Origin of the sequence: Paenibacillus lentus (assembly GCF_042714055.1) — a bacterium.
In the GTDB taxonomy this organism is placed as follows: domain Bacteria; phylum Bacillota; class Bacilli; order Paenibacillales; family Paenibacillaceae; genus Fontibacillus; species Fontibacillus lentus_A.
The window spans coordinates 1-220338 of sequence record NZ_JBHGVC010000008.1 but is presented as its reverse complement, the minus strand read 5'-3'; the positions used below and the strand labels follow the sequence as shown (position 1 = coordinate 220338).

At 48.8% G+C, this 220338-nt stretch carries 189 protein-coding genes, 2 tRNA genes, 1 riboswitch and 2 other annotated features; of the genes, 54 read left to right on the top strand and 137 right to left on the bottom strand.

The window, feature by feature from the left end; translation table 11 throughout:
* Positions 1-297: 297 nt before the first annotated feature.
* The 24 genes from ACE3MQ_RS18895 to ACE3MQ_RS18780 form a co-directional block, all read right to left on the bottom strand.
* The gene (locus ACE3MQ_RS18895) at positions 298-1887 is read right to left on the bottom strand and encodes a LysM peptidoglycan-binding domain-containing protein (protein WP_379395493.1); all 1590 of its coding nucleotides are present in this window, start codon (positions 1885-1887) and stop codon (positions 298-300) included.
* A gap of 158 nt (positions 1888-2045) precedes the next feature.
* Positions 2046-2924 (bottom strand): branched-chain-amino-acid transaminase, encoded by an 879-nt coding sequence (ilvE, locus tag ACE3MQ_RS18890; protein WP_379395491.1) that lies wholly within the window; start codon positions 2922-2924, stop codon positions 2046-2048.
* Entirely contained in the window at positions 2924-3823 is a 900-nt protein-coding gene (gene pheA / locus ACE3MQ_RS18885; RefSeq protein ID WP_379395489.1) for a prephenate dehydratase, read from the bottom strand. The genes ilvE and pheA overlap by 1 nt, the downstream gene beginning before the upstream one ends.
* Positions 3820-4788, bottom strand: coding sequence for a homoserine kinase (thrB, locus tag ACE3MQ_RS18880; RefSeq protein ID WP_379395487.1), 969 nt, complete (start codon positions 4786-4788; stop codon positions 3820-3822). The genes pheA and thrB overlap by 4 nt, the downstream gene beginning before the upstream one ends.
* Positions 4785-5855 carry a threonine synthase gene (gene thrC / locus ACE3MQ_RS18875; RefSeq protein WP_379395485.1) on the bottom strand — a complete coding sequence of 357 codons (1071 nt, stop codon included), beginning with the start codon at positions 5853-5855 and terminating at the stop codon, positions 4785-4787. Before thrC ends, thrB begins: the two co-directional genes overlap by 4 nt.
* 33 nt (positions 5856-5888) lie before the next feature.
* The gene (locus tag ACE3MQ_RS18870) at positions 5889-7175 is read right to left on the bottom strand and encodes a homoserine dehydrogenase (protein WP_379395483.1); all 1287 of its coding nucleotides are present in this window, start codon (positions 7173-7175) and stop codon (positions 5889-5891) included.
* 59 nt (positions 7176-7234) lie between these two features.
* Entirely contained in the window at positions 7235-7672 is a 438-nt protein-coding gene (locus ACE3MQ_RS18865) for an ACT domain-containing protein (RefSeq protein WP_379395481.1), read from the bottom strand.
* 156 nt (positions 7673-7828) lie between these two features.
* Positions 7829-9139 (bottom strand): GTPase ObgE, encoded by a 1311-nt coding sequence (obgE, locus tag ACE3MQ_RS18860; RefSeq protein WP_379395479.1) that lies wholly within the window; start codon positions 9137-9139, stop codon positions 7829-7831.
* Positions 9130-9894 (bottom strand): Spo0B domain-containing protein, encoded by a 765-nt coding sequence (locus tag ACE3MQ_RS18855; RefSeq protein ID WP_379395477.1) that lies wholly within the window; start codon positions 9892-9894, stop codon positions 9130-9132. The genes obgE and ACE3MQ_RS18855 overlap by 10 nt, the downstream gene beginning before the upstream one ends.
* A gap of 222 nt (positions 9895-10116) precedes the next feature.
* Positions 10117-10428: a 50S ribosomal protein L27 gene (rpmA, locus tag ACE3MQ_RS18850; protein WP_019638294.1), complete on the bottom strand. Its 312-nt coding sequence runs from the start codon at positions 10426-10428 to the stop codon at positions 10117-10119.
* An 18-nt stretch (positions 10429-10446) separates the two neighbouring features.
* On the bottom strand, positions 10447-10779 hold the full coding sequence (locus tag ACE3MQ_RS18845; RefSeq protein WP_379395475.1) for a ribosomal-processing cysteine protease Prp: 333 nt from the start codon (positions 10777-10779) through the stop codon (positions 10447-10449).
* Positions 10780-10793: 14 nt separating this feature from the next.
* Entirely contained in the window at positions 10794-11105 is a 312-nt protein-coding gene (rplU, locus tag ACE3MQ_RS18840; protein WP_379395473.1) for a 50S ribosomal protein L21, read from the bottom strand.
* A 13-nt stretch (positions 11106-11118) separates the two neighbouring features.
* Positions 11119-11201, bottom strand: a sequence feature (ribosomal protein L21 leader region).
* Between the two features lie 75 nt (positions 11202-11276).
* Complete coding sequence (locus ACE3MQ_RS18835; protein WP_379395471.1) at positions 11277-12470, bottom strand: Rne/Rng family ribonuclease; 1194 nt, start codon at positions 12468-12470, stop codon at positions 11277-11279.
* Positions 12471-12531: 61 nt separating this feature from the next.
* Positions 12532-13389, bottom strand: a complete 858-nt coding sequence (locus ACE3MQ_RS18830; RefSeq protein ID WP_379395469.1) for a M50 family metallopeptidase — start codon at positions 13387-13389, stop codon at positions 12532-12534.
* Entirely contained in the window at positions 13382-14419 is a 1038-nt protein-coding gene (locus tag ACE3MQ_RS18825; protein WP_379395467.1) for a peptidoglycan DD-metalloendopeptidase family protein, read from the bottom strand. Before ACE3MQ_RS18825 ends, ACE3MQ_RS18830 begins: the two co-directional genes overlap by 8 nt.
* A gap of 180 nt (positions 14420-14599) precedes the next feature.
* A complete protein-coding gene (locus ACE3MQ_RS18820) occupies positions 14600-15748 on the bottom strand; it encodes an FtsW/RodA/SpoVE family cell cycle protein (protein WP_379395465.1) in 1149 nt (382 codons plus the stop codon).
* 6 nt (positions 15749-15754) lie between these two features.
* Positions 15755-16549, bottom strand: a complete 795-nt coding sequence (gene minD, locus ACE3MQ_RS18815; RefSeq protein ID WP_379395463.1) for a septum site-determining protein MinD — start codon at positions 16547-16549, stop codon at positions 15755-15757.
* A gap of 3 nt (positions 16550-16552) precedes the next feature.
* Positions 16553-17215 carry a septum site-determining protein MinC gene (minC, locus tag ACE3MQ_RS18810; RefSeq protein WP_379395461.1) on the bottom strand — a complete coding sequence of 221 codons (663 nt, stop codon included), beginning with the start codon at positions 17213-17215 and terminating at the stop codon, positions 16553-16555.
* A 75-nt stretch (positions 17216-17290) separates the two neighbouring features.
* Entirely contained in the window at positions 17291-17824 is a 534-nt protein-coding gene (gene mreD / locus ACE3MQ_RS18805) for a rod shape-determining protein MreD (RefSeq protein WP_379395459.1), read from the bottom strand.
* Positions 17824-18699 carry a rod shape-determining protein MreC gene (gene mreC / locus ACE3MQ_RS18800; RefSeq protein WP_379395457.1) on the bottom strand — a complete coding sequence of 292 codons (876 nt, stop codon included), beginning with the start codon at positions 18697-18699 and terminating at the stop codon, positions 17824-17826. The genes mreD and mreC overlap by 1 nt, the downstream gene beginning before the upstream one ends.
* 131 nt (positions 18700-18830) lie before the next feature.
* Complete coding sequence (locus ACE3MQ_RS18795; protein WP_379395455.1) at positions 18831-19862, bottom strand: rod shape-determining protein; 1032 nt, start codon at positions 19860-19862, stop codon at positions 18831-18833.
* A gap of 39 nt (positions 19863-19901) precedes the next feature.
* Positions 19902-20591: a RadC family protein gene (radC, locus tag ACE3MQ_RS18790; RefSeq protein WP_379395453.1), complete on the bottom strand. Its 690-nt coding sequence runs from the start codon at positions 20589-20591 to the stop codon at positions 19902-19904.
* Between the two features lie 146 nt (positions 20592-20737).
* Positions 20738-21349 (bottom strand): Maf family protein, encoded by a 612-nt coding sequence (locus ACE3MQ_RS18785; RefSeq protein ID WP_379395451.1) that lies wholly within the window; start codon positions 21347-21349, stop codon positions 20738-20740.
* 180 nt (positions 21350-21529) lie between these two features.
* A complete protein-coding gene (locus tag ACE3MQ_RS18780) occupies positions 21530-22639 on the bottom strand; it encodes an SPOR domain-containing protein (protein ID WP_379395449.1) in 1110 nt (369 codons plus the stop codon).
* A gap of 138 nt (positions 22640-22777) precedes the next feature.
* Positions 22778-22892: riboswitch (TPP riboswitch) on the top strand.
* A 128-nt stretch (positions 22893-23020) separates the two neighbouring features.
* Between ACE3MQ_RS18780 and ACE3MQ_RS18775 the strand changes: the two genes are divergently transcribed.
* Genes ACE3MQ_RS18775 through ACE3MQ_RS18760 form a run of 4 tightly spaced genes read left to right on the top strand, consistent with a single transcriptional unit; the run spans position 23021 to position 26884 of the window.
* Entirely contained in the window at positions 23021-23656 is a 636-nt protein-coding gene (locus ACE3MQ_RS18775; protein WP_379395447.1) for a YkoF family thiamine/hydroxymethylpyrimidine-binding protein, read from the top strand.
* Between the two features lie 2 nt (positions 23657-23658).
* Positions 23659-24258, top strand: a complete 600-nt coding sequence (locus ACE3MQ_RS18770) for an ECF transporter S component (protein WP_379395445.1) — start codon at positions 23659-23661, stop codon at positions 24256-24258.
* The gene (locus tag ACE3MQ_RS18765; RefSeq protein ID WP_379395443.1) at positions 24258-26078 is read left to right on the top strand and encodes an ABC transporter ATP-binding protein; all 1821 of its coding nucleotides are present in this window, start codon (positions 24258-24260) and stop codon (positions 26076-26078) included. Before ACE3MQ_RS18770 ends, ACE3MQ_RS18765 begins: the two co-directional genes overlap by 1 nt.
* Complete coding sequence (locus ACE3MQ_RS18760; RefSeq protein ID WP_379395441.1) at positions 26075-26884, top strand: energy-coupling factor transporter transmembrane component T family protein; 810 nt, start codon at positions 26075-26077, stop codon at positions 26882-26884. Before ACE3MQ_RS18765 ends, ACE3MQ_RS18760 begins: the two co-directional genes overlap by 4 nt.
* A gap of 77 nt (positions 26885-26961) precedes the next feature.
* Here the strand turns inward: ACE3MQ_RS18760 and murC are convergent, their stop codons facing one another.
* The 10 genes from murC to hemB all read right to left on the bottom strand — a co-directional run bounded on the left by murC (position 26962) and on the right by hemB (position 45522).
* Positions 26962-28335, bottom strand: coding sequence for a UDP-N-acetylmuramate--L-alanine ligase (murC, locus tag ACE3MQ_RS18755; protein WP_379395439.1), 1374 nt, complete (start codon positions 28333-28335; stop codon positions 26962-26964).
* Between the two features lie 5 nt (positions 28336-28340).
* Positions 28341-29717 (bottom strand): bifunctional folylpolyglutamate synthase/dihydrofolate synthase, encoded by a 1377-nt coding sequence (locus ACE3MQ_RS18750; protein ID WP_379395437.1) that lies wholly within the window; start codon positions 29715-29717, stop codon positions 28341-28343.
* 117 nt (positions 29718-29834) lie between these two features.
* Positions 29835-32504 (bottom strand): valine--tRNA ligase, encoded by a 2670-nt coding sequence (locus ACE3MQ_RS18745; protein ID WP_379395435.1) that lies wholly within the window; start codon positions 32502-32504, stop codon positions 29835-29837.
* Between the two features lie 81 nt (positions 32505-32585).
* Positions 32586-32858: a binding site (T-box leader), on the bottom strand.
* Positions 32859-32948: 90 nt separating this feature from the next.
* Positions 32949-35285: a glycoside hydrolase family 9 protein gene (locus tag ACE3MQ_RS18740; RefSeq protein ID WP_379395433.1), complete on the bottom strand. Its 2337-nt coding sequence runs from the start codon at positions 35283-35285 to the stop codon at positions 32949-32951.
* A gap of 27 nt (positions 35286-35312) precedes the next feature.
* Complete coding sequence (locus tag ACE3MQ_RS18735) at positions 35313-37523, bottom strand: endo-1,4-beta-xylanase (protein ID WP_379395431.1); 2211 nt, start codon at positions 37521-37523, stop codon at positions 35313-35315.
* A 92-nt stretch (positions 37524-37615) separates the two neighbouring features.
* A complete protein-coding gene (locus ACE3MQ_RS18730; RefSeq protein ID WP_379395429.1) occupies positions 37616-39796 on the bottom strand; it encodes a glycoside hydrolase family 6 protein in 2181 nt (726 codons plus the stop codon).
* Positions 39797-40327: 531 nt separating this feature from the next.
* Positions 40328-41701, bottom strand: a complete 1374-nt coding sequence (locus ACE3MQ_RS18725; RefSeq protein WP_379395427.1) for a LysM peptidoglycan-binding domain-containing protein — start codon at positions 41699-41701, stop codon at positions 40328-40330.
* A gap of 532 nt (positions 41702-42233) precedes the next feature.
* On the bottom strand, positions 42234-43142 hold the full coding sequence (locus ACE3MQ_RS18720; RefSeq protein ID WP_379395425.1) for an RluA family pseudouridine synthase: 909 nt from the start codon (positions 43140-43142) through the stop codon (positions 42234-42236).
* A complete protein-coding gene (gene hemL / locus ACE3MQ_RS18715) occupies positions 43139-44440 on the bottom strand; it encodes a glutamate-1-semialdehyde 2,1-aminomutase (protein ID WP_379395423.1) in 1302 nt (433 codons plus the stop codon). Before hemL ends, ACE3MQ_RS18720 begins: the two co-directional genes overlap by 4 nt.
* 77 nt (positions 44441-44517) lie before the next feature.
* Positions 44518-45522 carry a porphobilinogen synthase gene (gene hemB, locus ACE3MQ_RS18710; RefSeq protein ID WP_379395421.1) on the bottom strand — a complete coding sequence of 335 codons (1005 nt, stop codon included), beginning with the start codon at positions 45520-45522 and terminating at the stop codon, positions 44518-44520.
* A 168-nt stretch (positions 45523-45690) separates the two neighbouring features.
* On the opposite strand from hemB, the gene ACE3MQ_RS18705 reads away from it, so the two are divergent.
* A complete protein-coding gene (locus tag ACE3MQ_RS18705) occupies positions 45691-45948 on the top strand; it encodes a hypothetical protein (RefSeq protein WP_379395419.1) in 258 nt (85 codons plus the stop codon).
* A 122-nt stretch (positions 45949-46070) separates the two neighbouring features.
* Here ACE3MQ_RS18705 and cobA read toward each other — a convergent pair whose 3' ends face one another.
* The 9 genes from cobA to lonB all read right to left on the bottom strand — a co-directional run bounded on the left by cobA (position 46071) and on the right by lonB (position 57575).
* Positions 46071-47615 (bottom strand): uroporphyrinogen-III C-methyltransferase, encoded by a 1545-nt coding sequence (gene cobA, locus ACE3MQ_RS18700; RefSeq protein ID WP_379395417.1) that lies wholly within the window; start codon positions 47613-47615, stop codon positions 46071-46073.
* 9 nt (positions 47616-47624) lie between these two features.
* Complete coding sequence (gene hemC / locus ACE3MQ_RS18695) at positions 47625-48593, bottom strand: hydroxymethylbilane synthase (protein WP_379395415.1); 969 nt, start codon at positions 48591-48593, stop codon at positions 47625-47627.
* A 2-nt stretch (positions 48594-48595) separates the two neighbouring features.
* Complete coding sequence (locus ACE3MQ_RS18690; protein WP_379395413.1) at positions 48596-49249, bottom strand: precorrin-2 dehydrogenase/sirohydrochlorin ferrochelatase family protein; 654 nt, start codon at positions 49247-49249, stop codon at positions 48596-48598.
* Positions 49250-49522: 273 nt separating this feature from the next.
* Entirely contained in the window at positions 49523-50935 is a 1413-nt protein-coding gene (gene hemA, locus ACE3MQ_RS18685; protein ID WP_379395411.1) for a glutamyl-tRNA reductase, read from the bottom strand.
* A gap of 243 nt (positions 50936-51178) precedes the next feature.
* Positions 51179-51577 carry an adenosylmethionine decarboxylase gene (gene speD, locus ACE3MQ_RS18680; protein ID WP_379395409.1) on the bottom strand — a complete coding sequence of 133 codons (399 nt, stop codon included), beginning with the start codon at positions 51575-51577 and terminating at the stop codon, positions 51179-51181.
* A 312-nt stretch (positions 51578-51889) separates the two neighbouring features.
* The gene (locus tag ACE3MQ_RS18675) at positions 51890-52477 is read right to left on the bottom strand and encodes a non-ribosomal peptide synthetase module (RefSeq protein ID WP_379395407.1); all 588 of its coding nucleotides are present in this window, start codon (positions 52475-52477) and stop codon (positions 51890-51892) included.
* A 210-nt stretch (positions 52478-52687) separates the two neighbouring features.
* On the bottom strand, positions 52688-53308 hold the full coding sequence (yihA, locus tag ACE3MQ_RS18670) for a ribosome biogenesis GTP-binding protein YihA/YsxC (protein ID WP_379395405.1): 621 nt from the start codon (positions 53306-53308) through the stop codon (positions 52688-52690).
* A 16-nt stretch (positions 53309-53324) separates the two neighbouring features.
* Positions 53325-55661: an endopeptidase La gene (gene lon / locus ACE3MQ_RS18665; protein WP_379395403.1), complete on the bottom strand. Its 2337-nt coding sequence runs from the start codon at positions 55659-55661 to the stop codon at positions 53325-53327.
* A gap of 204 nt (positions 55662-55865) precedes the next feature.
* Positions 55866-57575 (bottom strand): ATP-dependent protease LonB, encoded by a 1710-nt coding sequence (gene lonB, locus ACE3MQ_RS18660; RefSeq protein ID WP_379395401.1) that lies wholly within the window; start codon positions 57573-57575, stop codon positions 55866-55868.
* 446 nt (positions 57576-58021) lie between these two features.
* Here lonB and ACE3MQ_RS18655 point away from each other — a divergent pair, with 446 nt between their 5' ends.
* Positions 58022-58336 carry a transposase gene (locus ACE3MQ_RS18655; RefSeq protein ID WP_379395399.1) on the top strand — a complete coding sequence of 105 codons (315 nt, stop codon included), beginning with the start codon at positions 58022-58024 and terminating at the stop codon, positions 58334-58336.
* Positions 58337-58902: 566 nt separating this feature from the next.
* Here ACE3MQ_RS18655 and ispG read toward each other — a convergent pair.
* From ispG to ACE3MQ_RS18630, 5 genes are all read right to left on the bottom strand, one after another.
* Positions 58903-60027: a flavodoxin-dependent (E)-4-hydroxy-3-methylbut-2-enyl-diphosphate synthase gene (gene ispG, locus ACE3MQ_RS18650; RefSeq protein ID WP_379395398.1), complete on the bottom strand. Its 1125-nt coding sequence runs from the start codon at positions 60025-60027 to the stop codon at positions 58903-58905.
* Between the two features lie 120 nt (positions 60028-60147).
* Positions 60148-61404 carry an ATP-dependent protease ATP-binding subunit ClpX gene (clpX, locus tag ACE3MQ_RS18645; RefSeq protein ID WP_379395396.1) on the bottom strand — a complete coding sequence of 419 codons (1257 nt, stop codon included), beginning with the start codon at positions 61402-61404 and terminating at the stop codon, positions 60148-60150.
* 12 nt (positions 61405-61416) lie between these two features.
* On the bottom strand, positions 61417-62007 hold the full coding sequence (gene clpP / locus ACE3MQ_RS18640; protein ID WP_379395394.1) for an ATP-dependent Clp endopeptidase proteolytic subunit ClpP: 591 nt from the start codon (positions 62005-62007) through the stop codon (positions 61417-61419).
* A 264-nt stretch (positions 62008-62271) separates the two neighbouring features.
* Positions 62272-63618, bottom strand: a complete 1347-nt coding sequence (gene tig, locus ACE3MQ_RS18635) for a trigger factor (protein WP_379395392.1) — start codon at positions 63616-63618, stop codon at positions 62272-62274.
* Between the two features lie 201 nt (positions 63619-63819).
* Positions 63820-64644, bottom strand: coding sequence for a hypothetical protein (locus ACE3MQ_RS18630; RefSeq protein WP_379395389.1), 825 nt, complete (start codon positions 64642-64644; stop codon positions 63820-63822).
* A 343-nt stretch (positions 64645-64987) separates the two neighbouring features.
* Here ACE3MQ_RS18630 and ACE3MQ_RS18625 point away from each other — a divergent pair.
* The 4 genes from ACE3MQ_RS18625 (at position 64988) to ACE3MQ_RS18610 (ending at position 67424) form a co-directional block, all read left to right on the top strand.
* Positions 64988-65061: transfer RNA gene (locus ACE3MQ_RS18625), tRNA-Arg, on the top strand.
* Positions 65062-65646: 585 nt separating this feature from the next.
* Positions 65647-66114 (top strand): hypothetical protein, encoded by a 468-nt coding sequence (locus ACE3MQ_RS18620; protein WP_379395387.1) that lies wholly within the window; start codon positions 65647-65649, stop codon positions 66112-66114.
* Positions 66115-66346: 232 nt separating this feature from the next.
* The gene (locus ACE3MQ_RS18615; protein ID WP_379395385.1) at positions 66347-66928 is read left to right on the top strand and encodes a thioredoxin family protein; all 582 of its coding nucleotides are present in this window, start codon (positions 66347-66349) and stop codon (positions 66926-66928) included.
* 4 nt (positions 66929-66932) lie between these two features.
* Complete coding sequence (locus tag ACE3MQ_RS18610) at positions 66933-67424, top strand: glutathione peroxidase (RefSeq protein WP_379395503.1); 492 nt, start codon at positions 66933-66935, stop codon at positions 67422-67424.
* 124 nt (positions 67425-67548) lie between these two features.
* On the opposite strand, the gene ACE3MQ_RS18605 is transcribed toward ACE3MQ_RS18610, so the two are convergent.
* Both ACE3MQ_RS18605 and ACE3MQ_RS18600 read right to left on the bottom strand, forming a co-directional pair.
* Positions 67549-68220, bottom strand: coding sequence for a hypothetical protein (locus ACE3MQ_RS18605; RefSeq protein WP_379395383.1), 672 nt, complete (start codon positions 68218-68220; stop codon positions 67549-67551).
* A complete protein-coding gene (locus tag ACE3MQ_RS18600) occupies positions 68217-68561 on the bottom strand; it encodes a PadR family transcriptional regulator (RefSeq protein ID WP_379395381.1) in 345 nt (114 codons plus the stop codon). Before ACE3MQ_RS18600 ends, ACE3MQ_RS18605 begins: the two co-directional genes overlap by 4 nt.
* A 187-nt stretch (positions 68562-68748) precedes the next feature.
* On the opposite strand from ACE3MQ_RS18600, the gene ACE3MQ_RS18595 reads away from it, so the two are divergent.
* A complete protein-coding gene (locus tag ACE3MQ_RS18595; RefSeq protein ID WP_379395379.1) occupies positions 68749-69126 on the top strand; it encodes a PilZ domain-containing protein in 378 nt (125 codons plus the stop codon).
* Positions 69127-69321: 195 nt separating this feature from the next.
* On the opposite strand, the gene ACE3MQ_RS18590 is transcribed toward ACE3MQ_RS18595, so the two are convergent.
* From ACE3MQ_RS18590 to ACE3MQ_RS18490, 21 genes are all read right to left on the bottom strand, one after another.
* Complete coding sequence (locus ACE3MQ_RS18590; protein ID WP_379395377.1) at positions 69322-71754, bottom strand: hypothetical protein; 2433 nt, start codon at positions 71752-71754, stop codon at positions 69322-69324.
* 31 nt (positions 71755-71785) lie between these two features.
* A complete protein-coding gene (locus ACE3MQ_RS18585) occupies positions 71786-72625 on the bottom strand; it encodes a carbohydrate ABC transporter permease (RefSeq protein ID WP_379395375.1) in 840 nt (279 codons plus the stop codon).
* Positions 72625-73563 (bottom strand): carbohydrate ABC transporter permease, encoded by a 939-nt coding sequence (locus ACE3MQ_RS18580; RefSeq protein ID WP_379395373.1) that lies wholly within the window; start codon positions 73561-73563, stop codon positions 72625-72627. The genes ACE3MQ_RS18585 and ACE3MQ_RS18580 overlap by 1 nt, the downstream gene beginning before the upstream one ends.
* Positions 73564-73663: 100 nt before the next feature.
* On the bottom strand, positions 73664-74986 hold the full coding sequence (locus ACE3MQ_RS18575; RefSeq protein ID WP_379395501.1) for an ABC transporter substrate-binding protein: 1323 nt from the start codon (positions 74984-74986) through the stop codon (positions 73664-73666).
* A 185-nt stretch (positions 74987-75171) separates the two neighbouring features.
* Positions 75172-76209, bottom strand: coding sequence for a LacI family DNA-binding transcriptional regulator (locus ACE3MQ_RS18570; RefSeq protein ID WP_379395371.1), 1038 nt, complete (start codon positions 76207-76209; stop codon positions 75172-75174).
* Positions 76210-76565: 356 nt separating this feature from the next.
* A tRNA-Arg gene (locus ACE3MQ_RS18565) sits at positions 76566-76639 on the bottom strand.
* Between the two features lie 306 nt (positions 76640-76945).
* Positions 76946-77365: an OsmC family protein gene (locus ACE3MQ_RS18560; protein WP_379395369.1), complete on the bottom strand. Its 420-nt coding sequence runs from the start codon at positions 77363-77365 to the stop codon at positions 76946-76948.
* Between the two features lie 23 nt (positions 77366-77388).
* On the bottom strand, positions 77389-78357 hold the full coding sequence (locus tag ACE3MQ_RS18555) for an ABC transporter ATP-binding protein (RefSeq protein ID WP_379395367.1): 969 nt from the start codon (positions 78355-78357) through the stop codon (positions 77389-77391).
* On the bottom strand, positions 78327-79331 hold the full coding sequence (locus tag ACE3MQ_RS18550; protein WP_379395365.1) for an ABC transporter ATP-binding protein: 1005 nt from the start codon (positions 79329-79331) through the stop codon (positions 78327-78329). The genes ACE3MQ_RS18555 and ACE3MQ_RS18550 overlap by 31 nt, the downstream gene beginning before the upstream one ends.
* A gap of 73 nt (positions 79332-79404) precedes the next feature.
* Entirely contained in the window at positions 79405-81018 is a 1614-nt protein-coding gene (locus ACE3MQ_RS18545) for an ABC transporter substrate-binding protein (protein WP_379395363.1), read from the bottom strand.
* Between the two features lie 28 nt (positions 81019-81046).
* The gene (locus ACE3MQ_RS18540; RefSeq protein WP_379395361.1) at positions 81047-81913 is read right to left on the bottom strand and encodes an ABC transporter permease; all 867 of its coding nucleotides are present in this window, start codon (positions 81911-81913) and stop codon (positions 81047-81049) included.
* On the bottom strand, positions 81906-82916 hold the full coding sequence (locus ACE3MQ_RS18535; protein WP_379395359.1) for an ABC transporter permease: 1011 nt from the start codon (positions 82914-82916) through the stop codon (positions 81906-81908). The genes ACE3MQ_RS18540 and ACE3MQ_RS18535 overlap by 8 nt, the downstream gene beginning before the upstream one ends.
* Before the next feature lie 36 nt (positions 82917-82952).
* A complete protein-coding gene (locus ACE3MQ_RS18530) occupies positions 82953-83534 on the bottom strand; it encodes a TetR/AcrR family transcriptional regulator (RefSeq protein WP_379395357.1) in 582 nt (193 codons plus the stop codon).
* A 296-nt stretch (positions 83535-83830) separates the two neighbouring features.
* On the bottom strand, positions 83831-84199 hold the full coding sequence (locus ACE3MQ_RS18525) for a hypothetical protein (RefSeq protein WP_379395355.1): 369 nt from the start codon (positions 84197-84199) through the stop codon (positions 83831-83833).
* A gap of 28 nt (positions 84200-84227) precedes the next feature.
* Complete coding sequence (locus tag ACE3MQ_RS18520; protein WP_379395353.1) at positions 84228-84551, bottom strand: hypothetical protein; 324 nt, start codon at positions 84549-84551, stop codon at positions 84228-84230.
* 254 nt (positions 84552-84805) lie between these two features.
* Entirely contained in the window at positions 84806-87031 is a 2226-nt protein-coding gene (locus ACE3MQ_RS18515; RefSeq protein WP_379395351.1) for a Tex family protein, read from the bottom strand.
* A gap of 239 nt (positions 87032-87270) precedes the next feature.
* A complete protein-coding gene (locus ACE3MQ_RS18510) occupies positions 87271-87648 on the bottom strand; it encodes a DUF4190 domain-containing protein (protein ID WP_379395349.1) in 378 nt (125 codons plus the stop codon).
* A 174-nt stretch (positions 87649-87822) separates the two neighbouring features.
* Entirely contained in the window at positions 87823-88173 is a 351-nt protein-coding gene (locus tag ACE3MQ_RS18505) for a type II toxin-antitoxin system PemK/MazF family toxin (protein WP_055105603.1), read from the bottom strand.
* A 3-nt stretch (positions 88174-88176) separates the two neighbouring features.
* Positions 88177-88458: a CopG family ribbon-helix-helix protein gene (locus tag ACE3MQ_RS18500; RefSeq protein ID WP_019638235.1), complete on the bottom strand. Its 282-nt coding sequence runs from the start codon at positions 88456-88458 to the stop codon at positions 88177-88179.
* Positions 88459-88715: 257 nt separating this feature from the next.
* Positions 88716-89900: an alanine racemase gene (gene alr, locus ACE3MQ_RS18495; protein ID WP_379395346.1), complete on the bottom strand. Its 1185-nt coding sequence runs from the start codon at positions 89898-89900 to the stop codon at positions 88716-88718.
* 224 nt (positions 89901-90124) lie between these two features.
* Entirely contained in the window at positions 90125-91231 is a 1107-nt protein-coding gene (locus ACE3MQ_RS18490) for a LolA family protein (protein ID WP_379395344.1), read from the bottom strand.
* 270 nt (positions 91232-91501) lie between these two features.
* Here ACE3MQ_RS18490 and ACE3MQ_RS18485 point away from each other — a divergent pair, with 270 nt between their 5' ends.
* From ACE3MQ_RS18485 to ACE3MQ_RS18475, 3 genes are read left to right on the top strand one after another with little or no spacing between them, the layout of a single operon-like run.
* A complete protein-coding gene (locus ACE3MQ_RS18485; RefSeq protein ID WP_379395342.1) occupies positions 91502-92245 on the top strand; it encodes a metal ABC transporter ATP-binding protein in 744 nt (247 codons plus the stop codon).
* The gene (locus ACE3MQ_RS18480; RefSeq protein ID WP_379395340.1) at positions 92245-93105 is read left to right on the top strand and encodes a metal ABC transporter permease; all 861 of its coding nucleotides are present in this window, start codon (positions 92245-92247) and stop codon (positions 93103-93105) included. The genes ACE3MQ_RS18485 and ACE3MQ_RS18480 overlap by 1 nt, the downstream gene beginning before the upstream one ends.
* A gap of 49 nt (positions 93106-93154) precedes the next feature.
* On the top strand, positions 93155-94099 hold the full coding sequence (locus ACE3MQ_RS18475) for a metal ABC transporter solute-binding protein, Zn/Mn family (protein WP_379395338.1): 945 nt from the start codon (positions 93155-93157) through the stop codon (positions 94097-94099).
* A gap of 86 nt (positions 94100-94185) precedes the next feature.
* Here the strand turns inward: ACE3MQ_RS18475 and ACE3MQ_RS18470 are convergent, their stop codons facing one another.
* Together ACE3MQ_RS18470 and ACE3MQ_RS18465 are read right to left on the bottom strand one after the other, a co-directional pair.
* Entirely contained in the window at positions 94186-94542 is a 357-nt protein-coding gene (locus ACE3MQ_RS18470) for a hypothetical protein (RefSeq protein ID WP_379395336.1), read from the bottom strand.
* A 171-nt stretch (positions 94543-94713) separates the two neighbouring features.
* On the bottom strand, positions 94714-95580 hold the full coding sequence (locus tag ACE3MQ_RS18465; RefSeq protein WP_379395334.1) for a response regulator: 867 nt from the start codon (positions 95578-95580) through the stop codon (positions 94714-94716).
* Between the two features lie 245 nt (positions 95581-95825).
* On the opposite strand from ACE3MQ_RS18465, the gene ACE3MQ_RS18460 reads away from it, so the two are divergent.
* Positions 95826-97382: a methyl-accepting chemotaxis protein gene (locus ACE3MQ_RS18460; protein WP_379395332.1), complete on the top strand. Its 1557-nt coding sequence runs from the start codon at positions 95826-95828 to the stop codon at positions 97380-97382.
* 52 nt (positions 97383-97434) lie between these two features.
* Here ACE3MQ_RS18460 and ACE3MQ_RS18455 read toward each other — a convergent pair whose 3' ends face one another.
* The 4 genes from ACE3MQ_RS18455 to ACE3MQ_RS18440 form a co-directional block, all read right to left on the bottom strand.
* Positions 97435-101085 carry an S-layer homology domain-containing protein gene (locus ACE3MQ_RS18455; protein WP_379395330.1) on the bottom strand — a complete coding sequence of 1217 codons (3651 nt, stop codon included), beginning with the start codon at positions 101083-101085 and terminating at the stop codon, positions 97435-97437.
* A 304-nt stretch (positions 101086-101389) separates the two neighbouring features.
* On the bottom strand, positions 101390-103165 hold the full coding sequence (locus ACE3MQ_RS18450; protein WP_379395328.1) for a protein kinase domain-containing protein: 1776 nt from the start codon (positions 103163-103165) through the stop codon (positions 101390-101392).
* A gap of 138 nt (positions 103166-103303) precedes the next feature.
* Positions 103304-103567 (bottom strand): hypothetical protein, encoded by a 264-nt coding sequence (locus ACE3MQ_RS18445; protein WP_379395326.1) that lies wholly within the window; start codon positions 103565-103567, stop codon positions 103304-103306.
* Between the two features lie 61 nt (positions 103568-103628).
* Complete coding sequence (locus ACE3MQ_RS18440) at positions 103629-104879, bottom strand: MDR family MFS transporter (RefSeq protein WP_379395324.1); 1251 nt, start codon at positions 104877-104879, stop codon at positions 103629-103631.
* Between the two features lie 151 nt (positions 104880-105030).
* On the opposite strand from ACE3MQ_RS18440, the gene ACE3MQ_RS18435 reads away from it, so the two are divergent.
* The 4 genes from ACE3MQ_RS18435 to ACE3MQ_RS18420 all read left to right on the top strand — a co-directional run bounded on the left by ACE3MQ_RS18435 (position 105031) and on the right by ACE3MQ_RS18420 (position 108396).
* On the top strand, positions 105031-105735 hold the full coding sequence (locus ACE3MQ_RS18435; RefSeq protein ID WP_379395499.1) for a response regulator transcription factor: 705 nt from the start codon (positions 105031-105033) through the stop codon (positions 105733-105735).
* Positions 105735-106697: a sensor histidine kinase gene (locus ACE3MQ_RS18430; protein WP_379395322.1), complete on the top strand. Its 963-nt coding sequence runs from the start codon at positions 105735-105737 to the stop codon at positions 106695-106697. Before ACE3MQ_RS18435 ends, ACE3MQ_RS18430 begins: the two co-directional genes overlap by 1 nt.
* A gap of 71 nt (positions 106698-106768) precedes the next feature.
* Complete coding sequence (locus ACE3MQ_RS18425; protein ID WP_379395320.1) at positions 106769-107710, top strand: ABC transporter ATP-binding protein; 942 nt, start codon at positions 106769-106771, stop codon at positions 107708-107710.
* On the top strand, positions 107707-108396 hold the full coding sequence (locus ACE3MQ_RS18420; protein WP_379395318.1) for an ABC transporter permease: 690 nt from the start codon (positions 107707-107709) through the stop codon (positions 108394-108396). Before ACE3MQ_RS18425 ends, ACE3MQ_RS18420 begins: the two co-directional genes overlap by 4 nt.
* 15 nt (positions 108397-108411) lie before the next feature.
* On the opposite strand, the gene ACE3MQ_RS18415 is transcribed toward ACE3MQ_RS18420, so the two are convergent.
* Positions 108412-108573, bottom strand: a complete 162-nt coding sequence (locus ACE3MQ_RS18415) for a hypothetical protein (protein ID WP_379395316.1) — start codon at positions 108571-108573, stop codon at positions 108412-108414.
* Between the two features lie 252 nt (positions 108574-108825).
* On the opposite strand from ACE3MQ_RS18415, the gene ACE3MQ_RS18410 reads away from it, so the two are divergent.
* Together ACE3MQ_RS18410 and aspA are read left to right on the top strand one after the other, a co-directional pair.
* On the top strand, positions 108826-110067 hold the full coding sequence (locus ACE3MQ_RS18410; protein WP_379395314.1) for a GNAT family N-acetyltransferase: 1242 nt from the start codon (positions 108826-108828) through the stop codon (positions 110065-110067).
* Positions 110068-110161: 94 nt separating this feature from the next.
* Entirely contained in the window at positions 110162-111601 is a 1440-nt protein-coding gene (aspA, locus tag ACE3MQ_RS18405) for an aspartate ammonia-lyase (protein ID WP_379395312.1), read from the top strand.
* On the opposite strand, the gene ACE3MQ_RS18400 is transcribed toward aspA, so the two are convergent.
* The 8 genes from ACE3MQ_RS18400 to ACE3MQ_RS18365 form a co-directional block, all read right to left on the bottom strand.
* Entirely contained in the window at positions 111577-113352 is a 1776-nt protein-coding gene (locus ACE3MQ_RS18400; RefSeq protein ID WP_379395310.1) for a sensor histidine kinase, read from the bottom strand. The two genes, aspA and ACE3MQ_RS18400, sit on opposite strands and share 25 nt — an antisense overlap.
* A gap of 15 nt (positions 113353-113367) precedes the next feature.
* Positions 113368-114942 (bottom strand): response regulator, encoded by a 1575-nt coding sequence (locus ACE3MQ_RS18395; RefSeq protein ID WP_379395308.1) that lies wholly within the window; start codon positions 114940-114942, stop codon positions 113368-113370.
* A 97-nt stretch (positions 114943-115039) separates the two neighbouring features.
* The gene (locus ACE3MQ_RS18390) at positions 115040-116710 is read right to left on the bottom strand and encodes an extracellular solute-binding protein (RefSeq protein ID WP_379395306.1); all 1671 of its coding nucleotides are present in this window, start codon (positions 116708-116710) and stop codon (positions 115040-115042) included.
* An 83-nt stretch (positions 116711-116793) separates the two neighbouring features.
* Positions 116794-117687, bottom strand: coding sequence for a carbohydrate ABC transporter permease (locus tag ACE3MQ_RS18385; protein WP_379395304.1), 894 nt, complete (start codon positions 117685-117687; stop codon positions 116794-116796).
* A 27-nt stretch (positions 117688-117714) separates the two neighbouring features.
* Complete coding sequence (locus ACE3MQ_RS18380; protein WP_379395302.1) at positions 117715-118680, bottom strand: ABC transporter permease; 966 nt, start codon at positions 118678-118680, stop codon at positions 117715-117717.
* Positions 118681-118893: 213 nt separating this feature from the next.
* Entirely contained in the window at positions 118894-120204 is a 1311-nt protein-coding gene (locus ACE3MQ_RS18375) for a 6-phospho-beta-glucosidase (RefSeq protein WP_379395300.1), read from the bottom strand.
* On the bottom strand, positions 120194-121192 hold the full coding sequence (locus ACE3MQ_RS18370) for an N-acetylglucosamine kinase (RefSeq protein WP_379395298.1): 999 nt from the start codon (positions 121190-121192) through the stop codon (positions 120194-120196). The genes ACE3MQ_RS18375 and ACE3MQ_RS18370 overlap by 11 nt, the downstream gene beginning before the upstream one ends.
* Before the next feature lie 109 nt (positions 121193-121301).
* Positions 121302-122207, bottom strand: coding sequence for a helix-turn-helix domain-containing protein (locus ACE3MQ_RS18365; RefSeq protein WP_379395296.1), 906 nt, complete (start codon positions 122205-122207; stop codon positions 121302-121304).
* A 427-nt stretch (positions 122208-122634) separates the two neighbouring features.
* On the opposite strand from ACE3MQ_RS18365, the gene ACE3MQ_RS18360 reads away from it, so the two are divergent.
* On the top strand, positions 122635-123987 hold the full coding sequence (locus tag ACE3MQ_RS18360) for a lytic polysaccharide monooxygenase (RefSeq protein ID WP_379395294.1): 1353 nt from the start codon (positions 122635-122637) through the stop codon (positions 123985-123987).
* A gap of 291 nt (positions 123988-124278) precedes the next feature.
* Positions 124279-126513, top strand: coding sequence for a poly(ethylene terephthalate) hydrolase family protein (locus ACE3MQ_RS18355; protein WP_379395292.1), 2235 nt, complete (start codon positions 124279-124281; stop codon positions 126511-126513).
* 86 nt (positions 126514-126599) lie between these two features.
* Here the strand turns inward: ACE3MQ_RS18355 and ACE3MQ_RS18350 are convergent, their stop codons facing one another.
* Positions 126600-127148: a GbsR/MarR family transcriptional regulator gene (locus tag ACE3MQ_RS18350; protein ID WP_379395290.1), complete on the bottom strand. Its 549-nt coding sequence runs from the start codon at positions 127146-127148 to the stop codon at positions 126600-126602.
* Between the two features lie 252 nt (positions 127149-127400).
* Between ACE3MQ_RS18350 and ACE3MQ_RS18345 the strand changes: the two genes are divergently transcribed.
* From ACE3MQ_RS18345 to ACE3MQ_RS18335, 3 genes are read left to right on the top strand one after another with little or no spacing between them, the layout of a single operon-like run.
* The gene (locus tag ACE3MQ_RS18345) at positions 127401-128615 is read left to right on the top strand and encodes a quaternary amine ABC transporter ATP-binding protein (RefSeq protein WP_379395288.1); all 1215 of its coding nucleotides are present in this window, start codon (positions 127401-127403) and stop codon (positions 128613-128615) included.
* A complete protein-coding gene (locus ACE3MQ_RS18340) occupies positions 128599-129441 on the top strand; it encodes an ABC transporter permease (RefSeq protein ID WP_379395286.1) in 843 nt (280 codons plus the stop codon). Before ACE3MQ_RS18345 ends, ACE3MQ_RS18340 begins: the two co-directional genes overlap by 17 nt.
* A gap of 3 nt (positions 129442-129444) precedes the next feature.
* Complete coding sequence (locus ACE3MQ_RS18335) at positions 129445-130371, top strand: glycine betaine ABC transporter substrate-binding protein (protein ID WP_379395284.1); 927 nt, start codon at positions 129445-129447, stop codon at positions 130369-130371.
* Positions 130372-130560: 189 nt separating this feature from the next.
* Here the strand turns inward: ACE3MQ_RS18335 and ACE3MQ_RS18330 are convergent, their stop codons facing one another.
* The 9 genes from ACE3MQ_RS18330 to ACE3MQ_RS18290 form a co-directional block, all read right to left on the bottom strand.
* Positions 130561-131625 (bottom strand): glycosyl hydrolase family 18 protein, encoded by a 1065-nt coding sequence (locus tag ACE3MQ_RS18330; protein WP_379395282.1) that lies wholly within the window; start codon positions 131623-131625, stop codon positions 130561-130563.
* 39 nt (positions 131626-131664) lie between these two features.
* Positions 131665-133434, bottom strand: a complete 1770-nt coding sequence (locus ACE3MQ_RS18325) for a polysaccharide deacetylase family protein (RefSeq protein ID WP_379395280.1) — start codon at positions 133432-133434, stop codon at positions 131665-131667.
* 39 nt (positions 133435-133473) lie between these two features.
* Positions 133474-135342: a glycosyltransferase family 2 protein gene (locus ACE3MQ_RS18320; protein ID WP_379395278.1), complete on the bottom strand. Its 1869-nt coding sequence runs from the start codon at positions 135340-135342 to the stop codon at positions 133474-133476.
* Between the two features lie 31 nt (positions 135343-135373).
* On the bottom strand, positions 135374-136687 hold the full coding sequence (locus ACE3MQ_RS18315) for a nucleotide sugar dehydrogenase (protein WP_379395276.1): 1314 nt from the start codon (positions 136685-136687) through the stop codon (positions 135374-135376).
* Positions 136688-136722: 35 nt separating this feature from the next.
* Positions 136723-138177: a polysaccharide deacetylase family protein gene (locus ACE3MQ_RS18310; RefSeq protein ID WP_379395274.1), complete on the bottom strand. Its 1455-nt coding sequence runs from the start codon at positions 138175-138177 to the stop codon at positions 136723-136725.
* 336 nt (positions 138178-138513) lie between these two features.
* The gene (locus ACE3MQ_RS18305; RefSeq protein WP_379395272.1) at positions 138514-138792 is read right to left on the bottom strand and encodes a hypothetical protein; all 279 of its coding nucleotides are present in this window, start codon (positions 138790-138792) and stop codon (positions 138514-138516) included.
* Complete coding sequence (locus ACE3MQ_RS18300; RefSeq protein ID WP_379395270.1) at positions 138793-139179, bottom strand: MerR family transcriptional regulator; 387 nt, start codon at positions 139177-139179, stop codon at positions 138793-138795. It abuts the gene before it with no gap.
* A gap of 44 nt (positions 139180-139223) precedes the next feature.
* Positions 139224-140681: an alpha/beta hydrolase family protein gene (locus ACE3MQ_RS18295; protein WP_379395268.1), complete on the bottom strand. Its 1458-nt coding sequence runs from the start codon at positions 140679-140681 to the stop codon at positions 139224-139226.
* A gap of 436 nt (positions 140682-141117) precedes the next feature.
* Entirely contained in the window at positions 141118-141816 is a 699-nt protein-coding gene (locus tag ACE3MQ_RS18290) for a histidine kinase (RefSeq protein ID WP_379395266.1), read from the bottom strand.
* Between the two features lie 544 nt (positions 141817-142360).
* On the opposite strand from ACE3MQ_RS18290, the gene ACE3MQ_RS18285 reads away from it, so the two are divergent.
* The 7 genes from ACE3MQ_RS18285 to ACE3MQ_RS18255 are packed head-to-tail and all read left to right on the top strand — an operon-like array spanning position 142361 to position 148233.
* Complete coding sequence (locus ACE3MQ_RS18285) at positions 142361-144763, top strand: Na+/H+ antiporter subunit A (protein WP_379395264.1); 2403 nt, start codon at positions 142361-142363, stop codon at positions 144761-144763.
* The gene (locus ACE3MQ_RS18280; RefSeq protein ID WP_379395262.1) at positions 144750-145172 is read left to right on the top strand and encodes a Na(+)/H(+) antiporter subunit B; all 423 of its coding nucleotides are present in this window, start codon (positions 144750-144752) and stop codon (positions 145170-145172) included. Before ACE3MQ_RS18285 ends, ACE3MQ_RS18280 begins: the two co-directional genes overlap by 14 nt.
* Positions 145173-145176: 4 nt before the next feature.
* Positions 145177-145515, top strand: a complete 339-nt coding sequence (locus ACE3MQ_RS18275) for a Na(+)/H(+) antiporter subunit C (protein WP_379395260.1) — start codon at positions 145177-145179, stop codon at positions 145513-145515.
* The gene (locus ACE3MQ_RS18270; RefSeq protein WP_379395258.1) at positions 145508-146986 is read left to right on the top strand and encodes a Na+/H+ antiporter subunit D; all 1479 of its coding nucleotides are present in this window, start codon (positions 145508-145510) and stop codon (positions 146984-146986) included. Before ACE3MQ_RS18275 ends, ACE3MQ_RS18270 begins: the two co-directional genes overlap by 8 nt.
* Before the next feature lie 56 nt (positions 146987-147042).
* The gene (locus ACE3MQ_RS18265) at positions 147043-147525 is read left to right on the top strand and encodes a Na+/H+ antiporter subunit E (RefSeq protein WP_379395256.1); all 483 of its coding nucleotides are present in this window, start codon (positions 147043-147045) and stop codon (positions 147523-147525) included.
* A complete protein-coding gene (locus ACE3MQ_RS18260) occupies positions 147525-147809 on the top strand; it encodes a Na(+)/H(+) antiporter subunit F1 (protein ID WP_379395254.1) in 285 nt (94 codons plus the stop codon). The genes ACE3MQ_RS18265 and ACE3MQ_RS18260 overlap by 1 nt, the downstream gene beginning before the upstream one ends.
* Positions 147787-148233 carry a Na+/H+ antiporter subunit G gene (locus ACE3MQ_RS18255; RefSeq protein WP_379395252.1) on the top strand — a complete coding sequence of 149 codons (447 nt, stop codon included), beginning with the start codon at positions 147787-147789 and terminating at the stop codon, positions 148231-148233. Before ACE3MQ_RS18260 ends, ACE3MQ_RS18255 begins: the two co-directional genes overlap by 23 nt.
* A gap of 56 nt (positions 148234-148289) precedes the next feature.
* On the opposite strand, the gene ACE3MQ_RS18250 is transcribed toward ACE3MQ_RS18255, so the two are convergent.
* The gene (locus ACE3MQ_RS18250; protein WP_379395250.1) at positions 148290-149165 is read right to left on the bottom strand and encodes a helix-turn-helix domain-containing protein; all 876 of its coding nucleotides are present in this window, start codon (positions 149163-149165) and stop codon (positions 148290-148292) included.
* A gap of 153 nt (positions 149166-149318) precedes the next feature.
* Here ACE3MQ_RS18250 and ACE3MQ_RS18245 point away from each other — a divergent pair, with 153 nt between their 5' ends.
* Both ACE3MQ_RS18245 and ACE3MQ_RS18240 read left to right on the top strand, forming a co-directional pair.
* The gene (locus ACE3MQ_RS18245; RefSeq protein ID WP_379395248.1) at positions 149319-151202 is read left to right on the top strand and encodes a beta-L-arabinofuranosidase domain-containing protein; all 1884 of its coding nucleotides are present in this window, start codon (positions 149319-149321) and stop codon (positions 151200-151202) included.
* A 223-nt stretch (positions 151203-151425) separates the two neighbouring features.
* Positions 151426-151800: a hypothetical protein gene (locus ACE3MQ_RS18240; protein WP_379395246.1), complete on the top strand. Its 375-nt coding sequence runs from the start codon at positions 151426-151428 to the stop codon at positions 151798-151800.
* Positions 151801-151862: 62 nt separating this feature from the next.
* On the opposite strand, the gene ACE3MQ_RS18235 is transcribed toward ACE3MQ_RS18240, so the two are convergent.
* From ACE3MQ_RS18235 to ACE3MQ_RS18225, 3 genes are read right to left on the bottom strand one after another with little or no spacing between them, the layout of a single operon-like run.
* Positions 151863-153071 carry a Ger(x)C family spore germination protein gene (locus ACE3MQ_RS18235; protein ID WP_379395244.1) on the bottom strand — a complete coding sequence of 403 codons (1209 nt, stop codon included), beginning with the start codon at positions 153069-153071 and terminating at the stop codon, positions 151863-151865.
* Complete coding sequence (locus tag ACE3MQ_RS18230; RefSeq protein ID WP_379395242.1) at positions 153068-154177, bottom strand: GerAB/ArcD/ProY family transporter; 1110 nt, start codon at positions 154175-154177, stop codon at positions 153068-153070. Before ACE3MQ_RS18230 ends, ACE3MQ_RS18235 begins: the two co-directional genes overlap by 4 nt.
* A gap of 34 nt (positions 154178-154211) precedes the next feature.
* Positions 154212-155876 (bottom strand): spore germination protein, encoded by a 1665-nt coding sequence (locus ACE3MQ_RS18225; RefSeq protein WP_379395240.1) that lies wholly within the window; start codon positions 155874-155876, stop codon positions 154212-154214.
* 166 nt (positions 155877-156042) lie between these two features.
* Between ACE3MQ_RS18225 and ACE3MQ_RS18220 the strand changes: the two genes are divergently transcribed.
* Entirely contained in the window at positions 156043-156966 is a 924-nt protein-coding gene (locus ACE3MQ_RS18220) for an AEC family transporter (protein ID WP_379395238.1), read from the top strand.
* Between the two features lie 64 nt (positions 156967-157030).
* On the opposite strand, the gene ACE3MQ_RS18215 is transcribed toward ACE3MQ_RS18220, so the two are convergent.
* Together ACE3MQ_RS18215 and ACE3MQ_RS18210 are read right to left on the bottom strand one after the other, a co-directional pair.
* Positions 157031-157639, bottom strand: coding sequence for an NADPH-dependent FMN reductase (locus ACE3MQ_RS18215; protein WP_379395236.1), 609 nt, complete (start codon positions 157637-157639; stop codon positions 157031-157033).
* 3 nt (positions 157640-157642) lie between these two features.
* The gene (locus tag ACE3MQ_RS18210) at positions 157643-158629 is read right to left on the bottom strand and encodes a ring-cleaving dioxygenase (protein WP_379395234.1); all 987 of its coding nucleotides are present in this window, start codon (positions 158627-158629) and stop codon (positions 157643-157645) included.
* Positions 158630-158923: 294 nt separating this feature from the next.
* On the opposite strand from ACE3MQ_RS18210, the gene csaA reads away from it, so the two are divergent.
* Positions 158924-159253 carry a chaperone CsaA gene (gene csaA, locus ACE3MQ_RS18205; protein WP_379395232.1) on the top strand — a complete coding sequence of 110 codons (330 nt, stop codon included), beginning with the start codon at positions 158924-158926 and terminating at the stop codon, positions 159251-159253.
* 158 nt (positions 159254-159411) lie between these two features.
* On the opposite strand, the gene ACE3MQ_RS18200 is transcribed toward csaA, so the two are convergent.
* The 10 genes from ACE3MQ_RS18200 to ACE3MQ_RS18155 all read right to left on the bottom strand — a co-directional run bounded on the left by ACE3MQ_RS18200 (position 159412) and on the right by ACE3MQ_RS18155 (position 168681).
* Positions 159412-159915: a PadR family transcriptional regulator gene (locus tag ACE3MQ_RS18200; protein ID WP_379395230.1), complete on the bottom strand. Its 504-nt coding sequence runs from the start codon at positions 159913-159915 to the stop codon at positions 159412-159414.
* 4 nt (positions 159916-159919) lie between these two features.
* The gene (locus ACE3MQ_RS18195; RefSeq protein WP_379395228.1) at positions 159920-162379 is read right to left on the bottom strand and encodes an ABC transporter permease; all 2460 of its coding nucleotides are present in this window, start codon (positions 162377-162379) and stop codon (positions 159920-159922) included.
* Entirely contained in the window at positions 162348-163067 is a 720-nt protein-coding gene (locus tag ACE3MQ_RS18190; protein ID WP_379395226.1) for an ABC transporter ATP-binding protein, read from the bottom strand. Before ACE3MQ_RS18190 ends, ACE3MQ_RS18195 begins: the two co-directional genes overlap by 32 nt.
* Positions 163068-163495: 428 nt before the next feature.
* Entirely contained in the window at positions 163496-165115 is a 1620-nt protein-coding gene (groL, locus tag ACE3MQ_RS18185; protein WP_379395224.1) for a chaperonin GroEL, read from the bottom strand.
* Between the two features lie 65 nt (positions 165116-165180).
* On the bottom strand, positions 165181-165462 hold the full coding sequence (gene groES, locus ACE3MQ_RS18180) for a co-chaperone GroES (protein WP_110931659.1): 282 nt from the start codon (positions 165460-165462) through the stop codon (positions 165181-165183).
* Positions 165463-165754: 292 nt separating this feature from the next.
* Positions 165755-166510, bottom strand: a complete 756-nt coding sequence (gene tatC, locus ACE3MQ_RS18175; RefSeq protein WP_379395221.1) for a twin-arginine translocase subunit TatC — start codon at positions 166508-166510, stop codon at positions 165755-165757.
* Positions 166511-166616: 106 nt separating this feature from the next.
* The gene (locus tag ACE3MQ_RS18170) at positions 166617-166877 is read right to left on the bottom strand and encodes a twin-arginine translocase TatA/TatE family subunit (protein WP_379395219.1); all 261 of its coding nucleotides are present in this window, start codon (positions 166875-166877) and stop codon (positions 166617-166619) included.
* Positions 166878-166962: 85 nt separating this feature from the next.
* Positions 166963-167448, bottom strand: coding sequence for a MogA/MoaB family molybdenum cofactor biosynthesis protein (locus tag ACE3MQ_RS18165; protein ID WP_379395217.1), 486 nt, complete (start codon positions 167446-167448; stop codon positions 166963-166965).
* 97 nt (positions 167449-167545) lie between these two features.
* Positions 167546-168040 (bottom strand): cyclic pyranopterin monophosphate synthase MoaC, encoded by a 495-nt coding sequence (gene moaC, locus ACE3MQ_RS18160; protein WP_379395215.1) that lies wholly within the window; start codon positions 168038-168040, stop codon positions 167546-167548.
* Positions 168041-168042: 2 nt separating this feature from the next.
* Entirely contained in the window at positions 168043-168681 is a 639-nt protein-coding gene (locus ACE3MQ_RS18155; RefSeq protein ID WP_379395213.1) for a 5-formyltetrahydrofolate cyclo-ligase, read from the bottom strand.
* A gap of 220 nt (positions 168682-168901) precedes the next feature.
* Here ACE3MQ_RS18155 and ACE3MQ_RS18150 point away from each other — a divergent pair, with 220 nt between their 5' ends.
* The 4 genes from ACE3MQ_RS18150 to ACE3MQ_RS18135 all read left to right on the top strand — a co-directional run bounded on the left by ACE3MQ_RS18150 (position 168902) and on the right by ACE3MQ_RS18135 (position 174025).
* Positions 168902-170866 (top strand): ABC-F family ATP-binding cassette domain-containing protein, encoded by a 1965-nt coding sequence (locus tag ACE3MQ_RS18150; protein ID WP_379395211.1) that lies wholly within the window; start codon positions 168902-168904, stop codon positions 170864-170866.
* A 732-nt stretch (positions 170867-171598) separates the two neighbouring features.
* Positions 171599-172486 (top strand): hypothetical protein, encoded by an 888-nt coding sequence (locus tag ACE3MQ_RS18145; RefSeq protein ID WP_379395209.1) that lies wholly within the window; start codon positions 171599-171601, stop codon positions 172484-172486.
* A gap of 189 nt (positions 172487-172675) precedes the next feature.
* Positions 172676-173599 (top strand): cysteine synthase A, encoded by a 924-nt coding sequence (gene cysK, locus ACE3MQ_RS18140; protein WP_379395207.1) that lies wholly within the window; start codon positions 172676-172678, stop codon positions 173597-173599.
* Between the two features lie 45 nt (positions 173600-173644).
* Positions 173645-174025, top strand: coding sequence for a rhodanese-like domain-containing protein (locus tag ACE3MQ_RS18135; RefSeq protein WP_379395205.1), 381 nt, complete (start codon positions 173645-173647; stop codon positions 174023-174025).
* 159 nt (positions 174026-174184) lie between these two features.
* Here ACE3MQ_RS18135 and ACE3MQ_RS18130 read toward each other — a convergent pair whose 3' ends face one another.
* From ACE3MQ_RS18130 to uxaC, 9 genes are all read right to left on the bottom strand, one after another.
* The gene (locus tag ACE3MQ_RS18130; protein ID WP_379395203.1) at positions 174185-175723 is read right to left on the bottom strand and encodes a glycoside hydrolase family 43 protein; all 1539 of its coding nucleotides are present in this window, start codon (positions 175721-175723) and stop codon (positions 174185-174187) included.
* A 69-nt stretch (positions 175724-175792) separates the two neighbouring features.
* Complete coding sequence (locus ACE3MQ_RS18125) at positions 175793-177910, bottom strand: alpha-glucuronidase family glycosyl hydrolase (RefSeq protein ID WP_379395201.1); 2118 nt, start codon at positions 177908-177910, stop codon at positions 175793-175795.
* A 152-nt stretch (positions 177911-178062) separates the two neighbouring features.
* Entirely contained in the window at positions 178063-179076 is a 1014-nt protein-coding gene (locus ACE3MQ_RS18120; protein ID WP_379395199.1) for an endo-1,4-beta-xylanase, read from the bottom strand.
* Positions 179076-180014: a carbohydrate ABC transporter permease gene (locus ACE3MQ_RS18115; protein ID WP_379395197.1), complete on the bottom strand. Its 939-nt coding sequence runs from the start codon at positions 180012-180014 to the stop codon at positions 179076-179078. The genes ACE3MQ_RS18120 and ACE3MQ_RS18115 overlap by 1 nt, the downstream gene beginning before the upstream one ends.
* Before the next feature lie 26 nt (positions 180015-180040).
* A complete protein-coding gene (locus ACE3MQ_RS18110) occupies positions 180041-180973 on the bottom strand; it encodes an ABC transporter permease (RefSeq protein ID WP_379395497.1) in 933 nt (310 codons plus the stop codon).
* 150 nt (positions 180974-181123) lie between these two features.
* The gene (locus ACE3MQ_RS18105) at positions 181124-182821 is read right to left on the bottom strand and encodes an ABC transporter substrate-binding protein (protein ID WP_379395195.1); all 1698 of its coding nucleotides are present in this window, start codon (positions 182819-182821) and stop codon (positions 181124-181126) included.
* A gap of 119 nt (positions 182822-182940) precedes the next feature.
* Positions 182941-184701 carry a cache domain-containing sensor histidine kinase gene (locus ACE3MQ_RS18100; protein WP_379395193.1) on the bottom strand — a complete coding sequence of 587 codons (1761 nt, stop codon included), beginning with the start codon at positions 184699-184701 and terminating at the stop codon, positions 182941-182943.
* Positions 184698-186299 (bottom strand): response regulator, encoded by a 1602-nt coding sequence (locus tag ACE3MQ_RS18095; RefSeq protein WP_379395191.1) that lies wholly within the window; start codon positions 186297-186299, stop codon positions 184698-184700. Before ACE3MQ_RS18095 ends, ACE3MQ_RS18100 begins: the two co-directional genes overlap by 4 nt.
* Before the next feature lie 73 nt (positions 186300-186372).
* Positions 186373-187785 carry a glucuronate isomerase gene (gene uxaC / locus ACE3MQ_RS18090; RefSeq protein ID WP_379395189.1) on the bottom strand — a complete coding sequence of 471 codons (1413 nt, stop codon included), beginning with the start codon at positions 187783-187785 and terminating at the stop codon, positions 186373-186375.
* 129 nt (positions 187786-187914) lie between these two features.
* On the opposite strand from uxaC, the gene ACE3MQ_RS18085 reads away from it, so the two are divergent.
* The 4 genes from ACE3MQ_RS18085 (at position 187915) to ACE3MQ_RS18070 (ending at position 194227) form a co-directional block, all read left to right on the top strand.
* Positions 187915-188601 (top strand): GntR family transcriptional regulator, encoded by a 687-nt coding sequence (locus tag ACE3MQ_RS18085; protein ID WP_379395495.1) that lies wholly within the window; start codon positions 187915-187917, stop codon positions 188599-188601.
* 11 nt (positions 188602-188612) lie between these two features.
* Positions 188613-189695, top strand: a complete 1083-nt coding sequence (gene uxuA, locus ACE3MQ_RS18080) for a mannonate dehydratase (RefSeq protein ID WP_379395187.1) — start codon at positions 188613-188615, stop codon at positions 189693-189695.
* A gap of 1 nt (position 189696) precedes the next feature.
* Positions 189697-190551: an SDR family oxidoreductase gene (locus tag ACE3MQ_RS18075; protein ID WP_379395185.1), complete on the top strand. Its 855-nt coding sequence runs from the start codon at positions 189697-189699 to the stop codon at positions 190549-190551.
* Positions 190552-190690: 139 nt separating this feature from the next.
* The gene (locus tag ACE3MQ_RS18070; protein WP_379395183.1) at positions 190691-194227 is read left to right on the top strand and encodes a glycosyl hydrolase 115 family protein; all 3537 of its coding nucleotides are present in this window, start codon (positions 190691-190693) and stop codon (positions 194225-194227) included.
* Positions 194228-194296: 69 nt separating this feature from the next.
* On the opposite strand, the gene fucU is transcribed toward ACE3MQ_RS18070, so the two are convergent.
* The 4 genes from fucU to ACE3MQ_RS18050 are packed head-to-tail and all read right to left on the bottom strand — an operon-like array spanning position 194297 to position 198750.
* Complete coding sequence (gene fucU, locus ACE3MQ_RS18065) at positions 194297-194725, bottom strand: L-fucose mutarotase (protein ID WP_379395181.1); 429 nt, start codon at positions 194723-194725, stop codon at positions 194297-194299.
* 20 nt (positions 194726-194745) lie between these two features.
* Positions 194746-196239 (bottom strand): rhamnulokinase, encoded by a 1494-nt coding sequence (locus tag ACE3MQ_RS18060; RefSeq protein ID WP_379395179.1) that lies wholly within the window; start codon positions 196237-196239, stop codon positions 194746-194748.
* A 16-nt stretch (positions 196240-196255) separates the two neighbouring features.
* The gene (locus ACE3MQ_RS18055; protein WP_379395177.1) at positions 196256-196915 is read right to left on the bottom strand and encodes a class II aldolase/adducin family protein; all 660 of its coding nucleotides are present in this window, start codon (positions 196913-196915) and stop codon (positions 196256-196258) included.
* 38 nt (positions 196916-196953) lie between these two features.
* Positions 196954-198750 carry an L-fucose isomerase gene (locus tag ACE3MQ_RS18050; protein WP_379395175.1) on the bottom strand — a complete coding sequence of 599 codons (1797 nt, stop codon included), beginning with the start codon at positions 198748-198750 and terminating at the stop codon, positions 196954-196956.
* Positions 198751-198921: 171 nt separating this feature from the next.
* On the opposite strand from ACE3MQ_RS18050, the gene ACE3MQ_RS18045 reads away from it, so the two are divergent.
* Entirely contained in the window at positions 198922-199773 is an 852-nt protein-coding gene (locus ACE3MQ_RS18045; protein WP_379395173.1) for an AraC family transcriptional regulator, read from the top strand.
* Between the two features lie 221 nt (positions 199774-199994).
* Here ACE3MQ_RS18045 and ACE3MQ_RS18040 read toward each other — a convergent pair whose 3' ends face one another.
* Complete coding sequence (locus ACE3MQ_RS18040) at positions 199995-200798, bottom strand: AAC(3) family N-acetyltransferase (RefSeq protein ID WP_379395171.1); 804 nt, start codon at positions 200796-200798, stop codon at positions 199995-199997.
* A gap of 37 nt (positions 200799-200835) precedes the next feature.
* Positions 200836-201252, bottom strand: a complete 417-nt coding sequence (locus tag ACE3MQ_RS18035) for a DUF6157 family protein (protein ID WP_379395169.1) — start codon at positions 201250-201252, stop codon at positions 200836-200838.
* A 513-nt stretch (positions 201253-201765) separates the two neighbouring features.
* Here ACE3MQ_RS18035 and ACE3MQ_RS18030 point away from each other — a divergent pair.
* A complete protein-coding gene (locus ACE3MQ_RS18030; RefSeq protein WP_379395167.1) occupies positions 201766-202788 on the top strand; it encodes a M23 family metallopeptidase in 1023 nt (340 codons plus the stop codon).
* Complete coding sequence (locus tag ACE3MQ_RS18025) at positions 202788-203201, top strand: bactofilin family protein (protein WP_379395165.1); 414 nt, start codon at positions 202788-202790, stop codon at positions 203199-203201. Before ACE3MQ_RS18030 ends, ACE3MQ_RS18025 begins: the two co-directional genes overlap by 1 nt.
* A 145-nt stretch (positions 203202-203346) precedes the next feature.
* On the opposite strand, the gene tsaD is transcribed toward ACE3MQ_RS18025, so the two are convergent.
* Genes tsaD through tsaE form a run of 4 tightly spaced genes read right to left on the bottom strand, consistent with a single transcriptional unit; the run spans position 203347 to position 206245 of the window.
* A complete protein-coding gene (tsaD, locus tag ACE3MQ_RS18020) occupies positions 203347-204390 on the bottom strand; it encodes a tRNA (adenosine(37)-N6)-threonylcarbamoyltransferase complex transferase subunit TsaD (protein WP_379395163.1) in 1044 nt (347 codons plus the stop codon).
* Positions 204391-204425: 35 nt separating this feature from the next.
* Positions 204426-204905, bottom strand: a complete 480-nt coding sequence (gene rimI / locus ACE3MQ_RS18015; RefSeq protein WP_379395161.1) for a ribosomal protein S18-alanine N-acetyltransferase — start codon at positions 204903-204905, stop codon at positions 204426-204428.
* Positions 204906-204926: 21 nt separating this feature from the next.
* The gene (gene tsaB / locus ACE3MQ_RS18010; RefSeq protein ID WP_379395159.1) at positions 204927-205754 is read right to left on the bottom strand and encodes a tRNA (adenosine(37)-N6)-threonylcarbamoyltransferase complex dimerization subunit type 1 TsaB; all 828 of its coding nucleotides are present in this window, start codon (positions 205752-205754) and stop codon (positions 204927-204929) included.
* A complete protein-coding gene (tsaE, locus tag ACE3MQ_RS18005; protein ID WP_379395157.1) occupies positions 205751-206245 on the bottom strand; it encodes a tRNA (adenosine(37)-N6)-threonylcarbamoyltransferase complex ATPase subunit type 1 TsaE in 495 nt (164 codons plus the stop codon). The genes tsaB and tsaE overlap by 4 nt, the downstream gene beginning before the upstream one ends.
* Before the next feature lie 256 nt (positions 206246-206501).
* Between tsaE and ku the strand changes: the two genes are divergently transcribed.
* On the top strand, positions 206502-207425 hold the full coding sequence (ku, locus tag ACE3MQ_RS18000) for a non-homologous end joining protein Ku (RefSeq protein WP_379395155.1): 924 nt from the start codon (positions 206502-206504) through the stop codon (positions 207423-207425).
* A 28-nt stretch (positions 207426-207453) separates the two neighbouring features.
* On the opposite strand, the gene ACE3MQ_RS17995 is transcribed toward ku, so the two are convergent.
* The gene (locus tag ACE3MQ_RS17995; protein ID WP_379395153.1) at positions 207454-208401 is read right to left on the bottom strand and encodes an ATP-dependent DNA ligase; all 948 of its coding nucleotides are present in this window, start codon (positions 208399-208401) and stop codon (positions 207454-207456) included.
* A 222-nt stretch (positions 208402-208623) separates the two neighbouring features.
* Here ACE3MQ_RS17995 and ligD point away from each other — a divergent pair, with 222 nt between their 5' ends.
* Entirely contained in the window at positions 208624-209508 is an 885-nt protein-coding gene (ligD, locus tag ACE3MQ_RS17990; protein WP_379395151.1) for a non-homologous end-joining DNA ligase, read from the top strand.
* Positions 209509-209546: 38 nt separating this feature from the next.
* Here the strand turns inward: ligD and cls are convergent, their stop codons facing one another.
* Complete coding sequence (gene cls / locus ACE3MQ_RS17985) at positions 209547-210980, bottom strand: cardiolipin synthase (RefSeq protein WP_379395149.1); 1434 nt, start codon at positions 210978-210980, stop codon at positions 209547-209549.
* 175 nt (positions 210981-211155) lie between these two features.
* Between cls and ACE3MQ_RS17980 the strand changes: the two genes are divergently transcribed.
* Both ACE3MQ_RS17980 and ACE3MQ_RS17975 read left to right on the top strand, forming a co-directional pair.
* The gene (locus tag ACE3MQ_RS17980; RefSeq protein WP_379395147.1) at positions 211156-212124 is read left to right on the top strand and encodes a M23 family metallopeptidase; all 969 of its coding nucleotides are present in this window, start codon (positions 211156-211158) and stop codon (positions 212122-212124) included.
* Positions 212125-212154: 30 nt separating this feature from the next.
* A complete protein-coding gene (locus tag ACE3MQ_RS17975) occupies positions 212155-212571 on the top strand; it encodes a bactofilin family protein (protein WP_379395145.1) in 417 nt (138 codons plus the stop codon).
* Positions 212572-212643: 72 nt separating this feature from the next.
* On the opposite strand, the gene ACE3MQ_RS17970 is transcribed toward ACE3MQ_RS17975, so the two are convergent.
* The gene (locus tag ACE3MQ_RS17970; RefSeq protein ID WP_379395143.1) at positions 212644-214821 is read right to left on the bottom strand and encodes a YhgE/Pip family protein; all 2178 of its coding nucleotides are present in this window, start codon (positions 214819-214821) and stop codon (positions 212644-212646) included.
* Between the two features lie 76 nt (positions 214822-214897).
* Complete coding sequence (locus ACE3MQ_RS17965; protein WP_379395141.1) at positions 214898-215473, bottom strand: TetR/AcrR family transcriptional regulator; 576 nt, start codon at positions 215471-215473, stop codon at positions 214898-214900.
* Positions 215474-215756: 283 nt separating this feature from the next.
* Here ACE3MQ_RS17965 and ACE3MQ_RS17960 point away from each other — a divergent pair, with 283 nt between their 5' ends.
* A complete protein-coding gene (locus tag ACE3MQ_RS17960; protein WP_379395139.1) occupies positions 215757-216899 on the top strand; it encodes an MGDG synthase family glycosyltransferase in 1143 nt (380 codons plus the stop codon).
* On the opposite strand, the gene ACE3MQ_RS17955 is transcribed toward ACE3MQ_RS17960, so the two are convergent.
* Both ACE3MQ_RS17955 and thpR read right to left on the bottom strand, forming a co-directional pair.
* Positions 216890-217648 carry a cell wall hydrolase gene (locus ACE3MQ_RS17955; RefSeq protein ID WP_379395137.1) on the bottom strand — a complete coding sequence of 253 codons (759 nt, stop codon included), beginning with the start codon at positions 217646-217648 and terminating at the stop codon, positions 216890-216892. The genes ACE3MQ_RS17960 and ACE3MQ_RS17955 overlap by 10 nt on opposite strands.
* Before the next feature lie 254 nt (positions 217649-217902).
* Complete coding sequence (gene thpR, locus ACE3MQ_RS17950) at positions 217903-218472, bottom strand: RNA 2',3'-cyclic phosphodiesterase (RefSeq protein WP_379395135.1); 570 nt, start codon at positions 218470-218472, stop codon at positions 217903-217905.
* 139 nt (positions 218473-218611) lie between these two features.
* Between thpR and ACE3MQ_RS17945 the strand changes: the two genes are divergently transcribed.
* Positions 218612-220306, top strand: coding sequence for a methyl-accepting chemotaxis protein (locus ACE3MQ_RS17945; protein ID WP_379395133.1), 1695 nt, complete (start codon positions 218612-218614; stop codon positions 220304-220306).
* Positions 220307-220338 lie beyond the last annotated feature (32 nt).

Below are 220338 nucleotides of genomic sequence, written 5' to 3'. Positions count from 1 at the left end.
ATGAAACCCGCTCACTCGTTGTTCAGTTTTCAAAGATCAACTTCGTTTCTCGTGCGTCGCTTCGTTTCAGCGGCGACTTAAATAATATAACATATATATTTTTAGATAGCAAGCACTTTTTTTGATAGAAATCATATAATTTAAAACTTGCCATCCACCCCCGCAAAAAGCATCCTTATGATCTTTTATTGGGACATTTACTATATCATATGTTGCGAGCATTCAGCAAGCGAATTGGCAATCAATAGATTAACAAAAAAAGAGAGAGGTGCCAGCGCACCTCTTCTTCGGGCTTTACTAATTGTTAATCCAGGGGTTTCTCCGACCTCTGTACTTTTTTCTGGCTGTTGGCTTTTTCGACTTAGATGCAGATTCTCGTCCCTGTTGCTTGCTTTTCTTAACCTCAGAAATGTTAACCTCTTTTTTGGCTTGATTCGGGGTATCCGCCGTTTGATTAGCACCGGAAGCCCGCTCTTCAGCTTCATTATTCGCCTGAATTTCCAGGCCTTCCTCTCTTTTACCGCCTTTGTAGCACTCTTCTTGCATGGAGTCGGGAGCTCCGTATCCGCCTAACGGTGATACAGGCACATTCGGCATTCCTCCTGGGTACGAGTGAGCAAAATAAGGTGCGTTAGCATAAGGCTGTATCGGCGGCTGATGTCCGGAGCAGCCACACGGTGAATATGAATGCATCGACTCATAATAAGGATTATGCATAGGATACGGATAAGGCATGTTCGGGGAAGCATTGGCCGCATATAAGGGAGCATTGTTTGATGAGAGCTGGGCCTGCCCCCAATAACTATTGTCGCCTCCAGGATACGGCGCATTCGGCCCGTAATGCTCTGGCATCGCATTTTCCTGCTCAGGATAGCTGTACGGTTCGTAAGTATGATACGGTTGATGCCCATAGTGAGTATAATGCTCCGCAGGAGCACAAGGGTTAACGTATTGAGGCGATTGGTAGTCCGGCGCACCCGAAAGCCCTGGATACTCCCCCATAGCGGAATCATTGGGCCAAGCCGGCGGAAAATCATAATAGGAGGATACCTTCTCATTCTCAGTATGATAAGGATAGAATAAGTTATCCGGCTGCTTGCCGTGATCCGGGCATCCGCAAGGTGGATAGGGCATCTTTTGCTCCGCCATCAACATGGGTGGCTGCTTGACTTGAAATTGGTATGGCGATATAAGCTCAGGGCAATGCTTTTTGGGCAGGCAAGGAGGCTCTTCATATTTGGTGGGCTTGATCTCCATTTGGGGAAGCTGCTGCGGAATAACAGGCATGACATTTTCAATGATTTTAATATTCTCGACCTTGACGCTTTCCAGCTTAATACTTTCGGGCTTGGCAATTGGAACGGGATTGGGGTTCTCCGTGATCGGCTTGATATTTTCAGGTTTGACATTCTCAGGCTTAATATTTTCCGGTTTAATGTTCTCGGGTTTGATATTCTCTGGCTTGATATTCTCCTTAGGAGCCGTATTTTTCTTCCCAGCCGAACCGATCGGGGCCGGATTAGCTCCCATATTATCGGGCGGATTGTTCGACCCCGAAGATGCCGGGCCTGGAATATGGATAACCTCTCCGACTTTAAGAACGTTGGGGTCGCTTAATTGGGGATTCGCATTCACCAGAGTCTGTAAAGGCAAGCCCCAGGCTTTGGCCAGTTTCCATAAAGAATCGCCCTGCTTCACCGTATGCTTGTAGATAATCCCTTCTTCTACGGGAACAGCCGTAGCCGGAATTTTGACCTTCATTCCTACGCTAAGCTCATCTGGGTTGCTGATTTGCGGGTTGGCCTCAATCAACTTCTGCAAAGGAACATTATACTTTTTTGACAAGTCAAACAAAGTATCTCCTTTTTTTACAATGTGTATTTTCACGTGCTAAAGACCTCCTAGGTTTCTTCTCCGGACCGTGATCTTCGCCCGGGGCCCATTTAATACATCCTATGCAGAAGCCCGGCTTTTGACATCCATGTAACGAAAAAAACCTATCCTTCTTTTATTAAGAATAGGATAGGTTTCCCGATAAACGCCGATTACCAGACTTTCAAGCCGTCTTTATCAACAATGCTGCGGAATTCCTCGAGCAGTTGGAGCGTGATCGGCCCCGCATGACCTTCGCCAATAATGCGCCCATCCACTTCGCGCACAGCAATGACCTCAGCCGCTGTTCCCGTAAGGAACACCTCATCAGCCACATAGACATCATGTAGCGTGAAAGGCTCTTCCTTAAGCTTATAGCCCTTCTCATTGCAAATATCGATAATCGCCTGCCGGGTAATTCCCTCTAGCGCCCCTAAATAGCATGGAGGTGTCGTAATAACTCCGTTCTTAACGATAAAAATATTATCTCCAGAGCCCTCAGTCACGTAACCTTGCGAATTTAGCATAATCGCTTCTCCCGCTCCCGAGAGGTTGGATTGGATTTTAACCAAAATGTTGTTGAGATAGTTCAGTGACTTGATCTTAGGATTCAGCGCGTCCGGAATGTTACGCTTCGTGGAGACGGATACTGTCTTCAAACCGGTTCTGTAAGCTTCCTCTGAATAAATCGCAAGCTGCTCAGCAATGATAATAACCGAAGCCTTAGGACAGCGATCCGGGTCTAAACCCAGGTTGCCGGCACCACGAGACACGACAAGACGGATATACCCATCGCGGAGCTCGTTGCGGCGAAGCGTCTCGACTAATGCATCCTCCATCTCCTGATACGACAAGGGAATGTTCAGCATGATGGATTTTGCGGAATCGTACAAGCGATCCAAGTGCTCTTTGCATCTAAAAATATTTCCGTTGTAGATGCGAATTCCTTCGAATATCCCGTCACCGTATAGAAAACCGTGATCGTACACGGATACTTTTGCATTTTCCTTTGTTACAAATTGTCCATCTAAATAAATCCATTGTTCTGCCATTATTTTCGCACCTCCAGTTTTTGATTTTTAACAGAATAACTCGGGTAAGATCCGAGTATGCGCACTTGGCAGCCTAAAGCCTCAATCTCCCCAATGGCTGACTGCAGAAGGACAGACTCTAGGGAAGATAGAACATCCATGTAAAAATAATAGCTTCCAAGCCGTTTCTTCGTAGGTCTCGATTCAATGCGGGATAAATTCAGCTTGCGCCAGGCAAACGCTGACAGCACTTGATGAAGCGCACCCGGAAAGTCTTCGGGAAGAGTAACCAGGATACTCGTCTTATCTTGAGCCGAATCTTTTCGATTCAGTTGGAGCGGCTCCTGCCCGATCAGAACGAATCGGGTATAGTTGTTATCATGATCCGTTACCTTCTCCGCTAAAATATCCAGACCATGCGTCTTAGCGCCTAATGCTGTGCCAATAGCCGTCCAGCCCTCCCCGGGCCGCTGCTTAACCAGCTTTACGGCTTCCGATGTGCTTGCCACATGCTCCAGCTCCGCTTGAGGCATATGGGATTTCAAAAATTGCATGCACTGTGCCATAGCTACCGGATGGGACAGCACTTTGGTTACTTTTGAATAGTCAAGAACATTCGCATCCGATTCGGATATAAACTCTGCTCTGTCACCGATTAAATTTTGAATGGACGGGTATACCCACTCCACTTGCATTGGAATGTCCACTTCATGAACAAGCCAATCCATATGCAAGCTAACGGAGCCCTCAATCGTATTTTCAACCGGGATCACGCTATACTGGCTTGCTCCACTTGTCGTCGCCAAAAACACATCTGAAATCTGCTTGCAGTGGAGCAATTGAACCTGCTCTTCACCAAACAGATGAAGAACCGCTTCATGAGATACCGAGCCTTCCGGCAGCAACGCTATCACTTTCATGCTTTGACTTCCCCTTTTATGGAATCGATAAACTGTTCACTCTTCTCTATAGTAAGCGTCACAGCGCCTTGTGTGCAAGGTTTCAGCCAAATCGTCTGCGCCGGAATGTCCTGTTCGCTAAGCACCTCTACTAAAAAACGTTCTAATTCCGCTCCCCGGTTCTCGCGCCGATCGGTCAGTGCAAGCAGCGTCGGCCCGGCTCCGCTAAGGGCGGCACCCAGGGCGCCATGCGCTGTCGCCTCCTCCAATATCCGCTCCATCCCAGGCACCAGAGGAGCACGGAAAGGCTGATGCAACCGATCCTGCATCGCCGAGCGGATCAGATCCAGCCTGCCGGAAGCCATCGCAGCGGTAAAAAGAGACGTTCTGCTGATATTAAAAACCGCGTCGCCTAAGCTCACCTGTTCAGGGAGTATTTGGCGTGCTTTGGATGTGGAGAGATGGAACTGGGGTATTGCCACCAGAACCTCCAGATCAGCCGGCGGCTCGATCCGAAGATATTCAGCGTGGGTTCCATCCCAGACGGCCGTGATCAACCCGCCGAACAGAGAGGCGCCCACGTTATCCGGATGGTTCTCGAGCGTCGTAGCCATATCGAACAGCTTAGCACGATCCAACGGGGAACCGATTAGCTCATTCGCGGCGACAAGTGCACCGACGATCGCCGATGCACTGCTGCCAAGTCCTCTTGTGAGCGGTATATCCGAGTACATGGAAATTTCCATTTCGGGAAGGGATACCCCCGCTTCACGAAATACGGATTGAGCTACTTCATAAATAAGATTGCTTTTATTTGTAGGAATCCCCTTCATTTGATCCCCGTATAAATGAATCTCTGTCGCTTCCGCAGGCTTCATCTCGATCCAGGCGTAAAGCGATAAAGCCATGCCGAGCGTATCGAAGCCTGGCCCTAAATTCGCCGTACTGGCCGGTACTTTTACACGCACGCCTGCTTCGGATATCATTCTTGCTCTCCTTGCAGCTTCGCAATGGCCGCCATAACCGCTTCTTCTGTATCCTTCACTACAAGCGGCTCGCTGCCAATGCTCTGAATCGCAATATTAGGATCCTTCAAGCCATGACCGGTCAGGACGCAAACTACGGTTTCTCCGCCTTTGAAATAACCTTCGCGATGGAGCTTATACACGCCTGCTACAGACGCAGCAGAAGCCGGCTCGGCAAAAATCCCCTCACGAGCAGCAATTGTCTTATAGGCGGTCAATATTTCATCATCGGTTACGTAATTAATTTGGCCTCCGGATTCCTCTGCTGCTGCTACCGCTGTTTTCCAGCTTGCCGGATTACCGATGCGAATTGCTGTCGCTACTGTCTCAGGCTCCAGAATCGGCTCCCCTTTAACGATAGCCATGGCTCCTTCCGCTTCAAATCCAACCATGCGCGGAAGCGAGCTGCTCTTGCCGAGCTCATGATATTCCTTGAAGCCTTTCCAATAGGCAGAAATATTGCCTGCATTGCCGACCGGAATAGCCAGCACGTCCGGAGCTTTGCCTAACTGATCGCAGACTTCGAAGGCTGCCGTCTTCTGTCCTTCGATACGATAAGGATTCACCGAGTTCACCAACGTAATCGGATGCTTCGCCGTGATGTCACGGACGATTTCCAGCGCACGATCAAAGTTGCCTTCAATCGCAATCACCTTGGCTCCGTATATCATCGCTTGCGCCAGCTTGCCAAGAGCGATATTATTGTTCGGGATCAGGACGATGCAGTTAAGTCCTGCCCGGGCCGCATATGCCGCCGCTGCTGCGGAAGTGTTTCCGGTGGAAGCACACATAATCGTGTTGCTGCCTTCTTCAATCGCTTTAGCCACTGCCATAACCATTCCCCGGTCTTTAAAAGAACCCGTCGGGTTAAGGCCTTCGTATTTGAAATACAAATCGAGCCCCAATTCCTCCGACAAATTATCCGCACGAACGAGCGGCGTATTCCCTTCATGCAAAGTGAGCATCGGCGTTTTGTCGTTAACCGGCAAAAATTGTTTGTACGTATGCAGCAATCCAAGATATCTCATGAAATAAAAACCCCTTTATATATTAGGAATAAACTAACCTTCAACCCGGTATACACTCTTGACGCGACGGATGACTTTCAGCGTCTCGAAATGCTTTAATACTTTATCCATGTTCGCTTTAGTCGCATGATGAGTAACAATAATGATTTCAGCATCCGGCGTATGCTCATTCGGCGATTGTACAACGGATTCCAGACTTACATCGTATTCCCCGAACACCTGGGTAATTTGAGCGAGCACGCCCGCTTTGTCATCGACTTCAAGCAGCAGGAAATTTTTATACGCTATTTGCTCATCGCTCTTCAGCTTCTTCTGCTTATAAGGCACCATCGCTTTCAGGCCGTTAACCCCCAGCTTAAGGTTCTTCACAACTGCAACCAGATCTGCCACTACCGAGGTAGCCGTAGGCATTTCTCCGGCTCCCGCTCCATAGAACATCGTCTCGCCAACCGCTTCACCGTGTACATAAACTGCATTGAACACGCCGTTGACCGCTGCGATTGGATGGCTCTTCTTCACCATTGTCGGCTGAACGCTGACACTGAACTCATCATCTTGGCGATCAGCGATGCCAAGCAGCTTCATCTCGTAACCGAGCTTTTTCGCATAGGCGATATCCTCTTTGGACACGCTGGAAATGCCGCGAACATCCACATCGCCAAGCTCTACATTCGTACGGAAGCCTAAAGTGCCCAGGATCACCATTTTCCGGGCCGCATCCAAACCTTCCACGTCGGAAGTAGGGTCAGCCTCTGCATAACCGAGCTCTTGAGCTTCTTTGAGGACATCCTCATAGGAGGCATCCTCCTGGCTCATCTTGCTCAAAATATAGTTCGTCGTCCCGTTGACGATCCCCATGATCTTAACGATTCGATCCGAAGAGAAACCTTCAATCAACGTTCGAATGATCGGAATGCCTCCGGCCACGCTCGCTTCAAAGAATACGTCGCACTGCTTCTCCAGCGCCTTGGCCATAATTTCCGTACCGTAAAGGGCCATTAAATCCTTATTCGCCGTCACAATATGTTTACCGCGCTCCAATGCTTCGAGAATATACTCTTTAGTCTTGTCAACGCCGCCCATCACTTCGACGATAACGTCAATTTCCGGATCGCGAATGACTTCCCACGGATCTTCGGTAAGCTTGCTTTGATCGATCTCAATGCTTCTTGCCTTCTCGAGGTTTTTAACCGCGACCTTTTCAATGATAATCGGAGATCCAACCTGACTGCTCAAATCCTCTTGGTGACCTTCGACGATGCGCACGACGCCAGTTCCTACGGTGCCAAGCCCCAGTAATCCTACCTTAACGGGTTTCATTATGAGTCCCCTCCTGTTCCCTCTACGGGTTTATCGATATTATTTGTTGCGGGAGATGCCTATCCTTGACCGACGATTTGAATTCTCCTTACGCCGGAGATTTCTTGCAGAGCCTTGATCATCTTATCCAGCTCCTCTGTTAGCCTTGAGGTCTCTACTGAAATGACGACATTGGCTCTTCCTTGCAAAGGAATGCTCTGATTAATCGTGAGCACATTTCCGCCCGATCCGGCAAGCTGAGACAATACTTGGGATAAGATACCGGAACGGTGCTCCAAGTCGAACGATATCGTTACGATTTCTTCCCGTTCCATTTGATTCAATGGATGAATGCCGTCCTTATACTTATAAAAAGCACTGCGGCTAAGCCCGACCTGCAGCGTCGCTTCATGCACGGTTTTGACGTCTCCAGCGGCAAGCAGCTGCTTCACTTGAAGCGTCTTGATTACCGCTTCCGGTAAAATATCCTCACGGACCAAGTAATAACGCTCCTTCACAAACGTCCTCCCCTTAAAGACTGTTGTTTTCGTATAGTGGACATTATAACGGAAAGAAGGTCTGGAGGCAACCTATTTTCCGCACAGATTTGCGCGGATTTCCATCGGTTATAAACAACAAAGAGCACCTGGCAGGTGCTCTTCCCAACGAAAGCATTAATAGTAGCTGCTTCCCTCCACAAATTCGAATTCAAAATCGCCAATTCGAACGATCGTTCCGTCCTTTGCACCGCGTCTGCGCAATTCGTCATCCACGCCCATATGACGAAGCGTACGCGCGAGCTTGAGAATCGCGTCATGCGTATTCAGTTGCATCCGCTTCATCATTCTTTCGATCTTCGCGCTTTCGACCACAAAGTCCTCATTCTCGCGGCGAATCACGAAATCCTGCTCCTCTTCTTTATCCAGCTTATAAATTTTACGCTCATTCAAATCCGTAACCTCGTCAAGCGCAGGCTCTTCCGGAATCTGATCCAGTATATCGGCAGTTTTATAGAGCAATTCCTTGACGCCTTGCCGAGTCAGGGAGGAAATCGGCATGGTTTCCAGATCGGGACGAACCTCGCTTACCTGTTTGCGGAACTTCTCCAAATGCTCCTCTGCATCCGGCATGTCCATTTTATTAGCGGCTACGATTTGTGGGCGCTTCTCGAGCTCCGCATTGTACAGCTTGAGCTCTTCGTTGATTTTCAGCCAATCATCGAATGGATCCCGTCCCTCTGACCCCGCCATGTCTACGACATGAATAATGACGCGCGTTCGTTCTACGTGGCGAAGGAATTCATGTCCCAGCCCAATTCCTTCATGCGCTCCTTCTATCAGACCCGGCAGGTCGGCCATTACGAAGCTGCGGCCTTCACTTACGTCCACCACCCCAAGATTCGGCGTTATTGTGGTGAAATGGTACGCGCCGATTTTCGGCTGAGCTGCAGAAACGACCGATAGCAGCGTAGATTTGCCTACACTCGGAAATCCGACAAGCCCTACGTCAGCCATGACCTTCAGCTCCAGGACAATCCAGCGCTCCTGCCCTTCTTCCCCATGCTCGGCCAGCTCTGGGGCCGGATTGCTCGGCGTCGCAAAACGGGTATTGCCTCGTCCACCCCGGCCGCCTCTCGCCACAACGATCTGCTGGCCGTGTCTAGTCAGATCGGCGAGCACCTCTTGAGTATCATCGTCGATTATAACCGTGCCCGGGGGAATCCGAACGATCATATTCTCGGCATTTGCGCCATGCTGGCTCTTGTTTCTCCCTTTTACACCACGGTCGGCCTTAAAGTGCCGCTGGTAGCGGAAATCCATTAGTGTGCGAAGACCTTCATCCACGCGGAATATAACATCGCCGCCCTTGCCGCCGTCGCCGCCCGCCGGCCCGCCTTCCGGAACATACTTCTCCCGGCGGAAAGCAACGATGCCGTCGCCGCCGTCACCGCCCTTTACGTATACCTTCGCTTTATCTATAAACATGCGTTCACCTCTTTTAAATTTCCGCAAAGCATTCGCAATCGAACAGAGGCTAATTGTGAATCCCCATGCTCGGCTCGGATTCGCTTGCCTGACACGATCTCAGCCAGCCGCTTCGAGAGGATTTCCGCATTCCCCGGAGTCCCCTCCTGCTCAAAGCAGATCAGCACCTCGTTATGCTCAAGGCATATCGACATGCTAAGCTGAAGCATTTCTCCCCAGGAGGAGCGGCCTGCGAACTGGAAGGCTCGGATCGTCGCTATAATGGCCCCTGTCAATTCCTCCGCATCCTCGGCGGTAAGCAGCTTGCCGAGCTCCAAATCATCCTCAATATCTACCGCGAGTTGAACTGAACTATTCACTTCACGAAACGATTGTAAATAAAAAACCAATGAAGGGATGCCTAACCGTGATATTTTGCTCTCCACAGCCATCCTTTCCTTTATTCTGTCCACACAGCTGGCCAGTTTATCAATCTTGCCCAGTTGAATATATCCGTACAATATTTGCAGGTCGTTCATCCAATCATGCCGATGGTGGCCCAGTGTAGCGGCCGCGGTTCTTTGAACCGACTCAAGCAGCTGCTTGCGCTCATTAGCTGCCCGTTCCTTCAAATACTTGATATAAGCCCATAACACCGCCAGCAAACATACGCACAACACAACATACCATACTGTCGAATCAACGAAGTATAATATCACCAACATAGCAAGCGTAAGCGTTCCGGCAATGACCGGCACTGTGAACCGATGTTTCATGAATTTCCCCGTTCCTCTTCATTTGGATAACAAGACATTTATTATTTTTAACATCTTTACCCAGTATATCACAATCCTTGTCCAGGCAAGGACTTAAAAAAGTATAGTAGGTTATGGATTGTTCAGGGACAGTACAACTGTAAGCTTATGAATTCTATGATTTAAAAAAGCCCTCGGCACGAGTGCCGAGGGCTCATAAGCAAAGCTAGGGCAGCCAAGCTCTTAAGCTTCGACTGCAGCCGCTACAGGAGCAACTTCCACAGGGTAGACGCTCACTTTCTTGCGATCGCGTCCCCAACGTTCGAATTTAACGACGCCATCCACTTTTGCAAACAGCGTGTCGTCTTTACCGATTCCCACGTTGGTACCCGGATGAATCTTCGTTCCGCGTTGGCGAACAAGAATGCTTCCGCCTGTTACAGTTTGGCCGTCAGCACGTTTCACGCCAAGGCGTTTAGCGATACTGTCGCGACCATTCTTCGTGGAACCTACACCCTTCTTGGATGCAAACAACTGGAGATCCAATTTCAACATTATAGTCTACCTCCTTCTTTAAATAATGACATCATGTATCTGAATATACTCACCGTATGACAATTCGATACTCTGCAGCATAACGACCATAGAAGCAAGGAGAAGCTGCGCCTGCTCCCTAGCCTTCGGTTGCTCGACATGAGGAAGACTCGCGTTCAAGAACCCGTTCTTCATCTTGGAATCCATCACGATCCCGGTTAGCGATTCGACGGAATTAACCGTACCAACGGTAACAGCTGATACCCCGGCGCACACAATGTCTTGACCTGGCTCGGCAAAATGCGCATGACCTTCCACTTTGAAACCATGTATATCGTTATCCTTGCGACGCAATATGGAGACGCTAATCAAGGCACGTCACCTTCTTACGCTTGGATTTTCTCAATGGTCACTTTCGTGTATGGTTGACGATGACCTTGTTTCTTGTGGTAGTTCTTCTTCGGTTTGTATTTGTAAACGACAACCTTGCGGCCTTTGCCATGTCTTTCAACTTTCGCTGTCACACTAGCACCGGCTACTACAGGTGTTCCCGCTACCAAACCTTCGCCTTTGGATACGGCCAATACACGGTCGAACGTCACACTTGCGCCGTCCTCTGCGTTCAATTTCTCGATGTAAAGAACATCGCCCTCTTGAACACGGTATTGTTTACCGCCAGTTTCGATAATTGCGTACATTTGCTTGCACCTCCTCATGTCTCAGACTCGCCTAATTCAGGTGCGCCGCGAAATGCGACGATCTTGTTGACCTGATCGGAGCGGTTACAGCATGTGCACAAGCTACACTTATGACACATACCTTAATATAATATCACGGAGTATATCTAAAATCAATTTATTTTCGATAAATTAATCGATGTTCGAGGCAGTCGTTTCCTTACGGATTCGCTTCCGCGTCATTTCAAGCAATCCAAGCCTCGTCCAGCCAAGAATATGGTGCTGAGTCCGATCCCCCTGCATGCAGCTATGAAGCTTGTCCAGCACAGCGTCGCGATGCTCATCGCGATCCATGTCGATGAAATCGATAATAATGATGCCCCCGGTGTCCCGCAGACGAATCAATCTGGCCATTTCAGCGGCTGCCTCCAGATTGGTCTGGAATACCGTTTCCTCCAGCGAGTTCCCGCCGATGTATTTTCCCGTATTCACATCGATGACCGTGAGTGCCTCCGTCTGATCCCAGACTAGATATCCTCCGCCCGGCAGCCACAGCTTCCGCTGAAAATCCTTGTCCAGCTGACTTTGTACGCCATAGAACTCAAATAAAGGAATATCCTTGTTGTATATTTTAATCGGCTGCGGATTTCCGGGAAGCATCATTTCCAGAAATGAGGCCACTTCCTCGGCCCGTTGGGCGCAATCCATAATGATCTCATCCGTCTCCGGACTGTAAACATCCCTCATCAGCCTTTGAACCATGCTAAGATCCTGATGCAGCAGAGACGGTGCTGCGCTAGTCTTGCTTTTTTCCAATATGGAGGTCCATTGCTTCCGCAGCAGCGACAAATCAAGAGATATAGCCTCCAGCTCCTCGAGCTCGGCTACCGTCCGGAGAATAAGTCCCTCCTCCTCCTGCCGCAGCTGCTCGCCGATCCCTTTCAAGCGCTGTCTTTTCTCTTCATCCATAATCTTCTTGGAGACAGCAACATAGGCTGCGGATGGCATGTATACGAGCCAGCGGCCCGGAAGGGAATAATGCGTCGTTACTCTAGGCCCCTTATTGCCAATCGCATCCTTGACGACCTGAACGATAATATCTTGGCCAGGCTGAAGCAGCTCGGATATAAGCGGCTTAACCTTCGGCTGTCTTTCCAAATGGGGATGAAGCACATCATCAATATATAGAAAGGCATTTTTCTTCTGTCCGATATCTACAAATGCAGCTTGCATGCCGGGCAGCACATTCACGACACGCCCTTTAAAAAAACTGCCGACAAGCCCTCTCGCCTGGCAGCGTTCAGCAGCAAATTCCACCAGTCTGCCATCTTCCTGAAGCGCCATTTCGGTAGAGCCGGATTTGCAGTGAACAATCATTCGTTTCATGATTTCACCCTCAGTCTGCGTTGTACCACGATTATATTTTCTGATTATAACACGGCAGGTGCTATGCCGCAGGCCCTCCTTTAAAAAAGGAAGAAATTACCCTTTGCTCCGGCACGACCGCAATAATTTTGCCTTGGCGGTTCATTACATAAATAAAATGATACTTTTCCCTTTTAAATAGACGCAAAATATGCTCCAAAGGTTGCACTTTATCCGCTACGATCGGCTGAGCCAGACTACCATGCAAAAGATGGCGCGAGAACGAACGATCCCTGTTCATCAAAAAGCGCATGAATCGATAAGGTATGTTGCGGTAATCCACATAATTGGAATAGAGCAAAAACAGGCCAACCAGCAACAAGTTTAACTGAAGCGCACCATTTTGGAGCAAAAGGGGAGACAAAGCATAGCCAATCACAAACAAGCTGAATAACAAGCTTATTCGCAGCGACCATACTAATGCCGAATGGTACGGCAAAATCATGCTGAACAGGGATTGCCATATTTTACCCCCATCCAGCGGCAGCACCGGCAATAAATTGAATAAGGCGATCAAAATATTACCCTGCACAAAATATTCGTAGAAGGGCCCGTCCCATAAACCGAAGGCATGAAGCAGCCAGGCAAAGCCGATCAGCAGTCCATTTTGCAGGGGGCCGGCAAGCGCAATGATCATCTCACGCCCTGCGTGCAAAAAAGCGGTATCTTCCATCACCGCCACGCCTCCGAAGGGAAGCATCTGCACGGAAAGGACGTTAACGCCAAACCACTTTGCGGCGGCAACATGCCCCCATTCATGAATAAATACGATCACGAACAGTGTAATCAATTCCACAAAATGCCCCGTAATGACGGAAGCCAGCATGACGAGGACGAATAACGGGTGAAAGGATATCGTAATACCGCCCCATCTAATCAAATGGAATCACATCCGCTGGATCAATGTAGCGCTCATCCTTTTTTAAGGCAAAATAAAGGGTAGGCACAGCCTGCTCAGACGGAGCCTCAAGCTTTCCGATCAAATCCCCGGCCTCCACCCAATCCCCTTTTTCTACAAAAGATTGCTGCAAATGACCGTATATGGACACATACCCGCTGGCATGCTGAATGACGACCGTCTCCCCGGTAAAGGCATCATTACCGACGCTTAGCACCCTGCCTGTTTCTACGCTTTTAACCTGTAAGCCCGTGCTCGAATCACTGACAGGAACGATGTTTACCCCTTTCAGGCTAAGCGCAAAAGCCCCGGCAATCTTTCCTTCAAGCGGAACTGTAAAGCTGCTCGAATTGTTGACCTTGACCCCTTTGTCCTCATGCTGCCTGAATATCGGGATAAAGGTCGGAGCTCCTCCAAAATTGCGTATGTACCATGCCTCCGCTGCTCCAAAGTCCATTTCATGGGTTAAGGAATGCGCCACGAATAGACGGATCGATCCCGACCAAGGGGGTTCATATCGGTTGATCGCCCATAAACCGGCAAAAAGCAGCATGCTGATGCTAAAACGAATAAATAACATGCTCCAAAAGGAAGTGCGCTTCCCATCATTCGGCAGGACAGGGGGCTGCTGCTCGCCGAATAGGCCCGAATCCTTCCAGCGTCCTTGCCCGTGCTTCCACATCCATTCAGGATCCTGCTCCTTTTCATCCGCTGCCTTCGGATTTTGGCGATTCTCCCATACGGGTTGACCGTTAACGATATCATTCATGTCACGGCTTCCAGCCGTAGTCTCTTCAAGCGGAGTGTTCATCCCGTACAATCCATGCAGACGGTTCCCAGCAGGCTGGGCTGCAGATCGATGAGCCGTATTTCGCTGTCCGTCGGCTACATCCGCATCGCCTCTATTTCGCTCGGCAAACAGGGAAGGGGCACTGGATCGCCTCTCTTCACCCGAGACTAATTGCTTGATCCGCTCTTCCCGCCGCCGCTTTACATTCGACTTTACGTCCATCGTTCTCATTCCTCTCCGATAGCATCAGGCGATCTCATCCTAAGCACAACTAATTCACAGTTGTACCCAGTAGACATGTTGTACTTAGTTTATGAGCGGCATAAGCGGAATATGAACAAGCCTTGGCGATATCGGACTTCCTGATGCTAAAGCAAAAAAACCAGCCTATATATGCTGGTTCTAATCTACTTTATATTTTTCCTGATGCAGCTTAATGCTGAACACCAGGCCTATACACAGCATGTTCAGAAGCAAGGATGTCCCTCCATAGCTTATGAACGGTAGAGTAATGCCCGTAATCGGCATCAGGCCGATCATCATGCCTACGTTCTCAAAAATTTGGAACAGAAACATCGCTGCAATCCCCACAATAATAAAAGCTCCACGCTTATCGATGCAGCGAAGCGCTATCTGAATCATCCTGTAAATAAACAGGAAATACAGGAGCATTAATATGGATGACCCTAGGAAACCAAATTCTTCGCCAACGACGACAAATATCGAATCCGAATACGGATAAGGCACAAACCGTTTATTCTTGAGCTCTCCCTGCAAAAAACCATCGCCCATCAATCCGCCGGAGCCAATCGCAATCTTGGCATAGCTGGACTGATGCTTGGCATCGCTGGACGCCTCGTCCGGGTTAATAAACGTATTGATCCGCTGATACCAGTGCAATTTCCCCTTATCTCCCAAATAATCGTGAATCTGCTGATTGTAGACGTTAAACAAAGTAACGAACACAACCAAACAAGCAACGAGTGCCGTAAGGCCGATGAGGACATGACTATACTTCGTGTTGCCGATCCAGAGCATGGCGCAGAGCACCACCAGATAAATGATGGCATTTCCCAAATCCGGCTGGATTAACACCAGCATGAAAGGGAGCAGCGTTACCGCTGTAATCGGAATAACATCCTGGCGGAATCTTAACAGCCGCCCCTCCCGCTTGCCAAGCAAATAGGCGGTAGTCATAATGAGAATAATTTTGACCAGCTCGGCAGGCTGAAATAACAGCCCTCCCGGAAGCTTAAACCAGCTTCGCGCACCGTTAATTTCCGGTGCAAATAAGAAGACAAGAACGAGCAGCAAGCAGCCCGTTCCGTAAATATACCAGCTATAACGAAGCAATGTGCGGTAATCGACGATCGACATCCCGAATACCAACGCGAAGCCAAGGCCATAGAACATCAAGGTTTTTAGATCATAGTTCTTGAAATCCGGCGCATAAGGGGCAATTGCACTGTGGACGAGCAAGGTGCTCATAATCATGAAGATGGCTAGGATTGCAACCATAAGCCAATCGATTTTTTTGAGTTTAAAGAACAACTAGGATCAACCCATTCCGAAAAACTTCTTAAAGCGAGTAAACATGCCTTTCTTCTGATCGAGCAGCATCAAAGGAACGGTATCTCCCAATATCCGCCGGGCAATATTGCGATAAGCAATCGCTGCCTTGGAATCGGGATTCATCACGGTGGGTTCCCCGCTATTCGCCGCTTTAATGACAAGCTCATCATCCGGAACGACGCCGATAAGATCAATGTTCAGCACTTGCAAAATGCCTTCGATATCCAGCATGCTGCCGGATTTCACCATATCTACTTTGATCCGGTTGACCACAAGCTTCGGCGAGCCGATATGCGAGCTTTCCAACAGGCCGATGATACGATCCGCATCCCGCACGGCGGCATGCTCCGGCGTCGTAACGACGATCGCTTGATCCGCTCCGGCGATGGCATTCTTGAAGCCTTGCTCTATCCCGGCAGGACAATCGATAATAACGTATTCATATTCTTTCTTCAGTTCAAGAACAATATCTTTTACCTGCTCTGCCGTGACGGCATTCTTATCCTTCGTCTGTGCAGCCGGCAGCATATATAATTCATCAAAGCGTTTATCCTTCACCAAAGCCTGATTAAGGCGGCAGCGCCCTTCGGCTACGTCAATCAAGTCATAAATGATCCGGTTCTCCAACCCCATCACGACATCCAGATTCCGCAGGCCGATGTCCGTATCGACGAGACATACCTTTTTGCCAAGCAGCGCCAGGGCCGTACCGATATTAGCGGAAGTCGTCGTTTTGCCGACGCCGCCTTTGCCCGAAGTGACAACGATAGCTTCTCCCATAGTTTACACCCCTTTGAACACGTTAAAATCCGGACGCACCCGGGTTATGTTCGTTATTTTGTCAATTTGCATCTGCCCATCGCGTAAGAAGGCAAATTCCATACTGCTCTCACGATGTTCCCATTCGTCAGGCGGACGACTATAAACCTCAGCAATACGCAGTTGCGTCGGCGATAAATACGAGGCAGCTATAATAGACTCTTCCTTGCCCTGCGACCCTGCATGGGCCATGCCTCGCAATGCTCCCAGGATAAACACGTCTCCGGTGCAGGAAATCGTCCCCCCGGGATTGACGTCTCCAAGAAACAGCAAATTTCCGTCATGATGCAAAACTTGGCCGGAACGGACAATTCCGCTTATCGTCGTTAATATCCCTTCCTTCGGCTGATCACCTTCCGCTAACGGCGACTCTACCGATCGTACCAGCAAATTGCCTTTTTGCTTCAATATATCAAGGATCATTTCCTTCTGCGCATCCGTCACAATTCGCTTGCCCAGTTTAACATCAACATGCATGATTGGACCTGTCAGTATGTTCTGATGGCTGTGCTCCACCTTATACCGCAGCTCGTCCAGAAGCTGTTGCAAATCGCACTCATCGTCAAGCAGGAAAACCAGGCCATCCTTGATGCCCTTGATCGTAACATGGTTAGATTTTACTGTCATAAGCCTGTCCCTCCCTCCTATTCAATTCGTGCAGGAGCCTCGAAGTTCCTGCTTCCTAGGGAAAAGCACGAAATGTCAGGCTTGATTTTCGGAGGAACGACGCTTGGTGATCAGCTCCAATTGGCGCCTAAGGGGAACGTAAATGGCCAGGGCAAATGTAAAGTGAACGAACACGTTCGGTATAATATGATTCATTAAAGCCCAGGTAAAAGGCTGGTGCGTCAGCTCGAACAAAGAGTACGTGGCGAATAGGATTGAATCCAGCAGCATGCTGCCGAGCATGACGACAATCATCATAAGCGGAAGCGGGGCTCTGGGCGAGCGGAATACGAGGCCTAGCAGGTAGCTGGACAGCCCCATCGCAAAGGAATAAGCTCCGATCAACGATCCGTAGAATACCACATCCTGCAGCAGGCCAAAAAGAAGTCCGAGCACTAGGCCGCTGTGCCGGTTATCGTAGACGGTAATAAACAGAATGGCGATGTATGCCAAATGGGGAACGACCCGGGTCTGCCACGAATCGGGAATGATCCAGGGGAGGATCGTTCCTTCAATAATGAATAACACGAACAACAGCAGGATCAATATTTGTTTGCGTTTGCTCCTCACTACTCCAAGACCTCCGGTGTATACACCACAATCAACTCTTTCCAATCCGTGAAGCTCGCTGCCGGCTCGATAAAGGCTGTATAGGTCATGCCGTACTCTCCAACTTGAATATCTTTGACTTTGCCGATGACCATCCCTCGCGGGAAGGCTCCGCCGACACCGGACGACACAATCGTATCGTCGATGGCTATCGACGAAGGATCGTCGATTTTATTCATCAGAAACATGCCCTTATTCGTATCAAATGTCTCAACAACTCCAAATACTTCGTTCTCTTTACCTTGAGCCGTTGCTGAAATTCCATTGGAATTCGGATCCTTCGCATCCATCGTCGTCAATAGCTTGACGGTGGAAGTAAAGTTGCTGACCCGGCTAACCGTACCTACAAGTCCTTCAGCCGAAATAACAGCATACCCCACCTTGACGCCGTCATTGCTCCCAAGGTTCACTTTAATCGTTCGGTTAATCGGATCATTATTCACGCTGACCACCTGGGCGATCCGGTAGGTATAATTGTATTGATTCTTCTGGGCTTCCGTAAATTTAAGCAAATCAGCCAGACGGACATTCTCCTGCTCAATCCGATTATAGATGGCTTTATCTCTCGTGTAGTGAGACAGGGCAATTTTGAGTTGTTCGTTCTCCTCTTGAAGAGCACGCAGGTTGGAGATATCGTCGATCAAGCCTGCAATATATGAAGTAGGCTTATAGAAAATGGACTGCACAAAGCCAACCGTATCCTTCACGAACTTCTCCGGCCACGACAAATTCGCCCGAGGCCCGAGCGTAAATCCCATGATGGCGATAAAAAGAATGAGACCCATTAGCAATATAAACAATCTTTTGTTGCCAAGCAGCTTAAACAGTTTAAGCACCCTCCAACCTTACAAATTCTCCTCTCCACGAGTCCACAATATTTACTATAGAAAAACGGCACAGCCGTCCATTTCAGGACGGCGACCGTTTTATCATCATAGTTCGCGTTCTCCTGTGCACAGCGCAGAAATTAGCGTTTGCGCAGGGCCGAACTGCTTCTTGATTTGAACAAATGGATGTTATCGAGAGCTCTCCCCGTACCGATGGCCACGCAATCGAGCGGATGCTCGGCCACGATAACAGGCATGCCCGTCTCTTTGGCCAGAAGCTTATCGAGATTCCGCAGCAAAGCTCCGCCGCCGGTCAGCACAATGCCGCGATCCATAATATCGGCGGCCAGCTCAGGCGGACACTTCTCCAGTGTCACCTTCACCGCTTCCACGATCGAATTAACCGTGTCGCCGAGCGCCTCGGTAATTTCATCGGAAGTGATGGAAATGGTCTTCGGCAGCCCGGTGACTAGATCCCGGCCCCGGATTTCCATCGTTTCCACCTGCTCGAGCGGAAGCGCCGAGCCTACATCCATTTTCAGCTGCTCCGACGTTCTCTCGCCGATCATTAGATTATATTGGCGCTTAATGTATTGAATGATGGATTCATCCATATCATCGCCAGCTACGCGTGCCGATTTACTTGTAACAATACCTCCGAGAGAGATTACAGCAACCTCCGTCGTACCGCCGCCGATGTCTACAACCATGCTGCCGGTCGGCTCCCATACCGGAAGATCGGCGCCGATAGCCGCTGCAAAAGGCTCTTCAATGGTGTAGGCTTCACGTGCTCCCGCTTGCTTCGTAGCATCCTCTACCGCCCGCTGTTCTACGGCCGTAATGCCAGATGGCACGCATACCATCACGTTCGGATGGCGCTGGAACAAGGAACGCTGCTTCTGAGCCTGGCGAATAAAATATTTAATCATCGTTGCAGTCGTATCGAAGTCAGCGATAACGCCGTCCTTCATCGGACGAATGGCCCGGATATTGCCCGGCGTTCTCCCGATCATTTTCTTAGCCGACTCTCCGACCGCTACAATGCTCTTATTATCTGTATTCATCGCTACTACCGACGGTTCTCTTACAATAATTCCTTTACCTCGAATATAAACGAGCGTATTCGCCGTACCCAAGTCAATCCCTAAGTCTTTCGTGAAACCACCTAACATGCTGTAATCTTCCTTTCCTTCTGTATCTGGTCTATTATATTACATCAAGCCTTGCTCCTTCAAACTTATGAATTCACCGTCCCCGATCACGATATGATCCAGCACATCGATTCCAACAATTTCTCCAGCCTCGCACAAACGCTCGGTCATTCGGATATCTTCTGGGCTTGGCGTCGGATCTCCGCTCGGGTGATTATGAGCGCATACGACAGATGCACTGCTGCATTTAATCGCTGCGCGAAACACCTCCCGCGGGTGGACGATCGATGAATTCAGGCTTCCGATCGAAAGCGTCTCCTGAGCAATGATATGATTTTTCGTATTCAAAAATAAACAAACAAAATGTTCCTTTTGCAAATAACGCAGCTGCTCCATGAGTATATCCGCCGCATCGCGAGGACTGCGAATAACCTGGGCTTCAGGGAGCCGCGCTTTGGCAAGCCGCTGCCCCAGCTCCATTCCCGCCTTCAACTGCACGGCTTTGGCGGGGCCGATGCCTTTCAGCTTCACCAGCTCGTCCAAGCTAATATCCACAAGATTACGGATTCCACCGATTCCGCTCAGGACACGCTGAGCCAGATGAACGGCTGATTCATCCCGAGTACCCGTACGAAACAGAATGGCTAGCAATTCAGCGTTACTGAGCGAGCTCGCTCCATATTGCATCATGCGTTCCCTTGGCCTTTCCTCAAAAGGCATATCACGCAGCATGTATTGCGGCATATCCATTTATATCCCTCGCTTCCGAATGATTAGGCTAGTCCGGCTAACCGGCTGCCAGCAAAATTCATGGCGGAAGGATATGCTTTATCTCTTCCTCTTTCTAACAACGTACATATAAAATGATTTGTTACACCATTTCGGCTGGATTTTAATTACTTCAAAACTTGGATTCCGAAGCGGCCAAGCATTTCGCTTACCAATGACAGCGGCAGGCCCACAACGTTGAAATAACAGCCTTCGATGCCCGTGACAAAAATCGCCCCGAGTCCTTGTATCGCATAAGCTCCCGCTTTATCCAGCCCTTCTCCGGTCTCGGCATACGCGATAATTTCTTCTTCTGTTAAAGCTCTCATCTTAACTATGGTGGAACGATATTCGACTTCCGATCTTCCTGTATTTGCATCAATACAAGCTACGGCAGTGTATACATGGTGGCTTCGTCCCTGCAATGAACGGAGCATGGCGGCAGCTTCTGCAGTATCCTTGGGCTTGCCAAGCACTTGTCCATCCAGAACGACAATAGTATCACTACCAATAATAACAGACCGGCGCGACGATCGCTCTATCGATGCCTGAACGGCCTTCGCTTTGCGAAGCGCAAGCTCCATGACGATTTGCTCCGGCGCCCACTGTTCCGGCGTAGTTTCATCGGCTTCACTTGGAATAACTTCAAACGGGATATGTAGTGAAGCCAGCAGTTCCCGTCTGCGTGGTGAAGTCGAGGCCAGCACGACATAGGGTGATGTTGAAGCTGCTAATTCCAAGATACGGATTCTCCTTTATTCGTCGTTCGTAGGGCAAGCTTACAGAGCTGTTAACCTCGCCATTTTTTGACACTTTGGCACTTCATTATTATAAGGTTAATTGATCGGCAATACAAACACAAAAAAGGCAGGGGGAACTATTTCCAATTCCCTGCCTCTCCAGAAAAAGTTATTCCTTGCTTATTGAACCCCCACTATTTTCTGTTCAGCTAAAATAAAGCGCATCATTTCATTTTGCACTTCCCAGAGCATCGTCTGCTCCCCCTTCTCATTGAACTCCTCCATCGCCTCCACCGCACTGTTCATCGCCTTCTCCATTTCCTTCGCCTCGGTCTCCGCAGTGGCCGACAGCTTGCCTCGAATGGCAGCAGCGCTTTTGGTCCAAAGCTGATGACTCTCGCGAAGCTGACCGATCTCCTCCTGGCTCTGCCGGGAGGGAGAGGCTTCTCCCAGGAGAGATGCCGATGAGGAGCTAAGCATATAGACGAGATCCGCGCTTTGCGCTAAATATTGCTGAAGGGATGCTGCGTCCCCGTTGTATTCCACCGTAGCCGACTCCGGCAGGGAAATCTCGTGCAATATAAGATGAACGCCCCCTGTCTTTAGCCGTCCGCTTAGCATCTTGGCTTCTTCACGGTCAGGCGAAACCCCTGCATATACTCGTTTCTCGTCTACTGTATCCCGCGCCGCGGCGATCCCTGAGTCCCGCAATTGCTGCTGAGCCAGCTCTACCCCCTCCGCCGTGCTGAATACGCCGTATTGCAGGAAATGATAGCTTTGCGACGGCAGAACGACCTGAACGAGCGGCGCCTGCTCTTCGGTGATGACGCTGCCCAGCACGGGGATATTTGCCGCTTCCCCAGCAGCCTCCTGCTTCGGCACGCCTATTCCAGGTATAGGAACCGTTATTTCTTGATTGAACATCGACAGAACGACGAACCCAAATAGCGCTCCCGTTACGATAGCACCGGTCAATGAGCCGGCAACCTTCCACCAAGAGGTTCTCGTCCTTCGAAAATAATAATCTCCGCCGTCCGGCGCCTCATGCTCCGGAAATACGGTTATCCCTGTTCCGGTATGGTCTGTAAAGGGATCTCCCCAATAGTCCACCGTCTCCACCGCGCGGTAGGTAACGGGATATTCGTTCGGCTTTCCGTATGAGCTGTCAGGCAACTCTTTATTCCATTGAACAGGGATTGGTTCGTTGGTCTGTCTTTCTTTTGCCGTCTCCGTATAGGGGGCTTCCCGCCCTTGTTCATCGAACCGGAATGTCATCTTCGCCTTGTTCACGATCCGCACGCTCCTTGTCCTCTCTTCTAACGATACAATATGAATTTTTGCGAGAATATAGACCAGTTCATTTGAACAAGGCCTTTACAATTTAAAGGAACTCTGTATAATGGGAACCATTGAAAACCGCATAACGAAGCAATGCACTAGGGGTGCCTTCACTGGCTGAGAGATCGTTCCTATTCCAGGACACGATTAACCCTTTACACCCGATCTAGATCATACTAGCGTGGGGAAGTGCGGGGAAACGATGAAAGGCGCTGCATAGTTTAGCTTTGCTATGCTAAAGCGAATGGGCCTATATCGATACAACTGCACTCTTCGGGTGCGGTTTTTTTGTCGTTATCGACACACCATTTGCCCAAGGGAGGAAAAAGTAACATGAACAATTCATTCAACGAACACATAGTGCCTGCCGCATGCGGAAGCAGCCGTATCGTCGGCTGCCGCTTCTCGCTCTTTCCGATGAGCGATCGATTTGTGCCGATTATTCTTGGAGCTCTGGAAAATACGAATACGTCCAAGGTATGGATCAAGAGCGATGACGTCAGCACCTGCGTGCGCGGCCGTCATGAGCATGTATTTGACGTAGTGAGATCCATATTTCTGCATGCGGCAAAAAGCGGAGAGCATGTAGTTCTCAGCGCAACCTTCTCTGTCGGTTGTCCCGGCGATACGGAAGGCGATGTATTCATGTCCGAGGACGACATACGTTTAAATGAAACATTCGAAGCCAACATAGATACGGCCGTTCAATTCGCGCTCTACCCGATGGGAGTGCCTCACTATATGGACGTAATTTATAATGCCGTAAAAGCCGCCGAAGCAGAAGGCACGTTCTCCGGCGGGGTTCATTATGCCAGCCGCCTGGATGGGGAGGCCGCTCAGGTATTCCGATCGCTGGAAAACGCCTTCGTAACGTCAAGCACGCAGACCTCTCATCTTGTCATGACGGCCACGATTTCCTGCAACAGTCCGTCTGCCAAACCAGATGTTGTACAGAGTAAGGGGGAGTAAAAATGTCGTCTTGGAAGCTTCGTGACATTATCGTTCTTAGTTCACTATCTGTCGTATTTGCTGTCGTATACTTAATTTTTCTGCAGGTTGGAAATGTGCTCGTCGGTTTTATGGGTCCGATGGGATATGAGGTTATTTTCGGGATATGGTTTATCGTGTCGATCATTTCAGCCTATATTTTGCGAAAGCCAGGTGCAGCCCTGTTATCTGAGACGATTGCCGGAACGATCGAGGTACTCATCGGGAACGTCACCGGCCCAATTTTGATCTTGTCGGCCTTTATTCAGGGTCTTGGTGCGGAAGCGGCATTCGCTGTCGTAAGATATCGTTACTACAACACACCTGTGCTTATGGGGGCAGGCGTAGGTGCAGCCGTATTCAGCTTTGCCTGGGGGTTCTTCCAATCCGGATTCGCTGCTCTATCCACGGGGCTCGTCATTTCGATGTTCATCGTGCGCGTCATCAGCGGAGCGGTTATCGCAGGCCTTCTTGGAAAGTGGATTTCCGATGCGCTGGCTCGTACCGGGGTGTTAAGAAGCTTCCCGATCGGTAAAGAGGCAGCTCAGGCTGCGCGTCATAAACAATCTACGGTGAAGCTGTAATGGATACTCTGCTTCAATGTACATCGTCCGCCCAGGGAGCAGTGCGCACGATGTACACGAATAAGGAAATGATCGACAAGCCGATTGTTTTGGAGACGAAAGATTTGTCGCTAGCTTTTAGCGAGGAGGACGGGGAGCATGTATTCTCCTCCCTATCCCTCCGCTTGCATCAAGGGGAGTTAATGCTGCTTCTCGGCCCCGGGGGCTGCGGCAAAAGCTCCATGGCCCTGTGTTTAAACCGAGTGTATCCAACAGCCATTGACAGTGTCGTTGCAGGCAGCGTTTATTTGCACGGCCAATCTCTGGAAGGACAAGATCCCGGGGTAATTGCCCAGCAGGTGGGAATCGTGTTTCAAGATGTCGACAGCCAGTTTTGCATGCTGAAGGTAGAGGAAGAGCTTGCTTTTTGCCTGGAAAATATCGGTTGTCCACGGGAGCAGATTAGCGCAAAGATAGACGAAGCGCTTCAGCTTGTCGATTTGACCGGCTGGCGGGATGCACATATCCATGCCTTATCCGGGGGAATGAAGCAGCGGCTGGCACTAGCCTGTGCCTTGGTACTCAATCCAGAGGTGCTTATTCTCGACGAGCCTACATCCAATTTGGATCCGGAAGCCTGTTGGGCCTTGTCCGCCCTTATCGACTCTATACGCAAACAGCGCCAAATGAGCATTTTGCTCATTGAGCATCAATTGGACGCATGGATGCCTTATGTAGATCGCCTGGCAGTCATGGGTACAGAGGGAAAGCTTATTTACGAAGGCGAGCCAAGAACTTACTTCGCCAATTTCAAAGAAGAAGCGAAGCAATTAGGTATATGGATGCCGGGTGCCGTTCGCTTGCACGAGAAGTTGCAGGCAAAGCATGCGGCTTCATGGCAGCCTTTGACCAGAGATGAGCTTACCGATTTTTGGCTAAATGAGCCGGACGCCGTAAAGATTAAAGTTCTCGAGCAGCTAGAAGAAAGGCAAGCCCGCAGGTCAATGCAATCGAATGGCGATTCGGAGAAATCTGGAAGCAGAGACAGCCTAATGCTAATCGACAATGTCTCTTTTGAACGCAGCGGCGGCCGACAGATTCTTCAGCAGCTTTCGCTGACGATTCCTGCCGGACAATTCATCGCGCTGGTCGGACCTAACGGTGCGGGCAAGTCCACTTTGGCAGCTCTATTATCGGGAATATTAGAGCCTTCGGCCGGAACGATCCGCTTATCCGGCAAAGCCATCTCGAGTTGGCCTGAGCAGGAGCTGCGAAAGCGCATCGGTCTAATTTTTCAGCACCCCGAGCACCAATTCGTGACCGATACCGTCTACGACGAGCTGGCCTTTGGCTTCCGTCTTCAGAAGCTGCCTGAACAAGATGTGTCCGGACGAGTCGCTTCACTGCTCGACCAATACCGGCTGCAGCATCACCGCGAGTCCAGCCCCTTTGCTCTGAGTCAAGGGCAAAAACGCCGATTGAGTGTGGCCGCCATGCTGTCCGAGGAGCAGCAAGTTCTGTTATGCGACGAGCCTACATTTGGCCAGGATGCATACTCTGCCTTGGAGCTGATGAAATCGCTGCGCGCCCGGGTAGATCGCGGACTTACCGTCATCATGATTACTCATGACATGGAGCTCGTGCAGCAATTTGCCGATCGGGTCATTGTGCTGAGCCAGGGAAGCATTCAGTGGGATGGACGGCCGGAAGATTTATGGGAGTGGCCGGAGCAGCAATTACTGGCGCATAAGCTTATTCCTCCTCTCTCGGCTCATTTGAAGAATAAGTTGCAAACAGCGATCAAGAGAAAGCGAGAGGCTTACGGGGAGGTGCTCATTTGAAAACGCCCGGTTTATTCGGCGAGCTCTTGAATGAAATGAATCCCGCGATTAAGGGGCTCACTGTCATTATAGGAGTCATCCTGTTATCGTTTGCTTTTGATCCGGTAACTATCTCCATCAGCTTAATTTATATCTTGATCGTAACCGGGATGTTCGGCCGGATTTCCTGGCGAAGATGGCTGCTGTTATTCGTGCCCTTCTTCATTATGGCCATCGGTTATTTCTGGACGGCAGCCCTTTTTCCACGTTCCGATTTGCCCCAGAACTCGCCGATGCTCCTATCCTGGGGACCGCTCAAGATGACAGAGGCCGGGTTCAGTCTGGCCCTATCGCTCGCACTACGTACGTTAATGTTCTCGGCGCTTTCTCTTATGTTCGTCCTGACTACCGAGCCCGTGAAATTCATGTTCAGTCTTATGCAGCAGTGTAAGCTTCCGCCCAAGCTGGCGTATGGCATACTGGCCGGATTTCGCTTTCTTCCTTTATTCCGCGAGGAGCTGCGCATTATGCAGCAGGCTCATCGAATGCGGGGCATATGGCGGGAGAAGCGCAATATCCGCTCGCTGCTTCAGGCTTTCAAGAGATACAGCATCCCTCTGCTGGCGAGCGCAATCCGCAAGTCCGAGCGGGTGGCCGTCGCTATGGTATCCCGCGGTTTTACCGGCGGCAAACGGGATTTCTACTGCCAAATGGAAATACGCTGGCGGGATTGGATGTTGATGGGCATCGTGCTGTCCGGCATCCTGTTGGGGTATACAATTTCTTTTGCTTTGGGTACCTTGACTTGGTATGGAGGACAGCTATAGATTATAGAAAATAAATTAAAGGAGCTGTCCCATCGCAGACCAATCTGCACATGGGACAGCTCCTTTATCATTTGCTTTTAGGAAAGGGTCTTGGCCAACTCATGTCCGACTTTCCAAATGTCCCCGGCTCCCATCGTAATGACGAGGTCACCGGATTGCAGCCGTCCTCGCAAGTCGTCAATGACATCCTGCTTCGTTGGCAGATATCTTGCTCCGGCATTGCTGTTTTCTTTGATCAAATCTACCAGCTTCGAAGAATTGACGCCTTCAATCTGCTTCTCCCCTGCAGGCGAATAGATATCGGTAATAATCACTTCATCGGCCCCGCCAAATGCGCGGCTAAACGCATCGAGGAGAAAAAACGTTCTCGAATACCGCTGCGGCTGGAATACGGCAATAATTCGTTTGCCGGTCGCCTTGGCTGCGGCAATCGTCGCTTCAATCTCCGTGGGATGATGGGCATAATCATCAATAACGAGAATGCCTCGGCTTTCGCCAAGCACCTGGAAACGACGCTTAGCTCCATGGAAATGCTGAATCGCTTCGGCAATCTCCGCGAAAGGAATTCCGGCCTCAAGACATACAATCACCGTCGCCATCGCATTGTATACATTATGTCGACCGGGAACGGAGAGCTTGATTTGTCCGAGTGGCTGCTGGCCTTGATTCATCGTGAATACAACCTTGCGATCCCCAAGCTGAATATCCGTAGCCGTATAGTCGCATGCCGTCTCGATTCCATAAGTTACGACTTGGCACTGCACCTTAGGCAGCAAATCGCGGATGTTCCGGTCATCCCCCGATACGACGGCTTTTCCTTCCGGTTTGATTTGATTCAGAAATTGTACGTAGGCATCCTTAAGCTTCCCGAAATCCCCGCCGTAATTCTCCAAATGATCCGCTTCAATATTCGTGACAATGCCGAGCGATGGATGGTACTGCAGGAAAGAGCCATCGCTCTCATCTGCCTCCGCAACGACGCATTTTCCCTGCCCTGCTTTGGCATTCGTACCAATGTCCATAATTTCGCCGCCAATAATATAAGTAGGATCCGTTCCGCACTGTTCCATCACCAGGGCGATCATGGAGGAGGTCGTCGTTTTGCCGTGCGCTCCAGCAACAGCCACGCCTGTACGTTCGTTCAGCAACCTTGCCAGCATCTGGGAACGATGAAGAACCGGGATTCCCTGCTCCTCCGCTTCCACCCGCTCGACGTTATCCTTCGGCAGCGCTGTCGAGTACACGACTAAATCTGCTCCATGGACTTGCTCTCTGGTATGTCCAATATAAATTTTAGCCCCTTTGGCCGCCAGCTTCTCCGTCAATTCCTGGGAAGCGACGTCCGATCCGGTAACGGTGTAGCCCATTTCCAGCATAACGCGGGCAATAGCGCTCATTCCATAGCCACCGATCCCGATAAAATGTACATGTTGTTCTGTCGTATTCAACATTATGGTCACCAGCCTTTTTCAGAATCGGTTTGATGCAAAAGGGTTGCCCGCACGTCAGAAATCATATAGAGCGTGCCTGTGACTACCCCAAGATCCTCCCGTTCCGTTCGTGCTTGAAGCAATGCCAGCGCACGCTTCCAATCACGTTCCACAATGACTTCCAGATCCGCCTTCGCCATATCCTTGCGTATTTGATCAACGAGCTGATATAACGAATCCGCATCCATTTTCTTGCGAAAATCGGGCTCGGTCAGAATAAGCGTATCCACTATTGGTAATATATGCTCCAAGTATTCGCGATGATGCTTGTTAGCCAGCATCCCCATCATCAAATTCAGTTTTCGGTAGCTGAATGCTTCCGGAAGACTTCTCGCAAGCGCCTCGGCTCCCTCCGGATTGTGGGCACCATCCAGCACGATTCGGGGCTGGTTCGATACTTGCTCAAGCCGACCTGCCCAGAAGGCGTCTTGGAATCCGGCCAATACCTGCTCGTCCTCGAGAACGAAGGCCATATATTGCCGTAAAATCTCCAGCACCATCATAGCCCCTGCCGCATTCGTGCATTGATGCTTGCCTAGCATGGACAGCTCCAAATCTATGGCACGGAACGGCCCTTTAAACTGGATGCTTTGGGTTCGCCCGCTTAAGCCTCCGCGTTCATAATGAAATTGTTCTCCCAGCAAATACAGCGTCGAGCCCTTCTCTTTAGCCGTTTCTCTTAGAACGGCGATAACGGAGGACTGGCTGGCGCAGCTGACTATGGGTACGCCCGGTTTGATAATACCGGCTTTTTCCCGAGCGATTTCCTCCAGGGAATCCCCTAGAACATCGGTATGATCCATGCCTACATTCGTAATGAGAGAAACGATCGGTGTAACCAGGTTCGTCACATCCATTCTACCCCCGAGCCCGGTCTCCCATACTACGACATCGGGATAACACACTTCTGCAAAATAGAGAATCGCTAGCGCCGTGCTTACTTCGAACATCGTTGGAGATCCCAGTTCGCTGGCAGCGATCTCTTTCGCTACGGGAGCAATCCGGTTAGCCAAGCTTAATAGCGTCTCCTCTGGAATATCCTCTCCATTAAATTGGAATCTGTTTGTAAATTTCGTAATGTAGGGAGATGTGAACATCCCCACATCATACCCGCATTGCTTGAGCGTTGAACTTAAAAAAGCACAGGAGGAGCCTTTGCCGTTCGTTCCTGCGACATGAATAAACTTGAGTTTTCGATGCGGGTTGCCAAAGGACTCCATCATCCGTTCAATACGCTCTAATCCCGGCCGAATTCCAAACGCTATTAAGCTGTTAATCCATTCTACCGCATCTATATAGCTTGTAAACGGCAGCTGAACTTCTTCTGAAAGATTAACCCCCATATTATTTTCACCTTCATTAGTATATTGAACTAGATACTGCTGCAATTATGGAAAGGTACAGCAAGAGCTGAATGTAACGATGCAGCTCCTGCTGTACTGAGAGTACTCCTCTTTTACCTAACCTTTTAATTCGGCGATTCGAGCAACCACTTTATCGCGTTTGCTGGAATAATCGGCCATTTTGGCGCGTTCTTCCTCAATGACCTTCGCTGGGGCTTTGGCGACAAAGCCCTCGTTCGCCAGCTTCTTCTCCACGCGCTCCACCTCTTTGTTCAGGTGTGCAAGTTCCTTCTCAAGACGGGCAATCTCCTGGCTGATGTCGATCAGACCGGCTAATGGCAAGTATAGCTCAGCTCCCGACACTACAGCCGTCATCGCCTTCTCGGGAACTGCCGCGCTAAGTGATGCTTCGTATTGCGAGGTATTGCAGAACCGCCGGATATAGTGACTGTTGCGTTCCACGATGTCCAGCAGCTCGGCTGAGCCAGGCTTCACAATCAATTCAATTTGCTTGCTCATCGGTACATTCACTTCTGCCCGGATATTCCGAACGGAACGAATGATGTCGATCAGCAAATTCATTTCGCGAACGGCATCCGGTGCCTCAAGCGCCGGATCGAACTGCGGCCATTCCGCAAGCGTAATCGTCTCGCCGCGATGCGGCAAATGCTGCCATATTTCCTCGGAAATAAACGGCATGAACGGATGAATCAAGCGCAGCGTCCGGTCAAGCACATAGGCGAGGACGGATTGCGTTTTCTTTTTAGCTACAGGATCTTCGCCATAGAACGACAATTTAGCGAATTCGATGTACCAATCGCACAGATCATCCCAGATGAAGTTGTACAGCTCCCGGCCGGTTTCCCCGAATTCATAGGCATCGATTAGACGGGTAATATTTCGCGCCGTTTCGTTGAAGCGATGGAGAATCCAACGATCGGAAGTCGACAAGTCTCCATGAATATCAATATCCTCAAATGTTACACCTTCCAGGTTCATTAAGGCAAACCTGGAGGCGTTCCAGATTTTATTCGCAAAGTTGCGGGCCTGCTCGACACGCTCCCAATGGAAGCGCAAATCCTGGCCTGGCGTACTGCTCGTCGAGATCATATAACGCATGGCATCCGCACCGTATTTCTCGATAACCTCCAACGGATCAACCCCGTTCCCCAGCGACTTAGACATTTTCTGGCCTTCGCTGTCCCGTACCAATCCGTGGATCAGCACATCCTTGAACGGAATTTCTCCCGTGAACTCAAGTGCGGTAAAGATCATCCGGGCTACCCAGAAGTAAATTATGTCGTATCCCGTAACGAGCACGTCCGTCGGGAAAAAGCGTTTGAAATCTTCACTGTCCTCATCCGGCCAGCCCAGTGTGGAGAACGGCCATAAGGCAGAACTGAACCAGGTGTCAAGAACGTCGTTGTCCTGTACAAGCTCATGACCTCCGCATTTAGCACAGGCATCTATCTTTTCCCTGGCAACATGCAGCTCGCCGCATGATTCGCAATACCAGGCCGGAATGCGGTGCCCCCACCACAACTGCCGGGAAATACACCAGTCGCGGACATTCTCGATCCAGTGCAAATATATTTTCTCAAACCGCTCTGGAACAAAGTGAGCCCCTTTGCCGGATTTCTGAGCAGCAATCGCCGCTTCCGCCAGAGGCTTCATTTTTACGAACCATTGCGTCGATAAATAAGGCTCTACCACAGCACCCGAACGCTCACTGTGACCGACTTGATGAACATGATCTTCAATGCGCACAAGAACTCCGGATTCCTTCAAATCAGCGACGATTGCCTTCCGGCACTCGCTGCGATCCATTCCCTGATATTTAGCTGCCCCCTCGTTCATCTTGCCGCTCTCATCCATTACGGTTATTTGCGGCAGATCATGGCGAAGCCCTACCTCGAAGTCATTTGGGTCATGTGCAGGCGTAATTTTCACCGCCCCGCTGCCGAACTCTTTGTCGACATATTCATCGGCAATAATCGGAATTTCACGGTTAACGATCGGCAGCACGAGCGATTGCCCGATTAGATGACGATATCTGTCATCCTCTGGGTGAACAGCAACAGCCGTATCCCCGAGCATCGTCTCGGGTCTCGTCGTGGCTACCGTAATAAACCCACTGCCGTCCTTAAGCGGATATTGAAGATGATATAAATGGCCGTTAACCTCTTTATATTCCACTTCAATATCTGAAAGAGCCGTACGGGCCGCAGGATCCCAGTTAATGATATATTTTCCGCGATAAATCAGACCCTTCTCGTACAGCTTGACGAAGACTTCGCGCACGGCCTTGGACAGCCCTTCATCCAAAGTAAAGCGCTCGCGAGAGTAATCGAGAGAGAAGCCCATTTTTGCCCACTGTTCGCGAATCGTCTCGGCATAGTGTTCCTTCCATTCCCATACCTTTTCGAGAAATTTCTCGCGGCCTAGGTCATAACGGGAAATTCCCTCCGCCCGCAGCGTTTGCTCCACTCTCGTTTGCGTGGCGATTCCGGCATGGTCAGAACCCGGCAGCCACAAAGCATCATACCCCTGCATCCGTTTCGTGCGGATCAATATATCTTGCAGCGTAAAATCCAGCGCATGCCCGATATGGAGCATACCCGTTACATTCGGTGGCGGAATAACGATGGTGTACGGCGTAGCTTCGGGTCTTTGACCCGCTTTGAAGAAGCCGCCCTCCATCCAGTAGCGGTACCATTTCTGTTCTGCAGCCTTGGGATCATACGTGGTCGGCATATTTGCCGATGAATGCTCTTGGATCTCTGACATAATTTCAACCTCCGTTACAATTCAGCATTGCCTTAGCGTAATCAGGATAGTCTTGCTTAAAAATACAAAAAGCCCCTCGTCTCAAAGGACGAAAGGGCTTTACTTTCGCGGTACCACCTTTGTTTTGCGGGCTGGCCCGGCCGATTCCCTATACTCTGGAATAACCGAGAAACTCGCAACACTCGTACAGATAACGGCTGCTACCGGCCCGTTCTAACGGCTACATACTACATAGCTGCTCAAACAAGCGACTCCCGGGTGACTTCAACCAGCTACATCCTGCGGAATCTTCCAGCGCTGCAATCCCGCTCTCTGAAGGGCTCACTGCCTACTCTTCCCGTTCTATGTCTTTTCGCACAGTTGTTTTATGTTAATCCATATTATCATAGCGTGAAATTGACTGGGAGTCAATATGAGCAGTTTGGGATCGCCATGCACCGCCTATCAAGGCTCATTTCCAAACACTAACGTGCCGTTATGGTATAGGGTAACGCGTTCCCAATTCGTATAAGCGGTCTTTGCCGGGTCATAAGAATAATCATTGCTCTCGTCCAAATTCGTCCAGCTGCTGCTGTGATTGCGAGTCTGGATATCGCCTGTTTGCCCTCCCGGCAGCAGCGATCCGGCCGCTGACTTGAATGTAATCTCCAAATAGGTATCCGCCGTTGGCTTTACCGAATTCATTTTGACGAAGGCCGCGTTAAGGTTAGCACAGCCTACCATGGCCCAATCGCAGTTAAACTCCAGCTGTTCGTTGCCCTCTGCAGTAAAATAATAACGAAGGCTTAACTCGCTTAACGGCACTGCCGTCGAGCCTTGGTTCATAATATTGAAATGAGGCTTGAACTGATTATCCGCAGCATTCGTATCCCCGGCCTTATACTGAACGACCAAATCTCCTTCTGGCGATGGATTGGGGTTCGGGTTCGGATCTGGATCAGGGTCAGGATTTGGATTCGGGTTGGTATTTCCCCCCAGTGGCTGGCTGTGATCCTGTATATATTTAGAAATCCATACGAGCGGCGCGTTCCAGTTTATTGTATTCTCCTTAGATACCCAGGCGTCCGGGGCTGTGTTTTTTGGAGCGTACGATTTAGCAGCCGGCTGTCCCGTCGGCGTGGCGGAATCATTAATGACCGTATTGTTCGGTCCACCCGATAGCCAGCCTTTCGGATACGGGACACCGCCTTGATATTTGCCCCACGCCCAGCGATCATGCGTATCCGTCTCGTAATATTCGCCATACCCCGTAATATAGGACAGTCTCATCGCGTTGTTGCCCATGAAATAATCCATTGCCTGGTGCATGGCCTTCAAGTAATTCAGGTTCTGGCTAAGATCATAAGCATAGCCCAGCAATATCATTTTATTGGCAATGACAGAGTTGGAGCCCCAATCATAGCCCTTGCTGCCCGGCAGCAGCACAGGGTATCCTTCTCCATGCAGCGTTGCCAGCAGACCGTCGGCCTGGTTCAGCACATTCGTCTTCATCGCCTGCACATCGGCAGCAGAGAGATCGCTGGGTGCCGAAAGCAAGGACAACGTTCCTGTCGTAGCGGTAGATTGCCAGTCGAACTGCGAAACCTCACGGTAATGCGGTGATGAGGTCACTGCAGCTTGATAGGCCGATTTATGGCTGTCGCCAAAAGCATAAGCCGTCAAATATAGCTCGGCCGCAGCCGCATATCGGTCATCGCTGGTACGAATGTCGTCATAATCCCCTCCACCCGGAGCGTCCGGCGTCTGCGATGTATAGAGGACGTTCGGATTAGCTTCTGCCCGTGTCCATGCCTCCTTGGCGATGCCCCACATTTCCGCGGCTTCCGCCCCATTATACGGTTCGATAAGGCGAGCCAGATGAGCCAAATTGCGAGCCACCGCATAGGTTGCATTCGTAGAAGGAGGCTGAGCCTGACGGTTCATGCTATTCTCCGCATCTATATTCGTGACCGGAAACGCACTCCAATTGTCGTTATGAATTTTGTGCGAAGCAAGTCCCGTTGACGGCATAACCCCCTTCATGAAAGTCGACCCGAAAAGAACCTCATCGAGAATATCAGGGATACCATTCCCGCTCTCTGGAATGTTCAGGGAATGATCCGGGAACGCTTCCGGATTGCGCTCATATAGATTCAACAGCGTCCAGGCTGAAATCGCCTGATTTACCGGGTAGATGCCAAAGTCACCCGCATCCGCCCAGGAATTTTTCACGTTAAGCCTCTCGTTTCCGCACCAGTTGCTAAAGCAGCCGATTGAGCTATCCCCCGGATGCAGCGCTTTGTGAGCAAACGCCGGATTGCTCAAGTACTGCGCTTCGACATCCACGCCCATCCGATGGAAATAAAAATATTCCATCGCTTCATTCGGCAAGCTGGGATATAGATCGCTGCTAATGACAAAGGGCACGCTTTCTCCTAAGCCGGAAACCCACAGCCTATAGGTGCCTTGCTCCGTTATAGCTGAGAAGTCGGCTTGATGGATATGATCGGAGGATGCCTGATCCATACCGTATACATGCGTCTGTCCTTGAGCTGCCGCAGCGCCGCTATCCTTGCGCAGCTCCCAGGCAAGCGGCGAAGTCGAGCTGCTGACGATAGAAGCTATTTTATCAGCGCCAGGCAAGTAACCGATTTGGTTGACCCGGATTGGACTAGTGTCGGTATCTGCATTAGCGCTTATTGGTATGAGGCTGGACGCAACCAGCATCAGAATAAGCATAAAGGCCGTCCATTTCCCCAAGCTGCTTGCAACGTTCCTCGAACTGTTCATCAAGCTAGTCATTAATTACTCCCTCTCTTCTTTTCATAATTAAGGTTCATTCCCCCAAACTAATGCCCCATTACGATAAAGCGTAACTTTCTCCTCATTCGCAAAAGTCGTTTTGGTAGAATCAAAAGAATAGTCATTGCTCTCGTTGAAGTTCGTCCAGCTGCTGTTATGGCTGCGAGTCTGTATTTCCCCGGTGCTTCCTCCCGCCGTAAGAGTGCCTGCCGAAGCTGTAAATGAAATTTCCAAATAAGCATCGGCCTCCGGCGCCGCGGTATCCAACTTCACGAATTTGCCGCTTAGATTCGAACAGCCGACGACCGCCCAATCGCAGTTAAAGACCAGAGAATCGTTCCCATCCGTTGTAAAGTAATAGCGCAGCGTCAGTTCGCTTAACGGAACTCCGGCTGGGCCGGTGTTGACGATATTAAAATGCGGCTTGAACTGATTATCATTAGGGTTGATATCCCCAGCCTTATACTGCACCTTCAAATCCCCCGTCGGGACAGGCTCCGGTTCCCCGCCGGAATCATCAAGCTGAACAGCTACGGACAAAACGCCGCTGCCCGGTTCCAACTCAAAGGACTTCTTCGTCCGCAGATTACCTTTGCTTACAGTCACGTCATAGGTTCCATGAAATCCTCTAAAAGCATATTGGCCATTGGCACTTGTTGTCCCAGACTGATTCGTCGTCCATTCATCCATCAGAGCCATATATCTTTGCCCTGCTGCATTTAGGGACCAGTCCATATTTACAATCGCGGCATCCGCGCCTCGCCAATGATTGCCCGCCCAGAAGCCCCACATCATAATTCCTTCTACAGACGGATGGCTGAAGGCGATTCTATAAAGCGCTTCCAGATTATCCGCCCTGATGTTCTCATTAGGCTGAGTAGAATCATATTCACTGATCCAGATCGGCAAATTCAGGGTCGCCAAATTATCCAGTCTCTGCTTCACCGTAATCGGATCGATCGTGGCGCCGAAATGTCCCTGCACACCGATTCCGTCGATCGGTGCGCCTTGACTTAGCAGTTCCTGGATATGAAGCTTATAATCATTGTCCCCCGGCTGGCTTATCACGTTATAATCGTTCACGAACAGCTTGGCGTCGGGATCAAGCTCCTTCGTTCTTTGGTACATGTAAGGCCAGATGGTTTCCCCCAAGCGATCCTTGAAAAAGCTGCCGTGCATCATTTCGTTATTCACGTCCCAGTGAACGAATTTCCCCTTGAAATGATTTACTACGCTCGTAATCCGGTCATCCATCGCCTGACGAAGTTCATTGCCCTGTAAGCTTTTTACCCAGCTTGGTTGATATTGCTCCACCTCCCAATGCACCGTATGCCCCCGAACCGTAATGTCGTTCTCTTCAGCAAATTGCATCATGCGATCAGCTACCGTATAGTTGACGTTTCCTTTACTGGTCTCATTGGCATACCATTTAGATTCATTCTCGAATACGGCCCAATTAAAATGATCCTTAAAAAAATTGCTGTATTGGCTGTTCGACAGCACGGTTTCGCTCATTGCGGAACCAAAGGGAAAACCGTTCCTCGTCTGCTGCACCTCGACATTCGCTCCCGAAAGCGGACGTCCCTGCTCGTCGGTCACCAGGATTTGTACATCGCCTTTGCGGAGCTGTTCGATCCTTGCATCCGCCTCTGCTTTCCAGTCGATTGCCGCTCTTTCGGCGACGACAACATCATCCACGTAGAAGTCTATACCTGCCTCCGGGCCTTCAAAATAAAGCCTCAGCGACGTTGCCGTGTCAGCAGGCTCATATAAAAAAGAACCTCTCAATGTCATCCATGCGCTGTCCGTCACCGGCGACTCGGCTACCCGCAGGTAGTTATCGCCGCTGCCGTCACTTTGCTGCATCGTGAGCAAGACTCGCCCGCTGGATGCATTTTTTAACCGTACGGAGGCGGAAATATCGTAGGTTTGTCCGGCCGTAAGCTTACCGAGAAGGCTTTGGGCAATACCGTGCCACTCGTCTTGCCTTCCCGCTACCAGCGCGCTGTAAGAGCCTTCAAAAACTGGACTGCTTACTATGCTTATTGCTTCTGTTCCAGCCATCCCTTCCCATCCGGTTGACGTGCCGGATTCGAAGCTGGCATTATCCAACAGATTTGCCGATACCGCTACAACTTGAGCCGATGTCTTGGCTCCAGAGTATAGTCCAAAACCTAGCGTTGCAATCAAGACCAGAACGATCGCCAGACTAATGTGCCTTCTTGCTGCAATCATCATACTCCCCCATCTCCATTTGATTTGATCAAACCCTTGGAATCCCCCTTATGTTGAATAGAACGGCGTCTTCCGACGCCGTTCCTGTTCATCTTCTAAGGCTCTATCCCCCATACCAAGGTGCCGTTTTGATGGAGAGTCACTTTCTCCCAATTGGCATAGGAGGTTTTGGTAGGATCATAGGAGTAGTCATTGCTCTCATTCAAATTTGTCCAGTTGCTGCTATGATTACGGGTTTGAATATCGCCGGTGCTTCCTCCTGGCGCGAGCGTTCCAGCCGATGCATTGAATTTAATTTCCAAGTAGCTATCTGCACCGGTTTCGATTTGGCTCATTTTAACAAATGAGCCTGTCAGGTTCGTACAGCCAACCATCGCCCAATCGCAGTTGAATTGCAGCGATTGATTGTCCTCCGCCGTAAAATAATAACGAAGTGTTAATTCGCTTAACGCTACAGGCGTTGATCCGTTATTTACAATGTTAAAATGTGGTTTGAACTGGTTGTCGGTCGCATTCGTATCCCCAGCCTTATACTGAACAACTAGATCCCCGGTCGGTTCCGGATTCGGGGTCGATCCGCCTTCCGGAAGCGCAGAAGCCTGAGTAGAATTCGGGCTGGAGCCTACACTGTTGGCTGCACTAACCACATAATAATACGTCGTTCCGTTCGTTACCGCGGTATCCGTATAGCTCGTCCCGCTAATGGTAGCCAGCGTAGTGTAAGGGCCGCCACTCGTCATGGAGCGTTTTACAGTATAGCTGGTTGCCCCTTGCGAAGCGTTCCAGCTTAAGGAGATCTGTCCGTCCCCAGCCGTGGCGCTTACACCAGTCGGTGCGCCCGGAGCTGTCGGAGGCGGATCTACCGGACCTCCCCCATTGCTTGCCGGAACTGCCGGATAAGCATTTTCCACGAGCATTACGAATTGGTCATGGAACCAGTGTCCGGAAACAGGAGCGTTAGGGAGCGCGCCCGTTAATATTCCGAACTGCGTTTGATAAGTTGGATCACACATGCGATCAAAGCCTTTTCCTTCATTGTTCGGAATTTCCGAGCTGGAGCCATCGGACTCACCCGGAGGCTTCACCCAGACGAAGGCGTCGATGTGGGAGGCTGCGAATCCAGATGGGGCAGTTTCAGGCGCTCTTCCCATTCCGGCACCGCTATTGTTACACCACAAGCCACGATGCTGACGGCGATCCACGCGACCCGAGTCTACAATCTCGTTAATCGTAGAACCAATCGCGCTTGTCGGTCGATCAGGGCCGCCCCAACCATTGCGGGAGGTATCGATAATAAAGCCGATGCTGCTTGGCCAGCCTGCGGAAACAAATCCGGAATAAAGGCCTGCCGCGAAATCAGCTTCACTGAAATATGGATTCCACTCATAGAAGTCGGCGGATCGAAGCGGCATACCGTTTACGTTTCGGTTCGGATCCGGCAGGTTCGGTTCTACCAGAGGCGTCGTATTCGCCGTGTTCAGAGCGAAGCCATCGATGCTGGCAAAACCGGCATCCGTTGCTTGAGCTACTTGCGTATAAAGCTGGACTGCTCCTTGACGGTTATCGTCCCAACCGAGCCAGCCGGAGTGGCCGATATCCACATACGTGTACACATTAGGAATGACAGCCAATTTATTCAGCGTATATTTAATGGCATCAACATAAATGCCACTGGAGTTGGCTGCCGCACATGCCGGGTTGCTAAGGTTAGTAACCAGGTTCGGAAGGCTGTCCGGTTCAACAACCGTAACGATCCGAATATCTTGATATTTAGGATTTGAGAAAATATCTGCAATCACATCGATATAGTCAGTTTTATACGTTTGCAGGCCTGCTTGCGTTAACGGAAGCTCCCCGTTGGAAGCCAGGGCATGACAATCCCGTCCCGGCAAGTCGTAAATAACGAACTCGGCAACGATCGGCGTATTACCTTGCTTCTGTGCCAAGGCAGCGTCCAAATGTCCCTCCAGACTGCGGCGATTGCCGTTGTTCTCTCCACCGTAAATTGCTGCGATGCGATCTAGCCATACATAAGTGTTGTAGGATTTGACGGTCTCCATTTTTGCTTTCAACGTAGCGTCGCTGACTTGAGCAATAGAAGAATCGATCAATGTAGCATAGTCAGGGTTGATATATTTTGTCGCGCCAACATACGGGTTGTCTACATGGGCTTCAGCCGCTCGGGCGTTCTGATCTCCGAAAGGGGTAAACATCGTGACAACCAATGCCGATATCAACGCAAACACTGCAGTGCGTTTTGGCAAATACTTTATCATTTCTTTCAGCTCCTGTTATAAATTTTCATAGATTATGAACAATCGCGTGGGAAATGTATGCGCTCTCAAAAATGCAGCCTTTCGATTATGCTATTCAATTACATTCCGTCTTACCCTTACTCTCCTTTCTTAACTCGTCATAAAACAGCATTAAAACCAAAATCAGATTTTTCGCTCACTCCTTTCGATAAAATTTTGTCATTACGCAGAGATTCTCCGACGAAATGACATAAAAAGAAGAAGGTTTGACGATAAACAATTGTTAAAAAACAAATCGTTCACCATCTAGACACAAATATACCATAAATAGTAAAAATAATACAAGATTCTTCTTGATTTTATTTTAATTATTTTTAAAAATTATGCTAACAAATTATTTTTTGTTATTATTTACGCTTATAGCTGGAAGTTAACCCAATCTTCATCCCGCTGTCCTTGCTTTGAAGCTGTGTCATTACGTATAAAAAACGCATTAAAAAACTGCGCGTAGCTCGCGCAGTCTAATAGCTTAAAGTGAAGCCGGATTACTCGTTATGGAATGTACAGCACTTGCCCTTCTGCTAAATTATGCTCGGCTAGCCGGTTATAAAGCTGCAGCTCCCGCGAACTGAGATTGTAACGTTCCGCGATCTCATCCAGGGTCTCTTCGCGTTGAACGATAACAAGCCGGATTTTCCGGAAAGGGGATTGATCCTCCGAATTCCCGATGAACAGGTTTTTCCACCGTACCTCTTCTTCCTCGTCCCCTGACTCCTCAGCTGCCAGCTTCATATTCCCATCTTCCTGCTCTAGCAGATTTTCCGCATCTCTATTCGGACGTTGGGTAGATAAGAGCTTGCTTATGCCAATGTCATCTCCCTGTACTGCGTCACCGCTCTTTTTGCTGTTCAGGGCAATTTTCAGTTCTTTTTTCTCCTCAGGCTGAGGGCGAATCTCGGGCTCCGCATCATGAATATATTCTTCCACCGTCTCCGTTTCAATAAATGCAGCTGCAGACGAAGCTGATTCCGAATGCGTATCAAGCCCCAACAACCCCGATTCATTCACTTCCCCCGGAACAGCCTGTACGACCTCTGCGGCATTGTTATCCTGACCAGCAGCGGATTCTGCATATTCGCGTTCCGAAAATACATCTTGCTGGTTATCTCTCTTAAACCAAGCAGGATTCTCTTCTGCAAGCTGCTCCGTATCCCGTACCTCGTTGGCCGGATTAGCTGCAGCGGGCTCCTTGTCCGTCCAAAGCGTGGAGGTGGAGAGCGGCGAATCCTCCGTCCAGGAAATAACGTTCTGATGGCCGACCTCCGGTAGCTCTGGCAGGTCGGGGAGCTCTGCAGATTCCAATGTATTATGCCATTCAGGGGCGCTATTCTCTCCGAATCCAAACGCATGCGCTTCGGAGGGCCGCAACTGCTCTTCTGCTTCTTTCTCTTCCCGCCACTCCCTTGCCGGAAATGCTTCAGCAAAGTTCTCCTCGCTTCGAATGTCCTGCTCAGATTCATGGGCCGCGATGAATTCGCTGTCCGTCCACTCTTCGCTTCCAGCAAGTGTAGTCGTCTCAATACCTTTCAACGACAAAACCCCGGTAATATTCAAGCTGCGGGCACTCAGCAAATCCACGTCAAAATTCTCGATTTCAACGGCGATCTCCTCCAGCTTGTTTACCCGGCTAAGCGGAATAGTAATCTCGACCGGAATCCAATGCTCCAGCTTGCAGCTCTCCCCCTGTCCCCGGTAAACCCCCGACAGCAGCAAATGTCCGCGAAGCGCAGCATACTCCTCGCCCGGGATCACCTGGATCTTTGGAAAGAGCTCTATTTCCTCCAATTCTTCAATCCCAACCACATCTTCCGATAAATGAACACGTTCATAAATATCAAACCTTAGACCGTAGGATTGATCAGCCAAGAATGATACCTCCTTTCAGCATTTCCAAACATGATTTCGCATCCCATGGATCATGGTCCAAATCATCGCTCGTTTTATCTATATGCTTGAAAAAGGAGTGCATGCCTGCTTTTTGCCGATCAATATGTCCTTCATCCTGCGTTTCTTTCATATGCAAATCTTGTATTAGCTATATAAGTTGAACCAACCTATTCTCATATCCACCTTATGGCCGTGGCCATCGTTCTCCACGCTATCAACTGATGTTATACGGAGGCAAAAACAAGCAAAATCCGACCTTATCGGCTGCAGCAACAATTTTGAATGAATAATCGTACAAAGACGCTCATAAGGCTAGCGGTCTCGGCTGTTTTGAGCGAATAATCGTACAAAGGCGCTCCCGGAAGCGCCCGCAGCAAGAAATTTGTATGAAAAATCGTGCAAAGGCGTGCGTAAAGCGGTCTGGTACTATAGTGTTGGACGAAAAATCGTGCAATTTCGAAAGAGCATTTCACACGGCTGCTTTTACTGTAAAATCTATAGCTCAACTTAGCTAGCCCTGCAGCTGCTCTCGCAGTGCTTCCCAGCTTGCAGGCCAGGGATCCGACACAGATAAGGTCTCCCCTGTCAGCGGATGGGCAAAGCTTAGGCTCTCGCCATGAAGCGCCTGATGGGACAACAGCTTAGTACTTCCCCCGTACAAAGCATCTCCGATGAGCGGATACCCGGCATGACTCATATGAACGCGAATCTGATGCGTGCGTCCGGTTTCCAGCGTAAGCCGAACCAGGCTCGCAGCTGGATAAGCCTCTATCAATTCTATGTGCGTTACTGCCCTTTGACCCGTCGGTGATACGCGACGCCGCGATTTATGGTGACGATCCTTGCCGATGGGCTGATCAATTACGCGCAGCGCTGGACTCACCGTCCCTTGCACCAAGGCGACGTAGACTCGGCCGATTTCTTTGCGTGCCATCGCCGCGTCCAGCTTCAACTGAGCGTAAGTGTTCTTGGCATACAATACCGGGCCAGACGTAAATTCGTCCAGCCTATGAATATGCTCGGGAGCAACGTGCTCGCCCCGTTCCGAGTAAATCGCCGCCACAATATTGGCTAAAGTCGGCTGACGGCTTTGTCCGTCGGGATGCACCTTAACCCCGACTGGCTTATGTACGACGAGGCAGAAATCATCCTCATACAAAATCTGTAACGGAAACTCCGGCAGCATCGGCTCATACTGGGAAGTTCTTGGCGGAAAAAGCCGCAGACGTAGGCGATCCCCTGCCAGCTTGATGCCCTGCTCAGCTTCAAGCATACGCTGCAGCTTGGGCGGAAGGCCTAATACGCCTTCCAGCCAACCCAAGGCTGCTTCAAAACGGTCGCCGCTTGCTGGAAGCGGCAGCTTGCCGGGCATCAGCTCTAACCATTCGCCCCGTCTTTGACCGGTGAGCTGTGAACTCACAGCTTCTGCAGCGCATGACGATGCGCTTCGATCGTGACGTCGATGTCCTCCTCGGTATGAACGCCGGAGACGAACATCCCCTCGAACTGGGATGGAGCTATATTGATTCCCTCTTTTACCAGCGCGGCAAAGTAACGACGGAACAGATCCAAATCACTGCTCTTCGCCGTATCATAGTCAACGACCTGTTCCTTCGTGAAGAACGGGCAAACCATCGAGCCTACGCGGTTGATTATGCTAGGAATTCCCGCTTTCTTGGCATTCGCTTCAAGACCTGCCTGGAGCCTCGCCGACAATTGCTCCAAACGGTCATAAACCTCCGGAGTGAGTAAGGATAGCGTAGTAAAACCGGCAATCATAGCCAGAGGGTTGCCGCTCAGCGTGCCCGCCTGATAAATTGGCCCCGACGGAGCGATCTGCTCCATAATTTCGCGTTTGCCGCCGTAGGCGCCAACCGGCAGTCCCCCACCGATCACTTTACCCAGACAGGTTAAATCCGGAGTCACTCCATATAATCCTTGAGCGCAGTGCAGATGAACGCGGAAGCCAGTCATCACTTCATCAAAAATAAGCAGGCTGCCATATTCCGTCGTTATGCGGCGCAGACCTTCCAAGAAGCCAGGCTGTGGCGGAACCACTCCCATATTCCCTGCCACCGGCTCTACAATGACGCCTGCGATCTCCTCGCCAAAGCGTTCGAAGGCCAATCGCACCGATTCCAAATCATTATAAGGAACGGTAATCGTATTCGCCGCCACGCCTTCCGGAACGCCAGGGCTGTCCGGGAGGCCGAGGGTAGCTACGCCGGAACCGGCTTTGATCAGCAGGCTGTCGGCATGGCCGTGATAAGAGCCCTCGAACTTCATAATTTTGCTGCGTCCTGTGTACCCGCGAGCCAGTCGGATTGCACTCATCGTAGCCTCCGTGCCGGAGTTGACCATGCGAACGACCTCGATCGACGGCACACGTTCGGCAACAAGCTCTGCCATCTGCGTCTCAAGCAGCGTAGGCGCACCGAAGCTCGTCCCCTTTGCAGCCGTCTCCTGTAGGGCTTTTACGACTTCGGGATGCGCATGCCCCATAATTAACGGACCCCATGATCCGACGTAATCGATATAGCTGTTCCCGTCGATATCGTAAATACGCGAGCCGATACCATGATCCATATAAATAGGCGTGAGCCCAACGGATTTGAATGCACGCACCGGGCTGTTCACTCCGCCCGGCAGCACCTTTTTTGCTTCCTCAAAAGCCTGTTGAGATCGCACTTCCCCTTTGCGTCCGATAGTTGTACTCATTGACGTCACGCTCCTTGCTTCATCATTGATCTATGATTATATTAGAATTCCCTTCCCCAGGTATTCCTTGGGGAATGTTATTTCCCTTCACGCAGCCAACGCGCCGCATCTTTGGCAAAATACGTAATGATAATGTCTGCGCCTGCCCGCTTCATGCCGAGCAGCATCTCGTTAACGATAGCCCGCTCGTTAATCCACCCTTGATTGGCCGCAGCCTTGACCATCGAATATTCACCGCTCACATTATAGGCTACAATCGGCAGTTCAAACTCATCGCGAAGCATCCGAATTACGTCCATGTAAGCCAGTGCCGGCTTCACCATCAGCATGTCCGCGCCTTCAAGCACATCCGTCTCCGCTTCGCGCAGCGCCTCGCGCGCATTGGCAGGATCCATCTGGTAAGTCTTGCGGTCGCCGAATTGCGGCGCCGAATCCGCAGCTTCCCGAAACGGGCCATAAAATGCCGAGGCGTATTTTACGGAATACGACATAATCGGCACATGACTGAAGCCCGCTTCGTCCAGCCCGGCACGAATAGCCTGCACGAAGCCGTCCATCATATTCGACGGTGCGATAATGTCTGCACCCGCTTGAGCCTGCGATACGGCTGTCTTTACGAGCAGCTCCAGGGATTCATCGTTCAATACGTCGCCGCAGACATGGCCGTCCCTTTCAAAGGTGTGAACCATGCCGCAGTGGCCGTGATCCGTAAATTCGCATAAACAAGTATCTGCGACTACAAGCAGGTCGGGATACCACGATTTAATCAATCGCGTAGCCTCCTGCACGATGCCGCCCTCAATGAAAGCTGACGTTCCCACGCTGTCTTTTTGTTCAGGTATGCCAAAGAGAAGCACTGCCGGAATACCTAGATCGACGATTTCCTTGACTTCCTCCTGAAGCCGGTCTAGGGAAAAATGAAAAACACCCGGCATCGAAGATATTTCATTCTTCACGCCGCTGCCATAGGTTACGAATATCGGCTGCACGAAATCGTCCACCGTAATTACCGTTTCACGAACCATGCCGCGAATCGCAGCAGATTGCCGCAAGCGACGATGTCTTACAATTGGAAATGTCATAGGTTATCTCATCCTTCCGTTTTCCCAACCCACCTAAACCCTCCCTTGTCTTAAGGGAGGGCCCCAAGGGCTGCGCCCTCTGGACTCCCGCAATTGGAGTAACGTAAGAGTGATAGAGCCGCTCCTGCACCGCTGTCCCTTGACGGGGATGCGCTTTAGGTTTGGTGCGTGGAACGGTTTTCCCCTTCGGGTACGTCTTACTTTTGGCGCCCCTGGGCAACCTGGGTAAACATGCTGCTCATCCCTGCAACGGGAGATGCTCCCGGGCAAGCTGCGTACGATCCAGCCGCTTGCCGCCTGACGGGCTCGCTCTACGTTAGGCGCGCCTGCTGTTGGGTGGGTGGAGTTCATTTAGTTGTATATGAAGTTACGTCAGCTATAAAAGGCGTTGTCCCCTGCGGGGATACGCTTGCTACGGTGCAATGATTGCCTAGTGCTGCGTTTATTGTTCCTCTGTTGATGACTGCCTGGCAACGCTCTCCCCTACGGAGATACGCTGACTATGGTGCAGAGATTTTAGTTAATAATTGCTGGTATTAGATGACTGATTAATCCCGCACGCTGGCCCGCCAATCGCAAAGAGATTGGACAAGACTGCTGATCGTGGATTCCTCGGCCATGATATCGACGTTGAAGCCGACGTCTCGCGCGGTTTGTGCGGTAAGGGGGCCGATACAAGCGATTACGGCCCCGGACAAAGCTTGTACCGGGTCGGCGAGCCCCATGCCTTTTAGAGCCGCAACCAGGTTATTCACGGTTGATGAGCTGGTGAAGGTCACGACATGGATGCCGCCCTCTTCGATAAGCTTCAACAGCTCATCGTCCTCTTCGTCGGCGGGCACGGTCTCATACATGACCGCATCGGTGACGGTCAGCCCCTTCTCCCGCAGCACCTCCGGCAGCCAAGCGCGGCCGAGATCCCCACGCGGCAGCAGCACCTGCTGCCCGGCTAACATTTCGTCGCCGTAAGCCTCGAACATGCCCTCGGCCTGGTATTGTCCTGGCAGCTCCTCGGCGGCAATTCCCCGGGAGCGCAGAGCTTCCTTCGTTGCCGGGCCAACCGCGGCGATTCTCGCGCGATGAAGCGAACGGATGTCTTGTCCCAGTTTTTCCAAGTGCATGAAGAAATACTCTACCCCGTTGACACTTGTAAAGAACACCCAATCATATTCCCCAAGACGGCTTAATGCCGCGTTCGTATGAGCAATCTGCTCCTTATCCTGAGGCAGGCGTATATCGATAACCGGGAACTCATACGGCTCGCCGCCTAAATCCTCGATTTGCGCGACGAGCTCACTGGCCTGGATCCGGGCACGCGTGACGAGTATGCGTTTGCCGAACAAGGGAAGGCTCTCCGCCCACTTCAAATGCTCGCGCTGCGTTACGACATCGCCCACTACAATGACAGCCGGGGGTTGAAAATTGGCCTCCAGCACTTTGCGTTCAATATCCTCCAGCGTTCCGGTCAAGGTTGCCTGCTCCGCCCGCGTTCCCCAGCGTACAAGAGCGACAGGTGTGTCGGGAGACCTGCCGTAGGTAATGAGCTGTCTGCTAATGTAACCGATTTTGGCTACGCCCATCATGAAAATAAGCGTCCCCGTCGCATTCGTTACTTTTTCCCAGTTGATGGACTTGTCCAGCTTGTCCGGGCTCTCATGTCCGGTAATGATGGAAAGGGAAGAAGCCATATCCCGATGAGTCACCGGAATACCCGCATACGCAGGCACCGAAATCGCTGCTGTAATCCCAGGTACAATTTCATAAGGAATCCCATGCTTGCGCAGCAGCTCGGCTTCCTCGCCAACCCGGCCAAAAATCGTCGGGTCGCCGCCCTTAAGCCGAACGACCGTCTTCCCCGTCAGAGCCAAATCAACGAGCAGCTGATTAATCTCCTCCTGCTTCATCGTATGGCGATCCGGCAGCTTGCCCACGTATACCTTCTCCGCCCCGCGCTTCATCTTCTTGAGCAAGCTGGGATTAGCCAGACGGTCGTATACGACGACATCCCCTTTTTCCAGGCACTGCAATCCCTTTACCGTAATCAATCTCGCATCACCGGGTCCCGCCCCGACTAAATATACCTTGCCAGCCATCCCCATCACTCACTCCCTGACTTCCGCCAAAATTTCATCTGCTCCTCTGGAGATCAGCTTGCCCGCGACATCTTCGCCCAGCTTCAGCGGATCATCTCCGATCAGGACATCCTTGAGTACAAGACGCCCATCCGGCGTTCCTACCATTCCTGTCAGTTCGATGCGCCCTGCACCAGCTCCAGGCTCAACCTGCCTAGCCTCATCCCGCGCCAATGTAGCATATGCCCCGATCGGTACCTGGCAGCCGCCATTCAGCACGCGAAGAAATTGGCGTTCCGCCGCTACGGTCAGTTCGGTATCTGGATCGTTATATAAAGAGAGCAGATGGCGTACCTCCTCGTCATTCTCGCGGCATTCAATGCCAAGCGCCCCCTGTCCAACAGCAGGCAAACAGATATCCACTGGTAAAAAAGAGGTAATCCGCTCTTCCCAGCCCATTCGGTATAGTCCTGCTGCAGCAAGAATAATGGCGTCAAAGCCCTCTGTTTCCAACTTACGCAGCCTGGAATCGATATTGCCTCGAATCCATTCCAGCTTCAAATCCGGACGGTATTTCTTCAGCTGACTGGAGCGGCGCAGACTGCTAGTGCCGATTTTAGCTCCTTCCGGAAGCTCATCCAAACTCATTCCGTTCCTTGAAATCAGCGCATCCCGAGGATCCACCCTGCGCGGAACTGCTCCGGTCACAAGGCCATTCTGCAGAACCGATGGCATATCCTTCATGCTATGTACGGCCATATCAATTTCGCCGCTGAGCATCGCTTGCTCGATTTCCTTGACGAACAAGCCTTTACCCCCTACTTTCGATAAGGTCACATCCAGAATGCGATCGCCCTTGGTCACAATTTTGCGGATTTCAAAATCATAAGGCAGCCCATGCTCCTCGCATATCGCCTTCAGCGCATCGATCACCTGACCCGTTTGCGTCAGCGCCAATTGGCTTTGTCGTGTTCCAACGACAATCGTTCGTTTTTTCATCTTCATTCCTCCTGATATGCATCAATCCATACAGCTATTTCCTCTTCACTCCAAGAACGGAAGCGCTCCTCGCGGATTTGCGTCAATATATCCAAATCAGCTAACGCTTTAAATAGCAGCTGACGTCTCCCGCGATCAGGCACGCGTTCTTTAATACGCATCCTGATCTTGCTTAAAAAATCTATATAAGCCTCGTAATACTCCCCGAACATCGCATCGATCTCCCGGCACAGCCCTCGGGAAACCGCAGGCCCTGCCCCCGAGGAAGATACGGCTACGATAAGACTGCCCCTCCGGACTGAGGCCGGCGTAATAAAAGAGCCCCGCATCCCGTCGCTGGTATCGTTCACCAGCACTCCCAGGCTCTCCGCCTCAAATACGACCGCTCCGTTCACCTGCCCATCGTCCGTAGCCGCATAGGCTAGAAAAGCCCCCTTCAAATCTCCCTGCCGATAGGTCCGCTTTATCCAATGAACCTGACCCTTCTCGAAACAGGACATTAAATAAGGGGTGAGCGAGGGACTAATGACGATCGTTTCCGCTGATGCGGCCAGCAGTGCAGTTACTTTTCTCTCAGCAATTTGCCCGCCGCCTACGACAACACAGCGTCTTCCCGTACAGTTCATCATGAGAGGCATATAATGCGGCATTTCCATCGTTACCACTCCCCGATCCAGCCATGGCCATCGGATGACTTTGTTTGTGATTTATATTGATAATAGCATAACCTACCATCCTTTTTTTTGCCACGTCCGCCGTACGGAATATGTTTGGCAGCAAAGCAAGGCTGCCGAACATTAAAAATGCCCTGAGCCTCCGTTTCCGGATTGCACCCTAATGCAATACGAGAAATAAAACAGAAGGCTCAGGGCATACAAATATGATCCCGGCATATATTCAAGGATGAAGCTCTCGATACGCGTATTGTTCTATACCGATACTTGTACGAGTGAAAGAGCTTCTTCTTTTTCCAATGTCGGTTCTTTCTTCTTCTCCTCTTGTTCTGGGGAAGAAGCTTTTTGAACCTCGCTGCTCTGTTTATCGGCTGAAGCAGACGATTCAGACAGAGCCTCCAGCTGCTCTTCCAAAGCGAAAATTTGCGTAAACATCTCGAGCGCATCCGCGCCCTGCTCTTCTCCCGCAAGCTCCTTGATCCGGTTAATCGGATCATGCATCATCTGGTTCACGATACTCTTGGTCAAACGACGAATGACCTTCCGCTGCCGCTCATCCAGCTCGGGCAGCTTATTGAACAAACTTTCCATCGTGCTCTCATGAATCGAAGACGATTTCTCCTGGAGAGCGCGAATCACAGGTCTGACTCCTAACGTTTGCAGCCAGTTGGCGAATACGCCCATCTCCTCTTCAATCATCCAGTCAATTTTGAGAGCCTCGCTGCGGCGCATTTCCATGTTGCTCTCTACGATTCCTTCCAGGTCATCGATATCGTAAAGGAACACATTGTCCAGTTCGCCAATCGATGGATCGATATCGCGAGGCACCGCTATATCTATAATAAACAATGGCCGATCCGGCCGCTGCTCCATGCTGCTTTTAACCTGAGAGGATGTAATTACATAACCATCCGCTCCAGTAGAACTAATCAATATATCAATATCCTGCAGCCGATGCATCGCTTCCTGCATCGAGCAAGGAATGCCGTCAAATTTGGAAGCCAGCTCCTGCGCACGGCCGAAGGTACGGTTAGCCACAAGCACCTCTGCCGCTCCGCCTCCGCTTAAATGCTTCGCTGTCAGTTCGCTCATTTTTCCTGCGCCGAGAATAAGCACCTTCTTGCCCTCGAAGCTGCCGAAAACCCGCTTGCCCAGTTCAACGGCGGCATAGCTTACCGATACGGCGCTCTCGCCGATCGCGGTCTCGGAATGGGCTCTTTTGCTAAGAGTAATGGCCTGCTTAAAGAGCATATTAAACCATGTGCCTGTGGCCTTCTCGCTTTGAGACAGCAAAAAGGAGCTGCGAACCTGGCCAAGTATTTGCGTCTCGCCAAGCACCATAGAATCAAGGCCGCAAGCGACCCGGAATAGATGGCGAATGGCTTGCTCATCCTCATACATGTACAAATGCTGGGTAAACTCTTGTCTAGGAATGCCAAACCATTGCTCCATGAAGCTGCGGATAAAATAACCGCACATATGCAAACGATCAACAACGACATATATTTCCGTTCTGTTGCAGGTTGCTATAATGACGCCTTCCAATACACTCTTGGTGCGTTTCAACTCTTGCAACGCTTGCGGCAAATCCCGTTCGGCAAAAGTAAAACGTTCTCTGACTTCCACAGGCGCTGTTCGATAGTTCAACCCGACTACGACGATGTGCATTGCAAGTTCACCTGCCTTGTTAAGATGTCATAGCATCAATCGAAAATAAACTATGTTAATTATATCACACGAATAGCGGATTCCCCGTTGCTTTTGATGAGCTATTTATGAACTCTTTATGAAAATAACCAAAATATTCCGCCAAAAAAACAAATAACCATGGAATTGCTCCATGGTTATCTTATTTTACCCAATTTTCCGCAAACTATGAGCTACGAAACCACTGAGTCTTCGATTTCTTCTTTATACGAGCTCCACTTGATTCATAACCGGCGTTACGACCTCAAGCTCGCCCAGTCCGCGAATGATCTTCTTCGCATACATTTTCTCCGGCTTTAATACGGACACCAGGTAATCGATCGCTAATTGCGGATCAACCGTCTCCCCACAAGTATAGCAATCAATAGCAGCAAACCCTCTCTCAGGATACGTATGAATCGAGAGATGGCTCTCCGACAACAACACAAGTACCGTCGCACCTTGCGGTTCGAACTGTTTGGATTGCACGGACAATACCGTTGCTCCACAAGATTCAGCAGCTTCCACCAAATGAGCTTGCAATAGCTCTGCATTGTTCAGTACCTCAAAGTCGACTCCCCAAGTATCAACAGCAACGTGTCTTCCGAAAGTTGAATATTCCATCCTTCGGTTCCCCCTTCCTAGGAATAAAATGTTTGAAAAAATTTCATCCGCTAGGACCTACGTCATTCACTTCCCGAGGGAAAAATCTCTCGCAACATCTCCATGTCCTGAGTGAATCCTGGTTCCTATATTCTTTTCAACGAGATTAAAAATACCATCTATCCGTAACAAATGCAACACTTTTCGCAAAAAAAGTTTGTTTGTTTGCCCGGAAAAAAAACTACCCTAGCTTTAGGGTAGTTTTCCTTACCACTTTATGTCATTCCCATGGCATTGGTGACAGCCGTCTAGAAATTGTTATTCATAGCCTGTTCAGGCTTCTAGAGCGAACAAACGGCGGGTGTGCTTGCGAAGCTCACCGTCAATCCGCTGCACAGACGCGGAATCCTGCGCAACAAAGCGCTGATCCAGAAGAACGTTCACCTCGCGGTGAATTCGTTCAATCTCCCGCTCCACGTCATTGTTACGGTAAATGCGTTGAAGCTCGCCGACCGTATCCTTATGCTCATAGACCAATTTGTAGGAATCGCGGGAATACTCCACGATTTTACGTACGCGGCCCTCTTGATAATAATACATCATCATGAATCCGTTATAAATGCGTGTAACCATACCCGAGCCTTTAAAGGCCGCAAACAACAATCGCATTACGTTGGTTAAATGGGGTTTTTCCAAGCGGAAAGACAACTCACAGACGTAATATCCGTCCTTACGGTCAAAAGGCAGATGAACTTCTTCTCCGCTATCATCCTCCAGCACCACCTCTTGGCCGCCATTATCCAGCACCTTTACCCGCTGACGAACATGAGGATCATATACCTTGTGAATAAACTGAGACATCTGAACTTCCGACAATCGTAAACTGGCATTAACATATTCTGTGGCTAACCGCTGAGCCATAAAAATCTCCTCAATTCTTTTAGCAATCCTTAATGATAATTATACACTACTTATTCAAGGTATTGCTCAGCGTTCAAAACGTGAATTCCTGCCATTTTTCAGAAAAAAACGGTTTTAGCCGTTCTCAGCTGCAAAAATCCCCCTGCATGCTCACTTTCCTGCTGAAACTTCTTCAAATCCCTTTATCATCCGTTGATTCTTAATTATTTTTCATTCCGGGGAGTCCTGCTGCACCTGCTCCTCTTGTTGAAGGATATGACGGCTAATATGGCTCCATAGCTCGTCCTTGCCGATGCCCTCTTCGGAAGAAAACATGACGAATTGATCCCTCGCCCGGAGGACGAGTGAATCCTTAATAATTTTAATATGCTTCTGCCAGCGGGATTTGGGTATTTTATCGGCTTTCGTGCCGACGACACACACCGGCAGATCGTAATGCTTCAGCCAATCGTACATCATTTCATCGTCCTTCGTAGGAGGATGTCTTAAATCGATGACAAGCAGGATCAGCTTCAGGGCATCCCTTTCGAGCAAATACTTCTCAATCATTTGCCCCCAAACCTGACGCTGCGTTTTGGATACTTTAGCATATCCGTACCCGGGCAAATCGACGAAATACAATTGGTCGTTAATGCGATAGTAATTCAGGTGCTGCGTCTTTCCAGGCGTCGAACTGGTTCGCGCCAAATTCTTGCGGGCTATCATCCGATTGATCAGCGATGATTTGCCGACATTGGAGCGCCCCGCCAGAGCAATCTCCGGCAAGGCGTCTCCTGGATACTGATCAGGGCCAACCGCGCTGATCACAAATTCTGCATTCGTTACTTTCATACGTTAAAATTCCTCTCTAATGGATCCCCGATTGATCTACAAGGGCATGCTCCAGCACCTGATCCATATGGGACACAGGAACAAACACAACGTCTTCCTTCACGCTGTCCGGAATATCGCGCAGGTCGCGTTCGTTGTCTTTAGGGAGCAGAATCTTTTTATACCCTGCCCGGTGGGCGGCCAGCGATTTCTCCTTCAAGCCGCCGATCGGCAGCACGCGCCCACGCAGCGTGATCTCTCCCGTCATTGCCACGTCTTTGGAGACATAGCGGTTCGTCAGCGCGGAGATGAGCGCCGTCGCTATCGTAATGCCTGCGGAAGGCCCGTCTTTCGGTATGGCTCCTTCCGGGATATGAATGTGAATATCGTTCTTCTCATGGAAATCGAGCGGAATACCCAGCTCCGCCGCTCGGGATCTCGTATAACTGAAAGCCGCCTGAGCCGACTCCTTCATCACATCGCCAAGCTTCCCGGTCAACGTAAGCTTCCCGGTTCCCGGTACGACGGTCACCTCGATGACAAGGGTCTCGCCGCCAACTTCCGTCCAGGCCAGCCCGGTTACCGTACCGATCTGATCCTCCAGGTCAGCTACGCCATACCTGTATTTCGGGACGCCTAAATAATCCTTGATGTCGTCAGGCTCGATTACAATGCGTTCCACGTTCTCGGATACGATTTTCTTGGCCGCCTTCCGGCACAGGGCCGCGACCTGCTGCTCCAAGTTGCGTACACCCGATTCCCGGGTATACTCTCGAATCGTACGCAGCAGGCTGTCCTCGCTAATCTCCAGCTGCTCGGGGGTCAGCCCATGATCACGCTTCTGCTTGGGAAGCAGGTAACGCGAAGCAATCTGCAGCTTCTCCAGCTCGGTATAACCCGGAATATAGAGCATTTCCATCCGATCCAGCAGTGGACGAGGAATGTTATGCACCGCATTCGCCGTCGTCACGAACATGACGTTCGACAGGTCGAATGGCAGTTCAATGAAGTGGTCGCTAAACGTATTATTCTGCTCCGGATCAAGCACCTCAAGCAGTGCTGAAGATGGATCTCCGCGAAAATCGGAGGCCATTTTATCGATTTCATCGAGCAGGAATACAGGATTCAGCGTACCCGCCGACTTCATGCCCTGAATGATACGGCCGGGCATCGCTCCCACGTAAGTACGGCGATGGCCGCGAATTTCAGCCTCGTCTCTTACGCCGCCCAGTGAGATCCGCACGAACTCACGGCCGAGTGACCGTGCAATCGAGCGAGCTAGAGAGGTTTTCCCTACCCCTGGCGGCCCTACGAGGCAAAGAATCGGCCCTTTAAGCTTCTTCACGAGCTTCTGTACTGCCAAGTATTCGAGCACGCGCTCCTTCGGCTTATCCAGGCCATAGTGATCCTCGTTGAGCACTTGCTCTGCTTTGGCCAGATCCAGATCATCTTCGGTTCTCTTGTTCCAAGGCAGGCTAAGAAGCCAGTCGACATAGTTGCGGATGACACCGCCTTCAGCAGAGCTGGCAGGCATCTTCTCCAGGCGGTCGATTTCCTTCTCTACCTTCTCTCGGACTTGATCGGGCAGCTCTTTTTCCTCCAGCTGAGCACGCAGCTCCTCCACTTCACCTGCCCGGCCTTCCTTCTCACCGAGCTCCTTCTGGATCGCCTTCATCTGTTCGCGCAAATAATATTCCTTCTGCGTCTTCTCCATTTGCTTCTTGACGCGCTGGCTGATTTTGCGCTCCAGCTCCAGCACTTCACGCTCATTATTCAAAATATCCAGCAGCTTCTCCAGCCGCTTTCTTACATCGATTGTCTCTAAAATTTCCTGTTTATCCTTGATTTTAAGCGACAAGTGGCTTGTAATGACATCCGCCAGACGCCCAGCCTCTTCAATATCGGACACCGCGGCCAACGTCTCCGGCGTGACCTTTTTGGACAAATTAATGTAGTGCTCGAATTGGGTCAGTACGGTACGCATGAGTGCATCTACCTCTGGATCAAGCGTCTCCTCTTCGGGACGCTCCTGCGCAAGCACCTCGTAATGTTCGTCATTGTCCAAATATTCAATAATTTCAGCGCGCTCCACTCCTTCGACCAATACACGGATCGTTCCGTTAGGGAGCTTCAGCATCTGCCGAACTTTCGCAACTGTACCGATACGAAAAATATCTTCTTGGGTCGGCTCTTCTATGTTCACTTCGGATTGAGAACAGAGGAGAATCAAATTGTCGTCTACCATCGCTTTTTCCAGCGCCTTTACGGATTTCTCCCGGCCTACGTCCAAATGCAAAACCATGCTCGGATAGACGAGAAGGCCGCGTAAGGGCAGCAAAGGAAAACGACGGCTTTTGGATTTATGGGATCCCATCGCTTTCGCACCTCCAAACGTTCTCGTTAGATATTAGTCCTATTTTAGCAAATGTTTCTTGAAAACACCAACGAAGAGCGACTGCTACATGCAGCCGCCCCGGTAAAACCTTCGACTGTAAAACCCTTTTACGTGTTAGTCAATACGGGCACACAAGTCACATTTCTGACGCCGAATCTAAAGGCTGCCAAACAGGATGAGAAGCTACAGCGCCCCGCCTTGCGGAGACTCCGCATGCAGAAATGGGGCCGGCGCCGGAACAAAGGAGTCCCCGCCAAGCGACAAGTCAAAATTCTTATCAGCTTCGGGCCCGAACACATGACGGAACACCTCGGACACCGATTCTACCGGAATTACCCGCAGCCCCTGCAGGCCCTCAAACAGCGTCTGCCAATTATCCTTCGGTATAAGCACGGTCGTCGCTCCCGCTTGAAAAGCCGCTTCTACTTTGGCAACGACCCCGCCCACCGGCTTCACTTTGCCGTGTATGCCAAGCTCACCGGTCATGGCGATCCGATTGTCCACAGGCACTCGCTTGATCGCGGAAGCAATGGCTGTGGCGATGGCCATTCCGGCGGACGGGCCGTCGATCGGCGTGCCTCCGGGAAAGTTAATGTGCAGATCATAATTCGCCGGATGAAGCCCAATGCTCTTTAGTACGGTCAGCACATTTTCCACCGAGCCTTTAGCCATGCTTTTTCGCCGCAGCGTCCGGTTTCCTCCGCCAATTTCCTCCTCATCCACCACACCCGTGATGGTATAGACGCCCTTGCCTTTTTGGACAGGCACGGCCGTCGCTTCAATATCCAGCAAGGTTCCCATATTAGGTCCATACACGGCGAGCCCATTGACGACCCCGATTTCCGATTGCTCGTTGATTTTACGATCCGGACGCGGTGCAAGCTGGCTGCTCGTAGCGACCCATTCCAAATCCGAAGCCAGCAAATGATCGCGCTGCTCGGTCAAGGCAAGCCCTGCCGCAAGCTGAACCATATTCACGGCCTCCCGCCCGTTCGTCGCAAATTTCTTGATGACCTCGATCGCCTCGGGACAGGGCTGAAAGCCAATCCTTTTTACCGCATCCTCGGCAATTTGCGCGATTTCATCCGGCAGCAGCGGTCGGAAATAAATTTCCATGCAGCGGGAACGGAGGGCCGGAGGAATTTCATGCGAGGAACGCGTCGTCGCTCCGACCAACCGAAAATCGGCAGGCAATCCATTTTGGAATATGTCATGGATATACGCTGGCGTTCCGGAGTCCTCGGAATTATAGTAGGCACTTTCCAGATACACCTTGCGATCCTCCAGCACCTTTAACATTTTATTCATTTGAATGGAATGAAGCTCCCCAATTTCATCAATAAACAGAATGCCGCCATGCGCTTTCGTCACAGCACCCGGTTTTGGCTGCGGAATCCCCGCAACCCCCATAGCGCCCGCCCCTTGATAAATCGGATCATGAACCGAACCAATGAGCGGATCGGCAATTCCCCTTTCGTCGAACCTGGCGATCGTGGCGTCCATTTCAATAAATTTTGCGTCCGCTTTAAACGGAGATATCGGGTTTTTCTTTGCTTCCTCCATCACCACTCGGGCAGCAGCCGTCTTGCCGACCCCAGGCGGGCCATAAATAATTACATGTTGGGGATTGGCGCTACATAATGCAGCCTTTAAAGCCCGGAGTCCATCCTTTTGGCCAACGATATCGTTCATAGTCGCGGGACGCGTACGTTCCGCAAGCGGCTTCGTCAATGACACCGCCCGCAGTTTGCGCAGCTTCTCCATTTCTTTGCGCGACTCTTTGTCCACTGCGGTTCGGTTTCCCCGCTGGCTGCGAAGCTGATTCCAGAAATAAAGCCCAATCACAACGGCAAAAAACATTTGGACGGACATCAAAATTACATTCAGTTCCATTATACAGAGCCTCCCACACTTTTACTGATACATGGTAGTATTGCCCTATTCGCCCATCATAAAACGCAAATGAAAGCTAAAAATGCAATTAAGAAAAACGTCCATCGTCATTACTCTCTAAAGAGCCAGACCACAATCGGCATTACTTCCTAAAGAATTAGATCGCGATCTGCACTACTTTCTAAAGAGCCAAACCGCGATCGGCATTACTTTCTAAAGTGCTAGACCCCGATCGGCGAAAGTCATTAAGGTTTACGGATTTGATTAACTTTAAGGTGGCTTTATCACTTATATGGCAAGGCCAAAGTGTCTAAGTGTATTTCATACAGTTAGTTCACCGGTTTTGGCCATGTCTGAGGAAACTAACTGGAGAACTGCAGCTAGAATAAAAAGTGGACAGTCCTTAAGTGAACCTAGATAATAATCCTTAAGGGAGAGATGTCCGGATGGAACGTAATAGTTACAGTGAAGAGTTTAAGAAGCAGACAGTGAAGTATATTTTAGAGCAAGGTAAGTCAATGTCGCAGTTGGCCGAAGAACTCGGTATATCTGCGGGTGTGTTGCATAACTGGAAAGCACTTTACCGTGATGATATCCAGCTGGAATCTTTAGTTACACCGGAGAGAGTGCGTCAACTCGAACAACAACTGCGTAAAAAGGAACTGGAGAATCAAGAGAAGGAGCGGGAAAATCAAGATCTCCAGGAAGAACTCGCTATATTAAAAAAGGCGCTGCACATCTTCAGCAAAGAAAGGAACTGAGGTTCCAATTCATCAAAGAACATCGCTCCGAGTTTCCAGTGGAGAAGATGTGAAAGGTTTTACATTGGCTATTTGTCGCCGGTTCAATTTGCTGCGCAATTCAAGAAGGAGACGGCATAAACTTTCACTTAATAGGTGTCCACTTTCTTGACAGAAGTCCAGATTTCCATTTAGTACAAGTGATAATTCAAAAAAAGATTAACTAACTGTAGAAAATACATTTAGTATTCAAATTCAATATAAAAACGATTGACCTGGAATGTCCGTATGCCGATAACACCCATGAATTATTATATAAGTTCAATAAAAAACGGGTGATTGGAACGGGTAACTGGATGGACTCTACCAACGATATAGGGTGCCCTTTATTAAAAGAAACAATTAAGCTTATATGCCTAAAAAGCCAAAATATCAAATATAAATGCCAAAATATAAATGCCCAAAAAAACCGTGAACTGCGCTTCATGCAGTTCACGGTTTCCTTCATCTTTATTTCTTTGCTTATATTTACGCATGGACTTATGCGTTCAAAACGCTTGTACTTTTTCAAAATTATTGCTCATCGTTTATTCCTTCGCGGTGGCTGCCCGGTGCTCCTTGCGGCCGGGGATTTCGCCAGTCGCTTCATAGACCTCCACGATGTGGTCGATTTCTTTCTTCAACTCCGATACCAAATCCGCTTCCGGCACCTTGCGAATCATTTCCCCATAACGGAACAGGAGACCTTCGCCGCGTGCCCCGGCAATCCCGATATCGGCTTCACGCGCTTCGCCTGGCCCATTCACCGCGCAGCCAAGCACAGACACTTTAATCGGTACTTTCAGATTGGCTATATAATCTTCTACTTCGTTGGCGATCGCGAACAGATCGATGTCTAAACGGCCGCAGGTCGGACAGGACACCAAGGTTGCTGCGTTCGAAATTAAACCAAAGGTCTTGAGCAGCTCTCGAGCAACCTTCACTTCCTCTACAGGGTCAGCGCTCAATGAAATACGAAGCGTAGAACCGATGCCCATCGATAGCAGAGCTCCAATGCCGGCCGCGCTTTTGACGGTACCTGAGAACAACGTACCTGCCTCGGTAATGCCAAGATGCAGCGGATAAGGAATGACTTCTGCGGCTTTGGAATACGCTGCAATAGCCATCGGTACATCAGACGCTTTGAGCGACACAATGATATCGTGAAAATCAAGCTCTTCCAGTATTCCGATATGGAACAACGCGCTCTCCACCATCGCCTCCGGCGTAGGATAGCCGTATTTTTCGAGCAGATGGTTTTCAAGGGAACCGGCATTTACCCCGATGCGGATCGGGATACCTTTCTCCTTGCAAGCTTTAACGACAGCCTCAACCTTCTCTCTCCGCCCAATGTTTCCCGGATTAATCCGCACCTTGTCAATGCCGTTCTCAATCGCGAGCAGAGCTAGTTTGTAATTAAAATGAATATCAGCCACAAGCGGTATATGAATCTGCTTCTTGATTTCCTTGATCGCCGCAGCAGCCTCTTCATTATTCACGGTCACGCGAACCAATTGACAGCCTGCTTCCTCAAGCCGGTGGATTTCCGCCACCGTTGCGGCCACATCTGCGGTCTTCGTCGTGCACATGCTCTGAATGATTACTTCGTTACTGCCGCCGATCGTTAGATTACCAACTTTGACCGGCCGGGTATCTTGTCTCAAGAATGTCATTTCAGGTCTCTCCCATAACGTCAAAGCTCCACCCCTGCAAGCAAGCGCGTAAACTTGACGCGCCTCTGGCAAAGGTGGAGGACTAGACATCTATTTTGTGGCGTATCCAGCCGCTAGGCCTTATGCGCTCTCTTCTTGCTTCTTGTTCTTCTTCGGCTGAAGCTCAGGAACCGTCTTATCCTGAACCACCTTCTCGGTAATGACGCAGTCCGTAATATCCTCGCGTGAAGGCACTTCGTACATCAAATCGAGCATAATGCCTTCAATGATCGCCCGAAGTCCGCGTGCGCCCGTGTTGCGTTTAATCGCTTCTTGGGCAATCGCTTCTAGCGCCTTCGGTTCAAAGGACAAGTTCACATTATCAAGCTCAAGCAGCTTCTGATATTGCTTCACCAAAGCATTTTTCGGTTCGGACAAAATGCGTACCAACGTCTTCTCATCCAACGGCTCTAGTGTAGAAATAACCGGCAAACGGCCGACGAATTCTGGAATCAAACCAAACTTAAGCAAGTCCTCTGGAAGTACCATGGACAGATATTCGCCCGGTTTAAGATCCTTTTGCCCTTCGCTTACCGCGTTAAAGCCAATAACCTTCTTGCCGATCCGGCGCTTGATCATCTGCTCCAGGCCGTCAAAGGCTCCGCCGCAAATAAACAAAATGTTCGTCGTATCGATTTGAATAAACTCCTGATGCGGATGCTTGCGCCCGCCTTGCGGAGGAACAGATGCTACTGTACCTTCCAATATTTTGAGGAGGGCCTGCTGTACCCCTTCCCCAGAAACGTCACGGGTAATGGATGGATTCTCGGATTTACGAGCCACTTTATCGATCTCATCGATGTAAATGATTCCGCGTTCCGCCTTCTCCACGTCATAATCCGCAGCTTGAATCAGCTTCAGCAAAATATTCTCGACATCTTCGCCGACATACCCGGCTTCCGTCAGAGAGGTTGCATCCGCAATCGCAAACGGCACGTTCAATATTCTCGCCATCGTCTGTGCAAGCAAGGTTTTACCGGAGCCCGTAGGACCCAGCAGCAAAATGTTGCTCTTCTGCAACTCGACGTCATCCACTTTGCCTTGAATATTCACACGCTTGTAGTGGTTATATACCGCTACGGATAGCGATTTCTTGGCCTGCTCCTGGCCGATGACATATTGATCCAGAATATCGCGAATTTCCTTCGGTTTAGGAATTTCCTTCAAATCCAATTCCTCTTCGTGTCCAAGTTCCTCTTCTACAATCTCCGTGCACAGTTCAATGCACTCATCACATATATAAACGCCCGGTCCGGCAACAAGCTTACGAACCTGCTCCTGCGATTTGCCGCAGAACGAGCATTTCAGCTGTCCCTTTTCATCGTTGAATTTAAACATGTAAACACCCCTTTATGGTTTAATCGGCTTACTAATGACCTGGTCGATGATCCCATAGGCCTTAGCCTCCTCCGCGCTCATGAAAAAGTCGCGGTCTGTATCGCGTTCGATTTTTTCAAGGGGTTGACCCGTCCGATCTACGTAAATCTGATTCAGCTTTTCTCTGGTCTTGATGATCCACTCGGCATGAATTTTAATATCCGCGGCTTGACCGCGAACACCGCCAAGCGGCTGGTGAATCATCACTTCACTGTTCGGAAGTGCAAATCGTTTCCCCGGGGCGCCTGCTGTAAGCAGGAGCGAACCCATGCTGGCAGCCATTCCTACACAAATCGTAGAAACGTCTGGTTTGATATATTGCATCGTATCATATATACCCATCCCGGCTGTAACCGAACCACCAGGTGAATTGATGTACAGATGGATATCCTTGTCAGGATCTTCCGCTGTCAAGAACAGCAACTGGGCTATTACGAGATTGGCAACATCATCGTCAATCGCGTTGCTGAGAAAAATAATGCGATCCTTGAGAAGTCTCGAGTAAATATCGTAAGACCGTTCTCCCCGGCTTGTTTGTTCTACGACCATAGGTACCAGACTCATGCGACCAACCTCTTTTCCTTTTCAAATTCTTACGCTTACAGAAATATTCTATCACGTTCAAAGGCGCATGTCATTTTTCATTCGATACAGTGTATGACTTTCTGAACGTATTATATAACTGAAGACTTGTCCAGATGAGTAATACCAATTTATGTATTTTAAAAAGGTTAAAAATTAAGGCACGCATCTTATATACGTGCCTTAACATTGTCATCCTGCCCTTGCTGCAAGCCTCGGAAGCTGCAAGGCGGGCTTAGAGCCATTTTATTCTTCAGTTGCTTCTTCTTTGGCTTCTTCTTTTACTTCTTCCTTCTTCTCGGCCGGAACCTCTTTGCTGTTCTCCAGCAAGAATTCAATCGTCTTACGGATAGCTACATCCTCATTCAAGCTGCCGAGCGATCCGTTAGCCGCAAGAATGTTGCGGATTTCTTCCGGAGTGCGTTTGTAGGCTTCCGCCATGTCGTTAAGCTCTTTGTTGACTTCTTCTTCGGTAGCCACGATTTTTTCTTCCTTCGCAATTTTCTCCAGAACGAGATTGTTGCGAACGCGTTTCTCCGCATCAGCTTTCATTTGCTCCTGCAGATCCTCGATCGTTTGACCGGAGAAGCTTAGGAACATTTCCAGGTTCATGCCTTGGGAACGAAGACGGTTGTCGAAATCGCGAACCATATTTTGAACTTCGCTTTGAACCATCGATTCAGGAATTTCGACTTCAGCATTTTCACTTACTTTGTCAACCACGATTCCTTCGCGTGCCGCTTTGCTGTCTTTCTCTTTGCGGGAAAGCAGTTCTTTCTTCAGATCCTCTTTGTATTCGTCAAGTGTATCGAATTCGCTAACGTCTTTCGCGAACTCATCATCCAGCTCAGGCAGCTGTTTGCGTTTGATTTCATGTACTTTTACTTTGAAGACAGCTTCTTTGTTAGCCAAATCTTCAGCGTGATAAGTCTCAGGGAAGGTCACTGTAACGTCTTTGAAGTCTCCTGTTGCCAAGCCGACAACTTGCTCCTCAAAGCCCGGAATGAACGTGCCGCTTCCAAGCTCCAGCGAATAACGCTCAGCTTTGCCGCCTTCGAATGGAACGCCGTCTACGGATCCGTCGAAGTCGATGACTACAGTATCGCCGTTTTGCGCTGCTTCTTCATCGATCACAACGAGCTCAGCATGACGCTGCTGCAAACGCTCGAGCTCTTGATTAACCTCTTCATCAGTCACTTCTACGGGCTCAACAGGCACTTCGATGCCTTTGTAGTCACCCAGCGTAACTTCTGGTTTTACAGTAACTTTAGCTTTGAATTTGAAAGGTTGTCCTTTCGCAAATTGCTCAACGTCCACTTCAGGACGGTCAACCGGGAAAATATCCGTTTGATCAACCGCTTCAGTGTACACTTCCGGAAGCAAGATATCGATTGCATCTTGATAAAGCGATTCAACACCGAAACGCGCTTCGAAAATTGACCGAGGTACTTTACCTTTACGGAATCCTGGTACGTTAGCTTTTTTTACGACCTTTTGAAATGCTTTATCTAGTGCAGCAGAAACGCGCTCTGCTTCCACTTCAACCTCGAGAACGCCGAGGTTCTTCTCTATTTTTTCCCAAGTTGCTTTCATTTTATGCCTTCCCCTCCAAATTTCACATAATACTATATTGAAATACTGAAACCGAATCGCGATAAAGCAGCTATCATGGTTCCAGTATAGCTGTCTCTATGTCCACGTTCAGAATAACCACTATATTATAAACAACAATACATGTTTTTACAAGAGCAGAAACGAGGGGGTCTTCGAGATGGACATGTACCCCTCTGTCTGTTAACCGCCCACGCCAGCAGCCACAAAATGCCGCATCGAACGGCAGGCCTGCTCAAATTTTAATCGCAAATCATCCGTTATGCCATAAAGCGTTCTCAATTCCTCATCGCTTTTTCCGCCGGGAAGGCTGTCCGAAACCATTAAATGGAGGGCTGCCGCCCATATATCGATGACTGCATCCTCCTCACTCAAAATCGAATGGTAATCCTTCGTGCCGTAGATCGCCATAATAAATTGCGACCACAGCTCCTGGGCAAAATAAAACAACGTCGGATCATGCACCTGCGTTTCATTGCCAACCCGCTCTAATACCGCTTGAATTGGTGCCGGGAATTGCTCCGGCTTTAAGGGAACGGTCTCGATATCAATCTCCACCTGCTCTCCGCCGCGCTTGAATGTCAACGTTCCTTGCGCCCCCCGTCGCTGCAGGGTTTGAAGCACGCGGTATTGGAGCAGCGGATGCAGATCCGTATGTTCAATCCACCGTATCAGCACCTCGTCTACTGCTGGTCTATCCAGATACACAAGCTGCTCTAACGCCAGAAATGTCTGCTCCGATAAAGGCTTCTCGGTAACGGCATACAGCAGCTTCTCGGCATAAAGATGATCTTCCGCCAGCTTGGCTTCAGCATGCTGTCTAGCCATTTCTTCTTCGGCATAGGAGTCCTCTTCGGGTGCATCCTCCTTGTCGAAGGTCGGAAAGGCACTATTTAACCAATCCAGCAGCGCTCGCCACTCCTCATAATGCCGAGGATCCTGTCCTTGGCACTGCAGAAGGAATTGCAAGAGCTCCCCCGCCTCACGGTACCTTTCCGTTTCCAGCATCCGCGTAAGCTCAATTTGATAGTAATCCAATGTTTTTGGAAATAGAACGATGTTGTCCTTTTCATCGGGTCGAGAATTGCTGATATGCGCAACCTCCTTTGTCCGTATTTTCAATTAATTGAGATTATAGCATAGACGTATTCGAGATAAAAATACTTGTATTGATTCCCTGCTTCGCGCATTTGCTTATTTCTTAAATTTGAAGCTTTTGAACGGCAGTTGCTGAGGAATAAAGGACAAATCACTGCAGCTATTAATGAAGGAATATTTTATTTCATTTCACTATTGATTCATAGCGCTAGCTGTGATAAAATATTTTTTGCTTGCGTTTTTAATATTTTTTGTCCCAGTAGCTCAGCTGGATAGAGCAACGGCCTTCTAAGCCGTCGGTCAGGGGTTCGAATCCCTTCTGGGACGTAGTCAAAACTCTCTATTAGGAGAGTTTTTTGCGTTTCCCAGAGGATGAGAACCCCTTAGGGGTTCGTCGAAGTGAGACCGCCACGCGCAGCGGAAGGACAAACGGAGTCTCGCGCTCGGAGCGCGAGTATCCCTTCTGGGACGTATAAGTAACTCTCCAGCGGGAGAGTTTTTTGCGTCCAGGGGATGAGAACCCCTCAAGGGGTTCGTCGAAGTGAGACCGCCATGCGTAGCGGCAGGACGAACGGAGTCTCGCGCTTGGAGCGCGAGTATCCCTTCTGGGACGTATTAGCAACTCTCCATCGGGAGAGTTTTTTTGCGTCCAGGGGATGAGAACCCCTCAAGGGGTTCGTCGAAGTGAGACCGCCAGGCACTGCAGCAGGACAAACGAAGTCTCGCGCAGGAGCGCGAGTATCCCTTCTGGGACGTATTAGCAACTCTCCATCGAGAGAGTTTTTTAAAAAATATTTATCGACAACATTCGTTAAAAAACAGCAAAATTTTAAAATCGTCCTCCTACAAAAAAATCCCATTCCTTCCGATATAAACGAAGATACACTATCAAATTAATTGAGGAGGAAGATGATGCGTTACAGTATTTATCCCACAGGCTTTGCCAATCAAACGCTAGAAATCGTTACTTCTGGGTTTGGCGGTAAAGCCCGACTTTTTGTGAACAATCAAGAAGTCACCACGAAAAAGAAACAACCTATGATTTTACGGCGGGATGACGGACAGGAGGTTGAAGCCGCTTGGAAAAGGGACTTGTTCGGAATTGACGTACCGAATCTGGTTGTCGACGGCACCATCATCGAGGTAACCAAACCACTGCCTGCCGTTGCCAAGATATGGTGCTTCTTGCCATTAATATTCATCTTTATAGGCGGTGCAATCGGTGCTTTAATCGGTATACTGACCGCTACAGCCAATGTCAGCGTATTTCGGTTACCTACTAATATTGCGGTGAAAATCATACTAACCCTATTAATTAGCTTAACCGGTACGGCGCTGCTATTATTCCTGGCAAGCACCCTTAGTGCTCTTCTTCAATGAACGGATCTTGATCATATGAATGGAGCTCTTAAAAGCTTTTTTACATAGAATAAACGGCGAGTTTTTTCGACTAAAATCAACATTTACAATGTCGAAGGACTCGCTTTTCATTTGCTTTTCAATTATGCAGATTAAGCAAAATGAAGTACAATATAGACGTCTGACTGTTTACCAGCTCTGCTCATGTTTAAACGCAATCTATCAAATGAATTGATAAGGAGGTACGTATTACATGAGTTTTACGTTACAGCTTGGAGCTCAGGCTCCGGATTTTGAACTTAAGGCAACTGATGGAGCTCTGTATTCATTGGACAGCTTCGCCTCGGCCGATTACTTGGTAGTCTTTTTCACTTGCAATCATTGTCCTTATGTCGTCGGATCCGATGAAGTGACCCGCCAAACGGCGGAAAAATTCAAGGACAAGGGCGTGGCCTTTGTTGGCATTAATGCGAACAGCGAGAACACGCATCCAGACGATTCCTTTGAACATATGATCATCAGAATGGAAGAGCACCGATTCCCTTGGGTATATCTTCGGGACATGGATCAAGACGTAGCCAGAGCTTATGGCGCGCTTCGCACCCCACACTTCTTTGTATTTGATCAGCAGCGTCGCCTCGTTTATACGGGCCGTGGAGTGGACAACCCTCGCGAAACTGCCAAAATGACGACCAACGACCTAGAAAGAGCTCTAACCGAACTTACCTCCGGCCAGCCTGTTAGCGTGCCTCTAACGAATCCGCTAGGCTGCAATGTGAAATGGGAAGGACAGGATGCCCACTGGATGCCAGCGGAAGCCTGTGATCTGGTATAACGCGATGACACAGCTATATGATTTTGAAGTTCGAACCATTGATGGAGAAACTACGACTCTTGAACAATACAAGGGGAAGGTCTTGCTCATCGTCAATACGGCGAGCGCTTGCGGACTGACGCCGCATTATAAAGGATTGCAGCATTTATACGATACGTATGGCGATCAGGGACTGGTCGTCCTCGGCTTCCCCTGCAACCAATTTGCCGGGCAAGAGCCGGGCACGGAAGAAGAAATCAAGGATTTCTGTGATTTGAACTATCAAATAACCTTCCCGCTCTTCGCTAAAATCGACGTCAAAGGCGACAATGCTCATCCGTTGTACGATTATCTAGTCAACCATGTTCCTGCTCCTTACCGAACCGGGGATATCGAATGGAATTTCGTCAAATTCCTTGTTGACCGTAACGGTAATATACTGAAGCAATACAGCGCACGGACTGAGCCTTCGGCCCTAGAGGAGGATATCCGGAAAACGCTTTCTACCACCGGGTAACCGGTGCAGCGCAAGAGGTTGTTCAAAGAGTACAGCTCTTCTGGACAGCCTCTTTGCTTTTTTCGCTTTCTTTTTCAAAATCAATGTAGCCGTGCCCCCTATATATAGAAGATATTATTTGATCCTATGATTTAAATGCCTTGCTTATAAGTTCTGTGATCAATTTCCACGTCATGGAACCCGAGGAGTCAAGCTTATGAGTCACTTTACCGAACGCTTCTGCGCCAATTGCGACCTGGCCAACCGCTATTCCGCCAAGTGTAATCAGCCCGACTGAAATGCCTCCTATGGCAGCCGTGCCAATCGCTATTCCGCCCATAGCTAATAAAGCCGCTATTGCCAGCCCTCCAAAAGAGCAAAGTCCAACCGACACGCCGCCTAAACAAATGCCTCCAAACGCAATTCCGCCAAGGGAGATGCACCCAATCGATACGTCCCCTACAGCAATAATTCCTCGGGCTACCCCGGGACGATTGCCATACCATCTTCTGGTCTTCACATGAATCCATGGAACGCCAAACAAGGTAGACTTTGAACGATACTCAAAATAGGGTGACTCCTCGTACATTGCATTCGTAAATTTCGGCACAGTTGTATCCAAGTTCTCCATATACTCCTTTGCCATTTCAGCAGGACTTCCAAGACTGGAGAGAACATAATCCACATCCCTCGAGGATACGTAAGCAGTTCTCTCATTCAATGAGGCAATGAGGTCTTCCCGAATTCTGAGTTTGACCTGGCGATCGGCCCGAATATGAAGCAGTACTTGATTAACGTAATTGTCGATTTTGTTCATAAAATATCTTCCTCCATCACCTGTTTAATGGAACCGAAGAACAGAGCCAATTCCTGCCGCATTTCTGCGGATCTCCGCTGTCCGGAGTCGGTAATCCTGTAATACTTCCTCCTAACACCCCGTTTGCCATCATCCCGCTCCCAATAGCTCTCGATATGGCCGGAATCCTCCAGCCGGTACAGAACCGGATAGAGCGTGCCTTCCTTCATCTTAAAATATCCATGGCTGCGAATATCAAGCTCGTTAATTAATTGGTAGCCGTATAGATCCGATCGGCTCAGCAAATGCAACACGAGAATTTCCAGGACACCCTTCTTCAACTGGCTGGCCGTATCGCTCATTCCATCACCTTACTTTGCATAGTATTTAGTATTGCTAAGTATATAATTACACTAAGCTTTTATATTGTCAATAACTTCCTTGTCATTCCGCTGTTCCCAGACGAATTAATTATTTAAGCAAAAACATATCATTTACCTTAAATATCCTATATAATCGGATATATTTCCTATTACGGAGGATGTAACAATGACAACACGAAGAACGGAGCCCTTCCGTTATTCTATGAAAACACCCTTGCCATGCTGGATAGAAATCAGGGAAATCAACGATATTACTGTTACTAGTAAATTAGCAGAAGTCGAGCTGCTCGATATTAGCAAATCGGGATGCCGAATTCAGTCCAAGCTGGATCTTCGTGCCTCCACCCATCAGATTCGTGCTACAGTACATATTCGTTTAAACGAGGATCTGCATAAGTTCCCTGGCAGTATTCGCTGGCAAAGGGAATATGAAAACTCCGTGTTCCACTATGGACTCTTGCTCGATTTGACCGATGAGATGAAAGAAAGCCTCAATATCGAGCTGCGAATCTTAGCAGCCTCTCAGCGTATCGTGGTGCTGTAATTTACAAGAAAAACATCTATCGGCGTACATTCAAAGAAGACAGACCACATTTAATGTTTTTTTGCGATATAAGGAAGCGGAGCCTCCGAAACATATACTTTCTTATATTTATATAAACAGCAGCAGCCGTAAATCCTATTTGATCTACGGCTGCTGCTATTGTTATCTGTGGTCTAAGCGCCTTCAGCGCTTCGTTCATTGTTCAACTTCATGTACGGCTTCCAGTACTGACAGCTTTCCTTCCCAAAGCCGAGCCCGTCTGAGCACCTCCCCCTTATTCGCCTGAAGCACCAAACCTTCTTCCAGAACGACGTATTTCATGGGATAAGCCGCATAGCTCGTTATAATCCAGCTATCCCCATCCCTTACAACATATCCGTTAACACAGCGCAGCTTCCCTTGCGGATCGCGATATAGGTAGGTTGTCGTGCCAAATCCGAGCAGATAGGCTACTAGCTCTTCCCCCATGTCCCAATCGTCGCCTGTCGCATTGGAGAACAGGGAAGCAAATAGCGGGTCGCTCGCGTCCCGAAATACAGATTGCCCGAATCGATCATGCGACAGGGAAGGCATATTCAAATTCGGGGCAGCCACGCTATAAGTAGAGGCAGCTTCTCCCGGTTCCAGGCGCCGTGGTGTGGAGGTGACGTTCCAGTCATAGCAATTAAAGACAGCCATTGTCGAGCGATACGCGGCCTCCAAATACTGCGGGTTTCCAAGATGTTCATAGGCTACCCGTGAAGAGGCGGCAACGAGTCCTCCCCACAAGGAATGGATCATATACGACAACGCTTCCCACCAGCGATCAGGGTTTTGCGCCCGATAATCGTTGCTAAAGCCGATATTGGCAAGGATCAGTTGTCCATATCGCTCCGCTTCCTCCGTCAATCCAACGGAGAGTAACGTCTCGCACGTTGGGCCGAAGCCGGCATTATCATAGAAATGCTCCGTAATGGCTCCGGCAAACGGTTCTGATTTCCTTTCCAGCCCTTCACCAAACTCTTTCCACAGCCGGGTCAAACGCTGATGCCACTCCAGCAGGCCAGCTGCCGATAAATCCTTGAGCAAATCGTCGATATATAATATAAACACGCCACTCAAGCCTGTTTCATCCTTCTCCCTCTGGCCTTGGTGACAATCCGGATTCAAGCGAACAGAAAGCACCTCTGCCGCCCATTGCAAATAGGTTTGCGGCGTATTCAGCTTCAGCAGTGGAGCCTCGATGCGGGAGAGCAGGTAAAATACGTGGGCGATATAATCCAGGTCAAAAATACGATAGAAGCTTCCATACAACGCCCGCGGCTTGAGAAAGTTACCGTGCTCGAACCAGTGACGCTTCATATCGAATACAGCGGAAGCTTCCGCTTTTTCGACTTGCTCGGAAACCGGGGTCGTCAAACTATTTTTCATGAGCAAAAAGGTTAGCTTTCCTAACGATTCCCCTTGATTGGATAGAGGTAGAAACGCATGCGGCCTTCCCATTTTGCCCTCAGCATCATAATTGTTACGGCACAGCCACTCCGCTCGCTTCTCCAGAATACGGTCGATGGGTACAAGTACGTTCCATACCAAGATATCTTTCCGTCCGTCCTTCAACAACAGCTCAAGCTTATGCTCACCCGGCTCCGTTCGCTGCAAGGCAGACTTGAATAAACGGCGCTGCTGATCTTCCACGAAATAAGCGGTAACGTCCTGCTCCTGAACGGCCCCGCCATCGGGTGGCGAAGTAAGCAGCCTGACCTGCTGCAACTGCTGGCCAGACGGAAGCTCCAGCTCGGCTTGAAACAGCCCGCCTGACGTTAGCACTGGAGTATACGTCCAACGAGGATGTCCGTGCTCTAAAGCACGCTGATAAAAATCCTCCTGATCATCACAAGTAGCAAATACATACTCCCATTGCATGCGCTGCCCAGCTTCCAAAATAAGCGGATGATATGCATCTCTATAAATCCAGTCGACTGCTGCCGATTCTGGCATCGAGCTGCCATCCTCTATAAGCGATAATCGATGAAACAGCAGCCCGTCTAGTGATGGCGATACCTGCTCCAAAAAACGGTTTTCATATCTGCAAAATGAACCGAACGCCGCCGTGCGGCCTTTTATTCCGTAAATACCGAGATGTGGCGCCTCATTGCTGCGCCGGATTGCCGCAAACTTGGAGAAGTCTCCTCCCATATGCGCAAATACAGCGCATGATTGCCGGATGTTACGCAGCACATCGTCATCGCGGAACATCACGTAGGCTAATGAGAACCAAACATGGAACCCGTCGATCCGCAATGGCTCCCCCGTCCGATTAATGCCTTCGATCCCCCAGCGAATTTGCTCCTCTTCAAGCCAGTAAGTAAGGGAGATCGTGAAACCGTCTGCGTCAAAGGAGATTACTGCACTGTGGTCATTATCCTGTACAATGGTTGGGATCAAATCAAAGCTATTGACCGTACGGCCATTCACTACCGCTGTCCATTCCCCGAACAGCTTATCCTTATCGTCATAGCCAACCTCTGCCAAATAGGCAGGGTCGACGACCCAGTTCATAGCGTTCGGATCGTCCTTCATAAACAGAGACTTTACCGCTCCACGCTCTGTAAAGGCAAGTTCAAACCTTGGATTGCTCAGTATGTTCATATGTCTCCACCCCTCAGTCTTGTCATCTTTATCATTTTTTGACTCCGCTGAGCGAAATGCCCCCTAGAATAAGATTTTGCGTAAAATAGAACAGTGTTGCCGGGAACAGAACCGATAAACAGGATACGGCCATCAATTTTTCGTATTCAATATTGAAGGCATTCTTAAATAAGTTAATTCCGAGCGGCAGCGTATACATACTCTGGTCGTTAATAAAAATAAGCGGTGTTAAAAATTCGTTCCAGCACCAGACGAAATGGAATACTCCGATAACGACCACGATCGGGCGGCATAATGGCAAAATGATGCTCCAATAAATTTGCCAGCGGTTGCATCCGTCAATTTCGGCCGCTTCGTCCAAATCACGCGGAACGCCCATAATGAATTGCCGGGCCAAAAAGATGAAAAACGCAGAGCCAAACGCCCCCGGCAAAATCATGGGCCAAAGCGTATTAATGAGCCCCATCTTGTTGTATTGAATATATAGCGGAATGGCCGTCACATCCCAAGGAATGACCATGGTGCCGATTACAAATAAAAACAAAGCATTTCTGCCCCAGAAATTGATCCGGGCAAATCCGAAAGCAACCATCGTCGCGGATAGCATAGCAAACGGAGTCGAAACAGCAACTACGATTAGCGTGTTAAGAAGAAATCGTCCAAACGGCTGAGCTTTCCAAGCATCGGCAAAGTTATGCAGCTGCAAATTTGTTGGTATAAGCTCCGGCTTTGGTGTAAATATGTCCTCCGGCGCTTTCACCGCAGTGGACAGCATCCAGGCGATCGGAAAGAGGAAAGCTGCTGCACAGAGCACGATTAAAACCAAAACCAGGATAGATTGGAACCGTTTTTTGCTCTCTATCGCGTGCATTAGCGACCACCTCCGTCGTCTTCATAATGAACCCAGTATTTAGACGATGCCAGAACAAGCCCCGTCAACAGCACGATTAGAATGAACATCACCCAAGCCATAGCGGAAGCATATCCCATTTTAAAGTGGGTGAATGCGTTGCGATATACATGCAAGGAATAGAAATACGTTGAGTTCGCCGGCCCGCCGCCCGTCAGCACGAATGCAAGCACGATCGTTTGAAAGGCCGATATAAGGCTTGTCAAAATATTAAATAAAATCGTTGGCGTAATGAGCGGTATCGTAATGTTAAAAAATTTGCGAATCGGCCCCGCCCCATCAATGTCGGCGGCCTCATAATATTCGGAGGATACCGAGCGAAGTGCTGACAGGTATAGTACCATCGGGGAACCGACGCCCCATAAAGCAATGAATATGAGTGCGTACAAAGCAACGTTGGGATCGGTCAGCCAATGTACCCGTGGAAGCCCGACGAGCTCCAGCATGTAATTGACAGGGCCAAAATCGTCGTTCAGCATCCAGCTAAAAATTAGAGCCAACGTTACCCCTTGAATTAAGGATGGCAAATAAAAAATCGATCTAAAAAATTTAATGCCGTACGTGGCCCGATTCAGCAGGACAGCGATTAAAATCGCAAATATGACCTGCAGCGGCACCATGATGAATACATACTTAAACGTCACGATCATCGATTTAAAATAAAAGGGATCGCTAGTAAACATATGAATGTAATTTTCAACACCGATAAATTTCGGGCTGCCGACCATATTCCATTCCGTGAAGCTGATTCCCAAGGAGAACACCATGGGGCCGAACATCAGTAGAAGAAAGCCGATTAGCCACGGAGAGATAAAGAATAAACCTGCCGCATTCTCCCGAAGTCTTTTCCGTCTGAAGGAACGTTTCATCAAAGCCTGATCTGCGCTGGATTGTGCCATGTTGTAGTCATCACCTCAATTTGAGGAGAAGGGGAAGCGACTCAGCCTTTCGCCTGTAGCCTCCCATCCTTCCATTACTGTAAATCCGTACTTCAACCCGTTATTTCAAAACTGACTGAGCTTGCTTAGCCGCATCATTCAAAGTGCTCTGGATGTCCGCATTATTATAGAAAATAGCCTGCACCCCGGCACGGATCATATCTTCAGCTTCACTCCATCTCTCATTCCGCATGCTCGCAATCAGCTTGTCGCTGCCTTCCAATTCTTTAGCGAACGCTTCCAAATAAGGATCCTTTGCGTAACCGTTCTCTTCGTCTATGGAAATGACCGGGGAGAAAGTGAATTTATTTGCTGAAATGATTTTGATTCCTTCCTCGCCCGACATGAACTTGATTAATTCCCAAGCGGCTTCTTTGTTCTTGCCGGACTTCGGCATGGAGTAGCCTGAGGTATGGATAATACCTTTCAAGCTGCCTCCCTCCGGCAGCGGATGCGTAACGGTGCCAATATCTAATTTGCCTTCCTTCAGAATGTCCCCGAGCGGCCACATTCCGTTGTCAAACATCGCGATTTGTCCGGTCTGGAACGATTCCAAGCCGTTATTGGTGCTGAATTTACCGGCTGAGTTAATTTTTGAGGATGCATCATACAGCTGTTTCAGGAACGTCATGGTTTCCACATTTTCAGGACTGTTCAATACTCCTTCAACCGTTTGTCCATCCTCGCTCACCATATCTCCGCCATTGCTCCAGACATAGGGCTGCATCGTCATAACATCATCCGGCGTCATAATAAAACCATATTGTCCAGGTTTGGTCAGCTTCTGAACGGTATCAACAAACTCATCCCATTTCCAGCCGTCTTGCGGATAAGGTACGCCTGCCTCATCAAACAGCTTCTTGTTGTAGTAAATTGCCCGTGTGGAGTAAGTTGTCGGGAGCCCCCACAATTTCCCCTCATATTTCATATAATCCATTAAGATCGGATAATATTTGCCCAGATCGTAGCTATCCTTGTCTACCCAGGATTGCATATCTTCCAAAGCTCCGCCCGGCACATACAGCGGATAGTTCCAGGCCATAAACACATCAGGAGCAGTATCTGACGCAAGCGATGTCAATAGCTTCTGATCGTAGTTATCCGGTACGGATTCAACCTTGACTTTAATGTTAGGGTGCTTTTCCATAAAAGCATTAATTGCATTCTGGTAAGGCTGAAGCGTCTGTCCGGAATCCCAGGTCATAAAACGAAGCGTTACCTCGTTTCCTTCCGTTCCTTTATTCCCTCCATTAGCAGATGGGTTGGCACCGCTTTCAGTTTTGCCGCCGCAGGCAGACAGCAAACCGAGACACAGCACAGCTACCAGGGATAGCATAAACCACTTTGTTTTCCCGATTTTGACCTTGCTTGTACTCTTGCTCATTTTCACATTGACCCCTCCTTAATGTGTGTGCATATATATGTGAGCTTGTAAGGGGAAGCTGTAGCATCAAATGACCTGAAAATCCAGATTCTACGGCCCTCCGCTGACAAGTTGTCACCATTCGGTCAAGAATTTAAACGTTTAGATTATATTGGAAAAAGAGAAGCTGGCACGAAAGATGGCTATCATTTCTTCGGGGCAGCTACAGAATCACGCTCAATCAAGCGACATACCGGCATTTTCATAGGCTCGCTTTTCTTCCCGCGCATAAAATCATGGAGAACCTCCATTGCACGATAGCCCATTTCATGCAGGGGAATATCCATCGTTGTAATTCGAGGAGTCAAATAATCGCTAAATTCCCGATTATCAAATCCGATTACGGATAAATCCGCCGGTACCTTCACACCTGCTTCATTTGCCGCTTCAAGAACTCCGACAACCATGACGTCATTCATAGATACAATCGCTGTTGGCGGCTCCGGCAAGGCCAGCAATTCCATTGTTAATCGGTACCCGGATTCCCGCTCCCAATCCCCCATCTTTATATATAGCGGATCAAAGGGCAGCTCAAAATCCGTTACGGCTTTATAATATCCGTTCAACCGAAGACGAGATGGAATCGAATCCATCAAACCGCTGATAATAGCGATTCGTCGATGTCCCTTCTGAACCAAATAGGACATCGCTTCATAGGAAGCCTGTTCGTCGTTATATTGGATCGCCACATCGTCCTGGGTATACCCGTAGGTGTAAACGATCGGTTTGCCCTCCGTATCGATTAATCCACTCAGATCCCGGGTATGTACGCCGATATAGATGATCCCGTCCACTTGCTTGCTGAGAAGCTCGGATACAGCGCTTGTAGCATATTTTCTGTACTTCTCTACGCTGTCAAAATCGCGGCCAATTCGCTTATCCAAACGGAGGTTCGTCAGCAAAATATGCAGATCGTGACGGTCGCCGTAATCGTTAATACCATCGATAATTTCCGGCGTATTGAATACGGTGACGTCTTCGGCAATAACACCGATCGTGTTGGTACGTCTCCTCTTTAGGCTTTTTGCAATATCGTTAGGCTTATAGTTAAGCTCTTCGATTACCGCTAATACCCGTTCACGCGTTTTCGGACGAACATTCCGAGTACCATTCAGGACGTAGGAGACGGTGGCTGTAGACACATTCGCTTTGGCTGCAATATCTTTGATGCTAATGTTAGACATACTCCACCTCCTCAAATTAGTAAATCTCGATTAAAATCTAAACGTTTAGATTTATATTTTTTATACCATATCCTCTATCTATCTGCAAGCGTTTTCTTATGAAAAGATAAAAATTATTTCGCCCCAAGCCAAGGTATTATGCTTAGAGGTGTGGATATTTGGGGTTCTCATCCCCTGGACGCAAAAAAACTCTCCAAAGGAGAGTTACTTATACGTCCCAGAAGGGATACTCGCGCTCCAGGCGCGAGACTTCGTTCGACCTGCCGCTCCGCACGGCGGGCTCACTTCGACGAACCCCCAAGGGGTTCTCATCCCCTGGGAAACGTAAAAAACTCTCCAAAGGAGAGTTTTGGCTACGTCCCAGAAGGGATTCGAACCCCTGACCGACGGCTTAGAAGGCCGTTGCTCTATCCAGCTGAGCTACTGGGACACATTTTGACGCAACAGTATTATTATACCGCATTGAGCCTTTTTTTCAAGACCTTAAACGGATATATCTATTGTTTCGGAGCAATTTTAATCAGCAATCAGGAGTGCAGAAGATACCCATCGTCGCAGCACTTTTTTTAAGTGTCCTGACTATGGGTACCTGTGCACCTCATCTATCCGGCCCGGGCTTAAGCTTCGTATCTGGTTCCGGCTCTCGAACCAGCCTTGGCTCCAGCTCCGTCTCCTGATCCGGCCTACAGCTCTAATTCACACCGAGGCCGGCTCAACTCCAGATCCGTCATCTCTCTTACTTAAACACCTCTACACCATTCAGAATGAGTCTGTGTGTAATGACCGCATTCAGCGAATCCGATACGGAACAATACTTCATCGTTCCGAGTTCAATGGCCTTCCAAATCCGGTAATCCGGGATATCGCCGTCTACCTTGAAGATCAGCTCGATCGAAGCAAAGCCCTTTGGAGGCTCTTCCTTGCGGACTCCGTTCGTTACAATCTCAATTTTATCAATGGAGGACAGGAAGTTCTCCAGAATCATCGTTACATCGATGCCAATGCAACCCGCCAAGCTGGCTAACAGTACCTCAACGGGAGAAGCTCCATTGCCTTCTCCCCCCCATTGTGGAGTGGCGTCCATATTCACTGTGTAGCCGGAAGGACCTGCTGCTTGGAAAAATCTTTTACCCTGCCATGTTGTCGTTACTTGCATGTTGTTTACCTACTCTCTTTGTTCTATTTATGATATAAATGACAAGCTGTATAACGATTCTCGGAAACTTTAAGCCATTCTGGCTGAACGCTGCTGCATTGCGGCATAGCATGAGGGCAGCGCGTATGAAATACGCAGCCTGAAGGCGGTTTGCGCGGACTCGGCACCTCTCCGGACAGAACAATTCGCTCTCTTCTCTTGTCCATATCCGGCTCGGGAATAGCTGAAATCAGCGCCCTTGTATAGGGATGAAGCGGATTTGTGAACAGCTCCTCCGAAGGCCCCATCTCCATCATTTTCCCCAAATACATGACTCCAACGTGATCACTAATGTAGCGGACAACCGACAAGTCATGGGAAATGAACAGATAGGTAAGCGACAGGCGGCTCTGGAGATCCTCCAGCAAGGTCAGAACCTGAGCTTGAATGGATACATCCAGCGCCGATACTGGCTCATCAAAAACGATGAATTTCGGCTCCAGGATCAGCGCCCGAGCGATTCCTACTCTCTGCCGCTGCCCCCCCGACAATTCATGCGGATATCTTGAGGCATGCTTTGCGGTTAGCCCTACAACCTCGAGAATGTCATTCACTTTCTTCACAAGCTCTTCGGCCGGTAATTTATAATGGGTACGCAGCGGCTCCTCCAAAATACGACGAACCGTCCACTTCGGATCCAGGGAGCCGAACGGGTCCTGGAATACCATTTGCATATCCGTCTTGAGCCTTCTCATCGGTTCCGTACCCAGCTCCGTGATATCCGTCCCTTCGAACAGTATGCTTCCAGATGTAGGCTCTATTAATCTGAGCACGGTTTTGCCCAGCGTCGTTTTCCCCGAGCCTGATTCGCCTACGATCGCGAACGTTTCCCCTTTTTGAATCGCAAAGGAAACTCCGTCGAGCGATTTGGCAGCGCCAGTTACTCGGCCGAACAGACCCGTTTTTACGGGATAATGCTTCTTTAAATCCTTGATCTCAAGAATGGGCAGCATCCGTATCCCCCCCTATAGAGATGGCACTTGCATCTATGCTGATTGCCAAAATCGTAAAGCGATGGCTCTATGCTCTCACACACATCCATCCTGGAAGGGCACCGCTTGGCAAAGCGGCAGCCCGGCAAATACTCCGAAGGATGAGGAACCTGTCCAGATATGGCCTCCAGGCGCTTCTTCTCTCCTGAAAATTGAGGCATCGAATTTAAGAGGCCGATCGTATAAGGATGCTTGGGCTCCTTGAATAGCGTTCGAACATCCCCCTGCTCCACGATTTGGCCGGCATACATCACCGCTACCCGGTCGCACATTTCAGCCACTACTCCGAGATCATGAGTAATAAAAATAATTGCGGTACCCCGCTCCTTCTGAAGCTTCTTCATGAGCTCGAGAATTTGTGCCTGAATCGTTACGTCCAAAGCTGTAGTAGGCTCATCCGCGATCAGAATATCCGGGTTAGAGGCCATGGCCATCGCGATCATCACGCGCTGCCGCATGCCGCCAGACAGTTGGTGCGGATAAGCTTCCATAATTTGCTCCGGTGCGGATATGCCGACTTCACCGAGCAGGGCAATCGCTTCTTTATGGGCCTCTCTTTTACTCTTCTTCGAGTGCTGCCGTATCGATTCTCTCACTTGCCGGCCGATCTTAAAGACCGGGTTCAAGGCAGTCATCGGCTCCTGAAAGATCGTGGCAATCTGATTGCCCCGCACCTTCTGCATTTCAGCTTCGGACATGTCCAGCAGACTCCGTCCATGAAGGCGAATATCGCCTTCAGCCACCTTGGCCAAACCCTTGGGAAGCAGTCGCATAATGGATAATGAGGTCACACTTTTCCCACTGCCGGACTCCCCGACAATGCCAAGCGTTTCCCCGGCCTCCAGCTCCAAGCGAACACCGTTTACTACCCGTACCGTACCTGAACTACTGGCGAACTCGATAGACAGCTGATCGATTTCCAAGAGCTTTGTCATAGCATAGCGGCCTCCCATGATGAATTAAAGTGGGCAAGACCCCCTATGCCCTTCGGCCCGGGGGTCCTTCTTCTTATTTGTGCAATGAGCTGAAACGAATAATCTCATCCGGGTAGAAGATGTACCCATTTACGTCCTTGCTGATTCCAACAATCAAATTGCTCTCATACAGGTACGCCCATGGAGAATCCGCTGTAACCTGTTTTTGTACTTGCTTGTATAGTTCCGAACGCTTCGCATCATCCGCCTCGACATTGGCCTGCGCCAACAGATCATCGACGGCCTTGCTGCTGTAGCCGGTGTAGTTGGAAGCACCTTTGCTATCCAGCAGGAATCCATAATGATAGGATGGATCATTGACCAGCGATGTGTATTTGCCTAGAAAAGCCGCTGCTTTTTTATTGTTGATCAGCTCGCGGTATTGTGCTGGAGCTACTTTGTTAATATTCAAGGTTACTCCGATTTGCTCAAGCTCCGATTTAAGCAGGACAGCAATGTCTTCATAGTCTTGAGTAGCGGAGCTGACGGTCAGGTCAAAGGTAAATCCATTCTCATAGCCAGCTTCTTTAATCAATTCCTTGGCTTTATCCAGGCTGTATTCATATTCATTTCCCTCGGAGGTGAAGTCCGGGGATTTGCTGGAAATCGAGCTCTTCAGCGGAGATGCTTGTCCGAAGGCAACATCCTGAATCAGCTTGTTCTGATCAATCACATAGTTTAGGGCTTGTCTTACCTTCAGCTGGTCGAATGGCTCGAAGTTCGCATTCATGCCAAAATATACAATCCGGTTGGAAGATTCCGAGCTGATCGTGATGTTGTCTTTCTTCGACAAGCTTTCAACGTCCTTTGCCGGGATGTCCAGCGCTACATCAACCTCGCCTTTTTCCAGGAACATTTCACGGTTCGAAGCCTCTGCTACATATTTAACAATTACTTTGTCAACCTTTGGAGCACCGTTCCAGTAGTCTTTATTTGCTACAAATACGGCTTCTGTAGCCGGATCCCATTTTTCAAGCTTAAACGCCCCGGAGCCTGCAGAATGTTGAGTCAAATAATCATCCGCTTGGCCCTCAGCCACAGATGGATCGACGATAGAGAACGTAAAGGTTGCCAAATATTTCAGGAACAAGTGGTTAGGAGCACCAAGCTTGAATTCTACCGTCTTGTCGTCGATTTTAGTAACGGATTGAATATTCGCCAGCGTATACAGGCTTCCGCCTTCACCTTTGGTTTTAACCCGCTCAAACGAATACAAGACTGCATCTGCATTTACAGGGTTGCCGCTTTGAAAATTGGCTCCGTCGCGGAGGGTGAAGGTATATGTGGTCAAATCATCGGAAATTTTCCAGGATTCGGCTAGCGAAGGAACAACTTGATCGGTACGTCCCACGGTTTTGCCATCGACTGTTTCCGTTGCACTCGTTACAAGCTGGTCATACAGAGCAAATGAATATGAAGCTGAAGTCAAGTCGGCTGCATCATGCGGATCCATCGTTTGACCGGCACCTTGCGAATAAGCGATCGTGATGGTTTGTCCTGCCGCAGAATCAGCACCGGAGGATTTCTCTGCATTGTTTCCTGGGTTATTGCTGGCGGCTCCCTTTGGATTGGAGCTTTGCGCGCATCCGGATACTAGCGCCAATACCAGTAAAGCTGAAATAAGGATAAATAATTTGCTTTTATTCATGTCTTCCACTCCTAATCTATGTTGTTAATTATTTTCTGGAGGATTGGCCATGCGGATCAAGAACGTCGCGTAACCCATCTCCAAGTAAAATGAATCCAAAAGTGGTTGTTGCAATGGCAGCTCCCGGGAACACCGTCATCCACCATTCGCCCGAAATAATATAATCACGGCCATATGAGATCATAGCTCCCCATTCTGCTGTCGGAGGCTTAACCCCCAAACCGAGAAAGCTGAGGCTAGAGGTAATGAGAACAGCCGATCCCAAGCCAAGCGTAATTTGCACAACGAGCGGAGCCAATGCATTCGGTAGAATATGCTGAAAAATAATCGAGGAATGCCGAACCCCCAGCGCTCTGCTTGCTTCAATAAATTCCTTTTCTTTAATCACTACGGTCTGGCCGTACATCAATCGCGCAAATTCCGGTATCGCCACGATGCCGACCGCCAGCAGTGCGCCAATTAAGCCCGGGCCAATCGAGGCTGCAAGCGCCATTGCCAATATCAGCGATGGAAATGCGAGCAAAATATCCATGAACCTCATGATGAGATTTCCGATTTTCCCTCCAAAATAACCTGCGATAGCACCAAGCGGAATCCCGATCACACAGGCTATGCCTATCGCTATCATCCCTGTCCAAATTGTGACCCTAGCTCCATACAAAATCCGGCTGAAAATATCCCTGCCGAAATTATCCGTACCGAACCAATGAGCCATATTAGGAGATTGCAGCTTGTCCTCTGTCCTGATTTCATTTGGGCCATACGGGGCTATCCAAGGGGCCAACAATGCCAATATAACCCATATAATTACTAGGGTTAAGCCGATTAATAACAGCTTTTTTGACGTAATTTTTCCTATGAAGCTTGTCCATGATCGTCTAAATGATTTATTCATATCTCACCCGGGGATCAAGAACCCCATATAATAACTCCACAATAAGATTAATGAATCCATACAATATGGCGCTTATAAGCGTCATCGCCTGAATGGGGGCGTAGTCAGCCGAAAGAATCGATTCCGTCACATAGTTCCCGATTCCCGGCCAGACAAAGATCGTCTCCGTAATCACGGCTCCGCCCAGCAGTGCGCCGAATTGCAGGCCAATTACCGTCAGAGAAGGGATTAATGAATTAATAAGACCATGTCTATAAATAACTGACCTGCTCGATAATCCCTTCGCTTTGGCCGTCCTCATGAAATCCTGGCTGATCACCTCAAGCATGCTCGCCCTGATCATTTTGGTCACTATGGCCATCGTCCCCATGCTCAGGCAGAGCGACGGCAGAATCAAATGATGCAGGGAGCTCTTCAAAGCTATCATGTCCCAGCTTAGCAAGCTATCCAGCACATACAGGCCCGTAATATGAGTCGGCGGGTTGATGCCGCCGCTAATCCGTCCTATGGGAGCAGGCAGCCATCCAAGCTTGGCGTAGAATAACGCAATCAGCAGCAATCCAAGCCAAAATATAGGAACGGATGATCCGATAAAGGAGAGCACTCTGGAGATATGATCAAAAATAGAATTTTGTCTGGAGGCAGCCGCAATACCGAGAGGAATGGCGACGACTAATGCTATAAGCATGCTTGCCAGTGTAAGCTCCAGAGTGGCTGGGAAACGGGAGACAAAATCGGATGCCACCGAGTGTCCCGTATGCCAGGCAAACCCTAAATCTCCCCGGAGCAATTGCTTGATATAATCCCAAAATTGGATATAGAGCGGCTGGTCAAAACCGTACTCTTGCCGAACCTTTTCTACAACCTCCGGAAGCGCCTGTTCCCCCGTAATCATTAATGCCGGGTCCCCTGGTAAAATTCTCGTCAAGATGAACGTGATCATAACGATACCTATGATACTTGGGATCATCATGGCTATACGTCTAAGCGCGTACTTTAGCAACTCACATCATACCCCTTCTCTTGCTGTCTGAAGCTGTCATATCCCAAGCAATCCGAAAAATTCGAAATGAACAGCCTCTGCTGCTAATTCCTCCACCGTAAGTTCAGCCAGGTTAGAATCGGCTGGATTAGGGCCGAACAGCCATCTCGCAACAATGCCTTCAATCAGACTCATCAGCAGCGCTGCCCGTATATGTATGTCTGATGATTCCGGAAGCATTCCCAACTCAATGGCACGTTCGATATTGCGTCTGAAGGACTTCTCCATTTCAATGCGTGTTTCACGGAAGGCATTTCGAATGGCTTCCTCTTCACCATTGCTCGTAAGCAGCAGCTCCATGAAATAACGATGCTCCTGGGCGAATCTAAAAATATCCGCCAGCAGGCGTCCAGACCCCTGAACCATTTCCTGAACAGAGCCGCCTTCCGTCCGATAGCCTCTCTTAATCACGGCCAGCAACGCTTCTCTGCCCGACTCGATGATTTCCAGAGCTATGGCCTCTTTACTCTTGAAATACCAATAGAACGTGCCCTGCGCAACTCCAGCATCATTGACGATGTCCGAAATTTTAGTGTTCTGATAGCCGTATTTTGCAAATCTCTCAACTGCTATATCCATCAATTGAGATTTTCTCGTATCACGTAGTCTAGACTGATTTACGTTTCCGATGAAAATCATTCCTTCCAGATTGACTGGTCAGTCAGTTTATTTCATATCATATAGGTTTAGTCGGTATTTGTCAACGATTAAATCTTATGTAAACTGACAGATATACTTTGTTATAAGTACCTCTACGGAGCAATATACTGCTCAAAAGGTAAAAACGCTGCAGTACTTCCTTACCTTACCTAAAAAAAATCGAGCAACCCGATAAGGGTTGCTCTCAAACTGCTGGGAAAGCGCATTTAACGTTTTTATTGTAGTCCGTTTTCACCACACAACTTTTCCTTCAATTTATCGGCGATATCACCATGGGCGAGCAGCTGCTCCTTGAAGTTGGCACGCTGCTCGGCAGGCTCAGGCCACCCGGTATCGCCGAAGTTCTCTTCAGCGACCTCGGCATAGGCTTGATGAAGGCTGTTGTCGTACCAATCGATCTCCAGATCGGCCTCGCTCCGAATCATGCGGATAATTTCGTAATCCTCGCCTTCGTCCCCGGATCGGGCCACATACACAAACAGCTCAGGATCGCCAACCGCACCAGGCCATACTTGTATTTCGGCACATTCCTGGCCGTTATGCTCCGCCAGCCGACGAAACTTGGCTTCCTTTATATAGTACATAATTTCTTCGCTCCTCGTTTAACTGTAGTTAGTTGTCATCCTGTTCGGCTCCATAGCCGATCCGGTACAGTTCCCGCCTGGTCTCATCCGTGCCGAGCCGATAAATTTCCTGGTATACCTTATCGATCTGACTCTGGTATCCACTGTTAACTTCATCTTCAGGCGTATCCGGCCACGGATATGTATAAGCCAAAAAGGAACTGTTCTCCTTCTCCCCAATCCGCTCCAGCATATACCGCAAGTTGACTGCCTCTTCAGGGGACGCCTCGATCGTCCATTCATAAGCTGCAGCGCCCTGCTCTTCCAGAACCGAACGTCCCGGTATGGATACATAATACCGCATACCTGCCATTCCCCCTCCTCTTTAAATCCTTTACGGCATAGTTATTTTTGGCCAAAAATCTTCACTGCCCTCACCAAATTAACCGCTGGCCAACAATCATCCGGTTAAAGCTGCCGTATTTACCATTGTGTACAAAGCAAGAAAAAACATGCACATGGAACGTCTATCCGCACGCTAAAAATAAAAGACCAGCCTGACCAAGCCAGACTGGCAATTGATGAACTTCCTATTCTATGCAGACGGGCAAATACCCGGCTGCTCGATTATTTCATTTCCGAAGGCTTGCGCATCGTCAATCCCACGCGGCCCTTTTTTGCATCCACGGTAAGCACCCATACCGTCACATTGTCACCTACTGAGACAACGTCCATCGGATGCTTCACATAGCCGTTGCTAAGCTGAGATATATGAACTAATCCATCGTTCTTGATGCCGATATCGACAAACGCGCCAAAGTCAATAACGTTGCGGACTGTGCCCTGAAGCTCCATGCCTGGCGATAAATCCTCGATTTTCAGGACATCCGTACGGAAAATTGGCGGCGGAAGCTCTTCACGCGGGTCGCGGCCCGGACGCTGCAGACTGTCGAGAATATCCCGCAATGTTGGTACGCCTACACCGAGCTGTACTGCCAAATTCGCTGGTTCCAATGTAGAGAGCATCTCGGCTAATTCTTTAGTTCCGAGCTGACTCAGTTCAACGCGCAGCTCTTTAAACAACTGGGTAACCACGCCGTAAGATTCAGGGTGAATCGGCGTCCGATCAAGCGGATGCTCCCCATCATTGATTCTCAAGAAGCCGATACATTGTTCGAAGGTTTTGGCGCCGAGACGTGGAACCTTCTGAAGCTGCTTGCGGCTTGTAAATTTCCCGTTTTCTTCGCGGAACTTAACGATATTTTTAGCAATGGTCGCATTGACCCCTGACACGTAAGATAAAAGTGAAGGAGAAGCCGTGTTGACGTCTACGCCGACATGGTTAACCGCTGACTCTACTACTGCGGTAAGACTCTCGTCCAAGTGCTTCTGGGATACATCATGCTGGTATTGGCCTACGCCGATCGCTTTAGGCTCGATCTTTACAAGCTCGGCCAGCGGATCTTGCAGCCGTCTCGCAATGGACACCGCGCTGCGTTCTGCGACGTCTAAATCAGGGAATTCCTGCTGCGCCAGCTTCGATGCAGAATATACGCTGGCCCCGGCCTCGTTCACGATCAAATAGACCAGCTCAGGGTCATTGCGTTCAGCAATGATTTCTGCAACGAATTGCTCCGTTTCCCGGGATGCCGTGCCGTTGCCGATGACAATGAGCTGCACGCCGTACTTATTGATCAATTCATTGAATTTAGCTGCAGCTTCCCGTTTCTTGTTATTCGGGGGGGTCGGGTAAGTCACAGCCACTTCGAGCAGCTTGCCTGTATCATCAACGACTGCAAGCTTACAGCCTGTCCGATAAGCCGGATCGACGCCAAGCACGGTTTTCCCTTTTACGGGAGGCTGAAGCAGCAGGCTCCGCAGGTTTGCCGAGAAAATAGATATTGCTTGCTGTTCGGCCTTCTCGGTCAGCTCCGATCTTACCTCCCTCTCGATGGAAGGCGCCAGCAGCCTTTTGTAGGCATCCTCTATCACGATTTGCAGCGTGCTCTCGGTAACAGATCGACTTTTGATCATTTTTCCCGTGATATAGCGATGAATGGATTCGACATCTACTTCAAGCGACACCTTGAGAATATTCTCACGCTCTCCCCGATTGATGGCCAAAATGCGATGGGGAGGCATTTTCTTGGCAGGCTCACGATAGTCGTAATACATTTCATACACGGATTCTTCCTCGGGATTTTTTGCTTCCGAGACGATCATTCCATGATCCATGCTATACTTCCGTACCCAGGCTCGGATAGCTGCCTCATCCGCAATCCCTTCGGCAACAATGTCCATGGCCCCCTGCAAAGCTTCTTCCGCCGTCTCAACTGCAAGTTCCGTATTTACATACTTGGCTGCCTCCTCAAGCAGCACGCCATCCCTAGGCTGTGATAACAACCATTCCGCAAGAGGCTCCAAGCCCTTTTCTTTGGCGACGCTGGCTCGGGTCTTGCGCTTCTGCCGGTAAGGACGGTATAAGTCCTCAACCTCTTGCAGCTTCACCGCTTGGACAATAGCGGCCTCCAGCTCCCCGGTCAATTTTCCTTGCTCGGCAATAATGCGAATCACTTCACGCTTGCGAACCTCCAGATTGCGCAAGTACTGCATCCGATCATCGATATCGCGGAGCTGGTTCTCGTCCAGCTCGCCAGTCATTTCTTTGCGGTATCGAGCCACAAATGGTATCGTATTGCCTTCATCCAAGAGCCCGATCGTCGTCCGTACCCCCTTCAGAGGCAGTCCTAGCTCTTTAGCCACCTGCGCAATGATTCGCTCCTGAACCTTAGCCTCGATTTGCGCCTCGTTCGTATTCGTTTCCGGATTGATTTCAGTTTGTGACAAGGTCATCCCTCTTTCATCCTCAGATTGCACTGCTCCTATTATCACAAAATTTATCGCTTATTGCCAGCAGAGGGCATACTACCGGGCAGAGAAAAAACGTCTATTAACGTACTTTCTAGCTAGACAACCGATGTATCGGTAGTTTTTTTCCGATTTTAGAAGGTTCAGCTCCGCTGAATACTATAAATTCTATAATCTTTAAAAAGCAAAAACACCGTACATAAGTACGGTGCCTGATCTTCGGATTAGAAGTTCGAGTAGTTCATGAACTCTCCCGGTGAAGAAGAAAACGCGATAATAGCTATGATTATAAACAAAAAGATGATCCCGTAAATTATAGTCCCAATGATTCCGCAAACCATGCCTGCGACAGAGAAGCCATGTCCTTTCTCATTGGTAATTTTGATTTCCTTAAAGGAGAGGGCAGCAAAAATAATTGCTACAATTCCTATGAAAAATCCGAGATACGGAATAACGATTGCCAATATCCCTAGTACCAGCGCCGCTATTGATTTGCCATTCGTATTTGGCTCGCCACTCGGCGCAGGCCCTGTTGGCGGCTGGGGTGGTGCGGGCGGATAATTGTAATTGTATTGCCCGGAAGTATTAGAGTTATAATCCATTAAAAACGGTCCTCCTCGGAGAAATAGATACGCTTATTATACCAGATTAAGCCAATGAAGCTATCGAGAAATCGAAATTTAATCATATGAAATGACAAATACTCTAAAGGCGCGTACAAGAATAAAGACGTCCCCACAAAACGGGACGTCTAAAGGGATTTCTCCCCTTGTTCATCAGAAATCAATTAATCCAAGACTAATAAGCAGCGAATCGTTAACTTTTTTCATCGTCTCATCATCCAAATGCGTAATTTTATCCGTCAATCTCTGCTTATCAATCGTACGTATCTGCTCAAGCAAGATGACAGAATCCCGGTCAAATCCATGCGTAGCTGCATCAATCTCTACATGAGTCGGCAGCTTCGCTTTTTGAATTTGAGCTGTAATGGCAGCAACGATTACCGTTGGGCTAAATCGATTGCCAATATCGTTCTGGATGATAAGCACAGGTCTTACCCCTCCCTGTTCCGAACCGACAACAGGGGAAAGGTCTGCAAAAAATACGTCGCCGCGCTTTACAATCAATGGTCACACCCCGCTAACTAGGCGGTCCAGAGTGCTGTCTGCATCTTCCTCCGCGTGGAAAGCTTCTGAGGCCATGGTTAAGTTAATCTTGGCCATTTCCATGTAGCCCCGCTGCATAGACTCCCGGATAAAACGCTTCTTCCGTTCATTTAAATACAGCTTCATGGCTTGCCTAATAAGCTCACTACGATTGGAGTTCTCCATAGCAACGATTCCATCCACTTCCTGCAACAGATGATCCGGCAAGCTGATCATAATTCTTTTGGTGTTCTGCATATTGGCCATCTTTAAACATCCACCCCCAAAACCTTGTCGACCCAGATCCTTGTGACTCAGTATAGCAATATTCAAGGATATTTATACAAAAGAATATATGCTAAGTGTATATCAAGTATGCTGCATTTCATTATAACCAAAATTGGTATAAGCGTACATACCTGATCATTTCCATCTTTATCATTCGAGCATAATGTATATCATTCGATGGACCTAGCATAAATTCCTTCCATAGGGAGAAAGTTTTGTAGTTTTTTGTCTGCGAGTTAAGCAAACAATGGATTTACCAAAAGATGCGGTCTATTTGTGCCTATGTAGAGACGGGGCACACGATGAGCCAACATACAAATTATTTCGTAGGGAATGGTACCGAGCATGGAGGCCAGTTCGTCCGCTGTAATCGTTGCACCGGACTGCTGGCCGATGAGTACAACCTCCTCACCGACTTGGATTTCTTCGGCTTCTTCAGCCAAAGATTGTAGCGAAACCATACATTGGTCCATGCAGATCGTTCCGACTACAGGGACGCGTTGTCCACGAATGAGCACCTGCGCCTTACCACCAAGCATCCGTGAATATCCATCGGCATAGCCAATTGGCAGCGTTGCGATAATCTCTTCCTTATCCGTCACGTATCTCGCTCCATAGCTTATGGAGGAGTGTGTCGGCAAAGTTTTCACATGCACCGTTTCCGTCTTTAGCGACAAAACCGGGCGAAGCAGAACCTGCTCCTTGTCAACCCCATCGGAGGGGTAGAGACCATACAATGCGATGCCAATCCGTACCATCTGGCACGAAATTTCCGGTAAGTCAATTGCAATCGCGCTGTTGCCTGTATGTATAATCGGGATATCCAAATCATAATGCTTCAGCGCATGAACTACATCCTGAAAACGCCGGTATTGCTCCAATGTATAGCTCTTATCTTGTTCATCCGCTGTAGCGAAGTGGGTAAATAAGCCCTCCACTTCCAAATGCGGCAGGCTCAGCGCATCACGGATGAAATCTAACGCCTCATCTCCGGGCAGGAGTCCGAGACGCCCCATACCAGAATCGATTTTGATATGGACCTTCAGTTTATCGGGATAGTCTCCGGGATCAATCTCCTTGATCGCGTCGAGCACCTCTCCGCTGAACAGGGTAAGCGTAATTCCATTCTCCCATGCCGTACGTATTCCGTGCGGAGGGGTATAGCCCAAAACTAGAATTGGTGCGGTCAGGCCTGCCTGACGCAGTTCTAACGCTTCATCCAGGAAGGCTACGCTAAGATAGTCAGCCCCGTAGCGTTCAAGTTCTTTGGCAATAGGAATAGCTCCATGTCCATAAGCATTTGCTTTAACACATGCTAACAGCTTCATGTCTAACGGTATTCTTCTCCGTAGAGCAGTATAGTTGGCATAAAGCGCGTCCAAATCGATTTCAGCACGGGTAGGTCGAAACTTCACTTGCACTTTGTAGGTCACCTTCTCTAATGAGTGAAAATCCATCATCAAACAATACATTAATCGTAATGTTCCTGAAGGCGGCTGTCAATTATACAGAAAAACCATTTTGTGCATATGAAGTCATTTTAAACCATAATTCCATTTTATCCAAATATAAAAGAAGAGACAGACTGACGGGTTCGATAGCTCCTACAGCCTATCCGAAGTACCGCAAGTCCGCCAGCCTCTTCTTATTTACCCGTTTGCTCCTGCATAGACGCGGCTATTTTTACCATCTCATTCACTGGAAGATTATCGCTGGTAATCCGGAATTCCAGACCATCCACTGTCCAGGTTAAAGTCTGTAATTCTTCGCCTGTCAACAGGCCAGCCGTAAAGCCGAGATCGATGACTGTACCAGCGGCCAGCGAAACGGCGCGATCCGGTGAACGCGATTCGGTCAACGTAAATTGATATGTACCGTCATATCGGAGAAGCACGCTGCTTCTATCACTATCATCTACGACTTTGTCATCTTTATACACGACGCCTTCCGGCAAATAGGTCGGAATAATGACCCCGAACGGCTCGCTCAGTGCCGGAGCTCCCAAGCTTTGGTCATTCGCTCCTTGGCCTGTGCCGGCTCCTGTCTCAGAGACCTCTGTGCTTTCTACAAGCATGCCATTCTCGTCCACCTCGAGCAGCGTTCCTTTAGACTGTTGACCAGCCGTATCCAGGTTATGCTGCATATCAAAGGATTTATCATCAAACTTGGCGTCAAAATTAAATGTGTCAAATTTCACTTCGACTACGACCTTTGCCTCGGCATCCGATACCTGAACCTGCTTCGGTGCATAGTCATTTTTGGCCAGCCATATTTTTTGCCGAACTAATGCGTGGGTATTATAGTTGGCAGCCACATCGAATACATAGCTATCCTTATCGCTTATGAATTGGCGGGTATTATCGCTAAGGATGCTTCGCACAAGCGTCTGATACAGGTAAACCTGCCCTTGGCTTTCGGGCCAGTCACTTTGAAACCGGAAGCTCTTATTCAGGCTCGGCGTCAATACGTAAACCCCCTGATCGTTCTTGAGGACGATCTGCGTAATGTCCTTCTGGGCATTCGTTAGAGCAATTCGATAAAATGACGGATTCTGATACCATACCTCTACCTTGTACTCCTGGGGCTTATCCCCCGTATGAAGTGTCATCGTTCCAGAGCCTTGGTAGCTCTCCAGCTTCGTAACGATTTTGTCCAAATCCTTGACAACACCGTCAGCATCCTTCTTGCCGCACCCGCCTAATACAGCACTCAAGCATATCACAATGACCAACGCCCAAGTGATCCGTCGCATGAGATCATCCCCTCTGCAGATTGATTTCCTAAACTGATAACATGTCTATGAGGGAACTTGGCCGATTATGCGGACTAGTTTGACAAGCGTGAACAAGTTAAGCGATGTCAGGTGGCGACGAACGGTAAACTGTATACGTTCAGGCAAAACGTGCCTCCCCCCACATAAAACGGGTATTGACTTCTGGGCATTATTTCATTATGGTAGAAAATAAGTTTCCTTTAGGAAACATTTTTTACTATAATCATAACTTGTGGTGGTGAGCAAACTTTGTGCAAAACAATTGATGTTGAAAATCTGCATATTTCGTATCACGGGAGGGAGGTAATTAAGGATGTCAGCTTCTCATTCGAAACAGGGAAATTGATTGGTATATTGGGCCCGAATGGCGCAGGGAAATCGACATTGATGAAAGCTATGCTCGGATTGATTCCTCGCGACCGGGGAAGAATCAGCATGGCGAACCAACCTCAGAAATCCATTCGGAAGAAAATCGCCTACGTTCCTCAGCGATCCAATATCGATTGGCATTTTCCAATTGTAGTGAAGGATACGGTGCTGCTCGGTACATTTCCTAACCTGCCCTTATTTCGCCGCCCGAAGAAGGAGCATAAAGAATGGGCTCTGGAATGTTTGAGGATAGTAGGGCTGGAGGATTTTCAAAACAATCAGATCGGGGAACTGTCCGGCGGTCAGCAGCAGCGTGTCTTTCTAGCTCGAGCACTAGCTCAGAAGGCGGAGTATTTTTTCCTGGATGAGCCATTCGTCGGAATCGATGTGTCTAGCGAAGAAATGATCATTCGTATTTTGAAAGGTTTGCGTGATGAGGGAAAAACAGTATTTGTTGTCCATCATGATCTGAGCAAGGTAGAAAGTTATTTTGATGAGCTTATTATTATCAATAAACAGTTGATTGGGTCTGGGCCGGTAGACCATGTGTTTACGCCGGAAATGATGAAACAAGCATACCCAATGCCATTCGGGATGATGAAGAATGTAGGAGTGAGTGTGTAATGGAGTTCATAAATGATGTAATGACTTATACTTTTTTGCAAAGAGCTCTCGTTACATCTATTGTTGTCGGCATGATCTGCGGAGTAATAGGTTCGTTTATTATTTTAAGAGGGATGGCTTTAATGGGGGACGCCATATCTCACGCAGTACTGCCCGGTGTAGCGATTTCCTATATGTTGGGCATTAATTATTTCTACGGCGCTGTTGTAACCGGGGTTCTCACTGCAATCGGAATAGGAGCCATCAGTCAAAACAGCCGAATAAAAAGTGATTCATCCATCGGATTAGTGTTTTCTGCAGCTTTTGCTTTGGGGATCATTTTAATTACACTGGCCAAAAGCGCGACAGATTTAACACAAATATTGTTCGGAAATGTTCTTTCTGTTCCGGCTTCAGACATGTGGCTGACGATCATAATCGGGGGCTTGGTGTTACTAGCGGTATTTGTTTTCTATAAAGAATTGCTGATTTCCAGCTTTGACGAGACGATGTCGGCAGCATATGGACTGAAAACCCGATTCATTCATTATGGGATCATGGTGCTATTAACGCTTGTAACGGTTGCGTCCTTGCAAACTGTAGGTGTGATTCTTGTTGTATCCATGCTGATCACACCTGCATCAACAGCTTATTTATTAACGAACCGACTCTCAACGATGATCATGCTTGCCGGTTTTTTTGGCGCCATGTCTTCGATCATCGGTTTATATATAAGTTTTGTGTACAATTTGCCCTCAGGCCCTGTTATTGCCTTAGCGACGACAACCATATTTGTAGTTGTTTTTCTCTTCTCGCCCAAGCAAGGAGTATTTTCGCGAAAGTTGAGAGTGTTAAAGCAAAGAGCGGCATTGGGGAAATAAGATGCAATCATAACTTAAAATATTTTTAAGAAAGAGAGAGCAGGAAGAAATGAGAAAAATGCGTAATCTTATATTAATGTCAAGCGTAGCTATGCTGCTGCTGCTGACGGCTTGCGGAAAAGCGGATTCCGGATCTGAATCCAAAAAGGGTGGATCGCTCAAGGTAGTTACTTCATTTACGATTATTGAGGATTTGGCAAGAGAAATCGGCGGAGAGGATGTAGAGATTCATAATCTGGTTCCAACAGGAACCGACCCGCACGAATACGAACCTTTGCCTGAAGATATTAAGAAAGCCACGGACGCAGATGTGCTGCTATATAACGGCTTGAATTTGGAAGGCGGTAAACATGGATGGTTTTTCAAAATGATTGAAACGGTCGGGCAGCAGGAGGAAAATGTGTTTAGTCTGACTGAGCGAGTAGAACCGATGTATATCGGCGGAACGGATGGGTACGAAGAAGAAATCAATCCTCATGCCTTTATTGATCCTGCGGTTGGAATAAAGATGGCGGAGGATCTCCGGGATGCACTCATAAAAAAAGATCCGGAACGCAAGGAAAACTATGAAATGCGTGCAGAACAGTATATTGCCCGATTGAAGGAAATCGATCAAAATTATGAAGAAAAAATCTCTTCATTGCCGGAAGATCGACGCATTCTGATTACCAGTGAGCGAGCTTTTCAATATATGACTTCTCATTATGGGTTAAAGGAAGCGTACATTTGGGAAATCGATACGGAAGAGAACGGCTCGCCGCAGCAAATAAAAGCTCTCGTTGAATTTATAAAAGAAAACGATGTGCCTGTGCTATTCATTGAGTCAAATGTAGATCCTCGTCCAATGGAAACGGTCTCTAAGGAGACGGGTGTCCGAATTGCCGAAAAGCGGATATATTCCGATGAGATTGGACAGCCCGGGGATGAGGTGGACACATATATGAAATATTTAAATTACAATATCAAGCTAATTTATGAAGAACTGAGCAAATAGAATGGAAGAATAGAAGAATAAGCCCTATGAATTCTCATAGGGCTCTTTTCAATGGTGATGTCCCTTTACTCCAAATCGATCCGTCTTCACACTTTAATATCTATGTAGCCATTGTTCTGCTTTGGCTCGCGATCGGGTTGAATCAAGTCGCTTGGAGATGGTGAAAGCGGGGCTTCCCCCATTTCAATTGCGGATTTTTTTTGTTTTTCCATTTCCATCTTTTTTTGCATCAGCTGCTGAATTTGAAGATCGATTGAATTGATTTCCATTCTGAGCGCTTTGATTTTTTCCTCTTTAATTTTTTGTTCATCATCACCATGAATGACATCGGCAATTTTTTGAAAAATAGCTTCTTTTCGCTTGTTCAGCATTTGAATTTGTCTGTCGATGCCGGTTTGTCCGCCTGTAATTCCACTCATTGGAAACGCAGCAGATACCTTCATGTGAGAAGCCTCCTTTATTAAGAAATACTCGCATTAGTTCTACCCTAATATATATATCGGAGATTTGTCGTCCATATTGAAATTGCTTGATGGCGAGCCTCGCGAACTGGATTTCCAGCATATTGCTCGACCTAACGGTTGGATGTTGCCGGTATAGCTGCAGGGAACTATTCAAGGGTCCCAATCATTCAAAAATAACACGTCAAAGGATTCCTTCAAATGAATAGACCAAGCATAGTCCTTATCATTAAATAAAGGGCCTGCGTATAAATTATGCATGAGTTGCAGCTGATCTGCCGTCAAATCCGTTTGAGCGGACAAACCTCTAATTTTATAGAAATCAACTTCGGCCTCTCCCTCTACTTCGAGCACATAGCCTTCATTAATTACCCTGATCGACAAAGGTAAGGAAAATTTCTCAAACGTCTTTTTCATGCGGTAAATTGTATTGTAGACATTATGTATGGCTCTGGAACTATCCATCTCCGGCCATAGCATATCCGCAATGATCCACTTGTTTACGATCTGCCCTTCCTTCACGATAAAATAAGCAAACATTTCTTCCGTTTTTTTAGTTGGCCACTTCACGATTTCTCCGGCTTTATTTGTCGTTTGGAACGAACCGAAGCATTGCACCTTCATAACAGGCGCTCTGGATTCTATAGATTGTATCGCCAATAATTTTTTTATCTTTTCTAATTTGGATGCGACGGTGTCAATCGATTTACGCGTAATCGGCTTCAGCAAATAATCCACTGCCTCGACGCGAAAAGCCTCTACCGCATACTCACGGTAAGCTGTCGTAAAAACGATTTGCATGAACTCATTCTTTACTTGCTCCGCCAATTGCAGGCCATTTAAACCCGGCATACCAATGTCGATAAAAAGCACGTCAGCCTCTAAGCCCGGAATGTCGCGCAGCGCCTCGAGCGGATCAGAATAAGCCCCGACAAGCTCATACTTCGGATGCTCGCCTATATATCTTTTCATCATATTTAGGGAAAGCAATTCATCCTCTACGATAACTGTTCTTAGCATGACATTTACCTACTCTCAAGCTTATTTATGACGCGGTAATGAGGCGCGATCAAAGAGCAGTGCATTTTGTGAGAATTCTGTGAGTCAAACGATATATGATGTACATTATGCTCAAAATAACGAGTCGCCGAATTGAACCTTATCCCATGGGGATTTGAATACTAATTCGGCCAACACCGTCCGTTAATTAATAGTTTCACATATTTGTAACTAAAAACATCGATAAAGGTAGGTTTGAAACAAAAATGAAGTTGAAGCATTTGCAAAAAAATTCAATCATGCTCATTTTGTCCGGAATCTCGTTGTTATTATCGATAGGAACGCATACCGTTCACAGATATACGCCTCTGTTCGATCTTCATCGGGCGATGAACGGAATTGGCAGCCTGACACAGGGATTATCCATTTTCAAAAATTTACTGTTCTTTATTCCTATTGTTCTTTTTATATTCAGTCTCCTTATTTACAGGAAAAACGCCCATTCCCCAAGCTTGCCCTGGATTATCAGCTCAACGCTGACCTTTAGCAGTATTTCCATTATTGCCGGTGGTGACGGATTTGTTGAATACCATTTCTCTATTTTCATGACGATAGCCATTATCGCTTACTATGAAAGTATCAAAACTCTTCTATACAGCACCGCGATATTTGCCATCCAGCATTTTGCCGGGTTCTTTTGGTTCCCGCAATTACTTTGCGGTACGGCTGACTACCGCTTCTCCTTGCTGCTCATCCATGCTCTGTATTTGCTGCTAACGAGCGGAGCGACGATCTGGTTCGTCTACTCCAAGAAAATACACACGAATGAATATGAGAAAACAGTGGCTTCTCAGCAGCAAGCCATCAATGAAGTGCTGCGGAACATGGACGATTCCAGCCAATCGGTGCTGAACGCCGTTACTCAGCTCCTGTCAGGCGCCGGCCAGTCCGCGAAAGCCAGCCAAGAGATTGTGGCCTCCATTGAAACCATCTCTATTGGAGCCTATGAGCAAACGAACAAGCTTAGCTTAGGCGTGGAGAGCATTCAAAGCATGCTGGAGCAGGTAGAGCATATTAACGAAAACGCCAGCGTAGTCACGGAAAATTCACGATCTACCTCAAACCAGGTCGTCTACGGGCAAGAGAAGATTCATGTAGTGGCTAACCAAATCCATGTGATTACTTCAGCAGTCAATAAGGTCAATAAGGTCATTAACGAGCTTGCAGACAGTTCTATGGAAATCGAGAAGCTCGTCGACCTCATCTCTTCTATAGCGGAGCAAACCAACCTTTTGGCTCTAAACGCGTCTATAGAAGCCGCTCGGGCAGGCGAGCATGGAGCAGGATTTGCCGTGGTCGCGGCCGAAGTCCGGAAATTGGCAGGCCAATCCAATGATTCAGCGGCAGAAATTCAGAGAAACGTCCAATCTTTCCAAAGCCATATTGACAAGGTGCTGCACGAGATGAATGTCAGCTTGAGCGAGGTACAAAAGGGACTGGAGCAAATCGAGGAAACGAAGCAGGTCTTTGATGAAATTTCCGAATCTTCGAGCACAGTAGACCTGCAAATCAAGGACATGTCTGTCACAACGGATTTTCTGCTCCAGCATTCCAAACGAACTAATGACATGATGAACCAGGTGTCGGAAATAACAGAAGCATTTTTTATGAACATCGAAAAAATATTATCCGCCGCTGAAGAACAATCCACTTCTTCCGATGCGGTGAATGACATTGCCCTGAATTTAGAGTCATTGGTCTCCGAGTTAGGCGGCATCTTGAGCAGTATTCAAAGAAGATTAACGGAGGAAAAATCCGGCTAGGCAGCAAAAAGAAGGCACACGGTTTAAGAGCCGTATGCCTTCTTATTTTTTGTTATTCGAATTGTTGGATTAGCTTGAGCAATACGACCGCTGCTTCAGCTCTTGTCGTGAAAGCTTGCGGCTGGAAGCTATTCCCGGGCGTGCCAATCATCATCCGATTCTCTGTCACCCACATGACAGCGTCACGCGCCCATAAAGATACATCGTCAGCATCCTTGTAAAGCATGGCGCCGGCCGCTTTACCAGTGGAGTCGATACCGGAATTGGTTCTCCATGCATTGGCCTTGGCTAAGATCACCGCCATTTGCTCACGGGTAATCGGGTCGTTCGGAGCAAAAACACCGCCACTGTAGCCGTGTATCAAGCCATGGTGCTGTGCAGCCGATATCGCCTCCTGCGCCCAATGTCCTTGCGTATCCGTAAATGTAACTCCATTTTCAACCTTCAACCTTAGAACCTGAACCAATAAGGTGACGAATTCGGCTCGCGTTAACGAATGATTGGGGCGGAAGGTACCATCAGAATAACCTTGGATAATCCCTCTGCCCGCAAGCTCCCGAATCGCTTCGCTGGCCCAGTGCCCATCGATATCGCTCAGATTTACAGGGCCGCGGTTATCGCATGCAGCGCCAAAGGAACATGGCTCATCCTCGGTCAGGTCAGGCTTGCCGGCATCATCATTGTCCTCGGCAGGTGCTTGATTCTCCTGCTTAGAGGAATTCGCGTTCCCGCTGGCCGAGCTTCCACCACCAATGGATGAGCCTCCACCGCCGCCATGCCCCCCGCTTCCTCCACCGCCGTCATCAACAATGGGGCGAGGGGTTACTTTCACAGTCCGGATCACTTCTTCTGCTGCATTGCCAGCTGCATCCGATACGTTGTATCGCAAAATATATTCGCCGACGACTCCCGTATCCACCTGGCCGGAAACCGTAACCGCAGAAGAGAGATCCCCGTCTACGTCGTCTGTGGCAATGACTCCGGGCTCCTGAAAGGCGGTGCCTTGCACAAGACTAATGATCGGATCGCCAAGCAGCGCAATGGTCGGTTTCTCGCGATCAATGTTTGTGATTTCAATTTGCTTCACTGTCTCGTTCCCGGCCTCATCCTTCGCATAGAAGCTGATCCAGCCGTTATCCGCCGCGATCACTTCCGACAATAGTGGATCACCGTTATTTGCAAAGTAGCTAGCATCCTGGAATCCGAACGCCATTTTCTCCGCAGCCAAGTGGACTCGCGAGTAAACGGAGGCCGTTACGGTGACGTTTTGATTCGTAGGCACCGTAGGAAATACGGTAAGCTTAATGACCGGCACATCCCGATGGATATTCGTGATCTCAATCGTTTTTACGGCAGCGTTACCGGCGCGATCCTTCGCGTAGACTGTATAAATATCATTTAACTCGGCCTCAAATGAGCTTAAGCCACCAAGCCCCGTACCTGCCTGCTCAAAGTAGCTGATAGGCTGATCTCCAACGGCCCACTTCACCTCGCTGATTCCACTTAAACGATCATATACGTCGGTCGTTACCGTCACGCTTCGGTTCGTTGGCTGGTCGCTTTCGATGCTTAGATGAATCGTCGGCTCTACTGCATCGAAATGACTTATCTCAATCGTCTCAACGACTCCATTTCCGGCTTGATCCTCACCGTAGACCGTATACTCTCCATTTTGGCTGGCCTGAAAAGAATCGTGAAACGAACTCCCCCCGCCATTTTGGAAAAATGACACCGACTGTCGTCCCTCGTTCCATTTCAAAGCAACTTCACCATTTGTATTATCCTGGGCGATCACACTAATGGTGATAGGCTGGTTTGTCCACTCTGCTGGAGTATAGCTCAAATCCAACCGGGGCGCCTCTAAATCAATTTGCCTTACCTCAATGTCTGCACTAACCTCGAAGCCGGCTTTGTCCTTTACATAGACTGTATAAATCCCATTCTCATGAACGAAGAATTGGGTATCGTCCACACTCAGAGCAACGCGCTGCTCATTTGGCCCCTGCTTGGCCCACTCCAGCTCGGCAATCCCGCTCCCGTTGTCGACATAGTTGATATTCACGGCCACAGGCTGATTGGTCCAGCCCGCTGGGGACAAAGAGAGCGTAAGGCTCGGCTCGCTTTTGTAAATATTCGTCACCGAAAGGGTCTGAACGCTTTCGTTCCCTGCTACGTCCCTAGCATAAACCGTATAAATGCCGTTTTCAGACACAGGAAAGCTGTCAGTGAGCACGCTGCCTTCCTGTACGAAATAAGCCGCATCGTGATCTCCCGTCGCCCACTTCAGTTCAGCTATTCCGCTCTCCTGATCAAGCGCGCTGACATCAATGATTACATCCTGACTTGTCGGCGCCCCCGTGGAAGGTGTTAATGTTATGCTTGGCGGAATGAGATCGATTTGATCAATGGTAATGGTCTGGAACGTCTCATTGCCAACCCGATCCGCGGCATAGACGGTATACTTGCCATTGCTATCGGCAAGAAAAGTATTATTCACGATTAAGGTGCCGCCCGAACGGAAATAATCGGCTGTCTGCTGCCCAGCAGCCCATTTGAACTGCGCCGAATTCAAACCGCTCTGAACGTCTTCTGCATTGGCCGTAACGGGAATCGGCTGATTCGTCCATCCCTGCTGCTTCGTAAAGACCTCCAACGTCGGTGCCAAGCGGTCAATATTCGTAACCTCAGTGACTGCAACGCTTTCATTGCCGACGTGATCTTTCGCGTACCATGTATACTTCCCGTTATCGGTGGCTATAAAGTAATTTCCAGGCACTGTGGTTCCATATTTCCGCATGGATGAGGCGTCATGTTCGCCCTTTAACCATTTTTGTGCAGCAACGCCAGATCCATCATCTCTGACGGAACCAACGACGTACACATTCTGCTGCGTCCAATCTGCGGGTGAATGCCTAAAATTAATAATTATTGGCGGAGTTTTATCGACGTGAACCTGGCTCCCGTCCGTAGTAGCGTCAAGCTGGCCGTGCCTCTGTCCTGTTTCATCTTCATATTCAAGCATAAACGGGATAGGGCCTTCAGGAACGGAGGAATCCAGCGTCAAGGCAGCCTTCCAGTTTTTACGGTTGCCATTTTGCACCGCCTGAACCTCCTGCCCGGCAATTTGTACGACGGGGGGCTTCAGATAAAATGCAGAGGAAATCGATACCGTCACCGTATCCCCTGCTTGAGCGTACTTCGGAGCATTCTGATTACTCGATGAAATACTCAGTTTCTGTATCGTATCGACGTTTAACGTATAAGTCCCTGAAGATCTGCTGAAATCAAGCGTTTTGGTCTCGCCGCCCCAAGAGCTCTGAAAAGAACTTAAGGTAGCCCATATCGCTTCCGCTGGAACCGAATCCCCTTCCAGTACAGTGACGCCGTCTAGGCTGTATCTGTATTTTTGGTTGTAAATAGGATTGTTTTCGCCAAAACCGCCGTCGAAATTACTGACCGTGATCCATCTGACATCAGCAGGAAGCCCGTACCAATAGTCCGTGATGAATCTTTTCTCGGTCGTAATCCCGTCACGACTGTAATAGATTTCTACCCCCTCACTCAAGCCTCTGAAAGGGAGAAAGGTAGCCCACTTTGCGTTGGAAGGCAGCTCGCTAAAGTTCAAATCAATATAGAATATATCCGCTCCATCGCTATAGCGATGTGACATCGATGCGAATCCGCTAGGATTGTAATTAATCATATGGATTGCCTCGGCTTGAATCTGCTCGGCAGAAGCTCTGCTTGCAGGTCCGGCAAATAAGAGCGTCGCGGTAAAACAGACCATTGACAACAAACAAATAAAGTTTTTTCTATCCGGGTATTTAATAATACATTCTCCTTTCTTGGTCAGCCCGCTCTGACCTATCTCTTTCAAATTGTAGATTGTAAAAAATGAAATAAACATCCCCCGATCGAGGGATTTTCGCAGCATCCGCAGCTAAAAAAAGGACGCCGAGCGGCGTCCTTATCATCCTTTCAAAACTATGCTTGGAACATGGAGCTTACTAAGGATCTCCATCATCCAGCAAGCCTATCGTTTTGGCGATGGCCGCCGCTTTCATGCGCCGATCCACCTTTAGCTTCTCGAAAATATTCTTAAGGTGTGTTTTGACCGTCTCGCTCGTAATCATTAAGGAGGCAGCAATTTCCTTATTGGACAGGCCCATCGCCAGGAGCTTCAGCACTTCTTGTTCCCTATTGGTAAGGGAGTGTCTTATTTCAGCATGATCTCCAAGCCCAGCGGCCAGTTCCTTCGGGAAAGAGCTTGCTTCAATGGTAATTGACGCTTGCCTCGATTTCATAGCAAATAATGCTTGGGAAACTAAATTTCGAATCACGGGAAAGCGTTCCGGGGCAAAATGCTTTGCAGTTAGCAGGTTCTCTATGTATAGAAGCCCTTGAGGCTGATCATGCACGAAGATCGGCATGCAAAGAGCAGAGCCGCCTTTTCTATAACCGGAATAAAATGCAGACGGCTCAGACGCATCCGGCACCCTTATTCCTTGCATGATTACCTTGTCTCGAAGTGCTCTGGCGATCATCTCCTGCTGCACATTTAAATAAGCTTCTAATGGACGATGCGGGAGCACGAAAGTTATGCTTCCATTCTCTAATCTGATTTCTATATCCACATACCAGCCTTGGGAGTATGGAAGCAGCAGCAAACCGCGCTGTGCTCCTGTATTCGTAACAATTAGCTTCATGAGCCGCGCTGCAATCTGCTCCCCGTTCAAGGCCTCCGAGAAAATCTGTGACGCTTGGACAATAGCGGCCAAATCCAGCACTTGCGGGTAACTGACAATGTTATCGTTGATAATCAAGGATGTGCGATGAGCTTGCATGAGGCTGGTTCCGTCCGATGATAAAGAAGCCAATGCGGCGCGATGCGTATTCTTCGGCAAATCAGGCCGATTAGATGCAACTGCTGGATCATCTGCTTTAGTTAAATCTATGGAGGAATCTATCGATGCATTTCTGGAGTAGTTGTCTAGCTGTTCTAACATGGCTTCCATGCTTGGATACCGCCGCTCGGGATCTTTGGCCAGCATTTTCATCACCATATCCGATATGAACGTAGGAAGCGCCGGGTTCATGCCGCTAAGAGGAGGGGGAGTTTTCGCCATATGTGCATGAGCCCATGCAAGGGCACCTGTGGCCGTAAAAGGAAGCCGGTTGGCAAACAGCTCATAGAATGTCATCCCCAGGGAATAAATATCCGCGCGAGCGTCCACACTGAAGTTCATCCGTCCCGTCTGCTCCGGCGACATGTACACGGGGTTTCCTTCCAGGCTGCTCTGCCCATGATCCTCACGCTCATTCAAGTGAATGGCATAGCCGAAGCCCGTCAGGAAAATTTCAAGCGAATGCTGCCGAATAAGCAGCGTATCAGGCCGGATATTTAAATGAAGAATATTTCGTTTATGAAGCTCATGCAACCGCATGACTACACGTTTCAATATCTGCACGTACATGGCAGGAGTCATTACCGCTTCCGACCAATAATCCCTTAACGTCAGCGCATGGATCGGTTCATACTCTAAAATCATCATATTCTTGAAATTCATGTACGAATTCGGCTTAAAGAGCCCTTCCATTTCGAGCTCCCTCAGAAAATTAAACTCATGAATAAGCTTGGCATTCTCGATCGTCGTGTTTTTGCCGCTCTTAACGATTTTCAACAATACCTGACTGGCCGAATGTTCTGAAAGGGCAAAAGCAACCAAAAGATAAGAATCCTCATAAACTATTTGAGTTATAGCGTAACCGGGAATATTTATCATAGCGCTACAATCCTTCTTGAATTGTGATCATCACATATTTAAGTTCTATTGTACTATAGAATGTAAATTTATTCTTTCTCCTCCATGAAAAAAGAGAGCCCAAAGGCTCTCTAATTAAGTACTATCTTCCCTTATAGCTTACCGTCTGCGCCGACGTTTTCTTCGTCCTTCTAACAGCAAAATGGCCAGCAGATCAAACAGCACCAGCGGGATAATAAACGGGGCAAACGCGGCATGAGCCTTGCTTCCCCGATTATGGACAGAAGAAACCTGTAGGTACAGCTTCCTTCCGCTTACCCTTACAATTTTCCCGTACAGTACCGCCCCCGTCTTTGTTTTTATTTTGACCTGCTTATTCAAATGCTTCCTAGCCTGATCACTGATCTTTGCCAAACTAGTCACCTCCCTAGTGCATGACACAATATACGTGTCATTTGCCGGGGAAGTGTGGACGTCTGCCTAGTCAGGATGAAACGATATGTTTTCCTTCCTGCTCGGCCCGCCTTTGCTCCAATTGTTGCAAACTCCGATGAGCCATAAACAAGAACGGGGCGCCAATGATTGTCGTCAATCCAAGGATAGCGAAAATAAGCTGTGACGAAGCAACCCCCAGCCCTTCCAGCAGAAAACCGCCCAACAAAGGAGCTAATACCGCTCCGAAATTATTGAAGCCAAACATGCCGAAGTATGCTCCCCGCAGTCCAGGCTCGGCAATGCGATCAACGAGCACATCCGTTGCCGTGAAGGTCAGCACTTCTCCAATCGTAAAAATGACTACGCAGACCATAAGCAGCGGGAGGGTATCGAACATTCCGAACAATACAAGGCTTGTCCCCGTGAATAAATTGCCGGCAATAATCGGAAGAGCAGGGGCAAAGCGAGCGGCCAACCGAACGAGGGGGTATTGAACCGTCAGCACGACTACCGCATTCAGGGATAACAAATAACTGAACCACTTGACCCCTTCTTCCATCCGTGGACTCATCTCCATATACTGGGCCAACGTCGAATCGAAATGTCCATAACCGAGCAGGCAAAAAATCATGCCGATCAGCACCAGCATAAATGTCCGGTTGCCGCTCGTCGCTTTCAAAGCTCCAGCGAGGCCTAGCCGCTGCTCATGATGCTTGTTCGCCTGTCCAAGCTCATGATACCGCCAAAACTGCAAGACCAAGCAGATGCCATAACAGGCATAAACTGCTGCAGCGATTAAAAACACACGATTTGAACTAGAAGCGCCTACCTGCAGTCCCAGCAGAGGCCCGATAACAACCCCTAAATTAATGGCCGCATAGCGTAAATTAAATACGAGCAGTTTACTCTCTTTAGGAGTAATATCAGCAAGCAATGCGCGGGATGTAGGCTCGAATGTTGCCCTGCATAGACCGTTAAGAGCATTCATAACGAAGAAAATCCATATTTTATTCGCAAATGCAAAGCCCGCAAAAACCAGCACCCATCCGGAAATCGCGATAAAGAGTACTTTTTTTCGGCCGATGACGTCGGAAATATAGCCCCCATAGAAGCTGGCAAATACGCCGATCAACGAACTGACGGCTACCACGACCCCTGTCTCTGCGGGCGTTGCTCCCATAGAACGGATCAAGTAGATGGAAAGGAACGGAATACTCATCGAAATGGCTGTACGGCCAAATATTGTACCGATGATAATCGTCCAGGACAACGGGTGAATTTTCTTCAAATGCTCGTTCATTTATGCGCCTTCTTTATAGTTAGAATGATCAAAATCATTCAACTATTTAACTCTTAATCTTTTGAACTGTCAAGGTATATTGCTGGACTGCAGATATGATAAAATGAAATCCAATACCTGACAGACTAAAGAATAGGTGGGTAGCGACATGATTCAAAGCATACTGCTGGTTGAAGACGATCTGTCGATCAGTGAAATGGTTATCAGTTACTTGTCCAAAGAAGGCTTCACCATCGTGCATGCACGCGATGGAGAAGAGGCGCTTCGCTTATTTAGCGAGCAAAAATACGCGCTCGTTCTGCTTGACCTCATGCTGCCTTATTTAAATGGCATGGATTTCCTTAAGATCATTCGAGAGCAGAGCCGCGTTCCGGTACTTATTATTTCAGCGAAGGACGGCGAAGTCGATAAAGCGCTAGGTCTTGGCTTCGGAGCAGACGACTACATCGCTAAACCCTTCTCGCTCATAGAATTGACCGCTCGCGTGAAATCGGCGATTCGGCGAGCGACGGAATATTCGGATTCCGGCAGCTCCTCTTCGCCTCGTTCGAATATTATTACCGTTCAGGATATGACCATGGATATCGACAATATCCGGTTGAGCAAGAAGGGAAGGGAAATTCACCTTACCGCCAAAGAGTGGAGCATATTGAAGCTTCTCTTTACCTATCCCAAGAAGATATTCACGAAAGAGCAGATTTACCGATCCGTGTGGGGAGACGAGTATTACGGGGACGAGAATATAATAAATGTTCATATGAGCCGGCTGCGGGAGAAAATCGAGGACAACCCGTCCTCCCCCCAATATATTAAGACAGTCTGGGGAATCGGCTACAAATTGGGTGACTTCCAGTGATGAACGCACTATTGCTTCTCCTAGCCCTCCTTGTCGTATTGTCGACCGCTCTGAACATCATTCAATATGTCGCTAGGCGGAGACGCGATGCAAGCCTAACAGAGATATCCAGGAAGCTAAACCGCATCATGGATGAACAATCTGCTGAGCGTTTGCTGCTCTTTACCGACGATACATATTTGCAAACCTTGGTTAGAAATATCGAGCGGCTGTTAGGCGAAAGCCAGACAATGACCGTTCGCTACGCAAGAACAGAGCAATCCATGAAGAAAATGCTGGCGAATATCTCACATGATTTAAAGACACCCTTAACCGTTATTCTGGGATACATTGAAATTATCCAAGGCGACCCTGCCATGGAGACATCGGAACGCAACCGCCTGCTCCATCACATCCAACATAAAACGATGGAAATCATCGCATTAATGAATTCTTTTTTTGATTTGGCGAAATTAGAGTCTGGCGACCAGCAGATTGCTCTAACGAAGGTACATATGAATGAAATTTGCCGAAAAAACATTCTAGCTTTCTATGAATGGGTCGACTCCAGCGGCATGGAAGCCGTAATTGAAATTCCTGACAACGCTATATACGCCTATGGAAATGAGGAAGCATTAGACCGGGTATTCACCAATCTGCTATCTAACGCGATTCGTTATGGCCGCGACGGGCGAACGCTCGGTCTAACCCTGACTGCGGACGAGACGCACGTCAGGATAGAGGTATGGGATCAGGGCAAGGGCATTCAAGAGCAAAATTTGGAGCGGGTATTTGAGCGCATGTTCACACTCGAGGAATCGAGAAATCGTTCTTTTCAAGGCAGCGGGCTAGGCTTAACGATTACGAAAAGGCTGGTGGAAGCGATGGATGGGACGATCTCGCTGCATAGTCTGCCTTATCAGAAGACAACATTCACGATCCAACTACAGCGAGCTGCCGAAGCAAACGTAAGGTTTTCGTAAGATTTATATCACAAAAAAGACAACGTCCGCGGCTAGAATGAGGTTGTAAGAACACGGAAGGAGCCATCTTAATGGAATATATTATTCAGACCCGCGGGCTGAGCAAAGCTTATCAAGGGAAAGATGTCATCAGCAATGTAAACATGAAGGTAAGGCAAGGAGAAATCTACGGATTCCTCGGACCTAATGGTGCAGGCAAAACGACCATCATGAAGATGCTGACCAATCTCGTAAAACCGACGGCCGGTGAAATCCTGCTGTTCAATGAACCATTGACGGCCTCTTCTTATGAAGTGCTGGGACGGATTGGCAGCATTATCGAGTACCCGATATTTTATGAGAAATTGACGGCTGCTCAAAACTTGGAGCTGCATGGCGAATATATGGGCTGCCATAACAAACACGCCATTCAGGAAGCTCTGGACATGGTTCATTTAAGGAATACGGATCAGAAGCCTGTCAAGGAATTTTCCCTCGGCATGAAGCAGCGGCTCGGGATTGCCAGAGCGATTATGACCAAGCCCGAACTGCTTATTTTGGATGAACCGATTAACGGTCTGGATCCTTTTGGGATTCAAGAAATACGCCATCTGTTTCAAACATTGAGCAGGGATTACGGTATTACTCTCTTAATTTCCACTCATCTGCTAGGCGAAATAGAGCAGATCGCAGATAAGATCGGAGTAATCAGCGAAGGCAGATTAATCGATGAAGTGTCCATGGAGAGCATCCGGGGCCAAAATACGGAGTTCATTGAACTGGTCACGCCTGAGTCAAGCCGAGCAGCGGCCATACTGGATCACCAGCTTCAAATTTCCAATTTCAAAGTCCTGCATGACCGGAATATTCGTATTTATGATACCTCCGTCAGTCAGGGGGACATTTTTAAAGCGTTAGTCCAACAGAATATTGAGATCGAAGGCATGCACAAGAAGGTAATGTCCCTGGAGGAATACTTCCTGGATCTAATTCAGCGTGATAGCAAGAGAGACGAAGGAGGGCATAACGTATGATGAAGCTTTTAAGACTGGAGCTGAGGAAGTTTTCGTTAAGGTGGTATTTCAGCAGCGCCATCATTGCTACTTTATCCATCATAGCCATGGTGGCTTTGATCACTTATGTAGAGTCGCCCAGCGAGGTCCCTTTAAGGAATCTGGAGGAAGCCTTTATAGTGATCGGCGCTTTTGTAAGAGCCACGTTTGTCATCCTGGCCGGAGTGCTTACAGCCAAGCTCATTATCGAGGAATATAAAAACAAGACAATATTCGTCCTCTTTACCTGCCCCATCAGTCGCAAAAGGCTGATTGGAGTAAAGCTTCTGCTTATTGCGATCTTAACCGGTGTAACCGTTTTTGTCTCGAACTTGTTCTCGGCCCTTGTTGTAATGCTTCTTAATTCTTATTTTCATTTCTTTCCGGGCACGCCAGAAGAGGGATTCCTGCTGAAGCAGGTGTTATCCATGCTTACCTTCTCGGTGGCCACGGCAGGCACAAGCCTGATTCCCCTGTATTTCGGACTACGCAAACAATCGGTACCTGCAACGATTCTATCTTCCATTCTGATCGTTGCGCTTATCAGCTCGCACAATCCGGCATTCTCGATTGCATCGATTGTTTACGTTCCCTTGGCTCTAGCTGTTGTCGGTGTCCTTATTGCCGGCTGGACCATCCGCAATGTAGAGAAGGCTGATGTTTGCTAATCCTATGAATAATGGTTAACGCTTCTGCTTATTCCGGTTGGCCTTCATTTTTTCTTGAAGCACGTCCTTGAATCTAATCGGTTTATTCTGACTGTCATTTTTTCTGGCAAGATGCATGATCGGTGATCTTGGGTGCTGGGAGTAATACGGTAGTGAACTGTGAACGACAATGTTCATGCTATTTTGCTCCTTTCCTCGCCACCCATATCGCTTATTGCAGCGTAATAATGTATGATTTATATGGATGCATGGATGTACTTACCCCGTTATCGCTTGCTTTAAACTTAATACGTTGAAAACAGGAGTAAAGTTGCAGCTGTAACTAAGATTCACCGTTCCGCCTTATCCGTCTTGTGGGTATATTGTGGAGCATGTTACATTAGACTTATCTTGTTTATTAACTCATAAAGCATTGGATGTGACTTAGAGATGTCGAATATCGAAATTCGTCCGGTTCAAAGCCGAATCGAATTGGAAGCGGTTTATGAACTGTTGGACACGTGCTTTACCTTAGGCAAGTCTTATTTTCAATCGCGTCTGGATTACAGCAGCACTTATCGATTTGATACCACTTGGGTAGCCGTCGTGGATGGCGTTGTCGCTTCAACGATTCAAATTTTCCCTTATATATGCCGCGTAGAGGATGTGACGCTCAAGGTAGCCGGCATCGGCAGCGTAGGAACGAAGCCCGAATATCGCGGACAGGGGCTGGGTCTGCAAATTTTGCAAAAACTAACGGAATGGATGGCACAGGAAGGCTACGATCTATCGTTGCTCTTCGCGGTCATCCATCCTTTTTATGAAAAAATGGGCTGGGCCATCGTACCAGAAACAGAGTACCAGCTGGCTGCCGATCAATTCATGTCCCAGGCAAGCCGAACATCCCAGAAATCCGGCGTGCAGCTCCCTTATTCAATCCAGAACTTCGAGCCGTCTGCCCATATCAAGCAGGTTGCTGAAATATATGAGCAGGTCAACTGCAGACGCACTTTATCGCGGGTACGCACCTATGCTTATTGGCAGGACATGCTGCACTCGGTGGAGTGGCGGGAAGGCGCTTGGTCTGTAGCTTTGCAAGGCGAAGCTATTGTCGCTTACGGCCGCTTGGGAAGGCAGGACAACGAATCCATCGGACTTGAAGAGCTCTGCTATTTGCCTGGCCACGAGTCCGCGATCATGCCGACTCTGGCTCATTTGCTCGCACAGCACCCGGACGTAAAGACGGTACAGCTTAGGCTTCCCTCAGATCACGCATTGCTGCCGCTTCTAAAGGAATGGAACGCGGATGAGGAAGCATCGAACCTGATGATGTGGAAAATGATCCGGCTGGCCGAAACCCTACACATTATAAAACCGGTATTGGAGCGCAGGCTCCGGCATGAATCGGTTACCGATTTCAGATTAGCGATATCCTGCGGGGGGCAGTCCGTACTGCTCATTTATGAAGAGGAGCATTTAGCTGTTGTCGGGGAATACGATTCCAGCGAGGTTACCACACTGGAGTTCAGTCCATCGGAATTCGTGGCGATGCTGTTCCATGGCTACAACAGCCAAATGACGATTGGGCATTGTCCCGGAACGAGGCAAGAGCCGCACCCGCCGATGAGTGAAATGCTGCAGATTCTATTTCCGGCTCAGGCTTCCGTTTTTTATTTGACGGATAAATTTTAGGTGTAAATCGATGCAAAACAGGCCCTTATCTGGATAACCTGATCTTCAAAAAGGTTACAATATAGATGTAGATATAAGGAGAGGTGGGAGAATCATGCCAAACCATTCATTTCGAATCGAAAAAGATTTCCTGGGCTCTTTACAGGTTCCGAAAGAAGCCTATTACGGCATTCAAACGATGCGTGCCGTAGAAAACTTTCCCATTACCGGATATAGAATATATTCCGAGCTGATCCATGCGCTCGCCCTCGTAAAAAAAGCCGCAGCCCAGGCGAACATGGATATCGGTCAGCTTGATCCGACTATCGCTAAAGCGATTATTCAGGCGGCTGACGAAATTATGGGCGGGCACTATCACGATCAATTCATTACCGATCCGATTCAAGGCGGCGCAGGAACCTCCATCAACATGAACGCGAATGAAGTGATCGCGAATCGCGCGCTGGAGATTCTCGGTAAAGAGAAGGGCGATTACGCTGCGATTAGCCCAAACAACCATGTGAACATGTCCCAATCCACGAATGACGCCTTTCCGACGGCGAATCATCTAGCCATTCTGAACCTGCTCGACCGGCTGCTCAAAACGACTCGAACACTGGCCGATACGTTCAAGAAGAAAGCGCAGGAATTCGACGGCATTATTAAAATGGGACGAACCCATCTACAGGATGCCGTGCCTATTCGCCTCGGACAAGAATTCGAAGCCTATCGGCGCGTGCTCGAACGGGACATTCGCAGAATGGATCAGACGAGACAAGCTTTGTTCGAAATCAACATGGGGGCTACAGCAGTAGGCACCGGCCTTAATGCGGAGCCCAAGTATATAGAGCGGGTCGTTAAGCTGCTGGCTGAATTAAGCGATTATCCGATGTTCTCGGCTGGCCAGCTCGTGGATGCTACACAGAACTGCGACGCGTATACGGAGACGTCCGCTGCGCTTAAGCTTTGCATGATCAACATGTCCAAAATCGCCAACGATTTACGGCTCATGTCTTCCGGCCCTCGAGCAGGGATCAAAGAAATTTCCCTGCCGGCCCGCCAGCCAGGCTCCTCAATCATGCCGGGCAAGGTGAACCCGGTCATGTGCGAGCTGATTAACCAGGTTGCCTTCCAGGTCATCGGCAATGACACCACCATAAGCATGGCGGCGGAAGCCGGACAATTTGAGTTGAATGTCATGGAGCCTGTGCTTGTTTTTAACCTGATGCAATCCATCAGTATCATGAACCAAGCGTTCCAATCCTTCCAAAAGTACTGCCTGGATGGAATCACCGCAAATGAAGAGCAATGCAAATCCTACGTGGATCAGAGCGTCGGCATCATTACCGCGCTCAATCCGCATTTAGGCTACGAAACGGTCAGCAAAATCGCGGCAGAGGCCATTGCTACCGGCCGTTCTGTACGAGAGCTTTGCCTTGAGTATAAGGTGTTGACCCCGGAGGAGCTCGATGAAATCCTCGATCCCCATGAAATGACTACGCCGGGGATTGCCGGAGCCAAGTTCCTGCATCAACCTACTTCCTCCGGAAAGTAGGGAGTAGCAGGGATGACGATCTGTACTGTCGTCCCCATCCCCGGCCTGCTGCCGATCGTTACGCCGTATTCAGATCCGAAATGGAGCTGGATACGGCTATTTACGTTGCGAATGCCGAAGCCGACATTCTGTCCTTCAACCGGATCGAAGATGCGGCGAATGAGTCCAGGCGACATGCCTAGGCCGTTATCGATCACCTTGAATACGATGCTGTCCCCAACCTTCCTTGCTTCGATCCGGATATCAAGGGCATCGCCGAACCAGGCATGCTCCATCGCATTTTCAATGAAAGGCTGCAAAATCAATTTGATGGTCGAATATCGTACGATCGCCGGATCAAGATCATAGGAAATCGTCACCTTATCTCCGTATTTCGTCCTCTGGATATTGATATAAGCCTCAGCCTGCTCCAGCTCATGGCGAATGGGGATGACCGTTCTTCCTTCATTTAATGAAAGACGATAGAATTTGGCGAGGTCGAGCACCATTTTCTGCAGCTTATCGATTTCCCCGAATTTAGCTAACCGGCTTATCGAAGACAAGGTATTATACAGAAAGTGCGGATTGACCTGCGCCTGTAAGGATTCCAGCTCCGCTTCCTTCTTCTCGATTTGCGTCAGATACACCTGCTCGATGAGATGGTCGATATTCTGGCCCATCTCGTTGAGCGCGGAGGCGATTTGAGAGAATTCATCTTTGCCCTTATAGCGCATGCGCTTGTGTAAATCGCCTTCCCGAAAGGCGTTTAAGACAGACACGATTTTCATAACGCGTACCGAGAAATACTGGGATATGAACATGCCTACTATAGAAAATACGATCAGCAAAATAACACAGGTTCCCAATATAAACATGCTGACCCGGGCAGAATCCCGCTCCATAATCGTCATTGGCACATAGGCAAGGAGCTCCCAATTCCCTTCATTCAAGGTCTCCGTGATGATTAAATAATCCTTTTCCGAAATTTCTTCCATTCCCACACCAGCAGGAACTTCGCCCGACTGATACAAAATCCGACCCTGCTCATCCTTAAGCAGTAATATGCTGCCCTCCCCGATTTTTAAATAATCCATCGCTTCGAACAGCTCCTGAATTCTGACGCTAAAACGCATAAACCCGATTTCCTTGACTTCCAGCGGGAATACATCAACCATGCGCCGCAAAAGGGATATCCGACCGTATTCCTCGTCCCGCTGCACCATCTTCCAAACCATCGTTTTCCCGTATTCCTCTTCGGGATACGTTGTATACCAATTCTGATTTTCCAGCCGATTTAGATGATAGATATTATATTTGCGTTCGAGCATATCCAGATCCTCCTGCTCGAAGGAACCGTAATAGGATTCGTTGAAATTCTGATTTTGCAAAAAAATGAACATCGCCATATTCAGCCTCGTTGCCTGCATTGCATTCTGGAATTTGGGTCTAACGATCTGTGTCGTCCTATCATAAGTATCCCAGCCTTTCTCGAAATGCCGCAGGTGCAGCACCAAGGAATAATCATCATATATCATAGAAGATACACGTTCTACATCCTCCAGCTTATATTTGATATTATCCCTCATTTGCAGCAAAGTTCCTTGCAGATTCGTCCGGGATTGCTTGCGGATCGACTCCTGATACATGGCATTCGAGAAAAAGCCGATGGCAATGACCGGAATCACGATAAAAAACATATAAGTCAGCATCAATTTATAGCCGAACGGGATATACTGCCTCTGCTTCTTTTTTTCTTGATTAGGGACTAACATGTTTTCCCTCCCGTGCTACTCTCGTTTGCGGAATTCCATTGGCGTCATCCCATAGGTTTCTTTAAATTGCCTGCTGAAATAGGGGATATAACGATATCCGACCTGATCGGCTACCTCATAAATTTTGAGTGTCGGGTTTCGAAGCAGCTCACTGGCTTTCTCCATTCTAAGCTGAACCAGCATTTCGCTGAAGCTCTTGCCCACTTCTTCCTTAAATAAATGTCCTAAATAATTCGGTGAAAAGGAGAACTTATGCGCGATATCTTTCAAGGTAATATTCTCATTCATTCGCTCTTGCATCGTATTTAGAATCTCGCGAATAAGCCTGCTGCACTGAGTGTTCTCTCTTTGGCGCAAGGTTTCTGAAATTTCGAATACTTTACGTACGAGCCAGGAGCGGATATCGCCCATCATTTCGAATTTCAGTACAATATCCAGACTGGAAAGCTCAAAACCGAGCATTTTGGATAAATCCTCATCCAGCGTGCTCAAATAGTGCTCCAGCTTGAACACGATATAAATCGCCAGGTTGTAGATCGTAAACTTGGAGCGCAGCGTCGACACCGATTGGAACAAATTATCGATTTCGTCATGTATTTTAACGAGCTCATAATTGGACATCGCCTTGAATAAGGCATCCAGACGAATGTCCAGCGTTCTCGCATCCTTCATTTCCGGGGTACGGCGAACTTCTTCATATTTAATAAGATGCCCTCTGCCAATAAACATTTTGCCATCCAACGCTTCAAGAGCCTGCTTATAGGATTGAGGCAGCAGGGATATTTCCTGCACCGGCTCTCCAAGGCCTATCGTCATGGAGACGGCCAACTTTGAGTTAACAGCTTCATATAATGTAGAAATGCATTCATTCACTTTATCTCCCTGCATAATGACGGCTAATCGCCGTTTGGACAACTTGCAGGCATGCTGCATTCCGCACTCCCGCAGCACCTTATTCATTTCTTGCAGCAAGTGATCGAAATGGCCAGCCGCTTCTTTCGTGCTTTGGCTTTTCCAATCCAAATCGTCCATTTCAATGACGGCCGCCCGCAGCGGGCCTTGAAGCGAAACTAGCCCATAGGTTGCCGCAAGCCGTTTCAAAGCCTCGGACTCCTCCAAATGCAGCTCGCCTTCGAGCAGGCGGATGAGCAGCTCATTTTTTGCCATTGGAATCATGCTTTGGTATTGCTCCTCGGTTTCCTTTCGTTTACCTTCGATCTCGAGCTCCTGCCGGATCGTTTCGAGGGATGCGATCAATTCATCGTCATCCACCGGCTTAAGCACATAGCTGCAAGCCTTCATGGATAACGCCTGCTTCACGTAATGAAAATCCTGGTACCCGCTCACGAATACGATGCGAATGTCTGGCTTCTTTTCAATCGCCATTCGCGCCAGCTCCAGCCCTGACATATTCGGCATATTGATATCCGTCACCAATATGTCAACCGGTCGATGCTTCATGACTTCGTAGGCAGCGAATCCGTTACTTACGGCATCAACCACTTCAAGCCCGAGCTTAGACCAGGGAATGAACTGCTTCATTCCTTCGAGATCCAGCATTTCGTCATCGGCTAACAGCACTTTGTACATGGTGAACAACTCCCCCTGAGCCATCTTTTTCGGTTTTTTAGTCTCAGCATTTAGGTAACGCAATGAGGGGTCCCGTAGGCCCCCTCAAATACAATTATTAATTTCTATTAATCATTGCCTTATTTTCTTCCCACTTCATTGTATAATAGTCGAGCACTTTTTGGAATCCAGCTTTCATCGAATCTTCATGGGCCTTATCCAATATTGCTAACGCTTCTGCATCCGTCTTAGCATACATGGACTGCGGTCTCGCCTTCAGCCAAATATCCTTAACCCGCTGGAAAGCAATTCCTTCTTCGCTATCCGGCATCGGGTGCATGTTTACAAACTCCGTATAGTCGCCTTGCGTTTTCCAAGTGATTTTATATTGCCAGTAAGTGGCCCAGTTGCGATCTTCTTCCTTCAAAGTCTCTTCATATTTCCCCTTCATATCATCTAGGTATACGGTATTACCCACCCATTGAAACGGATCGGTCGCTTTCTGATGCTCGGCAAGTTTATCTCTTTCCGTTACATATTTCTCCGTAAATATCGGCGTAGTTCCATCCTCTTGCCAACCTTGCCAATACTCTCCCTCAACATCGTAGTATTGCAAGACCATACCCTCCGGTCCCGTCCACCAGTCAAGGAATGCAAATACAGCTTCAGGATCCTTCGCGCTGGTCGTAATCACCGCAGCGTTCCAGCCTAGTTTATTATAAGTACCTGGGAAAATTTTGTTTTTGTCCAGACCTTCCTTATGGATTGGCCAAATCATGAAATAACCATCATTCGGATCTTTCTTTCTTAGCGCTACATCAGCTTCCATCGCAAATACCGTAGGATTCCCGGAAGCATACACAGCTACGCGGCCGGACACGAGCTTCTCTTGAACCTGGTCACGGGTTTGTGTCATGGCATCTTGTGTAATCAGACCTTCGCGGAACAATTTAGCCGTATAGACTACAGATTCACGGAATGCCTCATCTTTATAAATCGATTCCATCTTGTCGCCTACAGGAACGGCATAATATCTTTCGGCACTTAAGTTATTTTCCTTAAATGCAGAGTAAATTTGGCTAAGACCGTGTCCCTCCGAGGCCAAGTCTGTTTCCAGTGGAATGACGTTCGGATATTTTTCTTTAACCATTTTCAAATAGTTGTACAAATCGTCGGTCGTCTCAAGCTTAGGAGAACCGAGTTCCTCGTACATTTTCTTGTTCACTACCCAGCCCGCATTACCGTTCGGACGGTTCGTGTACCAGTTCGGGAATTGATACAGCTTCCCGTCAGGTGAACGCAGCATATTCAATGCTACAGGGTCAAGCCATTTCTTCAAGTTCGGATATTTATCCAGATAATCGTCAAGCGGAACTAGAAGCCCAGCTTCCCGAAGGCGCTCTACGTCTGCACCGCGTTCCCCCCAGACGATGTCAGGCAAGTCACCGGAAGCAATCATCGTATTGAGCTTTTGAGCGTTATTCCCGCCGTTCGGAATTTCCTTAATCGTAACCTTTTTGTTGTCTTGCACCCATTTCGTCATGGGATCTGCTCCCCATTTCGGCATCGTGTACCACTCGTAATTACCGAAGATAGAGATTTCAAGAGGTTCTTTGCCAAGCTGATACAGGTCTGACTCCGGAGGCGTCTCCTCCCCTTGCTGTTCTCCCCCGTTGTTGCTCGGCGCGGCTGCTTTGTTGCCGCCGCCATTACCGGATGAACAACCCACCATGAGCGAGAAGATCATTACCACAGACAAGATACTGATTAACCAATTTCTTTTTTTCATCCTGCTGCTTTCCCCTTTCAAATTCTTATTTATGTTTAAAGCGTTATGCTCTAAACTTCGTCATTCGAGTAGCTTGATTCGATCTACTCTTTCAGTGAACCAACAAGAACCCCTTTAACGAAATGCTTCTGTACGAATGGATATACCGTGATAATCGGAAGTGTGGCTACCATCATCGTTGCCATGGACAAAGACTTGCTTGTAATCGTTTTCACCCTGTCCATATGCGCTAAAGCCGCAGAGTCAAGTCCTCCCTGACTCGTTACGATATTCGAAAGTAAAATTTGCCGAAGGATCGTCTGGATTGGATATTTATCCACATCCGAAATATAAATCCCCGCCAAGAACCATTCATTCCAGTGCGCTACCGCCGTAAATAAGGACAAAGTCGCAATGACCGGACCTGACAGCGGAACTACGATCCGAAAAAAAGTCCCCCAGTTTCCACAACCATCTATTTGAGCGGATTCTTCAAGCCCTGCCGGAAGCCCCTGGAAAAATGTACGGAATATAATCATATTCCAAACACCGATCAAGGAAGGTATGATAAATACCCAGAAGGAATTCATCAATCCAAGATTACGAATGAGCAGGAATGAAGGAATCAAACCGCCACTGAAATACAGCGTTATAATACACATAATCATGTAATATTTCCGCCCGATCAGTTCACTTTTTGACATGCCGTATGCAAAGATGGATGTACATAATATCGATGCAAACGTACCGATTACTGTACGAAGAACCGAGATAACAAAACCATTAATCAGCCTTTCGTCCTTAAATACAATGCCGTAATTTTCTAACGTGAATACTCTAGGCCAAAGTGTAATTCCGCCCCTTGAAGTATCCATTCCTTCGTTAAAGGAAATTGCCAGCGCATTCAGGAACGGATATAAGGTTGAAAGTGCTAGTAAAGTCAAGAAAACATAAATGATAATAACCATGATTCGATCGCCAAAGCTGTCACGCACCATTTCCGCATTCCTCCAATTGTGTCAGGATTACCATAGACTATTGCCAGATCTTCTAGCGATAAAGTTAGCCAAAGTCAAAAGTCCAACACTTACCACTGCTTTGAACAGACCCACCGCTGTAGCGTAAGAATAACGATAGTTTTCAATCCCTACCCGCACTACATACGTATCGATAACATCGGAGACATCCCAGAGTGCCTTATCTGCAGCAAGGATCAGGATATCTTCAAAGCCTGCACTGAGCAGATTGCCGATCGCCAAAATCATGAAGATCGTAACGACTGGCATGATCGAAGGAAGCGTTATCAAATAAATTTGTTTAAACCGGCTTGCCCCATCGATGGAGGCTGCCTCATAGGTATGCGGATCAACCCCGGCAATCGCCGCTAAGTAAACGATCGAGCCGAAACCAATCTCCTTCCACACATTCGTAGTTATGAGAATTCCCCAAAAATATTCGGGTAAAGACAAGAAATTAATCGGCTGGGTGATTAAGTTCAATCGCTCTAACAGCATATTTATGGCACCGCTGTCTACGGACAGCAAGGAGCTCACCAGACCACCAACAATAACCCAGGACATAAAGTATGGCAAGTAAGTCACGGTTTGGACGGTTCTTTTAAATGCCATTTTCCGGACTTCATTCAGCATTAATGCCAGAATGACTGGCGCTGGAAATCCAATAAGGAATTTAAGGAAGCTGATGATGATGGTGTTACGCATCACGAGTCCGAATTCTGGCGAGCTAAAAAAATAACTGAAATGCTTGAATCCCACCCAAGGACTGCTCGAGAAGCTGCTGCCGATTTTATAATCCTGAAAAGAGATTATAATTCCGTACATCGGAATGTACGAAAAGACAAAGATGAGCGCTAGGGCCGGGATGACCATTAATTGCAAATCCCATTGTTTCAAAAAGCGCATGAGCCCACTTTTTCTTTTCGTCTGCGGCGGGCTCGGCTGCATACTTTTCTCAATGGAAAGCTGTGACATATGTTGTTCCCTCCTACTCCGTTTTCCAACTTACTTATATTTTAAAAAAGACGGCGGATATTAACTACTTGCCTAATCAACTAAATCTGATAAAAATCACCGTCTTCTTATATTTGGAGTAGGGAGGGGTAACTTACAAATTTTATAATCTTCAAAAAAAGAGATGCCCCTTGTCATCGTGATGACTGCCGGGACACCCCTGTTCGTAAAACTTTATGCAAAAAAGTTCGGAAGATACTGACGATGTGCTTCCAGCATTTCATCCAGCAGCATCTTTGCCGTCGAGACGGAAGGGACGAGCGGATGATGAACCAATGCTTGAAGCGCCAGCGCGCGATCACCGGTAACTGCCGCCTCAATCGCTAAACTTTCATATGTCTTTACCGCATGCAGCAGGCCTTTGATATGAGACGGCACCTGCCCGGGAACGAGCGGAATTGGCCCGCCGGAGGTGACGACGCAATTCACCTCGATGGAGGCATCCTCTGGCAGGAAATCATAGATTCCGCCATTGGCTACATTCAGGGTTTGAATGTCGTTGCGCCCGAGATACAGGGACTGCATCAGCTTGACGGCCGCCTCGGAATAATAAGCTCCGCCGCGCTGTTCCAGCTGCTTCGGCTTCTCCTCCAGCGTCTCATCCTCATACAGCTCGAACAATTCCTTCTCCACCTGGCTGACGATGTCGGCCCTGGTTCCGTTCTTCTCAAGCGATTCCTTCATTTCCGCAAACATCTCGTTCATCATGTAAAAATATTTGAGATAGTAGGTGGGCACGGCCGACAACGATTGCAAAAACTCGGGATCCCAGCCGAAGGTAGGGACATTCGATGCCGTGTACTCGCCACCCTCCCCCGCGAGCAGCTCGGGCAGAACCTCTTTGCCATCCACGAGGGCAGAGGTTACCCAGTGCAAATGATTAATTCCGACGAACTCCGGAAGCACCTTGTCCTCAGGCACGTTATACGTCACGGCCAAGGATTTCTTGAAATTAATCGGCGAATTGCACAGCCCGATCGATTTGATGCTGGAGTATTTATGAACAGCTTCAGTGATCATGCCCGCCGGATTCGTAAAGTTAAGCATCCATGCATTGGGCGCAAGCTCCTCCATGTCGCGGCAAATATCCAAAATGACAGGAATCGTGCGCAGCGCTTTGAACATGCCTCCGGGGCCAGTCGTTTCCTGCCCGATAACTCCATGCGAGATCGGAATATGCTCATCAAGCTTTCTTGCCTCCAGCATGCCAACGCGCATTTGCGTTGACACGAAATCCGCATCCTTAATCGCTTCTCTCCTGTTCAAGGTCAGATTCACTTGAATAGGCAGTCCAGCTTTGCGAACCATCCGCTTGGCGAGATTGCCGACGATATCCAGTTTCTGCTTTCCAGCCTCGATATCAACGAGCCAGATTTCAGCAATAGGCATTTCATGATATCCGTTAATCAGACCTTCCACCAGCTCAGGGGTATACGAGGAGCCCCCGCCGATCACCGCAATTTTAAGTCCGCGTTTATTGTTCATCCTTTGCCTCTCCCTTCAAATCCCTAAAGCTTGCGCTCCGCAAGCGGCTCATGATTTCCTCGTTGACCGCATGTCCCGCCATGTCCATCGCACTTAATACCGCACCTGCTACCGGCTCCATGTTAATCCTTGCGACCTTTGCCCCGGGAGCAGTCATTCTGACCGTCTCCGCCAACGCATCGGTCATAATCGTACTCCGGCTCTTGGACAGTACGCTGCCCCCGAGTACGACGTCAAATTCATCCTTCTCCATACCGAGTCTGCGAATCAAGGCTGCTGCTGCATTTCCCAGCTCGCTGCCCTGCTCCGCCAAATAACGCGCAGCAACTTCGTCACCTTGATCAGCGGCTTCAAAAACAAGCTCCGCCAGGGTTAACGGGGGAGTATACCCGTTATCCAAAGCAGCATCGAGCATTTGCGGCACACTTTGAAACCCGGCAGCTCTTAATACGAGCTCATGAAGAAGCGTGGACTCGCCCCGCAAGTCCCAAGCGCGAACCGCCGAGCGAAATGCAAAATTCGCCAAGTCCCTACCCGAGCCTTGACCATCGCCATATATATATCCGAACCCGCCATACTGCAGCTCTTCCCCGGCTCTATTGCGAGCGGCTGCGTTAAACCCCGTACCGCTAATGACGACTGCCCCATAAGAGCGAGCCGTGCCCGATCGCATCGCGATCATGGTATCGCAGGCAATGGAGTGCCTCGGGAATTCCAATCTTTGAATCATCGGACGCAGCACCTCATAATCCGGCTCGCGATCCGCTCCGGCCAGGCCGAAGTAAGCATAAGCAATATTATCCTTGGACAGTCCCGCTTCCCGAAGTGCCTGGTGGCAAGCGGCCGCAATATTGTCCTCCGCATGCCTGGGATTGGTCTGATGATTTCCATTACCGCTTACGCCACGGCCGAGTGTCTCGCCCTTCTCGTTGACGATGAGGCTGTATGTCTTACTGCCGCCAGCGTCGACACCCAAAAAGAAGTTCATAGGTCATCTCTCCTTCCCCTTTAGGATACAAGAGATAACCTGCCGAATTCTTCTATAATCAACCTCAAAACTGATACGATCTTACTTTTTTGGATCACCAATAGAGCAATTAATCGGCAGATTCGCCCTGCAGCCGCCTTCTCATTACGCTGGGGGTCACGCCTAAATAATTTAAGAAAAGCCGATTAAAGTTCGATAGATTTCGAAATCCGCACTGTTCAGCGATTTCCAGCACGCTCAGATTTCCCTGCTCCAACAATTCGACCGCATAATCCAGTCGAAGCTGCACCAGATAGTGCAACGGCGATGTCCCGACAACCTGATTAAAAAGCGCGCTAAAGCGGGACGGACTCAGATGAGCGATATCAGCCAGCTGCTTCAGCGTCCACGGGCGAGAGAGCTCAGCTTCCATCGCCAATATGACCACTCTCATCTGCTCGAGCTGTCTCTTGCCGGAAAGGGAATGAATCCTGCCGCTGCCTGGGCCAATGCTGACTTCCCTACGCTTGTGGCTCCGGTTAATCTCTCCAAGAAGGAGCAGCAATAAGCCGCGAATGACGGAGGCATGCGACCGCCGCTGCGATGCAAATTCGTCATCGATCTCCTCGATGTATTTAACCAGCCTGCCGCAACCAGGCTGCCCATGAGAAATATGATTCGAGAAATGAGAGCCGGTGTCGCGGAAAGGGAGCAAAATTTCTGGATCATACCTTTGCTCGGTGGCGAGCAAAGACGGCTCCATCATCAGAATGACCATTTCGAGGTCATTGCCTTCATAGGCCCGATGCAGATCATCCGAATTGATCAGGAATATATCGCCTGCACTGAACGGATACTCCTGCCCGTTGATAACATAAATCCCGCTCCCGCGGGTGATCCAGTTGATCTCCAAAGCGCGGTGCCAATGGAGCCGCTGAAATGAGGGGGACACCCCTTCCGTTCTAGAAACGTGCAAAGGAAAGTGGGCGGGCAATTCGATTTGATCTCGCTGAATGGAAGTGGTTGATGGTTTCATTTTTTTTACCTCCTGTCGTCGGGTTCGACTTTTGATATTCCTAGGATTTATTGGATTAGCAAAAAAATAGTAGAAAAATCGACTTGACTAGTAGTAAACAGGGCGTTACTATGTTACTTGATTTGTTGATAATTTGTCACATTTGTTTGTTTTCGTCATTAAAACCATTATCGACCATTGCGTTTTTTTGGTATAATCATTCGCTTTTTTCTCTTTATGGTATATGAACTCGATCAAGTCTGCTTCAATCAGGAGCTCCTTGGAACAGTCACTTGGTTTTGAGTTTATATAAATTTATACCTACAAGGAGGTGATGCCCCTAGTACGACCTGCAAATTTATTTTTATGGAGAAGGTCTCACGTTGTCAATTACGATAAGCAAGGTTGCACAGACGGTATGGTTCAAATTGAGGAGGAGATTAAATCAATGTCAACAACTCGCGTAAATCACCCAGCTGTTTTGAAAGCGATTACTTCTTTAGGCATAGTGATTCTTTTGTCTCTTTTGATGATTTTGTTTGCTGAACAAGCATCCGCACACGGTTATGTAGACAGCCCGGGAAGCCGAGCGATTCTTTGCAAAAATGGACAAAACAAGGACTGTGGCGCAATTGTTTATGAGCCTCAGAGCCTAGAAGCGCCCAAAGGATTCCCTCAGGCGGGACCTGCTGACGGCAAGATTGCCAGCGCGGGCGGAGCTTTCCCTAAACTGGATGAGCAGTCGGCTACACGCTGGACGAAAGTGAATATCAATTCGGGAACGAATACGTTCAGCTGGAAGCTTACAGCCGCTCATGCAACCGCTAGCTGGAAATACTATATCACGAAAGATAACTGGGATCCGAATGCACCTCTTTCCAGAAACTCATTTGATCTGACTCCTTTCTGCTCCGTAGACTATGGTGGTGTCCGCCCTCCATTCGAATATTCAAATACTTGCAATGTTCCTGAGCGCAGCGGATACCATGTCATTCTGGCAGTTTGGGAGGTCGCTGATACGGCGAATGCCTTCTACAATGTCATTGATGTCAATTTCGGCGGCAGCAATCCTCCTACCGATACAATTGCTCCAAGCGCACCTGGAGCTCTGACTTCTACAGGAGTCACTTCCACGAGTGTGTCCTTGGCTTGGAATGCATCTACGGATAACGTTGGCGTTACCGGGTATCAAATTTACAATGGCAGCTCGCTTGTCGCAACGGTTCCCGGCTCTGCTTTGAGCCATACCGTTACGGGATTAACAGCAAATACTTCTTATACCTTCACCGTGAAGGCCAAAGACGCCGCTGGCAACCTGTCGAATGCCAGCAATCCGGTTACCGTAACGACGGAAGTGGTTCTTGTGGACACCGAAGCGCCTACGGCTCCCGGCAATCTGCACGTTATGGGGAGTCCTACCTCCTCCAGCGTCTCTTTAATGTGGAATCCCTCGACGGATAACGTGGGTGTAGCAGGCTATCGCATTTATAACGGCACTACTCTGGCAGCGACAGTTTCCGGTACAACTACCGATCATGTCGTTACCGGATTAAGCGCAAATTCGAGTTACACATTTACTGTTCGCGCTTTTGATGCCGCTGGCAACGAGTCTGCAGCGAGCAATTCCGTAAGCGTTACGACGGCGGAAGCGCCTGCGGCTGAGCCTTGGGCGGCAAATACGGCTTACACGGCAGGGACGCTTGTATCCTACAACGGCTCCGTATATGAATGCCGTCAGCCTCATACCTCCCTGGAAGGCTGGGAGCCGACGAATGTTCCGGCACTATGGCTTTTGAAGTAGGAATGAGCAACTAATCAAGACTTAAATCGGCCCCTTTAGACTACCTTGGATAACTCCTTGTTTATCCATCGTAGAGCCTAAAGGGGCTTTTTCGTATAACACCACTTCAATACATATTTCGTCAAGCAGGATGAATAAGCTTAATCCAATACTGACTACCTTTCCAGAAGCTCGAAGCATGTTACAATAAATACAGATCAATAACCGGCTTCGGTCTTTTGCAGGAGAGATAAATCTAGAAGAGGATCTTGCCTCTTCGGCAGCGAAGCCCGGTCAAGGGTGGGAGAAACCATGGAACTTCAACAGCTTCAAACTGAGTATATCCCGGTCAAGCCTCGGTTGCGGACACGACTTAGCTATAGAATTCGCCAGACCTATCGCTATGATACTTCATTTTGGCGCATCGCTATGGTTGGCCCTTGGGGAGCAGCGATGTTTGTATTCGCATTGGCAGCGCTGGGCATGCCTACCGGACTCGGCGCTTTAACGGATATCCTAATATTTATTTCCCTAGGGACGACAGGACTGTTTATCGCCGTTCATCTAATTGCAGTGCTCCTAGCACTCATCGGCCTACGGCTCCCAAGGTTATATGCAGGAGCCGTCTTGTATGCGTTAGCCGTAATTTTCTTTATTTTTTGGCAGGATCATGATGCCGCAGTCTCTGCTGTCACTGCGCTTATACTGACTCTTATAGGTATTATGACAGGGATAGGCGCCGGCCTGCTTCGCAGCCGATTCAACAGGCGGCTGCGATTCTACATCGCCGCTCTGCTTGGAGTACTGTGTGTTTCTGCGGCCGTATGGCCCATGGATAGCCCGGCAGCACACTCCATCGCAACGAACGGCGTATCTCCTATACAGGCAGCCAACCCTTCCGAGCCAGGAGATATCAACTATATTCAGTTCGATTATGGAAGCGGGAGCGACTATTGGAGAGCCGAATACGGCAAACGAGTTGATCTTTTTTCAACTTCGGTCGATGCCTCCGAATATATCGAGAAATGGCCTGCATTTCGATCACGCTATTGGGGGTTTGATCAGAGCTCGCTGCCCCTAAACGGGAGAGTATGGATGCCTGAAGGAGCCGGCCCTTTCCCGTTGGTGCTCATCGTGCATGGCAATCACCTTATGGAGGATTTCTCAGATGAAGGCTATGGCTATTTAGGCGAACTGCTGGCCAGCCGGGGATTTATTACGGTATCGGTCGATGAGAATTTTCTAAATTACTCCGTCTGGTCGGGGATTCCAGACAATGATATGAAAGTTCGAGCCTGGCTTCTGCTTAAGCATCTGCAGCAAATCGACGAGTTTGCAGGTGATCCGGATACCCCTTTTTATAATAAGGTTGATCTGAATCGAATCGCATTAATCGGACATTCCAGAGGCGGTCAGGCGGTAGCGATGACGAAGGATGCCGATCGCTGGTTCAGCCAAGACGAGACGCTAGGCAATTTGGAGCGTTATAATATTCAAGCCGTCATAGCCATTTCCCCGACGGACAAGAAGGTGGACGGGGGACTGGCAAGAATCAAGGACGTCAGCTACTTAGCTATTCAAGGAGCGCGAGACGCGGATGTCATTGATTTTGATGGAGACAGGCAATATATGCGGACATCATTTACAAAGTCGTCTCCTCATTTTAAATCTTCTATATATATTGCCGATGCCAATCACAGTCAATTTAATACGGAATGGGGCTTTCGCGATATCAGCTATCCGAAGGGGATATTTCTCAGTCGGCAGGCGATCATCGGGGCGCAGGAGCAACGGAACATCGCCAGGGTTTACGTCTCTGCGTTTCTGGAGACTACGCTCCATGGGAATGAGAGCTACATGCCTTTATTCCAGGATTACAGAGCTGGCCTTCACTGGCTTCCGACGGGAACTGCTTATTTCAATCGTTTTGAGAATGCCGATTTCAATAAATTAGCGTGGTTTGATGAGGATTTAAACCGAGTGACGCTTCCAAACGGCGGATCTGCGCAGGGAACTAATTTAACATGGGTAGAAGAAGAGGTCAAAAACCGCAAACAGACAAATAAAGGAACCCGGGGCGTAACCTTGGAATGGCAGGGGAACAATGACGATAGTGCCTTATATTCCTTATTATGGGACGATTCCTTCGTATCAAAATCCATGTCCAAGCCACCCGATACCCTCTCTTTTTCATTATCTAATCGAAGCTTCGAGCTAACCGAACTGGACCTTGCTTCAACGGAGCTGCAGACAGAGATAGAGCTGCAGAGCGAAAATGGTGCCGCAGCCCGAATAGCGCTGGCCGACTTTTGGACGATTGCTCCTCCGCCAGATGTCGCCTTTACGATTCATCCTTGGCTGGAAAAGCGTCTATCCGGCGGCAAATACAAGCATCCACAGGAGGCAGTATTTCAAACGGTCATGCTTCATCTGTCCGAATTTACCAAGGTCAACGCACGGCTCGATTTGTCTTCCCTCAAACGAATCACCTTTTATTTCTCCGGGGGACCGGGCAAGATCATGCTAGATGATATTGGCGTATATTAAGAAACCATCAAAAAACCGCCAACCTTTATCGATCAGCCGATAACAGGTTAGGCGGCTTTTTGTAGATAACTCAGACTTAACTATGGTTACTCTTTCGGAACAAGCTGATATATTTCGCCACTTTCCATCGCATCAATTAAACGGTCGAGCCATTCGTAGTATTTCACAGCCTCGCCCATTTTTTGGCAATCCTCTTGCAGAACAGCCGTTATGGCTCCTTCCGGTTCAGTGGCAAGCCATTTATTCATCTCCTCGATCGACCTGCGAAGGATGAGAATGTTGGATTCTACCGCTTTTCTCCACTTGATTGCGAAATAATCCGTAAACGTCTGATGCCAATCATACTCTACCTCATATAAATCTTTGCGGGAGCCCTTCTCCCACACTTTGTTTACCATTTTAAGATCAAGCAGAGTTCGTACGCCCGTGCTCATGCTTGTCTTGCTCATCTTCATCTCCAGACCCATTTCATCCAAAGTCATCGGTTTATTCGCAAAAAAAAGCAGACCGTAAAGATGACCTGTCGATAACGAAATTCCATATAGATCCATATTCCTGCCAATGGCTTCGATGACGCGCTTGCGCACTTTCATCACATCCGCCTGCTGCTCTGGTGTGAGCTGGTCCAAGCCCATGCTTGCAACCTCCTATCACGATACTTCTTATATCTTAAAAAAAGGCCCGATAAAAGTAAAGCGGCGGCTTAGCGAGCATTTATAAGGATAAGGGAGCATATGCATCATTCTCTTTGTACAGTTTTTTCTGTACATTCTATATGAACCGTATTAACGGTTGTTTAATTTGTCTTTCTTTTGTTAGACTAAGTACCATGTGAGGCTACAGGCCCGTGCAGCCTTAGTAAATTTATTGGAAAAGGAGTGGATAGTTTGGAGGAACCCATTTTAGAAGTAAAACAAGTTACAAAATTGTTTGGTTCGAATGCAGAGCATGGGCTTCAACTGCTTGAACAGGGTCAAACGAAGGAGCAATTGGCCGAAAAAGGCATAACCGTCGGCGTGAATCGGGTCAGCCTGGACATCCGTCAGGGGGAAATCTTTGTCATTATGGGATTGTCGGGCAGCGGGAAATCGACTCTCGTCCGAATGTTGAACCGACTGATTGAGCCGACGTCCGGTCAAATCCTCATTCACGGCCAGGATTTGCTGAAAATGACCAAGGCCCAGCTGCGAGAAATACGTCAGAAGAGCATCAGCATGGTGTTTCAGAAATTTGCTCTCTTTCCTCACCGCACGGTGCTGCAAAATGTTGAGTACGGCTTAGAAATTCAAAAGATCGATGCCCGTACCCGGAAAGAAAAAGCAGAGCAAGCCCTGGAGCTTGTCGGCCTAAAGGGCTGGGGCGATAAAATGCCGGATGAGCTCAGCGGCGGCATGCAGCAAAGAGTCGGCCTCGCCAGAGCCTTGGCGAATGATCCAGAGGTACTGCTGATGGATGAGGCGTTTAGTGCCCTCGACCCCTTAATTCGCCGGGATATGCAGGATGAGCTTATTGAGCTGCAGGACAAAATGAAGAAGACGATCGTCTTTATTACGCATGACCTTGACGAGGCGCTGCGGATCGGGGATCGGATCGCCTTGATGAAGGATGGATCGCTTATTCAGATCGGAACTCCCGAGGAAATGCTCACTCAACCGGCTAACGGTTATGTCGAACGATTTATCGAGGATGTGGATCTCTCGAAGGTACTGACGGCCTCGCATGTCATGCGGAGACCCGAGACGATTACTTTGGATCGCGGCCCGCGGGTTGCCCTGCAGCTGATGCGGGAACGGGGGATTTCGAATCTTTTCGTTATCGATCGTTCTATGCGCTTGCTTGGCGTTATTACGGCGGAGGACGCATCCGAAGCGGCTAAGACGGGAAAAGCATTATCAGACATTCTTATAAGCGATAGTCCACAGGTACCACCGGATACGGTGCTGAGCGACTTGTTTGAAACGACTAGCTCGGCCAAGGTGCCATTGGCTGTCGTCGATGGGCAAAGACGGCTTCTGGGCGTCATCGTACGTGGCGCCGTATTAGGCGCGCTAGCAGGAGATGTACGCGAGATGGAGGTGAAGACGCATGAACTTCATTCCTAAAATACCGCTCGCGGATTGGATCGAATTTATAGTCGATTGGATGGAATCGAACCTTGGGGGCTTTTTTGAAGGGCTGTCCAAGATCATTGAAAGTGTCGTCGAGTTCTTCTCATGGTTGTTTCTCTTACCTCACCCTCTGCTGTTCATCGCTATATTTGGCATCCTGGCCTATCTGATCGGAAAACTGCCGCTCACGCTATTTACAGTGATCGGTTTCCTGCTGATCGATAATCTTGGCTATTGGACGGAAACGATGAATACATTAGGCCTCGTAGTTACGTCCGGCATCATTTCAGTGGTCTTAGGCATCCCTATCGGAATATGGAGCGCCTACAGCAAGAATACCCACCGCATTATTTCACCTTTGCTAGATTTCATGCAGACGATGCCTGCATTCGTTTATCTGCTGCCAGCCGTCACTTTCTTTAGTCTCGGGGTGGTACCAGGTGTGATTGCTTCCGTTATCTTCGCTATTCCGCCGACGATTCGCTTGACCTATCTCGGAATCAAGCAGGTATCCGGCGAGCTTACGGAAGCGGCCGACGCCTTCGGCTCAACCTCATGGCAGAAGCTGTTCAAAGTAGAGCTGCCTTTGGCGATGCCTACGATGATGGCCGGCGTAAATCAAACGATTATGCTGTCCCTGTCGATGGTCGTCATCGCGTCGATGATCGGAGCGCAAGGAATTGGTGCCACGGTATATCGCGCGGTAACCCAGCTTAAAATCGGTCAGGGCTTTGAAGCCGGTATGGCTGTAGTCGTTCTTGCTATCGTGCTGGATCGATTTACACAGAATCTATTTAAATCCAAAAAAAGAGGTGCGTAATTAATGAAGAAAAAAACAAGTTTATTTATGATACTAAGTCTGGCAGCCGTTCTGATGCTGTCGGCTTGCGGAAACTCCGGGAGCGCTGGAAATACCGGAGGGAACGCAGGCAATGCAGGCGGTAATGCCGGAGGAAAATCGCTGGGCGAGCAAGTGAAGTATGAAATTATCGGAATAGATCCCGGTGCGGGAATCATGAAGGCGACTAGCGCGGCCATCGAGGAGTATGAGCTTTCCGACTGGAAGCTGATCGAAGGCTCTGGTGCAGCGATGACGGCTACACTGGCGAAGGCGGTTAAATCCGAGCAGCCCATCATTATTACGGGTTGGACGCCGCATTGGATGTTCGCCAAATATGATCTGAAATACTTGGAGGATCCAAAGAAAGTATTTGGAGAAGCCGAGGAAATCCACACCGTCGTCCGTAAGGGGTTAAAGGAAGATCACCCGGTAGCCTATGAGTTTCTAGATCGTTTCGAGTGGACTTCCGACGAGATGGGCGAAATTATGACGGCCATCCAAGAGGGTCAGGATCCTGCGGAAGCAGCTAAAACTTGGGCAGAAAGCCATAGCGACCGTGTCGATACTTGGACTGCCGATCTAGCTCCAGTCAGCGGAGATAAGCTTAAACTTAGCTATGTAGCTTGGGATTCAGAAATCGCCAGCACGAATCTGCTTCAATATGTTCTGGAGAACCGCCTTGGATACAAGGTAGAAGCGCTCCAGGTAGAAGCAGGTCCTATGTGGACGGGCGTAGCCAGCGGTGATGTGGATGCAACCGCTGCGGCTTGGTTGCCTTTGACTCATGCAGATTACTGGGATAAATATAAGGATCAACTGGAGGATCTCGGCGCCAATATGACTGGAGTCCGTACCGGACTAGTCGTTCCGGCTTATGTAGAGGCCAATTCCATTGAAGACTTGAAGTAAAGATTATTCATTCGTATAAGCAAGCTCATTGTACTTGCAGCAATTCAATATGCACAGATAAGCATAGAACCCATCCCGCTTAGCGGGATGGGTTCCTTTATATAAGAAAAGGGAGTATATCTAACTTAACACCCCTTCCTTAATGCCACATTACCGTAACCTGAAAATAAAATTAAAATAACCCCGCTCTTACAATTCCTTCAGCTTATCCAGCGTAACCTGCTCGAATTCGCCGAGCCTCCATAGGACAATATTGTAATATCCTGACCGCTTGGCTGCGCTAACCCATCCAGCCAGCGTCTCCGCATCCGCATACCAGACGGTATGCTTCACACCGCTATCATCCTCGTAGGAGAAATGGAGGCTTCCACTAGCCGCGTCCCGCTGCGGCTCCGCTTTGCTTCGCAGCAGAAGCTCTGCCGCCTGCTTCTCCGTCAAGGAGGTAACCTTACCGGTATCCGCCGCCCAGTCAAAGCCACCCACGGACAAAGCAATTGCCGCTTCGCCAGGCAGCACTTTCATCCGGGAAGCCAGCTTGGCAATGAACGCATGGTCAGCCTTCGGACCAGGGCCGCTGTGATTGCCGAATAAATTATAAGCCATCATGACGTAAACCGGCCCTTCCGGCAGAGACAATCTCTCGATCGGCGCGCGCGGCTCCAGTATGATGCGAAGCGCCTTCCCTTTAGCCTGCAAACGTTCATACAGCTCTTGATATAAAATGCAGACCTTCTCCCAGTCGGCTTCCCGGATTTTTTCGTAATCCAGCTCGACGCCGTCAAACCCGTACCGCTCAACGATATCGATAATCTCCGCGATATGCTTCTCTTGGCTTTCCCGTGAGGCCACAATTCGCGAAATCACTCCTGGGTCTTTCTGAACTGCGGTTCCATCCGGATTCCAGCGGTCATTAACGATGGTTAGATCAACGTACTCCACTTCGCCGTTTCGCGCCGTCTCAAAGATTCGCGGGAGGCCCTCATGCATATCCTCCGTAAAATACAAACGATTTTCGCTATCAAAGTAAGCGGCAAACACCTGCAGCCGGCCGAGATTTCTGCTGATCTGCTGTAAATCGGACACCCCCGATTCCCATTTCCAATCGACGACCCACGCGGACAATTCCAATTCCTGTTCCACGGGAACGGCCTGGATCATCTGATCCTCATCTCCCTGTCTGCTCAGCCATAGAAGCACTGCAGCAATAAATACAATTATTACAGAAGCCATGACGTAAATCCGTCTTCTAGTCATCCGTTTTCTGACACCTTTCTCTTCTTTCTTATTCCTGGTTTAGAAGGTGTCCATCACCCAGTCTATGGATGCGTCCAAGCCCTTTTTGATGCTATGCACAATCCCTTGGAAGCCTGTAATTTTATTGCTGAATACGATATTGGACTTGTCGTCCTCCTCTGCCAGCACCATCATTTCTAAATCCTCAAACACGCCATCGTAAATATCGTCTTTCTTGTTTTGCGTGCTATATTCCGATTCAAGAGCAATGCCGCCGCTCTTAATCGAGCCGTCGAATTCCTGTCCATCCGCGATTAGGTCGCCGTCTACTGTGACTGTCAGTAAATTCCCTTTCAACTCTGCCTGAATCTCCCTGGCTTGTTTTATGTTGATTGGGTATTCCTCCTCCTCCTTCACCCCGGCATTCGCTACAATTTGCTCTTTCGTGTATACCGAGGCCTTATCGAAGGCGAGATCCTCTTCACTCCACCCTACTGGCTGCAAAGGGCTTGAGAAAATACGTTCTGTTTTGCCGCCAGCCTTTTTCTGTTCAATATGCAGCTCATTGTTCTCTAAGACGACGCGCAGAAAGGCTTCCGTTGATTTATCGTAACGGACATATACGGTCTGTTTGCCTACCACATTCCCCGACAATTTATAAGAAATCATAGCATCCTGGCTGCTCTCGCTGTTATTCAAGTACAGCATGCCGGGAGCGGATGGAGGGGATGTCAGAATAATCCGGTTATCCACGAACTGCGCAGCCCCGCTAACGAGCTGCCAAGGATCAGCAAGCTGCTCCTCACCGCGGACAAACTTCATTTTCTCGCCGGTATCCTTCTGGATTTTCATCAGCAGATGGTTGGTGTACCAGTAAGGCGCCGCTTGCACCCTTGTTAAATCAAATACATCCCCAGCAGCGCTGTTAAACGCATCCCCTTCCCGATTAAAATGGATGCTGAACAACTGCTCGATATTGGCGCTATTCGCATGGGCCACAAGAGGGTTCATGCCATTGTTTAAAGCGTTCGCGTGCATAATCATATATACCTGGGGCACAAACCCTAACTTGCTGGTATACGTGTCCTTCATCGCTTCGTAGTCACTATGAATCCGTGTCTCCATCTCCGATCGATTCTCAGCCGGAATCATATTCTCGTCCCGAATGAAATCCATCAAATAATGGTTATAGTACTCAATATCCTCTTTATTCGTTATCTCATTCTCATCCTTCATCCCGATAAAGCTGCCGTGATGATCGAAAATATTAATATATGTCAGTCGGTTTCCATTGGTTCCGAGCTCCCAGTAGCCTGTTTTCATCATTTTGAGCATCTCTTTAGGCTGAACGAATTTGCGTTCGCTTTTTCCCATCTTATTGGCGTAAGAGAAAAAGGTCGCCTTGTAATTGTACTTTTCCAGCAGCGATTGGGAGAACAGGCTGGAGTCGTTCCGTCCATCCTCGAAGGATAAGAACAGCGCCTTCTCCGGCAGCGGCCTATCATGCAAATAGAAATCCGTGACATCCTGCTGCGATATCGTAACATAGCCTTGATCATAAAGTGCTTTAAGCTGTTGGTCGAGCTGGCTCTTGGCCACGAGTTTTGGGGTAGATGAACGCCCTACACCAAAATAGGATATGGCGATAAATCCTTCCCGATTGCTCCATTGGGACTTGTCCGGCTCCTCATAACGCCGGATTCCGAACAAGGCGTTGACCAGCAGCACGCCCACAACCAGCAAAATCGCACTTTGCACAATAGTCTTTAGAACTTTTCTTCGGTTTTTTTTGCGATAATCAAGGGCAGAACTTCGCTTCTTGTCTACCATTTCTGCCATCCTCACTCTATGAATCTTCGGGCGATTGCTCTAGAACGGCAATCCGATTCTTTTTTTATTTTTTTGCTTTCTTGCTTCTTTTTTCTCTCTAGCCTCAATATCCTGCGGCGTTTCCCTCGTCCCCCAAGTGGATTTCCAGAACGTCACCCAAGCGACCGGCATCTGCCATAGCAATACCGCCTCGTAAAATATACAGAAAACTAGTCCATATACCCACAGCTTGCTCTTGCGGAACAATAAATGAGCGAGACTCATCAATAATCCCATCAGAAGCAGTCCCATCAGGAACGTGCCGGGAAAAATATGATGAGCAAGCGGAACATAAACCAAGTTGTACAGTACTACAATTGGCGCGGCGATCGGCACGATAACCCCAACGTAGAAGAACAACGACATAAACGGCTCCTTCCGCCAAATAAAACCGGAAGCCCGCAGCGACTCTCGCAGCCATGAACGCTTCCAGCGCATTTGCTGCTTAAGGAATACGCTCATTTTCGAAGGGACGATCGTCGAGCAAATCGCGGCATCCTGATAGCCGGTGCGATGCGTCTTCAAGATGAAATTCGTCATGCTTCGGTCATCTCCGAAAGTCGCCGGCTGCCCAAGAAATTTTTGGTTCAGCCAGGCCTCGGAGTGCTTCATTACGAGATCCTTGCGATAGCAGGATAACGGCCCCGACAAGCAGGTGACGCTGTCAAAGTAGGATTCCGCAGCCTTCATTATGCGGAAGGCGATATAATAACGCACGGTTTGCAGCTTCGTGATCGAATTCGTATATTTATTCTCGACGTCCGTACGGCCAGCGACGCCGCCCATGCGCGGATCTTGAAACGGCTGCACCAAATGCTTGATGGCCGTCGGCTCCAGAAAGCTGTCAGAATCCACGAAAACGACAAGATCATGCTTGGCCATTTCCACGCCCTTCACCAAAGCGACACGCTTGCCCCCGTTCTCCGGCAGGACGATCATTTTTAATCTTTCCTTCGTAGCATATCGTTCCGCTTCATTATGAACCATCTGGATGGTCTTCTGGATCTGCTCCGCGGAGTTATCCGTCGACCTGTCATCGACTACGATCACTTCCAATTTATCGACCGGATAATCCTGGTTAATGCAGCTTAATATCGTCCGGTGTATCCACTCTGCTTCATTAAAACACGGAATGATAATGGTCACGCCCGGCGTATAATCCGGATTAACCGGCACATCCCGGTAAAATGCTCCAAATAAATATCGGCTGAGCAAAAATATGGCCGCGATCAGACTATACAAATACAGCCAAAAATTATATTTGAAATAAATGATGCTCTCTACGCGCATCAGCATAATGACAGCAACAGCGACGAACATCAAGCCGCTCGCCATGTAAATCGAATAGCCCCAGCGCTTCTTCTGGAAGTAATCCGTCAGCGGCATCGCAAATTGCAGAGCCACCATCTGCTTCTTCTGTCCTTCCTCCTCCTGGGTAAACAAGCGAACGACGTCCGCATCAAGCTTGATGGAGGACTCAAACCCTTCCGGCATCGTACCCGGAGGAATATGACAGCGCAGCTGATAACGGCTCCCCACCTCAAGCTCGCCTGCTTCGGGGCCCATTTCGAGCAATATTCCCGTTGATGAAATATCAACGGCCCGAGCCTGGATTCCCGCGTTCTTCTTTTTGCCTTTCGGAAGAAGCAGCACGTCAAAGTCCGCAACATATCTCAAGCTGAGCAGTCGCAGCTTTTCCCTGGAATCCGGGTCGTTATCGTCCAGTTCGAACCCAACATCCCGCAAGCCTCTTCGGTCGACCCGTCCGCGAATATTCTCGGGATCGGGGACATGTGACAATGTACGTCTGTCTTCCCTTGGTACAGTCAGTACCTCTTCTACCTTCTTTTTCTTCTTACTTTTAATCACGATTTGCGTCCCCAATCATTTATTGGTCTTCCTACAGCCTCCAGTAATAAAACCCATTCTGCTCGTATTCTGCTTTGGAATAAATCCCTTTGACGTCAATCATGATTTTCGTCTGATTGCCGTTGTACATGTTGTTAAAATCCTCAATCCCCATACTCACGAAGGGGGCATGCGGAACCGCCACGATGACGACATTCAAATCACGGAAGGAGGACATGTCCGACAATTGGATCCCGTATTCCTCGTAAGCCTCCTGCGGATTTACCAAAGGATCGGCAACTAGTGTAGTAACCCCATAATCCTTCAGCTCATCAATAATGTCTGTAACTTTCGTGTTACGAATGTCCGCGCAGTTCTCCTTAAAAGCCAGCCCAAGCAGGCCGATTCTCGTATTTCGTATATCCAGCTGCAATCGCACTAATAGTTTTATAATGTTATCGGCAATATACGCCCCCATGCTATCGTTGATATGCCGGCCGGCCAGGATAATTTTCGAATGATAGCCGGTATCCTCTGCTTTATAAGTCAAATAGTAGGGATCGATGCCGATGCAGTGCCCGCCTACTAACCCAGGGGTGAAATTCAAGAAATTCCACTTCGTTCCTGCGGCCTCCAGCACGTCCTTCGTATCAATGCCCATCCGATGGAACACCATCGACAGCTCGTTCATGAAGGCGATATTAATGTCCCGCTGCGCATTCTCGATCACCTTGGCAGCCTCGGCGACCTTAATGCTTTGCGCCCGATAAACGCCTGCCTCGATTACAAGTTCATACACCTTGGCTATCACTTCCCTAGCCTCTTCGTCTATACCGGATACGATTTTTACGATATTCTCCAGTCGGTGTACCTTGTCGCCCGGATTGATCCGCTCAGGCGAATAGCCGACCTTAAAGTCTTCTCCGCAGCGTAAACCCGACTCTTCTTCCAATATGGGTATGCAGACATCTTCCGTTACCCCCGGATACACCGTGGATTCATACACGACAACTGCCCCTTTAGTCAGCTTCTTTCCGACAATTCGGCTGGCGCTCTGCACATATTTCAAATCCGGTACATTACCGCTTTGAATCGGAGTCGGCACGGCTACGAGAAAGAAGCGGATTCCCTTCAGCTTCTCTTCATCCGAGGTGAAGTCCACCTCACAAGCCTGAATAACATCGTCTCCTACGTCGCCCGTGGCATCGATTCCTGCTCGGTAGCCTTCGATTTTCTTCGTGTTCACATCAAATCCGATGACATTCGTTTTTCTCGAAAAAGCGACGGCTATAGGCAGACCGACATACCCCAAGCCAACAACGGCAATTCCTTCGCGCCGACTAACAATTTCCTCATATAATCCCATTTGCTCCATCCCCGTCTGTCAAATTAATCCTTCAATTATTCAATCAAATCCTTCATCTTTACAAACGTGTAGCCTTTCTCTTTCAAGCGTTCCAGCACGGTCGGCAGCGCCTCTGCCGTATGAATGCCATCCAGGATATGCAGCAAAATCACGCTTCCGTTCTGCGTTCGCTTCATAATGCCGTTCACAATATCATCTGCGCTGTTCCTGACATCCCAGTCCAGTGTCGTCACATCATACATCGCAATCCGCGGATATCCGGTAGCCGCGATAATTTCCGCAGTTGCGTCATCCACCACGCCTGTCGGCGGTCTGTACAGCATCAGCGGCTGCTCCTGAATCGCTTCCGTAATCACTTGATGAGCCTTAACGACGTCCTCCTGCAATTGCTCGGGAGTCAGCGTGGTTACAACTTGATGGGCATAGGAATGGTTGGCCACATCATGTCCCTCTTCAATCATAGCTCTCGCCAGGTTCGGATTTTGCTCTACGCCCTGCGCCCTTAGAAAGAAGGTAGCCTTAACATCATGCTCGGCCAAAATATCCAGGATCCGCGTGACTGTTTTATCCGCAGCCCAATCATCAAAGGTAAGAGCAATCTCCTTCTTCCTCGTATCGGCTTTGTATACGAGCTCATAAGGAGTGCCTTTGTAGTCGGGATTCAGCTTTGCCGCGTCATAGCCGGGGATTTGCTCCAACGGCTTGCGCTCCCCGCCGTTTTCCACCAGTTCGCCTAACGTAATCAGCTTATATCCAATCTCTTCCGCTGCCTCAGCGATGAACCGAATTGCCGGAACGACCTCAGGATTAATGTCCGTATTTAGAGTAATAACGCTGCCTCTAGATATATATCTCGCTACATAGTCACCGATCTCCTTAGCGTTCTTCATGTCGCGATCCTTCGGATTAATATTGTAGCTAACCACTCCACCCATCCCGAGCTGTGCAGCTACGAGAAGGATATCATCTGAATAATCGCCTGATTTCGTTCTTATGAATTTAGGAGATATGCCCGTCTCTTTCTCAATGACCTCGTTGCTTAGCTGAATCTCCCTATAGATTTGTTCATAATCCAGCTTAGTTAAATCCAAGTGATTCAACGTGTTATTCTCAATTTCATGGCCTCGGGCGGCAATGCTTTTGGCAATGTCCGGCTCCTCCGCTACTCGGATTCCTGGGAGAAAAAACGTAGCCTTAATGTCGTACTTATCCAGCTCATTCAGCAGCCGCTCCATCGTCTGCATATCCCCCATGCCATTAAAGGTCAGGCTAAGTTCTTTTTTGGCCGTATAAACGGAAGTAATCACCCTGCTCTTCTCTCCCGTGTAACGTTCAATTTTTTGTACACCCTGGTTATGACTCTCCTCTTGGCTTGCTGAATTGCTGCCTGAACCGAATATTCCACAGCTAGTCAACAAGACTAGTCCCATGACCAGAGCCATGCATCGAACAATAGAATTTGTCCGCTTATCCCTGTTATTGCTCTCCATTCTCTAGCCCCTTTTTACCAAATAATAGAATTATCCACTTACTATATTCCTGAATCGTCAAATAATATATCAAGTCATTCTGAACATTTTCTAAACATTTATATACAAACTAGCTATAACAAGGAAGTAAATAATAACTAATAACTAGTAATTGTTAATAGGTATTATAACCTACCAGATGTCCATGGAGGAATCATAAGTAGCGAATAAAACACAGGATATTTTCCCATTAAAAAAGACTCCCTTTTTGAGAGTCCTGCAAAAGCCTTGTTTTGTTATGACGATGACTCCGAATTAGAAAAAGGAAATCGTGTAGAGCGAAAAAGCAGTCTATCCTCAACTGAAGACGAGCTGCTTTTGCCCCTTTAGCTTCACCATCCGCTTTGCATTTACAACGAAACGGCGAACGACTTCCTGCCAAGCGAGTCGCAAACATGAGGCCGACGACAATGACAATGAACCACTCGAAGGCGGCGGTTCGCCCGTCGGATTAAAGACCTTTCCGAAGATGAGCTGAAAGAGATCGGCAGGCGCCTGATTTGCTGCAGGCCAAAGTATTTTTAACGTCAAAAACGTCCCGAGGCTGCGCTGCTCTCTAGCCTGGGACGCTCTCATTTATTTGCTGCGGAAGATCCGTAAATAATTTTGGATATCTTCATCTGGAGTATTAAGCCAGCCGGCCAGCTGCGCCTGAAGAGCGCGTAGACTGTTAATCCGCTCCTCGATTTCGACAATTTTGCCGCTCACCACTTCTTTTAGCGCTTCCTTGTCCATATCTTTCTGAAGCATCTGTAAAATCTGCCCGATCTCCTTCAAAGAATAGCCGAGCGACTTGGCATCTTTAATAAATTTGATTTTTACCAGGTAATCATCCGTATAAACACGGTATCCATTGGCGAATCGTGAAGGAGGAGGCAATATGCCGCTCTCCTCATAATAGAGAATCGTAGCCATGCTCAGCCCGGTCCGTTTAGCCAATTCACCGCGCGTCATTCCCGACATGCCGCCTCCCACCTCCGTCAACATGCATCCTTCGTCGTTCGTTGCTACTGCGCCGGCGTTCTTTTTTGCGTATATTGCTTGTCGAACTTTACTTCTAGAAACTCCGGCGCCGGACCTTCCAGCAGCTTTTGCGGTTCTCCCTTTAAATACTGCTCAAAAAAGGCTGTAACATACGAGCGGGTGATATCAATATTATGCACCGGATCAATCTCTTTAGCAAAAAGCGAGGGTGACAGCAGGGCAATTTCGGTAAAGCTTTGGTGCATGAAATGGTCGACGGTCATATAATAAGTATCGCTGGTGCTTTTCGTCATGACCGATTTCAAATCCGGTTGAAATTCCTCGTAAAATACTTTGTCCTTATTTGTGCTGTTAGGGTCAAAGCTTTTGGCCGTTTCGCCTGTCATCATATACATAAACGGCTGCTGCAAGCCGGTATGGGCAACGTCCCCCCAGAACCCGCCTTCCAGACTCACGCCTGCTTTGAAGCGCTTGTCCTGCGCCAGCGTTTCCGCAGTTGTCGCTCCGCCATAGGAATGGCCGAAGATGCCGACACGATCGAGATCCAGCTTGCCCTGCAGCAATCCTTCCGGGTCTTTGCTGTTCCACTCCGTCAGCTTATCCAGGACAAACCGGGAATCCGCGACGCGAATGGCTACACCTTTGATATTATTCTCGTACACCTCTGCTGAAGTTTCGAACTCTGGATCAGGAACGTAAAAAATTGCGCGGCCATCCGGGAAAGCAACCTTTGCTGAAGTGAACGGGTGATCCATCCCCACTACAATAAACCCGCGGCTAACCAGTTCCTCGATGGCTGTCAAGCTTTGAAACCGGGTCGAACGGACTCCGGGCGAGAACAAAACAACCGGATACTTCTCCTCGGCCGCGGATACTTCCGCACCGGTAACTACATGTGTCGGGATTGCCGTTACATGACTGAATAGCTGCTTCGGAAAGCCAAACACTAAGCTGATCGCTTCCCCTAATTCAGACGGGTAATGCTCCAGTGGCTTTCCTTTTGCCTGCTCCTTGTCGACAGGATACCAGACATTCACCATAAGCTCACGCTTGTCACTCGGGTCGGAGCTTTTCGTCTCCTCACGGGCATCGTCAATCAGATGCCGCGAGACGGTACCGATTGCATAGCTGCCTGTCGGCTGCGGCATTTTGAATACAGGCAGCAGCACACTCAAATAGCCAGATACGCCCGAAAACGCCAGAACTACGACCGACAGCAGAATTTTCACGATTACCGACTTGATCCGCTTAGGGCTATCAGGTTTTATGATCCTGCGAATCAATACGATGGCCAATACGATTGCTATCACATAGGCCAAAACCATTTGAATCCGGAACTGGTCGATCAGCCCATGCAGCAGTACTGCCAGCACAGTGGCGCCCAAATATACCGTATCCAGCCGGCGATCCTTTTTACCAAAAAGCATCCCTCCGGAAACCGCCAAGACAACAAAGATTACTATACCCTCTAAAATGCTCATCTTACAGTACCTCCATTCTTCTCTACCCTATCCATCGGCGTCTTTGTAATATCAACTGCAGCTCCAGCTGTAACAGCCAATTGCAATTGTTGTAAGTTCAGCATAAACCTTAAAGTATACCTTAAGGTCAAGCTTTTTTTGGAGGGATTTTTATACTGGATAATGAAGTCTTACGCAAGCTTTGCAGATTATGTCGAAAAATTGACCCAGAGCATTTCATGTTTGGCCAGGTGTATTGACAATGATCCGTTGAAAGCCCTCTAGAGAGGCGTCGGGTAACCCATTCACGCTTGGCACACCGTAAATTGACTGCCTTTCAAATATTCGCGTTATTTATGGTACGGTTCACCTTAACAGGGCTATCGGCGAAAAATACAAAAAAAAAGACTCCCCTTCTTCGAGAGTCTTACGATTTATATAGGATCGGTTCGTATAGTTAAATTAAATCATGGGCTTTATGTTCATATTTCATGTTTGAAGGCACCTCGATCGATTCGGTGACTTTATCATCGGCGACGTGCACCTGATACGTTTTGCCGTTGCTGACGAATTTGAACAAGCCATTGTTAAAGTCCGTTCCGATTTCTTTATAGAATATTCCTTCATAGCTGATGTTCTTATGGCAAGAAAAGCATAGTTTGTAGCTATCCCCTTCTTTGAGCAGATAACTGCGGACACCAGCTTCATATTCTATTTCCTCTTCGCTTTTAATGGTGCGATCCAGCGATACGATGTGGATGTCGACAAAAGTAATTTCCCTGAGGAGTACATTCACGAAGGAGCCCTTCGTAATTTCTTCCCAGCGATTCTGGGCAGTTTGTCCGATCACAATCTGCGTCACATTATATTTATGGGCAACCTCCGCAATCGTTTTGACGGTTGGCCGCTTCTCATTGTCCATGAGAATGAACTCTTCGACATCGCATTCCTCGCCGAGCTCTCTCCAGCGCTCGATGTAGCCCGATTTCTCGGCATCAAACTCATCATACGGGAGCGGATCTACCGTCAATATATATAACGGGCAGTTCAACATGCTCGCCATTTTATGACCGCGTCTGATCAGTCGTTCACCATTTGGACCGTAATATACGCAAACGAGAATGCTCTCATCCATACGACCCTTTACTTTCTTCATGACGAAAATTCACCTCATTAAATGATTCATAAAATTTTACTGCCAAATGCTCCACCATAATGTAAGCGAAAGACGACTTCTTGAACAACATCTATAAGAAAAGCTTATGCATCGAATGTACAATTGTACAGCAAGCATATTTTTATTGTATAATTATATTATTATTATAATTTTTCCTTATCATTTGTTAAAATGTCTGAAGTTGTCGATTTAGCTGCTTTGAGCAACTGGCATAAAGCTGCCGGCTTCTTTCACAGAACTCCCAATTCACTTCCTAGCGAAGTCCTCTCTTTCTTACCATAGGCAATCACAGGACTTATGGTTTCCTATTATCCCGCTTATTAGCATAGGAGTCAAGTCCTGCGGGAATCCTTCTTTAAAGGCTGCTTTTATTGCGTTTTAAGGAAGATCAATCTGGGAGCTCGTACTTTCTCATTATCTTATTAAAGCAGGCCATCTTACACAAGTATTGCACGGTCTAAAAACGTGCAAACTTTATGTAATCATAAGCTGCAACCATCACGAAGAAATTGGAGGTTAGACCTTGTTATCCGTGAACTTAGCCATTCTTATCCCTTTTTTAGCTGCTGTAATCGTTCCATTTCTGTATACAAAAGTTTCACGCAAACATATAGGCTGGTTCGTCCTTGCTGCGCCGGTTGCCCTGTTTGTTGCCCTTGCCCGCTACATTCCTTCGGTAGCTCAAGGTGAGACTTACTTAAGTAAGATCACATGGATTCCGTCCTACGACATTCATTTTACTACCTATCTCGATGGGCTCAGCCTTATTTTCGGGCTCTTAATCACCGGGATCGGCAGCCTGGTTATCATCTATTCCATTTATTATTTGTCCTCAGAAGAGTCGCTTAATCATTTCTACATTTACTTGCTCTTATTTATGGGTGGAATGCTTGGCGTAGTCTTCTCTGACAACTTGATGGTGTTCTATGCCTTCTGGGAATTAACGAGTATCTCATCCTTCCTGTTAATCGCGTTCTGGTATCACCGGAAGAGATCCAGATACGGAGCGAAGAAAGCTCTACTAACTACCGTTACTGGCGGCATCGCTATGCTGACTAGTTTTATTATGATCTATGTGATGACAGGCACAATGAGCATTCGGGAAATTATCGCCGTCATCGATCACAATCATATGCTATTTATTCCGGCGATGCTACTGCTGCTTCTTGGGGCGTTTACCAAGTCAGCCCAATTCCCGTTCCATATTTGGCTGCCTGATGCGATGGAAGCCCCGACGCCAGTCAGCGCCTATCTCCATTCCGCAACGATGGTTAAAGCAGGCATTTATTTGGTCGCCCGGTTCACGCCGATTTTTGGCAGCCATGAAACCTGGTTCTGGCTCGTCAGCAGCGTCGGGATGATTACGCTCTTCTGGGGCTCCTTTAACGCTGTTCGCCAGACGGATCTCAAGGCCTTGCTCGCCTACTCAACCATAAGCCAGCTAGGTCTCATCATGAGTCTGTTTGGCATCGGCTCGGCGGCACTGTCTATGGGAGCAGGCGCGGATACTGTTATTTACACGCAGGCTACTTTTGCAGCTTTGTTCCATCTAGTGAACCACTCGACCTTTAAGGGTGCATTGTTTATGGTAATTGGCATTGTGAACCACGGAGCGGGCACGCGTGACATTCGCCGGCTTGGCGGGCTGATGTCGCTGATGCCGATTTCATTTACCATAGCCTTGATCGGCAGCTTTTCCATGGCCGGTCTGCCGCCCTTTAACGGCTTTTTGAGCAAGGAGATGTTCTTTGAAGCTGTTGTCAATGTAAGCCAATCAGGGATTTTCTCTCTGCATGTATCAAAGGTTCTATTCCCTGTCGTCGCTTGGATTGCCAGCGTGTTCACATTTATATACTGCATGATCATCGTATTTAAAACGTTCCTTGGACCCTACCAGCCTGAAAAGCTGGATCATGAAGCTCACGAAGCGCCGATCGGCATGCTAATCTCGCCGATAATTCTGGCGATTCTGGTCGTAGGCATCTTCTTCTTCCCTAATGTGTTGGGCGACTATTTACTGCGTCCGGCCATGGCAAGCATCCTTCCTTCCATTGAGCTCGAAGGAATCGTTAAGCCTATTTCTGCCTGGCATGGATTTAATGCCGCCCTCTTAATGACGATCGGAGTCATCGTTATCGGCACACTGCTATACTTGTCGATTCGGCGATGGAAGGGAATATATTCACTGCTCCCCGAGAAATGGACTTTGGACAACTTATACAACAACAGTCTGATTCAAATGGAAAAAGGCTCGAACCGAATTACTTCCTTTTATATGACGGGCTATCTTCGGACTTATTCTGTTTATATCTTCCTGTTCTTCATCGCTGCCGTTGGAGGCACTATGCTATTCACCGGAGCGTACTCTTGGGACTTGTCGGGCGATGCCCCGATCAGCGTATATGAAATTGTTCTGGTGTTCATCATGATGGCTGCTGGACTGGCGATTCCATTGGCCAAATCCCGCGTAAACGCCGTATTGCTCAATGGAGCGCTAGGCTATTCCATGGCTTTGTTCTTTGTTGTGTTCCGTGCACCCGACTTGGCGCTGACGCAGCTTGTTGTGGAGACGGTATCGACGGCATTATTCCTGTTATGCTTTTATTTTCTACCGGAATGGAAGAAGGAGAATGCACCGCGCAGGACGAAACGGAACAACCTCCTCATTTCCATTGCCGTGGGAGTCACATTTGTTTTGGTTGCTCTCTCTGTACGGAGCGGCAAGCTGTTTGAAACGATTTCAGGCTACTTTGAGGATGCCTATGAGCTGGCTGGCGGCAAGAACATCGTAAATGCCATTCTCGGGGATTTCCGCGCCTTTGATACGATGCTTGAGGTCGTCGTCCTTCTCATCGGCGGACTGGGCGTATACACGTTGATCAAATTAAAGACAACAAAGGAGGAGCAGAACCTTGAAGATCAATGATGTCATTTTACAAACGGTAACCAAGATCGTAGTGTTCATCATTCTGACGATGGCCGTCTACTTATTCGTATCCGGACATAACAGCCCCGGCGGAGGCTTTATCGGCGGACTCGTATTGGCTTCCGCATTAGTGCTGCTCTTCCTTGCCTTTGATACGGAAACCATCATGAATAGAATTCCTCTGGATTTTAAGATGGTGGCCGCTGTGGGTGCCTTTATTGCAGTAGCTACGGGAGTTGCTTCCCTATTCTTTGACGTACCTTTTCTAAGCCAGGCTTATTCTTATTTCAATCTTCCGGTCTTTGGGAAAACCGGGCTAGCAACGGTCACGATCTTTGAGCTCGGTGTTGCATTGGCCGTAGTCGGCGTCGTTGTGACGATTATTCTAAGTATTAGTGAGGATGTGTAAGTGTATGGAGACATTGATCATCATCCTGACGGGAGTTCTAGTGTCCGTAGCGACCTACTTGTTTCTCTCCAGGAATGTTATTCGGATCATTCTCGGAACGTCCGTGCTGACACATGCAGCACACTTGTTGATCATGACGATGGGCGGGCTTAAGACCGGCGGCGTCCCCGTGCTTGGGGAGGAAACAACCACTTTTACAGATGCCCTGCCACAGGCCCTGATTCTAACTTCTATCGTCATCAGCTTTGCGGTAACTGGCTTTCTTCTCGTACTCGCATATCGATTGTACCAGGAGAGCAGAAGTGATAATTTAAGCGAGTTGAGAGGTATTGTGGATGAATAATATCCTTGTATTGCCCGTCGTCATCCCGGTTCTCACCGGTATTATTCTTATTTTTTTCCGATCGTACATCCAGATACAAAGATGGCTTAGCTTGGCCGCCATATTATCGGTTACGGGCATCAGCCTCTACATCTTGAACATGATTCAACGTGTGGGGATTATCCGTCTTGACTTTGGTAACTGGCAGCCGCCATTCGGCATTCTCTTTGTCGGGGATTCTTTTTCATTGCTGCTGGTGCTCACGACAAGCCTTGTTACCGCCTTATGTTTGGTTTATGCCTTCTACTCCATTGGGGAGAATCGGGAACGAATGTTCTTTTACCCTTTTGTTCTACTCATGGTCGCAGGCGTGAATGGTTCCTTCCTGACAGGAGATTTGTTCAACCTGTATGTATGCTTTGAAGTCATGCTGCTTGCTTCTTATGCGCTCATTACGCTAGGCGGCACTAAACCTCAATTGAAGGAATCTATTAAATATGTAGCAATCAACGTACTCTCATCCTGGTTCTTCCTAGTCGCCATCGCTTATCTGTATGGCACGGTAGGGACGTTGAATATGGCTCATCTGTCCGAACGGATCGCTGAAGCCGGGCAAACTCCGCTGCTCACCGTAATCAGCATTTTATTCTTGCTCGTGTTCGGCTTGAAGGCTGGCTTGCTCCTGTACTTCTGGCTACCTGGCTCTTACAGCGTCCCGCCAACAGCCGTAGCCGCATTATTCGGAGCACTGCTGACGAAGGTCGGGATTTATGCCATGTTCCGTATGTTTACCCTACTCTTCTATCACGAGCCTTCGATTACGCATACAATTATCGGCATCATGGCTGGCATTACGCTAATTGGGGGATCCTTAGGAGCTATCGCCTATAAAGATATTCGCCAAATTATTTCCTTTAATGTGGTCATAGCGGTAGGCTTTATCTTGATAGGGCTTGTTGCGGCGACGCCGGCCGCTATTGAAGGATCGATTTATTATTTGATCCATGACATGATTGTCAAGGCAGCCTTGTTCCTCATTGCCGGCTCTATGGTTTCTCTTGCCGGTACGGCGATGATTGATCGAATGAGCGGACTCATTCGCCATTATCCCGTATTAGGCTGGATGTTCTTTATCATCATGCTGGCCCTTGCAGGCATTCCGCCGCTCAGCGGATTTATGGGGAAAATTTTAATCGGTCAAGGGGCGGTGGAGAGCGGAACGTATGTCCTGCTGGCTCTTTCCCTCATATCCAGCATATTCGTGCTTTACTCCCTGCTGCGTATTTTCCTAAACTGCTTCTGGGGGGAATCAACGACGAGCGAAGATGAAGTCGTGCCTCTGAGCAAAGGCTGGCTGATCCCTTGCATTTTGCTTACGGTCGCTTCGATTGGCCTAGGATTCGGCGCCGAGTACGTATCGCCTTATGTCGCTGATGCAGCGCAAACTCTAACGAATCCTTATATTTATATTGATGCAGTTTTAGGTAAATAATTGAATTTGGATTGAATAGAACGGCTAATGCGCGATGTGAGGAAGGAGGGATGTAAATGCCTGCTCAGTTTTTGCTCAACTTATTTATTGCTTTTCTATGGATGGTTCTCAATGATGAGGACGAATTAAGATTTACGACGTTTTTTGCCGGCTTCCTGGTCGGGGTAGCGATCATTTTCGTGATGCAGCGTTTTTTCGGAAAACAATTTTATTTGCATCGGTTTTACCGTGTCGTCAAGCTGATCCTGATCTTCATATCCGAGCTGTTCCAGTCGGCCTTTGTCGTGATGAAGCATATTATTAGTCCTAAAATAGATATAAAGCCTGGTATTTTCACCTATCGAACCGCTCTAAAAAGCGACTGGGAAGTAACCACGCTGGCCCTGCTGCTGACGTTGACCCCAGGTTCGGTCGTTATGGAGGTTTCACCTGAAGGAGATACGTTTTATATTCACGCGCTCGACATTGAGCGTTACAAGAACGATCTCTTGCGTTCTTTAGGTCGATTTGAAAAAGCAATCATGGAGGTGACTCGATAATGATCAAAATTATGCTGGGAGTTGCGCTTACCCTGTTCAGTGTGGCCATTGCCATTTCCCTGTACCGGATTATAAAGGGACCATCCATTCCCGACCGGGTGATCGCGATGGACATGATCGGCGTTAATCTGATATCTGGAATCGCCGCGGTATCTATATTGCTGAAGACCAAAGCGTATCTGGAAGTTATTCTAATCTTGGGTATACTGGCTTTCATCAGTACGATTTCGCTCTCAAGATTTATCGAGAGAGGTGTTATCATTGAACGTAAACGCAGTGGGTGAATTTATTGGAGCCGCTTTGATTCTTATCGGCAGCATCATAAGCGTCATCAGCGCAATCGGAATCATTCGCTTTCCGGACGTATATACGCGCGCTCACGCCGCAACCAAAAGCTCAACGCTTGCAGTGCTACTAACCCTGATAGGAACTTTTATATATATATGGTTCAGTGATGCCTTTATTAGCGTACGGGTCATCCTCGGTATTTTATTCGTTTTCATCACGGCTCCGGTATCGGGGCATCTTATCATTCGAGCGGCCTACCGCTCTAACGTAGAGCTTTCGGATTCGACAATCGAAGATGAATTAAAGCCTGTGCTGCGACCAAGCCAGCAAGAACAAGAACAAGAACAAGAACAAGCACAAGAACAAGCACAAGAACAAAAACAAGGACAAGAGCAGGAGCAGCCGCAAGGCAGCTTATAAATATGAAACAGCGGAAAAGCCGAGTAAGGGGAGTCAAGTGTTGACCCTTCTCGGCTTTATGCTTTGTAAATTTGTTTCATATAAGACGTCGGCGATTCCCCCAGCACTTTTTTAAATACCCTACTGAAGTAGTAGGGATTCGGGAAGCCTAGCTTGTCACTAATTTCAGAAACGATCAACGAGCTATTTTTCATCAGCTCGATGGCTTTATTTATTCGCAGCTTCGTATGGGCTTCGATAACACTTTGGCCAGTCTGCTTCTTAAAAGCGGACGATATATAGCTATAGTTTAAATTCAAATGTTTGCTTAAAGCCTGGGCATCGAAATCTCTCTCCGTATTTTTCAATAAATACCTCATAACTCGTTCCGCTATCGTATCGGATCTACCGCCAGCATTCCCCAAGAAGGGCTTCAATGAAGCTCGATGTAAATCCATGAATAAAAGATAAGATTGAATACATATGTGCGTCATCCGATGTTCCCTAACTTGATAATAATCTTCCAATAATGAATTTAGGCGATGCTCAATGGTCTCATGTTGCGGCCAGTATCCATATTTAGGCAGCATAAATCGATACTGATAATCAGAAGGCGAGAAATAATCCAATTCAGGTAAAATCGAGTATTCTTTGTATGTTGAATGATCGTCAGCCATGGCATTAAAGTGGATCCAATACCAGGACGTCTCCGGCATGGTTTTGCGTGGCAGCCCCCAGTGATGCAGTCCCTTCTTCAGAAATAAATGCTCCTTTTCCTTTACGATATACTCGGTTCCTTCCTCAATGACCTGCATTTCCCCCTTGGTGACAAACAGGAAAACATCAAAATCCTGAATACGATCCGGATGAGTATAAATGCCGGTAATTTGATTTTTGCCTATATCCCTAACTAGTGGAAAACGATCCGCCGTCAAATAAATATTAGTTTCCAATTCAAACACCTCTTTTACATAAAAAGTCCAGGTTTATTCGAGTATAAAACTAAAAAAAGTATATGTAAATAAAAATATAGTGCATTGTTTGTTTATCTACTGCTATATAAAATGAACATGAAATACAAAAAAAATATATCGAGGGGTAAGATTATGCTTATGGCAATGAACGAATTTGGTTGCGATAAAGTCAAATTGGCTCCGGGAGCTTTAAAAAAACGGTTCCAATTGAATACAAGCTATGTAATGAGTCTGACGAGTGAAAATCTATTGCGTAATTTCTATTTGGAAGCAGGACTTTGGAGTTACAGCGGGCAGGGTGGAACTACAACAGCATCATCCGCAAATATGGATATCCCAGAAAATTGGCACTGGGGATGGGAATCCCCCACCTGTGAACTGCGTGGACATATTACGGGACACTGGCTGTCAGCTGCGGCAAAAATTTTTGCCCAAACGAATGATCAATTGGTCAAGGCTAAGGCGGATTTTATTGTGGCTGAACTAGCTAAATGCCAAGTGGAGAACGGAGGCGAATGGCTAGCCGCTTTTCCGGAATCGTATATGGGCAGAATCGCTAAGGGAAGGTGGGTATGGGCACCACATTATACGATTCACAAGCTTTTAATGGGCTTGTTCGATATGTACGAACTGCTTGGAAATCGGCAGGCTTTAGATGTTATAAGCAATATCGCCTCCTGGTTTTATAAATGGACAGGTCAATTTTCTCAAGCGGAAATGGATGATTTATTGGATCTGGAAACGGGAGGAATGCTTGAAGTTTGGTCGCAGCTCTATGGGGTTACGGGGCATGAGCAGCACCGCGAATTAATATATCGTTATGACCGCCGCCGTTTTTTTGATGCACTTGTTCGCGGGGAAGATGTTCTGACTAATAAACATGCCAATACGCAAATACCCGAGATCTTAGGTGCCGCCAGAGCCTGGGAGGTTACGGGAGACCGTAGATGGCGAGATGTAGTTGAAGCATTCTGGAAATGTGCTGTAACAGATCGGGGCTACGGAGCTACAGGCGCAGCAGACGATGGGGAATTATGGATCCCGCCCGGTAAACTCTCAGACAGATTGGGAGTAGGCCAGGAACACTGCTGCAATTACAATATGATGCGCTTGGCTAATGTTTTATTGCGTTGGACAGGCGATGCGGAGTATGCAGACTACTGGGAGCGAAGATTTATCAACGGAGTGCTAGCTCACCAAAATGGAGAAGATGGAATGGTCTCCTATTTCCTCGGTATAGGAGCCGGAAGTCAGAAAAAATGGGGAACCCCGACTAAAGATTTTTGGTGCTGTCACGGTACCCTGATGCAAGCTAATTCTGCATATCAAGATGAAATATTTATGAGATACGAAGAAGGAATTGCTGTATGTCAATGGATTCCTTCCATACTGGAGTTTGAGCATGATAAGCAAAAAGTAAAAATTCAGCTTAATCAGGATGCTCAATTCGGTCTTTATCCACTAAATGAATGGTCGGTTTCGGGTATGGAGGCGATTACCAGGGTTGATATTCCTCCAATCCCTACATCACGCCCAGAGCGGTTTGTCTATCGGCTGACTATCTCCTGTGATAATGAGTTGGAGTTCGGATTGAAGCTCCGTTTACCTTGGTGGTTACACGGTACTCCGACAATTAAGATAAATGGCGTGCCGATTGAAGGGAATTTTGCTCCCTCCTCATTTTTTGAAATAAAGAGAACCTGGATAGAGAATACCGTCATTGACGTAGAATTTCCCAAGGCGTTAACCACAGAGAAGCTGCCAGGTCAGCCTGGTACGGTTGCTTTTCTGGATGGGCCGATCGTACTGGCCGGATTAGTCGCAGAGGAGCGTCAGTTGTTCGGGAACCTGGATGAACCTGAATCGATACTGCTTCCCGATCATGAAAGACAGCATAGCTGGTGGAATCCCGGTTATTACAGAACGAAAAATCAGCCTGAGGGCATTCGCTTTATTCCGCTATATGAGGTGATGGATCAAAGGTATTCCGTTTACTTTCCAATCGTGGATCTGTAAAGTAATATGAATTGTAACAAGAACGTCACCTACCCTCGAATGAGGAATAGGGACGTTCTTCGTTCCCCTAATTGCGGCTAATTGCCCATTAAGTTATACTTATCAAAAGCACTCATTATACTGAAAGCATCTTAATGCATGGTCTTTAAACGACAACAACTAGAATCGAAATCATATATCAGCGTTACCCAATACAAACGTTAAAAGGAGGGATTACTACCCTATGAGCGATCAGATCCTAGCGCAAATTCTCGATGAGCTTAAATCAATAAATACTCGAATGGGGAGCTTGGAACACAGACAAGCAACCTTAGAAGAGGGTCAACAAGCTCTTCTTGATAGACAAGAAGCTTTAGAAGACAGACAGCAGAGCTTTGAGGCCGTGTTAAAGGAGATTAAAGCCAACACTGCGGATATTCCCTTAATAAGACAAGCTGTCTTAGAAACGCTGGATATTACCAAGCGGCTTGATCTGTCCCAGAAATCTTTTGAGAGAAGAACGACCACCCAACTCAATACGCATGAATACAGCATTGATATTATTAATCGTCGGCAGCTCAAGCTGGAAGCTGATATGGAAAGTCTTAAGCACAAATAACATTTTAAAAAACCTCGCTAGTGGCGAGGTTTTTTCGGATATCCTGTTCGTTTCCTGCAACTCTAGTCTGTCGATGAACCGTGGTCCTTGATTTTCATGCTAACGTCATAGGTAATGGGAACACGCGTGAAGATATCCTCCCAATTTTCTTGTACCTTTCTCCATTGCTTTGGATATTTAAATTTCAATTGTTCTCCGAAGCCCCCAACGTCGACCTGATATACCTTTTGCATTTTGTGCAAAACTTGACTGATTTGTTCCTTGGCTTCTTTTTCAAATTTCTCCTCTAGCTCATCGATATAATGTGTAGATGAGGGAATTTCCGGAAAGCTCCAATCCTCAATTAATCTACCTTCAGATTTTATTTTGATATGAAATGATATGTCGTCTCCTGATACTTTAGGAATAATTGAGGCTTTAGAGGATTCAGGTTCATAAGTTATCGTGTAGCCCCCTCTTGGTGCATATGTCTTTAGAGTTCCTCCTATCACATCTCCCTTAATCCAGGACAACCCCTCTATATCATACTGGCTTAATTCCCCGATCCATTTCTTCGTATCCCCTTTTATAATCGCCGCCCCGGAAAACTTATGCTCATTTCGGGCAGTTACTACATTTTGCAGCAGAAAGCTTGCTCCCGATTGCATGGAACTATCCAGCTTGCTCAAAGTTATCGGGGGCAGAATCTTATTGGAGCGATACCGATTATCGACGAGTCCTAATAAATAAAAGGCTGGAATTTCCCCAGGCTCCTCGGAGCTTAAAGCCTCAAGAGCGTTTCGATGGCTTATCACCACGAGACAGCTGGGCCGGATCTCATTGTCGCGAAGAATAAAGTCAAATAGCTGCTCAAGACTGTATTTCTGAGCTAATTCCCTGGCGACAACGATAACCTTCAAATGGTGTCCCATAACCGGACGATCTCGACGCAATGCAAATTGACGAACGATTTGAATTACGGAATCCCCTGTCAGTTGTTCATTTAAATAAGCCTTTTGCGATGTTGAAGGATTCGCCCCCCCACCCTGTCCTCCCTTTTTTCCACCGGTCGGCTGGGCAATCTGAATCGTAGCCGTTAAAACGTTTTCCTTCGGGTAATGTGCCCCCTGTTCATTGATTTCCTTCTCAAACTGGGATTCTTTAGCGACATCCAACCCCATTCCGATAGCCACCGTTACATCCTCGATTTCATTACCGCTCCAGCAGCCGGTCGTTATAGCCAACAGCAAGCTTGCGGCCGCCGGCAAAAAACGCCTTACGTATTTGCTCAATTCGGACTCCCCCCTTTCTTCCGGATAATACTAATCAGCAGGAGTAGTAAGGGGACTCCGCCAAATATGTAAATCGATGCAGTCCCCACGATATCCCCCAGCTTAAAGATTTCTGTCACGTTTTTCGGAAGCATGGCAATCAAGAAAATAACAGGCAGCATAGCAAATAAAAAAATCTTTATGTTCTTATTGAACAGCTGCGACCAACCAAGAGAAGCCGCATAGTGTGTAATCGTAAAGGTTGAAAATATTTGCATGATCCAAATGACAAGCAGCAGCGATTCAAAACGTTCAAAAATCAAGCCCTGAATTTCAAAGCTGCGTAACAAATCCAAGGTCGGCCATACTCTGGTTCTTACCCCATAAGTAGATAATCCGCCGATCACCATAAGAATGGTTGCTAAGTAGACGATCAAGGGAACGATCGTGCCAGCCAGCAGGGCTTTAGCTGCTTTTTGCGGAGTTTTCATATACGCCATAGTAACCAGCATAATCTCGTAGCCAATAAAGGGAAGAAGCGCTGGCTTGATCCCTTTAATCACGGGCATGATTCCGGAGCCGAGTACCGGCTTGAAATGATTAATATCAAATATTTTGCTGCTCAACAGAATCGAAATCAGGAAAAATACAAGCGTAATCGGCAAAATAACCTCGTACATTCTGGCCATGCAATTTATCCCCCCCAATGTTAAATAGAGGCCGATCCACATAAAGGACATCACTATAGCCCAGGTCGGGGTACCTTCCAGCAGGTAAAAGACCGTAACTTCTGCCATAATCCGAATTTGAATAGCTGCGATGAGAAGGAAAAAGGCAATGACAGTTAAACTCAATATCCATGCCAGCCATTTCCCGGTAATGTCCGGCACAAACTGAAACAAGGTTTTTCCCTGAAATCTCCGGCATAACAACACGACGATTAATCCCGCTACAGTAATGATCATAAAGGCGATGATCGTTGAAATCCACACGTCAGGGGTTTGCACCGCATCCACAGTCGTTCGCGGAAGCGTCAGTATTCCAGCACCTAACGTATAGTTGATAAGCAAGACTGCAGCCTGGGAAGTCGTTATCTGATCTTTTGCACTAGTATTTGCACTGCTCATGGTTGCCTACCTCTTTCCTGTTTGTTGAAAGCTCTTAATTTCTTCGGTCGGAGTCATTCGGCCTGAGCATATAGGGCCGCTTCTTCATCACCTTCAAAGGGAAGCGAATAAGAAAGTCCTTCCAATCATTGATTCCATATGGAACCATTGGACTTAGATAAGGGACGCCAAAGCTTTTCAATCTGACCAGGTGGCTGCAAATCAGAAGAAAAAACATTACGACGCCAAAAATCCCTAGAACGGCGGCAGTAAGCATCGCAGCAAAACGGAGAACACGCAATGTAATACCCGCACTATAGACCGGGATCGTGAAGGAAGAAATCGCCGTTACCGCTACAACAATAACGAGAAACGGACTAACAATTCCGGCATTCACGGCAGCGTCGCCGATGATCAGGCCGCCAACGATCCCCATGGCAGGCCCGATCGGCTTAGGCAGCCTAATGCCGGCTTCCCGTAATATCTCGATGGACATTTCCATAATGAGCGCTTCAATGATCGAGGGAAAAGGAACCCCTTGCCTTGTTTCAATAATGGAAAGTGCCAATTTGGTCGGAATCAGCCCGGGATGGAACGATATAAACGAAATGTACAGCGCGGGCGCCAGCAAGGCTAGCAATGCCGCCAAGAAACGCAGGATACGGACGAAGGAACCCGGAATCCATCGCTCGTAGTAATCCTCCGGGGACTGCAGCAGCATGCTGAAGGTAGTCGGCAGGATCAGGGCGAACGGCGTACCGTCGAGAAGAATAGCTACCCTTCCTTCCAACAAGGAACCAATGACTCTATCCGGTCTCTCAGTATTTTGCAGCTGTTGAAAAGGACTTAAAACGTTATCCTCAATCAACTGCTCTATATAACCTGATTCGAGCGGATCGTCGATATCCATTTTTTGGATCCGCGAAGTAACCTCATCAACCAGGCGCTGATCGGCAATATCCCGCATGTAGGCAAGAACCATTTCCTTTTTCACACGGTTGCCAACTTCAAATTTGGTCAGAATCAGGCTCTCGTTTTTTCCATGTATTCTAAGCAGTCCCGTGTTATCCCACAGTCTTTCTGTAAAGCCAACACGGGGCCCCCGGAGCAGCGCTTCGGACAGAGGATCCTCCACATTCCTGCTCTTTCCTTGGGGGGAACCCACGAGGAGTGCGCCTTGTATCCCTTCAATTAGCAAGCCGGTTCTGCCTCTCAAAACGGCCTGCGCCAACTCGAGCAGGCCTTGGATTTCTTTTAGTTCACATACAGGAAGCAATTGGTTGCAAATATACGATTTAAATGCATCGTTCGAATGAAGGATTGTCTCTTGATCTGTTTCCGAAATTCCATGGATCATTAAAGGAGTTATGAGATGGGTATCTATAATGTCGGCAACAAGCAATCCGTCAATGTAGATAATTGCCGCCCGTTTTCCCATGCCCCTGATTTTGAATTCCCTGATATGAACATCACCATTGGAGCCGATAGCATCTCGAACGGAGGTCAGATCCTTATCATATTGCCCGGTCAATTGAACTGACATAGAGCTATGTTCCTTAATCGGCGGGGAAGGTTTGTTCGGCTTAAGAGAAAAACTCGAAGTGATCGACTTCCGGAGCCACCCAAAAAACATAAACAGCAGAAGCGGAATTATTAAAAGCAGCAAGGCTTGGACAATAACAGTCCATTTCGGAATATAGGATAGAATCAAAGCCCACAACAGTATCACCCCACGATTTTCAGCATTAGGCCTCATTAAACATCAGGTATATTGTTACCCTCCAGGCTCCTACAAATTCCTATATAGACAAAACAAACATGGTATAATAACAAGCAGCTTATGTATCGAAAGGATTTTATTATTCAGAAGGAAGATGGACATCAAGATGATTATCGAAATTGTAATGGATGTAGTTTTGCCTATTTTTGTGCTGATTGGACTTGGAGCGCTCATGCATCGTGCTTTTCAGCTTAATTTGTATACCTTAGCGAAAATCAATTTTTATTACATCACTCCTGCAGTTGTATTTTTGAGTATGTATGAATCTGAAATGTCCCCCTTATTGCTTGGGAACGTTACATTATTCTATGTTCTTTACGTCGCGCTCCTGTATGCTGTAAGCTCTATTGTCTGCTGGAGAAGGAAATTTAAACCGGGAATGAAAGCAGCATTCACCAATAGTCTTATCCTCGATAATTCAGGAAACTACGGACTTCCCATCAATCAGCTCGCATTTAGAGGCGATCCATTGGCTACCTCCATTCAGGCGTTGGTCATGACCTTTCAGAGCCTGGTGACCTTTACCTATGGCGTCATTTCAGTTCAGCGGGCTAAATCAGGAGGAACGCTAAAAGCTGCGCTGATCGGTTTTTTCAAAATGCCGGTACCGTATGCTCTCGTGCTTGGTCTTATTTTCCACGTCTTTCACTGGCCATTACCTGAATTCGCTGCCAAGCCGCTAGGCTATATTGCAGATTCAATGGTAAGCATCGCCCTACTAACACTAGGTGCTCAAATTATCCAATACCCGTTGCGCTTCGATCGGCTGGATGTATACATCAGCGCCTTCCTGCGGCTGCTCATCGGCCCAGCTATAGGATTTCTGCTCATCTTAGCACTCGATTTGAAAGGAATTCCAGCGCAAGCGCTGCTCATCGCTTCTGGTATGCCAACTGGCGTTAACAGCACAATCCTTGCTGAAGAATATGATAATGAGCCTGAATTTGCTTCCCAAACCGTGCTCATTTCAACGCTTTTGAATGTCATTACGATAACGGCTCTGATCTCCCTTTCCAAATTTGTCGGATAAAAAAAACTCCCGAAGGGGAGTTTTTTATATATGCACCTTTTTGCATCCGTTGCATTATCAATGCTTATTTGCGAATTGTCTTTAGAGCTGTTGACCAAGGAATCAATTGATCCAGCATTTGGTTCACTGAATCAGCTTGTACAGCTTTTGGTTTAAACACCGTACCGTTTTCGAAATCCGTGAATAATGATAGTGCCGGATGTACGCGCACGTCGGCGACTAATAATTCACCCAAAATGCCGCGCAAATGCTCCGCTGCACGCGCACCGCCTACTGAACCGTATGAAACGATTCCGGCAGCTTTGTTGTTCCACTCATCGCGTAAGTAGTCTAATGCATTTTTCAGCGCACCGGTAATGGAGTGATTATATTCTTGTACGATGAAGACAAATCCATCGCAGCTATTAATTTTTGCAGACCACGCTGCCGCACCGGACGCATCCCCGCCAGGCTCTCCCAACAACGGCAGTTTGAACTCGGCGAGATCGATGATTTCATATTCAGCATCTCCACGTTTGTCTGCGAGCTCTTTCACCCATGCTCCAACTTGCGGGCTTACACGACCTTCACGAGTGCTGCCTAAAACAATACCGATTTTTAACATTTCATTTCCTCCTATTTGTTCTTCATTTCTATGGGTATTTAATCCAAATACTTTTTTAATAAAGCTCATGGTTTATACCTCGTATTCCTTCTTAAACTCGATTGTGCTTCTTACTGTGTCAATGGGTCGTACCAGCTTCTCGATTTGCTCGCGCTTAGGCTCCAAGAAAGGGGGCAATGACAGCTTCTCACCCACGGTCTCATATTCCTCATCACCCATAAATCCAGGTCCATCTGTAGCCAGCTCAAATAATATTTGTGGTGCGACGCGTGCATAAAGCGATTCAAAGAAATAACGGTTAACATATCCTGATGTATGAAAGCCAAAGCTTTCAAGGCGTGCTGTCCATTCATCCAGCACCTCGCGATTCTCGACACGGAAGGCCGCATGATGAACCGTACCATAGCCTTGTCTCCCATTCGGTAATGCCGTATTATGTTCCACAATAATTTGTGCGCCGTTCCCTCCCTCACCCCCTTCGAATAAGTGATAGTCACCTTTTTGACTAATTTCTTTAAACAACATAACTTTTTCAAACATTTGCTTAAAATGTTCGAAATCAGCGATTCGCACAAAAATTGGTCCCAGCCCTGTGATCGCATATTCTAATGGAATGGGGCCTTTTTGCCATGGCGTGCCAGACGCCACGCCTTCGTTGAACTCATCTGAAATGAGCTGGTACTGCTGTTCGTCAAAATCGATGAACGACAATGTCTTTTTCCCAAATTGCTCTTTAATTCCTGTATGCTCTACATGAAGCCGATCAAAACGTTTTACCCAATAATTCAATGCCTCATCGGAGGGTACCCGGAAGGAGGTTTTTGAAATTTCATTGGTGCCGTGCACACCCTTTGGAATGTTTGGGAAGTCAAAGAAGGTCATGTCCGTACCGGGACTTCCCTGATCATCCGCAAAAAACAAGTGATACGTTTGAATATCGTCCTGATTCACGGTCTTCTTCACCAAACGCATTCCCAATACGTAAGTGAAAAATTCATAATTCTTCTCTGCACTGCTTGTAATCGCCGTGACATGGTGAATCCCTTTTAAATGTTTCATTCTGACAAACCCTTCCTAAATTTATTATGTTTCGATATTAAGATATTACTTCCCTAAATCCTCAAAATTTTTCTTCACTCAACTATCTTTATATAAACTATCTTTATTTAAAGATATATAAGTAAAAAAATATCTTTTCTTTGCATCAAGAATCTTTAATTTAAGATAAAATTAACACAAGCACAGCAGCCTTGTCAATAGTTTATTTTTACCCTGCTATTAAAGGAACAATGGACTTTAAAAGTTAGTCCAGTTAGAATGTTCATATAAAAGGATAAGAAGGAGCAATATTTCGTGGCAACTATAGAAGACTTTAATAAGCTCGACGTTCGTATCGGAACGATTGTCAAGGCAGATTTATTTAAAGAAGCACGCGTGCCAGCCATAAAGCTTGAAATTGATTTTGGCGAACTGGGGATCAAGACATCCAGTGCGCAAATCACGAAAAGATATGCAGCTGAAGAAATCGTGGGAAAGCAAGTCGTTGCAATTGTTAATTTTCCTCCAAGACGCATTGCAGGCTTTAACTCCGAGGTGTTAGTTTTGGGTGGGGTTCCTGAAAAAGACGATGTCGTTTTGCTGCAACCAGATCAGCGCGTGCCGAACGGAACGGCTATCAGTTAGCACGTATGAAACATAGATCAAGGCCGTCGAGCTAATCGGCGGCCTTTTTGATCATTCAATGCTCAAAGCAACAGATAGTACAAAAGGCTTCTCGCCAAGTCCGAATACGAACCTGTAAGTGCCATAATGAGATGAAGCGCTAAACTGGGACATTTCTATTAACGGTTACGATTTTCAACTTGATTGATCCAGTTCAAATCTGCTTCTAAGTGCAGCAGCATACCCGTAATTAATAAATATTTATTTTCATCACCCTGCAGTAATAATTCGGTTTTTAATTTAGTTAATTCCATCACATCACTAATAATCATCGCTTTTTGTTGTTCAAGCATTTGCTTTTCATGGACAAAGTGAATTATCCGGGCACAACTCCATTTAAAGAAAAAGTCTTCTTTGGTCGTGTAATAAGGCACAGGTTCCAATAACCATTTCTCCAACTCTTCTTTCCCTTTTGACTTTAACTCGAACAATTTTCTTTCCTGATCATCCAACCCCGGGGAAGAGACAAGCTGGTCACGTATCAAACGATCGAGAGTGGTATAAATCTGACCAGGATTAATCTTATCTTTAGTTCCAAGGAGGGAATCCAGCTCTAATTTCAATTCGTATCCATGATGTTTTTGCCGGAATAACAACGTTAAAATTCCATATTTAACTGACAAATTATCAACCTTCTTTGAGTGATGATTGGATATCCATTTTACCTACACTTTTGCTGGAAATCCAGGCTGCACCGAGGCTTAGAAAAACTCCGACAATCATTGCTAATATAATATTACTATAAGGTAGTTGGAAAGACATAAACCCTTCCATTAGCCGTGATTGACTTGTTCCGTAAATTAAAATTACACCAGATGCTATACCACCGATTACTCCTGCTAATCCAATAAGCATACCTTCGGCAAGTATCATGTTTCTGACCTGTTGTTTAGTAAAACCGAGAGCTCGCATAGTTCCAATGTCGGAAATGCGTTCCAAAGTGTTCATCAAAAGGGTATTAGCCGTACCAATACTAGCTAACCCGATGATCATAAACAACATAACTAAGATAAGCTCCTTCATACCTGAAATTGCTGAAGTAGTAGATTCAATTTCATCTTCTACCGTTTGGATCTTGGCAAGATGGCCGCTAAAATCAGACCATAGCTGGTCGCGAATTGAATCGTTCGCTTTATTGCTTAAAGTGAGCAGCAAATCAAAGCTATTTGTCCAGCCAAAATCATCCTTAAGGTTAACCTTGTCCATAAATGCTACATAACCAGAATAATGCGATGTTTTAACAACGCCAATAACTTTAAAATACTGTTCACCATTTGGCGTATTCATTAGTATGCTTTGACCAATATTTCCACCCCACTCTTGAAAAGCACGATCCCCGAGCAGCACAGAAGCTTTTTGCTTCAACTTTTCATACATATCATTCTCCTGAGGATCAGCAAATAAAGAGGGGCCATTCTCGCTTACGGAAAGAACGGAAAACTGTCTGCTCCTTCCGTTCATGGTTTCCCATGTAATTGGCGTTGCTTCAGTTAATGTTTCAACACCTGTTACAGCATCATAAGAAAGCATATTTGTTATATCCTCGGCAGACCATGGTGCCTCAGACGTAACTCTCATATCTCCCCCATAGGTATTTCTGATTTCTTTTTCATACCCTTCCGGAGCTGATTCTACCGCTGCACCAAGTAACAATATAACCGAGATGCCAATCGCTAGAATAGCGGCTGTATTTGCGTTACGGTTTATTTGCTGGGATAGATTTTTTACAGCCATGACGCCGGAATAATTAAAAAAAGATTTCAAAATAGGCTTTATGATTATACTTAAGCCTAACAAGAGTATGGGGAACAAAAGAATGACGCCTACTAATATAAAGGCATATGAAACTGGGTGATCTATAAACACAAAGCATAGAAGTCCTAAACCAACAATGCTTGTAAGAAGGTACCGTCGGGATGTGTACGTCTGATTTACCATTTTTAATGTCAATAAGATCGAAGTCTTGCCTGCGTTGTAAATAGGAAAAACAGAAAAAACGATTGGAAATAGCAATCCAATGATGACAGCCATCACCGTTGGCAGCTTCCAATTTAAAGTATAGACCATATCAAATTCGAATACACCAAGAAGGGCTTGCATAAACAAATCTCCGAGCCATATACCAAGCGGAACTCCTATAGCTGTACCGATTACTGCCAAAAGTATCATTTCAATGAGAACCAGCTTAGAAACAGAACTCCGTGTATATCCAAGGCTTTTCATGATGGCAAATTCTTTTTTTCTTTCTATTACGCTTGTATAAATCATATTAAAAACAATAAATCCGCTAACAAACATTGATAATCCAGCAATTAAATAGAAGAAGGTATAGAGCCCCCCTATATCATTGCTCTGGAGATCATCGGCAACAACAGGTTCTATGTATACACTTGAACCACGGTATTTTTGCTGGAAAGAGCGAAAGAGCTCTTTGCCATCCCCCTCGATTTGAAAGCGCGTATAGGAAATCTCGTCACTCATTCCTGTCCACTCTCTTAACATATCAAGCGGTGCCATAATTCGAAAACTGGCTGATTCAGCACGTTCCCAATCACTGGGGCTTGCAAGCAGTTGTGTATACTCAACAATGGCAGAAACTTTTGCCTCTCCCATATTAGCAAACCGAACCGTATCTCCAACCTTTTTTCCTAAAAGCTTTGCAACAACTTCCGGTAAGACTACTCCTTTATTATCTAAGGTTCCTTCAATAACCGGGAGCTCCAGCAAAGGGCTGTTTTGATCGTTTACTCCTGTAATCCGTACAGATCTTTCATTGAGAGAGCGATCGCCTTCAAGTTCAAAGAAGGCTTGTTTATCAAGAGCAAGCAAGGTATGGGTAACTGCAGGATCTTTTTGAATAGGCGATATCATCTTTTCAGGATAGGTATGTTCATCGCTTAAAACCCAATAATCTGCATTGGCTACATACATTTGCTCATAATACTCAAAAACGTCATTTGTTGTTTTATCAGCTACTAGCATGGAGGTTAAAAAAGATGTGCCGAGAATAATTGCAAGCAAGGTAAAGAAAAACCTTTTTTTGTTTTGAGTTATATTACGCCATGAAATTCGCCAAATATTTAGCATAGTCACTATCCTTCCTAGATATCACTTGATCTATAACTCCATCTCTAAAAAGTATGATGCGGTCTGCAAAACCAGCGGCAAAAATATCATGTGTGACCATCACAATAGTTTGTTTGTTTTTACGGTGAAATGTTGACAATAAACCTAGAATCTCCTCTGCCCTAGCCCTGTCTAAATTTCCTGTAGGTTCATCAGCTAGTAAAACAGTCGGGTTATTAACAAGTGCTCTAGCTATAGCGACACGTTGTTGCTGACCACCGCTTAGCAGATTGGCACGCTTGCGATTTAACTCCTTTAAACCAACAGAATGAATCAATTCATGGATCATTTTACTTTTTTCCTTTGTTAATTTCCCGTCGGCATGAAGAGGAAAGGCGATATTTTCTTCTACAGTTAAGGTAGGCAGCAATTGATAGTTTTGAAAAACGAAGCCTAGTTTTTTTCTCCTAAATATCGTTCTTTCCTTTTCATTCATTTGATTAATAAATTTTTGATCGATTTCTATATCTCCTTTGGTAGGAACATCAAGTCCTCCAAGTAATTGAAGTAAGGTACTTTTTCCAGAGCCGCTGGGCCCCATTATGGCTACGAATTCCCCTTGTTCAATATTTAAATTAACACCTTTCAACACTTGTGTTTTCTCTTGTCCCTGTTTAAAGTCTTTTGTTAAATTGCTAACTTTAATCATTTTGTCCCTCCCATTCTTTTTCTTCACCATAATATACTAAGTATATAGTCAATACAAGCATAACCGTTGATTAGTTTTGTTTTATATACAAAAAAGCCCTAGAAATATATATACTAAGTAAATATATGATAAGAGTTTAGCTATTTAAAATGAAGAGACATTATCAGAACCAGGATTCCAGATTTGAATTAATACGCTCAACACAGAAAAAGGGCATAATCATGAGCTGGTTCCGTAAAGGAATGCCGGCTGATTATGCCCCGATCGAATCGTTTCAAGCTTCATTAAAATTGGAATCATATGATCTTGACCATCTATTGTAGATACGACAATCATCGCAAAGTATATTATCCGTATTCAAACTAAAAAAAACAACCAGTCGCCAGTATAGTACCGGCAACTAGTTGTTAAGGGTTTATTTCGAAAAATTACATCATGCCGCCCATGCCGCCCATGTCAGGCATAGCTGGTTTTTCCGGCTCTGGTTTGTCTGCGATGACCACTTCGGTCGTCAGGAACAATCCAGCTACGGATGCTGCATGTTGCAGAGCGGAGCGAGTAACCTTCGCAGGGTCAACGATACCTGCTTCGATCATATTCACCCATTCGCCGGTAGCCGCGTTGAAGCCGATGCCTGGTTGTTCTTTCTTCAGGCGCTCAACGATAACGGAACCCTCTTCGCCTGCGTTTGCGGAAATCGTACGGATTGGCTCTTCCAGAGCGCGAAGCACGATGTTAACGCCTGTTCTCTCGTCGCCTTCTACGTCAAGCCCAGCTACAGCATTGTATACGTTCACGAGGGCAACGCCGCCGCCGGATACGATACCTTCTTCTACAGCCGCACGAGTAGCGTTCAATGCGTCCTCGATGCGAAGCTTGCGTTCCTTCAATTCTGTTTCTGTAGCGGCACCAACTTTAACAACAGCTACGCCGCCAGCCAGTTTTGCCAAACGCTCTTGCAGCTTCTCTTTGTCGAATTCGGAAGTTGTTTCTTCCAATTGCGTACGGATTTGGTTGACGCGAGCTGTAATATCAGCTTTGTCTCCGCTTCCGTCAACGATGGTAGTGTTCTCTTTCGTTACGATAACTTGGCGAGCATTACCCAATTGCTCTACGCTGGTGCTTTTCAGATCCAGTCCAAGCTTCTCGGTAATCACTTGGCCGCCTGTCAGAGCAGCGATATCTTGCAGCATAGCTTCGCGACGGTCGCCGAAGCCAGGCGCCTTCACTGCAACCGCGTTGAATGTACCGCGCAGCTTGTTCACGATCAGCATCGCTTGCGCCTCGCCCTCGATATCCTCAGCGATGATCAACAGCGGTCTGCTTTGCTGTACGATTTTCTCCAGGATTGGCAGAATTTCTTGCGTGCTGCTGATTTTTTTATCCGTAATCAAGATGTACGGGTTCTCCAGAACCGCTTCCATCTTATCCGTATCCGTAATCATGTATGGAGAAATGTAACCGCGGTCGAATTGCATTCCTTCAACGACTTCAAGCTCAGTCAAGAAGCCGCGGGATTCTTCAACCGTAATTACGCCGTCTTTACCGACTTTCTCCATAGCTTCAGCGATCAGTTCGCCTACTTCTTCGTCGCCAGCGGAGATAGCCGCAACTTGAGCGATCGATTGCTTGCCTTCGATTGTTTTGGAGATCTTTTGCAGCTCTTCTACCGCTGTGCGAACCGCTTTGTCGATTCCTTTGCGCAGACCGATTGGGCTAGCGCCAGCCGTAACGTTCTTCAATCCTTCACGGATCAATGCTTGCGCAAGTACCGTTGCAGTCGTAGTACCGTCACCGGCAACATCGTTCGTTTTCGTGGCTACTTCTTTAACGAGCTGTGCGCCCATGTTCTCGAACGCATCTTCCAATTCGATTTCCTTTGCGATCGTAACACCGTCATTTGTAATGAGCGGGCTGCCGAATTTTTTCTCCAATACCACGTTGCGGCCTTTTGGTCCAAGAGTTACTTTTACCGCGTCTGCCAACGCATCTACCCCGCGCAGCATCGCGCGGCGAGCATCTTCATTAAATTTAATGTCCTTTGCCATAATTCAATTACCTCCCTGAATTGTTGATCTTTGCTCTTTATTCATAAGGTCAGGCTGATGTACACTTAACCCACGATGGCGTGGATATCGCTTTCCTTCATAATTAAGTATTCTTTGCCTTCGTATTTAATTTCCGTTCCCGCATATTTGGAGAACAGTACGCGGTCGCCTTCCTTCACTTCCAATGGAACACGCACCCCGTCCTTCAGTGCTCCGCTGCCTACGGCAACGATTTTACCTTCCTGCGGCTTCTCCTTCGCTGTGTCTGGCAGCACGATGCCAAATGCAGTCGTTTCCTCTTGCTCAATCGGTTCTACCAGTACACGTTCACCTAAAGGTTTGATCATGAAAATGTCCTCCTTTAAATATGTTTTGTTGAATTTAATAGCGTTAACTGACGTATTAGCACTCGATACACATCAGTGCTAACAACACTTTTTATGATACTCAAAATATGTACAGATTTCAAGTTCTCCTCGGTAATTTTTTCTGATTTGTATCGAATCGCTCCAGGCGCCCCTTTCATGATATCCCCATAGTTCTATAAATATTCCATTTTTTCTCTAAATCTATGCTTTTAGTCTCAAATCAAAAACACATCTCCCGGCAGAAGATGTGCTTATTGTTCAGTAAAACCTATTATTTATATTGGGCTTCCCGCTTAGCATCTGCCGCCAATTGCTTGCGGTGCACGCGCGCCGATAGAAGCACACTAATTTCATACAAAATAATGAGAGGAATAAGTACTAAGAATGCCGAAAGAAAGTCTGCCGGCGTAATCATCACGGAAATAACCACTAATGCAAAATACGACACTCTTCTCATTTTCCGCAGCAGCCTTGGCGTTAGGATCCGAAGCTGAGTGAGGAACAATATGACAATCGGCAGCTCAAAAAGCAGCGAGATCGGAATAATAATATTAAATAAAAATTTGAAATAATCAGCCATCCCATAGGTTTCTATGAGCCCAAGCTCGGCATTCAATTCGCCAGTAAACGCCATCGCAAGCGGAAATACAACAAAATAGCCGAACATGATCCCGATAATAAAGCAGAGAAATACATAAGGAATATATTTCAGTGTCGCCTTTCGTTCGGCAGGCCGCAGTCCGGGACTGACGAATGCCCATATTTGGTAAAGCGTAAAGGGCAGGGTTACACCCAGAGCAACCATCATCGCTATTTTCATATATACGCCAACGCCATCCCAAAAAGAGAATGCATTCAGGTTAATCTTTACGCCTGAAAGGGCATTGACCGTGACATAGTTATAAATTGGTTTGACTACGAAGAAAGCGGCAACAAGCACAAATACAAATATAAATAGTACCCAGAATAACCGGCGGCGAAGTTCCGTTAAATGCTCTACTACACTTTGCTGCGACTCTTCTGCCATATGCCGTCCTCCCCAACTCTAAATTACTCCAAAGCATGCAAAATCCTTCCCGAAGGAAGGGAGATCATCAAACCTATCTATATTGAACCAAACTTGCGTTGAAAAATTACTCCGGCAGTCGTCTATCTTCTACTTTTGAGGATTCTTGAACGGTCGCCGAGGGCTTCGGAGACTCCGCCTTAGTGCTTTGCGGCCGATCCTCTATAATGTCCTGTGTCGCATCCTTAAACTCTTTGAAAGTCCGGCCTACGACGCGCCCCAGCTCCGGCAGCTTATTGGGCCCGAATATAATTAGCGCTGCGATGATAATCAATAATAACCCGCCTACACCCATGGCTGATTCCCCTCTTTCGCTTGTTTCCTTCATACGCCCACATCATACCATAACTAATATCACAGTAACAGTGCTATTGTAGGACATATTACTAACACCTAGGCCCAATTATTTTCAGCTATAGCCGGAATTGCCCGGTAACCATCAATAGCGCCTCGGGGAGCTGCTCCATAATAGCTGCCAAGTTTTCGTGAACCCCTTTTGGCGTTCCCGGCAAGTTAACGATAAGCGTCCGGCCGCGAATGCCCACGATGCCGCGGAACAGCATCGCCCCAGGGTTCTTCTGCATGGCCGAATAGCGCATTGCTTCCGCCATGCCTGGAACTTCACGCTCAATCACACGCCGGGTGGCCTCCGGAGTCACATCCCGAATAGCCAGCTCGGTGCCTCCCGTAGTAAGCACAAGATCAGCTTGAAAATAATCTGTCATCTCAATTAAAGCCGCGATAATTTCATCCGGTTCATCAGGAACGATGCGGTATTCTATAATTTCACCGCCGAGCTCCTCCTCAACAAGTTCCCGGATAACCTGGGCACTTGTATCCTCGCGTTCTCCTCGGGAGCCTTTATCGCTTGCCGTCAGGATCGCTGTTTTCCAAACCATGAAGTCACCCTCCTCATCCACATAGGAACTCCGTCTTTTATGTCTGAATTAAATCCCTTTAAAATGACGACTTATATTTAATATATAGAAGCAATAATTAAAACTCAGATAAATAGTCCCCGCTTTTCCCACCCGTTTTGGAACGGAGCAGGGTCGGGCCAATGATCATATCCTTTTGCAACGCTTTACACATATCGTACACAGTAAGCGCCGCAGCCGAAGCCGCAGTGAGCGCCTCCATTTCCACGCCTGTCTTTCCTTCTGTTTTTGCGGTTACCTCAATATATAGCTCGTTATGTCCGTTATCCGTAAATATGAGGTTAACCCCGGTTAGGGGCAATGGATGGCACATGGGAATCCAGTCGGAAGTCCGCTTTGCACCCTGGATGCCGGCAATTTGCGCTACGGCCAGCACATCTCCCTTGCCGATTTTTCCTTCCTTAATAGCCTGAAGCGTATCTGGATGCATGGTAACCGTGGATACCGCAACCGCAGTACGGGCTGTTGCCTGCTTGCCCGAGATATCTACCATTCTTGCTCTGCCCTGCTCATTAAAATGAGTCAATTTCCCTTCATGGGATTCCGAAGACATAACTATTCACTACTTTCATTAATATATATCGTACCGGAGGCTGTAAACAGTAGATCCACCTTGAAATCATGAGGCTCCATCGGAATACAGTCCGTCAATATTTGTTCATGAAAAGCGATAGCTGCAATGATCGCCCCTGCGTCTCTATCCTTTGAAAGACTTAAGGTACTCATAAATCGGTCGTAAAATCCTCCACCGAAGCCAATTCGTCCGCCCGCCTTGTCATAGGCAAGGCCGGGAACCACAACAAGATCGATTTCCGATAAACGGCTTTCGGGCCAAATGTCTGTATGCTCCGCCGGCTCGGGGATGCCCCAAGCTCCCGGTAGCAACTCGCCTGCTCCCTTCAGTTCGTGAAGAGTAAACCGCCCGTTTCCAACCACCTTTGGAACTAATACGCGATCGCCTTTCATCCAGCAATGGCTCATCAAATCGCTCGTATCGGGCTCATCCCGGAAAGAAGCATAAATGAATACCGTAAGCGACCTATTTAGCTTGTACCGCAGCGGCTCTAGAACTTCCCGTTCCGCGAGCAGGCTTGCTGTCCTAGATTGCTCACGCCGGGACGACTCCGGTATTTGCGACCTGCGATCTTTCATCGTGTGGCGCAGCTTTTGTTTGATAGCCGGAATATCCGTCATATTAATCCCTCATAGAGTTGTATTCTCATCTAGTTTATCATTGTTGAAGCAAAATGAAAACTAAAGCGATTTCTGAAAAAATAGCATGAATCAGCACTTTTTCATTACATCCTAATTCACATTATTTTTAAGAGATATGGACTTGTACAAAGAGCGATGCAATACGCTTCGGTTTCATGTACACTAAATATAGAAAGAAAAAGCGGAGGATTCAAAAGTTATGCTACTTCAAGCGACTAATATTACAAAACGATATGGCGTTACCGAAATACTTCATGGCATTAACCTGCAAATTTTAGAACGGGATCGCATTGGCCTTGTTGGCGTGAACGGAGCTGGAAAGTCTACGCTTCTGCAAATATTAGCTCATGAAATGTCTTACGATGAAGGGCAAATTTATAAAGCGAAGGAAACCACGATCGGTTATCTGGCTCAGAACAGCGGATTGCAATCGGAGCTAACGATCTGGGAGGAAATGCTGAACGTTTTTGCCCCATTGCTGGACGCCGAGCGGGAGCTTCGCAGCATGGAGCAGGAGATCGCGGCCCAGGCGGAGCATAGCGATGACAAAGCCTATCAGGATTTATTAGAGCGATATGCCCATAAACAAGACTGGTTCAAGGATCATGGCGGGTATGAAATCGAGACTCGCATCCGCAGCGTGCTGCACGGCATGGGCTTTGGTAGTTTCTCCCCGGACACCGTCATTTCCACCCTAAGCGGCGGGCAGAAGACCCGGCTCGCTTTGGCCCGGATATTGCTTCAGGCTCCCGATCTGCTCATGCTCGACGAGCCGACGAACCATCTGGACATCGAGACCTTGACCTGGCTGGAGGATTATCTCCGCAACTACTCCGGGGCGCTGCTGATCGTCTCCCATGACCGTTATTTTCTCGACAGGCTCGTCACGGCTATCGTCGAAATCGAACGCCATCAATCGAAACGATTCACGGGCAACTATACGCGTTATATCGAGCTGAAAGCAGCCGAATACGAGAGTCAAATGAAATTGTACGAGAAGCAGCAAGATGAAATTTCCCGCATGGAAACCTTCATCCAGCGCAACATCGTTCGTGCCTCTACGACTAAAAGGGCGCAAAGCCGGCGCAAAGCTCTAGAGAAAATGGAAATCATGGATCGGCCGACAGGCGACCTCAAGCGAGCCAGCTTCTCCTTCGAAGCAGAATACATGACGGGTAAGGAAGTACTGCAAGTCGACGGACTTTCCTATTCCTTCCCTAACGACAAAGATCCGTTGTTCCGTGATGTATCCTTTTATTTGCGTCGGGGCGAAACGGTAGCCCTCATTGGGCCGAACGGAATTGGCAAATCCACCTTGCTCAAAATTTTAACCGGAGACCTAAAAGCTCCTTCGGGCTCGATTGTTTGGGGAACTAAAGTGAAAATCGGATATTATGACCAGGAGCAGACCCACCTGAATGCCAGCAACACCGTGCTGGAGGAAGTGTGGAGTGCCTATCCGCATATGGAAGAGGCAAGAATACGCACAGTGCTGGGCAACTTCCTGTTCAGCGGAGATGACGTCCAGAAGAAAGTAGCGGCTCTGAGCGGCGGCGAGAAGGCAAGAGTAGCTCTTGCCAAGCTAATGCTGTTAAAAGCCAACGTCCTTATTCTCGATGAGCCGACAAACCATCTGGATCTATTTAGTAAAGAAGTGCTTGAATCGGCCCTACTGGATTATGACGGAACTCTATTATTCATTTCCCATGACCGTTATTTCCTCAATAAAATGGCAGAGCGAATTATCGAGCTGCATCGAGGCGGCGCTCATCATTTCCTGGGGAATTATGACGACTATCTAGCGAAATTACAGGAGCTTGCTGAGCTGGCAGCCGAGAATAATATGAATCAAGCGGCCAAGCTCAATGTCGCAGATACAGCTTCCGTAGCAGATGATCCTGCCTCGGCAAAGAATGGAGCCGCTTCCTTTGAAGCCGAGAAGCAAGCCAAACGTGAGGAACGCATGCGACAGCGCCGGTTAGAGCAGCTTGAGCTATCCATTTCCGAGCTAGAGGAAAAAATAGCGGCCATTGAGGCCGAGCTGGCTTTGCCCGAGGTATATCAAGACTATACCGCCGTGCAGGAGAGACAGCTTTTGATCGACGATCACAAGCTGCAGTTGACTGCCGCCTATGAGGAGTGGGAGTCTCTGGCCGAATCCTAAAAAATATTTTTTCATTGCCTTAACAATGGTTTTAGTTATTCACAGTCTTATCCACAGATTCCTCGCAGTGTAACTTATAAAAACGGCCTCCAAGGCCGTTTTTTCCCTTTAAAAGCAGTCTTTTTGCGAAGTTATGCAGCTTATCCACTAAACTGTCCACATTATCCACAGTTTTCAGAAAAAAATATCCTCTTTTTCGTAAATCCATCAACTGCTTGGTACGCAAGCTTTCATTCTTTTTTCAATAAGTTAGTCTACAAGCTGTGGATAACTTTGTCCACATCTTGACACAAAGCTGCATTTTATAGTAAGAAACATTTTCTTTCCCTAGTTCTTGATTCCCTAATTTTATGGTCACTTCCATTCATTCCGGCCCACAAACATGAATGAAAATTTCAAAGAGTCCTATGGCCGACAAAATAATTGAATTATCAATATAAATCAACATTTGTGCTCTCTCACTAACTAGCGTAGCCTAGCAACATATTAACCTTACCTCCTACTCTTATCTACCTAAGATCATGGATCATTAGAAAATCTCGACCATGGCGAACCCCATCTATCAGCCTATTGCTAGAAGCGGACGAGACTCTTTATCATCTTTACTAGCCTTTATAACCCTTTGTTCGACACTCATTGTCGCAAATTGATAGTCAAGAATTATAAAAAGAGAGAACATATTGGATGGGGAGCATGATCATTTGGTTGTTAATCATGAAAGGAGAAAATCATATGAAAAATGTAAAAACCGTCTCACTCATCATGTTAAGTTTAAGTATGATTTATTTAGGGGGGTGCCAAGGCAGCAGCGCATCTAAGCAAACCTCCTCCGCGGCCCAAACGCCAGCCTTTCAAAAATCTTCTCTCCCTGGCGGAGGCCTCGCGTTCCCGCATAATGAACGAATCCACCTTTCAACCGATAAAAAATGGGTGGCCAGCGAGGGACATCTGTCGGATTTGATTCGTCTGCAGTGGACAGCGGATCGCGCCAAGCCGGCCATATCCTGGGCTGATGAGAAAGGAATGGACAAAACGGCCATTGTCTCTCATGATAAAGCGAACAACCCAGAGCAGCATGATCATAAGCATATTTCGATCGAAACAACGATGTCACCTGACGGTGAACATAAGGATCAGCTGTTCACACGCTTTGAAATCCCATATGACACCGATGTATCCGAAATTCGCACCCATTCCTCCAACTTCAATGTGATGGATGGTATTTTGAGAGTTGCTGGTGAAGGAAACCGGGATTTGCAATTTGCCAAGACAGGAAAAGATAATGCAACGACCCCGCTCTGGACCTTCAGAGCCAACGATTCTGAGCTTAAAGGCAATAATGCGGGAGGTGACTTCAGCCTTGTCCGTTACTCGGACGAAGGCGAAGCAATCGATAGCGCCCTGTTCGTTAAACGGAGCGACGGAAAAGTTGGCGTCGGCACCAATGATCCGCAGAGCAAGCTGGATGTGAACGGAAACGGCATATCGATTCGCGAATCGAAAACTCCCGCTTCCTCCAAAGCCCCGGGCAATAAAGGAGACATCGCTTGGGACGAGAATTACATCTACGTTTGCGTAGCTAAAGATACCTGGAAACGGACAGAGCTATCCTCCTGGTAGACTCCTCCGCTTCGGCAGCTTTTCTTGGCTGCGCTTCAATTCTTTTACCCTAATCAACATGAACCTTAGCCGCAGAGACAATTACGCACTCACGGCTAAGGTTCTTGCGCTTTATGCAAAAACTTGAAAGTGACTCGGCTTACCGATAAAATATAGGGTCATAGAGGGGAATAGGAAAGGTGATGCACCATGACCCGAAAAGTAGTCAGCAATATATCCGCGCTCGTCGGTGACACTCCGGCGGTGAAATTAAACCGTCTCGTCGGCGAACAGGATGCGGAAGTCTATGTCAAGCTGGAGTATTTCAATCCAAGCGGCAGCGTCAAGGATCGCGCGGCTTCCCATATGATCCGCGAAGCGGAAAGAACCGGCCGGCTGAAGCCGGGAGCGACTATTATCGAGCCGACCAGCGGTAATACCGGGATTGGACTCGCCATGAACGCCGCAGCCAAAGGCTATAAAACCATTCTGGTCATGCCGGATAATATGACCAAGGAACGCATTAATATTTTGAAGGCTTACGGAGCCGAGGTGGTGCTAACTCCAGCAGCCAAGCGGATGCCGGGAGCCATTGAGAAAGCGAAGCAGCTCCTTGCCGAAATTCCGGGCAGCTTCATGCCACAGCAATTTCAGAACGAAGCGAATCCTGACATTCATCGCCTGACGACTGGGCCGGAAATTGTCCAGCAAATGGACGGTCAGCTCGATGTGTTCGTGGCTACCTCCGGGACTGGCGGCACCATTACGGGCACTGGCGAATATTTGCATGAGCATATCGCGGGGATTCGCATCGTCGTAGTCGAGCCGAAGGGATCGCCGGTGCTGTCCGGCGGAGAACCGGGCTCGCACAAGCTTGTCGGTACCAGTCCGGGTTTTATTCCGCCTATTCTTAATACAAGTGTCTATGACGAAATCGTTCAGGTGTCCGACGACGATGCCCTGGAGACTACCCGCCGTCTCGCGGCGTTGGAAGGTATTCTGGTCGGACCGTCCGCCGGGGCTTCAGTCTGGACAGCAGTTCAGTTCGCGCGCAGGCTCGGAGCCGGCAAGCGGATCCTGTGCATTGCTCCGGATACGGGAGAACGATATTTAAGCATGGACATCTTCTCTTAAAAGAGCACAATATTCAAAGTAAAAAAAGAAATGAGGTGCCCGACCATGAGCGAAGTAATCCAGGGAGTATCCCATATCGACACAGAAGAGTTGGTCGAAATTTTGCAGGATTCCGGCAGTCGAACCATTATCATCGATGTCAGAGAACCGGAGGAATACATCGGAGCCCATATTCCCGGCGTACCACTTATTCCAATGGGTGAAATCGTAAGCTTTATGGACGAATTCGACAAAGATAGAGAATATGTATTTGTTTGTCGAAGCGGACAAAGAAGCTTTAATGTGGCAAAGTATTTCCAGCAATCCGGGTTTAATGCGGTGCATAACTACGCTGGCGGCATGCTCGATTGGGACGGGGACGTCGCTTCTGGCCTAGAGAAGGTCATCGTTCACCCGTTTGATCCTACCAAGCTAGAGCGTTCCTAAATTTATACAAGATAAAATCTCTCCGCAAATCAAGAGGAAGTCATCTTCCCGTGATCTATGGAGAGATTTTTTAGATAGTTGCATAAATTTCCGTCTATTCAAAAAGACCAGCTAATCAAATTTGCACATTTAATCCGGTTCAGTTTCAAAAGAGGTATCCTATTCCCGAACATCATAGCCGAAATAGTCAAAATAGGCCGGCGTCTCGGAATGTCGGCCATTCCCGGTCGCGTACATCCCGACCAAGGCTCCGGTAAAGCCGCCATTCCCCTCCGGGGACAATACGCGAGCTGGTACGGATCCCATCTCGTGCCAAGCTGTTCCATCCAAAGAGTAGAGCAGCGTGTACTCTCTTTCCTCAGCGGCCACACGAAGCAGAAGCTGTTCCGTACGAATCGGCGTTTCTGCAATTACTGTTGTCTGCCCCCGATCTGTCATCGCCGCGATCAGCGTGCGAGCTTCACCAGACTGGCGCATACCAAGCGTCAGATTTCCCCGCTCATTCAATCTGACGGCGATTCCCGCCTCCTCTCCTTCTCGCTGCGGCGCGAACTGAAGCGCTGTCGTTACAGTCACGGCCCGGTGCTGCTGACGTACGCCGAGAAATAGGGCTGGACCCTCGTCCCTTAACGTGAATCCGTTGCCCATAAGTGTAATGTAACCTGGACGCGTGCCCAGCAATGCCTGTTCCTCCGACGGAGCCAGCAGGAATGTCCAGCGATGTCCCAACTGCTTATCCGTAAAATCATCTCGCCAATTCGGCTCGGAAGCAGAGGATGGCAACGAGTGGAACAAAGGCCCCGCCGACATTTCCAAGCTTACCGTCCCTTCATTGTTGTCCACGACCGGCCAGCCATCGTCCGTCCATTGCACGGGAGCCAGGAAGGTTTCCCGGCCAAATACACTGTACTGCCCGTCGACAGGACGAACGCCGAGGAACATCGCCCACCATCTTCCTTCGGTATCCTCGACCAAATCGGCGTGGCCGACGTTTTGAATGGGATGCCCGGGGAGACGATTATGCGTCAGCATCGGATGAGGCATCATTTCGAACGGGCCGTAAGGCGTATCCCCTCGATAGACAAGCACGCGATGATCCCGTCCGGTGCCGCCGCAGGCGCAGATCAAATAGTATCGGCCGTTGATTTTGTATAGATGAGGCCCTTCCGTCCATACCCCTCCATCGCCCCGGGCCACGATCACCGGCTCGCTTAGCGCTTTGCCCGTCTTAATATCGATTTCATACTGAATGATATGCGATTCCTCGTCCGCCCCCATTTGCGCGGTCACGTACACTTTGCCATCATCGTCAAACATCAGTGAGGGATCGATATTTCCGTATGGGATTTTGATCGGATCGCTCCACGGGCCAGCAGGACTCGAGGCCGTCATGTAAAAATTGCCGATACCCATCACGTCTGTCGTAATGATATAGAAGACGCCCTCATGATGCCTCAAGGTCGGCGCATAAATGCCCTCCGAGCTCTTGCGGCTGTGCATATCAATCTGGCTGGTGCGCGTCAGCGCATGCCCGATCTGCTCCCAATGAATGAGATCCTTGCTATGAAAAATCGGCAAACCGGGAACATATTCAAATGAACTCGTCGCCAAATAATAATCGCTGCCTACCCTGATGACGCTAGGATCCGGATAAAAGCCCGGCAATACCGGGTTGCTGTAATTCCGCTTCTTATTCACCCTGCTGCTCCTCTCAGCTTATGTAAATAGGCTGCCCAGGCAAAGAGCCTGGATAGCCTATTCCATGACTCAATAAATCGTGCGGCCCCGCGCGTCCGGCACGCCCGATTTGCGATAGAAATAAGTATTGATCACGTCGCGCCAATGCAGCGCATGCTCCGCCTGCTCGGACAGCCTTCCCTCCACCTGATCGTACCGGGCCTTATCGACTTTACCCTCCAGCTTTCTCCAGTCCGCCAGCAGGCGCTCCGCTTCCTCCGCGCCTTCGAAGTGGGTGTCGTAAATATGCTGAATGACCGTCTTGCCGGACTTCAGGACATGGGAATACGGGACATGGTGAAAAAAGAGCAGCAGCTCATCCGGGCAAGTCTCCAGCGACTCGTACATTTCCGCATTCGGCGGGAAATACTGGGCCGCATAGCCGGTTCCCGTCGCAGCCGTCCGATCCACACCAATCCCGTCCCGGTCGGCAAAATGATATGTCCCCCACCGGGAATATTCGTATCCGTCCACGTCCGGCCCGTAATGATAATGCGGGGTAACCATCCAGCCCACCCCGAGCGGAGCAGTGTAGCTCTCGTATACGCTCCAGGATTTCAGCAGCATGGAGCATACCGTCTCCACCACTTGCGGATTGCTGCCGAAGGTCAGTCCCGTCCACTCTTCCGCGATGGCTTCCGCAGACAAATCCGGATTCCAGGTCAAACGGCCATATCCGTACAAATTAGCCTGCGCCAGTGTGTGGCCGGTCCAGTTGGCATCGTCCCCGATACTGGATACTGCCGCGACGCCGCTATGCTTCATCGGAAAGTGCAGCCCGCTCACAATACGCTTAACCAGCGGGTCATGCGCAGTTTCCTGTACATCGTCCCCGGTACCGCCTGAGGCTGCGGCCGCTTGCTGCATGCTCGGAGCAAACGTATTGAAATCCATAACTTCCTTCCACTGGGGCACCAGATAGCATAGATGGCGCTGCTGCCCGGTATATTCCTGCGTCACCTGGAATTCGATCATTTGATTCGTCCGTTCCAGCCCGCCGAACAATGGCGATACCGGCTCGCGCACCTGGAAATCCATCGGCCCGTTCTTGATTTGCAGGATCACATTGTCAAGGAATTGCCCGTCCAGCGGCTTGAAATGGTCATAGGCCGCCCGGGCCCGATCCGTGGAGCGGTCGCGCCAGTCCTGCATGCAGTTGTAGACGAAGCAGCGCCAGATGACCAGGCCGCCATGCGGCTCCAGCGCCCTTGCCAGCATATTCGCCCCGTCGGCATGATCGCGTCCGTACGCGAACGGTCCAGGCCGGTGCTCGGAATCGGCCTTCACAAGGAAGCCGCCGAAATCGGGAATAAACCTGTAGACGAGGCTCGTCGTCTCCCTCCACCAGCGCTGTACCTGCTCATCCAGAGGATCGGCTGTCGCAAGTCCGCCAATTGCGAGCGGAGCTGCAAAGTTTACGCTCAGGAACAGCTTAATGCCGTAATCCCGGAACATATTGGCTATCCTCGCCACATCCGGCAGCAGCTCGGACGTAATGAACCGCGTCTCAATCTCATGGACATTGACATTGTTGATCGAAATCGAATTGATGCCGACCGAGGCCAGAAGCCTGGCGTAATCTCTCAGCCTCTCCAGATCCGCCGTAATCTTTCCATTCTCGTAAAAAATTGAATTCCCTGCATACCCCCGCTCAATGGAGCCGTCGGCATTGTCCCATTGATTGATCATCCGCAGCTCATTGCGAGGAAATTCGGCCACATCCATTTGCAATGGATCTGCGCCTGACGAAATAGAGCGAAGCAAATAAAACACGCCATATAACACGCCGGATTCCGAGCCGCCGGTGAGAACGATCTGCGGCTCGTCCTCATGGCTCTCGTACCGCAAAGTAAATGCCTCCCGGCGCAGCTTGCAGCGTCCCCGGTCATCCCGCTCCGCGATGCCGATCGATAAATAAGCGCCGGCTAACGGCTTCTTTGCGGCTACTATCGGCTCGAGTCCCAGCATCGATTTAATTCCTTGCTGGAGCTCAGCCACGGCCGTTGCAAGCACCCCGGACATCCGCCCGTTAATGAAGATTTGTCGCAGCAGCCGCTTGTATTCGGCGCTGGCTGCCAGATGCTCGACATTGTCATACTGCAGCCAGGCCTTGTATAAAGTGCTTGCTCTTAACTCTGAATGCTTCATGAAGCCCGTTCCTCCTTGTCGGCTAACCAGGCCACCGAGCTTCCCAGAGCTCCCTCAGCTTCCAGCCAAGCTGCTGTTAGCGGCTCTAATTAGCATATGAGACCAGGGAATATTCTCCCTGATCTCTATATGTCGTTCTATTCATCCTTCTTTTATGATTTGGCTGCTTCTGCCACCCGGTGAAAAGCAGGCTTCGGCCGATGATGGCCATCGAACAGGAACGGCCAATTTTTGCGCCCGCGTACCGGAAAATCATCAAGCCATGTATAATCGTCCGCCGCTCCCCAGAAGGTTACTGAACTGATGACGTCCTTGTATTCCTTAAGCAGCTTGAACATCTGCTCATACCGCAGCGCTTGAAGCTCAATGAGCCCGGCCGGTGCTTCCTTCAAATCCGTCCGTTTATCATCGAAGGCGAACATGGACACATCCAGTTCAGTGAGCTGGAGCTGCAAGCCTAGCGAAGCATATTTCTCGATTGCGGCGCGAATGTCGTCCAGTGACGGGTCATACAAATTCCAGTGAGCCTGTAAACCCACGCCGTGAATCGGAGCGCCCTGATCCTGCAGAAGCTGGACGAGCTTGTAGATTTTTTCCCTTTTCAGCGGGTTCGACTCATTATAGTCATTGTAAAATAACAGGGCATTCGGATCCGCCTCATGCGCAAGCTCAAATGCTTTGGCAATGAAATCGATCCCGGCGACTTGCGTCCACTTCGATTCCCTGAGCAGCTGCTGCCCTTCATCGGCAATGACTTCATTCACGACGTCCCAGGCATAGATATGCTCTTTATACCGCCCTACGACGGTATGGATATGCTCCTTGATTCGAGCAAACAACGTCTCCTTATCAATAAGGCCACCGTTTTTGTTCTGGAACAGCCAATCCGTCGTCTGGTTATGCCAGACCAGCGTATGGCCCCGAACCTGCATGCCGTGGCGTTTGGCGAAGTCTACGATAGCATCCGCATCCGTGAACGTGAACTTGCCCTCCTCCGGCTGCAGGCTGACAAACTTCATTTCATTTTCAGCAGTAACACTGTTGAAGTGGTAAGCTAGCAGTTCCTCCTGCGATTGGATCGTCCGCGGGTTCACGGCTGCTCCAATTTGAAAGCAATCCGCAAAGATCTCCTTCAGCTTCGGTTCATTTCGTATAACGTTACTCATTACCCTTTAACCCCTCCTAGTGTCATCCCCTGAACGAAGTATTTCTGCAGGAACGGATAGACCAAAATAATAGGCACACTCGCCACGATCGTCATCGTTGCGCGAATTGACGTCGGTGTTACGCGGTTGATGGCAGCTTCCGAGCCGGAGAACATGCTCGCATAGTCGTTGCCGCTATTCATCGATGTATTCGAGTTCTGCAGTATTTTCATCAGCTCATACTGAAGGGTGCTCAGATCCACATTCGACGAATTGTATAGAAATACATCAAACCAGGAGTTCCACTGCGCTACGGCAGAGAACAGGGAGACGGTAGCGAGAACCGGCAGACAGAGCGGCAGGACTACCCGAAGAAACGTAGTGAATTCTCCGGCACCGTCGATGCGGGCAGACTCCAGAATCCCTTCTGGCAGCTTCTCGATAAACGACCGGATAATGATGACGTTGAATACGCCGATGAGACCCGGAATGATATATACCCAGAAGCTGTTCATCAAACCGAGTTCCCGGACAAGCAGGAAGTTGGGAATCAGCCCGCCGCTGAAATACATCGTCAAAATAAAGGCGATCGAAATGAATTTGCGCAGCACGTATTCCGGACGGGCGATCGTATAGGCGACCATCGTACAGCAGAATACGGAGAGCACCGTACCGATCACGGTACGCAGCGCTGAAATCAGCGTCGCATGGAAAATCGTCGCTTCTTCAAATACATATTTGTAGTTCTCCCACGTAAATTCCCGCGGCAATAAATAAATGCCGCCCTTGATGGAGTCGTTGGCCGTATTGAGCGACACGGCAAGTGTGTTGATAAACGGATACAACGTAACGATCATAAGACAAATCATAAAGATGATATTGAATGTATCGAACAACCGGTCCGATGGCGATTTGAACCGGGCATACATCTTAGGCGCTTTAGATAGCGACTTAGCCATATTGAATCCTCCTTAGAAGTACGACCTCAGAACAGCCGATCCTCGCCCAGTCTCTTCGCGATATAGTTGGCTGTAAACAAGAGAATGAAGCTGACCACCGTCTTGAACATGCCTGCCGCGATCGAGAGGGAGAAGTTCCCCATCTGAATCCCGTATTTTAGTACGAAGATATCGAGGTTCTCGGAATAGTCGACGTTCATGCCGTTTCCGAGCAGGTATTGCGGTTCAAAGCCGGTCTCCAGCAGGTTTCCAATGTTCATGATCAGCAATATGACGACAACAGACTTAATGCCCGGCAATGTAATATTCCAAATACGCTGGAACCGTCCTGCTCCGTCAATTTCTGCGGCTTCATACTGTGACGGATCAATACTGGTCATCGCCGCCAAATATATAATGGTGTTCCAGCCGACATTTTTCCAGACTTCCGAAACACCGAGTATTCCCCAGAAATATTTCCCTTCCCCGAGCCAGAGGATCGGCTCTTTGATCAAACCCAGCCACATTAGCACATCGTTAATAATACCGCCGTCCGCAGACAATGCCGTCGAAATAATGCTGGAGGCGACAACCCACGAAATAAAGTGCGGCAAATAACTGATCGTTTGCACCACGCGTTTGAAGGCGACCTTACGAAGCTCATTGAGAAGAATCGCCAAAGTAATCGCTGTAACAAAACCCAGAACAAGATTGATAAAGCTCATGGCGAGCGTGTTGCGCATAACGCGGACGAAATGCTCGTCCTGGAACAGAAATTTGAAATGCTTTAAGCCTACCCAGACCTGATCGAACATCCCTTTTGCCGGCTTATAATCCTGGAACGCAATAGTCCAGCCCCATAACGGCAAATATTTAAAGATAATTAGCCAGATCAGAAAAGGCACCGACATGAAGACGAGCGCTCTTTGCTTGCTTAGTAATTGGAAGAAACCTTTCAAGCCGCCGTCCGGTTTATTCATCTCAGGCGACTCTGCCGGTCTTAATTGTGTCACATTGTCCACGGTTTCTTCTCCTCCCTATCCAATAATGGGGAATTTCGATAACAGAAAGGCCGGAAATCCACTCATTGTCCAGATCAGCCGGCCTTTCCATTTCAAATTCTCGATTTATTATTTTCCTTGAATCAGGTTGATTTTCTTGGCAACCTCGTCTGTAATCAACTGCTCGTAATCTTTCACGCCAAGTTTGTTGAACTCTTTTACATATTCATCCCAGGTTTTGTCGAAATCAGCCGGATTAGCAAGGACGAGCTTCGGGAAGTATTTACGCTGCAAATCCCCCTTCTTCTGCGTAAAGATTTGTGCTGGCGAGCCTTGCTCGATCTGAATGCTCCAGGCTGGATACCATGGACGCTCGTCAGGTGCGGCGAACAATTGCGAGAACGACTGGATGTCATAGGCCTCGAGCAGCTTCTTGTCTGCTTCGGTGTAAGACATTTGCGCTACCTCAGGCTGACGGCCCGCCCCTACGGAGTTGCCGTCCGGCAGAGAAGAACCGTTACCGTAACGCGGCCAGTTGTATTCGAAGTATTTGAATCCAAATGACTCTCGGAAGGATTCCGTATTTGTCTGCTTGATTTGTTCCTCCGTACGGTAGAAACGGCCGTTCTCATCTACAGAATAAGTCTCGCCTTCAATTCCCCAGTTGGATAAAATCTGATTCTCATCTGTAAGCAGGTTGTCAAAATATTTGATAATGCGCACAGGATCTTTCGCGCTAACAGAGATACCTACCCCGCGATTGTTAACAAAAGAAGGCGGATCGAGATACTGGTCTTTGGTGTTTTCGTCAAATACGATCGGCAGTGCCATGTACTCCAAATCATCGTTGCCAGTTTGCTGCGTTACTTCACGCAGGTTGTTCATCGCTTGGCCTACCTGCCATCTGTAGTCGAAGAAGCCAAGCACTTTACCGGACGCGATTTTGGCCAGGTATTGGTCGCGGTTGTCAACAAAGGATGACTTATCAAACAATCCTTCCGCATTCAGCTTGTTCAGCTCCTGCAAATAACGTTTGGTAATCTCTTCATCACCATAGTCACTTGCTTCGTGAGTCTCCATGTCGATGATGACTCCCCCGTCATTCGGATACCCGGCAAGGTGCATCGGCGGATTCGTTAGAGCAAAAAATTGGTCTTGCGTAGTCAATGCGATATATCCCGTCAAATCTTCACCCGGATTCTTCTTCACATATTCGCGGATTAGATTTAAGTAATCATCAAACGTCTTGATCTCCGGGTAACCCGCTTCCTTCAGCACGCGGCGCTGAATCCAGAAGGCTCCCTGCTCGATATTCGGAGCGGAAATGTACTCGCCCACTACGGCGCTCATCGGAAGGAAATAAATATTGCCGTCCTCGGCCTTCATCAGGTTATAGTAAGGCTCATATACCCGTTTGATATTCGGGCCGTATTCATCGATCAAATCGTTCAGCGGGATAAAGGAGCCCGAGCTCAACAGCTTATCGATCGAGCCGCCTGGCACAAGAACGTCCGGGTAACTGTTACTTGCGATGAATGTGCCTACCTTTGTATTCTCATCGCCGACAAGATGCTCGATTTTAAAGTTCACGCCAGTTTGATCTTCGAAGATTTTTCCAATTTTCGTTTCATTCGTATTAACGTCCTTGCCTGCTACTGCATTAAAGTAAGTAAAAGTTACTTTATCCAGCTTCTCCTCCTGGGCTCCGTTGCCTGCAGATGTATTGTTTGCTGCCTTGTTGTTGTCTTTGCCGCCGGAGCAGGCAGACAATAACGAAGCCAGCATAACGATGGTCAAACAACTTAGCCAAAACCGTCTCTTTTTCATGTTTTTGACTTCCCCTTTCACACCTTCATTGTTGTAAGCACTTTCATTATAAGAGAGGCCGGACAGAAGTTTTACCCGTCAATCTAAAGTTGATACTTAGAAAACTATAGGAGCCTGGTTTAGATTTCTGTATTACGCTTCTCCATCGGAATAATTAAGAGAATCTCCGTACCCTCGCCGGGTTTGCTGTTAATGTTCAAAGTCAAACGCTCTTTGTAATACATTCTGAGGCGGTAAATGACGTTTTGAATCCCGATGCGGTCTCCCATATCCTCTTCGCCCTCCATGTAGCGGTACAATTTCTCTACCTGCTCGCTGGACATGCCGACGCCATTATCGCGGATAGAGCAAATCAATTCATCCCCGATATGCTTAATCTCCACCTCAATCCTTCCGCCTTGCTTCAGCGGCTCGATCCCATGGATGCTTGCGTTCTCCACGAAGGTGACGATGGACATTTTGGGAATGAGTATAGACCGGTCCGCTTCGTCCGACCGAACCGCATATTCAATCTTATCGCCGAACCGGTATTTCTGAATTTCGAGGAAACAATAGATGAATTCCAGTTCTTCCTTCAAGGTGACCATGTCTCTCCGCCATACGAGTGAATTGCGGAAAATCTTCGCCATATGGTGAATGATCCGGGCGGTCTCCTCCTCATCCTTCATCAAGCTCCGCATGCGGATCGTCTCCAGCGCGTTGAACAAGAAGTGGGGATTAATTTGGCTTTGCAGCGCATTTAACTGGGCATGTCGGCGTTCCAGCTCCAAATTCTTCTTCTGAATATCCGCGACATATACGTTGTTAATTAGGCTCTGGATTTGCAGGGTCATCCGGTTGAATTCTCCGGTTAATTGTCCAATCTCGTCACGCGACCCTTCTTCCTGGATCGTTTCGAAATGCTGGTTTTTAACCTTTTTCATATGCTTCAAAATACGGATCAGCCTCTCGTTCAGCGATCTGGTGATCCAGACAATGATCAAGGTCGGCAGCAGAATATTGAGACAGGTCAGCAGCACGATGAAATTGCGGTTTTGCCGGACCTCCTGGAACACCTCATCCTCGGAAATTCTTCCAACGATGCTCCAGCCGTTCAAATTATTGCTTTGGCCGTAATCTTTGCGGAATTCGATCGTTCTCTCCGGAGCAACTACCTGGTCGAAAGGGACGGCGCCAGCATGCAAATCAAGATCGTCATCGTTCGAATACTCGACTTCCCCCTGGTCATTCAGCAAGTAGATTCGGCCCTGTAAATTCAAATTGTTGAAAATCTGCCGGATGACCGGCATGCGCAGATCGATTTTTAGAAAATGTCCGTTCTCTTGCCGCGAATAATAGTAATAATCCATTCGGCGGATGACGCTGAACGTATCCAGTTGACCGTTCTGGCCTGTCCGCATAAAAATCGGCGCGGATGGCTTGGCCGAGGATATTTTCTTGTACCAATCCTGCTGTTTGACGTTCTGATCAATGTAGACAATGCCCCCGGAAAATAGCAGGGTGGGATTATCGACATAGACGGTGATGGCCTCCACGGAATTATAGGCCGGGCTGGAGGTGTTGATAATTCGCCGCAAATAAGAGTCGTAGGCTTCTACGTACTCGGCGGGATGTTCGTATTCCGTCTCGATAATCTCGTTCAGGAGATGGTCGGTATAAAAAACAGAAGATACCTGCAGGGTATCTTCCACCTCTTGAAGAAACTCGTTCTTGACTTGCTCTAAAGCCCGGGAAATGTCCTGCATCCGTTGATTTTTTACGCTGGTCGTGGTCACGTTATAGAAGATGAAGTTGGTGAGCAGGATCGGGACGAATACGCATAGAAAATAGAGCAGCAGCATTTTGTCCCGAAGCCGGACATTATTCAGATTGGGTATCATCGATCCGTCCTTGCGGACGTCCCTCCCTTCACCAGCCGGGAGCGGTATTCGCTTGGCGTCAGCTTCTCCAGCTTCTCGAATTGGGTAACGAAGTAATCGGGGTTGCTGAAGCCTACGCGGTCGGCGACTTCATATATGCGCATATCTGTCTGCCGGAGCAGTCGCTTCGCCTCGCTTATTCTTAACTGCAGTAGGAAATCGTTGAAATATACATCATAGGTTTTGCGGAACAATTGGCCTAAGTAGACGGGATTCATATAGAAATTTGCGGCAATGGATTTCAGACTGATATTCTCCTGGTAATGCTCTTCGATATAAGCGCGGATTTTATGGATGCCGCCCTTTTGCTGCTCCTTGCGCAGTGCGCAGATATACTGGCCGCTCTCCACAGCAAAGACGGTAAAAAGACGCTGCAGCTCCCGTAAAGACAGATTCAAGTCATGCCAGCTGATGACCGCATCCAACGAGCCGAGCGTCCGCTCATCCCCATCCATGCTCCGTATAATGTCGATCACGCCAAGCACGCATTGGTGAATGTTCATTTTCACGGCTTCCGGGGCGTAGCGCTTCTCTTGAAAACGCAAGAACATCTGCTTGATCGAATGCTCAAGCTCCTCCAGCCGGTACTCCTCAATCTGCTCGATCAAACGATGATACAGCTCCTGATCGACAGGCATATACTGGACGGTGCATTCGCTGGTTTGGCTAAGAATCACGAGGCCGTCATGATCGTGAACGTATTTATATAGCAAAGCTTCTTTAGCGCTCTCGTATGCGTCCCGAAGGCCAGCCAGACCCTGAACCGGGCATCCGGCGTATATAAAAACGCGCCCTGCCCGAACCTGTATCCTGAATTGAAGCGCTTCAGCGAATATGCGGATATTGTTATGGAATGGCTTCAGCAGGCGTTCAGGCACGATCACCCCGATGCGGTTGCGATGCTCGTGAATATAGAGCGGATGCTCTCCGCCAACGATCTCTTGCAGCGCTTGCTCCACCTGCTCCATGAACCGGTGAAGAGGCAGCTCCTCTACCTGCAGCCACGGGTGCCGATCATTTAACTCTACAAACATATAATATAAGGAATCGCTGCTCGTCATGCTCAGCTGCTCTTCCCAGGTCGATATGATGGATTCGTCGGCTTCATTCTTAATGATTGATTCGATGATGGCCTGATTCTCCAGCCTCCTCTCTCTCTCCTTCTCATCCCGCTCCTGGCGCAGCCGACTGCTTAGCCTGCACAGCATTTCTGTGAATTCTGTATCGTCGATCGGCTTAAGTATAAAATCATGCACCCCGTATCGAACCGCCTGCTGGGCATAGCTGAAATCATCATAACCGCTAATAATGACAAAAACGGGCGGCTCCTCGTCCTCTTCGATAAGCTGCCGGATCAGCCCCAATCCATCCAATACCGGCATGCGAATATCGGTGATGACCAGATCGGGACGCGTAAACCGGATCAGTTCCAGGGCGTCTTCCCCGTTGTCAGCCTCGCCGGTCACCTGAAAGCCGCAACCCTCCCAGTCGATCAATTTGATTAATCCCTTCCGCGTAAACACCTCATCATCCACAAGAATCACACGATGAAACTGCACCGGTTATGCCCTCCTCTCTGCCGACTGCCCAAGCGGCAGCCGTCAAGTGATGTCGTGATAATCTAGTATTCTATTACTCTGCTTTAGCAATCCCAAAGTAACGAACCGCATTATTATAGCAGATGTCCTGCACGATCCCCCCGATATAATCGTAATCCGCGGGCAGTTCTCCTTCATCAATCCACTCCCCGAATAGCCGACATAGCACACGCCTGAAATATTCATGCCTTGGAAAGGACATAAAACTGCGTGAATCCGTCAACATCCCAACAAAGGTGCTGATGACCCCGATAGAGGATAACGCCTTCAGCTGCTGCAGCATTCCCTCCTTCTGGTCGTGGAACCACCACGCTGAACCAAGCTGAAGCTTACCAGCGCTATCACCGGACTGAAAATTGCCGATCGTGGTAGCTATCATTTCATAATGATAAGGATAAAGGCTGTATACAATCGTTTTCGGCAGACGGTTGCCCAACTCCAATTCATTTAGAAAAGCGTTCAAGGACGCAGCCAAATGAAAATCGAGGATCGAATCATACCCGCTGTCTTTGCCAATGGCATCCATCATGCGCGTATTATTGTTGCGAATAGCCCCGATATGCAGCTGCATCGCCCATCCTCGGTCATAATACATCTCCCCTAATCGGAGCAGAGTAAACGTTCGATACTGGCTTTCTTCCGACTCCGTTACCATTTCTCCCTGCAGCGCTTTATTGAAAATAACGGCGACCTCCCGCTCCGTTGCCCGTTCAAAAGGAAACGCCCCAAACCCATGATCGGATAAGCGGCAGCCGATTTCATGAAAATATTCGATCCTGCTCTTCAAGGCACCTAGTAAATCAGCATAGCTGCTAATCGTGCAGTCTGCCGCCTCTCCCAACTCCAGTATGTATTTGGAAAATCCTGGAGCATTAATATTCAAGGCTAGATCCGGCCTAAAGGTCGGCAGCACCTGAGATTGAATGCCGGCGGTTTCCTTAATTTTCCGGTGTGCCGCCAAATCACCCGTCGGATCATCCGTCGTACAGGCAACGCGAACATCGAATTGCTGTAATATGCCTGCCGCATGAAGCGATTTGTCCTGCAGCCGTTCGCTGCAGTGATCCCAGATCTCTTCAGCGTTGTCTTCGCTCAGCCGCTCCTCGATGCCGAAATAGCGGGCCAGCTCCAAATGGCTCCAGTGATAAAGCGGATTGCCTGCAAGCCGCGGGACGGCGCGAGCCCAGGCCATGAATTTCTCCCGGTCGCCAGCCTGTCCCGTAATAAGCGATTCATCGATGCCCAGCCAGCGCATCGCCCGCCATTTATAGTGATCGCCATCGAGCCATAGCTCCGTCAAATTGCGAAATTGCTTATTCGCCGCCACATCTCCCGGGCTCAAGTGGTTGTGGTAATCATAAATAGGCATCGCAGCTGCATATTCAAAGTACAGCTTCTTTGCACTATTGTTCGTAAGCAGTAAATTTTCCGTGTAAAAATGCTTCATGGTTCGGCCCCCTGATAGATTGTATTCGCTTCACATTTCACTATGATAAATCTTGAGCAATATTAAGTTCCATACTACCATACAAGTGTGGTAGTATGGAAGAAGTAAGGAGGTGATCAATTGAGAGGAATGAATCCTCCCCTGCAAGAGTCTGCTGGGAATACCGTTTACTACGAATTAAAAAAGCAAATCGTCAATATGGAACTGACCCCGGGAACTACGTTATCCGAGAAGGAAATGTCGATCACTTTCAATGTGAGCCGCACTCCCGTCAGAGAGAGCTTTGTCCGGCTCGCTCAGGAAGGATTGGTGGTGGTGCTCCCGCAGCGCGGTACGAGGGTGTCGCTAATTGATCCGGATCTCGTTCTGGAAGCCCAATTTATGCGGGAGCAGCTGGAACGGGCCGTGATCCGGCTGGCCTGCAAACAATTTCCCGAGGAACTGCTCGCCGAGCTAAGCAACAACTTGTCCCAGCAGCAGGAATCACTGATGAAGCATGACGGGACGGCGATGTTCGAGCTGGATGAGCAATTTCACCGTATATTGTTCGAAGGGGTGAACAAACTCGGAACCTGGGGCGTCATTCAGCAAATGAATGCCCATTTAAATCGAAGCCGCATCCTGTGGATGAGAACCAATCCCCATTGGGATCATCTGTTCGAGCAGCATCGCGACATGTACGAAGCGATTTGCCAGAAGGATGAAGCCTTGGCGGATCGCCTGATGGAGACGCACTTGGCTCTGAGCATTTATAATCTGGGCCAGCTTCAGGAGAAGTTTCCCGATTATTTCAATAATCAAACAAAAATTTACTAGGCGGTGAAGGCATGCGTATGGTATTTCGCTGGTTCGGCGAGAACAATGACACAGTTACGCTGGATCAAATTAGACAAATCCCCGGAACAGAAGGCATCGTGTGGGCACTGCATGATATGCCTGCCGGAGAAGTATGGCCGATCGAACGGATTACGGAAGTCCGAGATTTAGCGAGCAGGTATGGTTTACATACTGAAGTCGTTGAGAGCGTTAACGTTCACGAGGACATTAAGCTGGGGCTTCCTACACGGGATCAATATATTAAAAATTACATTCAGACGATTGAAAATTTAGCCCAAATCGGCGTAAAGGTGATCTGCTACAACTTTATGCCCGTGTTTGACTGGGCGAGAACCGATCTGTTCAAAGAGCTGGAAGACGGCTCGACCGCCCTGTTCTTTGAGCAGGACAAAATTCGCGGCGTAGACCCGTTTGAGTTGGTAAAAATCATCAACCAGAACAGCGATCTCACGATGCCGGGCTGGGAGCCTGAGCGGCTTGCGCATCTCACCTCCTTATTCGAGGCATATCGGGATGTTACAGAGGAAGACCTCTGGAATAATCTCAAGTATTTCCTGGATGCGATCATTCCTGTCGCTGAAAAGAACGGCATCCTGATGGCTGTTCATCCCGATGATCCGCCATTTCCAATCTTTGGACTGCCGCGGATTTTGAACGACCAGTCCGGCTTCCGCCGCCTGCTGTCGCTGCATGACAGCCCGGCCAACGGCATTACGCTGTGCACCGGCTCGCTCGGGGCAAAGCCAAGCAATGATATCATCTCCATGATTCACGAATTCCGCGGGCGGATACCATTCACGCATATCCGCAACGTCCGCGTTATGGATAACGGAGATTTCATCGAAACCTCTCACAAAACCTCTGATGGTACCGTCGACATTAGCGGTGTTGTGAAAGCGTATTATGACACCGATTTTACCGGCTACTGCCGCCCTGACCATGGCAGACATATTTGGAACGAGCAATGTCGTCCGGGATACGGGCTCTATGACCGTGCCCTTGGAATTATGTATCTATGGGGATTATGGGATGCATATTCCCGTCAGAAGCTGAATTCCGGGGAGGGAAAATAACATGTGCGCATTGCCTAAGCATTCTTCCCTTGAAGGTAAAACGGCCGTCATAACAGGCGGTTCGGGCGTCCTCTGCCGCGCTATGGCGCAGGAGCTTGCCCGGCAGGGAGTCAAGGTTGCCATTCTCAATCGAACGAAGGAAAAGGGGGAGGAGGTTGCCGCTGCAATTCAAGCCAGCGGCGGCGAAGCGATCGCCGTCGCGTGTGACGTAACCGACGAAGCCAGCGTTCGCGAAGCCGAGAAGACCGTCAAGGAGCATTATGGCCCCTGCGACATTCTGATCAACGGTGCGGGCGGAAATCAGCCCAGCGCCAATACGACGAACGAAATTTTTCGTTCCGAGGATTTAACGAATTCAGAGATCACGACCTTTTTCGATTTGAGCATTCCTGGAGTAAGGACAGTATTTGATTTGAATTTCGTCGGTACGCTGATTCCTACGCAAATTTTCGCCAAAGCGATGATCGGCCGACCCGGGGCTGTCGTTCTGAACATCTCTTCGATGAGCGCGCCATGCCCGATGACCAAAGTGCCGGCCTACAGCGCGGCAAAAGCGGCGATCAACAACTTTACCCAGTGGCTCGCCGTGCATTTGGCGGAGTCGGGGATTCGTGTTAACGCGATTGCTCCAGGCTTCTTTCTGACGGAACAGAATCGCAATTTGCTCACCCATGAGGATGGAACACTAACCGAACGCTCCAATAAAATCATTTCGCATACGCCGATGCGGCGCTTCGGCGTACCCGAGGATCTGCTCGGCACGCTGCTCTGGCTGGCCGATGCTGATACTTCCGGCTTCGTTACCGGAACCGTGATTCCAGTGGACGGCGGCTTCATGGCTTACTCCGGAGTGTAATCTAGCTTTAAAAACTTTAGTATTTTCCCCATGCAATTAAACATGTTGTTCACAAACCTCCCGGACAAATGCGGGGATCTTATATACTGAATCAAATTCCGTATACGGATGAATACCATTTTCATGCAGGGGGAGTGTCATGTTCAGCGAAAATTATATGGTTCAGCAAATTAACAACCGTAACGCTTTTCATTTAGTCCACGAAGGCTTGTCCGCGGATATATATGTATCCGCCGAGGATTATGCCGGAGTCATTCGGGCAGCAAACGATCTCCAGACGGACATCCACCGGGTAACTGGCCGCTGCCCAAGGCTTGCCAATGACCATCAGCTCCTGTCCGGGCATGCCGTTCTCATAGGGACGATCGGAAAAAGCCCGGTTATTGACGCTCTGATCGCAGATGGCAGGCTGGATGTAAGCGATGTCGCGGGCAAATGGGAATCCTTCGTCATACAGACGGTTGTCAATCCCTTGCCAGGCATCGAGCAGGGGCTTGTGATCGCCGGCAGCGACAAACGGGGAACGATCTTTGGCATCTATGATGTCTCTGAGAAGATCGGGGTCTCGCCCTGGTACTGGTGGGCCGATGTTCCTGCTGCCCAGCATGAGGCTCTTTATGTTACGCCCGGTACGTATAAGCAGGGAGAGCCTTCGGTGAAATACCGGGGGATTTTTCTCAATGACGAGGGTCCGTCCCTCATGGCCTGGGTTCGGTCGAATTACCGTGATTTTACCCATGAATTCTATGAAAAAGTATTCGAGCTGCTGCTCCGATTGAAAGCGAATTATTTGTGGCCGGCGATGTGGGACAACACGTTTTACGAAGATGATCCGCTAAACGCCGAGGTTGCTGACCGCTACGGCATCGTGGTCGGAACGTCCCATCACGAGCCAATGATGCGTCCGCACGGAGACTGGAAGAAGCATAAGCAAGGCCCCTGGGATTATTCCATCAACGAAGAGGTGCTTTATCGCTTCTGGGAGGAAGGGATCCGCCGGGGCCGGGATTATGAGAGCATCGTTACGCTTGGGATGCGCGGCGACGGAGACGAGGCGATGGGCGGGCATTTGTCCTTTGAGGAGAAAATCGTTCTGCTGGAGAAGATCGTCAGCGACCAGCGGAAAATCATTGCCGAGCATACGGGCTCCGACGCATCCGAGGTTCCGCAATTGTGGGCGCTGTACAAGGAGGTCCAGGATTATTACGAGCACGGCATGCGTGTACCGGATGACATTACGCTGCTATGGTCGGACGACAACCACGGCAACCTGCGCCGTGTCCCTACTCCGGAGGAGCGAGAGCGCTCCGGGGGCGCAGGCATATATTATCACCTCGATTACGTCGGCGGCCCGCGTTCCTATAAATGGATCAACACCGTGCCTGTTCCAAAGATTTGGGAGCAAATGCACAAAGCCTACGAATACGGGGCCGATCGCATATGGATCGTTAATGTCGGCGATTTGAAGCCGATGGAATTCCCGATGGAATATTTTCTGCGTATGGCCTGGGACATTTCCCAATTTACGAAAGATAATGCCTCGGAAAGTACAATCCAGTGGGCAACGCAGCAATTTGGCGCCAAGTACGGCGAAGCTGTTGCCGAAATCTTGACGGGCTACACAAAGTTCAACGGGAGAATCAAGCCTGAGCTATTGAATGCTGCTGAGCTGTACAGTTTGACGGATTACAAGGAAGCGGAGCGGGCGGTCGCAGAGCTGTCAGCCATCGCAGCCAAAGCCAAGCGGCTTTATGAAGAGCTGCCGGAGAAGCTCAGGAACGCCTTCTTCCAATTAGCCTTGTATCCGGCCCAAGCGTCCGCGCAAATGCTGGAGCTTCATCTGCAGGCTGCACGAAGCCGGCTGTATGCCCGCCAAGGAAGGGTGCTGGCAAATATCGCCGCCAGGGAGGCGGAGCTGATCTTTGAAGCTGATCGCGAGCTGACCTTGTTCTATAACAAAATATTGTCACAAGGGAAATGGGATCATCTGATGGAACAGACCCATATCGGATACACCTACTGGAACCAGCCGCCGGTGAATGCTATGCCTGAGACGGGCACAATCGCGGCTCAGGAGTTTTCCGAAATGGGCATTGCTGTTGAAGGCTCCGTTGACGTGTGGCCAAATGCCAAAACATGCAAGCTTCCCGTCTTCGACAGCTTTACCCGGGAGGCAAGATACATCGATGTGTTCAACAAAGGCACGGAGCCTTTCACGTTCCGCGCAGCAGCCGGGGCTCCTTGGATAACGCTGTCCCTGTCCACAGGGGAAATCGTTACCCAGAAGCGTCTCTGGGTCGATATCGACTGGGCTGCGGCGCCTATCGGAAATAAAGTTCAAAGTGAAATTGTCATCAGCGGTCCAATCGGCGAGGAGGTCGTGATTCAAGTGGCCGTCTTCCATCCTGCCGAGCCTACTCGGTCATCATTGGCCGGTCATATCGAGACAGGCGGTGTCATTTCCATTGAGGCCGAGCATTACTCCGCAAGCCGAAACGCGAAGGATGCCCAGTGGCAAATCATCGCAGGCTATGGCCGCACCCTGTCATCAGCAGCCGTATTCCCAGTCACCGCGCCAAGTGTGTTACAGCCGGATGCGGAGACCTCGCCGAGCCTTGAATATCCCGTGTACATGACGAGCTCCGGAGATGTCGGCGTTACGCTGTATGCCGCGCCATCCATTGACTTTGTACCCGGGCAAGGGCTGCGGGTCGGCATCTCCTTCGATGAGAAGCCCGTGCAAATTGCCGAGCTCATTGCAAGAAAGGCGGATGGCGGATTTAACGAACCCGATTGGGAGCAAAGTGTGATTTATAACATCCGAACAGCAGTAACCCGGCATCAGGTGGATCAGCCCGGTTATCATACGCTGCGGATTTGGATGGTCGATCCGATTGTCGTCCTGCAAAAGATCGTTATCGATACCGGCGGCCAAAAACCGAGCCTGCTCGGGCCGCCGGAGAGCTATTACAACGGATTGCCCGAAGGAACGGCCGCCTGGTCAGCGCAGCCCGTAGAGCGCGAGTGCTTCGATCCGTTCGTCGTACCCGGCGTGCTAGGCGGCTGCTGCACTTCACCGGAGGAGCCGCTGGATATCTTCGTCCAGCAGAGCGGCTTGTACAAGCTAAAGCTTGCGGCCATCGTGAAGCCCGGCGATAAGCCGATGCTGCGGCTCCGTGTCGACGGACAAGAGCTGCCGGGGCCAATTTGCCTGCAGCCAGCCGAGGATGGAGCAGGGTCTCTGCGCTATATCGCCGAGAATATTCCGCTGCAGGCGGGCCGGCATTCGCTGCAGTTTACGGCCGAAAGCTGCCGCGCCCTGAATGGAGAAATGCAGCTGGAGCTTGCTGCACCAGATCGGCTGCGCATTCGGCCCTCGCTGCAGCGCGGCGGATTGCTGCCGGAGAAGCCGCTAGTCGCTCAAATCGGCCTGATCGGCATCGACGAGCGCTTCAGCTGCCGCTATGCGCTGGCCGTCTCGCTTTATAGCGAGGACGACCGCCTGCTGGATGAGGCCACTGTGACCGGCATCGTGCCGCGCGGCAGCGAAGAGGTGCAGCGGATCTGCCTTGCCGATGCGCAGCAGCAGGATAACGAGAGCTCCAGCTACAAGCTGAAGCTTACCGTCACCTATGACGGCATTGCCCGGATGTATTGCTCGAACTGGAATCTTTAACTTTGTTATAAGATTTGTCATAAGATATAGCAGAAATAGCTGCCGGATCGCTCGGCAGCTATTCTTCGTTTATATGACGACGCCCTTTTTCAGTATGACATTTCCGTATAATGCCTTCTCCCCGGTAGACACAATCGCATAAGCTTGCTTGGCTCTCTCATAGAAAGCGAAGCGCTCCATTTCCTCGAAGGCATCAGCCCCCGGATGATATTGCTCTACAATTTGCCTGTACTTGTCCCATATCGGCGTCTTCACGCCATCCCCCGGAGTTACGGCCATCAAGGCGACCGGTCGATCCACATAAACATCCAGGGGAAACAGCGGAAGTACCGCCTCCAGCAGCTCGGCAATTCCGTGGCCGTCACAGCGGATCAGGCGCTGGGCATGGCTCGCTGCCGGAAAGTTAGCGTCGGCAAACACGATTTCATCCGAGTGCCCCATCTCCATCAAAACTTTAATGAGGTTCGGCGAGATTAAGCCCGAAATTCCTTTTAACATGTCAGCCCTCCATCCAACAATTATACGGTTACTCCATTATACTTCTCGTAGGCAGCCGCCCATTCCTCCCGGTGTTCGGGTTCATAGACGCGAAGCGGAAAGGAAGCTTTCACTACTTCAATCCCTTCCTCCATATTCCGAATATAGCCTCCGGCCTGCAATTGCACGAGCAAATTCCCTATCGCGCTGGCTTCAATCGGCCCTGTCCAGACGGGACGTCCTATGGCGTTCGCCGTAAACTGGCATAGCAGCTCATTTTGTATGCCGCCTCCAACCATATGCAGCCCCTCAAACCTCGTATTGGTCAATTTCTCCGCCTGCTCCAGCACCTGGCGATAACGCAAAGCCAAGCTCTCCATAATACAGCGGACGGTTTCGCCAATGGTACGGGGTTCCCCCTGCCCAGTCTCCCGACAATAACCGAGAATTTCCCCAGACATATCTGCAGGGTTCATAAAACGGAGATCGTCAGGATCGATAAAGCAGCGGAACGGAGGGGCCTCCTTCGCTAGCAGCGCAAGCTCCGGGTAAGAATAAGAGCTGCCCGTCTGCTCCCATTTCCGCTTACACTCCTGCAAGATCCATAGTCCCATAATATTTTTTAGTAAATGATAGGTGCCGCAGGCGCCGCCCTCATTGGAGAATTGGAGCTTCAGCACCGCTGGATCGAGAAGCGGCTCATTCATCGGAGTACCGAGGAGCGACCACGTACCGCTGACCAGATAGGCAAAGAGCGGGACCGTGGAAGGCACGGCGGCGGCAGCCGATTCCGTATCATGCGAGGCTACGGCCACGACTTTGAGCGGAGGCACCTCCAGCTCAGCGCACAAGGCTTCGCGGAGTTCTCCGATGACCGTGCCCGGGTGCACGGGCTCCAGAAAAATACCTCCCGGCAATCCAAGGCGCTCCAGCAGCGGCAGGTTCCAGGCCCCCTTGACCGGATCATACAGCTGCGTAGTTGTTGCCATGGTGAACTCACAGGCTTTTCGCCCCGTCAGGAAATAATTAAGCAAATCCGGGGTCAGCAGCAGAGTCTCCGCCGTCTCCAGCTTCGGGGAGTTGGCCTTTTTCATGGCGTATAACTGGTAGAGCGTATTAAAAGGCATGAACTGTAAGCCGCTTTCCCGAAATAGCTGCTCCTCGCCGATGAGTGCAGATATTTCCTCCACCAGCCCCTCGGTTTGGCGATCCCGATAATGATAGGGAATGCCGAGCAATTCGCCGTTTCGATCCAAAAGCCCAAAATCGACGCCCCACGTGTCAATCCCGCAGCTTACCGGCTTAAAGCCCGCCTGAAATGCTTGACGTATGGCGTGCTTGATTTCCTGCAGCAGCATCGCGATATTCCAATGCAAATGATCGCCGATTTGCACCGGAGTGTTCGCAAAGCGGTGAATTTCCGTAATGTTCAGCCTGCCGGGATGTCCATGCTCCTCTCTGACAAGCTCGCCGATGATCGCTCTGCCGCTGCTCGCCCCTAAATCGAAGGCGAGAACGCATGGAGTTAGGTTCATCGTGATCACCACCTGATTATTTCATTTTTTGCAGCAGTTGAATCCGATAGTCCTCGCTCTCCAGTGCAGCGATATCCGCCACCTCCTGGTCGGTAAGCGGAATCGGGGTTCCTGCAGCTTTTGCGCTTAAATAGATCTTCGCACTTTCCTCTACGACCTGGGTTCGATAGAAAGCTTCCCGCAAATTGCGCCCGGTCGTTACCAGTCCATGGTTGCCAAGAAGAATGGAGCTGGCTTCATTGACCTTGGCGGCGACGGCTTCCGCCAGTAAATCCGTCGTCGGGATCAGGTAGGGAATATATGCGGTGCTGCCGACCAATGCCGCCTGATCTGGAAACATAATCGGCAGCTCCCGTTCGATTAAGGTAAAGGCGATGCAATAGGAGGGATGCGTATGAACCATCGCTCCCATATCGGGCTTTTGGCGATATCCATATAAATGCATCAGCACCTCCGATGACGGGCGTAGGCCGATCTCGGTAATTTCTCCTGTGGGAATATCGACTTCGATCCACTGCTCCGGCTCGATTTCCTCCAGGGCAAAGCCGCTTGGAGACACATACATTTTATCTCCCGCCCGTGCACTGATGTTGCCGCCAGGCCCGACGACGAGCCCGCTGTCCACGATTTTACGGGCATATTTGCACAGCTCGTTTCGCGTATCCATATTCAGCATGCTGCTTCTCCTCTCTGTTATCATGTCAACCCATTAAACTATTTGTATAACGGCCCGAAGTTGGCACAAGCCCGGTAGTCCGCGTTCTCCGCGCTTTCCGTACCGAAAAGGCCCCATGCCCGCGGGCGGAAAATCTGCTCCGCCGGTACATTGTGCATGCTGACCGGAATACGAAGAATGGAAGCGAGCGTAATCAGATCGGCGCCGATATGTCCGCAGCTGATCACACCGTGGTTCGCTCCCCAATTGTCCATGACGCTATAAACGCTCGTAAAAGCGCCGCTGCCCGTCAAGTTCGGAACGAACCAGGTTGTCGGCCAGGTCGGATCTGTCCGGTTATCGAGCGTTTCATGCACGTGCTGCGGCAGTTCGACGGAATATCCTTCCGCAATTTGCAGCACCGGCCCCTGTCCCCTAACGAGATTGATCCGGGCCATCGTCATCGGCATGCCGCCGCGCGTCAAATAATCAGTGGAAAAGCCGCCTCCCCGGAAATACTCCAGCGATGCCGGGCGCCACTGCGTGGCTGCAAGCATCCTTTCCACTTCATCGTCGCTGATTTCCCAGTATGGCTTGATCGCAGGCTTCCCTTCCTTTGTTTGTTCGCCCGTTCCGTCCAAGGCGGCCGAGCCTGAGTTGATCAAATGGAGAATCCCATTCTCCGCACGCCCCTCCAGCTTATAGCCCGTAACCCGCTCTACCGAAGCCGGACTCCAATACGTTCTGACATCGGCAAAAATCTGGGCGGTATTCGTAAGCAAATAACCGAACAGCATCCCGACCCCGTTCAAGCTGTCGTTCTCGGTGGCGACCATATAAGGGGATCTCTTACCGTTCCAATCGAACGAGGAATTCAAGAGCGTCTCCATAAAATCGCCATTCGGAAAATGATCTGTCCACTGCCGCTGCCCTTGGAACCCGGAGGCGATCGCATGATGCCCCTGAGCCTCCTCCGCGAAGCCCAGCTCGGCCAGCCGCGGATTGCCGATCATCAGGTCGCGGGCAATAAGCGTCATTTTCACTACCGTTTCCCATTCCTGATCTTTGCGGTCGCGGGACGATTGCAGGTGCTCCGGATTATTGTCCGGGCCCTCCTGGCAATGCTTCTTCGTCCAGGCCAGCGCTTTGTCATATTCCGCCGGATCGAATATTCCTTCATTCATCCGCCGCGTAAATTCGCTCATATCGATGTATTCATTGCGCATGCCCAAATACTCCTGGAAGAAGCGATCATCCACCATAGAACCAGCAATGCCCATGGATACTGACCCCATCGACAAGTAGGCCTTGTCTTTCATGATGGCAGCCGCCAGCCCTGCCCTGGCGAAGCGCAGCAGCTTTTCCTTCACATCTTCAGGGATAACGTTATCCCCTTCGTCCTGAACATCCTCCCCGTAAATGCCGAACGCCGGCAGGCCTTTCTGGGCGTGAGCGGAGAGGACAGCAGCCAAATACACCGCTCCTGGACGCCCTGTTCCGTTAAAGCCCCACACGGCCTTGGGCATCGTCGGATCGGTATCCATCGTTTCCGTCCCATAGCACCAGCAAGGGGTTACCGTGATCGTCACGCCAACCTCGGCATTTTTGAATTTTTTTGCAGCTGCAGCTGCTTCAGCCACCCCGCCGATACAAGTGTCGGCAATCACGCATTTTACGGGAGCGCCGCTTGGATACCGCAGTTCCTCCGAGAGCATAGCAGCTACGGCCTTAGCCAGGTTCATCGTCTGCTCTTCCAGCGACTCGCGCACCCCTCTTCTTCTTCCGTCGATCGTCGGGCGAATCCCGATAGTTGGAAAGCCGTTCCGCCATCTGTAGTCGCTTTCAAATGAAGTCATTGTTTTCCCTCCTGCGTTATGAATTTGAATATACCCTTATTCTAGTGAGGGCCGCCGGGGAAGATAACCTACTATTTTGTTCTTTTGCCATGGATAACGATCAATAATGTGTACCTCCTCGTACCCTGTTATATAATAGTAGGTAACTTTGCTATGGGAGGGACTAAGGAAGTGCCGAAAATCGAAATCCCCCATCACAAGACCGACCGTTTCCGCTTCATAAAAATTCCCGAGCTGCTGTACGCCGGACAAGTCGTGGATGAGACAGCTTTCTATGCGCCGATGCAAATTCACGATTTCTGCGAAATCATCTATATTGTTGAAGGTTCGGGAGAGTTCAAGATTGGCGGCAAGAGCTATGCCTTGCAGCAAGGGGATGTAGCCATCTACAACCCTGGGGTGCTGCATGAGGAACGCTCAACGAGCAAGAAGCAGGAGGCATTTAAGGTCGTTTATTGCGGAGTGGACAATCTGCACATCGAAGGCGTGCCGGGCGGCATGCTGCTGCCTCCGTATGTCGATCCCGTAATTTCCTGCGGTCAATATGCCAGTCGCGTGGAATCCTACTTATCGGAAATGCTTCGGGAATGCGATTCCCAGGCATTAGGCTACGAAACGCTGAGCAGCAACCTGCTGATGTCGCTCATTACGCTCATTTACCGGATCATTGACGCGGAGCATCAATTTCAATCCCTAAAAGGCAAAAATGAACTCACGATTCGCACGAAGGAGTTCATAGACAACAACTTTACCCAAAGCATCTCTTTAAAGGAAATCGCCGACACCCTTTATATTAGCCAGCATTACTTATCCCGCCTATTCAAAAAGGATTTGGGCGACTCTCCAGTCAACTATCTCATCACCCGGCGGATCGAGGAAGCCAAGCGCCTGCTTGCCGAAAGCAGCGCCCCGGTTCACGAGGTAGCCGCCAGCGTAGGCTACAGCAACGACAAGTATTTCTCCATGCTCTTCAAAAAAGTCACCGGCATAACGCCAAGTGCTTACCGTGAAGGCCAACGCTAAATTCCCTCAAGAGATGCGGCAGATCAAGGAATAGTGGCATGAAAAAAGCGCCCCTGTGTCCAAGTTCAATGTGAACGGTCACAGGCGGCGCTATTTTGTCTATTTTCTAGGTTTCCGCTCTTACTGCCGGACGCCTATCTCCTACTGACTATCGTCTGTTATTTGGCGGCTTCCATCTATATTCTCGCTTACCTCCGCGGCTTGAAGCTCGCGGCATGTCATTAGCTGCGATGCTGCTCCAACCACTGCACGCCATAGTCCACAAGCTGCCGCTGCGGCATAAGCATCGCGTCCGCACCGGCTATTTTTCCCCGGAGAATTTCTCCGCCCGAACGTCCGAAGTCCGCACCTAAGCGTCCAAAGTCCGCTGATTCATAATCAAGATCCATGTAGCCAATCCATTGCCTCATGCCATCTCTAGTTATCGGTGCTTTGCATTCTACTGCTTTCTTGCCGGAATAGCTCGCCCGGTGCTCCGCAAGATGAAGCGAAGTATTGTTCTCATGTCCTACTCCAAGCAGCAGCACCCAGCCTTGACGATGATATATATTGGCTATCGGCGAGCATTCCCCCAGCCCATTGTCGAGCTCGTGACCGGATACAATATCCTGCGCATGGGCTCCCCAGGCTGCAAATGAAACTTGGGGATGGCTGCTGCGGGTGACTCCTTTTTGCTTCCGAAAGGTTTCTGGAATAACGCCCATCCCATTGCACGGCGTCAAGTCCGCATCATAAGGCGGCATTTCTGCCCGGATCGTCTCCCACCAAGCCTCGGGAACCGGCGGATTTACCCAGCCAGCGGGATCGCTTAAATCTCCGGTATGAGTCGGCATCACTAAGGTACCGCTTCGCCCGATCGCCTTCTCCAGCGCGAGAATGACGGAAACTGGCCCGCCAAGCACCCACTTTCCAAGGGATTTGAAGGAGGAATGAACAAGAAGTGTCATCCCTTCCTGAACTCCGAGCTTCTTAAAATCCTGTTCCAACGTATTTACTGTAATTAATTCTCCCTTGATCTCTTCCATCGTAATTTGTCACCTTTTCTCTTCTAATCAATTCGAACTAGCCTCGCCGGCTTCGCATCCCATTCAGCAAAGTAATCTCTTGGCCGGATTGCACAAATCGTTCGTATTCCGGCGTTTCCATTCCATAAATGGCGATTTTTCCTTCAGCATCATAATGAACGCCCCAACCGTACTTTTTGGGGAGGGCCGAAGCTCTCAGGCAAGCATGCGATTTACTGAACAGCGCATCCCAGATTTGCTGTCGATGAAGCGCGAGCTCCTCTGCCGGGATGTTCTTATGTCTTATATGAACCTCGAATAAAAGCTGTTCGTGCGTATATTGATACGGCTGACCGGTTAACAGCTCATACTGAATGACGTGAATCGGCTTGTTACTCGTTTTATATTGCGGAACAACACTGCTTGTTACAGGACAATCCGGAGATACCTTAATAAAAGTATTGATGTAGCTCATAATCTGCTCACCTTGCCTCTCTTTTGGCGCTATTAGAAACATTTCCTGCCTCCAACAGTGGTTCATACATCATCAGTGCCCCAGATTCTTATTTTTGATCGCAAAACAGGCCTCATTACTTCCCTCATTCGGCAATCACTACTTTTCCTCTGTCATATTATATAAACAACCCTTACCCTGGCAAGTTCAATGGCATCACTAGCTTAGCTTTTATACTCTATTAAACTGCCTTGCGATCCTGAAAGTTACGATTCTGCTGCATCTTTACGGCTATTTATATTTACGAGGAGTACATAAATATAAGAAAACAGCCTGAACTTCCCGAAAGTCTTCGACAAATTACCCAATTTCACAAAAAATTACGATAATATTTTCCATCGCGACAGGAATAATGGAATGATTTGCCGAATAGTACCTCTTGGTGAACGAAGACGACCGTCTTGCGTTCTTTTAAAATTATAGGATGAAGTTTAGCTATACGGAAGGATTCCGTACAAGATTCAGGAGGAAGCTATGAAGCTCGGATTTAAACGCAAGAACCAACGTTACACTGTTCTATTTGTTCCCGAAGGCTCACAACCGGTCTTTCGTCTAAAAATGACTTCCACATATTTGCTAGCAGGCTTAATAGCTGTCGTTCTATTGCTAGCTGCTGCGCTCGTCTTATTTACCTTGAACCGGAGCCACGCCTTTAAGATCACGGCCTTAGAAACAAAACTATCGACCTCCTCACAGCTGCTGCAAACGACAGTCAGCGATAAAGAGCAGGAAATCGACAGATTGCTGCTTCAACTGGTAGAGCTCTCAGAGAAGTCCAAGACGCTGGAAACGAAAATGACAGAGCTCGAGAAGCTGGAAGCAGAGCTGAAATCCATCACCAACGGGGAGCGTACAGGAGGCGAGATTCATTCCGCTTCGGCTTTGTCATGGGAAAATACCAATGGCAAGCAGAATACGGAGGGGATGGGCGGTGAATTAATTCCTTTAACCGAGGACGATATTGACTCCTTGATTGAAGAAACCAAAGAGAGCATATCCGCTTCTCTCGAGGAAATGCCTGCTCTGCAAGCGAGGCTGGAGCAAACTAAGGAAGCCGTGACGGAGTATAAGGAAATGATGCGGATATTGCCGACATTTTGGCCGGCGGATTCTTTAAAAACGACCTCGCCGTTCGGCAAGCGCCAAGATCCGTTTAACGGCAGGCTTACGCTCCATAACGGCTTGGATATCAAGGGAAATACCGGCGACCTGATTTACGCCGCGGCTGACGGGAAGGTTACCGATACTGGCTACAGCTCCTCCCGGGGCAATTATGTCACGATCAGCCATCCGTCGGGCTTGTCGACGAATTATTTGCACCTGCATGAGGTTTCGACGACAAAAGGCGATCAAGTGAAGCAAGGCGATGTCATCGGTACGCTGGGCTCAACCGGACGCAGCACGGGGCCTCATCTGCACTTTGAAGTCGTGAAGAACGGAGTTATGGTCGACCCCGAAATATATTTAATTAAACCGGAAAAGGATGAGGATGAATAATGTTCAAGAGCAAGGCGATTCCCGTGAAGCTTGATCCTGATACGACGGATACACTGGTAGGAGAGGGCAGCAGCTTTGAGGGCAATATCAAATCGGATGCAAGCATCCGGATCGAGGGGCAGGTTACGGGGGACATTGAATGCAAAGGCGATGTTACAATCGGCGAGAAGGGACAGGTTAAGTCGAATATCGCCGCGCGCAATGTCATTATTGCTGGAACCGTGACAGGAGACATTCAGACGAGGAGCAAGCTTTCGATTACGTCAACGGGAAAATTGTACGGCAATATTACGGTGGCCAGCCTCTCGGTTGAAGAAGGCAGCATCTTTGAAGGAAGCAGCCGCATGAGCAATCCAACCGAAGCGGCATCCGGCGCAAATAAAGAAGCGGCCGCCGCATCGGAAAATGCTTAAAACTTATTCGCCCACAGCAAGAGCCTCGCTTATGAAGCGAGGCTCTTATTTGTATCTATTCAGGACTATAGAAATGACCAGCCTGATTTAATCTCTACCGAGATGAGTAGAGGACTAAGCCTAGCCTAGCCTAGCCCAGCCCTGCCTAGCCTTGCTTTGCACCCACTGACCAGGACTCCAGCGTTACGGACGGCTCTGCCTTGAGCTCCCAGCCGGAGAACTCGCCGCTCTTCCACTTTAAATAGGCAGCCGCCCCGATCATTGCGGCATTATCCGTGCAATACTTCAAAGGCGGAATAACAAGGTCGATCCGCTCCTTCCCGCACCGCTCGGCAAGTGCCGTGCGCAGCCCCCGATTCGCAGCGACTCCGCCGCAGAGCAAGAGCTGTACCGCACCCGTTGCGCGAACCGCACGAATCGCCTTCTCGACCAGCACCTCGATGACCGACTCCTGGAAGCCGCGGGCAATCGCCGGGCCATACCCTTCTTCTCCGCGCATCTTATGCTGATTGACCGCATTAAGCACAGCCGACTTCAACCCGCTGAAGCTGAAATCGTATGAATCCGGCTCCAGCCAGGCCCGCGGCAGAACCTCAACGGTATCCGACTCAAGAGCCAGCTTGTCGACATGCGGGCCGCCAGGGTAAGGGAAGCCTAGCGCTCTCGCCACCTTGTCATAAGCTTCGCCGACGGCATCGTCTCTCGTACGGCCTATGAGCTTGAAGCTCCCTTCGCGTTCCATCAGCACAAGCTCGGTATGCCCGCCCGATACGACAAGCGCGATCGACGGATACTGGATTTCCTGCACAAGCCGATTCGCATATATATGCCCTGCAATATGATGGGTGCCGATCAAAGGCTTATCCGTGGCAAAGGCCAGGCTTTTGGCGGCCATAATGCCGACCAGCAGCGCGCCGACAAGGCCGGGTCCTTCCGTTACGGCAACCGCTGACAGCTCCTCAAGCGAAATGCCCGCCTCCTGAATCGCCCCTTCCAGCATCAACGTGATGCTCTCGACATGCTTCCGGGAAGCGACCTCCGGTACGACTCCGCCAAACGCCTGGTGCGTTTCGATCTGGCTCGCAATTAAATTCGACAGTACTTCAGTTCCATTTTTTACGACAGCGACCGATGTTTCATCACAGCTTGTCTCGACCGCCAATATATAACAATCCTGGTTCAAATCCAATCTTCTTCGCTTCCTTCCTCTTCACCTGCTTGTGGCTACCGCTCGGGAAGCTCGCACCACATAATGAGCGCGTCCTCCTGATTATCGGAGTAGTATCCCTTGCGGGTGCCTACAGAATGAAATCCAAGCTTCCTATACAAGGATTGGGCAGAGTGATTGCTGACGCGTACCTCCAGTGTCATTCGACGCATGCGGAGCTCGGAGGCCCAATCGATCATTTTACGAAACAGCAGCTCACCCAAATGATGGCCGCGATATGCCGTCCTTACAGCGATATTCGTAATATGCGCCTCGTCCAGCACCGTCCACATGCCTGCATATCCGATAGGGCTCCCCTCATATTCCATCACCAGATACTTCGCAAAATGATTCAATGTCATTTCACTGCGGAAAGCCTCCTCGCTCCAGGGCAAGGTGAAGGATTCATGCTCGATGACCATAATATCGGGTATATCCTCCAGCGTCATATGACGGAAAGTCACCTTACCCGTTTGTATCGATTTTGCGGACTCCATGTCCGAATCCCTCCCTGAATGCTAACGGAGCTTCTTGGCTTCCGCCTCTGCCAATTGGGTATAATTCGGCTCCAGCGTATGCACATCGTCATAAGCTCCGCGCAGGAATTGTTCTGATCCAATAAGCCCGAGCCATGCCCCTTCGAGCTCGTAGCCGCGAATATGCAGCGCTTCTCCTAATAAGGGGCGCAGCTCTTCAACCGCTGCCGCGTGGATCGCGATATCTCCGACGAACCATACGCCTGCCGGTCTTTGATCAGAAGGCAGCTCTTGAAGCCGTCCGGCAAGCTCATCCACCCAATCCGCCACCAGCCGGATCGCGTCCTCCTCACGGCGGCGCGGAATTTGCCCCGTTGCTGCGCTAAATAACGCCGTATAAGCTTGTCCGCGCCGGGCATCGACCAGCGGCACAATCCAGTGCTCAGCGGAGTAATCCGCAGCAGCCCCCGTCCTGTCGGCTGCCTCTGCGCAAGCAGAAGCAAATTGCTCTGCAGCTTGGCCTGTTCCTGCGGCATAACCGCCAAACCCGATCGCGGCCAGGCTCGATACCGCGGTCACAGGCAAGCGCAGCGACCAGGCTAGCGTCTTCGCTGTCGTTACGGCGATGCGAACCCCGGTATACGATCCGGGGCCGACGCCGACGGCAATGCCGTCCAGTTCTTTTTTATCCATGCCCGCTGCAGCCATGGCTTCCTCAATCGCTGCAACCAAATAGGCCGAATGGTTGCGCTCCGCTTTAATATTCCGTTCAGCCAGCAGCTTGCCTTTCTCCATCACGGCAACGGACAGAATCGAGGTCGACGTATCCAGCGCCAATAACCGCTGGCGCGGCTCTTTTATCTCATTCATTCAGGTGCAGCTCCATTCTCTCTCAAGGTCGTGATCCACTGTTCGTAAGGCTCTCCCCGGCCGTTCAAGAACATTTTTCGCTCCGAGCCCGCTCCGGCTTCTATATATATATGCAAAACCTGTTCTGGCAAAATGTCGGCAATAATGCTGGCCCATTCAACCAGCGTCACGCCATTGCCGTAGAAATATTCATCCAGTCCGAGGTCTTCCGCTTCCTCTAGGCTCAACCGATACACATCCATATGATAAAAGGGCAGTCTGCCCTCATATTCCTTAATTAACGTGAATGTCGGGCTATTCACCGTATCCTGTACTCCCAGATGCTTAGCAAATCTCTGAGAAAAGGCCGTTTTTCCCGCCCCTAAATCGCCATCCAGGGCAATGACCGTTCCCGGTACAGCCTGTGCGGCAAGAAACGCTGCAAGCGCCTCGGTTCCTTCCAAGTCCTTCGCCTCGTACACCCACTGCGCCGAAGCTTGATCAAATCCCACTACAATACGACCACCTTTACATTCACAAAATCGCAGCTTAAGCTTCATTGTACTAACGCCATTGCCGCGACCTGCTTAAATGCTCAAACGTATGTCCCCATTATATCGGTCTGCCGCATGAGCCGCAACAACTTCAGTCCAGGCACTCCCGGTTATGAGGAGCCAAATTGGACCATACTATGATAGAGATGATGCCATAATCATAACCCAAGCCATCTAAAATCAAGTATGGAACACGGAAAGGAGCAAGCCTCAAATGCATACCGTTTGGAAGGGTGCGATCAGCTTTGGACTCGTGCATGTCCCGGTTAAAATGTTCTCCGCTACGGAAGACAAAGACATTTCCATGAAATACATTCATACTGCCTGTGGTAGTCCGATTTCTTATGTAAGACGTTGTCCGACCTGTGACAAGGATACGACCTGGGAGGAAATTTCCCGAGGCTACGAGTATGAGAAAGGCAAATACGTCCTGTTTGAAAAAGAGGAGCTGGAGCAGCTGTCGTCCCAAACCGAAAAGACGATTACCATTTTGGATTTCGTGGATTTAACGGAGATCGATCCGATTTATTTTCAGAAAACATATTACCTCTCTCCTGACCAAGCAGGTTCGAACGCCTACCAGCTGCTGCTGGAAGCGATGCGCCAATCCGGCAAAATCGGCATCGCCAAGATCGCGATTCGTTCCAAGAGCAGCCTCGCGGCAATTCGGGTCATGGAGGGCTGCCTGGCCGTGGAGACGATTTTCTATCCCGATGAAATTCGGCCGATCTCCCAGGTGCCAAATCTGCCCGAGAACTTGAACGTCAACGATAAAGAGCTTACCATGGCCAAGCTGCTGATCGAACAGCTGTCCACGCCGTTTGAGCCCGGAAAATATAACGATGATTATCGTGAATCCCTGCTGCATCTCATTGAGCAGAAGATTGCCGGCGAAGAGATCAGCCTTGCTCCGGCCAAGCCTCAGAGCAATGTCATCGATCTCATGGCCGCCCTGCAGGCAAGCATTGAAGCCGTCAAGCCTGTCGTAACCGATCCCGGGCCCGCCAAACGGACGCGCAAACCGGCAGCTAAGAAGCAGGCCGCAGACGCCGATGCTGCGGAAGGTTCGGCGAAAGAGGATGCCGCCCCCAAACCGAAGAAGAGAGCGGCCAGCAAAGCGAAAAAGACTATCTCCTAGTCAGTCCTTCTCCGCTCCATTCCCCAAGCTACATGCTCTGCGTAACTGTACAGCTCTCCGGCGGTATGTCAGCCATCCCCTGCAATACCGGATGACGCATCGTTCCGCCGGGAGTCCACTCCATGAATTGCACCTTTACCGTGAGCAGCGGCTGAACCCAGACCGCTCCCTTGATCCGCTGAGGAACGTTGTGAAAGGTTCTATCCTTTACCGCCAATGCGGTGATTTGGTTCGCCAAGCTGCGCCAGGCTTCTTGATTCAACTTGCCGCTGCCCGTATGCCCGATATATACGAATTGTCCATGCTCGTCATACAAGCCGAGAAGCAGGGCATTCATAACGCCCTCCCGGTATGTCACGCCGCCGATCACCGCTTGTAAATCATAGCCGAGCTTGAGCTTTTGCCAGCGTCCGTCTTTGCCGCCGAGGGCATAAGTGCTGTCCAGCCGCTTGCTGACGACTCCTTCCCAGCCCCGCTCTTTCATGACGGCAAACAGCCGTTCTCCATCGCTGTAGCTGGGAACGAGTTGAATCTGCCCGCTTGGCACAACAATGTCTTGGAGGAGCTCCTGCCGCTCGGCGAGAGTTCGGTCGATTACCCAATTTCCGTTATAATACAGCACATCAAAAATCATATGGGTCGCCGGAATCTGTTTGACGGCAAAGCGAATTTCCTGCTCACGCCGCAGACTGTCCCGCCTCATCACCTCATGAAAGGAGGGCCTGCCTCCAGCCAGGGCGATCATCTCGCCATCGAGAATGACCGAATCCGCACGGCAATAGGAGGGAACATCCATGAATTCGGGATACTGCTTGCTCCGTTCATTGCCCTTGCGGTTAATAAGCCGTGTATCCTTCCCATTATAATAGGTGAGTATTCGCACCCCATCCCATTTTACCTGCGTAATCCAATCCGGCCCCACCGGAAGGGCTTCCGTCCGTATCGGCTCAAAGGGAGCCACCGGCTTCAACTCCATCCTCATTCCTCCCGCCTGCTCTTGTCCTGCCATAGAGCTTCTTTTCCCAAGTCTGCCCATGCTGTGATACTTCCATTCTATGAACGGGAGGCGGCTAGTAGTGGTGTTAAGTTTACCTAAAATGGGTAAGCCTAAAAGAAAAGCGACGATCGGATCGGTGCTTATCCGAAATGCCGTCAAAAGCTAGTTAGAAAAATCAATTTGATGACAAGGAGCATGTCCATGTCCAGAACGACGAAAGGCACGATCCTCGTAGATGGCGAGGAAATTACCATATCGAATCCCGATAAGCTGCTGTGGCCGGAGGCCGGAATTACGAAGAAGCTGTACCTGGAGAAGCTGGCCGAAATTTCCCCCTATCTGCTGCGTTACTGTCAAAACCGTCTGCTCACCACGATTCGTTATCCGGATGGCGTCGGGCGCAAATTTTTTTATCAGAAAAATGCGCCGGAGCCGCTGCCGGCATTTGTACGCACTTCTGTACACGAGGGTGTCGATTACGTCGTATTGGACAGCCTGCCGGTGCTGCTGTGGCTGGGCAATTTAGCGTGCGTCGAATTCCATCCTTCGCTGCACTATGTAAATGAGCAGCTGCCTTGCGAATGGATGATCGATCTGGATCCCTCGCAAGAAGAGGAGCCTCGCATTATGGAGGCCGCAGCCTACGTGGGAGATATTTTAAGCTCTCTGGGGCTTCAGTCCGTGCCGAAGACCTCCGGGGCAACCGGCGTGCAAATCATCGTACCGATTGAATACGGCGTTACGTTTGACGAGCTGCGGCGAATTGGGCACTTCGTAGCCCGTTATACCACCGAGAAGTATCCCGAGCTGTTTACCATCGAACGGCTAAAGAAGGATCGCGGCGACAAAATCTACTTCGACTATTTACAGCATTATGCTGGAAAAACGCTAGCCGCCCCCTATACGCCGCGAGCTCGCCCTGCTGCTAGCGTATCTACACCGCTAACCTGGGACGAGGTCCGCAGCAATCCTCTGCCCTCCGACTTCAATCTGCACAATATCGGGGAACGCCTCAAGCAGAAAGGGGATTTGCTCGCAAAGGTTCCGCCGCAATCCGTTCAGCTCATTTTGCAGCATCTCAAGTAACGCTGCATCCTAGCAGGAATCTGCTCCTACACTAGCCGTCAGAGCAGCGGCGAGAGCAGTCTGCACAGCAGCTCCAGCCCTTTCTGCAGCCTCGGGCGACGGGAAAATGTCTTCAACTCAATCTCCTTGCTCTCGCCGAGATCATTTACGAAATCCCGGCATAAATGCGAGATCGGGGCCTGATCAAACAGGATCGCCGTCATCTCGAAATTATAGAAGAAGCTTCGCATATCCATATTCGCCGTACCGACAGTAGCGAGCAAATCATCCACGATCATCACCTTGGCATGAATAAAGCCCTTCTGATATTGATAGAACTTCACTCCGGATTGAAGCAGCTCCTCTACATAAGAGAGTGATGCCAGCTTGACGATCCGGCCGTCCGAATGATATGGAATAATAATTTTTACCTCAACCCCGCTGACGGCAGCCGTCTTTATCGCATTGTATACGCTTGGATCGGGAATGAAATACGGCGAAGTAATCCATATGCGCCGTTTGGCGACGGCAATCGCGCCGAAGCACATTTCTTGAATCGCGTCCCAATGCTGGTCGGGGCCGCTGGTGAGGATCTGCACCTGTTCATGGCCCTGACAGTGATGCACGGGATACAGCTCAGGGGGATTGATCCGTTGTCCTGAGGCCAGACGCCAGTCACCCAGGAAGGCATTTTGCAAAAAATACACCGCATCACCGTGAATTTGCAAATGCGTATCGCGCCAATACCCCAGCTTCCCACTCAGCCCCAAATATTCATCCCCGACATTGAGCCCGCCGACAAAGCCCACCGTCCCGTCGACAACGAGTATTTTTCGATGATTTCGGTAGTTGACTCTCCGGTCAAGCGTGGCGATTAGCGGCGGCAGGAAAAAATGCACTTCTACGCCGTTATCCCGAAGTTCTTTTACAAATGTGTTTTTTAAATGATAACTGCCGAGCCCATCGCAAATCAGCCTGACCTTTACGCCTTCCCGCGCCTTCCGTATCATCACGTCCTGAAACCCATGTCCTATACCATCCGCGCGAAAAATGTAAGACTCCATATGGATATGATCCCGGGCTCGCTCCATCGCGGCCAGCATCGCGGCAAAAGTCCTCTCTCCGTCCGTCAGCACCTTCGTTTCGTTGCAGCCCGTAATAGGGCTCTCCGAAATATGCGTAAGCAGGCCGAATAGCCTTTCCTGATGACGATATTCCGGATTGGTCATTCCATCTATGCTGTCTATAACCGCAGCCTGCTGCCAAAGTCTAGCCCGAATCTCCTGAAATACCCTAGAGCCTCGGCGCCGCAGCTTACGCCGCTTCTTGTAGTCCTGAGCCACGAAGTAATACAGTATGAAGCCAATGACGGGGAAGAGGAACAGAATAAGCATCCAGGCAACCGCCTTGCTGGGATTACGAAATTCCAGAATAAGAATCGTAGCGATTTGAAAAACAAATGCAAGCAAAATAAAAACCAGCCACCACGCCATACACTTCACCATCCTCCACTCAGCATTGACCAGGACGTTCCCAATTTATTCATCGTTCGGCCACGTTCATTTACATCATTAGCTATATGAGACAAGATGACTTTTTTGACATGTTTTAAGAGACATGAGAATAGATAAAGTATAGAAGCTATTAAGTATACGGGAAGGAGATGCCATGAGAAGTGCTAGTTTATCCCATCGCATGACGCTGCTTGTTCTGCGGGAAGCGAATCAGCCTGTCAAGCAAATCCAGGTATCGAAACCGTTTGTGATTGCTGTGCCGATCGTCGCCCTGCTGTCCATTTCCAGCCTGATTGTCAGCCTGCAAATGCAGTCGGAGAATACCATTTCTCGTTTGGAGGACACGCTGAAGCTGCAAAACCTCAAGTTTGAGGCTGTCGTCACGGATAAGAATGCAGCGATCGAGCGGCTGCAAAGCCAAGTCATTACTCTATCCGGACAATCCAAAGAATTGATGGATCGCATGGAGCGGGTAAGCGAGCTTGAAGCCGAGCTGCAAAGTTTTATAGATAAATACGGAAGTCCTAGCAATTCCGGCAAGCTGTCCTCCCTATCCTGGGACGAATCCCTAGGCCGAGGCGGCGAGTTTATTGCCGTACATGATCAGGAAATTGAAAATTTGGCTCAGGAGACGAGCGACGATTTCCTGGAAATCAGCGCAATGCTGGATGAAATCGAGAAGAATGTGCCCACAACGCTGCAAAAGGCCAAGCAAACGCAGTATTCCATTTCAGGAACCCCTTCGGAATGGCCAACGCTGTCCACCCGCCTTACATCGAACTTCGGGTACAGAACCGACCCGTTTACGGGGAAGGCCGCTTTTCATGCCGGGATCGATATTTCCGGCAAGGTCGGAGACCCGGTTTACGCTGCGGCAGCCGGTAAAGTCATTACGGCCGAGAGCAATCGTTCCCGGGGCAAATACATTATCATTCAGCATCCGAATGGACTGCAAAGCTGGTATATGCATCTTAGCGAGATCCAGGTTGCCGAAGGAGATACCGTAAAAAAGGGGCAAGCTATTGCAAAATTAGGCAATACCGGCAGGAGCACAGGCCCCCATTTGCACTTTGAGATTGTCAAGGGGGACAAGAAGGTTAACCCGCTCCCCTATTTGCAATAATACATCCCATTCATGAACGGAGGATAAAATATGTTCAAGGATCAGAAAAAAACAAACGGATGGCAAGGCACATTGATTGGACAGGGGAGCGTTGCCGAAGGAAAGCTGGAGTGCGAAAAAAGCCTGCGGATCGAGGGTTCGTTTCATGGGGAAATTCAATGCGAGGGGCAGGTGATTATCGGGGAGACTGGAGAAGCCCGTTCGAATATCAAAGGTTCAGAAATCATCGTAGCCGGCAAAGTCATCGGGGACATCGCCTCGGAGGGGCGGCTGACAATTACAAGCAGCGGGCTCGTTGAAGGCAACGTGCAGGTAGCCAAGCTCATTATCATCGAAGGCGGCCTGCTGAACGGCACCAGCAAGATGGAGCAGCAAGCAACCGTACTGATCCCGGCGGCAGGCCCCAAGAAAAAGTCCAAAAAAGCAGCACAGCCCGAAGCAGGGTAAATCCCTCGCTTTGGGCTGTCTTTTCATCTGAAAAAGGATGAGATTGTATTTTTAATTGCTGCCCAGTCCAGCTTAAGCCTCGACGGGTGTAATGCTTGAAGCATGCCGATGCTCGCGGCGCAGGAAGTACAGCATGGTTATAGCCAGGAACACGAGGCCAAAGCCGGCCAGTATGCCGATGTTCTGCCAAGCCACCCCGATTTCCCCGCTGGAAATGACGGCTTTATAGCCAAGAACGCTGTAAGTCATCGGCAGCAGTGGATTGAGAACCTTCATCCAATCTGGAATAAGCTCTAATGGGAATGTGCCGGCGCTCGTCGTCAGCTGGAAGATCAGTATGAGGATAGCCAGGAATCGTCCCGGATTATCCAGCCAGGTGACTAGAGCCTGAATTATGAACATGAAGCATAAGCTGGTTACAAAAGTAAAGAGATAGAACATCGGTACGCTTTGCACCTCAAGCTTAAGCACGTATAGCACGAGTGCGACTGACAGAATCGCTTGGATCACGCTCATGCCCGTAAAGGCGAGGGTCCGGCTCACAAATCGATTCCACCCGGTAGCCTCGGCTACGGATGAGCCTCTGATCGGCACAACGAGCGTAGAGATCAATGCTCCGACAAACAGACCGAGAGACAAGAAATAAGGAGAAAAGCCTGTACCGTAGTTCGGAACCTCGTTTAATTTATGCTCCTCGATTTCGATCGGCTGCGCGTACATATTGACCAGTTCATCGCTTTTCTTCACATTGGAGGTTTGTTCCGCAGCTTCATTCAGCTTGCTCGCCAGCTCCTCGGAGCCCGTAGCCAGTTTATCCATGCCGTTCTTAAGCTCGCCAGCCCCATTGTTCAACTGCTTGGAGCCGCTGGCGATCGTACTGACGCCGCCGGACAATTGGCCGACGCCGCCTTGCAGCTTCTCGGCGCCTCCGCTAAGCTGCTCTGCACCGCTGGCCAAGCTTTGCCCGCCAGTCGCTGCTTCCGACAGCTTCGCGCCGAATTGCTTCAGCCCGCTCGACAGCTCCTCTTGTCCGCTGGTCAGCTGGCTTGCGCCCTCGGCGAGCTGCTGCTGGCCTTGCACCAGCTGCTCGCTGCCCTGCAATAGCTGTCCCTGGGCTCCGTGCAATTCACGCGCCCCCTGGAGCAGCTCTTGCTGGCCTGCGGCAACCTGCTCGCTGCCTTCAGCCACAGCTTTACTTGCCGCAAGAAGCTTCTGCACCTCCGGATTAGCAGCTAGATCGGAGCTCGCCTTCGTAAGCTGCTCCAGGCCTTGAGCTACGCCTTTGGCCCCTTCGGCCACTTGGCCGCTGCCCTGGAGCGAGGCTTCGAGCCCCGTTTGCAGCTTCGCGCTGCCTTGCTCAGCAGCGGCCAGACCCGCCTGCAGCTTCTCGGCACCTTGCAGAGAAGCCTGCAGACCCGTATGGAGCTGCAATCCGCCTTCATGGGCCTTGGCGGCGCCAGCCTCCAGCTGCTGCTGTGCGGCAGTCAACTGGCTCAGGCCGCTGGCCAGGCTGGAGGCTCCGCCCTTAAGCTCTTTGGCTCCTTGGCTGAGAGTTACGGCTCCTTCCTCCAACGGTGCCACGCCGTTTTGCAGCTTATTCGTGCCTTCAACAAGCTTGGCCAGGTTTTCCTTCAGCTTCAGTGCGCCTTCATCCAGCTGTACAGCACCGTCATTGATCGTGCTTGCTCCAGAGCCGGCATCGCTTAAGCCACCTGAAATTTTCTCAACCTGGTCGAATAGCGTTTCCGTATAAGCTTCAGTCACTTGAGCTGATACCTTTGCTTTAATTTCCTTCACGGCGGTTCCGCCGATTTGCGAAGCCAGGAAATTGTAGCCTTCATTCGGCTCGAAAACGAGTTTCGCCGGCTGCGGATGCTCATCCATCAAGGTCGTTGCCTTGGACGAAAAATCCTCCGGAATAACGATCGTCATATAATATTCGTCATTCTTCATCCCTTTGTCCGCTTCTTCGCGGGTAACGAATCTCCAGGAGAAGTCATCATTTTTCTTCAGCTCGGCAACTAAATCCTGACCGACCTGCAATGATTTCCCCTCATATTCGGCACCGTTATCCTGATTGACTACAGCAACGGGAAGCTCGTTCATTTTACCGTAGGGATCCCAGAAAGCCGTCAGGAACATTCCGCTGTACAGAACAGGTATGAACAGGACGACCAGTATTGGGATGATCACTTTTGGTTTTTTGAAAGAAGCTCCCAAATCCTTAAAAAACACCGACATTGATTTCATTTAGCTTCTCTCCTTTAAATATCTATATCTATTCTATATATCTATTATTGTCTATCCGCTTTCTGTTTCTCTAAACTCATTCCGGGGATAAGCCCCCCGATAGAAAAATCCGCACGAATTCCTTGATCTGCTCTTTGCTTAGCGGCTCCTCACGCTTATTCCATTCTGAGGTGAGGGCAATGTACAGCTTGAACATCACGAAGGAGACTACTTTCGGATCCAGCGAGCGAATTTCTCCGCGCTGAGCGGCGAGCGTAATTTTACTCTCCAGGTAGCTGAGAATCTCATCCTCGATCCGCTGCAAGCCTTCACGGGCCTGCGGTGTCCCGAAATCACGCACCTCCTGGAACAGCTTAATCAGCAGCTCATGCTCGCGCCTGAATTCCAGAAGCAAATCCATGGAATGGTAAACATTCTCAAAGAAGGATTTATCCTCACGAACCTCCGTCTCGGTGATCCTTTTCATATCCAATATGACGGAGCGAAGGATTTCATCAAAGAGCTCTTCCTTATTCGTAAAAAAAGTATAGATCGTTCCTTTCGCCACATTCGCAATTTTGGCTACCTGATCCATCGTCGTCGCCTTATACCCGAACAGGGCGAAGGATTTCTCTGCCGCCTCGATCACCTGCTGCCTGCGGTCTACTGCCATGATCATCACCTCCTTTTCATCAATACAGATTAGAAAATGACTAAAAGTACGTTTTGGTCATTTGGTCATTTTTCACTTTATCACTTCGATTCTTTCTTTGCAAGTTTTTTTATTTCATTCATTTTATCCCCGACTTAAGTCCAGCTTTCGACCAGTCTGCAGGCTCTTTTGTTTCATATCGCAACCTTATAAACTAGAACCAGGTATTAAAAACATTGTGATTATAAGGACACAGCAAAACCGCCCCGAACGGGACGGATCTAATCTTAAAGCAGGTGATATCATGTCCAAAAAACGAGTGCTGATTTTATCGGAGGGTTTCGGCAATGGCCATACTCAGGCCGGTCATGCGTTGGCCGCCGGGATAAAGAAGCTATATCCCGATACAAAGACGAAAGTCATGGAGCTGGGTTCATTCCTTAATCCGATAATCGCCCCGTGGATTTTGTCTGCTTATCGGGTAACCGTCAATACTAGCCCTGCACTGGTAGGAATGCTCTATCGCAAAAAATACGAAAAGCCAGTCGGTCGATTAACCCGACTAGCTCTCCATAAAATGTTCTATCAGCATGCCTCGCAAGTGATTGGGCAGCTGAAGCCCGATGTTATTATTTGCACGCATCCGATTCCCAATGCCGTTATCGCTAGGCTCAAAGCATCCGGCCTTCGCGTACCTCTATTTACGCTGATCACGGACTACGATGCGCATGGCTCCTGGATCAGTCCCGAGGTGGATCAATATCTGGTCTCCACGCCGGAGGTCAAAGAACTGCTCCTGCAGCGCGGAGTCTGTCCGGACGCCGTTCGCGTTACCGGAATACCGGTTCACCCCAATTTCTGGAGCATCCAGGATAAGGCTTCGGCGAGAAGCGAGCTTGGCATTAAACAAATGCCTACTGTACTCGTCATGGGTGGCGGTTGGGGGCTGCTGTTCAAGGAAGAGCTTATCGACAAGCTCGTCGCCTGGCGCAACAGGGTGCAGATCGTTTACTGCACCGGCAGCAACGAGAAGCTGGCTGAGAAGCTGCGCGCTTGCCCGGCAATGCAGCATGAGAACATCACCGTTATCGGCCATACTCAAGAGGTCAGCAAATGGATGGACGCCTCCGATATCTTGATCACCAAGCCCGGCGGCATGACATGCACCGAGGGTCTGGCCAAGGGCATACCTATGCTGTTCTTTGAATCGATTCCCGGGCAGGAAGAGAAGAACCGCGAATATTTCGTCAGCCATGGATTCGGTATGGAATTATCCTCACCAGAGCTTATCGATCAATGGTTCCATTCGATTACCGAGCCGTCGCAGAGCACTCTGATTTACGACAAGGTAAGCCCGCTTTATCAACCGGATTGCTGCGCCAAAGACGTAATCAGCCTGCTGCGCAAGCCTTCCGTTCAGGCCAAGCTGGAATATGCTTATTTATAGAAGGTATGATTCCCGATTTCCTTCGACTTACTCTTCGTATGAGCAATCGTAAAATCGGTGGCTAAAGATAGCGACAGGAAATAATAAGTGTCATCGGATACTTCCTTGCGCCCATGCAAAGCTTCCGTTACAGCACGAATAGAATCCTCGTTCGGAGTAACCCGATCCATTCTTCCGTTCTGAACAGGACTAAATTGAGATTTCTGATAAATAACTTTCTTAATCGTGTCGGGGTAATTGGCGGACCGTAGCCGGTTTAAGACAACGTTGGCAACAGCCACTTTGCCTTCGTACGGTTCACCTTCTGCTTCTGCCATCACAATTTTGTGGAGGAGATGCAGCTCTTCATCCGTCAAAGCGTAGTTCCAGGTAGCCTGATCCTTGTCTGCCTGGCTAAGTAGTTTTGTACGGGTGAAGTATATTTGGTTGGGGGGATGAGACATGTCTACTGCTTCTAACGCTTCTGCAGCCGCCTCAGCCTTTAACGCTTTCTCCTGCAGCAGGGCTTGCTCCGCTGCAATCAGATTGCGTGTGAAAAAGAGCTGATAACGCTGGTTCTTCTTAGATTCGTCTTGCTTCTTCATCGGCAGTCTGGAAATCAAAGGAACAACGGGTCGATAAATACGCCTCTCCTGAGCCAGGGACGCGCTTATATTCACGGCAGAATGATTACGATCCTGCTGATTTATTACGGTCATACTATTTGACGAAAGCTGTATTGAACGAACATGATTTGGACTATTATCCATACGACCCCATAATAATGAAATCGACCCTGAACAAATTAGAATAGCACTAATTAAAAGCGTGACGTAACGATTCTGTCTGAAAATATACATATGGCCTCCTACAATTACAAATATCTCTGAAATGACTCTTTCAACTATGTAACCGAAAAAAGAGGTTTTGAATACCTTCTCTCTAAAAATTTCGACATAAAGAGCCTTCCGAAAGGGAAGGCTCTCCTTATAAAGATTCAACAAATAACGGAGAAACTGGGGATTCATTTCTGCATAGATACAATCCCTACTACCTCATACATCGGACTTACGGTTACCCTAGTACGATACAACAAAATGGTGTCATTTGTCCAATCTCCAAAGGAAATTCCTTTATTTAACAGCGGCTCCCGCAGTTTTTCATTCTCCGCGAATTTACGGGCTAGCGTAATATGGGGAGCATACGGACGCTCCTCGGGAACGTATCCCAATTCAGCATTCGCGGCGGTGATCCGACTCTGAAGACGGTGCAGAGCCCCCAGCTCTCCTTGAACGCCGCTCCATAACACGCGGGGCTGCAAGGGGCGTCCAAAGACTCCGATCCCGGCTGCTTCGAGCCGAAAGGGCGCGACTCCGGACGCAGCCTTTCGAAGGGATTCCAGGATGGGCTGTACCTGAGCGGACGAAGTATCGCCAAGAAACTGCACGGTGATGTGATAGTCCGCAGGATGCACCCATTTCCGAAACTTCAAGTCATTTTGATGCCCAAGACACCAGTCGTGCAGCCGATCCTGAACAGAGCTCGGCAGAGGAATAGCGACAAACAGGCGCCACTTTTCTTCTTGATTTGACATTGCTTGCCCCTCCTTGTGAATTTATTCTCAATATTTTGACACATTTGGAGGCTCGTCGTTATTATTCAGCAAACATTTCAGATTTATAATAAATATATATATCAATAATACAATTTAATGATAGGAGAACTACAACAGCATGGGATTAGCTCGAAAAATTACTTTATCGATCATCAGCCTGCTTCTTGTTATCGGGGCTGTAATCGGCGTATTTAGCTATCAAACCGCCTACCGTCAAATCCAAAAGTCAGTTGGAATCGAGGTGCTGGGCTGCGCCAATATTACTACAGGCCTAGTGGATCCCCGAATGATCGAACAGCTGCTGCGAGGCGATCTGTCCGTTCTGCCCCTCGTCGAAGAGCAGTTGAACTGGACTGTAGATCACAAATCCTTGTTCAAGGAGGCCTTCATTCTGTCCCTGGACGGCAAAATATTGGCCGCTGACAAATACCTACAGGAACGCGGTTACTCCGCTGGAGATTCCTTTTACTTAGCGAAGATGGATCAGGATATGATCAGAGACATGAAGCATTCCGTCTACAGTGACGTATATACATACGACGGCGTAGAATTATTGTCAGGCTATGCGCCGATTTACCTGAATCATGATCCTGCCGGGCCTATCGTGGGACTGATGACTATTAACTTTGACGCTTCCATCATTCACGAGCGCACCTGGGAAATTATCACGCTGCCTTTTGCGATTGGCGCCGCCGTCTTTCTACTGGGAGCTGTCTGCGTCTATTTCTTTATCCACCGGATAATGCGGCCGATCGAGCAGCTTTCTATGCAAGTGAACAAAGTGGCGTCCGGAGATTTGAGTGTACAGCCGCCTGTCATCCGGAGCCAGGATGAAGTAGCGCAGCTTGCCCGCGATTTCGGGAACATGACTCAAAGCTTGAGACAGCTTATTGCCGAGGTCAATGAAACATCGATGCATGTCGCCGCTTCATCCCAGCAGCTGTCCGCCAGTGCCGATCAGACAGGCAAAGCGAGCGAGCAGGCTGCTGATATCACAGAAAAGCTGACAGAAGGCACTGAACAGCAGCTGCAAAGCTTGGCGGACAGCTCGGCCGTGATCAAGAATATGTCAGCAGCCATTACTGAAATTAGCCGCCGAGCGGAGGCTGTCGCGCTGTCGGCCCAGCAATCCTCCGAGGCTTCCCAGCAAGGCCGTCAATCGGTTCAGCTGAGCATGGGGCAGATGAAAGTGATGGAGCAAAAAATACAGCATCTCTCCACCATCATTCAAGAGCTGGGCAGCCATTCCAAAGAAATTCAAAGCATCCTCGATATGATGACCGAAATTTCTACGGAAACGAATCTGCTTGCCCTCAATGCTGCAATTGAAGCGGCTCGTGCGGGTGAACAAGGGCGAGGCTTCGCCGTTGTCGCCGCCTCGATTCGCAAATTGGCAGAGCGCTCCGTGGAATCAGCGAACCAAATAACAGGCTTAATTACTCATATTGTCCGTCAAATGGAGCTTAGCGGTATATCCATGGATGAAGCCTTGGAAGAAATGCTTCATAGCAATGAGCTTGTACGCATGGCGGGTCAGTCGTTTACGGAAATCGAATCTTCCGCCGCGTACACCGCAGAAGCCATCGAGGGCGTCGCTCTGAACGTAAAGGAGCTCTCTGACCGTTCTGTGCATTTAGTAGGGTCAATAGACGATATCGTCGCGGTCGCCAATCATAATGTGGAGCGGGCTCAGACGATGTCCGCTGCATCCGAGGAACAACTGGCCGCCATGGAGGAGGTCGGAGCCTCTGCGAGCTTCCTGTCCAGTCTATCGGAAAAGCTGCATACCATGATTGAGCGTTTCAAAATATAATCTCTGCACACCATAAGATGACCTCTGAAAAG

Coding starts and splice junctions, on each gene's coding strand:
- ACE3MQ_RS18410 (WP_379395314.1), top strand. CDS start 108,826: ATGTCGAATATCGAAATTCGTCCGGTTCAAAGCCGAATCGAATTGGAA.
- ACE3MQ_RS18390 (WP_379395306.1), bottom strand. CDS start 116,710: ATGAAAAAAAGAAATTGGTTAATCAGTATCTTGTCTGTGGTAATGATC.
- ACE3MQ_RS18155 (WP_379395213.1), bottom strand. CDS start 168,681: ATGACGGATATTCCGGCTATCAAACAAAAGCTGCGCCACACGATGAAA.
- uxaC (WP_379395189.1), bottom strand. CDS start 187,785: ATGAAGCATTTTTACACGGAAAATTTACTGCTTACGAACAATAGTGCA.
- ACE3MQ_RS18540 (WP_379395361.1), bottom strand. CDS start 81,913: ATGAATAAATCATTTAGACGATCATGGACAAGCTTCATAGGAAAAATT.
- ACE3MQ_RS18520 (WP_379395353.1), bottom strand. CDS start 84,551: ATGGCAGGTATGCGGTATTATGTATCCATACCGGGACGTTCGGTTCTG.
- ACE3MQ_RS18560 (WP_379395369.1), bottom strand. CDS start 77,365: ATGCAAGTAACGACAACATGGCAGGGTAAAAGATTTTTCCAAGCAGCA.
- hemC (WP_379395415.1), bottom strand. CDS start 48,593: ATGAAAAAACGAACGATTGTCGTTGGAACACGACAAAGCCAATTGGCG.
- ACE3MQ_RS18420 (WP_379395318.1), top strand. CDS start 107,707: ATGATGAAGCTTTTAAGACTGGAGCTGAGGAAGTTTTCGTTAAGGTGG.
- pheA (WP_379395489.1), bottom strand. CDS start 3,823: ATGAAAGTGATAGCGTTGCTGCCGGAAGGCTCGGTATCTCATGAAGCG.
- ACE3MQ_RS18580 (WP_379395373.1), bottom strand. CDS start 73,563: ATGGCACAATCCAGCGCAGATCAGGCTTTGATGAAACGTTCCTTCAGA.
- ACE3MQ_RS18150 (WP_379395211.1), top strand. CDS start 168,902: ATGCTACTTCAAGCGACTAATATTACAAAACGATATGGCGTTACCGAA.
- murC (WP_379395439.1), bottom strand. CDS start 28,335: ATGTTGAATACGACAGAACAACATGTACATTTTATCGGGATCGGTGGC.
- ACE3MQ_RS18050 (WP_379395175.1), bottom strand. CDS start 198,750: ATGACTTCATTTGAAAGCGACTACAGATGGCGGAACGGCTTTCCAACT.
- ACE3MQ_RS18060 (WP_379395179.1), bottom strand. CDS start 196,239: ATGAACCTAACTCCATGCGTTCTCGCCTTCGATTTAGGGGCGAGCAGC.
- ACE3MQ_RS18120 (WP_379395199.1), bottom strand. CDS start 179,076: ATGAGTAACGTTATACGAAATGAACCGAAGCTGAAGGAGATCTTTGCG.
- ACE3MQ_RS18220 (WP_379395238.1), top strand. CDS start 156,043: ATGATTATCGAAATTGTAATGGATGTAGTTTTGCCTATTTTTGTGCTG.
- ACE3MQ_RS18380 (WP_379395302.1), bottom strand. CDS start 118,680: ATGTCACAGCTTTCCATTGAGAAAAGTATGCAGCCGAGCCCGCCGCAG.
- ACE3MQ_RS18490 (WP_379395344.1), bottom strand. CDS start 91,231: ATGCGACGGATCACTTGGGCGTTGGTCATTGTGATATGCTTGAGTGCT.
- ACE3MQ_RS18400 (WP_379395310.1), bottom strand. CDS start 113,352: ATGTTAGTCCCTAATCAAGAAAAAAAGAAGCAGAGGCAGTATATCCCG.
- ACE3MQ_RS18585 (WP_379395375.1), bottom strand. CDS start 72,625: ATGCACGCGATAGAGAGCAAAAAACGGTTCCAATCTATCCTGGTTTTG.
- ACE3MQ_RS18750 (WP_379395437.1), bottom strand. CDS start 29,717: ATGGGGGTTAATCTTTCAGAAGAAGTTCAGCTGCCGTTTACAAGCTAT.
- ACE3MQ_RS18075 (WP_379395185.1), top strand. CDS start 189,697: ATGTGCGCATTGCCTAAGCATTCTTCCCTTGAAGGTAAAACGGCCGTC.
- minC (WP_379395461.1), bottom strand. CDS start 17,215: ATGACAGTAAAATCTAACCATGTTACGATCAAGGGCATCAAGGATGGC.
- ACE3MQ_RS17960 (WP_379395139.1), top strand. CDS start 215,757: ATGTCCAAAAAACGAGTGCTGATTTTATCGGAGGGTTTCGGCAATGGC.
- lon (WP_379395403.1), bottom strand. CDS start 55,661: ATGGGATCCCATAAATCCAAAAGCCGTCGTTTTCCTTTGCTGCCCTTA.
- ACE3MQ_RS18855 (WP_379395477.1), bottom strand. CDS start 9,894: ATGAAACATCGGTTCACAGTGCCGGTCATTGCCGGAACGCTTACGCTT.
- ACE3MQ_RS18335 (WP_379395284.1), top strand. CDS start 129,445: ATGAAGAAAAAAACAAGTTTATTTATGATACTAAGTCTGGCAGCCGTT.
- ACE3MQ_RS18270 (WP_379395258.1), top strand. CDS start 145,508: ATGAATAATATCCTTGTATTGCCCGTCGTCATCCCGGTTCTCACCGGT.
- ACE3MQ_RS17955 (WP_379395137.1), bottom strand. CDS start 217,648: ATGGATAATAGTCCAAATCATGTTCGTTCAATACAGCTTTCGTCAAAT.
- cls (WP_379395149.1), bottom strand. CDS start 210,980: ATGGCGTGGTGGCTGGTTTTTATTTTGCTTGCATTTGTTTTTCAAATC.
- clpP (WP_379395394.1), bottom strand. CDS start 62,007: ATGAGTCTGGTACCTATGGTCGTAGAACAAACAAGCCGGGGAGAACGG.
- ACE3MQ_RS18135 (WP_379395205.1), top strand. CDS start 173,645: ATGAGCGAAGTAATCCAGGGAGTATCCCATATCGACACAGAAGAGTTG.
- ACE3MQ_RS17965 (WP_379395141.1), bottom strand. CDS start 215,473: ATGGCAGTAGACCGCAGGCAGCAGGTGATCGAGGCGGCAGAGAAATCC.
- rimI (WP_379395161.1), bottom strand. CDS start 204,905: ATGGAGTCCGCAAAATCGATACAAACGGGTAAGGTGACTTTCCGTCAT.
- moaC (WP_379395215.1), bottom strand. CDS start 168,040: ATGTCTTCGGAATCCCATGAAGGGAAATTGACTCATTTTAATGAGCAG.
- ACE3MQ_RS18675 (WP_379395407.1), bottom strand. CDS start 52,477: ATGGCTCAGCGGTTAGCCACAGAATATGTTAATGCCAGTTTACGATTG.
- ACE3MQ_RS18325 (WP_379395280.1), bottom strand. CDS start 133,434: ATGGTAGACAAGAAGCGAAGTTCTGCCCTTGATTATCGCAAAAAAAAC.
- rpmA (WP_019638294.1), bottom strand. CDS start 10,428: ATGTTGAAATTGGATCTCCAGTTGTTTGCATCCAAGAAGGGTGTAGGT.
- hemL (WP_379395423.1), bottom strand. CDS start 44,440: ATGAGTACAACTATCGGACGCAAAGGGGAAGTGCGATCTCAACAGGCT.
- ACE3MQ_RS18355 (WP_379395292.1), top strand. CDS start 124,279: ATGGAACTTCAACAGCTTCAAACTGAGTATATCCCGGTCAAGCCTCGG.
- ACE3MQ_RS18745 (WP_379395435.1), bottom strand. CDS start 32,504: ATGTCAGAGATCCAAGAGCATTCATCGGCAAATATGCCGACCACGTAT.
- ACE3MQ_RS18835 (WP_379395471.1), bottom strand. CDS start 12,470: ATGAAACGAATGATTGTTCACTGCAAATCCGGCTCTACCGAAATGGCG.
- ACE3MQ_RS18070 (WP_379395183.1), top strand. CDS start 190,691: ATGTTCAGCGAAAATTATATGGTTCAGCAAATTAACAACCGTAACGCT.
- ACE3MQ_RS18385 (WP_379395304.1), bottom strand. CDS start 117,687: ATGGTGCGTGACAGCTTTGGCGATCGAATCATGGTTATTATCATTTAT.
- ACE3MQ_RS18260 (WP_379395254.1), top strand. CDS start 147,525: ATGATCAAAATTATGCTGGGAGTTGCGCTTACCCTGTTCAGTGTGGCC.
- ACE3MQ_RS18145 (WP_379395209.1), top strand. CDS start 171,599: ATGAAAAATGTAAAAACCGTCTCACTCATCATGTTAAGTTTAAGTATG.
- ACE3MQ_RS18610 (WP_379395503.1), top strand. CDS start 66,933: ATGACACAGCTATATGATTTTGAAGTTCGAACCATTGATGGAGAAACT.
- ACE3MQ_RS18530 (WP_379395357.1), bottom strand. CDS start 83,534: ATGGATATAGCAGTTGAGAGATTTGCAAAATACGGCTATCAGAACACT.
- ACE3MQ_RS18100 (WP_379395193.1), bottom strand. CDS start 184,701: ATGATACCCAATCTGAATAATGTCCGGCTTCGGGACAAAATGCTGCTG.
- ACE3MQ_RS18570 (WP_379395371.1), bottom strand. CDS start 76,209: ATGTCTAACATTAGCATCAAAGATATTGCAGCCAAAGCGAATGTGTCT.
- ACE3MQ_RS18025 (WP_379395165.1), top strand. CDS start 202,788: ATGTTCAAGAGCAAGGCGATTCCCGTGAAGCTTGATCCTGATACGACG.
- ACE3MQ_RS18795 (WP_379395455.1), bottom strand. CDS start 19,862: ATGTTAGGTGGTTTCACGAAAGACTTAGGGATTGACTTGGGTACGGCG.
- ilvE (WP_379395491.1), bottom strand. CDS start 2,924: ATGGCAGAACAATGGATTTATTTAGATGGACAATTTGTAACAAAGGAA.
- minD (WP_379395463.1), bottom strand. CDS start 16,549: ATGGGAGAAGCTATCGTTGTCACTTCGGGCAAAGGCGGCGTCGGCAAA.
- ACE3MQ_RS18730 (WP_379395429.1), bottom strand. CDS start 39,796: ATGATAAAGTATTTGCCAAAACGCACTGCAGTGTTTGCGTTGATATCG.
- ACE3MQ_RS18775 (WP_379395447.1), top strand. CDS start 23,021: ATGAACAATTCATTCAACGAACACATAGTGCCTGCCGCATGCGGAAGC.
- ACE3MQ_RS18500 (WP_019638235.1), bottom strand. CDS start 88,458: ATGGCCAATATGCAGAACACCAAAAGAATTATGATCAGCTTGCCGGAT.
- ACE3MQ_RS18615 (WP_379395385.1), top strand. CDS start 66,347: ATGAGTTTTACGTTACAGCTTGGAGCTCAGGCTCCGGATTTTGAACTT.
- ACE3MQ_RS17970 (WP_379395143.1), bottom strand. CDS start 214,821: ATGAAATCAATGTCGGTGTTTTTTAAGGATTTGGGAGCTTCTTTCAAA.
- ACE3MQ_RS18170 (WP_379395219.1), bottom strand. CDS start 166,877: ATGAAGGAAACAAGCGAAAGAGGGGAATCAGCCATGGGTGTAGGCGGG.
- ACE3MQ_RS18035 (WP_379395169.1), bottom strand. CDS start 201,252: ATGAGCTACATCAATACTTTTATTAAGGTATCTCCGGATTGTCCTGTA.
- yihA (WP_379395405.1), bottom strand. CDS start 53,308: ATGAAAGTAACGAATGCAGAATTTGTGATCAGCGCGGTTGGCCCTGAT.
- ACE3MQ_RS18300 (WP_379395270.1), bottom strand. CDS start 139,179: ATGTCGGGAATGACGCGCGGTGAATTGGCTAAACGGACCGGGCTGAGC.
- ACE3MQ_RS18040 (WP_379395171.1), bottom strand. CDS start 200,798: ATGGAAGAGATCAAGGGAGAATTAATTACAGTAAATACGTTGGAACAG.
- ACE3MQ_RS18425 (WP_379395320.1), top strand. CDS start 106,769: ATGGAATATATTATTCAGACCCGCGGGCTGAGCAAAGCTTATCAAGGG.
- obgE (WP_379395479.1), bottom strand. CDS start 9,139: ATGTTTATAGATAAAGCGAAGGTATACGTAAAGGGCGGTGACGGCGGC.
- ACE3MQ_RS18415 (WP_379395316.1), bottom strand. CDS start 108,573: ATGAACATTGTCGTTCACAGTTCACTACCGTATTACTCCCAGCACCCA.
- ACE3MQ_RS18245 (WP_379395248.1), top strand. CDS start 149,319: ATGCTTATGGCAATGAACGAATTTGGTTGCGATAAAGTCAAATTGGCT.
- rplU (WP_379395473.1), bottom strand. CDS start 11,105: ATGTACGCAATTATCGAAACTGGCGGTAAACAATACCGTGTTCAAGAG.
- ACE3MQ_RS18555 (WP_379395367.1), bottom strand. CDS start 78,357: ATGCTGCCCATTCTTGAGATCAAGGATTTAAAGAAGCATTATCCCGTA.
- ACE3MQ_RS18550 (WP_379395365.1), bottom strand. CDS start 79,331: ATGACAAAGCTCTTGGAAATCGATCAGCTGTCTATCGAGTTCGCCAGT.
- clpX (WP_379395396.1), bottom strand. CDS start 61,404: ATGTTTAAATTCAACGATGAAAAGGGACAGCTGAAATGCTCGTTCTGC.
- ACE3MQ_RS18470 (WP_379395336.1), bottom strand. CDS start 94,542: ATGAAGGTATCTGCTGCGTTTCCAATGAGTGGAATTACAGGCGGACAA.
- ACE3MQ_RS18240 (WP_379395246.1), top strand. CDS start 151,426: ATGAGCGATCAGATCCTAGCGCAAATTCTCGATGAGCTTAAATCAATA.
- hemA (WP_379395411.1), bottom strand. CDS start 50,935: ATGCACATCGTCGTAGTCGGGTTGAACTATCGAACAGCGCCTGTGGAA.
- ACE3MQ_RS18545 (WP_379395363.1), bottom strand. CDS start 81,018: ATGAATAAAAGCAAATTATTTATCCTTATTTCAGCTTTACTGGTATTG.
- ACE3MQ_RS17995 (WP_379395153.1), bottom strand. CDS start 208,401: ATGGAGTTGAAGCCGGTGGCTCCCTTTGAGCCGATACGGACGGAAGCC.
- ACE3MQ_RS18215 (WP_379395236.1), bottom strand. CDS start 157,639: ATGAGCTTTATTAAAAAAGTATTTGGATTAAATACCCATAGAAATGAA.
- ACE3MQ_RS18395 (WP_379395308.1), bottom strand. CDS start 114,942: ATGTACAAAGTGCTGTTAGCCGATGACGAAATGCTGGATCTCGAAGGA.
- ACE3MQ_RS17975 (WP_379395145.1), top strand. CDS start 212,155: ATGTTCAAGGATCAGAAAAAAACAAACGGATGGCAAGGCACATTGATT.
- ACE3MQ_RS18460 (WP_379395332.1), top strand. CDS start 95,826: ATGAAGTTGAAGCATTTGCAAAAAAATTCAATCATGCTCATTTTGTCC.
- ACE3MQ_RS18315 (WP_379395276.1), bottom strand. CDS start 136,687: ATGGGATTATATGAGGAAATTGTTAGTCGGCGCGAAGGAATTGCCGTT.
- ACE3MQ_RS17945 (WP_379395133.1), top strand. CDS start 218,612: ATGGGATTAGCTCGAAAAATTACTTTATCGATCATCAGCCTGCTTCTT.
- ligD (WP_379395151.1), top strand. CDS start 208,624: ATGTCCAGAACGACGAAAGGCACGATCCTCGTAGATGGCGAGGAAATT.
- ACE3MQ_RS18340 (WP_379395286.1), top strand. CDS start 128,599: ATGAACTTCATTCCTAAAATACCGCTCGCGGATTGGATCGAATTTATA.
- thrC (WP_379395485.1), bottom strand. CDS start 5,855: ATGAGATATCTTGGATTGCTGCATACGTACAAACAATTTTTGCCGGTT.
- ACE3MQ_RS18165 (WP_379395217.1), bottom strand. CDS start 167,448: ATGGTTTGGAAAACAGCGATCCTGACGGCAAGCGATAAAGGCTCCCGA.
- ACE3MQ_RS18350 (WP_379395290.1), bottom strand. CDS start 127,148: ATGGGCTTGGACCAGCTCACACCAGAGCAGCAGGCGGATGTGATGAAA.
- ACE3MQ_RS18870 (WP_379395483.1), bottom strand. CDS start 7,175: ATGAAACCCGTTAAGGTAGGATTACTGGGGCTTGGCACCGTAGGAACT.
- lonB (WP_379395401.1), bottom strand. CDS start 57,575: ATGGAACTGAATGTAATTTTGATGTCCGTCCAAATGTTTTTTGCCGTT.
- ACE3MQ_RS18575 (WP_379395501.1), bottom strand. CDS start 74,986: ATGAGCAAGAGTACAAGCAAGGTCAAAATCGGGAAAACAAAGTGGTTT.
- aspA (WP_379395312.1), top strand. CDS start 110,162: ATGCCAAACCATTCATTTCGAATCGAAAAAGATTTCCTGGGCTCTTTA.
- groES (WP_110931659.1), bottom strand. CDS start 165,462: ATGATCAAACCTTTAGGTGAACGTGTACTGGTAGAACCGATTGAGCAA.
- thpR (WP_379395135.1), bottom strand. CDS start 218,472: ATGTCAAATCAAGAAGAAAAGTGGCGCCTGTTTGTCGCTATTCCTCTG.
- ACE3MQ_RS18055 (WP_379395177.1), bottom strand. CDS start 196,915: ATGCTGAATATGGATACGCGAAACGAGCTGTGCAAATATGCCCGTAAA.
- speD (WP_379395409.1), bottom strand. CDS start 51,577: ATGGAATATTCAACTTTCGGAAGACACGTTGCTGTTGATACTTGGGGA.
- ACE3MQ_RS18190 (WP_379395226.1), bottom strand. CDS start 163,067: ATGATTAAAGTTAGCAATTTAACAAAAGACTTTAAACAGGGACAAGAG.
- ACE3MQ_RS18465 (WP_379395334.1), bottom strand. CDS start 95,580: ATGCTAAGAACAGTTATCGTAGAGGATGAATTGCTTTCCCTAAATATG.
- ACE3MQ_RS18735 (WP_379395431.1), bottom strand. CDS start 37,523: ATGATGATTGCAGCAAGAAGGCACATTAGTCTGGCGATCGTTCTGGTC.
- ACE3MQ_RS18115 (WP_379395197.1), bottom strand. CDS start 180,014: ATGGCTAAGTCGCTATCTAAAGCGCCTAAGATGTATGCCCGGTTCAAA.
- ACE3MQ_RS18590 (WP_379395377.1), bottom strand. CDS start 71,754: ATGAACATACTGAGCAATCCAAGGTTTGAACTTGCCTTTACAGAGCGT.
- ACE3MQ_RS18480 (WP_379395340.1), top strand. CDS start 92,245: ATGGAGTTCATAAATGATGTAATGACTTATACTTTTTTGCAAAGAGCT.
- ACE3MQ_RS18330 (WP_379395282.1), bottom strand. CDS start 131,625: ATGACTAGAAGACGGATTTACGTCATGGCTTCTGTAATAATTGTATTT.
- ACE3MQ_RS18365 (WP_379395296.1), bottom strand. CDS start 122,207: ATGAAACCATCAACCACTTCCATTCAGCGAGATCAAATCGAATTGCCC.
- ACE3MQ_RS18690 (WP_379395413.1), bottom strand. CDS start 49,249: ATGGAAATGCCGCATTATATGCCTCTCATGATGAACTGTACGGGAAGA.
- ACE3MQ_RS18450 (WP_379395328.1), bottom strand. CDS start 103,165: ATGATAAATATTCCCGGTTACGCTATAACTCAAATAGTTTATGAGGAT.
- hemB (WP_379395421.1), bottom strand. CDS start 45,522: ATGACATTTCCAATTGTAAGACATCGTCGCTTGCGGCAATCTGCTGCG.
- ACE3MQ_RS18265 (WP_379395256.1), top strand. CDS start 147,043: ATGCCTGCTCAGTTTTTGCTCAACTTATTTATTGCTTTTCTATGGATG.
- ACE3MQ_RS17980 (WP_379395147.1), top strand. CDS start 211,156: ATGAGAAGTGCTAGTTTATCCCATCGCATGACGCTGCTTGTTCTGCGG.
- ACE3MQ_RS18620 (WP_379395387.1), top strand. CDS start 65,647: ATGCGTTACAGTATTTATCCCACAGGCTTTGCCAATCAAACGCTAGAA.
- groL (WP_379395224.1), bottom strand. CDS start 165,115: ATGGCAAAGGACATTAAATTTAATGAAGATGCTCGCCGCGCGATGCTG.
- ACE3MQ_RS18110 (WP_379395497.1), bottom strand. CDS start 180,973: ATGAATAAACCGGACGGCGGCTTGAAAGGTTTCTTCCAATTACTAAGC.
- cysK (WP_379395207.1), top strand. CDS start 172,676: ATGACCCGAAAAGTAGTCAGCAATATATCCGCGCTCGTCGGTGACACT.
- ku (WP_379395155.1), top strand. CDS start 206,502: ATGCATACCGTTTGGAAGGGTGCGATCAGCTTTGGACTCGTGCATGTC.
- ACE3MQ_RS18275 (WP_379395260.1), top strand. CDS start 145,177: ATGGAGACATTGATCATCATCCTGACGGGAGTTCTAGTGTCCGTAGCG.
- cobA (WP_379395417.1), bottom strand. CDS start 47,615: ATGGCTGGCAAGGTATATTTAGTCGGGGCGGGACCCGGTGATGCGAGA.
- ACE3MQ_RS18085 (WP_379395495.1), top strand. CDS start 187,915: ATGAATCCTCCCCTGCAAGAGTCTGCTGGGAATACCGTTTACTACGAA.
- ACE3MQ_RS18655 (WP_379395399.1), top strand. CDS start 58,022: ATGGAACGTAATAGTTACAGTGAAGAGTTTAAGAAGCAGACAGTGAAG.
- ACE3MQ_RS18455 (WP_379395330.1), bottom strand. CDS start 101,085: ATGATTAATTACAATCCTAGCGGATTCGCATCGATGTCACATCGCTAT.
- ACE3MQ_RS18210 (WP_379395234.1), bottom strand. CDS start 158,629: ATGAAACATTTAAAAGGGATTCACCATGTCACGGCGATTACAAGCAGT.
- ACE3MQ_RS18375 (WP_379395300.1), bottom strand. CDS start 120,204: ATGAACAATAAACGCGGACTTAAAATTGCGGTGATCGGCGGGGGCTCC.
- tatC (WP_379395221.1), bottom strand. CDS start 166,510: ATGGCAGAAGAGTCGCAGCAAAGTGTAGTAGAGCATTTAACGGAACTT.
- fucU (WP_379395181.1), bottom strand. CDS start 194,725: ATGTTAAAAGGAATTTCGGGCTTAATCTCGCCGAACCTCATTAAAGTT.
- ACE3MQ_RS18360 (WP_379395294.1), top strand. CDS start 122,635: ATGTCAACAACTCGCGTAAATCACCCAGCTGTTTTGAAAGCGATTACT.
- ACE3MQ_RS18370 (WP_379395298.1), bottom strand. CDS start 121,192: ATGAACTTCTTTTTGGGTGTCGACGCTGGCGGCAGTAAGACATACAGC.
- uxuA (WP_379395187.1), top strand. CDS start 188,613: ATGCGTATGGTATTTCGCTGGTTCGGCGAGAACAATGACACAGTTACG.
- ACE3MQ_RS18740 (WP_379395433.1), bottom strand. CDS start 35,285: ATGACTAGCTTGATGAACAGTTCGAGGAACGTTGCAAGCAGCTTGGGG.
- tig (WP_379395392.1), bottom strand. CDS start 63,618: ATGAAAGCAACTTGGGAAAAAATAGAGAAGAACCTCGGCGTTCTCGAG.
- ACE3MQ_RS18525 (WP_379395355.1), bottom strand. CDS start 84,199: ATGTACTATATAAAGGAAGCCAAGTTTCGTCGGCTGGCGGAGCATAAC.
- ACE3MQ_RS18825 (WP_379395467.1), bottom strand. CDS start 14,419: ATGGACGTAAAGTCGAATGTAAAGCGGCGGCGGGAAGAGCGGATCAAG.
- ACE3MQ_RS18605 (WP_379395383.1), bottom strand. CDS start 68,220: ATGAACAAAATCGACAATTACGTTAATCAAGTACTGCTTCATATTCGG.
- ACE3MQ_RS18765 (WP_379395443.1), top strand. CDS start 24,258: ATGGATACTCTGCTTCAATGTACATCGTCCGCCCAGGGAGCAGTGCGC.
- ispG (WP_379395398.1), bottom strand. CDS start 60,027: ATGACATTCTTGAGACAAGATACCCGGCCGGTCAAAGTTGGTAATCTA.
- tsaB (WP_379395159.1), bottom strand. CDS start 205,754: ATGAATGAGATAAAAGAGCCGCGCCAGCGGTTATTGGCGCTGGATACG.
- ACE3MQ_RS18510 (WP_379395349.1), bottom strand. CDS start 87,648: ATGGATTATAACTCTAATACTTCCGGGCAATACAATTACAATTATCCG.
- thrB (WP_379395487.1), bottom strand. CDS start 4,788: ATGATATCCGAAGCAGGCGTGCGTGTAAAAGTACCGGCCAGTACGGCG.
- ACE3MQ_RS18595 (WP_379395379.1), top strand. CDS start 68,749: ATGACAACACGAAGAACGGAGCCCTTCCGTTATTCTATGAAAACACCC.
- ACE3MQ_RS18630 (WP_379395389.1), bottom strand. CDS start 64,644: ATGCTGGAAACGGAAAGGTACCGTGAGGCGGGGGAGCTCTTGCAATTC.
- ACE3MQ_RS18305 (WP_379395272.1), bottom strand. CDS start 138,792: ATGAGAGCGTCCCAGGCTAGAGAGCAGCGCAGCCTCGGGACGTTTTTG.
- ACE3MQ_RS18195 (WP_379395228.1), bottom strand. CDS start 162,379: ATGCTAAATATTTGGCGAATTTCATGGCGTAATATAACTCAAAACAAA.
- ACE3MQ_RS18600 (WP_379395381.1), bottom strand. CDS start 68,561: ATGAGCGATACGGCCAGCCAGTTGAAGAAGGGTGTCCTGGAAATTCTC.
- ACE3MQ_RS18030 (WP_379395167.1), top strand. CDS start 201,766: ATGAAGCTCGGATTTAAACGCAAGAACCAACGTTACACTGTTCTATTT.
- ACE3MQ_RS18105 (WP_379395195.1), bottom strand. CDS start 182,821: ATGAAAAAGAGACGGTTTTGGCTAAGTTGTTTGACCATCGTTATGCTG.
- radC (WP_379395453.1), bottom strand. CDS start 20,591: ATGGATATGCCGCAATACATGCTGCGTGATATGCCTTTTGAGGAAAGG.
- ACE3MQ_RS18295 (WP_379395268.1), bottom strand. CDS start 140,681: ATGAGCATTTTAGAGGGTATAGTAATCTTTGTTGTCTTGGCGGTTTCC.
- ACE3MQ_RS18515 (WP_379395351.1), bottom strand. CDS start 87,031: ATGACCTTGTCACAAACTGAAATCAATCCGGAAACGAATACGAACGAG.
- ACE3MQ_RS18310 (WP_379395274.1), bottom strand. CDS start 138,177: ATGGAGAGCAATAACAGGGATAAGCGGACAAATTCTATTGTTCGATGC.
- ACE3MQ_RS18125 (WP_379395201.1), bottom strand. CDS start 177,910: ATGAAGCATTCAGAGTTAAGAGCAAGCACTTTATACAAGGCCTGGCTG.
- ACE3MQ_RS18230 (WP_379395242.1), bottom strand. CDS start 154,177: ATGAGCAGTGCAAATACTAGTGCAAAAGATCAGATAACGACTTCCCAG.
- ACE3MQ_RS18430 (WP_379395322.1), top strand. CDS start 105,735: ATGAACGCACTATTGCTTCTCCTAGCCCTCCTTGTCGTATTGTCGACC.
- ACE3MQ_RS18475 (WP_379395338.1), top strand. CDS start 93,155: ATGAGAAAAATGCGTAATCTTATATTAATGTCAAGCGTAGCTATGCTG.
- ACE3MQ_RS18440 (WP_379395324.1), bottom strand. CDS start 104,879: ATGAACGAGCATTTGAAGAAAATTCACCCGTTGTCCTGGACGATTATC.
- ACE3MQ_RS18770 (WP_379395445.1), top strand. CDS start 23,659: ATGTCGTCTTGGAAGCTTCGTGACATTATCGTTCTTAGTTCACTATCT.
- ACE3MQ_RS18290 (WP_379395266.1), bottom strand. CDS start 141,816: ATGAAGAAAGTAAAGGGTCGTATGGATGAGAGCATTCTCGTTTGCGTA.